Source organism: Arthrobacter sp. GW822-FHT05G07, assembly GCF_058799755.1.
This window is the reverse complement of the sequence record NZ_JBXALT010000002.1, coordinates 344,175-506,507: the sequence shown is the minus strand read 5'-3', so window position 1 is coordinate 506,507 and position 162,333 is coordinate 344,175. Positions and strand designations below refer to the sequence as shown.

Here is a 162,333-nt window from a genome sequence, read left to right as displayed (position 1 = left end):
ATCGGTACTGCTTGGATGTAGTCACGGTATTTCCTTTTCTTTATAACCAGGTCTCGTTGACGGACCAGGAACTAGTGGGTTCGATCAGCCGGTCACACTGATGGCGCCGGTGAGGATTTGGAAGCCGATGAATGCGAGGCAGGCTCCTACAACCCAAAGAATCGAGAACTTCTGGAACTCCCCGAGGTCCTTCTTCAAGAGCCCGAGAAGTACCCATAGGGGAGCAGATGCAGGTCCGATCATGTGGGAAATTTGGCCTACGACACCTGCGCGGGCAATTTCATTGGCGTGGATGCCATACTGCGACGCGGACTCGGACAGTACCGGGAGGATACCGAAGAAGAAGGCGTCGTTGGACATGAAGAATCCGAGCGGGATGGCAATGATGGCCGTAAAAAGCGGAAGCAGTGCGCCCATCGATGTCGGGACGATGCTTAGTAGCGCATCAGCCATGGCTTGGATCATGCCTGAATCAGACAGGATCCCAGTGAAGACACCAGCGGCAAGGACGAGCATGACGACGGGTACGGCGCTCACTGCGTGTCGCTTGATGGATTCACCTTGGTCATGCAGCTTCGGGTGGTTGACGAGCAGGGCGATAACGAAGGCGCCAATGAAGAGGACCACCAAGGGTGCGACTCCGGCAATCAGGAGAACCAGCAGCAGGATGGTGAGGCCGGCGTTTACCCAGGTTCGCCAGGTGGGGCGCTCACCGATGTGGTGAGTGCCGTTCTTGATCTCCGCGGCCAATTCAGCGACGGCTGCTTCATCGACGTGCTTCCTCTGGGAGCGGCCAAGGATGTAGGCCACCGCGAGGATAAACGCACAGGTAAGGGCCAGGGAGGGGATCAGGCTGACGAAGTACTCAGTTGCATCCAACTGCAGCACGCTGATGGCCCGGGTTGCGGCGCCTCCCCAAGGAGTAGACCCGGAGATAAGTCCGAGTGACATTGCGGCGACTGTTGCAATAATGAGCGGGTTGATCTTGAGCTTCTTGTAAATGGGCAGGAAGGCCGAGCAGATGATCATGTAGCTCGTGGTGCCATCACCATCCAGGGCCACAGCCATGGACAGCACAGCAGTTCCGACGCAAATCCGAACCGGGTCTCCCTTGGAAAGTCGAAGAATGAGCTTCGAGATGGGATCGAAGAGCTTGGCGTCCATCATGACGCCAAAGTAGAGAACTGCGAAGAGGAGCAAAACGGCGGTCGGAGCGACCGTCTTCAGGCCCGACATGACCATGTCACCCAGGTCCGGGCCGAAACCTGCGATCACAGCGAACAGGACTGGAGCGCAAATGATGGCCACAAACGCGGTGGCCCATCTGCGCATGACTGCGATCATAAATGATCCGAGCGTAGCGAATCCGACGACGGCGAGCATCGTTACTCCTTGATGTTGAGGGACTGACTCCCTGACGGCAACTCTGACGTGCTGGGTCCCTAGCCGGTAACCCGGTCCCTCAACCTCTTGGGTCGGGCACGCTTTCGACGGTAAACCTAAAGTGGTCGACCAGTCAAGTAAGTGGTCAAGTGGTCGACCACTATTTGAATTTTCGGTATCATCAACCTCGTGAACAGAAAATCCATCACCTCGCTCGATGCCCCTGACCGCAATCTGGGGATGGAGCTGGTGCGAGCCACCGAGGCCGCGGCGATCAGGGCCGCCCCTTTCATCGGCAAGGGTGACAAGAACGCCGCCGACGGTGCGGCCGTGGACGCAATGCGGCATTTCCTCGGTTCCGTTGCCTTTGATGGCGTGGTGGTGATCGGCGAGGGTGAGAAGGACGCGGCGCCCATGCTGTACAACGGTGAGCGCGTCGGAAACGGCACCGGGCCTTCCTGGGACATTGCTGTCGATCCTATCGACGGCACCAGCCTCACGGCCGCCGGCCGCCAAAACGCACTCTCTGTCATTGCCGTCTCGGAGCGCGGATCCATGTTTGACCCCAGTGCTGTCTATTATATGGACAAGATCGTCACCGGCCCGGAAGGCCGCGGGGTCATCGACCTTAGGCGACCGGTCGGTGAAAACATCCTTGCCCTCGCCAAAGCCAAGAGTATGGCAGTTGACGACCTGCAGATTGCGGTCCTCGATCGCCCACGACACTCTCAGTTGATTGCTGATATCCGGGCGACCGGCGCCTCAACCAGGCTGCTGCTGGACGGTGATGTAGCAGGGGGGATCAATGCCGCTCGACCTGATTCACGCATAGATATGTGTGTTGGGGTCGGCGGAACTCCCGAGGGCATTATTACTGCCTGTGCGGTGAAGGCGCTGGGTGGGCTCATCCAGGCGCGTTTGGCGCCCATTGACGCCCATGAGCAAGCGAAGGCCCTCGAAGCCGGCCATGACCTGGATCGTGTGTTTGACCAGGACGATCTGGTTAGGGGAGAGAATTGCTATTTTGTGGCCACTGGTGTCACCGACGGCGCCCTCGTGGACGGAGTCCGGCGTATGCCTGGATTCGTTCGAACCACCAGCATCGTCCTGCGCTCCCACTCAGGCACCATTCGCAGGGTCGTTGCCGATCACCTCGAATCCAAATGGTACGACTCCGAATAGCAGCCAAACCCCTCACGCCGTTTCATATATTACGAAGGAGATTCAGTCATGACCGGAGCCATCATTGTAGGGGTAGACGGCAGCGTCACAGCTAAGAGTGCCGCTCATGCCGCCAGGGACCTGGCCTTATCGCTTGGTGCTGCGCTCCATGTTGTCACGGCCTACGACGACGGCGCCATAGTGTTTGGTACCGGAAGTGACCATCGAGTGGCCAGTCATGAAGCGAAGGCGGAGGAGACGGCGCAGAAGGCTGTTGCTGAACTGAGCTCGGTCGATCTTAAAGTCACCTACGCGGCTGTCCGCGGAACCGCGACTCATGTCTTGCTCGACGAAGCAAGGAGGGTCGAAGCCAGAATGATCGTTGTTGGCAACAAAGGTATGCAGGGGCTCGGCCGTGTCCTTGGCAGCGTAGCTACCAGCGTGGCTCACAATGCTCCTTGCGACGTCTACATTGCCAAGACTGCAGGCTGACGCTCGCCTGGTTTGCAGTACGGCGCTGCCGCTGCGCTCCACTCTTAGGACCCAATTAGCTTTCCGGCGCCGGCACGCGGAATCGCAACACGCAACCCGACAGCCGGGGCCGGCGCCGGGAACACCGCTGACGTGAATCAGCGACGCAGGTGGTTCGTAGAAGACCCGGATGCGAAAGAGTTGGACACTGATCGCAGATCATGTTGAGACTGGTGGGCCTGAATCCGGGATTCACCAGCCTGCCCGGCCTGTCCGGAGAGCATCGCCCCTCTTGGTGGATAGTGCTGCAGGATCGCTGAAGCGCCCGGCAGCTTCGGCTACGCTCGAAGCCGCCCGCAGATGTCATCCACCAGCAGGGGAGGGGCGAGGCTGAAGTCAGCTAACACATGCTTTTCGTTGGAAGCCAAGGGTTCCAGGGTGCTGAGCTGGGAGTCGAGGAGGCTGCTCGGCATGAATTCGTGGTCGCGGGCGTTCATGCGGCTCAGGAGGGTTTCGCGGTCACCGTTGAGGTGGACGAAAACGACGTCCGGGGCATGCTGCCGCAGCAGGTCCCGGTAGCTGCGTTTCAGTGCCGAACAGGCGATGATCAGCGGCTCGCCCGCATCTTGCGACTGGCGTAGCCGGCGGCCGATTTCCTCAAGCCAAGGTCTCCGGTCATGGTCATCCAGCGGAATCCCCGCGCCCATTTTCGCCTTGTTGGCGGCAGGGTGAAGATCATCCCCATCCTGGAAAGGCAGACCCAAGCGCTCGCTCAGCAATGAGCCCAAGGTTGATTTGCCACAGCCGGAGACTCCCATGACAACAAGCGGAGGCAGGGGTTCACGTCCCATGTCGCGGATCCTTTCGGTCGTCTGCTTGGGAAAATGGCGCTGTCTAACCAAGCATGAGATCACATTCACAATTGAGAAGAGCTTCTCAGGTCGGGACCAGGCCGTCAAGGCTGTGCGAATAACCCTCGACGCCCCGCTCAACATGAGAATCCCGCTCAATATGAGAAAGAAGTTTCCTCATCGTCGATGCGGCCCTCCTCCGAAGGCGAAACCGCAGGGGAGTATGCCGTGCCCACGGAACAAAACATGGAAATCCACACTGCCTGACTCGTTCCTGGCGCACGCCTGTCGGGAATTGTCGACGGAAAAAAATGGAAGCATGCGACATTGTCCGGCCTGGGTCCCGCTCAGCTACTCGGCCAATTTTCGTCGTCGTGACGAAGGCCGATCCCGCTCCGTGGTCCGCCGCGACCCTCAGTGATCAACGCGTGGATCGGGAGCACCCAGTGGGGGTTCATGAGGCCGGATGCTGCTCGCCGGCGCCCTTCCTTGCCTGTCGCGGAAGGAGGTGCCGGCATTCGGGTCGAGCAAGGATGGCTGCCATCTCCTGAAAGAAGCGTGGGGTGTGGTTAGACACCTACCATCGGATTTATGAGATGCACTACTCAAATGAGAAACTTTTCTTGCTTTTAAGTGAGCTGGACCATAGGCTTGGGACAACAGCCAGAACAACGCCGGAGGCAAGTAATGTTGCGCATCGTTGGACAACCCGCAGAAGCCCGATCACGCCGGAGCCGATTTGTTGCCGGCACCGGAAGCCATTGCCCGATCAGTGGCATCTGGGCGCCCGCCGGGGAGACGGAAAAGGGCCTGCGGCTACTGGAAGGCAGCATCATGCCGGTGCACGATAACTCCGCCGTTGACTGGCAACTGGTTCAGGGCCTCACGCGCCGTGACCTACGTAGCTGAAGCCCGGCCGCGTCGCCGCGCATCGCCTGCAAAGCCCCGTTTGGGCCGCGTGGAATTGCGCCTCTCCGAGGCCCGGGTAATGCGGGCCTGCATAGATAGCCATGTTCGTACACTGCTGAGCCAGCGGAATGAGGCAATTGCGGCTGCACTGGCGGACAAAGTGTCATTGTCTGCGATTTCCACTGTGGTGGGAATCAGGGCGGCGGATGTGAAGCGGCTCGGAAGCGCCTACCAGGACCTGCATTTTTCGGGAATACGGCATGATTGGCACCTCACGCGGTTGTCCGCGATCGTCCGCCAGTTGGATGTTGCGTTGGAAGTCAAAGAGCAAAGTGCGCAGAAACTCCGGTGCGATGTACTGGAGGGCCTGGAGTCAGGCCGATTGGACATCTTCCGTGTCGCAGCTCTGACGGCACTGCCGGCGGAGCGGATCCGTGAAATCATGCGGCCTGCAGCTGCTCACTGAGCCTGGTTGACTAGCCCTGCTCGCGGTCCTCGCTCCAGCCCGCCAGCGCGCCCTTGAGGGCAGAGATGAGCCGGGCGGTGACTTGGTCTTTGGAAAGCCCGACCGTAGTGATGAGGTCCAGGATTTCGCGTGGATCAAAGAGGATGTTCCACAGGAACATTGCTTCGTCGCCGATGGGCGGCAGTCCCAGTTCCTCGACGGCCTCGCGCAGGGGTCGCTCCAAAGCATCCGCCTGAACCGTCAGGTAGTAGGCGCCCGTGCGGAGCCGGGCAAGGTATCCCTCGCCGGAGCGCGTATAGAGCATGGCTCCGCCATGACGGGTGACCAGGTCAACCCATTTGCGGCTGACTGCCGTCAAAAGCTCGACGCCGGACATTTCCTGCTGCTTCAGGCTGTAGTCACGAAGCTTCTCGCCGACGCCGAACCGGTACTCTGCCAGGATGTCCTCGACTGAAGCGAAGTGCCGGTAAGCGGTGGCAGTGGAGATTTCCGCGTGCTTGGCGACATCGGTCATGCTGATGGTTCCGCGACGGGACGCGAAAAGCTGTCCCGCTGCCTTGACCAGTTGCCTGCGGTTGCGCTGTGTGTCACTACGCATTGATGGGTGCCCTTTCGTCAACTCATAGCTTAGGTCCTGGAAGTCGACCAGCCCGTGAGGGCGGCGGTGAAAGTCCTGACCAGTCGTGCCGACACTTGCTCCTCGGTGAGGGCCAGGCTCCCCATGAGATCGTAGATTTCGCGGGGGTCAAAGAAGCCGTTCCATAGGAAGAGTGCTTCATCGCCGGGGTGTTCGATCCCCAAAGCCCGGGATGCTTCTTCCAACGGACGTTCGAGGGCTTCGGCCTGGACGGCAAGGTAGTAGGCGCCGGACCTGACCCGGGCGAGGTAGCCTTCCGCTGAGCGCGTATGGACCATGGATGCCCCATGCTGGACTACTAAGCGGACCCACTTGTGGCAGACAACTTTCAACAGCTCCAAGCCCTCGGCCTCTGCAGCCCGGCTGAATTCCAAGAGCTCCCGGCCCGCTTCGAAGCGGTAAGCCGCAAGCACGTCGTCAACAGAGGCGAAGTGCCGGTAGGCGGTAGCTGTCGAAATGCCGGCTTCAGCAGCGATTTCGGACATGGTAGCCGAACGGCCGGCTCCGAAGAGCCGGCCGGCCGCGTCCACCAAAAGCATCCGGTTTCGCTGCATGTCGATGCGCAACCCGGCCGGTGGGTCGAGAACTGTCATGCGTGCCTACTTGAGCGCAGCGAGACCGGCGGCGATGCGTTCGACGCCGAGCGAAATCGCCTCCGCGCTGGCAGCGTAGGACAGACGAAGGTGATGTTCACCGTTCCGACCAAACTCGCTGCCCGGGCGCACGGCAACACCGAACTCACGAAGGTGCGCCACCATGTGCGCTGCCGGCATGTCGACGTCGTACTTCGGGAAGAGGTAGAACGCCCCTTCAGGTGAGCTGACCGTGAGTCCCGGAATCCTGCTGAGGCCCTCAAACATCAGTTCGCGGCGCACCGCGTAAGAAGCATGCATGCGCTCGATGTCGGGGCCGCAGGTCCTGAGGGCCGTCAGGGCAGCGAGCTGGACCGCGGTGTTCATTGAACCGTTGAAGGTGTTGTGAACGCGGGCGGCAGATGCGATGACATCCGAGGGGCCCCAGAGGTAGCCGACTCGCCAGCCCGTCATGGCATAGCTCTTGGAGAATGTCTGGCAGTAGATGGTCCTACCCGCCAGGCCCGGTATTTCCAAAGCGGAAGTAAAGGGTTCAGGCGTGTAAACGAGATCGCTGTAGGCTTCGTCGGACAGAACCAGGGTGTCCGTGCCCGCCACCATGTCCGCCAACGCTTCCAGCTCCTGGCGGGAGTGGACGATGCCGGTTGGGTTGGAGGGGTTGCAGAAGACGAACATCTTTGCGCCTTCAAGGGCAGTTGCCAGGGCTTCAAGGTTCCAGTGGAGGTCCTCAGCGAGGGGGACAGGCACGATGGTTCCGCCTGCCATGCTGACCAGGTCCGCGTACAGGGAATAGGTGGGGTCCGGGATGACCACTTTGTCTCCCGGGTTCACGATGCCGAGGATCGCGGCGGAGAGGCCTGCGGTTCCGCCTTGGGTGATCAGGACGTCGCTGGGGCTGGCCACTTCGCCGAGGAGCTGGCCGATACGGGCGGCCAGCTCCTCGCGAAGCACCAGCTCGCCGAGCAATGGCGAGTAATGGGTGTGCCCTTCTTCCAGGGCGCGGGCCGCTGCGGCGCGGACCTGTTCGGGGGTGTCGAAGTCGGGTTCGCCCATGGCCAGCGACACGAGGTCACCTTTGGACTGGGGCTGCTGGACGCGCAATGACGTGCGCTGGACCCGCAGCACGGCCTCGGAAGGCTGGAACGCTGCGATGGCGGTGGTTGGTTCAAGGGTCATGACAGTCCTGCTTCGAGTCGTCGGGAGGGTGGCGGCTTTGCCGGTGGTGTAGAGGTGCCGGGGTTTCACGGACGGGGGAGGTCTTCTGCGGGCGCGCCTGTCCAGCGGCTGATTTCGATGTCCCCGGAGGTGTCGCGTTGCACAGTAGGTGCAATGACGAGCTCCTGGACCACAGTGCGCTGTGGCAGCGTGGCTACGAGGTGGATGGCACGGGCCACGTCCTCCGGCTGGACCATGGCGTCGCGCTCTTCAGCCTTGGGTGGACGGGCCCGGTTGTCGAGAATCGGAGTGGCTGTCTCGCCCGGAAGAATGGTGATGGCGCGCAGCCCTTCATTGCGGAAGGTGTTGTGCAGGTACGTCATGAAGTTGCGGACCGCTGCCTTGGCAGCGCCATAGGCCGCACCCCCCAGCAGGTTGGGATTGACCGCTGCCAAAGACGAAACTGTAATGATGGTGCCGGTGTTCCGGGCGAGCATGTCCGGGAGTACTGCCTGAGTGAGGAGGTAGACGGCGTTGAGGTTGACGTCCAGGACCTCGTTCCATTCTTCCTGGCTGATCCAGCGGACGTTGAGGACCTTGCTGGCACTGCCGGCGTTGTTGACCAGGATGTCCACCGGACCAACGTTTTCGCTGACCCAGGCCACCAGGGTGTCTACGTCGTCCTTGGATGCGATGTCCGCAGCGCGGGGGTGGACGGTGCCGCCGTCGGCCTTGATTCCCGCTGCGACCTCTTCCAGGACGGATAGCCTGCGTCCCACCAGCACCACGTGCGCTCCTTCGGCTGCGAGCAGTTCCGCGGTGGAGCGGCCCATGCCCGTTCCTGCGCCTGTGATTACGGCGACCTTGCCTTCAAGAAGTCCCATTATTTACGTTCCTCGGGTCTGGTTGGTTGTGAGATTCGAATCACATATGCGAAAAGTTTCTCATTTAGTTTACGTGAGCGTCAAGTACCTCGGGGGCGTGACGTGCTTCAGGCCGCTTCCTGCGCCGCGACCGGCCGTGAGTGATGTGGCAGATCGATGGCGCTGAAAAGGCTCTGCACGCGCGATTCCAAGAGGCTCAGCCGGCGCTGGGACTCGTGCTGGCTTTCGACAGCTTCTTCTTGGCTCACCCAGCGGAATCTCATGCACTGGCCGGGCCGGGCTTGTCCCAACATGGGAAGCGAGGCCTTGGTGGCGAAGGCGACAATGGGGTAGCCGGCGGTGAGGGTTCGGTAACGGCCCAAGATGATGAGTTCGTCTCCGTGCGGAATTTCGAAAGCGCCGATGGGCACACCGTGGGACACGATCTCACCGAGCCCTTCCGGATGCACCACCGGTCCATCAAGACGCAGCCCTACGTGGTTGGATTTCGCCGTCACCGTGTACTCCCGTGCGGCGAGTAACTCCCTGATTCCGTGTGCAGCATCAGTTTCGGGGCCTTCAACAATGTCGATGGTCCACACCGGGTGATCGAACGAAGGAACAGGTACGGGGAGGCGGAACAACGGCTGCGTCAGGTAAGGGTGCTCGAAGCCTGCGTAGGCCGTGATGAGGTTCAGGTGCTGCCCGGCAGAGATCTGCTGGGGAAAGCCCATCCGTGCTTCCGGTGCGGTGCTGCCCATGAAATGGTCGGCGACCACGGTGCCGCTGAAGGCGAGGTAGTTGCGCATGCCGCCGTGGGCGTTGGCGATGACCACCTGGCCTTTCGCGGGGATGCACACCGGTTCCCACATCTGTACTTTGCTGCCGTTGACAGTGACATCCGCGGGCGCCCCCGTGACCGAGATCAGCAAGGGCTTTGAGGCGGTGAAGGAGAACCGGCCACCCATGATTTCGATGCCGGTGGCATTCCGCGGATTGCCCACCAGGATGTTGGCCACGGACGCGGAGTGCTGGTCCGCCGCCCCGCCGCAGGGGACACCCAAGGCCTCGGACTGCTCCCTGCCCAAATCCTGGAAGGTGGCCAGCCAAGCGGCCTCACGGATTTTGATGGTGACGCTTCGTTCGGACGCCGGCATCAGTGTTCCCCCTTGTCGGTGTCGGAATCGGCACGTAGGAACCGTCCTTCGAGCCGTTCCCATTCACTTTCCGGGACCACCTTAAACCGGACGGTGTCGCCGGGCTTGAAGGAGGTGGGCGGGTTCTCCCGGATGTCACAGATGGTCAGGGGAGTGCGCCCGATGACCTTCCACCCGGTCGGTCCGGGGAACGGCTGGATGATGGCGTTGGTGCCGGCCACCATCACGGATCCGGGGTCCACATTGGTGCGGGGTTCCCTGCATCGGCTGACCTGTCCGGGAAACTGCACCCTGCCCATCATGGGCGCCATGGCTGAGGCCAGAAGGTTAATGTTCAATTCCGAGGCCTCGAGGTGTCCCAGGACGGCCTCCTTGCTGATGCCTAGCTCTTCCGCCACGTCCGTGAGATCCGGGGCAAACGATTCGTTGATCACCATGGGAATGGTGAAGTGCTTCCCGTGGTGGGCTGGCCCGTCGCCTTCGAAACCCCTGCTTGCCGCGGCCAACCGGATGGTTTGTGCCAGCTGGCCGTGGCTGACGGTGAGACAGTCGAATTCCACCAGGATGGAATCAACGCCGGCCACGACGTCCAGCAGACCGTGAGGACGCACATTCAGCAGGATTTCGCGCAGCCCGCGGCTTCCGGACTGACGTTCCTCAGCTGTCCCGGAAGCCAGACTGACCATCAGTGCCGAGTCGCCGAAGGGAACTGCTTTGATGTCTGGGATGGCCGATGCCGGGCTCAGCTGTCCGGGAGCTGGGTGCGTACTCATGTGTCCTTGGCTTGTAGGGAATGGATAGTTGGCCTGCTGCTAGACCGTCGCCAGCCGCGCTTTCTCTGCCAGCACTTCCTGCAGCCCGGTGGCCTTGACGCCGGCCTGGTCCAGAGCGGCGCGGAGGGCGGTGCCGTTCTCCAGCACCTGTGGGTGGTCACCGTGCAGGAGCACGACGTCGGCGTCGTGGCCCAGCGGGACCACCTTGCCGGTGACGGCGCGAACCGTGCCCTCGGTGACAACCTGGACCACGCGGCGTCCGATCTCCTCGGGATCGTGGAGGAGTGCACCTTCGGTGTTGCGGGAAACGGGCATACCGTCTTCGCCGTAGCCGCGGTCGGCCAGGAAGACGTAGCCCACCTCGAGTCCGCGCTTGCGGGATTCATCGGCCAGGAGACCGTTCTGGCAGATCACGATGTACGACGGATCGTAGGCCTTGATGGCGTCGGTGATGGCTCGGGCGTGCTTCGCGTCGGTTTGGGCGATGCTGCCCATGCGGCCGTGCGGTGCGACGTGGCTGATCTTGCCACCATGGACGCGGGCGAAAGCGTCCAGCGCACCGATTTGGTAGAGGACGTCGGTTCGAATTTCCTCTTCGCTGGCTTCGATAAGACGGCGTCCGAATCCCACCAGGTCCGGGTAGCCGGGGTGGGCGCCCAGCTCGATGCCGCGTTCGACGCAGGCTTTGACGGTGGTGTCCATGACGCGCGGATCTCCGGCGTGGAAGCCGCAGGCGATATTGGAGGCGGTGACCAGGCCCAGCAGGGCGTCGTCGTCGCCGATGGTGTAGTTTCCGTAGCTTTCGCCGAGGTCTGCGACGACAGCGACTGAGTTGATGCCCAAGGTGACTCCCAATGGTTTTGTTGTGGTGCTTTATGGTCCAACGACGGCGGCTGGCCGGCAATGGCGGCAGGCCGCCGTCGTGCGTGTGTTGTTAGTGGGTGGCGAGAGGCTGTCCCTTGGTCTCCTTGAGGAAGAAGATGGAGACCAGAGTGATGATGGCCGTTCCGATCGCGGCGTAGGCCGGGACCATGCTGTTGCCGGTGCTCTTGATGAGCTCGGTCATCACCAGCGGGGCGCTGCCGCCGAAGATGATGGTGCTGATGCTGAAGCCAATGCTGTAGGCGCTGTAGCGGACGGTCGTGGGGAACATTTCGGTCAGGACCGTGTGGACCACGGCGGCGTGCCCGGAGAATGCGATGGCCATGACAACAGTTGCTACACAGGCCAGGGTCATGTTTCCTGTGGTGATCATGGCGAACATCGGGTAGGAAACCAAGGCCATGAGCACTGCCGAAAGCATTAGGACGGGCTTGCGGCCGATGCGGTCTGACAAACGGGCCATGAGGGGGATGGCGATGATGATGGCAACAAGGCTGACGGCCGTGACCATGAGGGCCTGCAGCATGCTGAAGTTGTTGCCGCTGCCCAGCTGGGTCTTCAGATACGTGGGCATGTAGGCGAAGAGCAGGTAGTAGCCTGGTCCGTTCACTGCGGGCAGGAAGATGGTCAGGGCGATGGCCTTGAGGTGGCGCTTGGAGGTGAACACGGCTCGCAACGGGTTACGTTCCACAACGTTGCGTTCACGCAGTGCGGCAAAGTGCGGGGTGTCTTCCATCTTGGAACGGATGTAGAAACCTACGTAGCCCAGGGGGAGCGCGAACAGGAACGGAATGCGCCAGGCCCAGGCTTCCATGGTGGCGTCACCCAAAGTGGTGATGAGCATGGCGGAGAAGCCGCTGCCGAAGAGGAGGGCGCAGAAGGAGCCCACCGCGATGAAGCTCATGGAGAAGTTGCGGTGCTTGTCGTGGGCGTACTCGCCAACGAAAGCCATGGCGCCTGCCACTTCACCGCCCGCCGAGAAACCCTGGAGGATGCGGAACAGGATCAGCAGTGCCGGGGCTGCCCAGCCGATCACGGAGGACGACGGGATGAGGCCGATGCAGGCCGTGGCGCCCGAGATGAGGAGAAGGAGCACTGCAAGCAGGTTCTTTCGTCCAAGCTTGTCTCCGAGGTAACCGGCGATGACGCTGCCAAAGGGGCGGGCCAGGAAGCTCACCAGGAAGCCGACGTTGGTCAGCAGCAGCGAACCGAGGTCCTTGGAACCCATGATGTTGATGGCCAGGTACGTGGTGAGCAGACCGTAGATTCCGTAGTCATACCATTCCACGAAGGAGCCCATGGTGCCGGCCAAGGTTGCCTTGCGCACCACCTTGCCGTCAGCGGTGACGACCTTGATTTGAGCGGTGTTCAGTGTCACTGATTCCGTCGATGTGTTAGTCATTGCGGGTTCTCTCAGTCTAAGCGGGGTCCCGTTGGGGGAGTAGGGGAGGACTAGCTGTATTCGCGGGTGATCTCGGCAGTCATCTCGGCCTCATGGATTGCGACGGCCTTGACCAGCTCGAGGATTTCGGCCGCACGGGCCTGGGGGATGATGACGACGCCGTCATCATCTGCGGCGACGATGTCACCGGCGGAGCAAACGATGCCGCCGATTGCCACCGGTTCGCCGATCACGCCGGGGCCGTTTTTGAACGGTCCGGCAGGGGTGGTTCCACGTGCGAAGACAGGGAACTTGATCTCGGTGATGGTTGCGCGGTCACGGATATAGCCATCGATAACTGCTCCGGTTGCGCCTGCGGCCTCGAAACGCTGGGAGAGTTGTTCGCCTACCAAGGCCCGGTGCTCGTGTCCGAAGCCGTTGATCACCAGGATGTCACCAGGCTCGATGTAGTTGAGGGACTCGATGACGGCGGCATTGTCGCCTGCCGCGCCGAGAACGGTCAACGCGGAACCCACACATTTGGCGCCGGCCCAGACCGGGTTGATGTTTCCGTCCACCATGCCCAGGCGTTCCATGGCGTCGCCAATATTGGCCACCGGGAACTCCTCAAACGCGCGGACCAGCTCCCGCGGCGGTCGGGTCCACTGAGCCTTGCGGACTGTGAGCTCGAGGGTCGTTGCCATGTCTTCCACCTTTGGTTGTTCTGGGTTCCGGATGAGTAGGACGCCTTGAGACGTCAATCACATATGAGAAAAGTTTCGCGTTTTTTCCTCACCACGTCAAGGCCCTTCTGTTTCCAGCGTGTAAAACATCGGCGTGGCGGGGGTCACTTGTGGGGGAACTCACAAAAAAGCGTTGACTTAGTCGATTCAATTAGAGAAACTCTTCTCATTCGCGAAAGTTATCGCAGATCAAATCCTTCCGTTTCTCCGCCAGATGCGCTCGCATCCGCAATGGCCAGAGACTCGAAGGCGACCAGGAGGCTCATCCCTATGCAAGGACGTTCCACTTTCATGGCAGCGGCGGCAACCGTCGCCGCCGCCGCGTTCCTTTTGACCGGTTGCACTACGGGCGGTCAGGCTTCCTCCGGCGGCACCGGCGGGACAATGTCCACCGACACCATCAGGACTGCACTCAACGCCGACCCCACCACCTTCAATGCCGCCAAAGCCAACGCGAAGGACGACTACGAGGTAGCGCGCTTCCTGTTCGACACGGTGGTCCGCCGGGATGCCGACGGCAAGTTCATCGGCGGCCTGGCCACGGAATGGAAATCCACTGCCTCTGAAGCCACGCTGACCATCCGCAAGGATGCGACCTGTGCGGACGGCACAGCTATTACGCCCAGCATCGTGGCCAAGTCACTGAGCTACTTCGCCGATCCAGCCACCAAGAACAACTTCGGCAAGCTCGTCTTCGGCCCAGGCCAGCCCACCATTACCGGTGATGACGCCGCAGGCACCGTGGATATCAAGCTTGCACAACCGTGGTCCGAACTCATTGGCGGTTTGACGTTGGCTCAGACCGGTATTATCTGCCCGGCAGGCCTTGCTGATCTGGAGGGCCTGGCCAAAGGCAGCGTCAAAGGAGCCTTCTCCGGCCCGTACACACTGACGAAGTCCAGCCACGGCGTCAGCTACGACATGACCCTGCGTGAGGACTACAAGGCCTGGCCCCAATGGTCCAAACCGTTGGAGGGAACTCCAGCCAAGACCGTTCGGTTCTTCCCCGGCGTCAACAAGACAACGGTGGCCAACCAGCTCCTCACAGGCGAGATGGACGTCTCCGACATCGCACCCGCGGACGTCCAGCGCTTTGAAAGCAACAAAGACTATGCCGTCACCACAGTCCCGTTTGCCGGCATCTTCCTGCTCTTCAACCAGCGCGAAGGCAGCCCCTTCACGGATCCCGCACTGCGTAAGGCCGTGGCTCAGCTGATGAACCAGCAAGCCTTCAACTCTGCCGCCTACGCCGGAAAAGGCATTACCTACAACTCGATTGTCGCCCCTACCGTTCCGTGCGTTCTTCCGGACAATTCAAGCCTGACGCCCGAAGACGCCGCAGCTGCCAAGGCCGTGCTGGCAGGCAAGACATTCAAGATGGTGGGAACCACCAGCATCGGCCCCAACGGTGCAGGCAGCACCTACGTCCAGGAAGCCCTCCGTGCTGCAGGGGCCACGGTGGAACTACAGCTCGTGGACAACGGAGCGTGGGCCACCATGACCCAGACCAAGCCCGAAACCTGGGACCTGACCGTCCAGGGTGACGCCAACTTCGTAGGGACAGTGGCAGCTTCCCTGACCCGTATCGCTGGAGTTCCCACCGAGAAGGGTGGCCGCAACATTGGCGGCGGCGAGAATACCGACATCCTCGCGGACATTGCCACCGCCCAAGCTGCTACCGACGAAGGGGCCCGCTGCGACGCGTACACCAAAGCGCAAAAGAGCATCCTGAGCGACAACGACATCGTTCCGTTTGTCGGCGAGCCTCAGATCGTTGCGCAACGCTCCGGATTCTCCATCCAGGCGCCGTCGGGAATCGTCGACTACGCCACCATGCGCATCACCAAATAAGCAGAGGTTTTACGATGACTGAACCAACCATGCTCTCCAAGGAAGTACAGATCCTTGAGAGCACGACCCCGGGGGCCACTAAGCGCCCCCGGGGCGGTGCCCTGAGCCTTTCCCCTTGGGCCGACTACGCCCTTCGCCGCGCCGGCGGTGTCCTCCTCTCCGTCGCTGTGCTGGTTGTCGTGACCTTCTTCATGGTTCCGCTCATCCCCGGCGACCCTGCCGTTGCAGTGGCGGGCGCGGATGCCACGTCGGAACAAATCGAAGCCATTCGCAGCAGTCTCGGTCTCAACGAACCTCTTTTCGTCCAGTTCATCAACTATGTGGGCGGGCTTTTCACCGGAGACTTGGGGGAATCCTTTGCCTACAGCACCTCGGTCTCGCAGATCATTGCCACCAAGCTGCCCTTCACCGCAGAACTCGCCGTGCTCGGTATCATCCTGGTGCTCCTGGTCTCTGTTCCTACCGGCATGCTCGTGGGCATCCTGACCCGTGGCGGCCGCAAGAAGTGGCTCGACGTGTCCTTCGGCATGCTGACCGGATTTTTCCAGGCTGTTCCGCAGTACGTAGTCTCCACAATGCTGGTGGTCGTCTTCGCAATCATCCTGAAGGTCCTGCCAGCAGCCGGCGCTGCTTCACTGAGCGCACTCATACTGCCCGTGATTGGCCTGTCGATTGCCCCCATCTGCTCCATCGCCCGCGTGGTCCGCCGCGAGACGTCCACCGTCCTTGAGCAGGACTACCTGAGGACTGCCCGAGGGTGGCGGTTGCCGTCGCTGCGCTTGTATGCACGGCACGCCTTGCCCAATCTGCTGACCACAGCCCTGACGCTGGCCGGGCTCATCCTGGCTGGCATGCTCGGCGGCGCAATCATCGTGGAAAACGTCTTCAATTGGCCAGGTCTGGGCCGCGAGATCGTCACAGCCATCGTCAATAAGGACTACCCAGTGATCCAGGGCATCATCCTGGTTCTGGGTTTCCTGGCAATCGTCCTCAATCTGCTGGTCGACGTCATTCTTGGCCTCATCGACCCCCGTACGCTCGGAGGAAAGTCCAATGGCTGAGACCGCCCGTCCCCGTCGAAGGTTCCGCTGGACCACAGGACTCATTGTGGGCATCGTGATGATGTCCATCATGGTCCTCACGGCCATCCTCGCGCCGATGTTCCTCTCAGAAGCTGCGGAAAAACTGACCCCGCAGGCCTCGCAAGGACCAAGCGCCGAGCACTGGCTCGGAACCGACGACTTCGGCCGCGACGTCCTTGCCCGTTCTCTCGTCGCCACCCGCTTAACGCTCCTCATGACGGCCGCGACCACGGCAATCGCCGTCGTCGCAGGCATCGCGATCGGCACCGCCGTATGGCTGGCACCCCGCCGCATCCGCGCCGCCGTACTCCGCGTCATCGAAGCCGCCGTCGCCTACCCGAGCCTCATCTTCTCGCTGCTGATCGCCGCCATCCTCGGCCAAGGCACGTGGTCTGCAGTATTGGCCATCTCCATCGCCAGCATCCCTGCGTTCGCCCGACTCACCGCGAACATGGCGGCTTCGATCTCCCAGCGCAACTATGTCTCCACCGCGCGGTTGCTTGGCGTCTCCGGACCCCACATCATCACCAGGCACCTGCTGCCGAACATGGCGGAACCGCTCCTGGTGCTGACCGCCACCGTTTTCGCCACTACGTTGATCGACCTCTCCAGCCTGTCCTTCATTGGCCTGGGCGTGCAGAATCCTGAGTATGACTTTGGCCGCCTGATGAACGAGGGGCTCGTCAACATTTACTCCCAGCCTCTTCAGGCTGTGATGCCTTCCATCATGATTACCATTACCGGTCTGGGTGCCATGCTGATCGGTGACGGCCTTGCTGCCGCCACCGATCCCCGCGGTGGGCGGAAGTTCGGCAGCCTTCGTAAGGCTTCCGAGGTGCCCGCCTCGATGCGTGCCGATGCCCAAGCGCTGGTTGAGGTGGACAACCTGACCGTCACCACGCCGTCGGGCCTTCCGTTGGTCAAAGGTGTGTCTCTCAGCATCCATGCTGGTGAGGTGGTGGGCCTGGTGGGGGAGTCCGGTTCCGGAAAATCCCTCACCGCCATGTCCATCGCCGGGCTGCTGCCGGAGGAACTGGGCGTCAGTGCCAAGACCATGCGCCTCGGCGAGCTGAACCTCTTGAAGAAGAACAACCCACGCGAGCTCGCCACCTCGATAGGCCTCGTTTATCAAGACCCGGGAACAAGCTTCAATCCGGCCCTCCGCATTGGATCGCAGCTCACTGAAGTAAGCCGCGTGCACCTCGGTCAGTCCCGAAGTACTGCGTTCGGCCGGATGGTCAAGGCCTTGGCAGACATTCGTATCACCCAACCCGAAAAGCGGATGAAGCAACACCCCCACGAACTCTCCGGCGGGATGCTGCAACGAGCCATGATCGCTTCGACCTTGGTCACGGATCCCCGCCTGATCATCGCCGATGAGCCCACTACCGCCCTGGACGTGACGGTCCAGGCCGATGTTCTCAGGCAGTTCCGCACCATTAACCGCGAAATGGGCACGGCAATGCTGTTCATCTCCCACGACATTGGAGTGGTGCAGGCGCTATGCGACAAGGTCATCGTGATGAACGGCGGCAAGATCCTGGAGCGGCTCACGGGCGAAGAACTCGCCGCCGGCAAGGTGAAGCACCCGTACACCAAAGCGCTACTTGCCGCGACGCCTTCCATTGCCGAACGCAAGGCCGAGCTCGTAACGGTATCGGCAAAGGACTTCGCCTTGGACGAAGTTTTCGACGACCCAGCCGACGGCGGGCACATCACCAACAGCCCGGGCAGCAAGGAGACCGCTCAATGAGCGCTGTAGTAACTCAGAATCAGCCGGTGTTGGAACTGAACGACGTCAAGGTGACGTTCGGTTCCGGACGTTCGGCTGCCACGGTCCTCAAAGGCGTGAGCGCCAGTATCCATTCAGGCAAGACGCTGGGAATCGTGGGGGAATCGGGCTCGGGAAAGTCTACGATGGCCAAAGCGATAGTGGGCCTGGTGAAGCCCAGCGACGGACAGATCTCGTTCTCCGGCCGCGACGTGACGAAAATGTCCGGGGCCGAGCGCCGCCGCATGCGGCGGGCTGTGCAGATGGTTCCCCAGGATCCGTATTCCTCGCTCAACCCGCGGCGGACCATTGGGCAAACCCTCGCAGAGGCAATCGATCCCCTGCGGGCCAATCCCAAAGAACACAGCGAGAAGATCTCCTACTGGCTCTCAACCATCCGCCTGGATCCCGAAGTGGCCGAACGCTATCCGCACGAGTTTTCCGGTGGACAGCGGCAGCGCATTGCCATCGCCCGCGCACTGGCTGTGCAGCCAAAATTGATCATCGCGGACGAGATCACCTCCGCCTTGGATCTATCGGTTCAGGCTGAGATCTTGAACCTCATTGGCAGGCTCCGGAAGGAGCTGGACCTCACCATGGCTTTCATCTCGCACGACCTGGACGTTGTGCACCACGTCAGCGATGAAATCCTGGTCCTGTTCCACGGCGAGGTGGTGGAACACGGTGACGTGGATGCGGTGTACGGGAACCCGCAGCACCCGTATACCCGGCGCCTCATTGACTCTGTTCCGGGCGGACCTGGTTTCTATATCGGGGAACGGCGAGCGGCCGTGCTTTGATGCAGGATTTGAAGGGCGACCTATTTCACGAGCCTCTAGTTGATGTGGCCGCTGCTTCAAGCGGATTTCAAACGCACGTTAGAACGAAATTGGCAGGTCGGAGCCGAGATCTTGAAGCCCGTGAGCGTGCTCTCCGAGAAGTAGCCAAGGAGCTCAATGAGATGGACCGGACGGACGGCTCGATGCTAACCGATACCGGGGGCCGGTAGGAAGCGCTTTGACCGCCCAGTGCATTCTTCGAGCGCTCCTTCAGGCACAGCGTTGCCTTCATGCGAAAGATGGCTAGACGACTAAATTGGGCTCCGTTTTTGATGGGGCATCGTTGACATCGATGCCATGGCCGTCGGTTCGGCTCTTCCTGGGGAAGAGGAAGGACAGTGCGAAGAAGCCCAGGAGCAGTCCGGCTTGGATGAGCAGTGTGCTGCGGAAGGCATCTGCTGGTGAACCATCTGTGATGGCGGAGAAGAATGTGGAGCCGAATACGGCCACTCCGATCGAGCTCGCGATCGATTGCACAGCAGTAAGGACTCCGGAGGCCGATCCGATTTCTTCGTCCCGGACGGCGGCCAGGATGATGCTGAACAGTGCGGCGATGACCAGGCCTGATCCGATACCGGTGATGGATATGCCGGGTACGATCTGCCAGATACCGAAGGTGGATCCATCGTCGAGCTCGACCCAGAGGAGTGCAGCTCCGATGAGCTGCACTCCTGCGCCGATCTGCAGCACAGCGCGGCCGAGTCGTTCGGCGAGGAAGGCGCCGCTGAGTGCCCCGCCGATCGCGGTTCCGAGTGCGACGGGCAGGTTCCCCAGTCCCGCCTCGCCGGCGCTGAAGTCTTGGCCGATCTGTAAGAACAGTGTCAGGACCAGTTGGGTGCCGATGAGGGCGCTGAAGTACAGAGCGATGCCGGCAAGACCCAGCGTGTAGGCCCTGCGGGAGAAGATCCCGGCGATGACCAATGGTGTACGCCCGCGCCGGGAAGTGGCCCGTTGTTGCCACGCGAAAAACCAGAAACCGATGAGGCCTGCGGCGATGCTCAACCACGTCCAAAGCGGCCAGTCCTGCTCTTGCCCGAAGTTGAGCGGCAGGACGAGCAAGGCTGAGGCGGCAACGATGATGGATGCGCCAGCGACGTCCACACCAACTGACTTGTCACCGGCCCGGCGGGGCAGGATCCGCCAAGCGACCATGAGGGCTGCCAGACCAATCGGCACATTGACCAGGAACACGGCGCGCCAACCGAGCCCGAACAGGTTGGCTTCGATGAGGCCGCCACCGACCAGGGGCCCAAGAATGCCACCCAATCCAAGGACGGGGCCGAAGATACCGAATACCTGTGCCAGTTCCTTGCCGGAGAAGTTCTCCCGCAGCAGGCCAAGACCCTGCGGCAGGAGCATCGCGCCGGCCACACCCTGCACCAACCGGGCAGCAATGAGCAGTTCAATATTTGGAGCCAGGGCGCAGAGCATTGAGACGAGGGTGAAGGCCAAGAGGCTGACCAGGAACATGGGCCGGCGGCCGAACCGGTCCCCAAGCCGACCGCCCAGGATCAGCCCGGCCCCGAGGGTTAGTGCGTAGCCGCCGATGACCCACTGAAGTCCTAGTGCGGACGCCCCCAGGGACTTTTCCAGGTCCGGACCGGCGACGTTGACGATGGTGGAGTCGAGGAGATCCATGATCTCGGCGGTGAGCATGACCGCGAGGATCAGCCACCGCCAGCGGTAAGGGGGTGGTGTAGTCACGTCCGGCAAAGTCGCTTCCAATCTTGATTATCAATAATATTAGCAACTTCGAGTATTACTATGGAGGGTATGGAAGTCAAAAGCACGGCACAGCCTCCCACGCACTCTTTGGAGAGGGCTGACCGGCGAGACCGGGAGGCGGCGCGTCGGGATGGCCGGGAACTTCCGGAAAATGACATCCGTGCGCGTGTGCAGCAACTGGCGGTGAGGCAGCAGCGCTTCGAACGGTATCTGGCCGCCGAGCTCGGGGTCGACGCTCCCGGGCTTGAAGCTATGGATCACCTCATCGCGACAGGCCCTGCGACACCCACCGAACTCGCCCGACGACTCGGGATTTCGACGGCGGCCACGACCTTGGTTCTGAACCGCCTGGAAGACGCTGGGCATGTCAGGCGCGACAGGCACCCCTCCGACGGGCGCAAGTTGGTTGTTACGGCAGCCCAAAGTTCGGCCGACCAGGCTTTCGAGCGGGTCCTTCCGATGATCGAAGGGGTCGAGGAGCTCGTCGCCGGACTATCCGCGCCGGAACGGGCCGCAGTGCAATCGTTCCTTGACCGTCTGGTGGCAATCTACGACGACGCAACAGGCTGACCCTTGCGGCGCACTGTCCGGAAAGGCGGGCCAAAAGAGCGCCCTTCCAGTGCAGGATGCGGCGGTTCGTGGGTGCGGCGTGCGGTTTGGGATGTCCCGGCTCGCTGCGTTCTGTGGTGTCGGCTGCCGGCGACGGTCGGAGTTACGGCAAAGCCGCGCTCCCAGCCACGTAGCTTCAGGTCCGGCCAACGATGAACTTGGAAAGGAGGAAACAATGAAGGTTTCTTACGTTGGTCCGGTTGGCTCCGGCGAGTCCTACCCGGCCCAGTTCGATTCGACAGCGGCGGCTTTTAGCCGATTAAAGTGGCTCCGCCATCTCAACGGTGCAGGCAAAAAAATTGTGGACAACGTCCACACTTCACGCCCCGGACTGGCCCGTACATCCGTCGGACTGCCCCGGATTCCGCATGTTTCCGCCACTTCCCAGTGTTCCCAACCTTGGAATCCCGTTCGAGTCCCACCTCGGGCACGGCAAACCCCCTCGTCAGAGGGGGTTTTGCTTTAACGTGTGTTCATTTTGGTTGGTCAGGTCCCTCTGACACTGGCCGCGGGGTGTGCCTGGCGCCGCGGGTCGCCTGTTCGGTTATAGGGGAGCGGGTTCAGGGTGTCTTGGCCGGCGGGCCCTCCGCTTGCTCTGGACTGGGGCTATGCGGTCCTTTCCTGGTTCGTCGCGTAGGTCGTGGTTGGCCTACACCTCTTCATGGGAAGGGGGACTGAGCGCAACATGACTTCGAGGCACTACGCAGATGCCGTCCGGCTTCGTCGTTTTCCTGCAGCGAGGAGGCTGTAAAGGTTGCTTTGTCAGGCCAAAGGGGGTGTGGACATTGTCCACACTTAGGTCTTCTTTAATGCGACTGCTTGCAGCCATCGCGTCTTCTTCCCTTCGTTCTACATACTCATCGCATGTGCTTAGCCCTAGCGAGATGAGGTCGGCGCGGGAGTGCACTAGGTATGCAGGGCTACTCTGACGTGAGCGTTTCATCGCTGAGCGGATCGAGTGCTTCGAGGGAGGTCTCGGCCTCGTCGACGCGTAACTACACATAAATGGGGGCGTGTCCCGGCGCGTGCTATGGTCGCCAGGGCGTTGGGAGTTCACACGTTCGTCGGCCGCGCATGATTCAGCCTGGAGAAGGTCCGTGAGTACTCGCAGTCCTTCATTCCTGTGGGCTTTGAGGCCTATAACGGTCGTTGCGCAGCCCTGCCGGGTTAAGTGCATACAACGGCAGCGAAGCGTCACAACTGCCCGGCTCTCCTACCCGTGGTTACTACCTGACTCCCACTTGTACTCGATCCATGCTGTGAACCCCTCGTGGCGTTCAAACATCCGGCGCGGCTCCGCTCCATGGTTTTCGAGCCAGAGGATTCTGCCGTCTTGCGTGACACCGTCAACCCTGCCAAGACGGACGGCTTTATCTTCCAGCCGGACTTCGATCACCTCGCCCAGCAGCGGCACCCAATCGTACTGGAGGTGCATCTGCTTCCCGGGCGACAGAGAATGGCCTGTCAGTTCGGAAAGCATGACAACGCGGTGGAGTGGGCGGCGGCAAGAGCCTCGCGGACAGGGAAGGCGCGGTGGGCATCGGAGAGAATTTCAACGCCCCACGGACCGTGGAAACCGATGTCCTGCAGAGTAGTAATGAAGCCAGTGACGTCCTGATCTCCTTGGCCACATAGCCGACGGTGGTCCCTTGTGTCTTCGAATAGTGTGCCGCGAATTTCGGCGTCGGCATCGTTCAACTCGACCCCAAAAATCTGGTCCACCGTGAGCTTCTGCTTGAGTTCTTCGTGCGTTGTCCCCTGCCGGAACACGTGCCAGTAGTCCACCACCAGCCCACACCCCGGCATGTCCACGGAGCGCATGAGATCTGCCGCGTGGGGGATCGAATCCACCATGGAAAATGCCATGGGTTCCAACGCAATGCGGGTCCCGCGCTTGAAGGCCTCCTTGGTGATTTGCTGCAATGGCGCCACGAGACGGCTGTAGTCGTCGATGCCTTCGCCGATGGCGGTTCCCACCTTGATGAAGCTGGCACCCAGGGCTTCGGCGGCGTCGAGCAGGAGGTCGAATTGCGGCCTCCATTCGTGGGAGCGGGAGTCGTCCCACCAGTTGCTGAGTAGTTCCACTTCAATGTGGTTGAGGCCGGCTTGATGAGAGAGTCTTCGAAGTTCCGGGAAGCCTACGGTGTCCCTGACGGAAACCAGATCATCGTGGGCAAGACCGAAGCCAGTCCACCCTGTTGTGGCTATGGCATTTACGCGTTCCTCGATGGGAACGGGGCTGGTCTCGGGCGTGTTCAGTGGGGCAGCGTTGCCCGCACTCGTCCAGCAGGACGCAATCAATTGCGGTGTCTTCGAGAAAGTCATAACTCAATTGGAACGCTCCATTGACAATTGGTCAAGCCTTGATTTAGCGTTGGAGCGTTCCACAAAGCGAGGTGGATCACATCCGTTCACATCGAGATTGTTCCGTTCTCCCACCATGCCTTCGCAAGGCACAGCAGCGCGGGTGACGGTCGAAATACGCGACATCAAAGGAGATTTCACGTGGCGAAGTTCAACTTACGGAAGGGCGCACTGGCGCTGGCTGTTGTACCGCTCCTAGCATTGGGGGCATGCTCGGCAGGCGGGGGCAAGACCGAGGCAGCGGGCGCAGACAGTGGATCTGCCGGCCAGGCAGCAGACACGGCCCGCATCAAGGTAGCTATGATCACCCACGCTGCGGCAGGAGACACCTTCTGGGATATCGTCCGCAAGGGCGCCGAAACAGCGGCGAAGAAAGACAACGTCGAGCTGCTCTACAGCGGTGACGCAGAAGGCGGCCGTCAGGCGCAACTCGTGCAGCAGGCCATCGACCAGAAAGTGGACGGCATTGTTGTCACACTGGCTAAGCCGGATGCATTGAAGGACGTCGTCAAGAAAGCCGTAGACGCAGGTATCCCGGTGGTCAGCATGAATGCCGGCGAAGATCAGTCCAAGGCTCTGGGAGCCTTCACCCACTTCGGCCAGAGCGACAAGCTTGCTGGCGTGACAGTTGGAAAGCGCCTGGCCGAGGAAGGTGTCAAACACCCGATCTGCGTCATCCAGGAGCAGGGCCATGTGGGCCTCGAGAACCGCTGCGCCGGCATCAAGGAAAACGTTCCGGGCACTGAAATCCTCAATGTCAACGGCGCGGACATGACGTCAGTTTCGTCTACGGTGTCCGCGAAACTCCAATCAACACCGGACGCCGACGCCATCGTCGGGCTCGGAGCTCCCTTTACGCTCACCATCGTAAAGTCAGTCAAGGAGACCGGGAGCAAGATCAAGGTCGCCTCATTCGACCTCAACGCCGAACTGGCCAAAGCCATCGAAGACGAAAGCGTCTCGTTCACCGTTGACCAGCAGCCGTACCTCCAGGGCTACGGTAGCGTCGACGCCATCTGGCTGAGCAAAGTTGGCGGCTTCAAGGTGGGCGGCGGCCAGCAGGTCTACACCGGACCCGCCGTGGTGGACAAGAGCAACGCAGGGGACGTCACCGCGTTCGCCCAGGCCGGCATCCGCTAACCCGTAAGAAAACCCGTCGGGATGCCGGGCTTTCCACCGGCCCGGCATCCCACGCAAAGGAGCTTAGTAATCATGGCCAATGCCGTCCTCACCGCCGCTTCAGACGAGCGCGTCAGTACCCGGAACACCCTGCAGAAACTGTTGGTTCGCCCGGAAATCGGCGCCCTTGTTGGCGCCGTTGTCCTCTTCATCTTCTTTTCCGCGATCGCCCCTGTGTTCCTGCAGCCCAGTTCACTGGCGACCGTCCTCTATGGAAGTTCCACCATCGGCATCATGGCTGTGGGCGTCGCCCTGCTGATGATTGGTGGTGAATTCGACCTCTCGACGGGTGTAGCCGTCATCACCTCTGCACTGTCCGCCTCCATGTTCAGCTGGTACTTCAGCGCCAACATCTGGGTGGGAGTCCTGTTCGCACTGATCGTCTCCCTCGGGATTGGGTTCATCAATGGCTGGATTTTGGTCAAGACCAAGCTGCCCAGCTTCATCGTCACCCTGGCAACGTTCCTGATGCTCGCGGGCCTGAACCTCGGCCTCACCCGTCTCATCGGCGGTGCTGTTGCTACCCCTTCCATCTCGGACATCGACGGCTTCGACGCCGCACGGGCAATCTTCGCTTCGAGCGTCAAGATCGGCGGAGTCGACGTCAACGTCACAGTGTTTATCTGGATTGCCTTGGTGATCGTGGCTTCCTGGGTCCTGCTCCGCACCCGGGTGGGCAACTGGATCTTCGCCGTCGGCGGCGACGCCAACGCTGCCCGCGCCGTGGGTGTACCAGTAACCAAGACCAAGATCGGCCTGTTCATGGCCGTTGGTTTCTGTGGCTGGATCCTGGGAATGCACAACCTCTTTGCTTTCAACACCGTGCAGTCCGGCGAAGGTGTAGGCAACGAGTTCCTCTACATCATCGCCGCAGTTATCGGCGGCTGCCTTCTCACCGGTGGCTATGGTTCAGCCGTCGGCGGGGCAATCGGTGCCTTCATCTTCGGTATGGCCAACAAGGGCATTGTTTACGCGCAGTGGAACCCGGACTGGTTCAAGTTCTTCTTGGGCCTGATGCTCCTGCTCGCCACCATCGTGAATCTCATCGTCAAGCGCCGAGCCGAAAGCAAGTAGACATCATGAACTCACAGCAAATTGACCAGCAGACTCTGCTGCAGGACGAAAAGGACCCGTTGACGCACACCCCGGTGCACCTGCTCTCCCTGGAGAACGTGGGTAAACACTACGGCAACGTCATAGCTCTCCGCGATGTCACCATGGCCGTGGACAACGGCCGCGTCACCTGCGTCCTTGGTGATAACGGTGCCGGCAAGTCCACCCTGATCAAGATCATCGCAGGACTTCACCAGCACGACGAAGGCTCATTCAAGATCATGGGCGAGGACCGCAAGCTCGGTTCGCCTCGTGAAGCGCTCGACGCCGGTATTGCAGCTGTGTACCAGGACCTCGCCGTCGTTTCACTCATGCCGATTTGGCGGAACTTCTTCCTTGGCTCCGAATTGACCACCGGGACCGGCCCTTTCCGGCGCCTGGATGTCCAGAAGATGAAGGACATCACGCTCAAGGAACTGGCCGAGATGGGCATTGACCTCCGCGACGTCGAACAGCCCATCGGCCAGCTCTCCGGTGGTGAACGCCAATGCGTCGCCATTGCCCGCGCCGTGTACTTCGGCGCGAAGGTGCTGATCCTGGACGAGCCCACAGCGGCGTTGGGTGTCAAGCAGTCCGGCGTCGTGCTCCGTTACATCCTGCAGGCCCGTGACCGTGGACTCGGCGTCATCTTCATCACCCACAACCCGCACCATGCCTTCCCCGTGGGCGATCGGTTCCTGCTCCTCAAGCGCGGCAAGTCGATCGGCTACTACGAGAAGAAGGACATCACCTTGGAGGAGCTCACCGCCCAGATGGCCGGCGGCGCCGAGCTCGCAGAGCTGGCCCACGAGCTGGAGCAGCTCGGCGGTCACACTGAAGCCCTCAACGAAGTCAAAGCCGAGGTAGCCGGAGTGGCCGACGCTGCACCCGAAAGCAACACCAAGCGCCACTGAGCGCAGAAGTAACAGCGAATGTTTACAACCCTGGATGGAGCACCATGGAAATGCTAATAGCCGGAAACTGGCGCAATGCGGCCGACGGCAGGACAGAAGAAGTCCGCTCGCCGTTCGATGGCAGGACGATCGACACCGTCCCCGTCGCCACAGTAAAGGACGCCCAGGATGCCCTCGACCGGGCAGAGATCGGCGCCCACCTGCAAAGGACCACGCCTGCGCACGAACGGGTTGATATGTTGCTCCGCGCCGCGGCCTTGGCTGATGAACGGGCGGAGGACATCGCCCAGACTATTAGCGCTGAAACGGGAAAGCCCATAACGGAAGCCAGGGGAGAGGCATCTCGCTCCGGCAACATCATCCGCTTGGCTGCCTATGAGGGAAGCCAGCTCTACGGCTCCACCCTCCCGCTGGACGCCAATGCCGGAACCGGACTGGACAAGGTTGGCTTCACCCTGCGGCAACCGGCGGGGATCGTGGTAGCGATCACGCCCTTCAACTACCCCGCCTTGCTGGTGTTGCACAAAATTGCACCGGCGCTGGCAGCCGGTAACGCCGTCGTTCTTAAGCCTGCCCGGGCGACGCCTCTGACGGCGCTGAAGCTGGCGAAGTGCTTCGTCGACGCCGGCCTGCCCCCAGAGGCGCTGTCCGTCATCACCGGACCCGGCAGCACCTTGGGCGATGTCCTTGTGACGGATCCTCGAGTACGCAAAGTGTCGTTCACGGGCTCCACCGCCACGGGGACCCGGATCAGCAATATCGCCGGAGTGAAGAAACTCTCGCTCGAACTCGGTGCTTCGTGCCCCGTGATCATCCTGCCGGATGCCGACCTGGAACTGGCGTCCACCGCCGTCGCGGCCGGCGGCTTCATCAACTCCGGTCAAGTCTGCATCTCTGTGCAGCGGGTCATTGTGGACCGCCGCGTCGAAGCTGACTTCCTGGATGCACTGGTTCCCAAGGTGGAAGCAATCTCCGTAGGCAACCCCAAGGAAGACGACACCCGGATCGGTTCGTTGATCTCCGAGCAAGAAGCCTCACGCGTTCACGCATCGATCAACGAGGCACGCCACTCCGGCGCCCGGGTCCTCACCGGAGGTGACCGTGACGGGGCCGTAGTGACTCCCGCCGTCGTGGCCGGAGTCGACCCGCGGTCCAAGCTGAGCAGAAACGAATTGTTCGGCCCAGCCGTGGCCGTTTCCTCGGCGCAGGACATGGAATCCGCCATCGCCCTGGCCAACGACAACGAGTACGGACTGGGCGCCGGATTCTTCACCAAGGATGTTTCCAACACGGTCCAAGCCATGCGCCAGATCGACGCGGGCAACATCCACATCAACTGGACACCGCTGTGGCGCGCGGACCTCATGCCCTACGGCGGCCTGAAGGGCAGCGGCATCGGCAAGGAAGGCGTCCGCTCGGCGGTCGAGGAGATGACCGAAGAAAAGACGATCGTCCTGCACGGACGCTCCTGGTAAACCACTCACAACGGAAATAAGGCAATGACCACACCATCTCAAACCATCAGGCTCACCACCGCCCAGGCGGTCATCAAGTACCTCTCCGTGCAGTATTCACTGGCCGACGGTGTCCGCCGCCGCCTGGTGCCGGCCGCGCTCGGCATCTTCGGTCACGGCAACGTGGCCGGACTGGGCCAGGCCCTTGACCAACTCGCCGATGACATGCCGTTCATCCAAGGCCGCCATGAGCAGTACCTGGCCCATATTTCCACTGCGTACGCCAAAGCAAGCCGCCGCCAGGCCGTCCTCGCCGTCACGGCCTCCATTGGCCCGGGCGCGCTGAATCTGGTCACCGCCGCCGGCCTGGCCACCGTCAACAGGATTCCACTGCTGCTCCTGCCCGGGGACACCTACGCCACCCGTCACCAGGGCCCCGTACTCCAGCAGCTGGAACACCCCACCGAAGCCGATGCCACGGTCAACGATTCCTTCCGGCCAGTCTCGCGCTTCTTCGATCGGATCAACCGTCCGGAACAGCTCCTGACTGCACTCCCGCAGGCCATGCGCGTGCTGACCAGCCCCACCGACACCGGCGCCGTGGTCATCTCCCTTCCCCAGGACATTCAGTCCCACGCCTATGACTTCCCGGCGGAGTTCTTCGAACCCCGCGATTGGAAGATCCGCCGGCCCCTGCCGGACCTGGAAGAGATCGACGACGTCGCCCGCCTCATCCGCGACGCTAAACGCCCTGTGATCATCGCCGGCGGCGGCATCCACTACTCCGACGCCCACGCTGCCCTCGAAGCCCTGGCCGGCCAAATTGGCGTTCCCGTGGTGGAGACGTTCGGCGGCAAGGGGGCTGTGACCAAGGACGAATGGTGGCAAGTCGGCGGCGTGGGGCTGGAAGGCAACTTCGCTTCCAACACCTTGGTCAAGCAGGCCGACCTGGTACTGAGCGTCGGCACCCGGCTGACGGACTTCGCCACCGGCTCCCAGTCGATCTTCCAGAACCCCAGCGTCCGCTTCGCGTCGTTGAACATCGTGGATGCAGATACCCGGAAGCAGGGCGCCGTCGGCATCCTGTCGGATGCCCGCCTCGGTCTGGAAGCGCTTGCCGAGGCCTTGGAAGGCCACGCCACCAGCGAAACCTGGCAGGAGACGGTCCACGCCGAAAAGGCCAAGTGGGAGCCCATCCGTTCCACGTGGCTCGACGCCGACACCGCCTACCGTCCGGAGGACTACCCGGACGCTCCGATCACCGGAGCGGTGCTGACCCAGCCGCAGCTCATCGGCCTCATGCAGGAACACGCCCGGTCCGGCGATACCATCATCGCTGCAGCGGGTGGCCCTCCCGGCGACCTCCAGAAGGTCTGGGATGCCACCGGCAACCGCAACTGCCACCTGGAATTCGGCTTTTCCTGCATGGGCTACGAGATTGCAGCAGGCATGGGCGTGCGCCTGGCCGAAGGCAACAATGAGAACCGCGTGGTCACCTTCATCGGCGACGGCACGTTCCTCATGGCTCCCACCGAGATCCTCACTGCGGCGCAGGAAGGCCTCAACGTCACGATCGTTGTGTCGGAGAACCACGGCTACCAAGTCATCCACCGCCTCCAAATGAACCGTATGGGACGGGAGTTCGGCAACGAATTCCGCTACCGGACCACCGGCGGAAGTGTCGCCGTGGAGGACGCTCCCAAGGCCCGGCTGGACGGCGACTATCTCACGGTAGACCTGCGGCAGATCGCCGAGGGCCTCGGCGCCTTGGCCATCCGCGCCACAACCGCCGCGGAGGTCCGGGAAGCACTGTCCTCGACACGCGACACTTCAGGACCGGTGGTGATCGTGGTGCCTACGGTTCCCCATGTGGACCTGCCTGGCGGCGACGTGTGGTGGGACGTGGCACCGGCCGAAGTCTCCGACCAGGAATGGGTCCAATCCTTGCGGTCGGAGTACGAGGACGCACGTGGCAGCCAGCGGTGGTTCGGATGAGCGCGGAAGCTTTCGACGGCGGCCCTCTCGACGGCGGCAAGCTCCGGCGTCGCTTGGCGGCGGGCGAAGTAACCGTAGGGACGTTCGTTGGAATGTCCTCGGCAATTGCTACCGAAGTTTGCGCGGCTTCCGGCGCCGATTGGGTGCTGATTGACCTCGAGCACGGCTCCGGCGGCGAAGAGTCCGTCCGTGACGGTGTCCTGGCTGCCGGAAGCTACGGCGTGCCCACCATTGTGCGGGTGGAGAGCGGCGAGCGGGTCAGAATCGGACGCGTCCTGGACCAGGGCGCAGCCGGGGTCATGGTGCCGCGGCTGAACGGCGTCGACGAAGCACATGCGGTGGTGCGGCACTTGCTGTACCCGCCGTACGGCGATCGAGGCGTGGCAACCTACAACCGCTCCTGCCGTTGGGGGATGGACCGAGCTCCCTTGAGCACGGCCCAGCAGAGCACTGTGGGCATCATCCAGATCGAAACCCTCGACGCCCTGGACAGCGTGGAAGAGATCGCGTCGCAAGATGGCGTAGACGTCCTGTTCGTGGGCCCCTTGGACTTGTCCTACGCCTTGGGGGTTCCACTGCAATTGGACAGCAATCCCTTCCAAGAGGCGTTGCAACGGGTGGTCGCCGCAGCTGAAGCACACGGCAAAGCGGCCGGCATCCTCGCCGTGGACGGGCACGGGGCAGCGAAATTCGTCCGGCAAGGCTTCCGGTTCGTAGCCATCGGCTCTGACTCCACCATCATGGCGGCGGCGTTCCGTGACGCCTTCGACACCGCCCGTAACTAACCAGGAATTTTCAACAAGAAAGGCATGAACGTGAGCCCAGAATCGCGCACCATCGGTGTCGGCCTCATAAGCGTGGGATGGATGGGAAAGCTCCACTCGCGCGCCTACCAGACCGTCCCCTACGCCTACCCGGAACTTGGTCTGACCACCAAGCTCGTCATCGCAGCGGACACGGCTCCAAGCCGCGTGGATTACGCCCGCGACGTCCTCGGCTTCGCCGAAGGCACCACAGACTACAACGACGTTCTGAACCATCCGGATGTGGACGTCGTCTCCATCTGCGCCCCCAACTTCCTCCACGCCGAAATCGGGATCGCAGCTGCCAAGGCCGGAAAGCACTTCTGGATCGAAAAGCCCGTTGGACGCGGCTACGACGAAACCGCAGCCGTGCAGGAAGCCGCTCTCGAGGCCGGCGTCGTGACGTCCATCGGGTACAACTACCGCCATGCTCCGGCGGTTGAGCACGCACGGAAGCTCGTAGCTGAAGGCAAGCTCGGCCGGATCACCAACGTCCGCGCCGTGTTCTTCTCGGGCTACGCCTCCGAACCCAACGGCGCATTGTCCTGGCGCTTCGACCGCAAACTCGCCGGAACGGGTGTCCTGGCTGACCTGTTCAGCCACGCAACGGACTTGTGCCAATATGTAGTTGGGCCCATCGCCGAGGTAACCGCGCTGACCAGTACGGTATACACCCAGCGCCCCAAGGTGGAAATGGGGTCCGGGACGCACTTCGCAGTGATCGAGAACGGTGAAATGGGAGAGGTCGAGAATGAGGACTACGCCGCAGCGCTGGTCCGATTCGGCCCGTCCGCAGTCGGCGCAGGAGCCGTCGGCACCATCGAATCCTCACGTGTCGCCGTCGGACCCGAGTGCGGCTACCAAATCGAAGTCTACGGAACCGAAGGTTCACTCAAGTGGGACTTCGAACGTATGAACGAACTCAAAGTCTGCCTGGGTCGCAACAACGACGAACAGGGCTACACCACAGTCAACGCGAGCCCCCGCCATGGGGACTACTCCTACTTCCAGCCCGGCCCCGGAAACAGCATGGGCTTTGACGACCTTAAAGTCATCGAAGCCAAGAAGTTCCTGATAGCCGTCGCCGGGGGAGCACAGGAAAACTCCAACATCCACGATGCTGCGTCGGCTGCAGCCATTGTCAGTGCCGCCGAAACGTCGTCGGTGTCCGGCCAGTGGCAGAAGATCGAGGAAATTCACGGCACCACGGCAGCACGGGCATAACCATGGCTACTTCATCCGCCCGGCGGCCAACGATCATGGACGTGGCAGAACGTGCCGGTGTGTCAAAGTCCTTGGTCTCACTCGTCCTGCGCGACTCACCTCGCGTCAGTGACGAGCGCCGCCAGCGGGTGCTGAAAGTTGTCGAGGAGATGGGCTACGAACTGAACCTCGCAGCCCGTTCCCTGGCAACCCGGGAGAGCGGCACCATCGGCGTGCTGGTCAGTGACATGCATAATCCGTGGGCCTTCGACGTTGCCGACGCGGCCCGGACCGTGCTTGAAGAGGCCGGTCATACTGTCCTCTTCAGCGCGGTCACCGCGGCGGACAGGGGAGTGGACCAGTCCATTCTCCAAGCATTCCGCGACCTGCGCGTAGCCGGATTGCTGGTGGTGGGAACGGTGCCGGACAAGGCACCGTTCAACCGAGCGGTATCCGGCGGAGCGGTGGTGTTTGCCGGCGGCGGACCGGACTACATTGACACCGCCGATGTGGTCCGCAGTGATGACACCCAAGGCATGGCGATGGTCGTTGAGCACCTGATCGCACAAGGACACGAGAACATTGTGCACTTGGGCGGACTGGGCGGCTCGGTGGGTCGCGCCCGCGTGGACGGGTACTCCGCAGCCATGGAAGAGCACGGACTTTCACGCCACATCACCGTGGTGGACACCGACTTCTTCCAGGAATCCGGCTACGTTGCCGCGCAACGGGCACTGGGCTCCACCCGTTCAAAGCACGAGCGTCCCACGGCCCTTGCCTGCATCAACGACCTCGCCGCTTTTGGTGCCATGACAGCCGCCGATGAGCGTGGAGTTGAAGTGGCCATCACCGGCTACGACAACATTGCCTTGGGCGCCATGCCCCGCCTCGGCCTGACCACGGTAGACCCGGATAGCTCAAGTATTGGCATAACCGGAGCCAAAACCCTCCTGGAACGAATCCACGGCGAGGGAAACGGGTTTGTGCACCACCCTGTGACGCCACACCTCGTGGTTCGAACCTCCAGCCTGCTCGGCCTCTAACTACACCTCTTCTCGCTGCTGGGCCCTATCCAGCAGCGCTCACACACCCACATCTTCAAGGATGACGATGGCTTCTTTAACCACACCCCAAATCTTTGTCGCTCTTGGCAGCGTCGAACCCGATCTGGTTGAACCGCTGCTCTCCCAGCATCAGCGGCTCATCCAAGACCCCACAGCGGAGGAGCTTGCCACCGCGGACGCCGCAATCGTCCGGGCCGCCTACCGTGTGGACCGGGAAATGCTGGACCGCATGCCGTCCCTCAAAGTCATCGCGCGAACAGGCGTAGGAACGGACCTCGTGGATGTTGCAGAGGCGAACCGGCGCGGCATCCCGGTAGTCATCACCCCCGGGAGTAATACGGCCTCGGTGGCTGAAGGCGTTTTCGCCCACCTCTTGGCACTTGTCAAGAAGCTATTCCCGCTGACCGCAGTGGTCCGGGAGGGACGCTGGGAGCAACGTGTCGCCGTCGTGGTTGGCGACCTGGAGGGATTTACGCTGGGAATCATCGGATACGGCCGCATCGGCCGCCGGGTTGCGCGCATCGCCGAAGCCTTCGACCTAAAAGTCCTGGCTTACGATCCATACGCGGAGATTCCGGCCGCGATCCGCTGTGACAGCGTGGAGGAACTCCTCGCGGGCAGCGACTTCACCACCCTCCATGTGCCGCTGACACCGGAAAACCAGAACCTGATCAACGCCGCACGGCTCAAGGCCATGAAACCCGGAGCAGTACTCATCAACTGCAGCCGGGGCGGACTGATCGACCTCGACGCGGCCCATCAGGCACTGGAGTCGGGGCACCTGTCCGGGCTCGGTCTGGACGTTTACGATCCCGAACCACCGGCTCATCACCCGCTCTTCGATCACGACAACGTGGTGCTGACCCCGCACCTGATGGGCTTCACCCGCCAAGGTATGGCGCACACTGTCAGGGACGCGGCCCAAGGTGCGGTGGATGTCCTCGCCGGCCGCGAGCCTGCAGCGGTGGCGGCACCATGACCGTGCGCGTAGGAGTCATCGGTACTGGCGTCATGGGATCGGAACATGCACGAGTCCTGCAGGACAGCATCTCCGGAGCCACCGTGACAGCAGTGGCCGATACCGTCCAAGACCGTGCCAAGGCAGCAGCTGCGCAAACGGGCGCAAAGAGCTTTGACTCTGCCGAGGAGCTCATCGCTTCGCCATTCGTCGACGCCGTCCTCATCGCCTCGCATGACACGGTGCACGCCGAACAGGTCAAGGCCTGCCTGTCAGCAGGCAAACCCGTCCTCTGCGAGAAGCCCCTTGCCCCAACAGCAGCACAATGCCAGGAGCTGGTGGAACTGGAGACCGCTACCCGCCGGGGAAATCCACTTATCTCTGTGGGCTTCATGCGGCGTTTCCACCCCGCCTACCGTGAATTGAAGGCCCGTTTGCGCGACGGCGCTGTGGGCCAGCCACTCATGATGTTGAGTTCCCACCGCAATGTCCGTTCCTACCCGGGAGGTGACTCGGCCGCCACGATTACCAACTCCGGTATCCATGAAATTGACATCACCGCCTGGCTGTTGGATTCGCCCATCCAGGCTGTTAGCTGGCATGCACCCAAGAGCACGGGCGAAGACCTGAGCCGGCAGGATCCACAGGTATTCCACCTGCGGTCCGCGGACGGCGTGCTCACCATCGTGGACGTGTTCGTCAATGCCCGCTATGGCTACGACGTCCGCTGCGAAATCTTGGGCGAACAGGGCAGCTTGGAGCTCGCCCGGCCCCAACAAACCACGGTGAACCAGCACCACCAACGTTCCGGCAGCTATCCGGAGGACTGGCGACCCGTGTTCACTGACGCATATCGCCTGCAATCCCAAGCCTGGGTGGATTCGCTCGCCTCAGGAACGCGCTCGCCGTTGGCGTCGGCAGGGGAGGCGCTGAACGCAATCCTCGTGGCCGAGGCGCTGATCAACTCCATGAACGACGGCGGGACAACCGTCGACGTACAAGCAAGTACCCCAGCCCGGACTTCTCCGGGCAACCCTCTGGAAAGGACCCCTATCCATGTCCGCTGATCGTCCCCTCAAGGTAGCGCTGTTCGGTTCCGGCCGCATCGGCCAAGTCCACGCCAGCAACATCCGGGCCAATCCCGGGCTTGAACTGGTTGCCATCGCGGACCCGTTCATCGACGGTGCACAGGCTCTTGCCGCAGGAACCAACGCCGTGGCCGTCGCGACTGCTGACGATGTGTTCGCCATCGATGGCCTGGATGCTGTAATCATTGGCTCGCCGACCAGCACCCACGTGGACCTTATTTCACGGGCTGCGTCCCACAGGGTGGCGGCTCTCTGTGAGAAGCCGATCGACCTGGACCTCGACCGTGTCTTGGCCTGCCGTGACAGCCTCCGCGGCAGCGATACGCCGCTCATGCTCGGCTTCAACCGCCGCTTCGACCCCAATTTCTCCGCTGTCCAGTCCCGCGTGGCCGCCGGGGAAATCGGCAAACTGGAGCAACTGACCATCATCAGCCGCGATCCCGCACCCGCGCCGGCCGCTTACATCGCCAGCTCCGGCGGCATCTTCCGGGATCAAAGCATCCACGACCTCGATATGGCCAGGTTCTTCGTTCCCGAGATCATCGAAGTTTCCGCGACCGGTTCCAACCTCTTCTGCGACTACATCGAGGAAGCCGGCGACTTCGACTCCGTGGTCATCACCCTGCGCGGCAGTAACGGGGAACAGATCACTATCATCAACTCCCGGCACAGCGCCTTCGGCCACGACCAGCGCCTGGAAGCCTTCGGCAGCGAAGGCATGCTCACCGCAGGCAACCTGACTCCCACCAGCGTGCGGAAGTTCACCGCTGCAGGCGCTGAAGAAACCGACCCGTACCTGAACTTCTTCCTGGAGCGTTATGCCGAGGCCTACCGCAACGAACTGGACAGCTTTGCCAGTGCCGTCCGCTCCGGGACAGCTTGCAGCCCGGGCTTCGACGACGGCCTCCAAGCGCTCCTTCTGGCGAACGCCGCCGAAGAATCGGCCCGGTCCGGTCGTGTGGTCAAGATCGGGCAGGCATAGCAGTGGCACTCCTCAAGGACAAAGTGATCCTGATCAGCGGAGGCACCCAGGGACTGGGAGCCGGCGTGGCACGGCGCGCAGCCGAGGAAGGAGCCAATGGAATTGCCATCACCGGACGGAACGCCGACTCAGGCGAGCAGCTTGCTGCCGAGATCACAGCCATCGGGGTGGAGACACGGTTCATCAAGACAGACCTGGCTGACGTCGAACAAGCCCGGAATTCGGTCCTGGAAACGGTAGCGGCGTTCGGGCAGCTCGACTGCGCGGTCAACGCAGCGGGCCTCACTACTCGCGGCACCATGCTGGACACCACGCCCGAGCTGTTTGATGCCCACATGGCGGTGAACTTGAAGTCCCCGTTCTTCATCATGGCCGAAACCATCAAGCATCTTCGGAGCAGGGGTGTTCCAGGAAGCATCCTGAACGTCATTTCCATCGCGGAACTCGGTGGACAGCCGTATCTGGCACCCTATGTAGCGGCGAAGGCGGGCCTGGCAGGCGTTACCAGGAATGCCGCCCACGCACACCGCTGGGACAAAATCCGCATCAACGGCCTGGACATTGGCTGGACCGCCACGGAGGGCGAAGCCGAAACGCAGAAGAAGTTCCACGGCGCAGGGGATGACTGGCTTGAGAAGGCCAACGCGTCCGTCCCCATGGGAAAGCTCGGCCAAGTGGACGAGATCGCCGAATTCATTGTTTTTCTCCTCTCCGACAGGAGCGGTGTAGTCACAGGCTCAGTCATCGACTGGGACCAAAACGTACTTGGAGGATCAGATTGAGCACCATCACCAGCCGCCTCGCCGCAGCACCCATTTCCTGGGGAGTCTGTGAAGTCCCCGGATGGGGCCACCAACTGGACGCGGACAAGGTCCTGTCCGAAATGACCGCACTGGGTATCAGCGCCACCGAGTTCGGGCCAGCCGGATTCCTGCCTGAACATGCAGCCCGCCGTGCTGAGGTCCTGAAACAGCACAAGCTGCAGGCCATCGGTGGATTCTTCCCTGTCATCCTTCACGACCCGTCCAAGAATCCTTTGGAAGTGGTGGCAGCTGAACTGGATGCCTACGAGGCCGCGGGAGCCAGTGTTATGGTCCTCGCCGCGGAGACCGGTGTTGCCGGTTACGACCAACGCCACGAGCTCGGCGCCGAGGGTTGGGAATTGTTCGGCCGGAACCTTGACGCGGTGGTCAAGGCCGCTGCGGACAAGGGCATCCAAGCCGTGGTCCACCCGCATGTGGGCACCATGATCGAGACCACCTCAGACGTGGACCGGGTCCTCAACGACACGTCAGCCAACCTGTGCCTGGATACGGGCCACCTGCTCATCGGAGGCACCGACCCTGCCCTGTTGGTCCGCGACTATGCTGCCCGTATCGGCCATACCCACCTCAAGGATGTGCGGACCTCGGTGGCCAAGCGCGTTCAGGCCGGCGAAATCTCTTACACCGACGCTGTCAAAGCTGGCATGTACGTACCTCTTGGGCAAGGAGACGTCGGCATTGCCGGGATTGTCCGCGACCTGCTGGATGCCGGCTACGAGGGCTGGTTCACCATGGAACAGGACACCATTCTCGAAATGGAGCCCACGGACGAGGGCCCGGTCAGAGATGTCCGCCAGTCCGTCGAGTTCTTGCGCCGGCTTGATGCGGAGATCGGAGATTGAGCGCGGTCCGCTGGGGCGTGTTGACGACGGCGCGGATCGCACAGGGACGCTTTCTTCCGTCTATGAGCAGGGCCCGGAATGCGGTGGCGTCAGCGATCAGCAGCCCGAATGGCAAGGCTGCGGAAGTCGCCGAACGATTCGATATTCCCACTGCCTACGGTTCCCATGAGGAGCTCTTGGCCGACCCGCATATCGAAGCCGTGTATCTTCCCTTCCCGAACTCGCTGCACGCCGACTGGATTGTGGCAGCCGCCGAAGCCGGGAAGGACATCCTCTGCGAAAAGCCCCTGGTCGCGAGCACCCACGACTACCGAAGGGTGATCGAGGCGTGTGAACGCAACGGCGTGAACCTGATGGAAGCGTTCATGTACCGCTTCCACCCGCAACACCAGAAAGTACGGGAGTTCATCGATTCCGGCAGGATCGGTGAGCTGGTTTCCATGCACGCGCGGTTCCACTTCGCCATGGACCGATCGAATGGTGAGGTCCGCCTCAAGCCAGGCATGGACGGAGGTGCCCTTAACGACGTCGGCTGTTACGCCGTCGACATCATGAACATGGTGATGGGACGCGCGCCGGAGTCCGTTTACGGAAAAGGCACCAGCCGAACCGACGCGGTGGAAACCACCATGGCGGCGATCCTGGACTACGGCGACGTGATGGGGACGCTGGATTGCGGCTTCGAAGGGCCCCGCACGCATACCTTCCAAGTCATCGGAACTGAAGGCCAGATCAGCCTTGATAAGGCCTTCGATCCCGACCCTGGTGAAATAGCCCGCGTCACCATTTCCTTTCGGGACGGACGGACTGAATCGTTCGACATTGGCGAAGACCAGTTCAAGACCGAGATCGAACGGTTCAGTGCTTGGGTGCGCAACTCCGGCCCCGAAATCATCCATAGGGAACTGACCGAACAGAACCTGGCCGTTCGCCTGGCCCTCCAGGAATCACTAGCCACCGGCCTGCCCCGCGCAGTCAACGACGTCCACGCCGGGCAGCACCAACTACTTCAGGAGCAGTAATGACCATCATCAACCACTTCATCAGCGGCACCGAGGCAGCCGGCAGCGGCAACACGACCAAGCCTGTCTACAACCCCGCCACCGGCGCCGTGACGGCCCAGCTGCGGTTGGCCAATGCCGCCGATCTGGAGGCCACCGTTGCTGCCGCCAAGAAGGCAGCCGAGTCTTGGGGCGACATTTCCCTGGCCAAGCGCACTGCCGTGCTTTTCAAATTCCGAGAGCTTGTTGCCGCCCACGTCGAAGAGCTCGCCCAGCTGATTACATCCGAGCACGGCAAGGTCCTCAACGATGCCAAGGGTGAGATCGGCCGCGGCCTGGAAGTCATCGAGTTCGCCTGTGGCATCCCGCAGCTGCTTAAGGGCGAATACTCCGACCAAGTGTCTACGGGCATCGACGTTTTCTCTTTCCGGGAGCCGGTGGGTGTCGTCGCCGGCATCACCCCGTTCAACTTCCCGGTCATGGTGCCTCTCTGGATGGCACCCATGGCGATCGCCACCGGCAACGCGTTCATCCTGAAGCCCTCGCATCGCGTCCCCTCGGCGGCCATGCTGCTGGCCAAACTGTGGAAGGAAGCAGGCCTTCCTGAAGGCGTGTTCCAAGTCCTGCACGGTGACCGCGAAGTGGTCTCCGGACTGCTCACCCACCCGGACGTGGACGCGATCTCCTTCGTTGGTTCCACACCGGTGGCCAAGCACATCACCGAGGTGGCCACTGCGCACGGCAAGCGGGTCCAGGCTTTGGGCGGCGCGAAGAACCACGCGATCGTGATGCCCGACGCCGACCTCGACAACGCTGCCGACCATTTGGCCGCTGCCGCCTTCGGATCCGCCGGACAGCGCTGCATGGCCATTTCAGTGGCGGTCGCAGTCGGCGACGCCGCTGACCTGCTGGTAAAGAAGGTCGAAGAACGCGCCCTCGACGTCAAGGTCAAGAACGGAACCGATGCTGATGCAGACATGGGCCCGGTGATCAGCCTGGAATCACGCGATTTCATCGTCAAGACCGTCACTGAAGCCGAACGGTCCGGTGCGGCCATGGTGGTTGACGGACGCGACCTCGTGGTTCCCGGCCATGAGGAAGGCTTCTGGGTAGGCCCCACGGTCATCGACCACGTGAAGACCGAAATGAGTGCCTACAAGGAGGAGATCTTCGGACCTGTGCTCGTGGTGGTCCGAGTGAACGACCTCGAGGAAGGCATCCGACTGATCAACTCCAATCCCTACGGCAACGGCACCGCGATCTTCACATCTTCGGGAGCAGCTGCGCGAAAATTCCAACGCTCCGTGGACGTGGGCATGATTGGTATCAACGTGCCCTTGCCTGTGCCCGTGGCCTACTACTCGTTCGGTGGCTGGAAGGCTTCATTGTTCGGCGATAAGCACATTTACGGGCCCGAGGGTGTCTCGTTCTACACCCGCGGGAAGGTCATCACCTCCCGCTGGCCGGAAACCAACCACGCCTCGGGAGCCTCGTACAACTTCCCGTCTAACTAGGAGCTCTGCATACATCGAAATGGCGGTCCCTCGGCTCCCTGCGGGATCGCCATTTCGCGCCCGCCATGTCGTTCTGGGAAGGAGTCGACTACGGTCCACCTGGCGACATTTGAAATTGTCCAAGCGCACGGCAGCGCTGTTATTCAGTTCAGAAAAGGATTCTCCACGGCCGGCCCTTCCCAACGGTCGGGCGTAGTCCTGCTTCGGCTAGGACATATTCGCTGTTGTCGGCTCAGAATCTGGGCACCTTAAAGGTCGAAGGCCATGATGGATGGTTTGCCGTCGGCTTTGCCTGCCTCCATGAGGATGTTCATGCGAAGTGCCTGTTCCTGCGAGGTGGCTGGGTCGAGTGGAGGGATTCCGGGCAGCAGGGTCCATACTTCGCGAAGGAGGACCATGGACATCAGGATCACTCGCATTTCCGCGCCAGATTCGTCTCGGTTAGGGTCGATCCTGTTGGGATAGATGCTGTCCATGATTCGCGGGAGCAATGCGCCAGGGGATCCGTGTGTCTGTTCGGACCATGCGGAGTAGAGGAGCTTGTAGTTCACATGGTGAAGTCGATTTGTCGATTCCCGTGCTAGCTCTGCGATGTTCTTGCCGCACCAATTCTGCTGCCATTGGGGCGAACCGTCCCGTCGAGGTTTGGCACGAAATTCGGCGTAAGTTTCCCCGTCGAGGGCTTGCTTGATGTCGAGGACCCGTTTCAACTGAATTTGTTCGCCTCGTTCATGCTCGTACTCGAGGTTGGCGAGGGTTGCCAGGGCTTCCTGCAGGCTCCCGAATCGGATGAACTTGATAGCGGCGAGTTCTCTGTCGGGATAGGTGTTGAGATGTTCCATGTTGAGGACGATTTCGTAGAGCTGACGAACGGGAGATGTGGCTGCTTCCCAGTGGCCAGCTGACACGAGGACCCGGGCTGCATGGATGACGCTGATGCAGCGTTCGAAGACGCCGCGATCGAATCGTGCTAGATGGGTGTTCGGGTTGGTCGAAAGCGCTACTTTTCTCGCATCACGGATTAGGTCTTCCAGCAGTTCCTGAGCTTCGGGACAATCTCCGCCGACAATGTTCCCTCTCATGTGGGTTGGCCATTATTGATATAGCTCGAGCGTGACATCTCCGGTGCGCGCGGGGTCGCATCCGCGGGCTGGTAAATGTAAGTTGGGTGTCTCCCAATCGTTTGTACCGTTTTGGTACCAAAATGGCATGGCAATGAATCTCCGTGTCCCGGAAGACCTCGATCGTCGGCTGGAGAAGCTCGCGGCCGAGGAACATACGTCCAAGTCGGCGTTGCTCTTGCAGGGTGCCGAGCTTGTCTTGCAGCGCCGCGCGCGCCGGCGTGAGATTAGTGCGGGCCTTGATTTCGTTATGGGCCATGACGCCGAGCTGCTGACCCGCCTTGAGGACGCGTGACCGCGTACCTTGGCATTGAGGACGCACTGCAGGTAATCGACCGGTACGGGTTACACATCCGCGATGTGGGCCTGCTCGCCTCGGCATTGGCCAGGCCAGCGATAACAGTCATGGGCGCTGAGGCCTATCCGGAATTGGCGATGAAGGCGGCCGCGTTGCTGGAGTCGGTGGCCCGCTTCCATCCGCTCTTTGACGGTAAAAGGCGTATCGCCTGGACGCTCATGGTTCTGTTGTTGTGGATCAACGGTTACCGTCATGACTTCACGACTGATGAGGGCTTCGACCTGGTGGTCGGTGTGGCCGAAGGAATTGTTGAATTGCGGGACTCCGCCGCGCTGCTTTCCCAGCATCTGGTCTCGCGCTAGCCCCGACTGCAGTCCGGCCAGGGCCATTGAAGCAACGGGATGGGGGTGTGGACGATGTCCACACTTCTTGCTTCGTATTGTCCCGTATAGCCACCGAACTGCCCCGAATTCCGCTTGTTTCCGCCTCATCCCAGTGTTCCCAGCCCCGGAATCCCGTTTCGAGTCCCACCTCGGGCACGGCATGCCCCCCTCAGAGGGGGTTTTTGCTTTAACATGTTGACAATTGTTGACAGAACCCTCTGATGTGGTGCCGGCTTGTGCCTGGCCGCCGGTTGGTCTGTTCAGTTGTGGGGGAGCGGGTTCAGGGTCGTGGCTGGTGGGCCGTCCGCTGGCTTTGAGATGGGCTTATGCGTTCCTCCCGCAATTCGTCGGGTGGGTCGTGGTTGGCCTACACCTGTTCATTGGTAGGGGTGCTGAGCACAACATGACTTTCGGGCTCGTTCGTCCGAAAGCTTGATGTCGGCTCGTAGTGAGTGAGGACACTTAGTTGGTTGAGGCTTTGTCAGGCTAAACGAGGTGTGGACATTATCCACACCTGCATCCGTCTCACAGCCATTGCCTGCCCTTATTGGACCTGCATCTACTCATCGCCTGAAATGGCCCGAGCGACATGACGCCCGTTCGCAAGCGCCATCTTTAGCACCGCGGCGACGTAAGAGCTCAGTCGACAGTGTTGACCGGGTGCTTTGAGGGAGGAATCGTCTGCCTCTTCTGTCCTTCATACTGCCAGCGTCGGCGACGCCGAGAGCGCCTGCGCCTGGATGTGAACGTCGAGGCGTTCCGTGGCGACTTGTCCTTGCCGCGTGATAGGAGTCCTGCGGGTTTCGGTTAGATGCCTAGTGCGCGTAGCCGGCCGCGGTCTCGGTCAGTGTTTTTCCCTTCGTTTCCGGGGCCAGCCACTGGGATAGGCCTGCCCCGGCCAGGGCGACTGCGGCAGCGATCAGCATCGTGGGGCCTGGCCCCAGGGATTCCATGGACATGGGCATGAGGAAGATGCCGATGCCTGCTCCCACCCGGCTAACGGCGGCGGCGAACCCGGTTCCGATGCCGCGGATTTCGGTGGGGAGGACTTCTCCGGGGTAGACGTTGGTGAGGGTGTTGTAGCCGGCGTTGAAGAAGGAGAACACCAGGAAGAGGATGAGCACGGCGATAGCCGGGGCGCCAGCCCACAGCCCGATGATGGCGAGGACTACAGTACAGAGCCATTGGGGAGGGACGGTCAGCGTGCGGCGCCCTGCTTTTTCGATGAGCAGGAAGGTGACGATGACTCCGGCCAGGGCGATCGCGGAGAGCCCGACTCCGCCGGCGAGACCGCCGGCCAGGCCGTACTGTTCCAGGACGCTGTCCGCGAAGGTGGCAATGGCGAAGTAGGGTGTCACGGCGCAGAACCAGAAACCGGAAATGAAGAGGGTTGAGCGCCAGTACTGCTTGGAGAACAGCATTCCGAAGCTGCCTTTGCGGACGTCTTCGTGACGTACGTCGTCCAGGGCATCGTCCGGCAGATACTTGGTGGCAAGGGCCTGGGCCTCGTCTTTGCGGCCGACGCTCCACAGCCATCGTGGTGACTCGGGCATCCCGAGGCGGCCAAGGAATATGGCAACAGCTATGAACGTGCTGGTGCCAAGAATGAAATGCCAACTTAGGTCGGTGTACTCGTTCAGTAAGTGGCCGATCAGGAACGCGATCATGAAACCGCCGTACCAGGCGATGCCCATGGCGGCCATGAGTTTGCCGCGTAGATGGGTTGGAGAAAACTCCGCCATCATCGGCCATCCAACCGCGTACTCTGTGCCAATAGCGATGCCCATCAGCAAGCGCACCACGATGAGTAGCATGGCTGAGTCGACGAAGAACTGCATTCCTGAGGCGATCGCGAACAGTCCGATGTCGAACATGAAGATGGGCTTTCGTCCCCATTTGTCGGAGGCATAGCCGCCGAGCGGCGATCCAATCAGGATGCCGATAAGGGCGGCTGCGGCTATGAGACCCTGCCAGAACGCATCGAGCTGGAGGTCATCGGCCATTCTCCCCGACACGGGTCCGATGATGCCCAGGACGTAACCGTCCAAGACCATGCCGCCAATCAGAACGGTGACCATCCTGATCAAAAACCGTCGCTTGTTTGCCTCTGAGGCATCGATGAGATCAGAGGTTGACTGTTCCGCGTCTGACATTGTTCACTCCTTACGACTGCATACACAATCGTCCGCCTCATATGGGGCAATAAGAAGAAGTGCTTCGCCTCGCCAGAACTTTTCGACTCCACGTTGAGGCGCGCCGTCCAAGCTGTTACCAATGCATCCTAAATGTGTAAAAATTCAAGGTAATAGCGTAGGATTTCAGCCCTGCGCCGGCATCATTCACAGGAGGGTTTGCCATGGAGAGCACGGCACTCTCTACCCGCGCCTTGGATCTCCTGCTCCTCCTCCGGGGAAGTGAGCCCGAAGGACTCGGCCGGGCGGATCAGGTGTCCTACCAGATTGAAACCGCCATCCTCATGGGCATCCTCACGGAAGGGGACCGGCTCCCCACGGAATCGGTCTTGGCCGCAGAGTTGGGCATTTCCCCTATCACCCTTCGTCAGTCCCTCGCTGCGTTGCGCACTAAGGGCCTGATTGAAACCAGCAGGGGCCGGAGCGGCGGGAGCGTCATCCGGGGCCAGATCGATCTGACGGACAACCAGCTCCAGCGGAAACTCAGGGACGCCAGCACCGAATCACTGCGTGACCTGGGCGACCTTGGGGCCGCTGTTTCTTCGATGTCTGCCAGACTGGCGGCCAGCCGTGCCGACGCCCAGAACGTCGCTCATCTTGAGGATTTGGTTCAAAGACATCGTGATACGAAGGACGAGCGCACCAGGCGGCGGGTGGATAGCCGTTTTCACGTTGCGGTTAGTGTTGCCGCCCAATCGAGCCGCTTGACCTCGGCTTCTCTGCAGCTGGAGGCGGAGTTGATGACACTCTGGTGGAGCCATCCTGCACAGGCTGACAGCCAGGAGGTCCTGGAGGCGCAACACCTGGCCATTCTGGAGGCGATCCGGGCACGTGATGCCGATGCGGCAGCGGTCGCCGCGGAGCTGCATTCCCGGACCGAGACCGAGTACCTGATAGCGCAGCACCTCCGATTGACGATGGAGTTCGACGAAAGTGCATAACGTGGCAGCAGTGGATGAAGCTCTCGAACGGACAGCGGAAGCAATCTCTTCGAGTGTGGGCGCCGTTTTCAATGATCTGGAAAAAATTGCCGCGACGGTTTCAGGCGTCGCGGATCGGGTGGCAGATGTGCCACGGCGGAGTGCCTATGCTTTCCTCAAGCAGGACCTGGCGGCTTTCATTAACCGGCACTCGGCGCTGATTGTTGGGGCCGGCATTGCGTACGCACCCGGAAGCCTTCCCGAGGCGCCTCTGTGGCTTGAGTGGTGGAGAGCTGCACAGGCTGGGGGAGAGCCGCGCTGGGTCACGCACGACCTCAACCCGGAGTCGTTGAACTACTACGACTACACCACCCGCGAATGGTTTGCGGTGACCACCGCTAACGGCAGTCCCCTTGCTGTGGGGCCTTACGTCGATATCGGGGGCATCAATGTCAACATCATCACTCTGTGTGTTCCGGCCGCAACGCCTCAAGGAACGCATGTCCTCGGGTGCGACCTAACCCTTGCCAAGCTTGAAGGCGTTTTCCTCCGGGCACTCCAACTCCAGGATCCCACCGTGGTCCTCCTCGGTCCGACAGGTCGCGTCATCGCGTCGAACAACGCCCGCATAGCCTCCGGAACACTCTTCGTAGAGGAAGACATGCAACGCGTGGATCGCTCAGTCGACGTTTCCCCGGGGAACCCAGCCAGGCTCCCTTGGAAGCTCATCACTCTCAGGACGTAGAAACCTACTCGTCCCGCCCGCTTGGCAGATTCTGCCGAGCGGGCATTTTTTTACCCAAAAGACCTATTGCATTAATCATACAATGATGTATCTTTTAGTTGTGACCAGGCACACAAGCACCTGGGATGTACCGCATACCTACCTCACCAGACATGGCGCCAACCGATCTCCAGCTGCCGAGGAAGACAGCATGCGGGACCGTGGACAGCGATCCCTCGAAGAAGAAAGTTCATTCCTATGAAAGACGTAGTAATTGTCGGCGGCGGCCTCGCAGGACTCTCAGCAGCGTGGCGCTTGCGGTACTGGGACACTCTGGTGCTCGAGTCTGAACACCGCGTCGGTGGTCGCATCCGCTCGGAACGCCGCGGTAACTACTGGCTGAACTGGGGCGGACACGTCTTCGCAGGCGCCGGGTCCTCCACGGACTCCCTGCTGGGCGAAGTGGGCGTCACAGCTGTCCAGATTCCGGGATCCCTGCAGGCCTTGTCCATGAACGGCAAGTTCATCCGCGAAGGACACATCGCCACATACCCGTTCCGCATCCCGATGTCCCTGTCTTCGCGCATAGACACGCTGAAGGCAGGCATCAAGGTAGTCAGCGGAGTGGCCAAGTACACCGGAGTGGTCCGCAAACGTGCCGGCGAATCCGGCGCCATGCGCCAGCAGCGCATCTACGACTTTGAAAACAACAAGTCGTTCCAGGATTTCATCGGTGACCTCTCAGAGGACGCCGCCGCTCTGTTCAAGACCACAGTGACTCGCTCAGCCGGGGACATGGACGAAATCTCGGCCGGTGCCGGCATCGGCTATTTCAGCCTTGTGCTCGGGATCGGGCAGGGCCTCAGCCAGGGAATCGTCGGTGGGCCGTCCACTCTGACGGAGTCCATTGCCGCTGCGCTGGGTGAGCGGGTCCAACTTGGCGCCACCGTCAACGAAGTGGTGCACAAGAAGGACTCAGTTTTGGTCCGCTACACCCAAGGCGGCAAGGAGCTGGAAGTGGAAGCCCGCACGGTGGTGCTAGCCACCACAGCGGATGTGTCGCACAAAGTTGGCGTGGATCTTCCTGAAGACCTCCGGGGCGCGCTCAGCCAGATCAAGTACGGCCCGCACGTCAGCACCGCGTTCCTGACCAACGAAACCTCGGCCCGTCCATGGGATGACATTTATGCGATCGCAGCCCCCAAACGTTCCTTTGCCATCGCCTTGAATCAGGCGAGCATCGTGCGAGGCACCGAATCAGTCCGCAAGCCCGGCGGCAGCATCATGACTTTCTCGCCGGCAAGTCTGGGCAAGGCCCTGCTGGACAAGAGCGACGAGGAAGTCATCCAAACCCACCTTGCCGACCTCGATCAGGTGCTCGGCCATGGCTTTGCGGACAGCGTGGTCGAAGCCCAGACTGACCGTTGGAAAGTCGCTTCCCCGTACTGCTTCCCTGGCCGGGCCAAACTCCAGTCCACCTTGATGCGCGGAACAAACCGCGTCTTCCTGGCGGGTGACTACTTGGGCACGCTCTACACAGAAAGCTCCATCACCACTGGTTTCTCGGCCGCCCAGGAAGCTGCCAGTGTCCTGGCCACGCACCGCCAGGCATCCCCGAACTCCGGCCTGTCGGCCGTCGCCTGATCCCCACAACTCTTAGCGCTACAGCTACCCCTACCGAAAGAGGAACACCCAATGTCCAAGGAGCTCCGCGGCGTACTGACCGCTCTCTCCACCCCGTTCAACCAGGACGAGACCATTGACGTCGCCACCTTGCGCCAGATCGTGGACCGCTCGATCGACGCCGGCGTCGATGGCGTCGTTGCCGCAGGCTCCACCGGCGAGGTGGGCGCGTTGTCCTCCGAGGAGCGACTGCTGCTGATCAAGACCGTGGTTGAGCACACCAACGGTCGCGTCCCGGTCATCGCGAACACCGGCGCCACCTCCACGGCTGAGGCGATCCGCCTGTCCAAGGCCGCCGAGCAACTCGGCGCCGACGTGCTGATGCTCATCACCCCGTACTACGAACCGCTCTCCTTGGAAGAGACTGTTACGTACATCAAGGACGTGGCACGCTCGGTCAGCATCCCGGTGATGCTCTACAACATCCCGCCTGTCACCGGCGTCAATCTGGATCCGGCCACTGTTCGAGCTCTGGCCGAGGAGGTAGAGAACATCCTCTACATCAAGGACTCCAGCGCCAACTGGGAGCAGGCACTGCAGCTCATTCACCACCACAGCGACGTCATCGGCACCTTCATCGGCTGGGACGCCTACCTCTACAGCGCCCTCGCGGAAGGTGCAGCTGGCGTCATGGCCGGCACAGCAAACGTGGTCCCCGACAAAATCGTGGCTGTCACCAAACGGATCGCCGAGGGTGACCTTGCCGGTGCCCGTGAGCTGTGGAACGCCGTCTACCCGGTGATCGACGCGCTGCTGACCGTACCGTTCATCCCGGCCGTCAAAGCCGGTCTCACGCTGACCGGCCTTCCGGCCGGATCGCCGCGGCGGCCGACGGCAGGGCTCGACGCCGATGACCTCGCCAAGGTCGAGCAGGCGCTGGCCAAGCTGTCCTCGCTCAAACAGAACATCGGATAAGGCATGGCTGACTTCGACTTTACGGAGTTCCTCTCAAGCGTCTCCGACGCGGTCTGGGCGCCCATGGCCTACGTTGTCCTTGGCCTGGGTATCGCCTATTCGGTAGCCACCAAGGGCATCCAGTTCCGGAGGATTCCGGACATGCTGCGTCAACTCAAGGAGACCCAGGACGGCGACGGGGGCTTGTCCTCATTCCAGGCACTGGTTCTCGCACTGGCCAGCCGCGTCGGCGTTGGCAGCATCGCCGGTGTCGCAACCGCGGTAAGCGCCGGAGGGCCCGGAGCATTGGTATGGATGGCCATCACCGGGCTGGTCGGCTGCACCGTGGGTTACGCGGAAGCTACCCTGTCCCAGGCCTTCAAGCGCCAGGTCCTGGACGAAGACCGCAAGAAGGCCAATGAGGACATCGGTGGCATGCCGTACTACATCAAGTACGGGCTGAAGCTTCCCAAGGTCGGCGCCATCGTCGCGGTCCTGGGCGTGATCGGCTATGGGTTCGTCTTCCCGGGCCTCCAAGTCAACACCATCGCGGCCAGCGCGGAGAAAGCGTTCAGCCTGCCCAGGTGGGCCCCGGCCATCCTTGTCACCGTGTTGATCGGTTTGGTGATCATCGGCGGTACTACCCGCGTCGTCAAGGTCACCCAGGGACTGGTTCCCGTCCTGGCCATCGGCTACCTCCTGCTGGCCTTGGCCGTTATCGCCATCAACGTGGACAAGGTCCCCGAGGCCGTTGTCCTGATCTTCCAGTCCGCCGTAGGCATCCACCCTGTCATGGGTGGCATCGCTGGAGCGGCAGTAGCCTGGGGTGTCCGGCGGGCGGTCTTCGCCTCCTCCAACGGCCTGGGTGAAGCAACGTTCGCCGCAGCTGCAGCGCGCACCTCCCACCCCGGCAAGCAGGGCCTGGTCCAGACGTTCAGCATCTACATTGACGTGCTGCTCATCTGCATGGCGACCGGACTCATGATGGTGGTCTCGGGCAAGTACAACGTCTCCGACGGCGCCGGCGGATTCCTCGTCAACAACATCCCGGGTGTTCCCGTGGGTGCCAACTGGGTCCAGGAAGCCATCGACACGATGCTGCCGGGCTGGGGCGCGGGCTTCGTCGCCGTCGCGGTTTTGCTCTTCGGTTTCACCTGCCTCCTGGCCTACTTCTACGTGGCCAACTCCAACCTGCTGTACCTGCTGGATGGTCGGACCGGGCACGGTTGGAAGAACGTCCTGAAGATCGGAACCCTGGCGATCGTGTTCATCGGATCCATCGTCAACGCCAAACTCATGTGGGCGGCCGGAGACATCGGGCTCGGCCTTATCGCCTGGGTCAACCTGATCTGCCTGGTATTCCTGTTCCCGCTGGTCCGCAAGATCTACCTGGACTACGAACGGCAACGGAAGCTCGGCCTCGATCCCACTTTCGATCCGAAGGCCCTGGGCATCGACGGCGCCGACTTCTGGGAGCACCAGAACGAAAAGTCCGCAGCCGCTGCTGCCAAGTAGCCACCAAACAAAGGAATTGAGAACGCCATGACCACTACAGAAACGTCCGTTTTCAGCGTCCGTCGTGAAGGAACCCTCCCGGCACCGTCCCTTCCACCGTTCGGGCAGTTCATCGGAGGCGAGTTCGTCGCCTCCACCTCTGACGCAACGGTCGACGTCGTCAATCCGGCTACCGAAGAAGTCATCACCCAGGTGCCGGCCGGCACCCTGGAAGATGTCGACGCCGCTGTGGCAGCTGCCGTCGCGGCGAAGGCGGAGTGGGCGGCTAAGACGCCCAAAGACCGTTCCGCCGCCCTGCTGCGGATCGCGGACATCGTCGAGTCCAACCGCGAGCTGCTGGAGAACCTGGAAGCGGCCAACACCGGCAAGCCTTCCGCCGTCGCCGAAGACGACATCTCCAGTGCCATCGACACGTTCCGCTTCTCCGCCGGTGCCGCCAGGGCCTACACCGCTCTGGGCGCAGGCGACTACGCGGACAACCACACCTCCGTGGTCTTCCGCGAGCCGGTAGGTGTGGTCGGTGTCATCACGCCGTGGAACTACCCGCTGCTGATGGCCGTCTGGAAGATCGCGCCCATCCTGGCCGCCGGCAACACCCTTGTCCTGAAGCCCTCCGAGCAGACGCCGCTGACTACCTTGAAGCTCGCTGAGCTCATCGCCGGCGAGGTGCCTGCCGGCGTCGTCAATATCGTCACCGGTCCGGGTCGCGTGGTGGGCAACCGCCTCTCCGAACACCCCGATGTGGACCTGGTAGCCATTACGGGAAGCGTCGGCAGCGGGCAGAAGGTTGCCGCGAACGCCGCCTCCACCGTCAAGCGCGTGCACCTGGAACTCGGCGGCAAGGCCCCCGTGGTGGTTTTCGACGACGCCGACCTCGCTGCCGCTGCCAAGGGCGTCCGCGAGGCGGGCTTCTGGAACGGCGGCCAGGAATGCGGATCGGCGTGCCGTGTCCTCGTCCACGAATCCGTGGCAGAAAAGTTCACTGAGCTCCTGGTCCGGGAAATCAGCGAGATTTCCATCGGGGCACCCGGCGCGGGAGACGACGTCGAAATCGGTTCCATGATCTCTAAAGCCCACTACGAGAGGGTCCTGGAAGCACTGGCCGATGTCCGGAAGGAAGGCCACACCTTCGCCGTCGGCGGCAACGCCTTGGAAGGACCGGGATACTTCATCGAACCGACCGTGGTGACCGATGTCCCCGCTGGCGCCCCGATCACGTACACCGAGATCTTCGGGCCGGTGGTGTCCGTGGAGACTTTCAGCACCGATCAGGAAGCCATCACGCGCGCCAACGAGACCGTTTACGGTTTGGCGGCATCGGTTTGGACCAACAATGCCTCGCGTTCACTTTCGGTGCCGCGGCGCCTCGACTTCGGCACCGTGTGGGTGAACTCCCACCTGGTCATCGCCAATGAAGTGCCGTGGGGCGGTTTCAAGGGCTCCGGCTACGGTCGGGATCTGTCCATCTACGCCCTGGAGGACTTCTCCAGGACCAAGCACGTCATGTACAACCGGGGCTAAATCAGCTCGCCCCAAAGAGCGGCCGTGTACCCATCACAGGGTGCGCGGCCGCTTCCGTAACCCATCAAAAAGGAAGCCAACCATGGATCAACGGCACATCAGGGACTGGACTCTGCTCACAGGAACCAGCGTCGAAGTACGGCAACAGGGACTTTCGGTGTGCCGGGGATACGTCGACGCAGTGACGGAGGACGGATCCATTCTCTGGCTCCAAACCCTGACCCAGGGGCGGAAGCTGTTCGAAAAGGCGGAGTTTTACGAAGCCTGGGCTCTCGAAGAACGCACCGGCTTCCACTACGAAGTAACCAGCTCGGATTCGAAATAGTCGGCTTCCCACAAGAGGTAACAATGGAATTGCTGTTCGAAGCAGCCGGCTGGGTGGGAGCGGCAGCGATACTTGGCGCATTCCTGTCAGTGTCCATGGTCTGGCTCAAGGCCGGTAGGGCCTTTCAGACCGCAAACCTCCTAGGGGCTTGCGCGTTCATCATCAACGGCGCCTTTCACGAGGCCTGGCCTTCGGTGGTTTCCAACATTGTGTGGTTTCTCATCTCCGCTGTCGCACTTATCCGCCTGCGCCCTGTGCGTCACATGCCGGGTGTCCCTGAACCCACGGGACCTCTGCCGATCATCGATGCTTCCTCTGAATCCGGTGCCGCGGGCAAGAGATATTCTTGAGGCCCCACGGCGGCCATTCAGTGCCTGCTGATTGATTCCGAGCGCTGAGGTTCCAGCCGGTTAGCTGGATCTAAAAGGCCACTCCTTCGACCCGTCGTCTTGACCGTGGTCGAATTTTCTATGCCTCGGGACTGGCGGGGAGCCTACGGCGACGATCATCTTCCCGCTTGTGCCCGGTGGATTCGGCTGAATGCTGCCACGTGCTGCAGGCGACGACCACAACAAAGGGTTCGGGGGATTGGGGCCGCTGGTCACTCCCCGGGCCGACGAGAAGGGCGACGCCGGGTAGATACCCGACGCCGCCCTGGTCCAGTGCGATGGAGTTACAGTTCGCTGGGTTCGCCCGGCTCGCCAACGGAGGGGTCGATCCCGTACTTCTCGAGGATCTTCTTGATGGTGCCGTTTTCGCGGAGCGTTTTGATGTCCTCGTCCAGTGCCTTACCGAGGGCGTCGTTGTCCAGCGCTGAAGGCATCATGACCTGGCCAACAGCGGCGAACTGCGGGACGTTTGCGTTGGGCTTCACATCCACCACTGTGGCTCCCTCGATAGGGGCGTCCTTGAAACGGTATTTTGCTGATGCCGAAGATGCCACCAAAGCATCAATACGGCCCGCCTTAAGGTCTGAGTAGATGGACTCGTCGTCCTGGTAGATCTTGAACTTGTCTCCGAGCCACTTCGACATGCTGTCGTTCCAGAGGTTGCCTGCGACGGAGCCGATCATTTTGCCTTCAAGGTCGTCGCTCGTGAGGCCCGTCTTGGAGACGATGGCCTGAGGATCGCTCCACAGCGGCGTGCTCATGTAGACGATCTTGGTCCGTTCCTTGGTGCGCAGCCAGTTTCCCGAGCCGATGTCGACGCGCTTGGATTGCACCGACGGAATGACTGCTCCGGCGCCGCCGGAGGTGCTGACGGTGACCTTGAGGCATTCGAGTTTTGCGATCTCGGCGATCAGGTCTCCCTCCATGCCGGTGACGTTCTCCCCGCTGAGGATAGTGGCCGGTGCGTAGTCATAGCTGGCGACCGTGAGCTCACCTTCGGTGATGGTCTTGAGGTCTGCGTGGGCTGGTGTGCAGTCGGAGCTACTGGCTGCTTCGCTGCCGCCGCAGGCGGCGAGGGACATGGCGAGCATGCCGGCGACGGTGCCGGCGGAAAGCACGCGCACGAGGGGACGGGGAATTCGTGACATTGGTTTCTCTTTCTTTGCTGGGGTTGTCGGGGAGGGTCCCCAATGGTGTGAACGGAACAAATCAGTTGCGTAGCAGATGGCGTCCCAGACGCAGTTCCAGTAGCCGGACCAGGCCTAGGAAGACCAGGGTCAGGGATCCGTAGATCACCGCGGTGAGTGTGTAGACACTGAGGTATTCGAAAGTAATGGAGCCAATTTCGAATGCTTTTGACATCAGTTCGGGAACGGCAATGACGAAGGCCAATGCGCTGCCTTGGAAGACCAGGACGGCGAGTCCGGCCAAAGGTGGTGTGGAGATTCTGAGCGCCTGGGGGAGGATGACGATGCGGAACCCTGTCCAGCCGGTGAGTCCGGAGGTGATGGCTGCTTCCTTTTGTCCCAGCGGGACGGCGGCAAGTCCGGCCCGGAAGTATTCCGAGGCGTAAGCGCCGGTGTTCCAGCTGAGGGCGATGATGGCCGTCGTCAGGGATGTCAGGGTGATGCCGGCATCAGGGAGGCTGAAGTACAACAGGTACAGGAGCACCAGTGCAGGCAGCCCGCGTCCGATTTCCACGAAGCCAAAGGAGATCCACTGGAAGGGGAGGAATTTTGCTTCGGCCATCACGGCCAGTAGGAGGCCGAAGGGGAAGCCAATGAGCAGTGCGAGTCCGGTCAGTTGGAGACTGATGACCAGGCCTGGTGCGAGGTTCGGCATCCAGCCGAGCCATTGCGTGAGCAAGTCCATCAGGCCACTCCGATCTTTCTGCGCAGTTTGAGGTCGACTCGGCGTGCCACGAGGGCGACAACCAGGCTGATGATGATGTAGAGCGCTCCGGCGACGACGAACGAGAGCAGGCCTTCATGCGTTTGTTTCGCGCTTTGTTGTGCGTAGTAGGTGATCTCGCGGACACCGATGGTTGAAGCCAGGGCCGAGTCCTTGAGGAGGCCAATGCCGTAGGTCGCGATGGCTGGCAGGGCTACCCGGAATGCTTGGGGGGTGATGATGTGTCCCACGGTGGTGATGCTGCCCAGTCCGAGGGCGTGGGCGGCTTCGCGCTGGCCATCGGGGATGCTGAGCAGCCCCGAGCGGTAGATCTCGGCCATGAAGGCCGAAGCGATGATGGAGAAGCATACGATGGCTGCCTGAAGGGTGGAGAGCCGCAGGGCATACTGGGGCAAGCCGAAGTAGATCAGGAAGAGCCAAGTGATCGGCGGGATGACCCGGACGATGTTGATGTACAGAGTTGCTGCACCGCGGATGATGCCGATGGGGGAACGTGCGGCGCCTACGAGGACCAGGCCGATGATCCCGCCGATCAGCAAAGAAGCGCCGGTGACGTAAAGGGTGAGTCCGACGCCCCGGGCGATCGAAGTCAGAAGTTCCATGATCATGGCCGGGTCACCTGTCCAGTACGGCCTTGAGGAACTGCCGGGTTCGCTCATTCTGCGGTTCCGACATCACCTGCTGGCTGGGGCCGATCTCAAGGACGCCGCCGTTGCCCATCACCATGATGCGGTCCGACACATCACTGGCGAAGTGCATCTCGTGGGTGACCACCAGCATCGTCATGCCTTCGTCGGCGAGGTCGCGCATGACCGCGAGTACTTCAAGGCCGATCTCGGGGTCCAGAGCGGAGGTTGGTTCGTCGAAGAGCATAACTTTCGGCGATAGCGCGAGTGCACGTGCGATGGCAATGCGTTGCTGTTGCCCTCCAGAAAGCCGGGCAGGGTAGGCCTTGGCCTTTTCGGGGAGCCCGACCCGCCTGAGGAGTTGATTGGCAACTTCTTCGGCTTGTTCCCTGCTTGAGCCCAGCACCTTCCGTTGCGGAAGAGTGATGTTCTCCATCACGGTGAGGTGGGGGAACAGGTTGAAGCTCTGGAAGACCATTCCGGTGACTCGACGCAGGTGATCCAGGCTGGTCTTGTCCGGCAGTTTTTCGCCAGCAACAACACGGGCCCCGCCGATCGCGATCGTCCCCGAACTGGGCTTTTCGAGGTAGTTCAAGCACCGCAGGAAGGTGCTCTTTCCAGCCCCGGAAGGTCCGATGACGGACACTACCTCGCCCTCGGCCATGGAGAGGTTGACGTCCTTCAGCACCTCGATGACGCCGTATTTCTTGCCAAGCCCGGAGACCTCAACCTCGCCGGAGAGGGCGGTTGGGGGAGCTTTGGTACCAAAACTTAAGCCCATTTTCGATTCCTTCAAATAGCTGACGCATGGGTGGCTTCCCAGCCGCGCTCACTTTGGGGGGGTGGTGTGATGAGAGCCGCACTAGGCTGTGGCCTCAATCACATCTAAAGAATACATCATTGAATGATTAATGCAATAGGGTCTTTTGAAGCGTTCTGTCAGTACGTTGCGGTCGGAACAGACCGCAGGATCTCTTGGGTGACTCGTTTAGCCTCTGAGTACGCTCCATGGGTGCCGGCAGTCTCGGAAGAGTAGTCACCGGCAAAGTGCAGGGTGCCGTCGACGGGCGCTTGAAGCTGGGGAAGTGCTGCGGCGCGAGTCGGTGTCAGCAAAGAAAAGCAGTGGCGCCAGGACTGGATGCTGGCCCCAAGGATCCGTCCCCGAAGTTGGGGTGCCACCTTAAGAAACTCCTCCAGCCACTGTTCCAGCACGCCCGAGGCCGAATCATCGGCTTCCTCGATGTATCCGGCTGAATTGCCATAGCAGACAAACTGGGCGGTACCGTCCTTGCGTCCAGGCCTCGGATTAATCACTACATCGAACAGACGGCCGGCGGTGACGATGAAGGACCAGTCGTCGATACCGGACAGTTCCGGCGTGCTGATGTCCACAACCGCTCCGAGCTCGGTCGAACCGGGAGTCTGCACGGCCTCCAGTGCTTTGCTCTTCCATTCCGGCAACTGCACCATGGCGGCGATCCGGGGAGCGGGGACGGCCATGATGATGTGCCTCGAGGTTGCGTTCCATGTTTCAGCCGCAGCCCCGGTTCCTTGGTTGACTGGGGCACTTAGGTGCGGCTCGGCACAGGCTTTTATGTTCCACAGGCCTTCAGCATCCTGGCGAATGGTCTCTACGCGGTGGTGCAAGCGGACTTCGGTGGACTGCAGTGAGCTGGCCAGCGCAGCAGGGATTGCTTCCATACCCCTCAGGGAGACTACGCGGTTCTTCTTTTCTTTGACCAGGTAACTGGCGAAGTACCTTAAGGCATAGGTTGCGCTGAGCTGGGAAGGGTGAGCTACAGAGCCACCGCGAATGGCCGCGATAAGTATTTCCTGGACGTCTTGAGGCAGGTCGCAGATTCGCGACTGGGCAGATTCTTCACCAAATCCCGGCGTGGACGGGCGAAGCTGGCCATCTACCGTATTTGCGTAGTATTCCGAAGTTGCCCGGTCGATGAAGGCCCGGAGCTCGTTGCGTGACTCTTCTGTGAGAGGAAGCCGTTCAACCAAGTCATCATTGTTGGTGGAGACTACGGTTTCCCCGTTGACGTGGATCCCGAAAGTTGTTGGTTCGAACGGCTCCAACGCCACGCCCAGTTCGACTGCCAACTCGTGTGAGGCGGTGCCGGCGTACACGAACATCGCCCCCATGTTCACCGGCTCCCCGTGGATGTCCACTGTTTTCGCACGCCCGCCAAGTCGTCCGGTTTCTTCCAGTAAGACCACCTTCTGGCCTGCGCGCTCAAGGTTGTATGCCGTGGCCAGACCGGCCGGACCTCCGCCAATGATGGCGACATCGTACATTTTGCTCTCCTTGGAATTTAGGGTGGCGGTCCGTGTGTTTCGGAGTGCCGGATCATTGGTCTCCATGATTGGCAGCGGCCGGAAAGATGGGAATACCTCCGAGGAGAAACCTTGATGAAATGAGTCTGTGAGTCAGGACGCCGCTTCCCTAAACTGGCCTCATGGGGAGTTGAGATGATCGCTTGGAGCTCAAGCGCGCCGTTCTGACGGCACCGATCTGGATGCAGGCAACCAAGAGTTCCAGCCGCCAGGTTGCGGACGCCGTCGGCCTGAGCCAGTCGTTCGTGGCGCGGACGTGGAAGGAGCTTGCTGCGCCCGCCCAGGAAGTCGGGTCGCTAAGAGAAATACTTGCGGATCGGCAAATGGTCTTGGTCGGATTCGCTGTTGGACCAGAGGGGTCATGCCTCGTGCTAATTCCCTCCCGCGCGTCGCGTCTGCGCTACCCGGCCAGCCTGACGACCAACAGCAAAAGGCGGCTCCGGACGGTGCTGGCGGCTGACCTGCTTCGAAGCGTTGTGCGGGAACCGAACCGCGCAGACGACTGCCTCGACCTGTGGTCATCGCTGGAGTCCAGCGGGCGCAGCATCATTCAAGAAGCCACAGTTGTGGTCAGTGCCGGCTTTGCGGTTCCTGCCGGCCTGCGCACGGCGGTTCACTTTGCCGATTCCTGGGCATGGCAGAAACTCGCAGGCGCATTGGACCTCCTGCCGGAAGTGCCAAACGGTGAGACGTTGACCGACCTGGAATGGCGCATACGCCGCTGGTACCACAGCGGGCGAAGCCCCTTTTCGTGGACGGTTGACCGCAATGTGCCCACCATGATGGGTTCAATCGCCCATGAGGCACAGGGGGCTGAAAACATATTGGCTGAAGATATACTTTCAGCAATCCGCCAAGGGCTGGTGGACGGATTTTTTTCCGGAGAAAGCGAAATTTCTCTCTCTACTCTAAATCGCTTGCTTGGTGCCCCTGTGAGGGACATTCGAGCTGCCGTCCGCGCTCTCACGGAAGATGGTTTAGTCACCGCCGCCCGATCCGATTCCGTGGTTGTGCGAATTCCCTCCCTCGATGATGTGTCGGAGACCTATATGGCCCGGCGTGCCTTGGGAGCAATCGTGGTCCGAGCAGCGAGCCGATGGAGCCCCGGCGCCCGATCCCGAGTGAAGCACCACCTTGATGAGCTGGGGGATTGTGCCGGCCGCAATGATGTGACGCGTGCTCACTACGTCGATATGGACTTCCAAATCGCACTGTTCGAAGCATCAGGTTTGAACCGAATACCGGCAATCCTGGAGACGCTCACCAAGCAGGCATTCATGCATTTTGCGGTCATGGGAGCCCGTTATGCATTTTCGCCCCAGATTATTCTTGACCAAAACACGGAGATTTTTGAAGCAATAGACGCCGGAGATCTCAAGGCTGCAACTTTGAGTTGGCAGACAAAAATGGATGCTGGGCTCAGTTACCTTGCCCAACACATCTCTGCGATGAACGCAATCAATGAAGGACGAGGTTCGAACCGGGGCTGAACCAACTGCCCGCATAGGCAGTTAGGCGACGGTCACAGTGCCTGGGCTCGGATGATGTTCATGCGGTTTTCGACGGCGGTGGCGTGGTCTGCTTCGTGGGTTGGTGCGGGGGAGGACTATTTGCTTGGTGGGTTCCATAGTGATGATGGGCATGCTGGTTTCTTCTCCGGGATTGCAGGCGTAGGGGAAAGGTGTGGAGGGCAAACGTCCAATGATCGTCTAGAATACTCAGCTGATACCGAGTTACCAGCGGCCCCCGCCACCACCACCCGGGCCCTGAGCCTGGGTGTAATCGCCCGCTGTCACGGTTCCCTGCTGCTCGGCACCGTTGTTGGAGCCGGTAGTCATCCCGGAATCAGCGTCAGCACTGCCACCGGTGTACACGGTGTACGTGGCCCCGTCGGTGATGGCCGAGGACGAGTACACCAAGGATGCGATGGTCTTGGTGGTCACGAACGTCGCAACCACTGCTCCGGCGGAATCAACAATATGTACCGGGGTTCCGGCTGAGACTGACGAGTCGAACGTCACCTGAACACCCGACTGCGTGGACGAAGTACCCGGAGTAACCGCCATTCCGGCGCTGCCTGCCGCAGCTACGGTGCCGCCGGTCACGGTCAATTCACCGTTCACGTCCAGCGCTCCGTTGCCGTCGTTGGAGGGACCGTTCACCACCACGGTGCCGCCGGAGACGGTGGCGTTTCCGTTGGAGTCCAAGCCGTCACCCTCTGAATTAATGGTGAGGTTTCCGCCGGATACGTCCACTGTGTAGTCGCCAACGGTCTCGCCGCCGCCCATCGGACCGCCGCCTGCCGCGCCCGCATTGGTACTGGTCGAAGAGCCACCCGAGGCGTTCACGCCGTCGTCGTTCGCTGTGACGGTGACGTCGCCGCCGGCGACAACAATGTGCTGGGCCTCCAAGCCTTCCTCCGACTCTGCCACTGTGACTGTTCCACCGGAAACGGTGAGGATATTGAAGGCTTTCACGCCGTCGTCGCCGGCGTTGACCGTCAGCGAGCCGCCGCTGACCAAGAGCCAGCCGCGGCCTTCGTCGGTTTCGTTGTCGGCCTTCACGCCGTCCCCGCCAGCGGTCACCTGGTAGGCGCCGTCCAACAGGACCGTGTAGTCCTTCCCGCGTATGCCGTCGTCCACGGCGTCGACGGTGACGTTGCCGGCCGCCATCACCAGTCCGTCCTTGGACACGATGCCGTCGTTGGATTTGCCGTTGACGGTGAGGGATCCGGTGCCGGCGATGGTTAGGTCTGCCATGGAGTAGAGGGCCGCGTTGGGGGCGTCCTCGCTTTGGTCGGCGTAGGTGGTGGCGTCTGTCAACGTGTTGGTGCTGCCGTCCGCCAAGTACACGATTGCTTCGTCCGCGCTCTGCACTACGAACGGTGAACCGGTGGAGTTGCCCAGTTCCACGCCGTCCAGGATGATGCGCACCGTGTCTTCTTCTCCCGCTGCCACCACGATCTGCCCGTCACTGAGGGAGCCGCTGAGGCGGTAGGTTCCGGCGGCGCTGATGGTGACGGTGTTGCCGTCTACCGCCACGCCGGTGGAGGACGACGACGTCACTTTGCTGCCGCCGTCGGACAGGCTGATTGCCACTTCAGCCACAGTGTCCCAGGTGAGGTCGTCGCTGTCGTAGTGGGTGTCTTCCTCAATGGTGGCGGCGGTGACTGCCTGCTGGGTAGTGGTGGTCGACGTACCAGTACTGCCGGTGGTGCCGGTGGACGTGGAACTCGTGGCGGCGGTAGAGCAGCCGGCCAGGGAGATGGCCAGGGCGACGGCGGCAACGGAAAGGGAAGTGCGGAAAGAGCGCATGGTGGATTCCTAGGTCTGTGGAGGGAAAGTCAGTGGAAGGGCGGTCAGTGGAGGGGCCGCAGGGGCATCCTGCGCCGAAGGGTTTGGTTCCAGCGATTGGCCGGGAGCTCGGGATGGAGGGCGGCCATGCCGGTGGCGAACTTGGAGATGCGGCAGGGGCGGACACCGTGGGCCCACAAGTGCCTGTCCAGAGGGCCGGGAGCGGAGCCGGATTTTGTCTCCACCACCACCGCGTTGTCCAAAACCCAGGGCTTGCCATCGGGGGCTTGCCACGTGACATCGGAGTCGATGGTGGCGCGGCTGCCGGATCCGGGGAGGTACAGGGTGGTTCGGTCGTAGCGGGTGGACAGGACCGGCTCCAGCGGGCCGAACGCGACATCGCCGATGGTTGCCGCGAGTGTCTCGTTGACGTACGCCAGCCCCTCCTTGGTCAACCGGTCGCGGTCGCACAGCTCATAGGGGATGCGCTCCTTGACGGTGGCCTCGCGGGCGCCTTCGGTCTTGACTTCCAGGAAGCTCACGGCACTGTCCACATAGGTTCGTGTGCGGATCTTGAACCTGCGGCGCCGGCCATGTGCGGCGAGCATGTAGCTGTCCAAGCCGGGCGTATCGAAGTAGACGGAGTCGTAATCGAAGGTCCGCTTCCCGTCCATTTCCAGGACCCGGGCTTCGGTGCTGAAGGTGCTGAGGACCTTGCGTGCCGTTGCCGATGGAACCAGATACTTCCGATCAACCCGGGTCAGCAGCGCGGCTTCCGTGGTGAGTTCTTCAAGCCCGACGGCGGGCAGCCCGCTCAGCTGCGGGATGATCGCTTGGGCGTCGATGCGGCTCATGCGACACCGGCCGTGGTTGGCACGGGCGGCTGGGTTTGCTGCGACGCAGGCTGCGGGGCCTGGGCCGGCAGTTCCTCCGGAGCCGGGGTCAGCGCGCCGGCCGGCTGGTTGAAGCCGAGCTGTGAGTGCCGCGGCTGGGACGGGTTTTGGTGGAGGGGGCGGACCGCGTACCGGACGTCCACAATGGTCTTGTCGTTGACCAAGTCCAGTTCCTGGATGGTGGCCGAATGAACAGTGCCGTTGAGGACTTCCTCCAGCCGGGCGTAGAGCTCGGGCTCGCTGTTGATGGCACGGTCCAGCACTACGACTTGGTGGCGGTAGGCCGGGAGGACCCGGGGGTTGTCGCCGACGAACATCACCAGCAGAACCAAGGCCATCAGGGAAAGGGTCAGCCAGAGCGGTTCGACGCCGATGCCTGCGATCAGTCCCAACGCCAACGCCGAGAAGTAGTAGGCCACTTCGTGCTGGGCGAGTTCCGTGGACCGGAGTCGGATGATGGAGAGAACACCAAACAAGCCCAGTCCCAAGCCAACACCGGCGGCCGAACCGGACAATGCTGTGGCGACTGCCAGGACGCCGACGTTCATGCCCAGGTAAGACACCACCAGGTCGCGGCGCCGGTGCCGGCGGAGGTAGAGGGCGAGCGTCAAAATGGTGATGGCGGCCAGGTCTGCCGCTATGAGGATGATGGTGTTCATCAGTTACTCCGGAATCTCTTGGGGGACTGATCTCCACTTTTCCCGGCGAGGCTGTGTTGAAACTGTGCCGGGACCAAGGCTGGGATATGTGTTTCGACGGCGGTGGCTTCCGTTGGCGTGGCCCGTGCCTTCCGGACGAACAAGAGCCGTTGCTGCACCACGTAACTGATGCCCAGCAGGGTCAGTTCGGTGACGAACTTTGCCAGGAGGTCCGGGATAGCCAGTGAAGTGAGGGTCCACATCGCGGCGTAATTGGCGGACAACAGGACGAGCATCAGGGCCGCATATCCTGTAGCCGCGGCACGCAACGAAGTGTCCCGCCCGTGGTCAAAGACCAACTGACGATTCATCATGAAGTTCACGGACGCGCTCACCAGCCGGGCCCCCACCACCGCCAGCAGAAGGGAGTCCGTCACGGCACTCAGGAGCAGGAACATCACCAGGTCCACCGCGAACGCGGACAGGGACGAGCCAAGGAACTTCAGCAGCGGTGCGTAGATCCTGATCGAGTCGGCCACGGGGCGAAAGTGAGAGCCCGAGTTGTGGTCCAGATAGACGGTGGCTATTTCCACACTTTCGATGCCGTAGCCGGCCTGTTTCGCCTCCAGCAGCAGGTTGAGTTCGTACTCGTACCGCTGCCCACGGACGGTCAGCAGCCAAGGGATCATATCCGCCCGGTAACCGCGGAGGCCCGTTTGCGTGTCCGTGATCCGTTGACCGGTCGCGAGCCTGAACAGACCCCGGGTTACTGTGTTGCCGAACCTGCTCCTGGCGGGGACGTTTCCGGTGAAGTTCCGGCAGCCCAGGACCATTGCAGCCGTGACGTGACGGACGCGGTCGGCAACGGCAAGAATGTCGGCCACTCCGTGTTGTCCGTCGCTGTCAGCGCAGACCACGTCATGGCCCGGGAAGCGCTCGGTGATGAAGGCGAAACCGATCTTCAGTGCGTGGCCCTTGCCGCCGTTCACGGCGCAACTGAGCACCTGGCACCCAAGCCCCGCGGCGTCGTCGAACGTTTCTTTATAGTCAGGCCCGGAACCGTCGTCCACCACCACGATGGTCAGCCACGGATCGGCTTCCTGAAGATTGCGGACAAGGGCCGTGAGCTGCTGGTCCGGTTCGTACGCCGGTATGAGGATGATCATGACTGGGCGATGTAAAGGATGTCCGAGGTGCCGCGCTCTTTGTTGTCGCCGAGCGGGTTGTTCACCAAAGAACCGTTGAAGTACATGGTGGAGGAACCGCCGCCGTCGATGTTGTACGCGGTGGTGGCTCCCAAGTCCTTCATGATCTGGGCCAGACCGGTCATGGTGACACCGGCGCTGTAGCCGGGACTGCGGCCGTCCACCACCACGAACACCAGGTGGTTCTCATCGATCACGCCCACGGCCGTGCGGGGCTGCTCGCCCTGGATGGAGTGGTTGCCGAAGTTAGTATCAACCTCCACGTCCTCGATGCCCGAGGCGATCTGACCGTTGTCCAGCAGCGAAGGCCCGAAGGAGAGTGTGTTCCACACGCCGTCCGCGATGAGCTGGTCGGCGGTGGTGGTGGTCTCGTCGTACACCTTGACGGTGCCGTCCTTGTAGAAGGCGAGCCCTTGCCGCGCACCCTCATCCCGATACACCACACCGTTGCGGATCACGATGCCGGTGTCGCGGAAGCCGTAGTAGTCGCCGTTGATGGCGAAGATCGCGTTGTGGTCCTCGGCGATCGCGGACGTGGTCTCGGTGATGTTCTCGCCATACGTGTCCTCGGCAAACGCCGACTTCAGCGTGGTGGCATCATCAAGCACGACGTCGGCAACGTAGTAGGTGACGGTATCGTCACCGCTGCCGGTGGTCACGGTTGAGATGGTGACACCCGTGTCGCCCGAGGTGTACGAGGTATCGGTGACCACGGCACTCGCCGACGTGTCAGTGGAAGTCTCGTCCGTCGTCGTGGTTGTGGTGGTTCCGGCCTGGCTCGCCTCGTATTCGGAGACGTTGGTGATCTCAGCGTGCGGGACCACGAACCGGTCAAGTGCCCAGGCTGCGGCACCACCGGCAGAAAGAGTGACCGCCAGAACGGCGGAGATCACGGCGCGCCGTGTCCGGCCGCCCTTACGGTGTTCAGTCTGTGGAGGAGGCATTCCTCATTTCTACGGAGCAAGGCTACGCCGGAGGTTTGCCCAACATATGCGGGCGCTGTGAAGGTTCACCAGTGTCGGCCCGTCTCCGGACGGATTCGTAAACTGGAACCTGTGGGCTGCCACTCCGCAGAGTAACGGGCAGGGATGTTGGGATCGCCCGGCCTCTGCCCGGCGGAGCTGTTGATGAGTTCGCGCAAGATGTCTGTGTGCCAAGTATGCCTCGCGGCACACACGTAGGTGTGGACCAAGATCTAGCGGAACGTGAGATTCTTCGTTTCGTCCGACCCGCACCACTCCTTCTACGTCCCTGAGTGAAGACATGTGTCCGCTCCTTAGCCGTTTTGCTCGGCCTCAGAAACTGGCTTAGGGCATGTCGAGCCTGGTTTTGTATGCGGTGTTTCTGTTGGTGTTCCACCCGGCGATGATGCCGGCTCCGAGCATTTGGTCGGTAAGTCGTGCGAAGCGGTAGCCGGGGTCGGTGTCGAGGGCGAGTTGCATGAATTGGTGCGCTTTGGAACCTCGACCTTCCCACCAGTAGATGTAGCCGATGGTGGTGAGGATAGGTGCTGCGTGTTGTGGGCTGGTTCGTGTGTAGGCGTGCAGGAGGAGCTGTTGTGCCCATTCGATCCGTGACCATTGTGGTGCTGTCTCGGTTTGGGCGAAGAGGATGTGTTGGGGTGGTTCGTTGATGCCGGGGATGTCGGCCATGAGCCGGTCGCGGATGTGGGGGAACTGGAAGTTCGCGATGAGGGTGGCGCAGTCTTCATCGGAAGGGAAGTCGTTGCTTTCGAGCATGGCCGTCCATAGCTGGCTTGCTTGCCGTGTGGCTCGATGAGGTGACTGGGCGCGGATCGTGTTCATGCAGTTTTCGACGGCGCGGGCGTGGTCAGCTTCTTGGGTTGGCGACGGGAGGGTGATTTGGTTGGTGGGTTCAATGGTGCTGCCGCGGTAGATGAATTCGGCGTTGACTCGGCTGTATTCGGTCGTACTTATGGGCATGCTGATGTCCTGGCCGGGTTCGCTGTCGTAGGGGGAGTAGCTGTCGTCGCTGACGAAGATGCCGTCGCGGATGGTGATGCCGCTTTCGGCGAGAACTCCGGTGAGCGCTGCAATGGTCGCTGCGTGCGGCTTCGGTTGCCCTGGTTGGCAGTGCTGCGAGGTGTAGAGGGCGAACACGATGCTAGTCGCGTTGGTGTCGCTTGCGAGGTAGCTGCTGACCGTGCGGGCATAGGGGAGTTCTGTGCCTGGGTACCGGGGGAGGTCGATCCGGAGGGTAGCGCCGACCTTGCCGTTGTCCAGGGTGATGCAGACCAGGCTCTCTTGGGGCCAGAACCCTAGGGTGTGCCCGATGAAGCTGAGCAGGTCTGCTGGGTCTTTGATGGTGAGCGCATTCATTGTCCTGTTCCTTTGCCCTTGAGTTGTGCGTGTGGATATTGGTCTTGTGTGTCGTTCTGATAGGGGAGCTGTGCGCTGGGTCGGGGCTGGAGTGCAACTTGGGATACCGGGGAAGGGGCGGAACGTTCGGGAGGATGGACGCGACGCAGAAGTGCGGAGCAAAGTTTCCGGCCAGCGATGATCGGTTATCAGATTGACAAGCTGCGTTGTTGCTTCTGGTAATTCATGAACAGTGCTCAATGCAGCACCATGACTCCCGAAGCGTTCATCTTCTGCCGCTTCTATATCGGTGGTGGCGTCACCAACGCCTCGGCCATGTAGTGGAGGAAGCCGATCAGACTAGGTGTACGCAGCCGCGCTATCCCGGTACTGCGGTGCTAGTCGGTGATGTGTCTGGTCCGGGCGGTGCGAAATGATCTGGCCGCTTGTTCGAGTTTCTGGTGGGGGTAAGGCAAGATCATCTTGGGGGAGCCATGCATGTTGATCTGAACTGCTGCGTTATGAACCCAGTTGTTTTATGTTTCGACGACGATAGGTCCCCTTTGTGAGCGTTCCCGCTGGTTGGTACACCGACCCTCAAGACTCTGCCCTTGTCCGCTACTGGGACGGCATGCGTTGGACTGATCACGTGCAACCGGTTCAGCCCGCACAGCCGGCACCTGTGTCGAGCGCTCCCCAGAGCCCTGTCCAGGTTCAGCAGCATTCTCAGCAACCGCAGGAAGTCAATCAGGGACGTGTTGGAGGTGCGCGCAAGGTCGGATTTTTCGGCGCGAAGAAGACAGCCGAGACCGCCCTTGCCGATGTGGAGCGGCTGCAAAGGATCCTGGATGAGCGTGGCCTGCTCGAGTTCGACCAGATAGAAGCCAGTCGGGACGAGCTCCGCCGCACGGCTGAGAACGAACGTCGCGAATGGGCATCTGAAAATCAGCAGCTTCAGGCTCGACTGCACGCCCTGCGTTCTGAACTTGCTGAGACAGAAGGCCAGCTGGTGACAGCTCGCGCGTCGGCGGCGCTGCAAGAGGTAGGAGTCTTTGACTTTGACCACCCAGCAGAACACTCTGCTCACTTGGGGGCCAGGCTGGATTCCGTCCGTGTCCAATACAAGGACATGGCCCGGGCAAAGCGGGCCATTCACGCGACGTCGAACTTCACGTTCAACAACTCGGCGAAGCAGGGCATGAAGTTCGTGAACCAGATGTCGACCATCATGCTGCGCGCTTATAACGCCGAAGCCGAGAACTGTGTGAAAACGGTCAAAGCTGGAAACCTCACGACAGCGACAGCGCGCTTGACCAAGGCGAAGGAACAGATCGAACGCCAAGGCACCATGATCAACCTGCGAGTCGATGAGACGTACCACCATTTGCGCATCCAGGAAATGGTGCTCGCCGCAGAACACCTCCAAGCTCTTGCTGCGGAGAAGGAACTGGAGCGCGCCCGACGCGAAGATCTGCGTGAGCAGAAGAAAGCTGAAGCGGAACTGGCCGCCGCCCGGCAAAAACTCGCCAAGGAACGGGCCATGCATCAAGCAACCCTGGACGCTCTCATAGCCAACGGGGACCTCGAAGGTGCTGAACGAATGCGCGCCAAAATCGTTGAAGACGAACTCGCCCTCGCCGACGTTGAACGGCGTGCTGCGAACATCCGCGCCGGCTATGTATACGTCATCTCCAACATCGGCGCTTTCGGGGAAAACATGGTCAAGATCGGGATGACCCGCCGGTTGGAGCCCATGGACAGAGTCAACGAACTCGGAGATGCGTCCGTACCGTTCCGGTTCGATGTACACGCGCTCTTTTACTCGGACGATGCCCTCGCCACTGAGGCAATGCTGCACCGGACGTTCGCTGAGCAGCGCGTCAACAAGGTCAACCTCCGCCGCGAATTCTTCCGGGTTACCCCGCACCAGGTCCTGGAAGTACTGAAAGAACACCACGTCGAACTCGTTGAATTCACCGAACAACCCACCGCCGAAGAATTCCGCCTCAGCACACCGGAAGCAGAGGCTTTGCCCGTCTAGCGCGCAATAACCAGGTCCCAGCCCAAGCGGCGTCGAGGCGAGGGAGTCGGCCGCTCGTGCGGGGCATGTCATATGCGCCGTTATCGGCGTAGCAAGGTGTGGTCACGGGCAGCCCTAGCGGGCGTGAACCGTCAATAGAGATGGGGCCGTCCACGGTAAACGAATGAGAATATTACCTCGAACCGTCCAGGGGTCCTTCCCTCCAGAGGCAGGGCGTCTTATGGGGGTCCGCCCGCTCCTCTGAGCCGTGCTTCTGCTGTGAACCTGTCATGGGCATAATAAGGCGCTCTACATGTAGGAGGTTGGCGCTGGCCTCCAGTTGGACTTCACCGGAAGCTTCGATGTTTTTTCCCACCTTCCTGGTGCTCGGAGGCCTCGCACTCGAGCTTCGTCGATGTGTCATGGATCACTTCCATGTGGTCGCAAGGTAAACACCACCCCACAATGTGAATTCATAGCCATCAACAGGTCTTAGACTTACCAAATGACCATGCGACTGCCGTCTCGTTACGAAGACCTGGATCCTGCATTTCGAGGGCGACTAGAACCAAATCCTGTCCTGATTGATTTGGTTCAGAAGGGCCTCAAGAGCATGCAGATGTCCGGAGGGATTAAATTTCTCCCGATCTACGGACCAAGCGGTTCTGGCAAGAGTTCGGCTGCGCGTGAATTGCAAACCCACCTTCCGGAAATCAAAGTCATAGAACTCACGCGTGCGGCTATTTCGTCCGAGTCTGCCTTGGTATCCGAAATCAAGGCGGCTAAGGGCCGACGAAACCAACCCAGCCTGATCGTCGCGGTTATTGACCAGTACGAGGAGAACGTTGCAGCACGCTCCGACGTACCGACGCAGTTTGTCGAACGACTTAGCCTCCTGGACCGAGGCGAGCTCCGTCGGGAACCGGTTCTTTTTGTATGGCTCACTACTAGCCAGCAATTTCAGTCTGAGCTTGTCGATGCGACTAGTAGGAACACAAGAATTCTCCTCAGCCGTGACTTTCAGCTTGATGGGCCCCAGAGGGACGACTGGCCCCGCATCGTTGAAGAAACATTTGAGTTTCACAATGCAGAGCAGCCATTGGCAGACTTTGAGGTCCTACGTGGAGACATCGAACAAGTTGCAGACAATGCAGCGACGATTGGTCAGTGCATCGAAGGTGTGGCTGACCTGCTAATGAATTCTGTCTCCGGGCTCCAAGACTTGTCCAAGTACCAAGTTGTCATGCTGTGGCCGGTCACTGACGGAAACCGAATCACGCTCATCAACAGTTTCAGCAACCCGAGGGAGGGTTACAAGCTTGATTGGAACGCGTTTTACCGCGAACTCAATGACCAAGATAGGCGGACGCTGCCCCTCTCAGAACTGAACCGGGCGCGTCTCTACTTTGACGTTCGACTGATCCCGATCGCGGCTGCGGACCTTCATCGGCTTTGCCAGAATCTAGACAACGACGCCACCAAACTGCATGCCTCATACCTAGCGCGGTTCGGAAAATCGCACTTTGCGTCAGTTGTAGGCGAAACATGGGACCCTTCTGCGTACGGACGCATGCGTGAACGCCAAACGTCCAACAGAGCTAACGAGGCCCGTGATTGGTATCTGACAGTCACGACCAGTCCCACCGCTCTGGGCAAGAGAATTGCCAAAGTCTTCCAAGAGCTCGGTTATAAGGCGAAGCACGAAGTCGACGTTGTTTCAAAACACAGCACCGTCCGAGCGGATGTGTTTGTCGAACGTCCGAACAGCCAACAAGACACCGTTATTGTTGAGCTGAAGGCCTTTAGTCCAACGAATACAATGCCTTCAACCATCAAAGATGCCATCAAGACGACACTTAAGCGCCATGCCCAATTCGGCGGCTTCTTGGGTCGTCAGTAGCTGTATGTACTAGCGAGGTTCCTCGCACTCCCCATGATAAGTCTGGTAATCCGGTGGGGGATGTACGCGGTGGCTGTCGAGGCACCTTTGAGTCGGGGTTTGCTCTGCTGTGATAGCAGTGCTCGATAAAGCCAGCGCAACCGAGCATACAGGTGCGATACTCGAGGACAAGGCGAAGACCAATATGCTTGCAACTACATATACCCCCATTCCCCTAACCGGATAATGAGCTTTCGTAGGGGTGGGGGAGTGGCTTGTAAAAGCAACGAAGGGGATCCGAATCGCCGTGAAAGCTTCTTAGTGGTGGCAGATTTGGAACTGGATCCGTCCTAAGAGGTGTGATGTCACTGGAACCGCGCTCGTGTCGAGAGCGGTTCCAGGTGGCCAGCATATAGAGAGACCAAGGCGAGTTCATATCGCCTCGGGGCCGATTTCAGGGTCCCGCCCCGAAGTGTTGGGTACTATTTGAGCGTTCAGATTCCGCTCAGTACATTGCGGTGGTTAGGTAGTAAACGCGGGTCGACCGTATGATCCAAACCCATCCTGGGCAGCCGACCGCAACGGTCACGCCTATCTGCGATAAGGCTGGCGAAACAGCCCGAAGAACTGTCTGAGTGCATGTTGAAGAGTACTGAGGCTGGCCGTGCAAGTAAGAGACAGAGAAGTGCCCTACAAAATCTACTTAGTCAAAGGTGAGGTTGTCTTTCCCGCTGGCGGATCCTCATGGAAGTTTGCCCATTGGCACGATGCAACTGACAGAATTGAGGATTTCAAGAAGGGTGCTGTGGGGCGCGCTCTTAGAGAGCAAGTGCGCGTACATGTTGAGCTGGCCCTGATCCACCGCCCGGACAATGACTACAACCCAAACGCAATCTCCGTTACAGCCCCCACTGTTACGGCGGAGACCGTGACCAAAGGTTCTTTGGCTACCTATATGAAAGAGAGTTGAGACGAATTGGAGAGACTCTTCTCGCTGACCTTGCCCTCGCACTGGGTGGCGATGAAATGCGTTGCACCGGAATAGCGAGCCAGTATGGTCTTGAGTTAGCTCTACCCGAACCCGTGGAGTTGATAATGGCGGTTGACAGGTTTCGTGGTCTTGACCTGAAGGCTAAATGAGCAACGACGGCTGCGCCGGACGAGGAGAGGTTGCGTAAGCCGGTACCCGTGATTCCGTGAAGCTGTGGCTTAGGGCAGGGCGCTCCTGTCGGGGATGCGGCGGTTTCTCATAGAAGTCTTCAACGCAGATTCTCCGAACCGATCCGAGGAAGTAATTTCGCGCGGGGCTTCGACCGCGCTTCCGGCCGTAGGCGCTGCTTGCACGCTGTCACCACGCGGTTCTGCACAAGCACTTGCTGGGTTTCGTTGGTCTAACAAATCCAAGGACCAAGCGCCGGTAACTGAGTATCGTCAAGCTGTGATGCCACCTTGGAACCATCGCTAGGACTAGCGGGTACGGTCCCACTATGCGACTTCCGGATTGCATGATGTCCAACGGCTGATGTCATCTTGTCTGTGGGCACTCCGTATAGCCGTATCCAGTAGTCCACGAAGAGCTAGGAGCTCCTTAGTCAGGACCGGTCAAGCGGCCCAATTTTCGTCTGCACTAGCCCAGCCTAGAGCTTCACTGCTGCCCACACCGCCAACGGTAGTCGTCGTTACGATCTTCGGCGTCTCGAGCGAGAACGCTTGGTGGCACCTGTTGGGATGCCATAGTCCCAGCGAGCTTCCAGTCACTGTGCTGCGTAGTCGCAATACGAGGACATAGAACGTTATAGCAATTCGGTGAAGGAACGAACCTCTCTACGAAGGGGGAACGGTGACTGGGGGGGGCGGGGCGAGACGCCACTCAGATAGGCCAATCGTCCGTCGTCCAGGTCACCGAGCTTATTGCGTTACGGTCAGCGTCCCCTGACCAATGCACGTTGGTCACTGACCGCCCCGTTACCCTTAACTCGCCCACGTTGTTGTCGCGCACTATCACTCCGTCAAGTCCCTCAAAGCCCGATGACAGCCGACTCAGCGGTCCACGAACCAAAGCAAAGCGCTGCTGTTCTATCCAGTTTGGCGCGCCAAAAGCGTCCGTCGCGTCTTGCTTTGCCTTCAGAATTGCAGCATCGGCTTCTGGGTCCAAACCTGTAATCGTTGGGTCATCCGCCACTGCCCAGATGGGGCCCTCGTGAGTAGGGGTCCAAACGCTTACCTCTCTCTGAGGCTCAGGCGGTCCCGCAAGTACCCATCTGAGGCCACGACCGCTGTTTCCGCCAACATAGTTTTTGGTCGCCGATGAGGTGAATTGGGCAATTCGGACATCAGTCCCGCCCCTTAGCCGAAGTCTTATCGCCGCAGAAAAGCCGTAGTGCACGTCCCCAGAGAGAATTATGAGCCGTCTAATTCCCGCTTGTGTGGCCATCCGGATAATGTCGACCTGACTTTGCGGATTGGCCAGCCAGGACTCAAAATCCGCGTTAGCTTCATCAGTCCAAAAAGCGAGGGCGGACTGCACGCGTTCTACTCTCGGAATGCCCCAGACGGGGCCGGGAGTGAGGAGCACAGCAGTGCCGTCATTCGCTACCTCACGAAGCATCGATCCAGTCAAGGACCGTGCTGATTCATCGAGCAGGCGCGGTGCTCGAGTGTTCCGCCTTTTCGAGAACCCGTTTACAACGTCCTCAACTGGTTCCGTCGGCGCACGTCGCGTGCGACTGTCAACAACAACGACGGGAGGGACGGTGGGGGCCTTATAAGTCCATACTTGAGACTTCAAGGTAGTAACAGCGGCATTTGCCTGTTTTCCGGTTCGTGCGTAATCCGCTACACGGAGGTAGTCCCGCTCCGAAAACACAGACGGTTCATTGCCCCAACCCTGAAACGCCCAGTATGCGGCCATAGCGTTCAGGATGATTCGTGGGCCGCGCGGAGAGGCTAGTGGTGCCCGAGGAAACACCGTGTCCTTCCACGTGGGAGACAGTCCTGTTTTGACTCGACGCTCCCAATCTGAATTCAAGTTCCAGTCGTCTGTGATTTCGTGGTCGTCAAATACCATGTAGGTTGAGACGTTAGCGAGAATTTTCCGCATGGCAGTCGAACCGGCGCGAGCGTTCTGTAAGCGGTCTAACTGAACCTTATAACCTTCCTTGACCCATCCCTCTGGTCTTGGACGAGCCATGGCTTGGTACGACCTCGATGCACTTGGATATCTCTTCGGCCACAGGTCTGGATTCCAGTGAAGTAGGTAGAGGGCAGCCCACTCGCCGAACGTTAGTAGATGGTTTGAGCCGGCGGTGCCTGCCGTTAGCATGGCCTCTGCAACGATGCGGGTCCTTCCCCGGAGAGGTATGCGCTCTGGATGAGGGACGTCGGGGATGCTCTCAGACCGGCCAACCAACACCGTGCCCAAAGCATTGAGATGGGCGATCAAAAGGTCTGCCACGTCGTCTGCATAGATCTGGTCTCCGCCTAAAAATAGGCCCTGTATTCTATTTAGGGGATCTATGGCGTGTTCCGTAAGCAAGCGTTCGAAGGCGGGCGCGGCGTCTATCCCTTCGCCGTGCAACTTGCGGCAGCTTGCGTACATTACGTGCAGCGGTTGCCTTGGCCCCTGCAGCAGGAATGTGGGGAAGGGGATGCCGTCAAGAGCTATGTCCTTCATGCTCATTAGGGCCGCCAAGTTCCTGTTAGACCCACTTCTTTCCACAATGTCGTATGCGAGTAGTGTCTCTTGGGGCAGACGCGCGACTCTCCCAGAAAACGGAGGAAGGCCTCTGTCGCCCGTGCCCCCTAACATGTAAATCCATAGTTTTGCGCCAAGCCTGTAAGACGAGGCGAGTCCGGTCTGTAGGAGTTTGCCGAGGATTGGCTTGGAGGACCCCGGCAACACTTCGTATATGCGCAGTTCGGGATCGGCCAAGGGCACGGAGGTGGCCAGCCAGACATATGTCACGGCTGGCTCCGCACGCCGTATGATGGGCCCCGCTAGTACCACGGGCAGTGTGGGGATCTGTGGCGGTCGCATATCGAGGCCGGAGTTAAGGGCCGGCGTGGATTTCAAGTCGTTCGTAAACGAACCCGTCAGTAGGAACTGTGACATCAAACTCGTGGATTATGGGGTACACACCAGAGGGTTTAGCCGCGTCTGCCTGAGGATCCACTCCGGAACCAACGCTTACATATTCGGGCCCATCGACACCCAGCACTTCCTCTGCCTGAATTCTTGCGTCCATATATTCGAGCACCGACTTCAGCGGATTGCGAGTGGGATCGTACCCCCGCTCGCCCTCGACATGTTTGGCGAGCCATGCCAGGGCCGTCCGCTCCCTTCCCCGACGAATTGGAATGCAAGCACGTAGCCACGGGCTATTTAGGAACTCGTTGCGGCGCGTATCGCCGTCAGCCTGAATGACCCAACCCAAACTTGATCCCATAGGTGCTGGTTCGGATTCGGCAGTAATTGTATATTCAGGACGTCCCATGGCGTTCAGGGTTGATGCATAGCGAGGCCTCCACCACGAGGGATGGTTGAAAGTAAACATGGACTCGATATCAAAAAAACGGTGGAAGTATTCGATTTCCAATGGTGTGGGAAGAGACGGATCATCACCTGTCGAGAATACTTCTGAGATCATGCGATTTAGCACCTCGAATCTCTCCTCGCGGCGGAGGTCGGCCGCTGGCCGATGTCGGATTCGTCGGTGCTCAGTTATCAGCGCCTTCTCCTGCTCAAACTTCTGCTGGAGCAAATCCTCGGTGGCCTGAGCCCGTAGGGTCTCCACCTGGGATTCCCAGGCTGCTAGGACGTCAGTCGTTGGCGTCCAGGAATATGAATAAGTCAGGCTGACGCTTGAAGCATCACCCCGTCTTATTGGCAATTTCGAGGTGACGGTTCCGGTTGTGTCCGTTTCGTCTAACGGCCAGGGATGGATATCGTTGCGAGGTGCTGGCGCGTCATCATCTTTTCCGCCCCCTTCTAGATCGGTAACCGAGTCGAGTGACACAGCGGTCACGATCCTGCCTGGGCCCGGAGCAATAACTAGCGTGACGAAATGCGTTTCCCACTCGTCATCCCAAGCGACCTCCGAACTTGATGATCCTGTGTCCGTTCCACCCGAAGGCTTCGGCGGAGCTCCCGGAGGAACGTCCGATTGCGGTATATCCGACGGTGTTCGAAAATGCACTAACTTGCTTTGCGCTAGCGCTTTTCCGGGGTCGCAAACATAAACCTGCCAGACGAGGGTGGGACCCATATCCTGCACCTTGACACGCACCTTCCGCAAAACCCTGCGGAGCCCATAGCTGACCGGATCTGGTGAATCGTTATGTATCACTCTTCGCGTGAGATTGGTCGACGTGATTTCTTGGGTGTCCCGTGTTCGGAATGAAAAGGACTTCGTTATTCGTTCAGATGCTCGTGTCGTGAGTTCAGTCAGCCGACGTGACGTTTCTTCCCTGCCGCGCGTGCTAGACACAGCCATGTCAGCCCTTGCCTGACCGGAGGCGTGCCATACTCCCGCCACCCCACCCCCACCGCTAACAGTCATCGCGGCAGAAGAGTCGCGCTGGATCATTGACGAAACCTTGTCAGATACCTCATCTACCTCTTTTTCCTCGGTGGCGGTCTCACTTACGGTTACTGACCCTTGTTCCATTTGCTCTTCGTGCGTCTGCTTTTTTATGGTTTCATACAGCACTTCTAAAGTTTCCAATGGTGCGATTGTGAAAGCCTGCTCAAGCGGCCCGACGCCTTCTTCCACATGAAAGAAGAGTTGCCGGTAAAAGTTGGCGACGCCGACTGGTGCGAGGGCCTCTTCAATCGTTGGCGGCATGAATGAATACGTTCCGTGCCCGAGGGCAGCCTCCAAATCCAGAGTCAGACCAGTGCCCTCTGCACCATCGAGTAGAGCTTTGTCCACTTCTGCAATCATCTTTGCAAGCAGAGCGCCCCGCTCAGCCCGGAGGTCAAAGGACTTGGGTAGCTTCCCGACGTTCCTGTTACCCGCGATTGGAGCGGTATGGACTCGGTTTTGAGAAGACGCACGGGTCTCCATGGAGGCTCTGAGATGGGCGATGGTCTCCCCAATTGATGTGCCAGTACTCCAGGATCCCACCAGCGACTTAACCGCCCCTCTTACTTGACGGATAACGCCGCTCGGATAGAACTGGCTACCAACAGTTACGGCTCCCGGGAATCCGGGGACCTGAACCGAGTTCACACTCTTCGCACGAATCAAGTTGCCGTCGACGTCGACCGGCGCGGCTTGACTGGGGAATGAAGGCAGTTTTTGTGTTGCCGGCCAGCCCGTCCGGTGCCGAGCGCCGCTGAGTTCAATGGCAGTGGGGAGCCCAGACCTATTCATCAGAGTAGCCCTAGGGGATCGTAGTGCTTGATCTGTTGCGATCGTCCCGATGCCCCAAAGCGAAATCCAACGAAGGATGAGGGGTTCATAAGTTGCAACAGTCAGTGTTGCGTAGGCATCTGAAAAGCGGCTCAGTTTCGTGGTCACAGGAGGTCTCCGTCCAAGAATGCGAGTAGGCTCATCATCCTCCCGCGGGCCCCTGGGGTAAATAGGGCAGTTAGAAAGAGGGGGAACCAACTTTTGACACAACGAACATCAGATAGCGATCGCTTTCCGCGGACAGGTTCGAGTTGAGTGGCTGCAGTGCGGCTGTGACTCACGAACGCAAGAATGCCGGAGTTTTCAGCAGATGCGTTGACTAGCGTGTCAGCCGGGAGCAGAGTTGCGTAAGCACTCGTCGATTGGCTCCAAGGAGTTAATATGGGCCTTGTATTCATACATGGCGTTGCAAATCGTCTCGGACCCGACTTCTCGGCGGCCAATCGGACTCGCAATGCCTACCTGAGGGAGTACGTGTATCCGGCGCTCGGGATGTCCGAAGAGGTAGAACCCGTTGATCCCTACTGGGGCGACTTAGGAGCTACATTCCGCTGGAACCATGCTTCAGTTCCTCGGGGAGAATATGAAGCCTTTGGCGCAGTCGATTCAGTCGACTTGGCGCTAGCTCAAGTTCTGATGGGGGAACCGCTTGTAGGCGTGAATCCAGTTACAGAAATCAGTAGGAAAAGCCCAGAAGGTGCAGTGGACCTGTTGTGTCATGTGGCCGCGCAACGTCTCGTGCGCGAAGAGGACATTCGTGCGTTAGCCTCATTCTCATCGAAAGCGAGTAAACACCTAACCAATCAAGGGTCCAGCACGCTGTCGAGTGCTAGCCACGATAAGGAATGGCTCTCCGCGCTGGTTCGCGACCTTCAGGACGCCGAGCAACCCGAAGATTTAGGCACGGAATACTTCGGTGGCAGCGGCTTATGGCGTAGCTTGTCTGAATCCGTGGTACGTCTGCAAAGTTCCGCCGCGCGATTGACTGGGCGGATTGGCGCGGATGTTTTCAGGTACAGCATGCATCTGCAGGCCGCAACCTTCATAGGCGACGTGTTCGAGTACATTGCGAATCGTGGGGACCAGGGGCAACCCGGTCCAATCGTACAAAGGGTCATTTATGCCCTTGAGTCAATCCCTGATGGTCAGAAGATACATGTGTTGGCTCACAGTCTTGGGGGTGTGATCGCTTATGACGTACTTTCCTATTATCGACCAGATATTCGGGTAGAAAGCCTTGTCACCTGCGGATCACAAGTGGGCTTCTTTCAGGAACTCGGACTGTTGAACCGACATAAAGGTGTGAACCCCGAGGCCCATAGTCAAGTCGAGTCACTGCCCAACGTCGTTCGCTGGATAAACATTCTGGACCGGAACGACCTACTGGCGTTTTCGGCCCGAGGGATATTTCAAGGTGTACACGACTATGAGTACTCAACGGGGCGCGGTCTATTTGCGGCACATGGAAGCTACTTTTCCATGCCTAGCTTCTACAAAAGGCTTGCTACTAGGATTGGTGAGGCGACGTGACTCTTACAGTATATTCGAAGACTCCCGGGCCGCAGATTCACTGCTTGGTGATTGGTATAGGTGGTTATCATCATTTGGTCGGTGGGCGAGGTCGAATGTTGCCCGATGTTTTAGACTATGGAAATCTGGGGCAACTTTCTTCTCCCCCAAGGTCTGCCTTAGCGGTCGCCGATAAACTCGGGGAACTCAGAGGCAACTTTACAGTCCCACTCGGTTCGGTCGAGTTGCTGATATCTGTTTCGCCCCAGGATCCCGACCCAAGTGGAAAAGGATACATATACGAGGATGCGACGTCCGCTGCCATACGAATGGCCTTTGATTCGTGGTGGGATCGGTGCGACTCTCACCAGGACAACGTTGCACTCTTGTATGTAGGAGGTCACGGTATTGAGGGGCGAAAGCATGTCCTCTTGGCTTCCGACTTTGGCTTGTCGGCGACTCAACCGTGGCTAGATTCCTTCGACATGGAGACCACCTGTAAAGCGATGGCTGCCAACAGGGCTGGTACGCAGATAATACTTGTTGACACGTGTAGGGAAGTAACGTCTGCGAACGTTGAATCACCTGACGCAGTTCCATTACCCCTTCGAAACCCGCGCCTCAATCAGGTGACTCACATGAAATTTGGTCTTACGGTATTCTCCACTCAACCGACCGCCAGAGCATATGGCCCACGCTTTGCACCGTCGTACTTTGCTACAGCCCTGCTTCTGGGCCTGGAAGGCGGCGCTGCGCAGAAGAAAGACGGAAAATGGTGGATAACTACAGGAAAAATTGCTGAGCGGATATCAACGCTAATGAAACTTACTGAAGCGGACACCAAGCTTCAACGTCCGGTGGCAACTGCAAGCGATTCGTTCCGGTTGTTAGAGATGACCGAAGTTCCGAAGGCCCAGTTGCAACTGTCGTGTGTGCCGAATGAAGCGGCTCTTGAGGCTTATCTTGAGTACCATAAGGAAGGCACTCCGCCCCTAACACGTTCGCACCCTTCACTAGATCCTTGGACCATCCAGGTTGAACCCGGATTCTGTCGGACTTCAGCAATCTTTAATGGGAGTCGGTTCAAAAGTATTCATCAAGAGGCGTTTGTGGAACCACCCCTGACCACCGAACGGATACGGGTCTTGTGAGCGCCGTCTTGAACCTCAGATTCTATGCACGAGGTTACGTGGCGGAAGTACCCATAATTGTCAAGATTATGGATGAGTTGTTAGATCCCGTCATCGAACCCACTGTCGTTGAACCCGCGGCTGGGATGCGCTGGGAGTTACCGCCTGGAAGGTATCTGATTTCTGCGGGTCTTCCGTCAGGTGAGGTCATGCGAACAACGACCTTGCTAGACGACGGACGCCAGTCGGATGCGTATTTCGACCTGCATGAATTAGCGGGTGAGGAAACCACCGAACGCCCCACTGTCCTCAGTAGAGGCATGCTGTATAGCAGTGCAGCTTTTGCCGAAGCGAGTACAGCCGTGGAGTCCACGGCATGGACAAGGCTGTGGGAGTCGCGGAAAGGGGCTTGGGAAGTAACAGGCTTCGATGGGCAAGATATGCACTCGCGGCGTTTGGTCCTTTACAGATTAGCTCCCACTTCGGAACCGCGCTTATTGCAATTGGGCGGTCCCTTGCAACCATGGACCTTCACGGTTATACCTGGCGGCTATGAGACCCAGATATCCTTCGGCTTTAGCGATGCCAATGAATTGGTTTTGAGTCTAACTACGGAAATCGATCGGGCCGAGGCATTGCTGAGTTTCATGGCGACGAATGCGGTCGAAAGCGGGACGGCATTACTCGAGGACACCCTTCGTAAGGTCGACCAGTATGATCCTCTCGTATCCATTGTCATGGGGCTTTATCTACTCCGCCTAAACCGATCGAACGAGTTTCAACATCTGGCGATCAAGGATCGCTTTGTGGGAAACCTTACGATCGATGCCTCGATTCTTCAATCATGGCAGGAAATTTATAAAGGGCGCGAATCAGAAAACGATGGAAGAAATCATTTTGAAGCTGCACTTCAGAAACTCGTGTTTGCAGGGAGCATGGGAGTACCTGTCTATACCGACAGTCTCATTCTTCTTATCGATGGTTTAGCTCTCTTCGCCAATGAAGAAAGCGCAACGGCATCGCACGCCGGGCTAATAGGACGTCTGACAGCCCGCCTTGAGAATTACCTTGCGGCCGCAGATCGGAATTCTTCAATTCTTAGTTTCCGGGGTGAGACACCCGTAAATCCTTCGCTTGTGGAGAGGTATGGAGTTCCTCCAGGGCGCTCCGTCCAAAACCGCTGGTTTCCCAATGTCCTTGTTCTACAGGGATCGCCTTCCAGGCTAGCCGCAAAAGAACGGGAGCGAACACTCGATGAGGGGAAGCCCGGGCGGGTTCCCAATCGGAAGTTCCCCGAAGACTTCCGCCTGGCGGAATCAGGGGATCTCGAAAGTGCCTACACAGAGGCTCTTAGCCTCCGCGGACGGAACTACGATAAGGCAGAGGAGTTGCTTAGAGGTGTGGCTGCAAGAGGAAGTCTTCCTGCTCTTTTGGAATTGGCCTCCTGGATCAAGGACCGCAATCCTAGTGAAGCAGAGGGCATCCTACGGGCAGGCGTTCGAGCGGGCAGTCCTGAAGCGATGAGTGACCTTGCGATGCTTCTCATTGACAATGAACCTATTGAGGCAGAGTTCCTTTTTCGGCGAGCCGCGAATTCAGGTGATTTGATTGGAATGAATAATCTTGCCGTGCTTTTGATCCGGAGGGATCCTGCAGAAGCACTACGGCTCCTAGAAAAGGCAGCCGCGGGCGGGCTTTCCATGGCGATTGAGAATCTCGAAAAGGTGACACGGCTAAAGTTGCAACGGGACCATACCGCCGACGATGCGTGATCCGGGCAGCAAGCGTGTCCGCTTCCTGGTGTCTCCGCGGCGGCTGCCAGACAAATGGCGACCCACCGACCTCACTTAAAGTGCACCGTGCCTTTGGCGGGTTCTCAAGTAGCCCGAACTAGAGGAGCCCACCGCGAGGGCGAGCGTGTGTTCCAAACACCCAACCGGAGTTTGCTTGCATACAACTGGCGGAATCAAATGTTGAGTTCATATCCCAACCCGTCGATTCACCGAAGTTCTTAACCGACCAGGTGAACTGAATCATCAAGAACCTTGAGTCAGGCCACGTCCAGGTGCAGGTCGTCACAAGCGAGGTGCCCGATCGGCACGCCAGCACTGGCACGAGAGTCGTCTATTAGGCGTTCGTTATCCACCCGTAGTTGTAATAGCTTCTGCTGGAACTTGCTCTTCAAGTCGGTCATCGAAATACAGTTTCCACGAAAGTCCTTCCGTATCCCTGAAGCTGACAAAGGACTTAGAGGGGTCAACCGGGCCGCCGCGTAGTATTGTCCTCTCTGGCTTCTCGGGGATTAGGAGTTTGAGAAGGCGGCGAGCTACCTCTTCGCCTGCGGAATCAATACCTACTACCTGCACATCGGTAACGGGAAGTTCTCCGAAATTCTTTAGGTCGCAGTAGTACGAGAACATTCCCGGCTCATCTTCGCGGTCTGAGACAGCTGCCCGCACCGCTCGTGCCTTCTCTCGCCGCTTGTCTGCCGCCTGTTGCCGCCTATCCTCCGCTTCACGGTTCCTTGCCTCAACCTGGTGCCGATAGCTGAAAGCCGCTACCAACAGCGCCCCAGCTGTTCCTATGGCCCCGATGCCGCCGGCAACTGCACCCCAAAATGTTGAGATAGCGCTGAGCCATTCGGCAGCATTTGGAGGCTCTTCAGCCGTAGGTCCCTGGAGCAACCCTGAACCCCATAGGACTACCGCAATAACTCCTAGGAGGATGGCCAGTACGGGCGCTATTAGCCTCCAATGCTTACGCAGAATCTCTTCCCTCTATTTTGGATCGTGACTGAATAGGATAAGGTACGAGCGCCGGAAGAGGTTGGGCTTCTTCGGGGTGATGTCCCTCAGCTGGCCGGTAAAGTCCCTTGCCCGGCGAATCCCACAGGTGACGTAGAACATTGCGCGACAACCCATGAAGGACGTATCCCTGAGCTGGATGCTCGACGAAACCCCGCGTGGCATTGCGGCAGTAAAAGTCTGCTCAACATCCAGACCGTGGTCCTCCGCGATAAGCATGACCTCATAGATGGGCAAGAGGCTGTCATTTTGCACCGTGGATTCTAGGACTTCGCCGTCCCGTTTTGTCTTTTGAATCGTGACCGTGACAGCCGCCGCTTGTGCGCGGTGCTGGTCGTTTACCTGCCGCCGGAGAGTTAACGCTCCGAGCCAAAGAGCTCCTACGGTGCCAATCGCCGCAGCGACGTCGGCTCCGGAACTAGTCCAGTCAGTTACGCCAGACATAAGATTTGTTGTTGCTCAATGTTCGTACTGTTAGCCCGCGCCGGCCGTACTGCAGCATCATCATTCATCAGGTTCCGGGAATCTTGCTGCCGTGTCCGTCATTGCTCAGGAAGACCGTCCAGCTCGTGCCGCTGCCCTTGATGGACGAGCACTTGAACTGCATCGGGATCGTGTTTCCGTTGGGGGCATCGGTATAAGCGCCGACGGTGTCGAAGCTGCCGTCTGATTCCTTGTAAGTGGACTTGGTCTTGCCGGCCTGGACGGTGGCGGTTGGGTGTACCTTCAACAGCCGCTGTTCGCAGACATAGTCGGCATCCTTGGCGTCCTTGGCTCGCTGGGCGGCCAGGGCTTGCTCGCCCTCCTCCGCAATCGCCGCCATCTTGGAAGCTTCCGCCACGGCTGAGGCTTCTGCCGCTGCATCCTCGTTCGCTCGGATGGCCTGCGAGGAAACGGCAACAGCGATGATGGCAAGCAGGACGACGATGGCCCCGCCGATGATGATGAGGAGCATGTTGCGTTTGGCCGGAGGCTCCATTTCAGGGGTGGATTCGGTAGACATTGCTGCTTCTTTCGGGTGCGGGCTCAGAACGGTCAGGAGCTTAGCCAGCTTCCCCCGGCGGTGCACCTTGGCGAAGACTATCGGGAAACGGAGCTACGCCAAAACGACCCGCCCCAAAATTCCCCACGTGAATCATCCAAGTTCGACTCGTCCCGCGTTTCCCACCAACTCAATTCCGGTCTTATCCACGGGTTTTAAGGCAACTTTGTTGCGATGGGCGTGCGCACTCGTATGGATTGCTCCCGCATCTGCAGAAATCACCCGGACCTTGAATCCGCATGAAGCCGCAGTCTCTCTGGCTATAACCACTTCGAACTCCCGTTCACGCAACCTCGCCTTGGTACTTCTTATTCATCTTCTTCCTGTGGCAGCCTATTCAAGGTCTTATTCGTGGCTGCTACCGCTTAGTTCCTTACGGGCATTCCGCACCAAGATCAAGTCCGAAGGCATCGATAAAGCCTTCAGCTCTGGGAAGTCGGTTCCTATGTGCAGGAAATAGCGAATGGACCGCCTTGACAACAACCATCCGATAGTTGTCATCAATGGTGACGCGTCGGGAATTGGGCTCGCCACGTCACTGGCATTCCCGGAAGATGGCGCAGATGTGGGCGTCATTAGCCGTACGCAGCACAGTCTGGACCAGGCCATGCAGGGACCCCTCGCTAAGTAGGCGAACCGTCAATGCCACGGCATTGTGGCGGATGTTGCGAGCGAAGGTTCGGTGGCAAGGGCTCTCAACGAGTTTGCTGTACAACTCGATGTGATAAATACCATTGTTGCGAGTGGTGGAGTTGAAGGTGAAATGGGCCGCGCTATCCTGGATGTGACTTACAGCGGTTTTCTTCGGGTGCTGGAGGTGAACGTGCTCAGCGTGTTCCATGTCGTGAAGGCATGCGTTGCCCTTCCTTGTAAAGGAACGGCACGCCTCCATCACTATGATCGGGTCAGACTCAGGGTTTGTAGCGGCGCCAGGAATGTTGGCATACAACACTTCAAAGGGGGCGCTGGTACAGCTCACCAGGGCGCTGTCATACGAACTCTATGAAACTCACGGAATTTGCGTTAATCCATAGTGGACACTCCCAGGGCGCGACGCGGCATGGGAGTGGAGAACTTCGATGACGCGGAATTCCCATCAATTCACCTTCCGACGTAGCCGGTACCGCCCTGTTCTTATCCGGCGAACAGTCTCGCTCCACTAATGGCACCAACATCCTGTCCGATTTCGGCTACTCGGCCAGATCTTCGTTCCGGCGTATTTGATCTTGAATCGCCCGTGCGTGCCTAGAGCGTTCGCATTACACGGATGGTGTCCACCGTGCGGTTGCGGAGTTTGGCGACTTGCCACGTATTCAGGTAACCGGGAAGGTGCTGCCTTGTCATGTTGCTTGGCTGTCGGAATGCCATGTGTGTTTGAAACGAGGAAATGTGATGAACTTGCTCAGTGCTGGTCGGCACGTCCGGCAACCAACATGCACTCGTCGCGCGCCGCGTTGTGCATGGTGTTTCTGCGGTCGTTGACGTCGTCCCGTGGCCAACCATATGGGCAAAGAAGGTGTGCACAATGTGCACACCTTTCATCTCGGATTGGCCCCTACGCCCACCGGACTGCCCCGGATTCCGCATGTTTCCGAAGGTTCCCAGTGTTTCCAAGGCCCGGAATCCCGTTCGAGTCCCACCTCGGGCACAGCATACCCCCTCGTCAGAGGGGGTTTTTGCTTTAACGTGTGTACATTCTGGTTTGTCAGGTCCCTCTGACACTGGCCGCGGGTGCGCCTGGCGCCGCGGGTGCGCCTGGCGCCGCGGGTCGCCTGTTTGATTGTGGGGGAGCGGGCTCAGGGTCGTAGCTGGTTGGCCCTCCGCTTGCTGTGAGCTGGGGTTATATGTTCCTCTCTTGGTTCTTCCGGTAGGTCGTGGTTGGCCTGCACCTCTTCATGGGTAGGAGGGCTGAGCACAACATGACGAGTCAGAACTCTGTTCGGGATCCGCTTTAGTTTGACCCGTGGGCGCACCAATATCAGGACGCCGTTGTGGGCTTTGGCGGCCGCGCGGAAAAGGACAAGAAAAGTAGCCGGTCTCCGTTGGAGACCGGCCACTGCTGTGGTGGTGGGTTGGTTTCGCGCTGACCCGGAGCCGGCGGGGCTAAGCTCGGGAGCTTCCGAACGCGGTCTCTGTGCAACTGGGGAGGCTTGACGCGTCCGGATTCGCGACCCGAAAAGTCCGTTGTAGACAACAAAAGGCGCCCGCGAATGCGGACGCCTTGTGGCAGGCTTCGATCAGCCGCTCCACGGCTGGTCGCGCTGCAATACGAACGTGGCTACACGTCCAATGGACTGGACTGTCAGGAGAAAAGTCGGGTGCGAATCCTCGGGTCCTCCATTCTCAGGCGTACCGTCGCCAGAAGCCCGTCCTTCGTGTCGGATAGGGAGGAGCTGCCAGGTTGCCTCGTCCACGGTGACCCTGTCAGTAAGCCTCAATATGGGCACGAACATGGCTGCCGTCGTCGCTCAGCCAACCCTTGCCGGCCGCATAGACCAGCATGTTGGCAAAGCGGTAGTTCCACCCCATACCGATCCGGCCTGCACACTCGCTGCGGATCCAATCGACAGACACTAGAACGTCACCGTCGTCGAGTTGGCCCGCGGAGGTCGTCTTTAGCAGAGTGGGGAGGTGATCCCTCGCCGCCTCGGACAACAGCACCTTGAAGCTGGTGCAATCGTCGGGCTCGTCCAGGGCTACGGATCCGGGGCTGACACGAACGTGCATGGCGGACTCCTTTCAATCGGCAGTGAGTTTGTGCTTATTTCCACTATGCCGAGAGGCGGGAAGTGTCAGGAAGACGAGCTTTTGCATAGCCGGTATTGCTGACAGTTATGCCGTGTCGATCGGGTCCTGCAAACTGGCCATCAGGTAGGAAGTCACCATGCCGGCCAACTTTTCCGAAATCTCCGGCCACTCCAGCTTGCCGCTTCCTTCCATGGTGCTCCCAAGGCCGAGCCTTCGGGCGACAACGCTGTAAGCGACATTGAAGCACCAGTCAATCTCATCCTGGCCGAGGTAACCGCCAGGCCACTGGCGCAGCACGGCTGCGAAGTTTCCCGCAAGTATTGAGTGTGATGCCGCACCTCGTTGCGAGATGGTTTCATCGTTGGTCGCCCTGAGCATGAAGGGGCGAAGAATATCGGCGTACCGCCTGAGCACTTCGATGGTCTTGTCCATGGCCTCACGGACGATCGCCTGCAATCCATCCTCCGGATGGGACGGGAGCGACTCGAACAAGTGACTGGAAACGGCATCGATATCGTCCATCTTCCGGCCGTGGGCGACGCTGACGAGGTCGTCCTTGCCTTCGAACCGCGCGTAGATGGATCCGATGGAGACACCTGAGCGGGCGCTGACGTCCGCCAGCGTGAATTCATCGTTGCCCCGCTCTTCAAGCAGGGCCAGGGCCGCCTCGATCGTCTTCTCAAACGACTGGCGGCTCCTGGCTTGCTTGGGTTCGCGGGACTTTGTCTCCGGAAGGGTCACAACGCGATCCTACAGAGGATTCCCACGTCGGAGGCATTCCGTGCCACGCGAATCTCCCATTCTCCTGACGGGATCGACCATTCCGCATTCGATGAATTCCACCGCCTGAACCCGAGGGGGTCCAAGGCGATCTTTGCCTCGGCTGCTTCGCCTGGGGCTATATCGATGGCCTTGAAGCCAACCAACCTGAAGTCCGCTTCGCCGGGCGCCTTGGCATAGGCCTGCAGGACATCCCGACCTTGCGTGTCGCCTGTATTGCTGACGGTCGCCCGAACAATGATCCCGTCGACGCCGTCGGCAGGGTCTTGCCTAGTCGGGCTAGTGGAAGTTACGGCGTCCACCAGCTCAAAGGTGGTGTAGCCAAGCCCGTACCCGAAGGAGTAACGGGATTTCCGCCCTGATCCTTCGAAGTGCCGGTATCCCATGGGTTCGCCTGCGGCATAGTCCAACGTGAGCTCAGCGTCCAGCCCGGTGCCCCATCCAGGGATGTCTTCATCACGCCAGGGGAAGGACACCGGGAGGCGTCCTGAAGGAGCCTCCTTGCCAGCCAAGACAGCAGCCAACGCCGGGCCGAACTCCTGCCCTGGGAACCACGCCATCAGGACGGCCTTGACGTTGTCGGCCCACGGCAGCAAAACTGCCCGCGACGCGTTGACCACCACAATAGTTTCCGTCGCCACCTCAGCCACGGCCGCAACCAGCCGGTCGCTGGCCGTGTCCAGTGCCGCGGTCGTGCGGTCAGCACTTTCCCGTGATGACCCTTGCTGGTCACCGATGACGACTACTACAGCGTCGGCACGGGCCGCGAGGTCCACCGCTGCAGCCAGGGGGTCGGTCTCTTCTTCCGGTGTTGCCACTGCAGTGATGGCCTGCACGCGCCCTGGCTGGAAGGCCATTTCGACGACGAGCTCAACTTTGCCCTGAGGCAATTCGAGGGCAATCTCTTGGGTTTCCGCGCGCGCCACCACACCCATGACGTCGTCGGGCGCGGGCGGAGGAACCTCCAGCACCTCCGTCCCATCAACCCGAAGGGAACTGACGCCCGTCCCACCCGCACCCAGGGTCCATCGGGTGGCGTTTGGAAAGGTGAAGTTTGCTGTGATGCGGGCACGGCCGGGAATGCCGGCTCCCAGTCCTGGAACCGGACCGAACCAGACGAACGCTGATGCTTGGCGCACCTCGCTGTAGAGGACGTCTTCAGCCTCACCGGCCGGAAGGACTTCCAGTAGAACGCCCGGAGTTCCGTCTGGTGCTGTGCTGCCAAGATCGGTCAGGGACAGAGCCGACGATGGTGCGGCACCGGGCTCATAGAGAACCTCAAGGCCGGGTCCAACGGCTGCGCGGATAGCTTCCAGCGGAGAGACCACGTCGCCTTCCGGGCGGACCGTCGCAAACGTTCCTCCCTGGAAGCACGGTTTGCTCGCGTTGGGCCCCACGACGGCCAGCGTCCTGATACCCGAGAGATCCAACGGCAGGACATCGTCCTTGTTCTTGAGCAGAACAAATGACCGGGAAGCAGCCTTGTTCAGGATCGCCCGTTGCTCATGTTGGCTCCGAAGGCGGGACGGTGCCGGTGAGGTGCCGCCAGAGCGGCGCCCCGTCCTGTCCGCGAGCCGCGTCAGACGTTCGACGGCGTCACTCAGGCGCGGTTGCGCAACGTCGCCGGCGGCGACGGCTTCACCGAAACGAGCGCCAAAATGAGTGGCCGGTCCGGGCATTTCCAGATCCAACCCTGCGTTTGCAGCAGCGACGGTGTCGTCCACGCCGTACCAGTCGGACACTACAACGCCGTCGTACTTCCATTCATCCTTCAAGACGCCAATCAGCTCGGCGTTCTGGGAGCAGTGGGTGCCATTGACGCGGTTGTAGGCCATCATGAGCATCCAAGGATTGGCCGATCGGACGGCAGTTTCGAATGGCCGCAAGTACGTTTCGCGCAACGTTGCCTGCTCCACACGGGAGTTCATCCGGCGTCGTTCGGTCTCTGTGTCATTAGCGACGACGTGCTTGGTGCAGGAACCAACACCTTGCGACTGCACACCGTCAACCCAGGCCGCACCAAGAATGCCGGTGAGCAAAGGATCCTCCGAAAACATCTCAAATCCACGACCCGTGAGTGGCGAGCGAGGCATATTAAGGTTGGGTCCGAGGATGGCCGACACACCACGTTCCACGCCCTGCTGACCGATGACCTGGCCTACATCCGACACCAGTTCCGGGTCCCAGGTGGCGCCCAGGGCGGTTCCGGAGGGCATGATGAGTGAGGTGTCGCGTTCGTCCATGGCCTTGCTGACGATCCCCAGGGGGCCGTCCAGCAGGACCATTTCCTCAACTCCCATGACTGCACTTGCGGATGTGCTCCAACCGTTCAGGCCGCCGGTGAGTTCTGCGCCAGTGAGGTCCGGGGCGGCGTCACTTGCTTTTGCTTCCCTAGTGGTAGCACCCGCCGTCACAGCGCAGCAACCTTCTCGGCATCAGCAGACTCCGCGGCCGGCAGAAGCGGCAAAACGCGCTCGGAGAACAGACGCATCGTTTGGGTAGTGAAGCGTCGGCGTTCTTCGGTGAGCGGTCCGCCCATGATTGCCATGAGGACATTGCCAATGCCGAGATCTGCGTACTTCTGAAGCTCTGCCGCAACGGTCTCCGGGCTGCCGTAGAGGCACCAGGTTCCCTTGTAGCCCTCCGTTCGCGCATCCGGTGTGGGGCGCAAGTCTACGCCGCTGATTTCTTCGGCTGCTTTGTTGGCGGCGTATTCGCGCTCTACAGTCTCCTGGTACTGCTCGAGGATGATGTCCATTTCAGCGGCAGCCTGCTCATCCGTTTCCGCAATGTGCACGTGCTGGTAAGAATGGGTGGTCCACTCCAGCGCGGCTTTGACGGCCTCATCCGAGTGGCCGGCTGCCTCAAGGGCACTGCGGTAGCTGCTGAAGTTCTTCTTGACTTCCTCATAAGCGTTTCCGCTGTCGATCACTGGTGGTGTGAAGGCGAGGATGAAGGCCGGCTGGGCGTTCTTGGCGGCGCGCTCGACGCTGGAGGGGCGCGCAGCGACAGACATGACGCGCGGTTCAGGCTTGGTGTACGGCGTGGGGACGATGCGTGAGACGACTGCGCCGCGGTAATGGCCGTTATCGAAGACAACGGGGTCGTCACCCGGCTTCTTGGCCCACAGTCGCTCGGCGATCTCAAGGTTTTCGTTGGCCAGGCGTGAGCTGTCCTGGTAGTTCACGCCGAAGCCGATCATCTCTTCGGGCGTCGTTCCACTGCCCACGCCCACCAAGAGTTTGCCGTCAGTCAACTGATCCAGCAGTGCCAGGCGTTCGGCGAAACGGACCGGGTGGTGGAGCGCAAGGGTCTGTACGGAGAATCCGAAGTGCATTCGTTCGAGCTTGCCAGCGAGGTAGGCCGCGAACACGAAGGGGTCGCTGGCGGGGGGAGCGTAGCCGGTGAAGTGGTGGTCGGGGAGGAAGACCGCGTCGAATCCCTTCTGTTCGGCATCGACGGCATGCTCCACCATGGCCTGCATGACGGGACGGTCTTCCTCGGGGCCGCGGGAACGGGAGGTGAGGAACAAAGAGAAATGCATGGAAACTCCTGAAATGTTTTGTTGTGTCAGGCGAGAACGTGCTGAGCCGTCTGCGGCTCCACGTGGTGCTCTGCCTCGGGATTTTCTGTAGATCTGGGGACAGTAGGGTCAGTTGGTGAGGAGTCGAGCTGGGCTGCGGCGCGCGCCACCAATCGTCGGAACCACTGATGCCCGGGGTCTGCGGTTTTTGAAGGATGCCACCAGGCGCACTCCACCAAACTGGGAAGGCTGATGGGAAGCTGCATGATCCTGACTCCGGCCACGGACGCCAGCATTCGTGCAAGCCTCTCCTGGACGAGGGCCAGACGTGCCGTTCCCGCCACCGCGAAAGGCAACATCAGGAAGCTGTCCACAATGATGTCCGTCTTCTCGCCCAGCTGGAGGTCGTACACCCTGCGATCGGCCAGTGTCGAATCCACTTCGGCGCCGAAAAGCCTGGCCCAGCGTGCGTCCCTCATTTCCTCGACTGTCAGTGTTCTTGCTTGTGACGTGGCTCCAGTCACGCATACCCAGTTATCGGTAAACAGTTCCGTATGGGGGAAGCCGGAAAAATGACCCTTGGGGATGAGCATGAGATCAGCGGTCTGGAGCGTCTCCTTGATGCGTTCCACTGCCTGAGGTGTGACGGCATCAAAGTGAACCTGCACACCCGGCGCCTCCTCTTGGAGCATGGTCATCAGTTTTCCGGAGAGGGCGGTGAGGCAGTAGTCCGAAGTGACGATCCGGAAACTGCGGGTCGACAACGCAGGGTCAAAGACCGCCTGGGCATCAAACGTCCGTTCCACCATGCGCAGGATCTGGGCGACGTCTTCCTTGAGGACCTGCGCCAAGGGCGTGAGTTCGTAAGACGATCCAACGCGCGTCAACAGCTGGTCATCGAACTGCCTGCGAAGGCGCTGCAAGGACGAGCTCATGGCCGGCTGGCTGATTCCGATCCTTGCACCAGCTCGCGTGACATTGCGTTCTACGAGCAGGGCGTCCAAAGCAACCAAAAGGTTGAGGTCCGCAGTCAGTAGGTTGACCATATGATTCTCCAAATTCGAATTGGAATACTGATACTAATTATGAGAGCCGCCACAGCCCGGGTCAATAGCCAGTGCGGACCTAAGCTGCGGGGCTCGGGGGAATACCTCCGATCGCCGCGGAGATTGCCTTGGCTGAGGTAAGAAGCCTGTCGCGGCACTCCTCCAGACGTGCCAAGGGGTCGTTTCCGGAGAATCCGTTGAGTGTAAGCGTCACAGCAACCTGTCCTTCTGAATCGAAGACCGGGGCGTGCAGGGATGTTACTCCTGCAGGATCGTCCAAGGATGCGGGGCCGGATGATGCAGCCCGCTCGATGAGGAGAGGCAGAACGCCGCTGAGATCCGGCGCTGCCGTATCGCTCGGGATGTGGACGATTCGCTCAAACTCGACTGCCGCGCCCACGTCTACGGAAATTGCGTAACCTGCGGATCGGGCCTGCTGCAGTTCTGCATGGGCAAGTGTGGCGTCGACGTCGCCTACGACTTCGCGGGCGTTGTCGATCCACCGCTTCTCGGCAGCTGCGCCGGCCCATGCAACATGAAGCGGTGCCAGCGGGGCGGCAAGGCCGAAGGAAACACCGACACGGGACGGCGAACCGCCGGGCGAGCTGTCCACGCCGGCCGCGGTAAGTACTACGACGGAGTCGTCGACGACGCCACTCACCAGGACTTCGAGCTTCAACGTTTTCGCGAGGCTCTCAATCTCCGGTCGTGCTGCGTCGGCTGCTTTAACGTGGCGTGTCAGCGCGGTTGCCGGGGAAACGATGGACGGAATGGAGAAGGATCCATAGCCTCCGCGGAGGAAGAGCAGAGGCAGTTCCTTGGATGAACCCACTCCCAGGGCTTTGACGCGGCCGATGACGATGTCGTGATCGCCCGAGCGGATGACGTCTTCAATGTCGCAGTCAACCCAGGCGGCCGCCCCCTCAAGCCTCGGGCTGCCAGACGGGGTGTCTCCCCACCGGTTGGCGCTGAAGCGGTCCTCGGCTTTGCGCGAAAAAGCCCGGCAGACATCCTGCTGCCCGGCGGTCAGAATGTTGGCGCAGAACGAACCGGCCTCGCGGATCTTGGGCCAGCTCGTCGAGCGGACGTCGGGCATGAACGCCACCAGCGGTGGATCCAGTGAGACGGAACTGAAAGTCCCCACCACCATTCCGGCACGGTCACCGTCACCGGGTGCGGCCGTAATCAGGGTGACGCCTGTGGGGTATTGGCCGAGGACGTAGCGGAACCAGGCAGCGTTTTCGGGGCTGGTTTCGTGCGTTTCGGCGGTAGAAGCGCGGATGCTCTGGGTCATCGTTTTTGCTCTCCTCTTCGTTGAGATTTCCTCCAGTAAACGCGGGGGAGACGCGGGTGTGGAAATAGTTCCAAAATATGTGCGCTATCGCGAATTCCGATGCTCCATGCCTGGGCGCCGAAGCGGAGGCCGATGATAGGTTCGTTGGGATACCGGGGCTTCATGGCCCGTCGGTCGGGGTGAACGTTCCTCCGGACGCGCATCTGGCCGGTATCGAGTCAATGTGTTGACTCTCCCAGAACGAGGTTGCGGTGCGCCGTCCAAACTTGTCCCCACTCACCAACTCGGATCCTGCTCAGGGTGAGCCTCGCATCGATGGATATTCGGCGGCTGGTCCGTCCGTGGAACCGCCCGACCACGGTCATCAGGGGCCGAAAGTCCGGGTTGGCCCCATCTATACGGCACTGCTGATCATCGTCCTGCTGGGCGCCCTGGACCATACGATTGTTGCCACTGCACTGCCGACTGTGGTGGGTGAACTGGATGGCGCGCGCCATATGGCCTGGATCATCACGGCGTACACGCTGGCGATGACAATAGGCATGCCCGTCTACGGGCGCCTGGGGGACCGCTTCGGCCGTCCCGTGCTTCTCATGGTTGCCCTCACGATTTTCCTCGGGTCATCCGTGTTGTGCGGCTTCGCGCAGGACATGATTCAACTCTCACTATTCCGCGGCATGCAGGGGCTTGGCGGCGCGGGGCTGGCTGTGCTGCCGCCGGCAATTATCGCGGACCTTGTTCCGCCCCGTCAGCGGGCAAAGTATCTTGGGCCGCTCGGATCCGTTTTTGGTGTAGCTACAGTCATCAGCCCCTTGGTGGGTGGCGCCATTACTGACACCGTCGGCTGGAGATGGGTGTTCTGGATCAACATCCCAGTTGGCTTGCTGGCCTTGGCCATGGCGTTTTCGCTCCGCCGTCTCAAATCTAACCGCGGCGCAGGGGGCTTGGATTTGGCCGGCACCCTGCTCATGGTGATCTTCACGTGTTCCTTGGTGGCGGTGATCTCGCTATCCACCGAATCGGGGACTCCGGCTGGGGTTCTTTTGGGGCTCGGTGGGCTGACTGCTGTCGCGGGGGTGCTGTTCGTGGTCGTCGAGATTCGATGTGAGCACGCCTTGATCCCCATGGGGATGTTCCGGAGCTGGCCTGTGGTTAATGCGGCCGGTTTGGGCTTGGTTATCGGAGCCGGCTTGTTCAGTGTGGTGGCGTACCTGCCCAGCTATGTGCAGATGGTTTACTCGACGTCAGCGTCCGTTGCAGGGATGATTCTGCTGCCTATGGTCCTGGGAATGATGGTGTCCACCAACCTCACGGGTTGGATTGTAAGCCGCACCGGGAGGTACAAGATTTTCCCCCTGGCCGGTTCGGGCCTTGCTGCGGCGGTGGCCATCTGCCTCAGGTTCCTTCAGCCCGGTACGCCGCTTCCGGTCGTCGGCATACTGCTCGCATTCATGGGATTGGCGGTGGGGAGCTTCATGCAAATCACCGTGGTTGCAGCGCAAAATGCGATGCCTCATTCGGTGGTGGGAAGTGTGACAGCTTCTCTTGGTTACCTTCGCGAACTAGGCGTCACGGTAGGTACCGCTGTCTTTGGTGGGCTTTTCGCGACGATGCTCGCGCAGGGTTCGGCCAACAACAAGCTTGGTCTGCCGCCGTCGATGATCACCGATCCACAGGCCGTCCAACAGCTCGCGCCGGCGCTCCAATCCGGAGTTGCCACCATCTATACAGATGCGTTCCTTCCGATCTTCGGCCTATTGGCGTGCATCTTCGCCGTGGGAGTGCTGCTGTCCATCTTCATGCCGGAGCAACGCTTGGCGGACCGGAAGGACACTGCATAGAAGGGGCTCTTGACGAGCTAGTCGCCCGCGGCTAGCTTAACCATAATCATAATTACGATTATGGTTGTCGATTCATACAGCTCAAGGAGAAGCCGGCATGGCCCACAGCAGCATCAAGGAAACAAACCGACGAACAGTGGAGCGATTCTTCGTTACCTCAGGACTTGAGAGGGCTGCCCTCTTCGCCATGGATGGGCGCAAGGAGCTTCCCTGGACCTCGATGGGGCATCCCATCGACATGGAAGGAATCAGGGAGATCAGCTACAACTTCACGCGCAACCGCCAAATCTTCACGGACTGGACGTGGAGCGGCGTGGAAGTTTTCGACACGCAGTACGACGACCGGTTCTGGGCGGAATGCGACGGTAAGGGTGTCATCCGCATAGATGGTCATGAGCCTGTCAACGCGGCGAACCACTACATCATGGCTTTTCGCTTGGAGGATGGAAAGATCAAGGAGTTCCGCGAATTCTGTGATCCCACACAGCCGTCACGCAATGATGCCGGCGATCCCGTTCCCACGCCGCCGCTGGGAGACTGGAAGCCCCCGGCTGAGTGGAAGACGCCGGCGGAACTCTTGAACTAGGTCATACGAAACAGGGAGTCTCATGGACGTCGTCGGAGCGGGCAGGAAAATTCCGCAGCAAGAACGCAGCAGGCAGTCCGAAGCCAAGCTGCTGGATGCTGCAGAGGAGGCCTTGTCCGCCCGCGGCGCGAGTGACTTCAGCTTGGCGGAGGTGGCATCCCGCGCGGGAGTTACAACAGGCACCATCTACTCCAGGTTCAAAGGCAAGAGCGAACTCGTCCATGCGGTCCATGAAAGAGTAATGGATCGCATGGATGCCCATGCCGCCGAGCTCTTCGGTGCGTCCGAGGATGAACCTGCCACTCCACCCGAGAGGTTCGTAGGCGACGTCGTGTCCCGGCTCGCCGCCGTACTGGAAGCAGAGGCGGCCGTCCTTAGGGCCTTGATGTTCCATGCAGTCGGGGACAAGTCCATCTCGGAACGGGGTGCGGCGTCCCATTCCAGGTTGGGCGCATGCTTCGACGACGCCCTGCAGCGGCTCAGCGCTGCGCTTCCTGAAGCGTCCGAGCGCAAGCGATATTGGGCCTTCACCTTTTCCTATGACGTCCTTGCACGTCATCTGGGGCTGGGGCATTCATCGCCGCGCACCGAGCTGGATGACTGGGATGAAATGCTCAGTAATCTTTCCGGCATGGTTGCGGCATACCTATTAGCGGATCACCTTCTTGCGTCCAAGGTCAGAAGCCTGACCGGCCCGTAAAGACCCGCAGGCAACGGTTCGGCACGCTTCTCAAAGATGCTGGCGCCTGGGCGCTTAAGATCGTCCTCAGCGGCGTCCCCAGCCAGTCGGTTCCACCATGTATTGGTCACCGCGATTTCAAGTACATTAGTCCCGGCCTGCACACCGCCAGTGACATCCATGCTAAAAGGATGGGTCCACAGAGTGCCCACAAGTTTGCCGTTGATGCGTACTTGGGCGAGGTCGCTAACATCGCCCAGGTCCAGGAGCAACCGTTGAGGTGACCCCGGCGCCGGCATGACCTTGAAAAATTCGTGACGGTACGTCGCGGTCCCGGAGAAGAACGTGACGTCCGCCGCGTGATGATCGGCGTCGGGACCGCTCCACGGAGCCACAGTCTGCAATCTGAGTTCCGATGGAGACTGGCCCTCTCCTTCGAAGGTCACGCTCCAAGGACCCGTAAGCACCTGTTCTTCGGTGACGCTGTTCTGCGCATGCTTGCCAGCTTTCACGGTTCCTCGATTCCGGCGGAGAAGAATGAAGGCCGAACCGAACGGTTCGAGATGTAGCTCGACGACGGTCCGTCCAGCCTCGGTGCGGACGCTGACGGCGGACCGGGAAACCTCAACCGGGTTCCATACTTCCGCTGAGGCGCTCTCACCTCTGAACGAAGCACTCACCTTTTCCGGCCAATCACGTTGATTACTAATGAAGTAGAGCTCTGTCCCTTGCAGATGACGATGGATGACCGGCAATGTCGCATCATCAGAGGCCCTCAAGACCCAGTCGGGTTCAACCCCTGCCATAGCCAGGGCAGTGCAGACTCCGTCTGCCGAAGCCACTTCGGTGAGGTCCAGCCAGCCGGATCGTCTAACGCACATATTCACGACGGCAGCCCATTCGAGGGGATCGTCGCCTAGGCTGGGAGAGCTTTCGGGACGCCAGCCGGCAACGGTGGCTCCGGCGTCGAGCAGTTCTGCGATGCGCCGGACGGCCGCCAGGGTCATCCGGCGACTGGAGCCGCCAAGGTACAACAAGCGGTACTTGGTGCCGCCCGAAGTGAGGAGACCGCCGTCGGGCGTGACAGTGAGGTGATTGATGATGCCGTCAAGGTTGATGAAATCGAAGCCATACCCTTCTGGAACCTCGGCAGCACTGTCGCCGAAGACGCCGGTGACTGGCGCTTCCTCGCCGTAGAAGTACGCAACGTCGGCAGCGTAGGTGCCCTGCTGGAGCAGATGGCTGCAACGGCCGATGTAGTCGAGCCATGGCTTCGCCGCATGCGCCCAGGTTTCGTTTCTGGTGAATGACTGTCCTAGATAGGGAGACAGGGTGATCCCAGGTTTGGGAGCGGCCTCGGGCTGATGAGGCGACGTATGGACATTCAGAAGGTTGACGCCCAAGGCAAATTCCATATCCACGATCGGCTTGAGCTTCTGGGGCGTAAACGTAAACGGCTTCCCGAAGGCACTCATCGACTCCGCACCGGCTGCTGCTTTGCCGTATATGTGAGCAACGGACGCGGCACCCCGGACATCAGCAACATAGGTGGCCTGGGGCCCATCCTCTGCCTCGTAACACCACATGGCTCCCATAGGAATATCAGCGTGGGAACGCATCTCAAGGTCATCGCCGAGCTGTGGCCGGTGGTCCTCCAGCGCTTCCGCGTAGTAGCTTAGGCCACGCTGGCGGGCTATGCCGCTTATGGTCCGGTAGTGATTCTCTGCAAGAAGTTCAGAGATGGTCTTCCTGAGGTCCCAGAGGAAGGAATCACTCTGCTGCGCGCTGCCCACAATGATGCCGCTGATGGTGGGGAGCCATGGCAGAAGATCATATCCGCGACGCTTCTTGAACTCGGCTCGCATGGAGGCGGTCCAGTTTTGTGGGCCTGATTCGATGCTGTCACTGAGAAGTGCTGAAATGCCTTCCAATTCGCTGCCAAGAGCTTCTTCGAAAAATCCCAGGTAGTGCTCTAAGTATTCGGTCACCAAGCCGGCATCGAGCTTGTCCACTTCAAGGCCAGTGGCGTCAACCGGTGCCGGCGCGTTGAGGTGCCCTGTCAGGGAGTAGCCGAACCGCAGAACAGTCCAGTCTCCGCTGGTGGGCGTCCAGTCCAAGGTTCCATCCGTGCGCAGATACTCGGTGACGTCGCGGATGTCCTCCGGCCGGACAGCATCGGACGGTTGGCATGGCCCGCCGTCGAGCGCGTAATAGTCGGGGACAGGCGCATATCCGGCTTTCTCCTCCCCACTGCTGACACGGGCACCGGAGAAAAGCTGAAAGGCGGAAACCTTAAAGAGCCGAGTGCTTGACGAAGCCGAAGAGGGCAAGGGTTTGATACCCGGCCCAATGGGAAAGAGGTGACCTACTCCAGGCTCGAGCACGAGTCGGAAGCAGCGCGCGGTCACAGGAGCAAAACTTGCAGATCGGACCGGAGACGCCGAAGCCTGTAGCACGGCCACCAGGCTGAAGGTAACGCCGTCCGTGCTGGCTTCCAGCCGGGCCTTAGGGGCGGGGGGCGCTCCAAATCCGTGGGACACGGGCAGGCCGACCCGCACAGACGAGACAGAGGTTGGCTCATCGAACTCCGCCATGATCCACGCGGAATCGCCGTCAGAAACGAGTTCTAGGGCGGGCCAGAAACGGCCGTCCGCCAACGTATCAGCAACCCGGTCTCCGGTGGCTGTTCCGCTTATGGTCTGGCGGGCGGCCTGCAGTGGAAAATGGCCATTTCTCCGGGGAAATGCCACCACCGCGACGTCTTCGAAGTAGTCCGGGACACCGATGGGGTCGTTCCGAACCGCCCCGAACGGCACGTCCTGAAAAGGGCCCGATGACGACGGGGGAGCAGCCAATTTGGACGGAACAGTCTGTCCAGCGGTTACCTGTGTGGCACTCCACACGAGCTTCTTCATGCCAGCGGCCGGGCTGACCCAGGGGCCGCCCGTGGCGCTCCAGCCGGCCGACGTTGCCACAGCAAATTCAAGTCCGAGCCTTGTAGCGGTTGATGCCGCGCAGGCGATGGCCGACTGCCATGCCGGGGACCGGAAGGCCACGTGATCCCGGGTGTACTGGGGGATACCCATCGATCCGGTGAATGCCTGCACCCCGCCAGCTCCTGATGCTGCCAACCATTCCAGGTCCTTGACGATCCCGGTTTCATCCACGTTTCCGTCCATCCAGTGCCACCAAACCCGGGGACGCCCGGATAGTGGTGGATCCACGAAACCCGGGAACAGTCCATCTGCTGCAGAGGCGTGGGCGGGCGTGACATCGTCGGGCACGGAAACATCCTTAAGTGTGGGAGACGGCTCGCGCCGCCACTTCTGAATTCACCCTAAAACCTGCGCATGTGCCCATGGGGGAAAACTGCCATGCGGAGAGAAGATGGTGAGCATAGACGATAACTATTTCCATGGCCGCAGTTCCCTGACCTACCTTGAATGACAGGAGCCAGCTTGTGATCCAGGAAACACAAACTGACGCAAGGCTCGAATCCACTGATCGCTACGGCGAACAGGACAACGACGTCATGAAAGGCCACACCATGAAGAAAGCAACAAGCCCGGCTGGCCGGAGGTTCCTCTCCGCCGCGGCGCTCGCAACTGTCACCGCTTTGGCTTTGAGCGCCTGCGGTGGCGGCGACGCCAGCAGCAGCGAACCCATTGCAGAAGAAACAGGTCCAGTGGAGATCACGCTTGCCACTCCTGCCTTCACAGGTGGCGGCGCAGGCAACCCCTACTTGGCACTGATCGACGCCTTCAAAGCCAAGAACCCTAACATCACCGTCAAATTGGTGGAATCGCCCAATGACCAGCATGGGCAGACGATGCGTACGCAGCTGCAAGCCGGCAACGCACCCGACATCTTCTATGTCACGGCAGGCAGGGGCAACAATCAGTCGTTCGCATCGCTGGCCGAGGCCGGCTACCTGCAGGACCTCACCGATCAAAAGTGGGCAGCAGATGCGATTCCTGCATCGGCAAAGAACTTGTACTACGACGACGACAAGATCTTCGCTGTTCCTGCCGACCTTGCACCCATCACGCAGTTGCAGAACACCGCCGTTCTGAAGGAACTTGGCCTCGAGCAAGCAACCACGTTGGACGAAGTCATTGCCCAGTGCAAGACGGCACGGGCGGCCGGTAAGTCACTCTTCGCTGTCGCAGGCACTTCCGGTGCCAACACGGGCCTTCAGGCAATGCAGCTTGCGGCTTCCTTTGTGTACGCCAAGGATCCCCAGTGGGATGCCAAGCGCGAGAAGAAGGAAACCACATTCGCTGACTCTGACTGGAAGAAGGTGCTGGAACAGATCGTGAAGTTCAAGGACGCCGGCTGCTACCAGGATGGCGCCGCAGGTGCCGGGTTCGATCAGCTGTTCCCGTCCGTCGCCCAAGGCAAGGTGGCAGCTGTATTCGCTCCGGCCGGTGCAGTAGCTGCCCTTCGTGCCCAGGTCAAGGATGGATCCTTCGACGTATCAGTCATTCCCGGTGAGAAGGCCGAGGACACCAGGCTGATCGCGAGCCCGGGCAACGCCTTGGCCGTAAACGCCGCAGGCAAGCACAAGGGCTCCACCCTTAAGTTCCTTGAGTTCCTCGCCCAGCCGGCCAACCAGGATGCCCTGGCGAAAGCCAACGGAAACGTTTCGATCACCGCCGCAGTCTCGGGGACGGTGCCCGCGCAGTTCCCACTGTTGGAGCCCTACTTCTCCGAGCCTGAGAAGAAGATCGTCACCCAGCCTAACTACCTGTGGCCGAACAGTGGTGTTTACGACTCACTTGGCACTGGCATCCAAGGACTTCTGACGGGTCAGGCTACTCCTGACCAGGTTCTGAAGACCATGGACGAGCAGTACGACCGCGGCGCCTAGTCCACGGCGACCAACCCGATTGGAAGAACATCCCATGACCGCACAACTTGAGCAGAAAGCGGAGGGCGCCCGGGTCACCGGGCGCCAGCCCCGCTCCAGCAAGCAGAACGGCCGCAAAGACCACCGCGGCACGGAGCGTCGGTTCGCCACGTGGTGGTGGTTCACCCCCGCACTCCTGGCCCTGGTGCTCATCCACTACGCCCCCAGCGCCATTGGGGCATTCTTCGCCTTTACCAACTGGAAAGGCTTGGGCAAGTGGCAGTTTGTCGGCTGGGACAACTTCGCGGCAATTGCCGAGGGTGGCCCGACCACCACAGCACTGATAAACACCTTCATCATTGGCATTTCATTCGTGGTTCTGACAAACGTCCTCGGTTTGCTGCTGGCTCTCGGCCTTAACCGGACCGTGAAATCACGCAATGTGATTCGAACGCTGATCTTCGCTCCGGTGGTGCTCAGTTCGTTGGCGACCTCCTACATTTGGAAGTTCATCTTCGAACAAGACGGCCCGCTCAACGAATTCCTGGCCTCGATCGGACTGGAGTCCTTTCAGCGGACGTGGCTGGGCGACCCGTCCACCGTCCTTCCCGCGATCATCATTGTCATGGTTTGGCAGAACGTCGGCTTAGTCATGGTCATGTACCTGGCCGGGCTGGCCACCGTATCTCCGAAGCTCGAAGAGGCAGCGTCCCTTGACGGAGCCAGCCTCTGGCAAAGGTTCAACTATGTAGTCCTGCCGGCCATCATGCCATCCGTGGTGATCGCCATGACACTCATGCTGATCAACGGCCTGCGTGTCTTCGACCAGATTCAAGCCTTGACGGGAGGCGGGCCCTACGGCGCGTCCGAAACGCTCGCAGTCACCATCTACAAGGAAACCTTTGTGATGGGCCGCTTCGGCTTCGGTGCCGCACTTGCATTGGTCATGTCCGTGATCATCATTATCCTCACGGTGGCACAGCGCCTCCTCCTCCGCACGAATTCCAAAGGTTAGCCAGCCATGTTCCGTTATACGAAGAAGACCTTCCTCCGCGAGGCACTGCTGATCCTGGTTGCCCTCATCTTCCTGCTGCCGTTCTACTTCCTGATCAACCTTGCCCTCAAGAATGGCAACGACGCACTCACGACGTCGGCGATGCAGCTGGTTACCAATCCCACTCTGGACGCATTCGGGCAAGCCATCCAAGGAGGGCGCCAAGCAACCTTGATGGATGGAATGCTCAACAGCATCATCATCACCGCCGGGAGCGTGCTGGTGCTGGTAGCTGTTGGATCGATCTCCGCTTACACGCTCAGCCGCCGGACAGGCAAGCTGAGCAAAGTGGCCATGGGGCTCATCCTGGTCACCATGGTGCTGCCGGCCCAAGCCGCGATCATTCCCATCTACGTGGGCATGCGCAATGTTGGCTTGGTGGGAACCCATGCGGGCACCATCATCATGTACGCCGGTGCGCTGCTCCCCATTTCGATCTTCCTCTATATGGGGTTCACCAATGGAATAGCCCGGGATTACGAGGAAGCCGCCCAGATCGATGGTGCATCCCGGTTCACAGTGTTCCGCAAGATCATTTTTCCTCTGCTGTCGCCGGCCACCGGCACCGTGGCGATCTTCACCGGACTCATCGTGTGGAACGACTTCTTCACGGGCCTGATCTTCCTCAACGGCTCTGACGCAGTAACGCTGCCTGTGGTGATCTACAACTTCGTCGGTGAGAGCGTTTCCGAATGGAACGTGATCTTCGCAGCCATCATTATCTCGATGATCCCCATCATGGCCTTCTTCCTGTTTGCGCAGAAGCAGTTCATCCAGGGCTTCACAGGAGGGGTGAAATCTTGACGCCGCTAAGGCTCATCAAGGATACCGAGGGCAAACGTCGGGCGGATCTGGGGGACGGAACCTACGTGAACCCGATTTTTGCGGGAGACCATCCGGACCCGGCCATCCTCCGTGATGGCGACGACTACTACCTTACGTTTTCCTCGTTCGAGTCCACACCCGGACTCATCATCTGGCACTCCCGGGACCTTCTCAATTGGCAGCCGCTCGGGTCCGCCCTCCCAACACCCATCGGCAATGTCTTCGCTGTCGACATGTGCAAAGTGGACGGGAGGTACTTCATTTATGTGCCTATCATCCCAACCGCAGTGTCGCCTGACCCCGCAGCGCCATCCCAGATCTACGTGATCCACGCGGACTCCATGTCCGGGCCATGGAGCGAACCCATCAACCTGGGAATCACCGGGCACATCGATCCCGGACACGTGGTGGGCGAGGACGGTAACCGCTACCTCTTCTTAAGTGGGGTGAGCCGCGTCCGCCTCAGCGCTGACGGCCTCTCGACCGACGGGCCCGTGGAGCATGTTTATGACGGATGGCATTACCCCGACGAGTGGATCACTGAGGCGTACGCACTCGAAGGTCCGAAACTCGTGCGTCGCGGTAAATGGTTCTACCTCACTACAGCCGTGGGAGGCACCTCTGGTCCGCCCACAGGGCACATGGTCACTGTTGCCCGCTCACAATCGGTCCACGGGCCATGGGAAGACTGCCCGGATAATCCGATCATCCGGACATGGGATTCACAGGAACCTTGGTGGAGCAAGGGGCATGCAACGTTGTTCGAAGGCCCGGGTGGGCAATGGTGGAGCGTTTACCACGGCTACGAGAATGGATTCACCACCCTGGGCCGGCAGACTTTGCTGGAGCCCATCGAGTGGGATGAGGACGGCTGGCCCCGTGGATCCGGTGGTGATCTCTCCACCCCGCTATCAGCTCCATTGCCGGAAATTTCGCGGGCCGGTGAAACAAGCCATGGCCTGCCCATGTCGGACGACTTCACTCACGAACGTTTTGGCATCCAATGGTCCTTCCACGCGCCAGCCAAAGACGAGTATCTCCGTGCCTCATTGGGTGACGGGCTTACGTTGGAGGCACGCGGCACCAACCCGTCGGACACTTCCCCGTTGACCTGCATTGTGGGGGACAGGCGTTATGAGATCAGCGTCGAGGCCGAATTCATTGGTGGCGCGCAAGGAGGCCTCCTGCTCTATTACAGTGACCGGCTTTATTGCGGTATGGGCCACGATGGCACGCGACTGCAGAGCTACCGGGCCGGCCGGAACATTCCTTACTGGCGTGAACCGGCACCTGCTGCGGGAACGATCCACTTCCGCATTGTTAACGACGGCCATATCGTCACCCAGTACTACAGTACCGACGGTGTCGACTGGACTCGACACGGGCTGCGCTTCGAGGTTTCCGGCTACAACACCAATACGGCCGATGAGCTTCTGAGCCTTCGCCCCGCTCTGTTCGCCACCGGCTCCGGCCAAGTGCGCTTCAGGAATTTCCGGTTCAGGACACTCCAAAGCTAGTCTCGCGGACCACGCGACAACCACCTCACTCGTAATGAAAGAAGGATATGACTACCATCCCGAGGCTGGAACGCCATGCCGGACATGCCCGATTGATCGTCGACAATGAACCGTTCCTCTGCATTGGCGGAGAGTTGCACAACTCGAGTTCGTCAGATCCCGGCTACATGGCATCACGCTGGGGAGGGATTGCGGATTCGAAGGTCAACACAGTCATTGCGACAGTGGCCTGGGACCAAGTGGAGCCAATTGAAGGCGTCTTTGATTTCTCCGCTGTTGATGGGCTCATAACAGGCGCCCAATCCGCTGGTCTTAAGCTTGTGCTGATCTGGTTTGGGGCCTTCAAGAATGCCTCTTCCACCTACGCACCGTCATGGGTGCGGCATGACACTTCGCGCTTTCCTCGCGCGGATCGGGGATCCAAACCCATGGAAACACCGTTCTCCTATAAGGGATCGATGCCCCGTCCAACCCTTACCGTTTTTTCGAACGATCTTTTTGAAGCCGACAGAACTGCGTATTGCCGTCTCATGGCACACCTTGTCGAAACGGATACGCAGCACACCGTGATCATGGTTCAGGTAGAGAACGAAGTGGGGCTGCTCGGGGCCGGACGAGACCGTTCGGAAGCAGCCCAGGCAGCCTGGGAATCGCCCGTACCCGAAGCACTCAGGAAGGCTCTGGCCAACAGCGAGTGCTCCTTCGATTCCGCATTGGCGGATTCGCTCCGTCCCATCACCTCCTCTGACGCCAGTTGGGCCGATCACTTTGGCGACGGCAACCCAGCCGCTGAGGAAACCTTCATGGCGTGGGCGTTTGCAACATACGTCGGTGGGCTTGCCGCCGCTGGCAAGGAGCTGCTGGATCTTCCGGCCTACGCCAATGCCTGGATCGGTCCTCAGCCCGGCCAAGACCTACCGGGCAATTATCCAAGTGGCGGGCCGACGGCCAGGATGCTGCCGGTGTGGCAGGCGGCTGCCCCCGCCCTCGATTTCCTGGCCCCGGATATTTACGTACCCCATTCCGCCGATATCATGGCCCAGTACGCAACTCCGGTGAATCCTCTCTTCATCCCGGAAGCCCGATTTCGGGCAGGGGACGCCTTCCTCGCCGTGGGGCGATTCGGAGGTTTCGGCTACCACGTCTTCGGCCTGGAGGATGGCCGCGAGGGCAACCAATACAGTAAGGCCTGCCAGGCGATTCTTTCGCTGACCCAGGAGATCGTCGACGCACAGCGGGATGGGCGGATTTTCGGATTCGCTTTGGAACAAAATGAAGACGACGTGGTCACCACGTTCGGTGAGATCACCGTTAGCATCCGCAACGCAGCCAAGCTCTACACAGCAATGCTCTTGGACGCAGGGGTAGTTCTGCCTCCGCCTCCCGAGCTACCGGGGGAGACCGAGGGGGCCGCCCACGGTCACACTCCAGGCGACAACCGTCCGTTCGGACTCGTCATCGAGACGGGTCCACTGGAGTTCCTCGTCGTCGGCCAGGGTGCTTTATTCGATTTCCACAAGAGCGACTCAACGCTTGAAGTGGATTCAGTGCGGGAGCTTCGGCTGACACCCGATGGCTGGCAAGAGGGCCGACTCCTGAACGGCGATGAACGGTTGCAGGTTCTTCAGGGCGACAGGATCAGCGCATCCCGCATCAAACTGCTGGAAGTTTTCCAGCACTGACGCTTCACAAAGGCAGGGCGGTGCCACCCTAGGGTGGTACCGCCCTTCTTCTTGTCTGCGTTCAACTCAAGCGGTTAGAGATCGCGCGAGCACCCAGAACTGCCAACCCCACAGAGGTCAGGGTTGGATTGCACGCCGTGGACGTTGGGATGACTCCGTTGCCGGCAACGTATAAACCGTCGGTACCCCAAACTTGGCTGTCCGGGCCGCAAACGGAGCGACCGTCGTCGTACTGGCCCATACGCACGGACCCTTGGTAGTGGAGCGAGGACCCTGCCGGTAGCAGGAAGGGCGGCCTGTCATCCAGAAACGTTCCCAAGGCTTTGCCGGCGCGTGTGACAGCCTGCTTCGCGTGGTCAATGACCCGCAAGTCCTTCCACGTGAGGCTGTACTGGATTCTCATGCCGGGCATCCCATAGTGGTCCAGGGCATCTTCGTCGAATTCCACGCGATTCTCTTCAACGGTCTCGGTGGCACAGAACCAGCCCAGACCAATGATGGATCCTGGGACTACCGGGTCGTCGTCGGCCAAGGGAATGGGAGATGCATCGAGCTGCATGACCTGGCCGTGGAACGGCTCGTGGTCCGTGTAGGGAACCCAGGAAACGCCGCTGTGGCGCGCTGCGCCCACCACTGGATCGCCGTCTTCGTCCGCCACCGTGTCGGTGGGCAACCGGACGGCGCTGACCACTTGCGGCTGGTCGTTCAGGTAGCGGCCGAGAGCGCGGAGCCGGATGCCGGAGGCAAACAGCACCTGCGGCGTGCGGAGGGCGTCCGCTGCGACAACAACAACCGGCGCTGATGTGGTGTATTCAATCCCCGTGGTGAGGTTTTTGAGTGCTACTCCGGTAACGCGGCCGTCGTCGATCAGAACCCGTCGGCAAAGGGTCCGGTCGCGGAGTTCGAAGCGGTCGCCGCGGGTCGCCGGTCCGGCCAGCGGGCCAAGGACGACGTCGGTCCCTGACCATGTGATGGTTCCATCAGGAAGCTTTTGCACGGCCAGCGGCATCGACTGGATGGCCGTGGATCCGGTGCGGTGAAACTCCCCGGCCAGTCGCTGGCGGACTTCGGCGGAAAACGGTGCACCCTCGAACGCCAACGCAGTGACAGACAGGAGCCGCTCTGCCTCGGAAAGGGCTGCGTCCAACGTGCCATCGTCCAGGAACGCGATCCGTTCAGATTCCCCAGGCCTCGGGCAGGCGCAGGTCCAGTGCGCGCCCATGCCTCCGACGTTGCTGGACATGGCCGCTGCCGGCATGCCAGCGAGGGGAGCGAACTCGTCGGGACGCAGCAGGAAGGTTCCCGGCCGGCCTGGACCTGGTGTGGGTGTTTCCGGATTCAGGGATGTCATCGGACCCTGAGAGGCCACCTGGGCCGCCGCTCTTGCGGCCGGGTCAGGCAAGTTCTTCACATGCAAGCCCGGTTGCTCGGACAGTAAAGGGCCAGCTTCAACCATCAATACCCGGAGCTGTGGGGCTTCTTCATGCAGGACGCGGGCATAAGCGGCGCCCGCAGGGCCACTGCCGACGATAACGACATCGAAGGCTTGGTGTGCTTTGTCGGATGCGATTTCCATGGGAATCCTTCGCGGATTACTCAGTGCTCGGGTGATGGGACCGGAGGCACAGTGCCCGGGAGCATCAACGCACGAAGCGTACTAAGCGATGCAGGCACCTGAATTGACGGTACCGGTTGCGACGGCGCGCAGGACGATTGTGGGCATTCGATCTATTGATGAGCAGCATCGGTGTTCGTGATCTTTCCAGCACTGCCCTTTGCGTGGACACGACAGTAGCGTGGGAATACGCCCGTCGTAGGTCGGTGCGAGATGTCGCGCAGAAGCGCGCCAAACACGAGGAGCTGGGTGTTGAATACCGCCCATCAAATTAAGCGTGGAGTCAGTTTTTACAGTTACCAGGAAGAATGCTTTCTCAAGAAAATGACCCTTGAGGACTGTGTCAGTGAGGCCGGGTCCATTGGAGCATTCGGCGTCGAAATCATCCCGGAACAGTCGATGACCGGTTACCCACACCCGGGGGAAGCGTTCTACCGGGACTGGGATGAGTGGATGGAAAAGTACGGCACCACCACGGTAGCCACGGACCTGTTCCTCGACACGAAGCGATACCCCGGACGGGTGATGACACTCGCTGAAATGACCGAGTCCGTTCGCGAAGACCTGGACATTGCGAAACGGCTCGGCGCGCAGTTCGTCCGCGCCATCATCAACACACCACCGGAGGTCATGGAGGCTTGTGCCTCGTATGCCGAAAAGCTGGGGCTGAAGCTGCTCTTGGAGGTCCATGCACCGTTCCACTACGAGCATCCGTGGATTCTCCGGCACTTGGAAGTGATGCATCGCCTGCAGTCTCCAGCTCTGGGGTTCATGCCGGACATGGGTACCTTCGTGGAACGGTTCCCACGGGTAATGTCCGAGCGCGCGCTGCGCGACGGTGCCCGGCCGAAGTTCGTTGAGCTCGCAGTGGAGACCTACAACAACCGCGGGGACGTGCATGGCCTCATGGACACCTTCAATTACATGGGCGCGAACCCTGTAGAGCAAGGAATTGCCCGCCTCTCAACCTTCCTCACATGGAATGAACCACGCGTGATGCTGGATCACATGCCGCTGATCCATCACATCCAAGCGAAGTTCTACGAGATGACAGACGACGGGGCGGAATACAGCATCCCGTACCACAAGATCATTCCCGTGCTCATTGAAGGCGGCTATGACGGATATCTGTCCAGCGAGTATGAAGGCAACCGGCATATCCAGGACATCGTGGAGGTAGACAGCGTGGAACAGGTCCGCCGGCAGCACCGCATGTTCCAGCGCCTGCTGGGTGAAGAAACAACGCTCGACGCCGGAGTAACGCAAAGCAACGGCGTTTTCGCCGAGGGAGTCAGCAATGTTCGATAAATACATCATCGTTGAGGACACCCTGAGGACTACAGGGGATGACGACGATGTCACGGGCTTCCAGCTTGGCGTGCGCCTTCCGTACTACCGCGGTCTAGGGCTCTCCATGGTGGAGGACATCGAGGTGACTGTCGACGGCGAAACTTCCTCGAGCGCTTCAGTGTCCCTGACGGTCCACGGGAATACGTACAGGCTGACAGACCTGCCCGGCGTCTTTGATGATCGCTGGGAAATGGGGGAGGTGGCCACAGTGTCCGTGGATAAGGCAGGTGGCCTTACTGAGGGACCGCATTCGGTTGCCGTTCGGCAAAGGCTTCGAATTTCCTACATGCCCGTGCCAGGTGGAGGAACGGACCACAAGACCCTCACCCTTCGACACTGAAAGGCCCACAAATGACAGCAACCCCGGTTCAGGAGGACGTCATCCACCGTCTCATGGCATCGATGACGTGGGAACAAAAGCTGGCTCAGCTCCAGATAGCCTTTCGGCCCCGGTTGGAAGACGCTGCGGAGTTGGTCCGGAGCGGCATCGGTGCGGTCTTTTGGCCTCGCAGCGCGGAAGCTACCAACGAACTCCAGAGGATTGCCCGGGAAGAGACTCCGCACGGGATTCCACTGTTAGTGGGCTTGGACGTGATTCACGGACAGAGGACCACGTTCCCTGTCCCCATTGCTCAGGCAGCAAGCTTCGATCCGACGACAGCTGAAACCGAGGCCCGCATCACAGCGCAGGAAGCTGCATCCGGGGGAGTCAATTGGACTTTCTCTCCGATGATCGATGTGTCCCGCGATCCTCGCTGGGGCCGTGTTGTGGAGGGCTTCGGAGAGGACACGTACGTCAACAGCGTGTTCGGTGCGGCGAAGGTTCGCGGCTATCAAGGTAGCTCTCTGCGGGACCGCGACTCCATCCTTGCGTGTGCAAAGCACTTCGTGGCCTACGGTCAGGCCGAAGGTGGCGTGACTACAACACCGTGGATGTGTCCACACAGCGGCTCCGGAATGTTTATCTTGAGCCATTCAGATCAGCAGTGGATGCCGGTGTGGCCACAGTGATGGCAGCCTTCAATACGGTTTCCGGTCGACCGGCACATGCCAACCAGCAGCTCCTGACCGAAATCCTCAAGAATGAACTGGGGTTCGCCGGCGCGGTGGTGGGCGACGCCGACGGCGTGGTGAACCTCCTCGACCACGGAATCGCAGGAGACCTCCAGGATGCCCTCAGACAGTCCTTTGCTGCCGGGCTTGACATCGAAATGGGTGGGAATCTTGTTGCTGACGACGGCAATGCGCGCCTTGGCCACGATGACCTGCCCCTGGAAAGAGTGAATGACGCCGTCCGCAGGGTACTCGGCCTCAAGGTTGCCCTCGGTCTATTCGATGATCCCTTCCGGGAGCCCGAATCCGAGGTGACATCCCCCACGAATACCAGCCGGAGTGCAGCGCTCAAGGCTGCCGAAAAGGGGCTGGTTCTGCTCAAGAATGAATCCGTCCTGCCGTTCGGCCCGGGGCCGAAGCGCATCCTGCTTCTCGGTCCGTACGCCAACAGCACGGACCATCTGGGAGCCTGGGTCCAGTCCTTCGCGGAGCCGGCCGGTTCCTTGGCCGACGCCATCCGGCGGGAGTGCCCGGAATGGGTGCTGACGGTGAGGGAAGGCACCGGCTTCTTCGGAGGCGAGGCCGATCTGATCGCCCATGCAGTGGGTGACGCTCATGACTACGACGTTGTTGTGGTCGCCGTCGGTGAACCGTCAGCCCTCACCGGAGAAGCCAGTTCACGGAGTGACCTTCGACTCCCAGGGGTGCAGGAAGAACTTATCCAGGCCGTTGCGGCGACAGGTAAACCGTTCGCTGTGGTCATGTTCAACGGACGCCCGCTGGTCACAAGTGCGTGGATTGATGAGGCGCCTTCAGTGATGGAGGCCTGGCACCTTGGGCTGGAAGGGCCCAAGGCAGTGGCTCGGGCATTGAGCGGCGTGGTGAATCCCGGCGGGAGGTTACCAATGACCTTTCCGCGTTCCTCCAGCCAAGTACCCATCTATTACGACCACGAGAACACCGGGCGTCCGGCAAGGGTGTCAGGAACACTCGACGCCGGTGCCGTTGATGTTGCTCTGATGGGCCCCGGCAACACAGACGACCACTACACATCCAAGTACAAGGACTTGGACCTTGGCCCTCAGTTTCCCTTTGGTCATGGCCTGAGCTATACCTCATTCGAGTACGGGGAACCGAGGCTTTCCGCTCCGGAGATCTTATTGTCGGACCTTGAAAGCGGGCAACCCGTTGGCGTTGAGATCGAAGTTTCGAACACAGGCTCACGCTCAGGAGACGAGGTCACCATGGTCTTCATTCGAGACCTCGTCGCCTCCCTTGCACAGCCCGTCCGGCGGCTCAAAGGCTTCACTCGAACCAGCTTGCAGCCCGGAGAGACGCGGACGCTGTCTTTCGAACTCGACTGGAATGACTTCGGCTTCTGGGACAACGACGCTCGCTACGTCGTAGAGGAAGGCGCCTTCGAAATTCATGTGGGCGGTGGCCTCGACGCAGCGGCGGTACGGAGCCTTCACCTACGTCGATAGACGGATACCCCTACAACCCAAAAATCGGCGAGCAATGGCTAAGGATTTGGAATAGATCCTTAGCCATTGCTCGCCGATGAATTCAAGCGTTGGAGCCACTTTAACGGATAGCGGACGATCCTTCAGTGACAGACCTGTTCCGTGGCCGGGAACGTGCAGCCACCCGCGTCACAGCGTCGCGGCGTCCGCCCACCGTGTTCTCAATCGTGCCGATCCCCTCTACGGTCATTCGCACGACGTCGCCGGTCTTTAGCGGCGGGGGAGTCTTGGAACCATACCGTCCCCAGAGTTCGGCGAGGCAGCCGCTGCCGCATGTTCCGGATCCGAGGACGTCGCCGGGCCGCACCACGGAGTCCTGGGATGCGTAGGCGACGAGTTCGGCGAACGGCCAGCCCATGTTGGACAGCAGGTCTTGGCCGATCGGCTCGCCGTTGACTTCCACGGCCATGGAGATCGGCAGGAAGCCTTCGTCGTCGTGAAGGTGTGCGAACTCGTCGGCGGTGACGATCCACGGACCCAGGGTGTTGGCAAAGTCCTTCCCCTTGCAAGGACCCAGGCTGACCTTCATCTCGCGGCGCTGCAGGTCCCGTGCCGACCAGTCGTTGAAAATGGTGTAGCCAAAGATGTGGCGGTGCGCCTCGGCCGCGGACAGGTTCCTGCCGTCGCTGCCGAGTACGTGGCCGACGACGGCAGCTACTTCGGTTTCGAAGTCCAGGTCCTCGCAGCCTGCGGGGATGCCTATCACCTCGCCGGTGCCGGTCACCGTATGGGGATTGGTGAAGTAGAACGTGGGTGCTTCGTACCATTCGGCCACCACGCCGGCTATGCCGTCGATGCTTTTGCGGACACCTTCAACGTGTTCCTCAAAGGCGACGAAGTCCCGGATGGTTGATGGTGCCAACGGTGCCAGCAACTGCACGTCCTGCAGGGTCACCGGGCGGGCGCTGCGGAGAGTTTCCGCGGCGATGACGAGTGTCTCCTCCAGCCCTGCGGCTAGAAGAGTGTTGACTGTGCGTCCGGCGGGCAACGCGAAGCAGTTGCCGTCGTCGACGAATCCTTCCCGGGTGTCGCCGTCGTGATTCCAGCGGGCGATCTTGACCATGTCAGGCTCCTTGGGTCGTAGCGCGGGTGGTGAGCGTTGCCGCGGCGGTGATACCCAACCGGGCAGCATTGCCGGCGAGAATCGCGGCGGTATCGGCCTCGGGAAGCCCGGCGGCGTGCACGTCGTCAACGGGCCTCTCTGATCCCATGTCGAAGGGGTAGTCGGAGCCGAGCAGCACCTGTCCGGGACCCGATGCCTCAATGAGCGAACGCAGCTCGCGGGGGTTATGGACCAGGGAGTCAAAGAAGATCTTCCGCAGATATGAAGACGGCGGTTCGGCGCACCTTTGTGCCTCGGGGCGCACTTTCCAGGCGTGGTCGGATCGTCCGATGGTGGTGGGAAGGTAGCCGCCGCCGTGGGCGGCCAGGATCTTGAGCTCTGGGTGCCGGTCCAGCACGCCGCTGAAGATGAGATGGGACAGGGCCACCGCGTTTTCAGCGGGCTGTGAGACGGTGTTGGCCAAGTAGAAACGGTCCAGTCGTTCGTCCAGGGAGCAGCCGAAGGGGTGCAGGAACACGATGGTACCCAGTTCCTCGGCCCGGCTCCAGAACGGTTCCAGCCGCGGATCAGAGAGCTCTACCGTGGTCCGCTCCGGGTCGCCGGGCGTCCCTGCGAACGAACCGATTTCCACGCCGAGCAAGCCACATTCCATGACGGCATGGTCCAGTGCTTCGACCATGAGGTGCGGATGCTGCAGAGGCGCCAGCCCGAGCCCGTTCAGCCGCTCGGGAGCGTTGTTGACGTAGTCCCGGACGGCCTCGTTGGCCTGCTTGGCAAGTGTCAGGGAAAGCTCTTCGGCGGCAAAGTAGTAAAAGTGGGACGGCGACGGTGAGACAAGTTGTACATCCACGCCTTGTGAATCCATGTCCTCCAGACGGCGGTTCAGGTCCGTCAGTTGTGGCCAGCGCTCCTTGATCATGAGGCCGGAGTTAGCCATGGACTCAGGGCCATTGCGCCGGACTTCCAGAGCCTGCAGGGCCGCAAATCCTTCCGGATCATTCTCTGCGACGGCCTGCTGCAGGGCCGGAATGAGGACATGGGCGTGGACATCTACGGTGGGGTGCTGGCTTGCGGCTGCGGCGTTCATGCGGGTTCCTTTAGCATGGTGGAGAGTGAGTTCATGAGGCCGGGCACGTCGGCGTCCCGGACGCCGTCCAACATCCACTGGCCCAACTGGACGGACGCTTCAACCACTGCGGTCGCCCTGTCGAGTCGGCGGTCTGCGAACTCTTTCCACAGAGTCTCGGTGAGATGGTCGGCAGAGATGAGGAGTTCTGCGAGTACCGCGGCGTCTTCCAGCGCCATGGCGGCGCCCTGGGCCACCGTCGGCGGGCAGCTGTGGGCGGCGTCGCCGATGATGACGGTGCGGCCGCGGTTCCAGGGACCGTCCACCAGATGCGAGGTAAACCAGGTGTAGTTGATGCGCGCTCCGTGGTCCAAGTTGGCGCGGATCTCGTTCCAGGGGCCGCCATAGGCTGCGGCCAGTTCTGCCATGACGTGGGGCCCGTCGTCTTGGTGGCGTTCCTGGGCCTTCTCCACGAGGTAGGCGTAGATGGTGTCCGGGCCGGTGGGGCAGTAGCCGGCAATGAAGCAGGGGCCGCCATAGGTCAGGTCGGTCCGGACAACGTCCGCGGGGCGTTCCACGAAGGCCCGCCAGATGCCCATGCCGGTGGGCTTGGGCTCGACGTCGATGCCGATCGCCTTGCGGACAGCCGAATGAAGCCCGTCCGCGCCGATCAGAAGGTCGTAGCGCGTAGTGGCACCGTCGGCAATGCTGACGGTGACGCCGCCGCCGTCGTCGTTAATGTCGGTAACTGTCTTGCCGTAGCTGATCCGGGCGCCCGCCTGCCCGGCGCGTTCGCGGAGGATGGCGGTCAGGTCCGGGCGGTACATTCCAAGGGTGGCGGGAAGGTCGTCGCCGCCGGTGCGGATGTCCTCCAGGACCGCGATCACGGTGCCGGCGGGGTCGGGGGCGCGCAGGCCGAGGGTGCTGAACCCGTACCCTCTAGCCTCAACTTCTTCCCAGACGCCGAGTTCGCGCAACATGCGCAGGGCGTTGCCTTGGAGGGTGATGCCGGAACCCAGGGTTTGCGGCTCGACGGCCTTCTCCAGGATTTCCACCTCGACGCCGGCGTCGGCCAAGAGAATGCCGGCAGTGAGCCCCGCGGCTCCGGCTCCGACGATTCCGAGCCTCTGTACTGCTGCCATCTGATGGCTCCTTTGTGTGACGGCGTTACTTCCAACGGTGCTGCTGTTGTGACGGGTTGGGCCTTCGTTGGCCCAACCCGTTGATTGACCGACTACCGGACGGCGATGGGGTTGACCGGCGAGCCGACAGCCCCGGTGATGGGAAGCGGTGCTGCGGTCAGCATGAAGTCATAGCGGCCATCCTCAGCGCAGGCCTCGGCCAGAGCTTCCGGATCCCACATTTCCCCCAGAAACAACCCCAGGTTGGGGATGGCGATCTGGTGCAGTGGCTGGAAAGCGCCCTCAAACTCGTTGGGCCGGACTTCGAAGCCCCACGTGTCGGTTGCAATCCCGGCGATCTCCGAGGCGTGCAGCCATGCAGCGGTGCTGAAGGACAACCCCGGCGCGGATCCACCGGCGTAGTCGCCCCAGCCGTCGCGGCGGACCCGGGCATACTGTCCTGTGCGGATCACCACGATGTCACCACGACGAACAGCCGCGCTGGCACCCTGGCGATCAATGGTCCGCTGCAAGTGTTCCGGGTTGATCGCGAAGCCGTCAGGCAGTTCACCGTCGGTCCGTCCCAGTTCCGGCCCGAGCGCGCGCCCAACGTCCAGGAGTACGCCGCGGGTCACGATCTTGGCCGCGGCGGTTTCGATCCCTGTGACCAGGTCACCCTCCGAGGTCACTACATCCCCGGCGGCCCTGCCGTTCCAGGCTTTGCCGCGATCGAAGATGTGTCCCAGTCCGTCCCACTGGGTGGAGCACTGCAACGGCATGGCAATCACGTCGTCCGCGCCGCCGAAACCGTGCGGGAACCCTTGGTTGCCGCGCTCAGCGTCCACCCCGGTGTCGGTCATGGTGTGCACGGGGTTGGTCCGGCGTCGCCACCCCTTCTGCGGGCCGTTGGTGTCGAAAGGCTGGGACAAGGAGAACGCCTCGCCGGTGGTGACCAGCGCCGCTGCCTCGACGCGTTTGCCGGCGTCGATGAAGTTCAGTGTCCCGAGGACGTCGTCTTCGCCCCATCGGCCCCAGTTGTTGTATCTTGCTGCGGCGGCGGCGATGCTGGCCAGCGGATCCGAACGCTGGATCAGGGAAGCGTCTGAGGCTTCTGCGGTCACTTTTCGTCCTTGCAGTGGATGAGTTGTGTGCCCAGTCCGGTGATGGTGCCTTCCATGACGTCGCCGTCTTGCAGGAGTCGTCCCCAGTGCTGGCCGTTGCCCGCGGGGCTTCCGGTCAGGACCAGATCTCCGGGCCGCAACGGCATGATCTGGGATGCTTCGCTGACCAGTTTGGCGACCCCGAAGATCATGTCCTGGGTCGATTCGTCCTGCATGGCCTTGCCGTTGAGCTTGAGAGTGACCTGGACATCCTGCGGGTTACCGAAGAACTTGGCTGGCACCAGCAGGGGACCGGTGGGCAGGAAGCCGGGGGCGTTCTTGGCCCGGTACCAGTCCGAACCGATGGCCGGCATGTCCTTGCGGAAGACATACTCACGGGTGGTGATGTCGTTGACCATGGTGTAGCCGAAGACGTACTCGAGAGCCTCCTCGGGACTGACGCGGAAGGCTTCCTTGCCGATGACAGCGGCGAGCTCCAACTCCCAGTCGTGGCTCTTGCTGTAGGACGGCAGGGTGAGGTCCTCGGTGGCCGAAGCGATCGCCGTCGGGAGCCCAATGAAGAAGTACGGCGTTCCCTGGCCTGCCCGCTCATCCATCATCGCTGCGGTCTTGGCGCGTACTTCCTCTGCGTCCTGTCCGGCGTCGCGGTGCGCCACCGCAAGGTCAACGACGTGCTTGCGGTAGTTTGCACCGGTCTGCAGGACCTGCGCCGGTTCAACCGGGGCAAGAACCTCGACGCCGGACAGCGCCAGCCCGGTTCCCTCACCAACGGAGGCGGCCAGTGAGTCCAGCTCGGCCTCGGTGGTGTCCCAGTGCTGGATCAGGGAATTGATGTCGCTGTCCAACGGGAGGACCCGATCGCCCACCAGAAGGCCAGCTTTTGTTTTGGTGTCGCCAGCCTCCTGAAAGCGGACCAGTGCATAGTGTGGCTGCGTCATTAGCCGCGGCCCTGCTGTGCGTAGGGGTTCAGGAGGGCTTCCTTCATTTCGGCGGAAGCACCTTCCTCGGTGGCGGTGAAACCTTCGGCCGGCGGGAAGGACTCGGTCATGGAGTGTGGCATGGCGCCGTTCTTGTAGAAGTTGTTGGAGCCCTCCGAGGGCTTCCAGGTGTTGGCGTCCCAGTCCGGGACGTAGTTGCGGTAGCCGCCGGAGTTCAGTTCCACGCGCAGCCCGGACGGGTCGCGGAAGTAGAGGAAGTTCTGCTCGCCCACACCGTGGATGGAGGGGCCGTATTCCATGGGGGTACCGTTTTCCATCATGACGTCGGCGGTGCGGAGCAGGTCTTCGGTGGCGTCCACCCAGAAAGCAATGTGGTTGACACGGCCGGCCCGGCTGGAGGTGTCCAAGACGACGCCGAGGTCATGGGACTTCTCGTTAGTGGTCAACACCGAGAAGACGGTGATGGGTGCCTCATCCAGGTCCACGAACGCCATGACACGGAAGCCCAGGGCCTCGTTGTACCACTTGGCGAATCCCCGGACGTCGGAAGAAGCGACCGTGACGTGGTCCAGGAAGCGCGGTGCAGCGGCGTGGCTGCTGCGGCGCTCGGGACGGTCCGGGTAGGTGGATTCGAAGCCGGGCTCGGCAACGAACTTCTCCACGTCATAGAAAAGCCGCATGTGGTGTCCATAGGGACCCGTGAACTCATAGGCCTTGCCGAAGCCGTGACCGCCGGCAGTCCACGTGCCCTGCACGCCAGTTGCTTCAACGCGGGCTGCTGCTGCCTCGAGGGCTTCGTGGGTGTTGGTGCGCCACGCCATCCGGCCGAGCGATGCTTCAGGGCCTTCGGTGATCACCAGGCTGTAGCGGTAGTAATCGCCCCAGCAGCGCAGGTACACATTTCCACCCACGCGGTCGATGATGCGCATGCCGAACTTTTCCTCGTAGAACCTCGCCGAGGCTTCGACGTCCGGAGTTGTGATCTCGAGGTGGGCAAGATGGGAGAGCGGAGTTTCCACGATGAATTCCTTCTAAGTGCTGGTTGCTCGGACAATTATCTGCAGGTCCTGTAACAACAATGGTGCAGGTCACCTATTTGGGGAAGAATCGTTTTTTGATAGACGATATTCGTTGGATGAATACCTTTTGCCTGTGAATGGCAACCCCGAATGCGCTGGCGCCATGACGCGGTCGCAACCTCCGGTTCACTGCACTATCCACCTCGTCATCACTTTCCCGAATTCGCGGAATACACAAGTGCAATCTCGCTGCGTCGTGCCTTCGACTGATAATTGGGATGTTCTGTTCACCCGTCGCCAAAGGAGTTGGCATTGCAGGAAGACCGAATCCGCTGGGGCGTCGTGGGGACCGGCGGCATCAGCCATCAAGTCACCGCGGACTTTTCGATGGTCGAGGAGGCTCGCGTAACCGCGGTGAGTTCGCGGCACCAGGCGTCCGCTGATGCTTTTGCCGAGGAACATGACATAGCCGGAAGATTCTCCCGCTTCTCCGACATGCTCGGGTCGGACGTCGACGCAGTGTATATAGGCACACCGCACGTGACGCACTTCCCGCTCGCATCAGAGGCACTCCGCGCCGGAAAGCACGTGCTGTGCGAGAAACCACTGGGTCTCAACTCCCGTGAGGTCGAGGCTCTTTCTGCCATGGCCTCAGCCTCGGGGGTGTTCCTCATGGAGGCCATGTGGATGAAGTTCACTCCACTTCACAGGAAGCTCGCAGACATGATCCGCATCGGCGCTCTCGGCGAAGTACGCTGCTTGCAGGCCAGCTTCGGAGCGGCCTTCCCGAGAGACGATTCGAGCAGGTGGCAACCTGGTGGAAGCGCCCTCCTTGACCAAGGAATCTATCCTGTGACGCTCGCGCACATGTTGTTCGGCACCCCCACCTCGGTTCGCGCCATTGGAACAACACGGCCCGACGGTGTCGATCTTCGCGGCCACGCCATGCTCGGGTACGACGACGATCGCATCGCGCAACTGGCGTTCTCGATGCTTGACTGGCTTGGCTCAGCCGCAATGATCGGGGGCTCCGAAGCGTGGATCACCATTGATAACGGCTTCTGGTATGCGAATGAATTCACGATCCATCGTCCCCTAGAACGGGGGCAGCGCGACGACGAGGTGGTCACGACGAGCCGCCAAGGATTCGGCTATGTTCCGATGCTTCGAGAGGTTTGTCAGGCGATTCAAGCAGGCAAGCTGGAGCACCCTCTCCACACCCACGCACAAACCTCTGCTATCTACGCAACCATGGACGAGATTCGCCGTCAGGTTGCCGATGGTCGTGTTGAGGATCAGTAACTGGTCCAGCTGATGGGAGAGGATCGACGCATGGCCCCGGCCACTATGACGCGTCGTAAATCTCGAAGAGGTGCTGCTCCGAACGATCCAGGTACGCCTTCAGTAGGGACGCTGCCTCGTCGAAGCGTCCATCAGTCAGGGCCTTCGCGATCTCTTCGTTGTCCTCCACATACCGCGAGTAGAACTCCACGTTTACGGGCTCTTTGAAGAAGAACAGCCGCATCTCCGCGAGCACTTGATTCATGAGGGTATTGAGCCTCTGGCTTTCGGCCATCTCAACGATGGCGCCGTGGAACCTGAGGTTGGCATCTGCCAGTCGCTCCTTGTCCTTGGCTTTGACCGCCTTCCGTCCATCGGCCACGGCTTCCTGGATGGCCGCGATCCGGACGGCGGAGCCGCCGTTCCGGACGGCGCTCACCTCAATTGCGCGGCGGACCGTGTAGAAGTCGCGAAGGTCATCCGCGCCGGGGGCGGCCACAAAAACTCCGCGGTTGGGAAGGCGGACCACCAAGCGTTCAGCGCCAAGTTCGGCGAAGGCCTCCCGAAGTGTATTGCGGGATACTCCCAGTACCCAGCTCAAATGGCTGCAAACACGGATGAAACAAGCAGCCCGCAAGCCCTCATCGCAGCAAAATAAAGTCCTTGATCGCCGTGGACCCTCGTGCAGGTCATCAATCTCAGCGGCCATGAAGCCATACATCCCCGGGACTAAACCGGGCACGGTCGGTTCCTTGCCTGCACCAAACAGGACTCTGACGATCGGCAGGAGACCTTATGTCGAAGCAATCGATCCACGCCCGGCTAACAGAATCGGGCGGGCGTCCAGGTCCAGCCCTGTACGCAGCGATACTGTCACTGGTTGTTCTCTCAGCCAGCGGCGCCGTCGGGCTGGCTTTGCGTAGCCCGTGGCTGTTCCCCAGCCTGGGTCCAACGGTAATGTTGTTCTTCGAATCCCCGCAGGAGGATTCCTCCCGGCCATCCAACGCACTCATAGGGCAGGAGTCGGGCTTCTGGCCGGCACCGCGTGCCTCTACGGCTTCGGGTTGCAGGACGACCCATCGGTTCCCGCCGCTGGCCTGACCCCACCACACCTCCTGGCCGGGGCCCTCTCGGTGGCCTTGACCACCCTGGTATTGACGTGGGTCCGCAAGCCCCATCCACCGGCTGGCGCAACAACCCTTATCGTCAGCCTCGGCATACTGACGAACCCCGCACAGCTGCTCTCAATGGCCGCAGCAATCATCTTCATCACCATCCTCGGCTGGGGCCTGAACACACTCCTGGGAACGAAACCGGCGCCCATCCCAGGGCAGGAATAACCCGGACACCTTCGATGCCGCACCTACAAGGCTGCGTTCCAGTCCCCTTGGCACTCTTTTGTGTGCCACCCTCAAGGTTTCGCTCTTTAGGGCAAGCTCACGACAATGAGAATTCAACTCGGCCGGTAGGTGGGTGTCCTTGCTCCACGTGCGCCTGCCGATAACGGAGACTCCGTCAATCTAAGCCCGCCTGCTCAGGGGAGTGCGGCCCATCCTCTCCCCGGTTAGCGCAAGACACACCTAGAATTTCGACGGGAAGCACTCCCAAGAGGAACCACGCTTCCGGGAGGTGTCCATACGGTTCTTCCTGAGCGTTCGCGCAAATCGAGATGCATGACAAGGTGGATCTCCACGGCTATCGGTCCTGCTCTTCGCGGCACCGATGCGTCTAACGGGCGTCACACGGTCCACGGTCAGTACACTTGCAGTCTTCCTGGGGAGACGGGCTTGGCGAAAGAAGACGGCCTGTCAGCAGTTGCCAACTGTCGCTTGGGTGTTCAGGAGGGGTAGCGGCTTGGAAGAAGCTTACCGCCTCTTCTTTATGGGCTCTTAGAAATTGAAGCCACATGTCGCGTTCTTCCGCGCGGTTGATGAGATTGTAGTGGTCTTGCATGGAGATGAAACGAGCCCACCCGTTTTCCCGTTGCAGATGGAGACATTTGGCGAACTGTCAAGCGGACGTCGGTGCCTTCTGAATAGATTCTCACGTGGTTTAACCGCCGATAGAGGAACTTGGGACGGATTTGTCCTCCCAGCTCGGCCGCATGGGCAGAGCCGAGCGGTTCGAACTTTGAGCCGCTTCGGTAAGCCTGCCTTAGGTGCTATCAGGGGATGCAATGAACCGCATCAGCGTGTCCATGAGGTGGAGTGTTTCCCGTTCGGGGTCCAGGAGGAATTGGATGCGGAGTCCGTCAATCATGGCCATGACCATGGTGACTTTGTCGTCGGCGCTTAGCTCTTGGCTGTCTTCGGTGGTGGACAGTTTTTTGCTGGTGAAGTGCTCGCGCATCTTCAATCGCCGGGAGATGAAGAAGTCGTGCGCCGGGTGGTTGGGGTTGGTGGCGGCGATGGTGATGGCGAGCCAGTTCCGGAGGTGCTCGGGGTGGGCGAACTCTTCCTGGAGGATGCTGCTCAACACTTTTTCGCGGGGAACTTTTGATTCCATGATGCGGGTGGCGAGGTCGGCGTCGTCGAGGTCCCTTTGGGCCAGTGCGGCCAGCAGGAGTTCGTCCTTGGTGGCGAAGTGGCGGAGGAGTGCGGCGTGGGTGACGCTGGCACGTGCGGCGATATCCCTAAGGCTGGCCCGTTCGTAGCCATGTTCGGCGAAGCTGGCCGAAGCGGCGCAGACTATTTCCGCCCGCCTGGCCGGAGTGGTGGCGTACGGGCCGCGACGGCGGGACGCTTGTTTTGTCCCGGTAGCCTGCTCGGTAGTTGTTGTCACCGTACCAACCTTCTTTCCTCAGCTACGCCAATTTCTCCGGGGGGTCTTGTCAATTGTAACCACCATGACTACTATTCACGAATAGTAACCATAGTGGTTACTATTTACTTGGTTCGACGATGTCGTCGCAGGGCCATGCTGCGGATGCCGGCAGCGGGCGACCACTTTCTTGAAGGAGTCATTGGTGACTACGAACAATCACGAGGCCCCAAGCCTCGCCGGGGGCGTCGCCGCCGCGCAGCCGGTCCCTGGCAACCAACCCCCAACAGCGGATCCGAGCACCCAACTGATGGAGGAGCCCCAGGCCCCCGTCAGCAGGAGTTACATCTTCTGGCTGATGCTCGCCAGTTTCGGAGCGTCCATTGCCATGATGGTGCCGCTCTCTTACGGCATCGCTGTCAGGATCACCGAACTCGCGCCTGGCCAGGAGCAAGTGCTGGGCTTCATCACGGGCATAGCCCAGCTGGTCTACCTGATCATCAGCCCGATCGTGGGGATCTGGAGCGACCGGACGAGGTCCCGCTTCGGCCGCCGCAGCCCGTTTATCTTCCTGGGTACGGCCATAGGCCTGGCCGGCCTGGTAGTCATGGGTCTGGCACCCAACCTGCTCATAGTAGGAGCCGGATGGATCCTGGGCATGTCCGGTTGGTCGATCTCCGGCGCCGCCATCCAGAACCTGATGGCGGACAAACTGCCCGAAGCGCAGCGCGGACGGGTTTCAGCCCTGACCGGTCTCATGACCCAGATCGCGCCCGTTCTGGGCATTGGTGTTGCCTACGCTGTCTCCTCCAACACGCTCTTGGTCTTCGTGGTCCCGGGCGTCATCGGTGCAGTACTTTTGGCGCTGTTCCCGCTCATCAAGCCGGAGGGGAGCTCCAAGGACGTCGTCATTGATTCGCAGGTGACATTCCGCTCGGTAGTGTCCAGCTACGGCTTCAGCGTCCGGAAGTACCCCGACTTCGCCTGGAACTGGTTGGGCCGCTTCGTCTTCTTCATGGGCCTGTACTTCAACACCACTTTTGGCACCTTCTTCTACGCGCAGCGCCTTGGACTTCCCGTCCGCGAGGTCGCCGGAGTTGTAGCGACGATTGGCATGTTGGGTGTGGTCGCGGCAGCAGCGGGAGCCTTACTGGGTGGGTTCCTCTCGGACAAGCTCAGGCGGCGTCGGCTCTTCGTCATCATCGCTGCCTTGCTTTTCGTGGCAGGGGCCTTGGCTGAGGCGTTCGCCTGGTCTCTTCCTCAACTGATCATCGGCGCGGTCCTCATGCAGACTGCCATCGCCGTATTCGCAACCGTTGATCAGGCCATCATCTTCGCCATCCTGCCCAACCGGACGGAAACAGCGCGCTACATGGCGGTAGTGGCCTTTGCGCAGAAGATCCCCAGCGCCGTGGCACCCCTGATCGCCTCCGTGATCATCACCATTGGCATCACCGGAACCGACAAGAACTACACCTTCCTCTATCTGGCAGGCGCTGTCCTGGCGCTCCTCGGCGGACTGGTTATCGCCCTCAAGGTCAAGTCCGTCCGCTAGATGCCGTCGATGGATACAGCACTTAAGAAGGAAGAAGGAAGCACTATGGAAGCCATGCCTTTCGGGCTCACGGTAGACAGCGGCGGAGATCAGTTTCCCGTCACGGGTCCGGCCCCGCGATTGTCATGGAAAATCACCGCCGGGATATCGGCAGCTGCCTACGAGGTGGAGGCAACGGTCGACGGCGTGGCGCAGCCCCTTGCGAGGACCACCGGTCACCTTTTTGTTCCCTGGCCCTGGGCAGAGTTATGCAGCAGGCAGCAGGTGACCTGGCGCGTTCGCAGTGCGGAACCAGCAGCCACCTGGTCGGCGTGGTCCTCTTTTGAGGCGGGCCTTTTCGACGCCGATTGGTCGGCCTCGTGGATTTCGCCTGCGGAAGGGGAGGATCAGCAATACGGCCAGCGGCCCGCCCACATTCTTGCGACTGACTTTGCCCTGGGGGACCTGAGCGGCACCGTTGAGGTGACTTCGGCTCGCTTGTACGCCACAGCGTTGGGCGTTTACACCGCCGCGATCAACGGTCAACGGGCCGGTACAGCGGAACTGTCCCCCGGGTCGACGTCGTACGACCGCACACTCTATGCCCAAGCGGCAGACGTGACGTCCTTGCTCCGCTCGGGCCGGAACCGGCTGGAAATCGAACTGTCAGACGGTTGGTACAGGGGACAGGTGGGGGCGTTCCGGCACCCTGCCCAATGGGGAACCCAGCTGGGAACCAGGGCTGAACTGCACCTCGAATTCGCGGATGGCTCCCACCGCGTGATCGGAACTGACGGCACGTGGACCAGCGCACCGTCCTCCACGACCCGCGCGGACCTGATGGAGGGGCAATCGGTGGACTTCTCGCTTCCGTCCGCGGTTCAGTCGGCGGTTTTGGTGGACCGGGTAGTTACACCGGGAATCGAATGGTCACCCGCGCCGCCGGTCAGGGTGATCGCTTCCCGCCCGGCTGAGAGCCTGAATGAACTGCGGCCTGGTGTTTGGATCGCCGACTTTGGTCAGAATGCTTCTGGCTGGATTCGGCTTGAAGATCTTGGTGTCGGTGGCACGCGCACGGTCGTTGAATACGGCGAGCACCTTGGCCCGGACGGAGACCTGTCAACCTCGCATCTGGATTCTCATCGGCCGGGGGAGCCCGTACGGATTTTCTCGCAACGGGACGAAGTCACAGCGGGGGAGGGCGGTGCCGTCTTTGAACCACGGCACACGGTCCACGGCTTCCAGTACGCCCGCATCACCCGAGAGGCGTCAACCGGGGATCCGGCCCCGTTGGATGCTGCCGACATCAGCATGCAGGTAGTCCACACCGACCTGCCGCGAACCGGTGAATTCTCCTGCAGCGACGAGGACCTCAACGCCCTCCACCGGATCGGGGAGTGGAGCTTCCTCGGTAACGCGGTGGACGTCCCCACGGACTGCCCCACCCGAGAGCGCCTGGCATGGACCGGCGACTACCAAGTCTTTATTTCCACAGCCACCAGGCTGCGGGACGTGCTGGGGTTCAGCCGCAAATGGTTGAGATCCGTCCGCGACGACCAACTCGAGGACGGGCGCATCGCCAACTTCTCTCCCGATGGCCGGCAAATAAAAAATCACCTGGATGACCAGTTTGCCATGATGACCGGTTCGGCCGGTTGGGGAGACGCCATCGTCGCGGTTCCATGGGAGCTTTACGAGGCCTACGGGGATGAAGCGGTTCTGGCCGAAAACTGGGATGCCATGGTCCGGTGGGTCCAATGGGCCTTGGAGATGGCCCGTACAACCCGCCATTACGAACGCGTGAAAGCATCAGCAACCCCCAAGCCTTACGAGAAGTACCTGTGGGACGGCACGTTCCACTGGGGCGAATGGACCGAACCCAAAAAGCGCGACGCCGACGGACGCCTGATCGACCCTGTCCAAGACAATCCCATGGCCTGGTTCATGGAAGACAAGGGAGAGGTTGGGACAGCGTACCTGTACCGCTCGTCGTCGACCCTTGGACGAATCGCCAAGGTTTTGGGACGAACGGAGGACGCGGCGAAGTACACCAACATCGCAGAATCCGTCCGTGAAGCCTGGCGTCTGGCCTACCTCCGGGACGACGGAACCACGGCCGCTGACACCCAGGCGAGCTATGTCAGGGCATTGTCCTTCGGACTGCTTCCCGTAGAGTTGCGTGGCCGTGCGGCAGAGCGCTTGGTTGAGCTGATCCGCGAGGCTGGAACCCACCTGGGTACGGGCTTCCTGTCCACCGGCGATCTGCTTCCCGTGCTTGTCGAAGCGGGACGATCGGACGTGGCCCATGAGCTCCTTTTCCAGCGCACGGCACCGTCCTGGCTATCCATGGTGGACAAGGGCGCAACCACCATTTGGGAGTCGTGGGAGGGGATCGACGAGCACGGTCATGCGCACGATTCCCTCAATCACTACAGCAAAGCCACTGTCCTCAGGTTCCTGCATGAACACACCCTGGGACTGAAGCAGGCAGCGGGATCCGTTGCATGGCGCTCCATTGTGATCGCTCCGACTTTGGCCCCGGGCATCACATGGGCGAAGGGAACGAACGAATCGCCGCACGGAACCATCCGTGTCCACTGGCAGCTCGACGGCGACACCTTGCGGATCGATGCCGACATCCCGGCCGGGACAGAAGCCCGCGTTGTTTTTCCGGACGGCTCCGAGCACGTTGCAGGACCAGGTCGCTTCCGCGCCAGCGCACCCGCGTCCGTGCACGAACCCGAAGCTGTTTCCGCGGTCTGACTCCGGCACTTTAGACCACACCGAACGTACTGACTTACTGAAAGTAGAGAACACCCATGACCACTTTCCCCGACAACTTTCTCTGGGGCGCGGCAACCGCCGGGCACCAAATCGAAGGCAACAACGTCAACAGTGACTGGTGGGCACGCGAATTGACCATGCCAGGCATGGAACTCTCCGGAGACGCCTGCGACAGCTACCACCGCTACCGCGAAGACATCGACTTCCTGGCCGAAGCGGGCCTTACCTCCTACCGTTTCAGCCTTGAGTGGTCACGCATTGAACCCGCCCCGGGAGCCTTCTCCAAGGCCGAACTGGCCCATTACCGCCGAATGATCGATAACTGCTTCGCCCGGAACGTCACCCCGGTGGTCACCCTGCAGCACTTCACCACTCCGCAGTGGTTCGCGAACGACGGTGGCTGGCTGGCTGAAGACGCTTCGGAAAAGTTCCAGCGATACGTCACAGAAGCCACTACCATCCTGGACGGCGTGGACTGGGTAGTGACCATGAACGAACCCAATATGCAGGCGGCCATCATGACGGCCATGCGCCGCATGCAGATGAGCGAGGGTGCCGAGTGGCAAAGCCCCACCGTCGAGGGCACCGAAGAGACCAAACAAACGCACAGCGACTTCCTGACCTACGCCGACCCGGAGATCGGGCGGGCCTTCACAGCCATCCACCGCGCTGCCCGCGACATTGTCCGCGCCCGCACCACGGCCAAGGTCGGCTGGACCATCGCCGCAGGCGCACTCACTGCCGCTCCAGGCGGGGACGAGAAGCTCCTGGAAATCCGCTACGGCAAGGAAGACGTTTACTGGGAAGGCAGCCGCGGGGATGACTTTGTTGGCGTGCAGGCCTATTCAAGCCAGGAAGTGGCCGTGAACGGCCTGGTGCCGCACCCGGCCCACCCGGACAACACCCTGGTGGGCACCGCCTACCGGCCCGATGCCCTCGCCATGGCAGTGCGCCACGCGTGGTCGTTGACCGGCGGCGTGCCGGTGATGGTCACCGAAAACGGCATCGCCACGGCCGACGACGACCAGCGCATCCGCTACACCACAGAGGCCCTCCAGGGGTTGCACCAGGCGATGGCCGAGGGGATTGATGTGCGAGGCTATCTCCATTGGTCCCTGCTGGACAACTTCGAATGGGGTCACTGGGAACCCACCTTCGGGCTGATCGCCGTCGACAGGGAAACGTTCACCCGCACACCCAAACCGAGTCTCGCCTGGCTGGGGAGCGTTGCCCAAGCCAATCAACTCGATGCGGCGGTGTCTGTATGAGCACCGCCTTCGCCGACGCTTCCCTCACCCCTGTCCGTGACTTGCTTTCCCTGACCGGCCGCACGGCTGTCATCACCGGGGCCGCCCAAGGACTAGGCAAAGCCATCGCGTTACGGTTGGCTGAAGCCGGGGCGGACGTTCTTCTCGCAGACATCGACGGCGAACGCGCCCGGGAAGCTGCCGCAGAAATCGCTGCACGCTTCCCAGTCCGATCGCTTGGGATCGACATGGACGTGACAGCCTCGGAATCTGTGCGCAAGGCCGCCTCGTTTGCGGCAGCTGAGCTGGGAGGCATCGACATATGGGTCAATAGCGCCGGCATCTTTCCCAGCACCCCGGTCCTGGAAACACAGGATGAGGAATGGGAGAAGGTGTTTGCCGTCAACACCCGCGGCGTCTTTAACGGTTCCCGCGAAGCCGCACGCAACATGAACGGCAGCGGAGTGATCATCAACATCATCTCCACCGCCGGATTCGAGGGAACAGCCCCCGGCCTAGCGTCCTATGTGGGTTCCAAGCATGCTGTCCGAGGCATGACAAAGCAGATGGCGCTGGAATTCGCACCCTTGGGAATCAGGGTGCTGGGAGTAGCCCCCACCTTCGTACCCACCGAGGGCACCATGGCGGCAGCCACCAGCATTCGAACCGAGGACGCCGGCCCGACGCCGGACTCCGGCACCCCCGCGGTCATGGCCGGCAGCCTCATGGGACGGCTGGGAACACCGGACGACATTGCACGCGTCGTGCTGTTCTGCGCCAGTGACCTGTCCACCATCATGACCGGCAGCACGCTCCTGGCCGACGCCGGAGAAACCATCTGAAGCTATCGAGGCATCACCGGTTTGGAGGGAACGAACGCCCGGACGACTGCGCGCCCGGGCCTTCCACCTGTTGGCCCTCCGTTTGCTCTTTACCGAGGTTCGTACTTCCATTCCGGCTGCATGGCGGCCAGGGTTAGCCGCTCACTACTCCATACGCCCGGGTAGTCCTGAGAACATGACTTTGAGCGACTCCTTCCGGAGTCTTTCTCAAGTTGTTGCTGTGGCCGCGAAGGAAGACCTGCGCCTGCCGGAACTTAGACCGACCAATGGATACGTGGAGACCAACCCTCGCTCATTCCGAAGCATTGGCCATGATTTACCACTCCCGGCGATTCTGCTTGGCGGGGCACGAGATGCCGATAGATACCGACGACCTGCTGAACAGCTATCCGGCCATCCCGCCTGACCTTCCTGCTAGAAATCCGCCGCAAGAATCGTACGGGACAGGACGACAGCCCGGTCGGTGAGTTCAGCAAGCTCGGCATCGTCGCATTCCGGTGATGCCCACCGGGTGGCTCCTTCAAGGAGCGTCACGACGACTTTGACCCGTTCTTCAGCCTGTGGAAAGCCCATGTCAACGGCGGCGGCGACGTACATGTTTTGGTGGAGGTCCACCCAGTCGTCTACCTGTGAACGCAGCTCGCTGGGGAGAATGTTGGCCATCCTGTCGGTCGCAACCAGGAGGTCCCAGAGGTTGCTTTCGGGGAGTCTTACCTGGCGGGTGAAGTGGAGCCGGACCATGCAATCCCAAAATTCGGAGGCCGATTGCGCGTGGTCCACGGCTTCCAACAGTGCTTGGCCGAAGCGGTGGAAATGCCAGCGCAGCGATTCGGCGACGATCTCGTCCCGTCCGCCCGGGAAATGCGAGTAGAGGCTGGGCGGCTTGATGTTGACGGCATTGGCGATGGTGCGCATCGATACGGAGTTGAATCCGTTGGCAATGGCCAACTCCAGAAAGGCTTCAAGGATGTGCCGCCTTGATGCTCCTTGGCCAGCCCAATCCCATTCCTCCAGACGGTGCGCGAACGTGTCGCGGGCGGACTTGTAGGACGTGCTGCTCATGATGTGACCCTAACAGTCGGGTGGACGCTGCCTCATTTATCGTGACGCGAAGGGCGTTCGAAGTTCAGTCCAACTCTACAGAAACTCTTGGCTAACGACCATTAGTTAGGTACTCTGAAAGTGGCGCAAAGCAGCACCCGCTGGCTCCGCCGTCTGAACGCCTTAGCGGAAGGAACGAGTCATGGATAAAGAGGATTCGAGCCGGGGGGCCAAAGGGAGCACCATCATTTTGGGCAGTGGCCTCTCTGGCATGGTGGCCGCATACATCAGCGCCAGGGCGCTGGAAGACGACGCCGCCCACGACCCAAACTGGCGCGCGCAACAGGCTTTCCGTCTTAAGGGCCGAGGCTGGGGAAGCAAGTGGCTGGCTTCGCGCCGTGGCGGCACCGCCGTCGTCTCCTGACAACCTCCACTCCACGAAGGAACGTGTTTGATATGGCCGCTGCTGAAGTCCTTTCTCCTTGGTTGCCCCATGAGTCGCTGCGCCAAACAGACCGGCTGCGCGAACTCTTCCTGATGCAGCCTCACGCTGACCTCACCGGAATCCGGCCGATTGTGGCACGCTCCTGGTACAGAAGCCGTGCGGCTGGCGTCGACGCTGTGGTGGACCGGGGATTCTTTGATGAAGGCCGGGTCGACGAGTTCACCATCAGTGCTGCGGGCCCGCACTTGCAGAAATTGGATGAAGTCGCAGCTGACATGGGAGGCTACGTCAACATCACAGCCCCGAACGGAGTCCTCGTCAAGGCAGACTTCCTGCGCGACGACGGCTTTCCAGCAGGGTATTCACTCTTGGAAGAGAGTTGCGGCAGCAACGGAGAAGGTCTCGCTCTGGAAGAAGGGCGGGGCGTCTGGCTCGCACCGGAGGAACACTTCCGCGAAGACATGAGGGGCAACTGGTGTTTCGCTTCCTTGGTCCGTGATCCCTTCCACAACCGGGTCCGGGCTGTTATCGGTCTTACGTTGCCGGCCAACAGGGTCTCCGCGCTGGAACCGTCATCGACCCTGCTGATGCTTGAGGGGGTTGCATCCCGAATCGAACGCGACATCGAGGTCCGCACGTCATCCAGGGAACGGGCGCTGCTCAGCGAATACTTGACGGTCTCGCGCCGCAGGGGCAATCGCGCCGTGATTGCCTTGGATGGCAAGAACTCCCTTCTCAATGCCTCCGCAACCGCTAGCTTGGAGGACAGCGACTTCTCCATCATTTCGGGCTACGCAAAAGCGGTGATGTCCTCCGGTCGGGAAATGAACTATGAGGTATCGCTTCAGGGACCCGGGCGTTCCACGCTTGAAGTTTCACCGGTGACGCTCTCTGCATCCAATGTCGGTGCCATCGTGGTTGTCCGTCCTCATGTTCCTGTGAAGGTGCGCATTTCCGAGTCCGTCAGCGACCCTAATAGACCGGAACCATCATTGCCGGACACTACGAACCGGCTCATGAAGCATTTGGACGGGACAAGCATGGGTTTCAAACGTGCTCTGAATCTGGCCCGCAAAGCTGTAGAGCAAGAACGCTCAGTGGTAGTGATCGGTGAACTGGGCAGCGGTAAGCGCAGGTTGGCCGGCGCCATTGCGTCGATGCGTGGTGAGCAGATGGTGGTAGATGCGAGGACTGGGGCGCTGAGGAATCCGCAAATTCGGGACGTGATTCACCGCGTGTCCACGGAGCTTCCGCCAACTTTGGTTGTTGAACACGCCGACGAACTCTCCCAAAATGAAGCCGCCGAGCTGGTCAGTAACCTGAGAGGCAACACCACCACCAAACTGGCGTTCACTATCACTCACCCCACGGATGCCACCCTCCTGCTCTCGGACGCATTCGACGTCCTGGAAATCTCGGTGGAGCCCTTGCGTAATCGCAGGGAAGACATCCCACCGCTTGCTTCTGCCATCGCCGCAGAGATGGGCGACCGGAAACTGTCCCGCCGTCTCCTCACCACCCTGACTCACGCGGATTGGCCCAGGAACATCGATCAACTGCGGGCCGTCGTGTCGAATGCCGTGGAGCGTGCCGCCGGGGCCGAAGTGACTGTGGACGATCTTCCTCAGGGCTACCACAGGGTCCTTACCAAGGGGCGGCTGTCCAGGCTGGAGGACGCCGAGCTCAGTGAGCTCCGCACGGCCCTCCAGGAAGCCGATGGCAACCGCAGCCTGGCAGCAGTGGCCTTGCAGATTGGCCGTTCCACCCTCTACCGCCGGATGGACTACTTCCGCAGCCGCGGATTCGACCTCTAATTCGGGAACTTAAGGCAGCCGGCTACCGCTTAGGGCCGGCTGCTTTTTGCTGCCTGCCAAACAGCCTGGCGAAGCTGGGACAGTGTCCCACCCAGGTGTCTCGATCTGGTACGGATCAGCCATACGGACGCGCGTTCTACTTGAAACTACCCGGACACCGGCACCCCTCCACGGGGCGCTGGCAGATCAAGAGGGTACAAAAACGAACAGGACGACGACTATGACCCGCGATGCCCACGGAACCATTCTTGTGGCCCCACATCACTTTCCGAACCTGGACCGCGAGCACGCGCTCGCCAAGGAGTTCGGTTACACACTCAATCCGGCTGCCGACGCCGATTCCTTTCGCAAAGGACTTCCCGACGCCGACATCGTGATGATCACTCCGTACGCGAAACTCACGGCGGTGGACTTCCCTCTGATGTCCAACTGCAAGGCTGTCATCAGGTATGGAATCGGCTACGACAACATTGATGTTGCCGCAGCTACCGAGGCCGGCATTCCGGTATCCATTGTCCCTGGGACTGCGTCGGAAGAAGTTGCCTCGCATGCTTTTGCCATGGGCCTGGCCTTGGCCCGCAGGTTGCCTGCTGGTAATGCGTCCATCCGGGACCTCGGCTGGGCCGGGACCATCGGCTACGACACCCCGGTTCTTTCCGAACTAGAGGTCGGCGTTTTGGGAATGGGCCGCATCGGCCAGCACGTTGCCCGCATGTATCAAGCTGTTGGGGCAAAGGTCCGGGCCTACGACCCATTCGTCACGGAGAGCTTTGTGGACCTGACCACTCTGGAAGACATCCTGGAGAATTCCGACGTCGTCTCACTGCACCTGCCGCTGACTGCGGATACGGCCAACCTCATTTCCAAGGATGTTCTGGCCCGGATGCGCAAAGGTGCGGTGGTTGTCAACGTGTCTCGTGGCGGCCTCATCGAGGAATCAGCCCTTGCCCAGGCGCTCACCTCCGGGTACATTGCCGGCGCCGGCATCGACACCTTCGCCGAAGAGCCACTCGGTGCTGAACACCCGCTTCGTTCAGCGCCCAACACCATCCTGACGCCCCACATTGCGTGGCGTTCCAACCGCTCCACGGGTGCTCTGCAGGAGGGCGCCGTGGAGAGGGTCCGCCTGGCTTTGACGGGGCAGCCGCTGATCGACCTCGTGAACTGAAAGACTGGAGAGAACCAAGTGGGAACAGAGCAAAAGAACGCCATCACGCAGAACCACCCCGCGGAGGATCCACATCTGCGCAGGGGACCCCGCGGCTTCCCGTTGCTGCCCGGCGGCTATGGCCGATCGACGTACTACACAGGTGCCCCGAGCCCTTACGCCATCCGGGGCGAGGGGTACCGTGTCTGGGATGACCGCGGCCACGAACTGATCGATGCAAACAACAATTTCACGTCCCTGATACACGGCAACGCCCACCCTGAGATCACGGAGGCCGCCACCAAGGCACTCACAGCCGGTGCCAGCTGGGGAATCCCCAACCTCTACGAGTGGGACCTGGCCGATCTGCTGTTGTCCCGTCTACCCGACCTCGATCAGGTGCGGTTTGCCAACTCCGGCACGGAAGCGGTGATGTCCGCGATTCGCATTGCGCGGGCCAGCACCGGGCGGGAACGCGTCATAGTCACCAAGGGCGGCTACCACGGCACATCCGAGGTCGCTCTGGTTCCAGGCGGCCCCTCCTACCAAAGGGGAGTCACTCAGGGTGTCATTAATGACGTCACTGCGGTGCCGCTCAACGATGTCGAGACCCTGCGTCAGGAGGTGGAGGCAGCACCGGAATCCTATGCTGCGATAATCCTTGACCTGCTGCCGAACCGTGCTGGCCTGCTCCGGATTTCCGAGGACTTCGTTCACACGGCCCGTGAGTTGGCCACGCGGTACGGGATCGTTCTGATCATTGACGAGGTCATCAGCCTTCGGCTTGGTTTCAACGGCTTCAGTGGAGAGTACGGCGTTTCTCCGGACTTGCTCACCACAGGAAAGTTGATTGGCGGAGGGTTCCCCGTGGGAGCAGTGGCTGGTCGTGCTGAGCTGATGGCCGAAGTGGATCCGACCCGCCCCGGCAGCTTGCCACACGGCGGCACGTTTTCGGGGAACCCGGTCAGCATGGCAGCCGGAGCAGTTGCTTTACGCCTTTTCACTCAAGAAGAAGTCAAGAGACTGAATCACCTCGGCGACACAACACGGGACGCCGTGAACGCGCGGATCGCAGACGCCGGCTGGGAAATACGTGGGCGGGGTTCGCTGCTGCGGGCTGTTCCCTCAGGCGCGGAGAAAGTGGGCGAGCGCACCCAGCATGAACTGTGGTGGGCGTCCTATGAGCGGGGTTTGCTCGGCTCGCCAGCCAACCTGCTGTCCTTGTCCACGCCCATGGACGAAAAGGTCGCGGAGGACATCGCAGATCGACTGACCGATGCCGTGCTCGCCGTGGCAGATGGCACGGCCACGAAAGGGGAGAAGTAACCATGAAGATCGTCTCCTACAAAAACGAATCCGGCGTTCGCGGCGGTGTCCTGATCGACGACGCTGTCTATGATCTCGAACTGCTGCTCCAAGGATCCACGGACGCAGTTCACGGCGCCACCAGCTCCGTCCGAGGTTTCCTGGACCTTTACGGCGACCGGATCCCGGCGATCTCGGCGGGGATCGCTGCTGTAGCAGCTGAGGACCCCGTGGCCCGCGTCGGCGCGTTGTCTGAGGTTACCTTGACCACCCCTGTGGCGGACCCGTCAAAGGTGCTCTGCATCGGCCTCAATTACAAGGACCACGTGGCCGAAACCGGAAGGGCGTTCCCTGAATACCCGGATGTGTTCGCAAAATTTGCGTCAACGATGATCGGCCCACAGGACGAAATCGGCGGAACCCGGGTCAGTGAAAACCTCGACTTTGAAGGGGAAGTCGCTGTGGTGATTGGCCGCCGGGCCAGTGATGTGTCCGAGGACGAAGCCTTGGACTACGTTGCCGCACTGGCGCCCCTGAACGACATCACCGCACGAGATCTCCAGTACCGAGGCACCCAATGGCTGGCCGGTAAAGCCGTAGACGGTTCCACCCCCTGGGGTCCTGCGCTGGTAACGCTGGACGAAGTGGGGGACCCGCAGGCACTGGACATCACCACACGGGTTAACGGCATCGAAGTCCAGCATTCCAACACGCAGTACCAGATCTTCTCCATCGCCCGCGTTGTCTCTTACCTGTCGAGCTTCCTCACCCTCGAACCCGGAGACGTCATTGCCACAGGTACACCGCAAGGCATCGGCGCCAAGCGCAACCCTCCCGTCTGGCTCGAACCGGGCGACACGGTCGAAATCGAGATCGAAAAGGTCGGGCTGCTCCGCAACCGCGTGGCCAAGCCCCAGCGATAAACACTTCAACTCCTAGAAAGACAGAAATCCCATGAGCGAAGTACAAACACAACCGGGTGAAGCGAGGTACCGCATCGCCGTCGATACCGGTGGCACGTTCACAGATGTGGTGGTCGGATCAAATACAGGGGACATGGCCGTTGGCAAGGCCCTGACCACTTACGACCGCGTCTTTACCGGCTTCGAAGCCTCAGTCCGCCGCGCAGCCGAGTCCGTTGGCTGGAGCGGTGACGATGTTCTGCGTAACGCAGACGTTATTGTCTACGGCACCACCCACGCCACCAACGCTGTTCTCACCGGTAAAGTGGCCAAAACGGCACTGCTGACCACGGACGGTTTTGCCGACACCCTCCTACTCCGTGAAGGTGGCCGCAGGGATGCCTTCGATTCAAAGGCCTCCTACCCGCCGCCCTACATTCCCCGCCAGCTGACCTTCGAAATCACCGAGCGCATCTCTGCCGAGGGCGACGTCCTGGTGTCACTGGACGAAGAGCAGGTCCGCGAAGTCCTCGGATCCTTCAAGGAACAGGGCATCGAAGCCGTAGCAGTCTCCTTCCTGTGGTCCATCATCAACGATGCCCACGAGAAGCGCGTCGCGGAACTCATCCAAGAGATTCTGCCGGGTGTTCCGTTCACCCTCTCCAACCAAGCCAACCCGACTATCCGCGAATACCGCCGTTCCTCGGCAGCCTCGATCGACGCCTCCCTGAAGCCACTGATGGCTGACCACCTGGGCAAACTGCGTTCCGATCTCCAGGAGTACGGTTTCGAAGGTGACCTGCTGGTGGTCACGTCCGAGGGTGCGGTGCTCGATGTCGTGGACGTCCTGGACCGTCCCGTCCTCCTGCTGAACTCCGGACCTTCCATGGCACCGCTGGTTGGCGCTGCTGCCGCCCCGGACCGGGACACCGTCGTTGTCTGCGACATGGGCGGCACCACTTTCGACGTGTCCTTGGTTGAACAGGGCGTCGTCCGGCACACCCGGGAGGCGTGGCTCGGGGAGCCCTTCGTCGGTCACCTCACCGGTCTGTCCTCCGTAGCCGTGTCAAGCATTGGCGCCGGTGGAGGCAGTATCGCGTGGATCGACGGCGGTGGCCTGCTTCGCGTTGGCCCCCAAAGCGCCCGCAGCACTCCAGGACCGGCCGCGTACGGGCGGGGCGGCGAAGAACCGACCGTCACTGACGCCTGCGTCGCGCTGGGTTATCTCGATGCAGATGGCTTTGAAGGAGGCTTCACGCTGGACCGCGAGGCCGCCGTCCGCGCCATCGATACCCGGATCGCCGGCCCACTGAACATGGACACCCTGCAGGCAGCTCAGGCCATCCTGGACGTCTCAGCCAACCACATGGCCACGGCCATTCGTCAGGCTTCCCTGGAACAGGGTGTCGATCCGCGCGGTGCGCTCATCGTGGCAGGCGGCGGCGCGGGTGCCATGGTAGCGGCCGCCATCGGCGTACTCCTCGAAGCCGACACTGTCCTCATCCCAGCGACCGCCGGTGTGCTTGCCGCGTACGGAGCACACCGCGCTCCGATCGCGACGGAGTTCCTCTCGCCGCTGCACAACGACACCCGCAGCTTTGATGCCGGATCAGCCTCACGGGCAGTGGAGGACCTCACAGGCAAAGCACATGACTTCGTGAAGCGGTTCGATGGCGTGGGAGACGAGCCCAACGTCACCTACTTCGTTGATGCCCGCTACCCGGGCCAAGCCTGGGACCTTCGTGTCTACCTGGACGCTGCGCCAGATACCGCAAGCGACGCCGCAGGCATCATTGAACGCGCCTTCCACGAAGAGCACGACCGTCGCAACGGCACACACGATCCTGATAGCCGGGTGGAGATCATCACCTGGGGTGTCCGCGTGGAAATCCCGCGGCCGGAGCACACCAAGGAAGAAGCGGGGATCAGCCGGGAGACCGAAGTCCACCGCACCGACTCCATTGTCTTCGGCGGAGAGAGCTTCAGCACCCAGCGCTACCGAGGCGTCACCCTTGCCCCTCGGGACAAGATCGAAGGCCCGGCCGTCATCGACCAACCCACAACCACCATCGTGGTCCCACCAGAGTGGAACGCCACGCTTGACGAACGATCCAACATCTACCTCACCCGTAAGGAGGCGTAGGGAATGACACGCGAATTTGACCCCGTAAAGCTCTCGGTACTGGCCAACGCATTTGACGGCATTGTCCGCGAAATGACCAGCGGCCTGCTGCGTTCGGCCCGATCCTCCGTGATCAACACTGCCCGCGACTTCTCCTGCGCAGTACTTACAGCGGACAACCAGCTCCTCGCTGCTGCAGAGGGTGTACCGGTACACGTCTTTGGTGCCGGCCCCTTGGGCGAAGACATGGTGGAACTGCACAAAGACATCCGCGAAGGCGACGCGTTTCTCCATAACGACCCCTACATGGGAAACTCGCACGCCGCAGACCATGTGATCCTGGTTCCGATTTTCGTCCACGGACGGCATCTGTTCACCGCCGTCACCAAAGCCCACCAGGCAGATTGCGGCAACTCGCTCCCCACCACATTCTTTGCCACCGCCCGGGACGTCTATGAAGAAGGTGCGCTGATCTTCCCTTGCGTCCGGGTGCAGCGCGACTACACGGACATTGACGACATCATCCGTATGTGCCGGTCCCGCATCCGCGTCCCCGATCAATGGTACGGCGACTACCTCGCGTCGGTCGGGGCTTCGCGCATCGCCGAGCGCCGCATCCACGAGCTTGCCGAAAAGTTCGGGGTGGAAGACCTTGAAGACTTCGTGGACGCCTGGTTCGACTACTCCGAGCGACTCACCGCGAGCGCGATCGAAACATTGCCCGAATACGTCCTCCACGGATCCTCTGACCACGATCCCTTCCCGGGTACCGGCCCGGAAGGCGTGCACCTGCAGGCAACCCTTGAGGTAAAGCCCAAGCAGGGCAAGATCATCATTGACCTGCGGGATAACCCGGACAACCTCCCCAATGGCCTGAACCTGACCAAGGCCACAGCCACTGGCGCGGCACTGGCAGGAATCCTCTCCGGCATCCCGGAGAACCTGCCGAGCAACGCCGGAACCTTCCGCCGGGTGGAGGTGCTGCTTCGCGACGGCTGCGCCGTAGGAGTGCCGAAACATCCCTACTCCTGCTCGTCGGGTACTACCAACCTGGCCGACCGGGTGGTCAACATTGTGCAGGCCGCTTTCTCGCAGATCGACGACGGCTACGGCACCGCTGAGGGCGCCGCCGGGCAGGCACCGGCAAAGTCGGTGATCTCGGGTATCGACGAGCGCAACGGCAACGCCTACGTCAACCAGATCCTGGTGGGCGGGGTTGGTGGCCCGGCTACTCCCTACGTTGACGGCTGGCCCACATACCAGCGTCCTGTTTGCGGAGCCCTTCTCTACCACGACAGCGTGGAAGTCGATGAGCAGCGCTATCCAATTCTTGTCCACGAACGCACCTTGGTGGCCGACACCGGCGGAGCGGGACGCCAGCGCGGCGGACTCGCAACCCGGGTCACCATGGAACCCCGTGGGGAGAGCGTCACCCTCACCTACGGCATCGAAGGCAAGATCAACCCGCCCAAGGGTGTCCGTGGCGGCCACGACGGGGCAGAACCGTCCGCCTGGGTAGAGGACCTCAAGACCGGCGAACGGCGCGAGATCCCGGTAGTAGGCCGCTACGACCTGCAGTCGGGCGAGAAGGTCGTATCCATCACCCCCGGCGGTGGCGGCTACGGCGATCCGCTGGAGCGTGACGTCCTGGCAGTCCTCGACGACTACCGGGAATCCCGCGTCACTGCCGAGGCCGCAGCTGCCGATTACGGCGTCGTTATCACCGACGGCGCAGTTGACGAGGCAGCCACGGCGAAGGCCCGCCAGGAACGCCTGGCCGGCTAGCCGACAGCTATCGCAACCCATCCCGAGGCGAGGTATATTCCTCGCCTCGGGATGTTCCAACAAACATTTACGGAGATTCACATGGAACCCATTCGAGTCGGCATCATCGGCGTCGGAAATGTCCTTAACCAATACCTGGACAAGATCGGCGTCCACCCCGACGTCAACATCGTTGCGCTCGCGGATGTGAACCCCGAGGCAGTGCGGAAGCGTGCTGCCGAGTACGACGTTCCCAAGGCCCTCACTCCGGACGAGTTGCTCGCAGATGAAGACGTGGAGTTGGTCCTCAACCTCACGCCGCCCAAGCTCCATGCACCGGTCACCCTACAGGCGATCGCGGCCGGCAAACATGTCCTTTCGGAGAAGCCCTTCGCAACCTCCCTTGAGGAAGCCAAGCAGATCCTGGACGCAGCAAGGGCAGCCGGCGTCAAAGTCGGCTCCGCGCCCACCACGTTCCTGGGTTCCGGCATGCAGACCAGCCGCAAGCTCATCGACGACGGCTGGATCGGCGAGCCGGTGGCGGCCTTCGCATCGTTCGCGTGCCGGGGCTATGAGCACTGGCACCCGAACGTGGACCCCTTCTACAGCCCCGGGGCTGGCCCGATGCTGGACATCGGCCCGTACCTGATCACCAATCTGGTGAACTTCTTCGGCCCGGTGAAGCGGGTATCCGCGACAACGCCGCGTTCCTCCGAGACCCGTCCCCGCCCGGGCAAAGAGGGCGAAGTCATCCAGATCCAGACCCCCACGCACGTCACGGGCACCCTCGATTTCGAGTCTGGCGCTACAGCTACGGTGATCGTCAGCTGGGACATCTGGAACCACAACCTGCCGCACCTGGAAATCTACGGCACGGGCGGTTCGCTGGCCGCTCCGAACCCGGACCACTTCTCCGGCGCTCCCGTGCTGCGCCGCGGCGAGCCTGGCGACCTTGCGCTGGACATGACACCTCCCGGTGGCGGAGATTGGCGCGAAACGCCCATCACCCACCGGGACGACGCCTACCGTGGCATCGGCCTGGCCGAATTCGGTTACGCCATCCGCAACGGCGTGGAACCCCGGACCGGCGGCGACTTCGCCTATCACGTACTGGAGGTTCTGCTTGCTTTCGAAGCATCCTCGGAGCAAGGCCGACACATCCGGATTGAAAGCACCTGCGAACGGCCGCGCCCGCTGCCCTCCGTCGGGCCCCAGGAACCTTACCGTTTCGACTAAAAGGACAACAGCCAGAACAGCAGCCGACGGCGGGACTCAAGTTCCGCCGTCGGCTGCTGTTTGTCTTCCATGGCCGGGCCGCGTATCAAACTGGGACACACCGGCGCCTTCGCGCGGTGAAAACCTGAAGTTCGGGCGAATCGGTGTGGAAAATGCCGACGCACCTTCGAATTTAGGAGATCGCATGACTAGCACAGCCGCTGCTGACATCGGCACCGTGGTCAACACCGCAGGCGACAAAAAGGCCGTCCGCCGCCGCACAGTCGCACAAGCAATCGTTGAATACCTTCAGGTCCAGTACAGCGAATTAGACGGTGAACGCAGGCGCCTCGTTCCCGGAATGTACGGCATCTTTGGCCACGGCAACTCCGTTGGCTTGGCGCAGGGAATCGACGAATATGGTGTGGACTTCCCGCACTATCAGGGCAAAAACGAGCAGTCCATGGTCCATGCGGCCATTGGCTTTGCAAAGGCTTCCAACCGCGCCGCAACACTTGCGTGCACGGCCTCAGCCGGCCCGGGATCGACCAACATGGTATCCGGAGCGGCCACGGCAACCACCAACCGACTCCCGGTGCTTCTTTTCCCTGCGGACATCATCAACAACCGTTTCGGTGATCCGGTGCTCCAGCAGATCGAGCACCCGGTGGAACGTGATGTGTCGGCCAACGATTGTTTCCGCCCGGTCAGCCGCTACTTTGATCGGATCACCCACCCGGCACAGTTGCTCTCCACACTCCCTGAAGCCATGCGGGTACTCACCGATCCCGTCGAAACCGGGGCCGTGGTTGTTTGCCTGCCCCAGGACATTCAGGGCGCGGAGTTCGACTTCCCGGAATCCTTCTTCACGCCGCGGGTATGGCACATTCGCCGTCGTCCGGCCGTGGAAGATGAGTACAGGGATGCAGCAGAAATTATCGGCAACGCCAAGCGTCCGCTGCTGATCTCCGGTGGCGGTGTCCGCTACTCCAAGGCACAGGAGGAACTGGCACGTTTCAGCGCGGAGTTCGGCATCCCGGTGTCAGAGACCTACGCGGGCAAGGGCAGCGGACCCATCACCGACCTCAACCTCGGTGCTCTGGGTGTGACCGGAACCGTTGGCGCCAACGAGATCGCGGACGGCGCAGATGTGGTCATCACTGTCGGCTCGCGTCTCCAAGACTTCATCACGGCCTCGCATTCGCTGTTCCAGAACCCGGATGTTAAGTTCGTCAACCTCAATGTGGGCTCCTTCGATGCCCACAAGATGGGCTCATTCCCGGTCATCGGCGATGCAAGGCTGTCGCTGGCTGCTCTGCGGGAGCGTCTGGCGGCCGTTGGGTACTCGACGTCGGACGAGTTCCGCAGCGACATCGCAGATGCCCGCAAGGCCACGATGGAGGTGCGCAAGCACGACCTTCAGGATTTCGCCGGCGAACTGATGAGCCAGGCCCAGGTGATCGACGTACTCAATAAGCGCACCACAAGTGACGACGCCCTGATTTTGGGCTCCGGCGGCGTGGTTGAAGGCATCCATAAGGCGTGGGATCCCTCCAACGGCACCGAAATTCACTTTGAATACGCCAACTCCTGCATGGGCCATGAGATCCCGGCGGGCCTCGGCTACCGTTTGGCTCGTCCCGATGCGCCGGGCGAGGTATATGTCCTGATCGGTGACGGTACCTACTTCATGCAGCCCACCGAACTGGTCACGGCAGTCCAGGAACGCAAGAAGATCATCACTATCGTTATCGACAACCGTGGCCACCAGTGCATCTGGCCCCTCCAAGTTGCCAAGGGTGGTCCTGGCCGCGAATTCGGCACACAGTACCGGGAACGCAGCAAAGAGTCAGGTCGACTGGACGGGGCGATCCTCGACTTCGACATCGCAGCCAACGCAGCCAGCATGGGCTGTGCTGCCTGGTCCACGACGACCATCGAGGAGTTCTCGGCCGCCCTCACCGAGGCGCAGGAAGCCGAAGGCCCCGCCGTGATCGTGGCCCGAGTTGAGCCCTGGCGCTACCTTTCCGGCAATGGCGCCTTCTGGGACGTTGGAGCTCCGATGACTTCGGAGCGACCCGCAACGCTCGAGGGCATCGCCAAGCATCTCAAGGGCCGTGAGCGCCAGCGCTTCTACGCTGCCACCACCGCACCTGAAACGCGCTGAGCGCACCGGGCGGGACCGCTACGCAGCGGTCCCGCCCGTCGTCTTACGGGCTTGCCCGTTCTTTCCAATTTTCGCAACAAAGGAGCATTCATCATGAGCGCATTTGCCGTTACTGATCCGGCTACCGGAACCATCCACGCCGAATACCCCGCAGCCACTGATGCCGAGGTGGAAGCCGGGCTCAGCGCAGCACAGAGGACCTACCAGGAGTGGTCCCGTACCACCACGGTGGCCGAACGGGCGGCCTTGGCCAAGCGTCTTGCGGACCTGTTTGTCGAGCGTAAGGACAAGCTGGCCGCCATCATCAATCGGGAAATGGGCAAGCCGCTGCAGCAGGCAGTGGGCGAAGCTGAGTTCTCCGGTTCCATTGCGGCCGCTTTCGCGGAGCACGCCGAGGAATGGCTGGCCGATGAGCAACTCGAAGTAGCAGACGGGCTCCGGAGCTTCTTCCGGTACCAGGGCCTCGGCGTGATCCTGGGCATCATGCCGTGGAACTACCCCTACTACCAGGTGGCACGGTTTGCCATTCCGAATATCATTTTGGGCAACACAGTGATCGTCCGCCACGCCAGCCAGTGCCCGGAATCGGCGTTGGCGTTGGAGGAACTCTTCCGCGACGCAGGCTTCCCGGAGGGCGCCTACGTCAACCTGTTCGCCACGCACCAGCAGATCTCCACCATCATTGCCGACGATCGTACACAGGGCGTCTCACTCACGGGCTCAGAGCAGGTGGGTGCGATCGTTGCCGAGCAGGCCGGACGCGCCTTGAAGAAGTGCGTGCTGGAGCTCGGTGGGGCCGACGTCTTCCTGGTGCTCGATACGGATGACGTGGACCTTGCAGTGAAGAAGGCCGTCATGGGCCGCATGGGCAATACAGGCCAATCCTGCAACGGTTCCAAGAGGATCGTCGTGATGGACAAGTACTTCGATGAGTTCTCGGAGAAGTTCAAGGCGGCCATCGCCGGCCAGTCCTACGAGAACGGTGATTTCGGGCCGATGTCTTCGGCTTCCGCCACCAAATTCCTGGCCTCGCAGGTGCAGGGTGCCTTGGACCAGGGGGCCGAGATCCTGGTGGGCAACAATGAGCCCGAGGGCAACGTCTTCACGCCGACGGTTATCACCAACATCACCCCGTCCATGGACGTTTACAGCGAGGAGCTTTTTGGCCCTGTTGCGCAGCTCTACAAGGTCGGCAGTGACGCTGAGGCGATCAAGCTGGCCAACTCTTCGCCGTACGGCCTGGGTTCCGTGGTGATTTGCGACGACGTTGAGCGCGCCGAGCGCGTCGGCAACCAGCTCGACGTCGGCATGGTCTTCGTCGGTGCCTATGACCTCAGCGGTGCGGATGTACCGTTCGGCGGCGTCAAGAAGTCCGGGTATGGACGGGAACTCGGCAAGGTAGGAATGCTGGAGTTCGCGAACAAGAAGCTGTTCCGCTTCGCCAAGTAGTCAGCAAACCTAAGAAGGAGGCCGGATCGTCGTGATCCGGCCTCCTCTTTTGTGAGTGGGGTGATGGTGGCGGTTCAGGCCTGGTAGGTGGTGTGTCCGGAGACTTCCGGGATCTCAACCCAGTTCCCGGAACCGGCGCTGCGCAGCGATGCATCCACCAGTTCCGAGGCAGACCAGCCGTCAGCAGCAGACGGACCCAGCTGTTGACCTTCGGCCACTGAGCGCAGGAACAGGGCAGCCTCTATGGTCTTGAGATCGTTAAAACCTATGCCCGGACCCGGACCCGGCTGGAAGCGTCCGAACTCGCCGTAGGACGGCGGCGTCATGATGGTTCGGTAGCCGCTGCGGTCCGTGGCAACTTCCAGCTGGTTCATCCGTTCGAAGTTCCAGCGGAGTGAGCCCTCGGTGCCGTAGACCTCGATGATGTATTCCGCGTGGGGTCCAATAGCTACCCGGGTGGACTCGAACATGCCGATCGCGCCGCCTTCGAACCGGGCGAGCATTGCCGTGTAGTCCTCGTTTTCCACCTCCTGGGTGACTTCGGACGCCTGGCCCATGTCAAAGGAATTCGAGGAGTTTCCCGCCGGAAGAGGCCGGTCCTTGATGAACGTCTCCGTCACAGCATTCAGAGAGGTGATGCGTCCTACCAAGAACTGGGCGAGGTCGAACCCGTGGCTCAAGACGTCACCCAGGACTCCCGAACCTGCCCGGGCCTGCTCGTAACGCCAAGTAAACACCTGGCTTGGATCCGAGGCGTAGCCGGTGAGCAAACGGATCTGCACGTTGGTGATGCGGCCCAGAGTGCCGGAGCGAATCAGCCTGCGGGCCTCCGCCACAGCCGGGGCGTGCCGATAGTTAAAGCCCACCGAGGTGATCAGCCCCGCAGCCTCGGCCCCCTGCGCGATCTCGCGGGACTCCTGGGCGCTCCGTCCCATAGGCTTCTCGATCCAGAAGTGCTTGCCGGCCTCGATGGTGGCAAGGGCTATTTCATGGTGGAGGAAGTTCGGGGAGCATATGGAGACCACATCCACATCCGGGTTCTCCAGTACCTTGCGGTAGTCAGTGGCGGTCTCCTTATACCCGAGGGCATCCTCGGCATGATGGCGGCCGGCGTCGTCGGGATCCGCGGCGATCACAAGCTCCGGGTGCCGTGGCAGTTCCGGGAAGAACTGCTTGGTGGCCAGGTAAGCGCGGGAGTGCAACCTGCCCATCCATCCGACCGAAATCAGGCCAACCCCAATGCGGTTCTGCTGTTCCAAGAGGACTCCTTAGTCTTTACCGCTCTCAGGCGGTGCTGTGCCGCAGAATGACGGCGGCATCTACTGATCAGCCTAGGAATGTTGCGGGTGTGTGCTGTGTCTCAATGTGAGACACATGGCGCCGGGATAGCGCTGTTTTAGTTGAAGGAACCAGCCCGACACCACCTAGCAAGAGGAGCCCGTCGACGATGATGGACCGCAACCAACCACTACGAACCGGCCCCCTGCGCGTGCTCGTTACTGGAGCTTCGTCAGGTGTCGGGGAAGCCACGGCCAAGTTGTTCGCAAGCCGTGGCGCCCGTGTGGCGTTGTTGGGCCGCCGGCCTGAAGAACTGCAGCGGGTGGCCGCGGACATCGGCACCGATGCCCACACTCTGGTTGCCGACGTCTCCGATGCCGGGGCCGTCAGGAACGCTGTGAGGAGTGCGATCCACGTCATGGGTGGTTTGGACGTGGCGGTCAACGCCGCAGGTGTAGCAGGACATGTTGCCTTGGAAAACCTCACCGATGACCACTGGCATGAGGTGCTGCAGACCAACTTGTCCGGCACCTTTTATGTGGCACGCGAGGCTGCACTCCATATGCGGCGGGCCGGCCGGGGTGCGATCGTCAATGTCGCTTCCGATCTGGCCTCTGTTGGCGCTGCAGGACTCGTCCACTACTGCGCAGCCAAAGCCGGTGTCGTGGGACTCACCAAAGCGCTGGCCCTGGAACTTGCGCCCTCCGTCAGGGTCAACGCCGTCTGCCCAGGTCCGATAGATACGCCCATGGTGCGCGCCGGATTGTCGGCGGCACCGGATCCTTTGGCGGCCCTCACGTCGAAAGAAGGCACCGTGCCGCTGAACCGCCTCGCTGATCCAGAGGAGGTGGCAGCCGCTATTTATTTCCTGGCGGTCGAGGGGACCTTTGCCACCGGAACCAGCATGGCGTTCGACGGCGGCACAACAGCTGCGTAGGAACGCCACCAATTACCTGTCAACTGAACAAGCCCAAGGAGCTTTGAAGGAAATGGAAGAGTCAAACTACAAGGACCTCCGCAGCGCACGATGGTTCGCGCCGCATGATCTCACCGGATTTGTTCACCGCACGGCGATCCAAGCTGAGGGATTCTCACGCTTTGCGCTCAAGGACAAGCCGGTCATTGGCATCGCCAATTCCTGGTCGGAACTGGTCAACTGCAACATCCACTTCAAGCTCCTGGCTGATGCGGTCAAGCGCGGTGTCTTGATGGCCGGCGGCCTGCCGCTGGAGTTCCCCACAATTTCCTTGGGCGAAAGCCTGATGAAGCCCTCGGCCATGCAGTTCCGCAACCTGATGGCCATGGACGTCGAAGAGTCCATCCGGGCATACCCTTTGGACGCGATCGTACTCCTGGGTGGCTGTGACAAGACTGTCCCGGCACAGCTTATGGGAGCAGCAAGTGCCGATGTTCCCACGATCATGCTGACCGGCGGACCCCAGGAGCCCGCACACTTCCGCGGGAAACAGCTCGGTGTCGGTACAGACACGTGGAAGTACGCAGATGAACTGCGCGCAGGAAAGATTACCGAGGCGGACTTCGACGAGCTTGAGTCGGCCGCGAAGCCCTCTGCCGGGCACTGCAGTGAGATGGGTACGGCCTCAACCATGACCTCGCTGGTTGAAGCACTTGGCATGTGTTTGCCGGGTACCGCGTCGATCCCCGCGGTAGACGCGCGCCGTGCCCAGGCAGCGGAAGCAACGGGACGCCGCGCGGTGGAGATGGCGCTGTCACAGGGGCCGAAGCCCAGCGAAATCTTGACAAAGGAGGCCTTCGATAACGCCATCACACTCCTGATGGCTGTGGGAGGGTCCACCAACGCAGTGGTCCACCTGCTGGCTCTAGCACGGCGTGTCGGCTACGAGCTGCCCTTGGACCGATTCCATGAGATTTCCCAACGGACGCCCCGAATTGTTAACGTACGTCCATCCGGCGAGTACCTGGTCCAGCAACTCTTCCAGGTTGGCGGAATCTCCACCGTTCTCAAGGAGCTGACGCCACTGCTAAATAAGGACGCAATAACCGTCACAGGCGAGTCCCTTGAGAAGGGCTACCTTAGTGCTCCCGAACCTGACGGCGTGGTGGTCAGTACGCTGGAGGCGCCTTTCGATGCCTCCGGAGCCATCGCCGTCGTGCGTGGCTCCCTGGCGCCCAACGGCGCTGTCATCAAGAGGAGCGCCGCTTCCAAGGACCTGCTGCAGCACAAGGGTTCCGCAGTGGTGTTCGAAGACATCTACGATCTGGGACGCAGGATTGATGACCCCGATCTGGACATCACCGAGGACTCAGTCTTGGTCCTGCGCAACAGCGGGCCGGTTGGGGCTCCCGGTATGCCCGAGTGGGGCATGCTGCCGATCCCGGAGAGACTTCTGCGCCGCGGTATCCGGGACATCGTCCGGATCTCAGATGCCCGGATGAGTGGCACGGCCTTCGGCACTACAGTCCTGCATGTTTCCCCAGAGGCTGCCGTGGGCGGCCCGCTGGCGATTGTCCGCGATGGTGATCCAATTGTGCTCGACGTCGAGAACCAGCGCCTCGACTTGGACATCCCGGCAGAAGAAATCGATAACCGCTTGGCCGAACTCAAACTTCCGGAACCGAAATATCGTCGCGGCTATGGTCGGCTCTTCATCGACCACGTGAACCAGGCCCACGAAGGGTGCGACTTCGACTTCCTCAAGGGCCTGCCTGACGAGGAACCACAGCGACTGCCGTACGGCCTGATGAGCGGTTGGCAGGGCGGCTGGTAGCCGGCAACGGGTCCAATCTGAAGATGGGTTCCCCACAGGGACACCCCGGGAAGGAAAATGTGTCACAACCAAAAGTAATAGCCATTGTTCAGGAAGGTCGCCCGCTCCCTCCACTGGAACGGCTGAAGGCCGACGCCGATATCGTTGTGGTCCGCACCGCGGATGAGTACCGTAAAGCGCAACCGGGTGCGGAAATCCTGTTTTTGAACGACTTCAGGACCAAACTCCTGCGCGAAGTAGGGCCGGGGGAGTTGCGGTGGATCCATACCTCGAGCATCGGCGTCGATAGTCTCATGACGGACGACATCATCAATAGTGACATCGTTGTGAGCAACTCCCGGGGCGTCTGTGAGCGTCCCATTGCCGAGTGGGTTCTGGGCGTCTTGTTGATGTTCACCAAGGACCTCCGGCGCACCATTGAATTGCAACAGGCCAGAACATGGCAGCATCGTGAGACCGAGCCCCTGCTGGGTCGGAAAGTGCTTGTGGTGGGTCCGGGGCCTGTAGGCCGCGAGACGGTCCTTCTGCTCAGGGCAGCTGGCATGGACGTGACGGTCGTGGGCCGGTCAGGCAGGAACGATCCCCAGCTGGGCACCATATCCGGCTTTGATGGCCTTGCGGAGCTGTTGAGCCAAGCCGATGACGTCGTGCTGACACTGCCGCTCACAGAGGAGACCCGGGGATTGTTCAACTCTGCAATGTTCCGCACCATGAAGCCCGGGGCGAGACTGGTCAACGTGGGCCGTGGAGCGGTGGTCGTGGAGCAGGACCTCCTGGACTCCCTTGATGCCGGACACCTCGGTGCAGCCGCGCTGGACGTCTTCGAGTATGAGCCGTTGGATGCCGGCAATCCGTTGTGGGGTCGACGCGACATCCTGGTCTCACCGCATGCATCCGGAGATCTCATCGGTTGGCGGGGAAGGGTAGTGGACTGCTTCGCCCGGAACCTGAGCCTCTGGAAAGCCCACGAGCCGCTGAACGACGTAGTGGACCTGAAGAAACTCGGCACGGTCAGGCCGGCGGCCGGGGTCTGAAACACCCCTGCTGGGGCCAATCCCATGGGGTATTCGGCGCTTTAAAACCGCGTGGAATACCCCATGTGATCCCGTGTCCCAAGCTGGTACAGTGCTCCCACCATCCCCGTCGATAGTGTGATTCAGCATTCAAACTTTCGTGACGAGGATTACATGTCTAGCACAACAAGAGGTACGACGAAAACGCCGACCCAGACCCAGGACCATAAGCTCAGCGGCAATATGGGCGTAGGTGAGCTCGTGATGAACGTGCTCGCTTTCTCCTCCCCGCTGACGACAGTCGCGGGCACCCTGCCCGTGATGCTCCTCTTCAGTGGGCACACTGCTCCGGGCATCTACCTTCTGGTAACACTGATGCTCCTGATTTTCTCCGTGGGTTTTGTGAAGATGAGCCGCAGCGTGGAGGCGCCGGGAGGTTTCTACTCCTTCGTCACGGCAGGCCTGGGCAAACCCGCCGGCCTTGGAGGAGCGTTGCTTGCCCTCTTCGGATATGTGTTTATTGGGTTCTTCGCTCCGTCCCTCTTCGCCCTGACACTTCAGAGCTTTGTGGTCAATACGCTTAATGGTCCTGACATCCCGTGGTACTGGTACGGTCTGGGCATCATTGCCGTCACCACACTGCTCGCCTACAACCGCATTGATCTCTCCGCCAAGGTCTTGACGGTGGTCATGCTGCTGGAATCGGCAGTAGTTATCGTCTTTGACATCGCAGCCTTTGCGGCGGGTTCAGGCGAAGTTGTCCAGGGAATCGGCTTCTCCATGCCGTGGATAACAGATGCCGGCCTGGGTTTGGCACTGCTGTTCGCCGTCGGAAACTTCTTCGGGTTTGAAGCGACGGTCATTTACAGGGATGAAGTCAAGAACCCGGACCGCACCATTCCCAGGGCCACCTACATTGCGGTAGTAGGAATCGGTCTGTTCTATGCTGTCGCCGCCTGGGCTTACACGACCTTCATTGGAGCAGACAAAGTTCAGGACGAGGCCGCCGCTAATACAGTTAACCTCTTCAACGACGGCGCCACTGCTCTGGTCGGCAAGATCTTTGCGGATGTGGCGGTGGTATTGCTGATCACCTCGATCCTGGCTTCGATGCTCTCCATCCAAAATATTGCCGCGAGGTACAGCTTCTCGCTGGCAGCCGATGGGGCGCTACCGTCCGTGCTGAGCCGGGTCCATCCCCGGCACAAGTCACCTTACGTGTCAGCCCTGGCAGTGGGCCTGGTGTGGGCCCTGGCCACGGTGGTCTTCACCTTGGTGGGCGTTGCCCCGGAGCTGCTGTATCCCATCGCAAGCGGCAGCGGAACCTTTGCTGTTCTCCTGTTGATGTTCATCACGAGCTTTGCTGTCCTTGTGTACTTTGTACGGCGGCGCCGCATCGCCCCTGAGTCGGTGTGGAAAACGATTGTCGCACCGATCATCAGCGTCATCTTCCTTGGCGTGATCACCTACCTTGCGATCACTAACTACCCCGAGCTCATCGGGGGATCGGCCGTGATGACGGCGATCTTCATGACTTTCACTTTCGCCTTGTTCTTCGGCGGGATCGGGTACGCGTACTACCTGCGGTCACAACGCCCTGATGTGTACCGGCGACTGGGCCGGCAAAGAGTCGACTAAAAAACCAATCTCACCTGATCTTCAACTGTCTGGAGTTTTGCAATGACGCAACAAATCAGAGTTGGCCTCTTCGGCACGGGAAGAATAGGCCAAGTCCATGCCATGAGTGTGGCCACCTTGGATGAAGCCACCTTGTCCTGGGTCTGTGACCCTTTCGTCGAGGGTGCCAAGCAAACAGCCGCGGAGTTCGGGGGGCGCGTCAGCGATGACCCTCACGAGGTCTTCGCGTCAGGGGAGGTTGACGCTGTCATCGTAGCCTCGCCCACGAAGACCCACCTCGACCTTCTGGAGATGGCGGTAGACGCCAACATCCCGGTGCTCTGCGAGAAGCCGATAGATCTGGACATAGGCCGTGTGGATGCCCTGCGTGCAAAAGCAGCGTCGGCGGGCGTGCCTATTGCCTTGGGCTTCAATAAGCGCTTTGACAGGCACTTTGTGGAGCTCAGGAGACGGGTGGGCGCCAATGAAATTGGGGCATTGGAGCAGCTGGTCATTACCAGTAGGGATCCATCGGAACCACCGGCTGCCTATTTGCCTCAATCGGGAGGAATCTTCCGGGACATGACCATCCATGACCTGGATATGGCGCGCTACTTCATCCCTGACATCGTTGAGGTGTCCGCGAGGGGTGCGAACGTTTTCAGCGATGGCATCCGTGAGGCAAACGACTTCGACTCCACCGTAGTCACCCTCCGGGGTTCCAAGGACGAACTCGTAACAGTCCTGAACTCGCGTCACTCGGCGTACGGTTACGACCAGCGAATTGAGGCTTTCGGAGCAACAGGGCTCCTGCACGTGGGCAACAAAAGCGACAGCCTCGTGCGGCACTGGGGAAGCCGGTCCGTCGAATCCGCGGGCCCCTACCAAGACTTCTTCTTGGAGCGATATGCGGAGGCCTACCGGCTGGAAGTTGCCGAATTCCTCCGCGCCGTCCGTGGCCTGCCATCGAGAAGCCCGGGATTTGAGGACGGCCGGGCTGCTCTCATCCTTGCTGATGCCGCGGAGGAGTCGGCCCGGACCGGTGCTGCCGTGGCTGTGAGCCTCAACTAACGGCACACTTAGAGGCCGCCTGCCTGGGCCGTTGATGTTTCGCAACAACATTTACGGCCCAGAGCAGGCTTCTTTCTTTGCTGGTTGAAACGATTCATAATCGGTGTTCCAAAGTGGTACACATGCTGAATTCGGGGATCCGTCAGAGTTCAGGTAAGTGAAACAGTGTGGTGAAGGTCACGCAGCTTCGGGATGTATTTGCAACTACCCGGAGCCAGCAGGGTCAAACAATGTTGATTGATCAGCCGCCACCAAAGGTGTTTCACCGGTTCATTTACATGGCCCTATCGAACGAGGATGAGATGACCGACGTACCACCGGCGACCCCTCCACTGGTCGCCCTCAACGACATACACAAAACATTCGGGGCGGTGTCCGCATTACGCGGCGTCAGCATCGATGTCCAACCCGGCGAAACCTTTGCTCTGCTTGGCGATAATGCCGCCGGCAAGTCCACGCTGATGAAAGTACTCACTGGCGTGTATCAACCCGATCAGGGTTCCATTGAGCTTGACGGAAAGACCACGGAGTTCCCCACGCCATCCGCCTCCCGCGACCAAGGGGTGGAGATGGTTTACCAGGACTTTGCCCTGGCAGACAACCTGGATGTTCGCTCCAATATCTTCCTGGGGCGGGAGCCGCAAAAGAATGTCCTTGGCCCCTTGTTGCGGATTATCGACCGCAAAAAGATGGAGCTTGAAACCAAACGGGTGCTTGAACGCCTGGACATACCCATCAATCCTCGGCTCAAGGTCAAGCGGTTATCCGGTGGTCAACGTCAAGCCGTCGCCATAGGCAGAGCGCTGGCATTTGACGCCCGACTCATCATCATGGACGAGCCGACAGCGAACTTGTCGGTGGCCAAGGTGGACAAGCTCATTGAGGTGACTCAACGCCTCAAGGATCTGGGCATTGCCGTCATCATCATCACACACCGATTGGACGAGGCCTTCGCCGTGGCTGACCGCTTTGCGGTCATGCGCCAGGGCCAAGTGGTGGGGCGGTTCCGCGTCGGGGATGTTTCAGAAGCCCAGGTGGCCCACTTGATCTCCCACGGCACCTTGGATGACTACGTCGACGACGGTGCCGGCATCCCCAAAAAGCGCCGCAAAATCGGGAGCACCTCATCGATGGAAGTCGTCGATGTGATGGCAACTCCAGCCACTACGAACGGGAGTCCCTCATGAGTCTCACAATGGAACGCGTCAAAACAAAGCTGGGTCCTGCGGACCTTAAAGAAGGTATGACAGCTACCAAGGTCAAGCGCTTCATCGGTGATTACGGGATCATCATACTTTTTGTGGTCATCCTCGTCTTTCTTGCCGCCGTAGCTCCGAACTTCCTGACCCTCAACAACATCGTCAATGTGGTTAGACAGTCGTCCATCATCGGACTGATCGCCCTCGGGATGACCTTCATCATGATTACCGCCGGCATCGACCTTTCTGTTGGTTCGATTGTGGGTTTGGCGGGTATGACCTTCGCATTGCTGGCCCCGGCAAGCGGTGGAGCCTTTTGGTTGCCGTTGGTTGCGGGTCTCGCGGTAGGCCTTCTGGTTGGATTCCTGAGTGCAGCGTTGGTGGTCTGGGGAGCCATCCTGCCGTTCTTGGCAACACTGGCAACCATGGCCATTGCCCGCACGGCAGTCCTGGTCATGACGGACGGCCAGGTTGTTTCCGGGCTCAGTGGACCTGCTGAATGGCTCGGCTCGGGCTTCATAGGCCCGGTTCCCGTCCCGGTCATCATCTTCTTGATCGCGGCCATAATCTGCGAGTTTGTGCTCAGCCGGACAAAATTTGGTTCGCACGTTTATGCCGTGGGCGGCAATGAAGAGTCTGCCAAGAAGGTTGGCATCTCCACCGGCCGTGTGCTGTTCACCGTGTACCTCATTGGTGGTGTGACAGCCGCGCTGGGTGGTTTAGTCCTCACTGCGCGTTTGGATGGCGCGGCCCCGGTGGCCGGCACTGGCTATGAACTCCAGGTGATTGCCGCCGTCGTCATTGGAGGAACGAGTCTCTTCGGTGGCGTCGGCACCATCCGCGGAACGGTCATCGGCGTTCTCCTGCTGGGTGTGGTGATGAATGGCATGAACCTGATGGGGGTCTCGTCGTACTTCCAGCAAGGCGTCCAGGGCATCATCCTGGTGCTCGCCGTGCTGTTGAACCGTTGGAAGTCGGACTGACCGCAACACCCGCACCAAGCAACAGAAAAATCTCCCTCAGCACAGACAGAAAAACCACCGAAAGGAACACACCATGGGAATGCGACGGAGTATCGCTGCGGCGGTCGCAATGATGGCAGCAGGTGCGCTCACGCTGACCGGCTGTGCCGGCAGCAGTAACGCAACCAGCAGTGGCGGGACAGGCAAGACCTACAACATTGGCGTTGTGGTCCTTGACCTCCAAGACCCGGATCTGGCCCACATGACGGACGCCATGAAAAAGACGGCTGATGAAAAGGGTGTCAAGCTCAACATCACCGACTCCAAGAAGGACGTAGGCAGTGAACTGAACCAGGTTGAGGACCTCCTAACCCGCCAGGTTGACGCCGTGATTATGCAACCGTTGGATGGGGACGCCAGCCAGAACGCCGCAAAGCGCGTTATCGCCGCCAACATCCCGCTGTTTATCCTGTCCACCGAGTTCGCCGAAGGCTCAGACGTTGGGTACAAGAGCTACATCGGCGTCGATGACACAGTGGCCGGTGAAATGCAGGCCGATTATTTGAACAAGGCGCTGCCGGAAGGTGGCAACATCGTGTTCGCCGCCGGTGTCTACGGAGCCTCTTGGACGGATCGCCGAAAGAACGGCTTCGACAGCAAGATCAACAAGAACTTCAAGATCGTGGCGGAATTCCAAGCCAAGGGAAGCCGTGACGATGCCAAGCGCAACATGGAGGACACCCTTCAGCGCTTTGGCGCCGGCCAGATTGATGCGGTCGTGGCAAACAATGACGAGATGGCCATCGGTGCAGCCTCTGCCATTGCTGACGCTGGACGGACGGCGGAGTTCAAGGCAGTAGTCGGCGTCGATGGTACCGAACCAGCCATGCAGGACATCAAAGCCGGGACAATGTCGGCTACAGTCCGGCAGGACTCCGCTGGACAGGGTGTTAAAGCAGTTGAAGTGGTTACTGACTTCCTCAACGGCCGGAATGTCGAGAATCGCTACACCCTGCCCTTCACCCTCATTACCAAGGACAACCTCTCTGAGTTCTTGAAGTAGGACAATCCATCAATCAAACGGGCACGGCGGTTTTCTCCGCCGTGCCCGTTCCGTTTTGGCACACCTCCGCACATGCCGCGGCTGCCTACACTTCAGGCGGACCACTACGAATGGAGAATGCGACCATGCCCCATGGTGACGATCGCGACGCGAACATCAGTCAGCTACTCGCCAGACTGGAGCATCACGGGATTGAGGTGGACGACTCCCAGCGAAGACGATCCGAGTACTCCTACGACGCATCCAACTACCGCGTGCGCCCGGCCGCTGTCGCCTTTCCTGGGAACATCGAGGACGTACGCACCGTCTTGCGCGTCTGTTCGGCGCTGGAGGTCCCGACGACCACACGCGGCGGCGGGACCTCGATGGCAGGCAACGCTATAGGCGACGGTTTAGTGATCGATCTTTCCCGCCATATGACCTCGGTAGGAACCCTTGAGGCCGGGCAGAGGACTGTATGGGCCGATGCGGGGGTGGTCCTGGGAGAGCTGCGTACGCAGATTGAAACCATCACCTCTGGGGTGCTGACGTTCGCCCCGGACCCTTCGTCCTTATCGCGGGCCACAATCGGTGGTTCCATTGGTAACGACGCCTGCGGAAACCACTCTGTAGCTTACGGTCGCATGACCCATCACGTGCAGGAATTGGAGTTGGTGACCGCAGACGGCGCGTACCTTCGGGCCGGCCGTGATTTCCTGCACGCAGTCGACCACAACGACATCCATTCCATTGCCCGGGCCCGTGAGTTGTTCGAAGGCCTGAAGTCGCTGGCTGCCGCGAACTTGTCGCCCCTCCGCGTGGAGCTGCAGACCATCCCGCGGCAGGTCTCCGGTTACCACGTGGGACACCTGTTGCCGGAACACGGTTTCAATGTTGCCAGTGCGCTCGCGGGCAGCGAAGGGACCTGTGCTGTTATTGTGCGTGCCAAGGTGAAACTGGTGCCGAAGCCCCGCGCCACCGCGCTGCTATGTCTGGGCTACCTCGACACCATTGATTCTGCCCGCGATGTCATGACCATATTGTCCGCCAAACCGAGCGCGATCGAGGGTTTGGACGTTTCTATCGTGGACATCATGCGTCACCGTCGGGGACCGGCAAGCGTGGAATCACTGCCGGACGGCAATGCCTTCCTTATGGTCGAGTTTTCAGATGACACCCTTCATCAGGCCGCCGCTTCCTGTGAAGACCTCGTGGAGAAGCTTCGGGCCGAGGGCCGTGTTGTCGACTACTCGGTGGTCACAGAACCCCTGGCGCGAGCCGCGATGTGGCGGGTCCGCGAAGACGGGGCAGGGCTCTCCTCGCGACGGATTGACGGAATTCAAACATGGCCCGGTTGGGAAGATTCTGCCGTTGCTCCCGAACGACTCGCTGACTATTTGGCGGACCTGCTTCCCTTGGTGAAAAAGTACGGCTACACAGCATTCATGTACGGCCACTTCGGTGCGGGGTGTGTCCACATGCGTTTGGATTATGATCTGCGCAGTGAGGCCGGGCGTCGCAATTTTACTGATTTCACCCGTGAAGCTGCCCAGCTGGTGGTGGCCCATGGAGGCTCGCTGTCAGGGGAACACGGTGACGGGCGGGCGAGAAGCGAACTGTTGTCGGTGATGTATTCCAAGGAGATGATTGGCATCTTCAAAGCGTTCAAAGAGCTGTGGGACCCGGCGGGGATTCTCAACCCTGGGGTCATCGTGGACCCCGTTCCGTTCACTGCCTCGCTGGCCTTGGAAGGCGTGGCCAAAGCCGGCCCCACGCACAGTGAACTGACGACGTCGCCGACTGCCGCCGTCGTGCCGTCCTCTGACCGTGAGCTGCTTCCGGTGGTGAGTCCGTTCGTGGGGAACACCCATGCCTGCATAGGCGTGGGTAGGTGCCGCTCCACCACCGGGGGTTTCATGTGTCCCAGCTACCGCGCCACCAAGGATGAGAAGGACTCCACTCGTGGCCGCGCACGGGTGTTGCAGGAGCTGACCAGGGTTCAAGGGAGCAGTAAGGACGGCTGGAAGAGCGCGGAAGTCCGGGAAGCGCTGGATCTTTGCCTGTCCTGCAAGGCATGCTCCGCAGACTGTCCCACGGGAGTGGACATCGCTGAGGCCAAGTCGGAGCTCGTGGATGAGTATTACCGCGGGCGTATCCGACCCTTCACGCACTATTCGATTGGTTGGCTGCCTCGGTGGCTCCCGTGGTTGACCCGCGTAGCGGCTCTGGCGAATAGGGGGACCTCCTTCCGGCCCTTCAGGACGGTGGGGGAGTGGTTGGGCATTAGTGCTCGACGGCGGTTGCCGGCTTTCGCGGCGAACGGCCGGATCCGAAAGCGGGTACGGGAAGCCCGGTTCGAGGACAACGCAGACGTCCTGCTGTTTATCGACAGCTTCACCCGCGCTTTCAGGCCGGAGGTTATTCCGGCAGCGGCCCGGGTTCTTCGCGACTCCGGTAGCACTGTGGGGTGTACGCCGGACGCCTGTTGCGGCTTGACCTGGATCTCCACAGGGCAACGTGATGGGGCCCGCCGGCGGCTGGCCCGGTTGGTCAGCCGGCTCGACGATGGCACGGACAGGGATATCGTCGTACTCGAACCCAGTTGTGCGGCCGCTATCCGCGATGAAGGTCCAAAAATGGTAGGCGGGCCGGCCGCTGCCCGAGTGGCGGCTAGGGTACGGTCGTTTTCTGTAGCAGTGGATGAGGCCATCAAACGCGGCTGGAAGCCCACGGCTCCTGCACCGGAAACAGCAGTACTGCAGACTCACTGCCACGAGCACGCCGTGTTCGGCTCGGGCGCCCAGAAACGCGTCCTTGAGGCCTGGGGAGTTCCACGAGTGGTGGAATCCTCGTCCTGCTGTGGCGTGGCTGGAAACTTCGGATTTGAGGCCGAGCATTTCGATATGTCCATGAACGTTGCTGAGCACTCTGTCATACCCGCCCTCGCGAAGGGCGAGGCTGATGCCCTTGTTCTCACCGACGGATTTAGTTGTGCCATGCAGGTCTCACAGGTTGATGCCGGGCGTTCAAGTGCACACCTGGCCGTGGCGCTGGATCCCAAACCCAGCGAGTCACAGTAGATGGAGTACGTCGGCATATTTCTGATCCTTATCGCTGCCGGACTGCGGGTGATCGGCGATCATATGGCGAACTCGGCCCAACAACCACGAACCACGGCAAGCATGCGTGGCATCCCCAGCGTTCCACCACGAGCCGCGGCCTTTCTGCTGGCTGTGGCCGGGATCTTCATCTTTGTCACGAGCATCAGTTCGCGGTGAGTGTCCCCATCCAGGGCAGTGTCTCAAACTGACACGGTCGCCTTAGTGCTCAAAGGCTGATTCTGGAAGAGACCAATAAACACGACTAGTTTGAGGGTTGATCCCGATGATGAACAGGAAGCTCGCACAAGGACGGCACGTGGAGTGGCTCCGATCTTCGGCCCACTGCGGCCAAGCCGATTTGGGTGAACGCAGCGACTATCAGCCAAAGCGATCCGCCAGGCTTATTCATCGTCTCCTGCAGGACGTCACGGAAGGCCGAGAGATCGGCGACGCCACGCCCTGGCCTTCTCCCGGGTCCTAGCCCTTTTTTAAGCCGCGGTCCGTAGCGATTGTTCCTGGCACTGTGCTCAAGCGCTACGGACCGCTTTTCCCCCCCCATTGCAGGAGACAGATTTGTCCATTCCGGGCCCCGCCGTCCTCGCAAGTGAGCCTGGCAAGGTGTTGGTTGAACTCCCACAGCCTGACTTCCGGGGTCCCCGCGCAACCGCATTCATCGAAGCTTTGCAATCTTTCGAGCCGTTAGGCATTACACGGTGCCGACGCCTACGGGATGGCGTCATCGTGAATTACGACGTCGGCGCCTTGGAGGTGCACGAGTTACGGGCACTTCTGTTGGCCGCATCCTCCAAGGTCAAGTACATGGAGGGGGACTTTTCTCCGTCAACGCATATCTTGCCAGTGACGTTCGGCGGTTCGTTCGGACCGGACTTATCCATGGCCTCTGTGCTGCTCGACTCTGCCGAGCGAACCCTCATTCGACGGATGTGCCGTTCCCGGCATACTGTCAGGTCATTTGCTGGGCCAGGTGCCTCCGTCTTCTGCGAAGTGCCGTGGTCGAAAGACTGGCTCCGAGCCCAGCCGGACTTGTCTGTAAGAGAAGTGCCGAGAGGGTCCCTCACACTTTCAGCGCAGGGAGTGACCGTTACGAGCCGCCGAGGCTACACAAATGAGCTTGTGGTGGGCAGGGTCCGAGACGCCTTTCTTGACGTTCCGGCGGAGATACGGATGGGGGATTCAGTGTGGCTGAGATTAGGCAAAAGGTGCCTACCTAACGATAGTTAGCTACATCGGATCCAGCCGGACAACGTTGTGAGGATGATATGGACCCTACGCCCCGCGAGCAAGCAAATGCTGCAGTCAGGAAGTTCCTGTCCGGTCATGACTGGTCAACCCAGACGCCCACCCGACAGCGAATACTCCTGGCTTTCCTGCACTTGGCGGCCGTCAAAGGCGTCAACGCCGTGACCATGAGGACCATGGGTCGCGAACTCGACATGAAAGCGCCCAGCTTGTACTCGAGCTTCCCTCGCGGCAAGGACGAAATCGTTGCCGAGTCGCTCCGCTGGTTCACCCATGGATTCGCCAGAGATCTCCTTGAGGCTGTCGAATCGACAAACACGCCGGAGGATTACTGGGCCGCGCTGGTCCGTGTCCATCTTGCACAACAGCTCCAGCGACCGGAAGCCGATCTTTGGGACCTGCTGATAGCCACTGACAGGGCGGCCCGCTTCTTGAGCGACGACGCCCGTGCTGAGGCCAACCAATGGCTGCGCCTGCACGAGGATATGTTTTCGGCTGCTGCCCGGGAGATGGGGTATCGCTTCAGGGCGCAAACCGTCCGAGTGATTCTCGCGCTCCTCGACGGCGCCGGCCGATGGGTCGACTGGAGCGACAGTGACCAGGATTTCGCGGCTCTGTTGGATCGCGCCGTAGCTCTAACTCTTTCGATTCTTGAGATCGATACTCAAAGGCGCTCCACGGATAGGGCATTGTCCCAAGCTGGCACAACGTCGCTCCGCTGAGCGCCGATACTGTGATTCGAAACTCAGATATTAGTGACAGGGATTACATGAATAACGTAACGCTGGAATCATCAAGGACGACGGTTCGAACCCAAGAGACCAGGCTCAACGGCAACATGGGCGTGGGCGAACTCGTGATGAACGTACTGGCGTTCTCCTCGCCTCTGGCCACCGTTGCCGGAACACTGCCTGTGTTGTTGATGTTCAGTGGACAAACAGCCCCTGCCATCTACATTCTTGTCACTTTCATGTTGCTGATCTTCTCGGTCGGCTTCGTCAAAATGAGCCAGAGTGTACGAGGCCCCGGAGGCTTCTATTCCTTTGTCACCGCAGGTCTGGGCAAACCCGCCGGCCTCGGAGGAGCCTTTCTCGCCCTTTTCGGTTACATCTTCATCGGGTTTTTTGCGCCCTCGTTCTTCGGTGTAACGCTGCAGGGTTTTGTGGTCGAAACGCTGAACGGACCGGACATACCTTGGTACTGGTATGCGCTGGGTATTACTGCTGCCACCACAATTCTCGCCTACAACAAGATCGACTTGTCCGCGAAGTTGCTGACGCTAGTGATGCTTCTCGAAGTGGCAGTTGTTGTCGTCTTCGACGTCGCGTCGTTTTCGGCCAATGGACTGGAGGTCGTCTCGTCCGTGGGGTTTGCCCTTCCTTCATTTTCAGACGCAACCTTGGGTTTAGCGCTCCTGTTCGCCGTAGGTAACTTCTTCGGATTCGAAGCCACCGTCATCTATCGCGACGAGGTCAAGAATCCTGACAAGACCATTTCAAGGGCCACATATATTGCCGTTGTGGGAATCGGGCTGTTCTACGCTGTGGCGTCCTGGGCCTTCATTGCATTCCTTGGACCTGAAAATGTCCAGGCCGCGGCCGAAACCAATACGGTGAACCTCTTTAGCGATGCAGTCGCTGCTCTGGCGGGCAAGATCTTCGCGGACGTTGCCATGATCTTGCTCATCACCTCAGTTTTGGCTTGCATGCTCTCGATCCAAAACATTGCTGCCAGATACAGCTTCTCGCTCGCCGCTGACCATGCGCTTCCAGCAATCCTTGGGCGGGTGCATCCCCGCCACAAATCCCCGTACGTTTCCGCTCTGGCCATCGGCCTCATATGGGCAGTTGCCACCGTCGTCTTCACTTTTCTGGGCGTTGCACCCGACGCCTTGTATCCCATCGCCAGTGGGAGTGGAACTTTCGCCGTCCTCCTGCTCATGTTCATCACCAGTTTCGCAGTGCTCGTGTACTTCGTTCGCCGACGCAGTTTCGCGCCAGAATCGGTCTGGAAGACCATCATTGCGCCGCTCGTCAGCGTGGCGTTCCTGGGCATTATCACCTATCTGGCTGTTGCCAACTACCCGGAACTCATAGGTGGCTCGGCAGTCATGACTGTCATTTTCATGAGCTTCACCTTCGCACTCTTCATCGGCGGAATCGCTTACGCGCTCATCCTCAGGTCCAAACGGCCCGAGATCTATGCGCGGCTTGGGCGGCAGCAGATCGACTGAACCATTTTGCGGGAGTATCGGCGAGTCACGCGATACTCCGGCGTTCCCGAAGCTTCGCCTTCTGCGAAACATCTACCCCGCCGAACTAACTTCGTGGCCGGTGGCCACCCCAGAGCACCCTGGAGGACTCATGAATAGCTATTACCCACTCGCACTTCTCCTGGCGCGGCAGGAAGCTGCACAAAGCGCTCTTGAAACCGCGCACAGCGCCCTGCCCGGCGCACCTGTCGTAGTCGAACGCCAGAGGCCGCATTCACTCCGGTGGGCCGCGTTGCGCGGGCATGTAGCTACGTTTCTCCACCGCCTGGCCTGGGCGATTGAGCCGGGTGAGCGCGGAACGCCGAACTCGGGATCATGACATATCTACCCCTCTCGCGGAATCAGAGCGCTTGAGCGGAGCGCCCACCGAGTCGTTCTTTCGACTGCTCAGTGTCGTGCATGGGGCGGTTCCACTTGTACAGCCTGTCGGGACGGATTTTGTTCCCAGTTCTCGCGGCTGGTGTGGTGTGGACAATGTCCACACTTTCCACCCCGGACTGGCCCGTACAACCCCCGGACTGGCCCGGATTCCTTATGTTTCCGCCACTTCCCAGTGTTCCCAAGGCCCTGAATCCCGTTCGAGTCCCACCTCGGGCACGGCATACCCCCTCGTCAGAGGGGCCTTTTGCTTTAACATGCTGACAGGAGCCTTTGATGTGGTGCCGGCCGTTGCCTGGCCACCGGTTGGCCTGTTTAGTTATGGGCAGGGTCGCGGCTGGTGGCCCCTCCACCTGCTCTGAGCTGGGGTTATGTGTTCCTCTCTTTGGTTCGGTAGGTCCTCGTTGGCCTACACCGCTTAATGGGTAGGAGGACTGAGCGCAACATGACTTCGGGAGCCTGCGTCAAAGATCCTGGCGTGGCGTCTTTTTTTGGAGCGATGAGGCCTTGGCTGGTGGACGCTTTGTCAGGCCAAAGGGGGCGTGGACGTTGTCCACACTTAAATCTTCTTTATAGTGAGGTGAGTCCGCGCTGTTCAGATGACGGGCCAAACAGCCCGGGTCTCCCACTTGGCGGGTCCGGCTCTTTTTCCGGGTCGCTCAAATGGAACTCCCACATGGTGTTTGAGGGCGTCATCCCTTCTGCGCTCATTCGCTCAAGGACGAGCGCGTACGTCCGTTCCAAAGTGTCGTAAGGTCCCTTGTGCACAGCTTCGAGGGCGTCCGACGCCGGAAGCAGGCCACTGGTAACCTCTCCAGAAGCGGAAAAATCAGGCGTCACGGGAAAGCCCGCCTCTAATTCGACGGTGTCGGTTGGCATCCCGTGGTACATGGCGAACGGCGGGCCGGTAGGGCTGGCATTCTGCGCCTGCGTAGCGGCCATGACTGCCCCGAAGGCACGGCCGAAGAAATCCGTGAGATTCGCCATGGGGACACGCTCGCGGACCACTGCAGTGGGCTGGTCGGCGGTACGAATCACTGTGGGTTGCTGGTCAAGGATGCTCATGTTTCAAGACTTCCCTGAACGGGTTGCTGACAGTAGGGGCGACTCTAAACGGGGGAAGAGGCTGTAAATGCGCCGGCGGCCCCCGGAGGCAATTCACCTATGCCGCCTCAAAGGCCTCCCTGATCCATTGACTCACTTCGGCATCAACCATGCTGGGATCGTTGAGTTCCAGGTGATGCATCCACACGGAAGGAGCGGGGTGAACGATTTCTTTGTACCTGGGGGAGTCGAGTTCGAAAGGCAAAGCCAATGACAACACGGCCGGCACCCTCGAATGAACGTACTGTCCCGGCCGCCACAAGTAGGCGAAGCCACGGTGCCGGCGTAGGGCGATCTGGCTCTTCGAGACGTGGATGTGTATATCGCCGAGGCCACTGGCGATGGCAAGGACCGCCTCGCAGATGGCAAGACCTTGAGGAGATCCGGCAAAGAAGGCAACCGCGTCCGGGGGTAAATCTGTGGTCATAGCGCCCTTTGGAGGCTGCGCCGCAGGAGCCACGCCCCGCATAAAAGGAGAAACGCGGCCATCGCTGTCAGGACGCCCAAACAAGGCAGAATGTCAGTGAAGGCAGCATCCCGACGTTGGATGGCGGCCAAGGGTCATAGGCCCAGCGATGGGGAGTGAGCCACGAAAACGACTGCAGC

At 60.7% G+C, this 162,333-nt stretch carries 136 protein-coding genes and 2 pseudogenes (1 of these 138 cut by a window edge); 84 read left to right on the top strand and 54 right to left on the bottom strand.

Annotated elements, in window-relative coordinates:
* Positions 1–84: 84 nt before the first annotated feature.
* A complete protein-coding gene (locus tag AC1RJY_RS05095; protein WP_062065266.1) occupies positions 85–1,383 on the bottom strand; it encodes a CitMHS family transporter in 1,299 nt (432 codons plus the stop codon).
* Between the two features lie 240 nt (positions 1,384–1,623).
* On the opposite strand from AC1RJY_RS05095, the gene glpX reads away from it, so the two are divergent.
* Both glpX and AC1RJY_RS05085 read left to right on the top strand, forming a co-directional pair.
* Entirely contained in the window at positions 1,624–2,565 is a 942-nt protein-coding gene (gene glpX / locus AC1RJY_RS05090; RefSeq protein ID WP_498601693.1) for a class II fructose-bisphosphatase, read from the top strand.
* Positions 2,566–2,613: 48 nt separating this feature from the next.
* Positions 2,614–3,036 carry a universal stress protein gene (locus AC1RJY_RS05085; protein WP_498601678.1) on the top strand — a complete coding sequence of 141 codons (423 nt, stop codon included), beginning with the start codon at positions 2,614–2,616 and terminating at the stop codon, positions 3,034–3,036.
* 317 nt (positions 3,037–3,353) lie between these two features.
* On the opposite strand, the gene AC1RJY_RS05080 is transcribed toward AC1RJY_RS05085, so the two are convergent.
* Complete coding sequence (locus tag AC1RJY_RS05080) at positions 3,354–3,866, bottom strand: gluconokinase (RefSeq protein ID WP_253467908.1); 513 nt, start codon at positions 3,864–3,866, stop codon at positions 3,354–3,356.
* A gap of 892 nt (positions 3,867–4,758) precedes the next feature.
* On the opposite strand from AC1RJY_RS05080, the gene AC1RJY_RS05075 reads away from it, so the two are divergent.
* Positions 4,759–5,241, top strand: coding sequence for a hypothetical protein (locus tag AC1RJY_RS05075; RefSeq protein ID WP_498601676.1), 483 nt, complete (start codon positions 4,759–4,761; stop codon positions 5,239–5,241).
* A 10-nt stretch (positions 5,242–5,251) separates the two neighbouring features.
* On the opposite strand, the gene AC1RJY_RS05070 is transcribed toward AC1RJY_RS05075, so the two are convergent.
* From AC1RJY_RS05070 to AC1RJY_RS05030, 9 genes are all read right to left on the bottom strand, one after another.
* A complete protein-coding gene (locus AC1RJY_RS05070; protein ID WP_062065283.1) occupies positions 5,252–5,839 on the bottom strand; it encodes a TetR/AcrR family transcriptional regulator in 588 nt (195 codons plus the stop codon).
* A 29-nt stretch (positions 5,840–5,868) separates the two neighbouring features.
* Positions 5,869–6,471: a TetR/AcrR family transcriptional regulator gene (locus AC1RJY_RS05065; RefSeq protein WP_062065286.1), complete on the bottom strand. Its 603-nt coding sequence runs from the start codon at positions 6,469–6,471 to the stop codon at positions 5,869–5,871.
* A gap of 6 nt (positions 6,472–6,477) precedes the next feature.
* Entirely contained in the window at positions 6,478–7,647 is a 1,170-nt protein-coding gene (locus tag AC1RJY_RS05060) for a pyridoxal phosphate-dependent aminotransferase (protein ID WP_498601673.1), read from the bottom strand.
* Positions 7,648–7,712: 65 nt separating this feature from the next.
* On the bottom strand, positions 7,713–8,510 hold the full coding sequence (locus AC1RJY_RS05055; protein ID WP_253467912.1) for an SDR family oxidoreductase: 798 nt from the start codon (positions 8,508–8,510) through the stop codon (positions 7,713–7,715).
* 107 nt (positions 8,511–8,617) lie between these two features.
* Positions 8,618–9,646, bottom strand: a complete 1,029-nt coding sequence (locus AC1RJY_RS05050) for a 5-oxoprolinase subunit C family protein (protein WP_253467914.1) — start codon at positions 9,644–9,646, stop codon at positions 8,618–8,620.
* Positions 9,646–10,419 carry a 5-oxoprolinase subunit B family protein gene (locus AC1RJY_RS05045; RefSeq protein ID WP_498601671.1) on the bottom strand — a complete coding sequence of 258 codons (774 nt, stop codon included), beginning with the start codon at positions 10,417–10,419 and terminating at the stop codon, positions 9,646–9,648. Before AC1RJY_RS05045 ends, AC1RJY_RS05050 begins: the two co-directional genes overlap by 1 nt.
* Positions 10,420–10,458: 39 nt before the next feature.
* Entirely contained in the window at positions 10,459–11,262 is an 804-nt protein-coding gene (locus tag AC1RJY_RS05040) for a LamB/YcsF family protein (RefSeq protein WP_253467918.1), read from the bottom strand.
* Between the two features lie 91 nt (positions 11,263–11,353).
* A complete protein-coding gene (locus AC1RJY_RS05035; protein ID WP_400400023.1) occupies positions 11,354–12,703 on the bottom strand; it encodes an MFS transporter in 1,350 nt (449 codons plus the stop codon).
* 50 nt (positions 12,704–12,753) lie between these two features.
* Positions 12,754–13,386 (bottom strand): RraA family protein, encoded by a 633-nt coding sequence (locus AC1RJY_RS05030; protein ID WP_400400022.1) that lies wholly within the window; start codon positions 13,384–13,386, stop codon positions 12,754–12,756.
* 330 nt (positions 13,387–13,716) lie between these two features.
* Here AC1RJY_RS05030 and AC1RJY_RS05025 point away from each other — a divergent pair, with 330 nt between their 5' ends.
* The 4 genes from AC1RJY_RS05025 to AC1RJY_RS05010 are packed head-to-tail and all read left to right on the top strand — an operon-like array spanning position 13,717 to position 18,929.
* Positions 13,717–15,276 (top strand): ABC transporter substrate-binding protein, encoded by a 1,560-nt coding sequence (locus tag AC1RJY_RS05025; RefSeq protein ID WP_498601669.1) that lies wholly within the window; start codon positions 13,717–13,719, stop codon positions 15,274–15,276.
* A 14-nt stretch (positions 15,277–15,290) separates the two neighbouring features.
* Positions 15,291–16,337, top strand: a complete 1,047-nt coding sequence (locus tag AC1RJY_RS05020; RefSeq protein ID WP_498601667.1) for an ABC transporter permease — start codon at positions 15,291–15,293, stop codon at positions 16,335–16,337.
* Entirely contained in the window at positions 16,330–18,111 is a 1,782-nt protein-coding gene (locus AC1RJY_RS05015; RefSeq protein ID WP_498601666.1) for a dipeptide/oligopeptide/nickel ABC transporter permease/ATP-binding protein, read from the top strand. Before AC1RJY_RS05020 ends, AC1RJY_RS05015 begins: the two co-directional genes overlap by 8 nt.
* Entirely contained in the window at positions 18,108–18,929 is an 822-nt protein-coding gene (locus tag AC1RJY_RS05010) for an ATP-binding cassette domain-containing protein (RefSeq protein ID WP_498601665.1), read from the top strand. The genes AC1RJY_RS05015 and AC1RJY_RS05010 overlap by 4 nt, the downstream gene beginning before the upstream one ends.
* 282 nt (positions 18,930–19,211) lie before the next feature.
* Here the strand turns inward: AC1RJY_RS05010 and AC1RJY_RS05005 are convergent, their stop codons facing one another.
* Positions 19,212–20,672: an MFS transporter gene (locus AC1RJY_RS05005; RefSeq protein ID WP_498601664.1), complete on the bottom strand. Its 1,461-nt coding sequence runs from the start codon at positions 20,670–20,672 to the stop codon at positions 19,212–19,214.
* Between the two features lie 69 nt (positions 20,673–20,741).
* On the opposite strand from AC1RJY_RS05005, the gene AC1RJY_RS05000 reads away from it, so the two are divergent.
* Positions 20,742–21,263, top strand: a complete 522-nt coding sequence (locus AC1RJY_RS05000; protein ID WP_498601663.1) for a MarR family winged helix-turn-helix transcriptional regulator — start codon at positions 20,742–20,744, stop codon at positions 21,261–21,263.
* Positions 21,264–22,515: 1,252 nt separating this feature from the next.
* Here the strand turns inward: AC1RJY_RS05000 and AC1RJY_RS04995 are convergent.
* The gene (locus AC1RJY_RS04995) at positions 22,516–22,782 is read right to left on the bottom strand and encodes a hypothetical protein (RefSeq protein WP_498601662.1); all 267 of its coding nucleotides are present in this window, start codon (positions 22,780–22,782) and stop codon (positions 22,516–22,518) included.
* Positions 22,767–23,627, bottom strand: coding sequence for a sugar phosphate isomerase/epimerase family protein (locus tag AC1RJY_RS04990; RefSeq protein WP_498601660.1), 861 nt, complete (start codon positions 23,625–23,627; stop codon positions 22,767–22,769). The genes AC1RJY_RS04995 and AC1RJY_RS04990 overlap by 16 nt, the downstream gene beginning before the upstream one ends.
* A 180-nt stretch (positions 23,628–23,807) precedes the next feature.
* On the opposite strand from AC1RJY_RS04990, the gene AC1RJY_RS04985 reads away from it, so the two are divergent.
* From AC1RJY_RS04985 to AC1RJY_RS04915, 15 genes are all read left to right on the top strand, one after another.
* Positions 23,808–24,806, top strand: a complete 999-nt coding sequence (locus AC1RJY_RS04985) for a substrate-binding domain-containing protein (RefSeq protein ID WP_498601659.1) — start codon at positions 23,808–23,810, stop codon at positions 24,804–24,806.
* A gap of 72 nt (positions 24,807–24,878) precedes the next feature.
* Positions 24,879–25,919 carry an ABC transporter permease gene (locus tag AC1RJY_RS04980; RefSeq protein WP_498601657.1) on the top strand — a complete coding sequence of 347 codons (1,041 nt, stop codon included), beginning with the start codon at positions 24,879–24,881 and terminating at the stop codon, positions 25,917–25,919.
* A gap of 5 nt (positions 25,920–25,924) precedes the next feature.
* Positions 25,925–26,851: an ATP-binding cassette domain-containing protein gene (locus tag AC1RJY_RS04975; protein WP_498601656.1), complete on the top strand. Its 927-nt coding sequence runs from the start codon at positions 25,925–25,927 to the stop codon at positions 26,849–26,851.
* 44 nt (positions 26,852–26,895) lie between these two features.
* Positions 26,896–28,326 (top strand): aldehyde dehydrogenase family protein, encoded by a 1,431-nt coding sequence (locus tag AC1RJY_RS04970; protein ID WP_498601655.1) that lies wholly within the window; start codon positions 26,896–26,898, stop codon positions 28,324–28,326.
* Positions 28,327–28,350: 24 nt separating this feature from the next.
* Complete coding sequence (gene iolD / locus AC1RJY_RS04965) at positions 28,351–30,300, top strand: 3D-(3,5/4)-trihydroxycyclohexane-1,2-dione acylhydrolase (decyclizing) (RefSeq protein WP_498601653.1); 1,950 nt, start codon at positions 28,351–28,353, stop codon at positions 30,298–30,300.
* On the top strand, positions 30,297–31,085 hold the full coding sequence (locus tag AC1RJY_RS04960; RefSeq protein ID WP_498601652.1) for an HpcH/HpaI aldolase family protein: 789 nt from the start codon (positions 30,297–30,299) through the stop codon (positions 31,083–31,085). The genes iolD (AC1RJY_RS04965) and AC1RJY_RS04960 overlap by 4 nt, the downstream gene beginning before the upstream one ends.
* Before the next feature lie 30 nt (positions 31,086–31,115).
* A complete protein-coding gene (locus tag AC1RJY_RS04955; protein ID WP_498601651.1) occupies positions 31,116–32,327 on the top strand; it encodes a Gfo/Idh/MocA family protein in 1,212 nt (403 codons plus the stop codon).
* 2 nt (positions 32,328–32,329) lie between these two features.
* Entirely contained in the window at positions 32,330–33,349 is a 1,020-nt protein-coding gene (locus AC1RJY_RS04950; RefSeq protein ID WP_498601649.1) for a LacI family DNA-binding transcriptional regulator, read from the top strand.
* 67 nt (positions 33,350–33,416) lie between these two features.
* Positions 33,417–34,349, top strand: coding sequence for a hydroxyacid dehydrogenase (locus AC1RJY_RS04945; RefSeq protein WP_498601647.1), 933 nt, complete (start codon positions 33,417–33,419; stop codon positions 34,347–34,349).
* Complete coding sequence (locus AC1RJY_RS04940) at positions 34,346–35,395, top strand: Gfo/Idh/MocA family protein (RefSeq protein WP_498601645.1); 1,050 nt, start codon at positions 34,346–34,348, stop codon at positions 35,393–35,395. Before AC1RJY_RS04945 ends, AC1RJY_RS04940 begins: the two co-directional genes overlap by 4 nt.
* Positions 35,385–36,398: an inositol 2-dehydrogenase gene (gene iolG / locus AC1RJY_RS04935; protein ID WP_498601644.1), complete on the top strand. Its 1,014-nt coding sequence runs from the start codon at positions 35,385–35,387 to the stop codon at positions 36,396–36,398. The genes AC1RJY_RS04940 and iolG overlap by 11 nt, the downstream gene beginning before the upstream one ends.
* A gap of 2 nt (positions 36,399–36,400) precedes the next feature.
* Entirely contained in the window at positions 36,401–37,180 is a 780-nt protein-coding gene (locus AC1RJY_RS04930; protein ID WP_498601642.1) for an SDR family oxidoreductase, read from the top strand.
* Positions 37,177–38,064, top strand: a complete 888-nt coding sequence (locus tag AC1RJY_RS04925; protein WP_498601641.1) for a sugar phosphate isomerase/epimerase family protein — start codon at positions 37,177–37,179, stop codon at positions 38,062–38,064. Before AC1RJY_RS04930 ends, AC1RJY_RS04925 begins: the two co-directional genes overlap by 4 nt.
* A gap of 17 nt (positions 38,065–38,081) precedes the next feature.
* Positions 38,082–39,086, top strand: a complete 1,005-nt coding sequence (locus tag AC1RJY_RS04920) for a Gfo/Idh/MocA family protein (RefSeq protein ID WP_498601691.1) — start codon at positions 38,082–38,084, stop codon at positions 39,084–39,086.
* Positions 39,086–40,579: a CoA-acylating methylmalonate-semialdehyde dehydrogenase gene (locus AC1RJY_RS04915; protein WP_498601639.1), complete on the top strand. Its 1,494-nt coding sequence runs from the start codon at positions 39,086–39,088 to the stop codon at positions 40,577–40,579. The genes AC1RJY_RS04920 and AC1RJY_RS04915 overlap by 1 nt, the downstream gene beginning before the upstream one ends.
* 248 nt (positions 40,580–40,827) lie before the next feature.
* Here AC1RJY_RS04915 and AC1RJY_RS04910 read toward each other — a convergent pair whose 3' ends face one another.
* Positions 40,828–41,661 carry a DUF5677 domain-containing protein gene (locus AC1RJY_RS04910; RefSeq protein ID WP_498601638.1) on the bottom strand — a complete coding sequence of 278 codons (834 nt, stop codon included), beginning with the start codon at positions 41,659–41,661 and terminating at the stop codon, positions 40,828–40,830.
* Between the two features lie 127 nt (positions 41,662–41,788).
* Here AC1RJY_RS04910 and AC1RJY_RS04905 point away from each other — a divergent pair, with 127 nt between their 5' ends.
* Positions 41,789–41,995: a ribbon-helix-helix protein, CopG family gene (locus tag AC1RJY_RS04905; RefSeq protein WP_498601637.1), complete on the top strand. Its 207-nt coding sequence runs from the start codon at positions 41,789–41,791 to the stop codon at positions 41,993–41,995.
* A complete protein-coding gene (locus AC1RJY_RS04900; RefSeq protein WP_498601635.1) occupies positions 41,992–42,360 on the top strand; it encodes a type II toxin-antitoxin system death-on-curing family toxin in 369 nt (122 codons plus the stop codon). The genes AC1RJY_RS04905 and AC1RJY_RS04900 overlap by 4 nt, the downstream gene beginning before the upstream one ends.
* Positions 42,361–43,196: 836 nt before the next feature.
* Here the strand turns inward: AC1RJY_RS04900 and AC1RJY_RS04895 are convergent.
* Positions 43,197–44,534, bottom strand: a complete 1,338-nt coding sequence (locus tag AC1RJY_RS04895) for an MFS transporter (RefSeq protein WP_498601634.1) — start codon at positions 44,532–44,534, stop codon at positions 43,197–43,199.
* A 203-nt stretch (positions 44,535–44,737) separates the two neighbouring features.
* On the opposite strand from AC1RJY_RS04895, the gene AC1RJY_RS04890 reads away from it, so the two are divergent.
* The 8 genes from AC1RJY_RS04890 to AC1RJY_RS04855 all read left to right on the top strand — a co-directional run bounded on the left by AC1RJY_RS04890 (position 44,738) and on the right by AC1RJY_RS04855 (position 52,505).
* Entirely contained in the window at positions 44,738–45,514 is a 777-nt protein-coding gene (locus tag AC1RJY_RS04890) for a FadR/GntR family transcriptional regulator (protein WP_498601633.1), read from the top strand.
* 1 nt (position 45,515) lies between these two features.
* Positions 45,516–46,238 (top strand): cache domain-containing protein, encoded by a 723-nt coding sequence (locus AC1RJY_RS04885; protein WP_498601631.1) that lies wholly within the window; start codon positions 45,516–45,518, stop codon positions 46,236–46,238.
* 237 nt (positions 46,239–46,475) lie between these two features.
* Positions 46,476–47,861, top strand: a complete 1,386-nt coding sequence (locus AC1RJY_RS04880) for a protoporphyrinogen/coproporphyrinogen oxidase (RefSeq protein WP_498601630.1) — start codon at positions 46,476–46,478, stop codon at positions 47,859–47,861.
* 51 nt (positions 47,862–47,912) lie between these two features.
* Positions 47,913–48,815 (top strand): 4-hydroxy-tetrahydrodipicolinate synthase, encoded by a 903-nt coding sequence (gene dapA, locus AC1RJY_RS04875; RefSeq protein WP_498601628.1) that lies wholly within the window; start codon positions 47,913–47,915, stop codon positions 48,813–48,815.
* 3 nt (positions 48,816–48,818) lie between these two features.
* Entirely contained in the window at positions 48,819–50,309 is a 1,491-nt protein-coding gene (locus tag AC1RJY_RS04870; protein ID WP_498601627.1) for an alanine/glycine:cation symporter family protein, read from the top strand.
* A 27-nt stretch (positions 50,310–50,336) separates the two neighbouring features.
* A complete protein-coding gene (locus AC1RJY_RS04865) occupies positions 50,337–51,830 on the top strand; it encodes an aldehyde dehydrogenase family protein (RefSeq protein ID WP_498601626.1) in 1,494 nt (497 codons plus the stop codon).
* Between the two features lie 82 nt (positions 51,831–51,912).
* Entirely contained in the window at positions 51,913–52,155 is a 243-nt protein-coding gene (locus AC1RJY_RS04860) for a hypothetical protein (RefSeq protein ID WP_498601624.1), read from the top strand.
* Between the two features lie 23 nt (positions 52,156–52,178).
* The gene (locus tag AC1RJY_RS04855) at positions 52,179–52,505 is read left to right on the top strand and encodes a CBU_0592 family membrane protein (protein WP_498601623.1); all 327 of its coding nucleotides are present in this window, start codon (positions 52,179–52,181) and stop codon (positions 52,503–52,505) included.
* A gap of 323 nt (positions 52,506–52,828) precedes the next feature.
* On the opposite strand, the gene AC1RJY_RS04850 is transcribed toward AC1RJY_RS04855, so the two are convergent.
* From AC1RJY_RS04850 to AC1RJY_RS04830, 5 genes are all read right to left on the bottom strand, one after another.
* Entirely contained in the window at positions 52,829–53,692 is an 864-nt protein-coding gene (locus AC1RJY_RS04850; protein ID WP_498601622.1) for a substrate-binding periplasmic protein, read from the bottom strand.
* A 61-nt stretch (positions 53,693–53,753) separates the two neighbouring features.
* Complete coding sequence (locus tag AC1RJY_RS04845; protein WP_131134331.1) at positions 53,754–54,416, bottom strand: amino acid ABC transporter permease; 663 nt, start codon at positions 54,414–54,416, stop codon at positions 53,754–53,756.
* Positions 54,416–55,063: an amino acid ABC transporter permease gene (locus tag AC1RJY_RS04840; RefSeq protein WP_498601619.1), complete on the bottom strand. Its 648-nt coding sequence runs from the start codon at positions 55,061–55,063 to the stop codon at positions 54,416–54,418. Before AC1RJY_RS04840 ends, AC1RJY_RS04845 begins: the two co-directional genes overlap by 1 nt.
* Before the next feature lie 7 nt (positions 55,064–55,070).
* Positions 55,071–55,862 carry an amino acid ABC transporter ATP-binding protein gene (locus AC1RJY_RS04835; protein ID WP_498601617.1) on the bottom strand — a complete coding sequence of 264 codons (792 nt, stop codon included), beginning with the start codon at positions 55,860–55,862 and terminating at the stop codon, positions 55,071–55,073.
* Positions 55,863–56,020: 158 nt separating this feature from the next.
* Positions 56,021–57,385, bottom strand: coding sequence for a flavin monoamine oxidase family protein (locus tag AC1RJY_RS04830; protein WP_498601615.1), 1,365 nt, complete (start codon positions 57,383–57,385; stop codon positions 56,021–56,023).
* Positions 57,386–57,606: 221 nt separating this feature from the next.
* Here AC1RJY_RS04830 and AC1RJY_RS04825 point away from each other — a divergent pair, with 221 nt between their 5' ends.
* Positions 57,607–58,914 carry a GntR family transcriptional regulator gene (locus AC1RJY_RS04825; RefSeq protein ID WP_498601613.1) on the top strand — a complete coding sequence of 436 codons (1,308 nt, stop codon included), beginning with the start codon at positions 57,607–57,609 and terminating at the stop codon, positions 58,912–58,914.
* Positions 58,915–59,157: 243 nt separating this feature from the next.
* On the opposite strand, the gene AC1RJY_RS04820 is transcribed toward AC1RJY_RS04825, so the two are convergent.
* The 6 genes from AC1RJY_RS04820 to AC1RJY_RS04795 form a co-directional block, all read right to left on the bottom strand.
* On the bottom strand, positions 59,158–60,738 hold the full coding sequence (locus tag AC1RJY_RS04820) for a carbohydrate-binding domain-containing protein (protein ID WP_498601611.1): 1,581 nt from the start codon (positions 60,736–60,738) through the stop codon (positions 59,158–59,160).
* 44 nt (positions 60,739–60,782) lie between these two features.
* Positions 60,783–61,571: a polyphosphate polymerase domain-containing protein gene (locus tag AC1RJY_RS04815; protein WP_498601610.1), complete on the bottom strand. Its 789-nt coding sequence runs from the start codon at positions 61,569–61,571 to the stop codon at positions 60,783–60,785.
* On the bottom strand, positions 61,568–62,269 hold the full coding sequence (locus AC1RJY_RS04810) for a DUF4956 domain-containing protein (RefSeq protein WP_498601609.1): 702 nt from the start codon (positions 62,267–62,269) through the stop codon (positions 61,568–61,570). Before AC1RJY_RS04810 ends, AC1RJY_RS04815 begins: the two co-directional genes overlap by 4 nt.
* Complete coding sequence (locus AC1RJY_RS04805; RefSeq protein ID WP_498601607.1) at positions 62,269–63,414, bottom strand: GtrA family protein; 1,146 nt, start codon at positions 63,412–63,414, stop codon at positions 62,269–62,271. Before AC1RJY_RS04805 ends, AC1RJY_RS04810 begins: the two co-directional genes overlap by 1 nt.
* Complete coding sequence (locus tag AC1RJY_RS04800) at positions 63,411–64,397, bottom strand: phosphodiester glycosidase family protein (RefSeq protein WP_498601605.1); 987 nt, start codon at positions 64,395–64,397, stop codon at positions 63,411–63,413. Before AC1RJY_RS04800 ends, AC1RJY_RS04805 begins: the two co-directional genes overlap by 4 nt.
* A 363-nt stretch (positions 64,398–64,760) precedes the next feature.
* Positions 64,761–65,792 carry a DUF4192 domain-containing protein gene (locus AC1RJY_RS04795; RefSeq protein WP_498601603.1) on the bottom strand — a complete coding sequence of 344 codons (1,032 nt, stop codon included), beginning with the start codon at positions 65,790–65,792 and terminating at the stop codon, positions 64,761–64,763.
* Positions 65,793–66,336: 544 nt separating this feature from the next.
* Here AC1RJY_RS04795 and AC1RJY_RS04790 point away from each other — a divergent pair.
* The 3 genes from AC1RJY_RS04790 (at position 66,337) to AC1RJY_RS04780 (ending at position 70,640) form a co-directional block, all read left to right on the top strand.
* The gene (locus tag AC1RJY_RS04790; protein ID WP_498601601.1) at positions 66,337–67,812 is read left to right on the top strand and encodes an SNIPE associated domain-containing protein; all 1,476 of its coding nucleotides are present in this window, start codon (positions 66,337–66,339) and stop codon (positions 67,810–67,812) included.
* Positions 67,813–68,296: 484 nt separating this feature from the next.
* A complete protein-coding gene (locus AC1RJY_RS04785) occupies positions 68,297–69,691 on the top strand; it encodes an ATP-binding protein (protein WP_498601600.1) in 1,395 nt (464 codons plus the stop codon).
* Between the two features lie 664 nt (positions 69,692–70,355).
* Positions 70,356–70,640 carry a hypothetical protein gene (locus AC1RJY_RS04780; protein WP_498601598.1) on the top strand — a complete coding sequence of 95 codons (285 nt, stop codon included), beginning with the start codon at positions 70,356–70,358 and terminating at the stop codon, positions 70,638–70,640.
* Positions 70,641–71,540: 900 nt separating this feature from the next.
* Here the strand turns inward: AC1RJY_RS04780 and AC1RJY_RS04775 are convergent.
* Entirely contained in the window at positions 71,541–73,634 is a 2,094-nt protein-coding gene (locus tag AC1RJY_RS04775; RefSeq protein ID WP_498601597.1) for a metallophosphoesterase family protein, read from the bottom strand.
* Positions 73,635–73,719: 85 nt separating this feature from the next.
* Positions 73,720–75,612 (bottom strand): hypothetical protein, encoded by a 1,893-nt coding sequence (locus AC1RJY_RS04770; RefSeq protein WP_498601595.1) that lies wholly within the window; start codon positions 75,610–75,612, stop codon positions 73,720–73,722.
* An 852-nt stretch (positions 75,613–76,464) separates the two neighbouring features.
* Here AC1RJY_RS04770 and AC1RJY_RS04765 point away from each other — a divergent pair.
* The 3 genes from AC1RJY_RS04765 to AC1RJY_RS04755 all read left to right on the top strand — a co-directional run bounded on the left by AC1RJY_RS04765 (position 76,465) and on the right by AC1RJY_RS04755 (position 80,494).
* On the top strand, positions 76,465–77,613 hold the full coding sequence (locus AC1RJY_RS04765; protein WP_498601594.1) for a lipase family protein: 1,149 nt from the start codon (positions 76,465–76,467) through the stop codon (positions 77,611–77,613).
* A 95-nt stretch (positions 77,614–77,708) separates the two neighbouring features.
* Complete coding sequence (locus AC1RJY_RS04760) at positions 77,709–78,743, top strand: caspase family protein (protein WP_498601689.1); 1,035 nt, start codon at positions 77,709–77,711, stop codon at positions 78,741–78,743.
* Positions 78,744–78,781: 38 nt separating this feature from the next.
* Positions 78,782–80,494 (top strand): tetratricopeptide repeat protein, encoded by a 1,713-nt coding sequence (locus AC1RJY_RS04755; protein WP_498601592.1) that lies wholly within the window; start codon positions 78,782–78,784, stop codon positions 80,492–80,494.
* Between the two features lie 366 nt (positions 80,495–80,860).
* Here the strand turns inward: AC1RJY_RS04755 and AC1RJY_RS04750 are convergent, their stop codons facing one another.
* The 4 genes from AC1RJY_RS04750 to AC1RJY_RS04735 form a co-directional block, all read right to left on the bottom strand.
* Positions 80,861–81,406 carry a hypothetical protein gene (locus AC1RJY_RS04750; protein ID WP_498601591.1) on the bottom strand — a complete coding sequence of 182 codons (546 nt, stop codon included), beginning with the start codon at positions 81,404–81,406 and terminating at the stop codon, positions 80,861–80,863.
* A 93-nt stretch (positions 81,407–81,499) separates the two neighbouring features.
* Positions 81,500–81,970 carry a hypothetical protein gene (locus AC1RJY_RS04745; RefSeq protein WP_498601590.1) on the bottom strand — a complete coding sequence of 157 codons (471 nt, stop codon included), beginning with the start codon at positions 81,968–81,970 and terminating at the stop codon, positions 81,500–81,502.
* A gap of 67 nt (positions 81,971–82,037) precedes the next feature.
* Complete coding sequence (locus tag AC1RJY_RS04740) at positions 82,038–82,529, bottom strand: hypothetical protein (protein WP_498601589.1); 492 nt, start codon at positions 82,527–82,529, stop codon at positions 82,038–82,040.
* 132 nt (positions 82,530–82,661) lie between these two features.
* On the bottom strand, positions 82,662–82,838 hold the full coding sequence (locus tag AC1RJY_RS04735) for a hypothetical protein (RefSeq protein ID WP_498601688.1): 177 nt from the start codon (positions 82,836–82,838) through the stop codon (positions 82,662–82,664).
* A 193-nt stretch (positions 82,839–83,031) separates the two neighbouring features.
* On the opposite strand from AC1RJY_RS04735, the gene AC1RJY_RS04730 reads away from it, so the two are divergent.
* The 3 genes and pseudogenes from AC1RJY_RS04730 (at position 83,032) to AC1RJY_RS04720 (ending at position 83,602) form a co-directional block, all read left to right on the top strand.
* Positions 83,032–83,199 carry a hypothetical protein gene (locus AC1RJY_RS04730; protein WP_498601588.1) on the top strand — a complete coding sequence of 56 codons (168 nt, stop codon included), beginning with the start codon at positions 83,032–83,034 and terminating at the stop codon, positions 83,197–83,199.
* 18 nt (positions 83,200–83,217) lie between these two features.
* Positions 83,218–83,424, top strand: a pseudogene (locus tag AC1RJY_RS04725) (SDR family oxidoreductase); the annotation flags it as partial.
* 1 nt (position 83,425) lies between these two features.
* On the top strand, positions 83,426–83,602 hold the full coding sequence (locus tag AC1RJY_RS04720) for an SDR family oxidoreductase (protein WP_498601586.1): 177 nt from the start codon (positions 83,426–83,428) through the stop codon (positions 83,600–83,602).
* 1,390 nt (positions 83,603–84,992) lie between these two features.
* On the opposite strand, the gene AC1RJY_RS04715 is transcribed toward AC1RJY_RS04720, so the two are convergent.
* The 6 genes from AC1RJY_RS04715 to AC1RJY_RS04690 all read right to left on the bottom strand — a co-directional run bounded on the left by AC1RJY_RS04715 (position 84,993) and on the right by AC1RJY_RS04690 (position 91,959).
* Positions 84,993–85,295 carry a hypothetical protein gene (locus AC1RJY_RS04715; protein ID WP_498601584.1) on the bottom strand — a complete coding sequence of 101 codons (303 nt, stop codon included), beginning with the start codon at positions 85,293–85,295 and terminating at the stop codon, positions 84,993–84,995.
* A 105-nt stretch (positions 85,296–85,400) separates the two neighbouring features.
* Positions 85,401–86,057 carry a TetR/AcrR family transcriptional regulator gene (locus AC1RJY_RS04710; protein ID WP_498601583.1) on the bottom strand — a complete coding sequence of 219 codons (657 nt, stop codon included), beginning with the start codon at positions 86,055–86,057 and terminating at the stop codon, positions 85,401–85,403.
* Positions 86,054–88,510, bottom strand: a complete 2,457-nt coding sequence (locus AC1RJY_RS04705) for a beta-glucosidase family protein (protein WP_498601582.1) — start codon at positions 88,508–88,510, stop codon at positions 86,054–86,056. The genes AC1RJY_RS04710 and AC1RJY_RS04705 overlap by 4 nt, the downstream gene beginning before the upstream one ends.
* Positions 88,507–89,640: an LLM class flavin-dependent oxidoreductase gene (locus AC1RJY_RS04700; RefSeq protein ID WP_498601581.1), complete on the bottom strand. Its 1,134-nt coding sequence runs from the start codon at positions 89,638–89,640 to the stop codon at positions 88,507–88,509. Before AC1RJY_RS04700 ends, AC1RJY_RS04705 begins: the two co-directional genes overlap by 4 nt.
* 26 nt (positions 89,641–89,666) lie before the next feature.
* On the bottom strand, positions 89,667–90,665 hold the full coding sequence (locus tag AC1RJY_RS04695) for a LysR family transcriptional regulator (RefSeq protein ID WP_498601580.1): 999 nt from the start codon (positions 90,663–90,665) through the stop codon (positions 89,667–89,669).
* 79 nt (positions 90,666–90,744) lie between these two features.
* Complete coding sequence (locus AC1RJY_RS04690; RefSeq protein WP_498601579.1) at positions 90,745–91,959, bottom strand: flavin reductase; 1,215 nt, start codon at positions 91,957–91,959, stop codon at positions 90,745–90,747.
* A gap of 251 nt (positions 91,960–92,210) precedes the next feature.
* Here AC1RJY_RS04690 and AC1RJY_RS04685 point away from each other — a divergent pair, with 251 nt between their 5' ends.
* From AC1RJY_RS04685 to AC1RJY_RS04675, 3 genes are all read left to right on the top strand, one after another.
* Positions 92,211–93,800: an MDR family MFS transporter gene (locus tag AC1RJY_RS04685; protein ID WP_498601578.1), complete on the top strand. Its 1,590-nt coding sequence runs from the start codon at positions 92,211–92,213 to the stop codon at positions 93,798–93,800.
* 97 nt (positions 93,801–93,897) lie between these two features.
* On the top strand, positions 93,898–94,386 hold the full coding sequence (locus AC1RJY_RS04680; protein WP_498601577.1) for a PhzA/PhzB family protein: 489 nt from the start codon (positions 93,898–93,900) through the stop codon (positions 94,384–94,386).
* A 22-nt stretch (positions 94,387–94,408) separates the two neighbouring features.
* On the top strand, positions 94,409–95,086 hold the full coding sequence (locus AC1RJY_RS04675; RefSeq protein WP_498601576.1) for a TetR/AcrR family transcriptional regulator: 678 nt from the start codon (positions 94,409–94,411) through the stop codon (positions 95,084–95,086).
* Here the strand turns inward: AC1RJY_RS04675 and AC1RJY_RS04670 are convergent.
* A complete protein-coding gene (locus tag AC1RJY_RS04670) occupies positions 95,044–98,349 on the bottom strand; it encodes a glycosyl hydrolase (protein WP_498601575.1) in 3,306 nt (1,101 codons plus the stop codon). The genes AC1RJY_RS04675 and AC1RJY_RS04670 overlap by 43 nt on opposite strands.
* A 176-nt stretch (positions 98,350–98,525) precedes the next feature.
* Here AC1RJY_RS04670 and AC1RJY_RS04665 point away from each other — a divergent pair, with 176 nt between their 5' ends.
* The 5 genes from AC1RJY_RS04665 to AC1RJY_RS04645 are packed head-to-tail and all read left to right on the top strand — an operon-like array spanning position 98,526 to position 104,992.
* Complete coding sequence (locus tag AC1RJY_RS04665) at positions 98,526–99,935, top strand: ABC transporter substrate-binding protein (protein WP_498601574.1); 1,410 nt, start codon at positions 98,526–98,528, stop codon at positions 99,933–99,935.
* Between the two features lie 34 nt (positions 99,936–99,969).
* On the top strand, positions 99,970–100,929 hold the full coding sequence (locus AC1RJY_RS04660; protein ID WP_498601572.1) for a carbohydrate ABC transporter permease: 960 nt from the start codon (positions 99,970–99,972) through the stop codon (positions 100,927–100,929).
* 6 nt (positions 100,930–100,935) lie between these two features.
* Positions 100,936–101,772: a carbohydrate ABC transporter permease gene (locus AC1RJY_RS04655; protein WP_498601570.1), complete on the top strand. Its 837-nt coding sequence runs from the start codon at positions 100,936–100,938 to the stop codon at positions 101,770–101,772.
* Positions 101,769–103,310 (top strand): family 43 glycosylhydrolase, encoded by a 1,542-nt coding sequence (locus AC1RJY_RS04650; RefSeq protein WP_498601569.1) that lies wholly within the window; start codon positions 101,769–101,771, stop codon positions 103,308–103,310. Before AC1RJY_RS04655 ends, AC1RJY_RS04650 begins: the two co-directional genes overlap by 4 nt.
* 47 nt (positions 103,311–103,357) lie before the next feature.
* Positions 103,358–104,992 (top strand): DUF5597 domain-containing protein, encoded by a 1,635-nt coding sequence (locus AC1RJY_RS04645; RefSeq protein ID WP_498601568.1) that lies wholly within the window; start codon positions 103,358–103,360, stop codon positions 104,990–104,992.
* A 61-nt stretch (positions 104,993–105,053) separates the two neighbouring features.
* Here the strand turns inward: AC1RJY_RS04645 and AC1RJY_RS04640 are convergent, their stop codons facing one another.
* Entirely contained in the window at positions 105,054–106,568 is a 1,515-nt protein-coding gene (locus AC1RJY_RS04640) for a GMC oxidoreductase (protein ID WP_498601566.1), read from the bottom strand.
* A 363-nt stretch (positions 106,569–106,931) separates the two neighbouring features.
* Between AC1RJY_RS04640 and AC1RJY_RS04635 the strand changes: the two genes are divergently transcribed.
* The 4 genes and pseudogenes from AC1RJY_RS04635 to AC1RJY_RS04620 all read left to right on the top strand — a co-directional run bounded on the left by AC1RJY_RS04635 (position 106,932) and on the right by AC1RJY_RS04620 (position 110,494).
* On the top strand, positions 106,932–107,915 hold the full coding sequence (locus tag AC1RJY_RS04635) for a TIM barrel protein (protein WP_498601565.1): 984 nt from the start codon (positions 106,932–106,934) through the stop codon (positions 107,913–107,915).
* On the top strand, positions 107,905–108,297 hold the full coding sequence (locus tag AC1RJY_RS04630) for a C-glycoside deglycosidase beta subunit domain-containing protein (RefSeq protein ID WP_498601563.1): 393 nt from the start codon (positions 107,905–107,907) through the stop codon (positions 108,295–108,297). Before AC1RJY_RS04635 ends, AC1RJY_RS04630 begins: the two co-directional genes overlap by 11 nt.
* An 11-nt stretch (positions 108,298–108,308) precedes the next feature.
* Positions 108,309–110,062 (top strand): annotated as a pseudogene (locus tag AC1RJY_RS04625) (glycoside hydrolase family 3 N-terminal domain-containing protein); the annotation flags it as partial.
* Positions 110,063–110,254: 192 nt separating this feature from the next.
* On the top strand, positions 110,255–110,494 hold the full coding sequence (locus tag AC1RJY_RS04620) for a fibronectin type III-like domain-contianing protein (protein ID WP_498601686.1): 240 nt from the start codon (positions 110,255–110,257) through the stop codon (positions 110,492–110,494).
* Positions 110,495–110,594: 100 nt separating this feature from the next.
* On the opposite strand, the gene AC1RJY_RS04615 is transcribed toward AC1RJY_RS04620, so the two are convergent.
* From AC1RJY_RS04615 to AC1RJY_RS04590, 6 genes are all read right to left on the bottom strand, one after another.
* Positions 110,595–111,596 carry a fumarylacetoacetate hydrolase family protein gene (locus AC1RJY_RS04615; RefSeq protein ID WP_498601562.1) on the bottom strand — a complete coding sequence of 334 codons (1,002 nt, stop codon included), beginning with the start codon at positions 111,594–111,596 and terminating at the stop codon, positions 110,595–110,597.
* A gap of 1 nt (position 111,597) precedes the next feature.
* A complete protein-coding gene (locus tag AC1RJY_RS04610) occupies positions 111,598–112,683 on the bottom strand; it encodes an amidohydrolase family protein (protein WP_498601560.1) in 1,086 nt (361 codons plus the stop codon).
* Entirely contained in the window at positions 112,680–113,804 is a 1,125-nt protein-coding gene (locus tag AC1RJY_RS04605) for an FAD-dependent monooxygenase (protein ID WP_498601559.1), read from the bottom strand. The genes AC1RJY_RS04610 and AC1RJY_RS04605 overlap by 4 nt, the downstream gene beginning before the upstream one ends.
* A 92-nt stretch (positions 113,805–113,896) precedes the next feature.
* Complete coding sequence (locus AC1RJY_RS04600; RefSeq protein WP_498601558.1) at positions 113,897–114,904, bottom strand: cyclase family protein; 1,008 nt, start codon at positions 114,902–114,904, stop codon at positions 113,897–113,899.
* Complete coding sequence (locus AC1RJY_RS04595; RefSeq protein ID WP_498601556.1) at positions 114,901–115,842, bottom strand: fumarylacetoacetate hydrolase family protein; 942 nt, start codon at positions 115,840–115,842, stop codon at positions 114,901–114,903. Before AC1RJY_RS04595 ends, AC1RJY_RS04600 begins: the two co-directional genes overlap by 4 nt.
* A complete protein-coding gene (locus tag AC1RJY_RS04590) occupies positions 115,842–116,861 on the bottom strand; it encodes a VOC family protein (protein ID WP_498601554.1) in 1,020 nt (339 codons plus the stop codon). The genes AC1RJY_RS04595 and AC1RJY_RS04590 overlap by 1 nt, the downstream gene beginning before the upstream one ends.
* Before the next feature lie 312 nt (positions 116,862–117,173).
* On the opposite strand from AC1RJY_RS04590, the gene AC1RJY_RS04585 reads away from it, so the two are divergent.
* The gene (locus AC1RJY_RS04585) at positions 117,174–118,163 is read left to right on the top strand and encodes a Gfo/Idh/MocA family protein (RefSeq protein WP_498601552.1); all 990 of its coding nucleotides are present in this window, start codon (positions 117,174–117,176) and stop codon (positions 118,161–118,163) included.
* Between the two features lie 43 nt (positions 118,164–118,206).
* Here the strand turns inward: AC1RJY_RS04585 and AC1RJY_RS04580 are convergent, their stop codons facing one another.
* On the bottom strand, positions 118,207–118,884 hold the full coding sequence (locus AC1RJY_RS04580) for a GntR family transcriptional regulator (protein ID WP_498601551.1): 678 nt from the start codon (positions 118,882–118,884) through the stop codon (positions 118,207–118,209).
* 184 nt (positions 118,885–119,068) lie between these two features.
* Here AC1RJY_RS04580 and AC1RJY_RS04575 point away from each other — a divergent pair, with 184 nt between their 5' ends.
* Entirely contained in the window at positions 119,069–119,482 is a 414-nt protein-coding gene (locus AC1RJY_RS04575) for an HPP family protein (RefSeq protein WP_498601549.1), read from the top strand.
* Between the two features lie 814 nt (positions 119,483–120,296).
* Here AC1RJY_RS04575 and AC1RJY_RS04570 read toward each other — a convergent pair.
* Positions 120,297–120,923 carry a TetR/AcrR family transcriptional regulator gene (locus AC1RJY_RS04570; RefSeq protein WP_498601547.1) on the bottom strand — a complete coding sequence of 209 codons (627 nt, stop codon included), beginning with the start codon at positions 120,921–120,923 and terminating at the stop codon, positions 120,297–120,299.
* 184 nt (positions 120,924–121,107) lie between these two features.
* On the opposite strand from AC1RJY_RS04570, the gene AC1RJY_RS04565 reads away from it, so the two are divergent.
* From AC1RJY_RS04565 to AC1RJY_RS04550, 4 genes are read left to right on the top strand one after another with little or no spacing between them, the layout of a single operon-like run.
* Positions 121,108–122,457: an MFS transporter gene (locus tag AC1RJY_RS04565; RefSeq protein WP_498601546.1), complete on the top strand. Its 1,350-nt coding sequence runs from the start codon at positions 121,108–121,110 to the stop codon at positions 122,455–122,457.
* A 9-nt stretch (positions 122,458–122,466) separates the two neighbouring features.
* Positions 122,467–125,199, top strand: a complete 2,733-nt coding sequence (locus AC1RJY_RS04560) for a family 78 glycoside hydrolase catalytic domain (protein WP_498601545.1) — start codon at positions 122,467–122,469, stop codon at positions 125,197–125,199.
* A gap of 56 nt (positions 125,200–125,255) precedes the next feature.
* Positions 125,256–126,488, top strand: a complete 1,233-nt coding sequence (locus tag AC1RJY_RS04555; protein WP_498601544.1) for a glycoside hydrolase family 1 protein — start codon at positions 125,256–125,258, stop codon at positions 126,486–126,488.
* The gene (locus AC1RJY_RS04550) at positions 126,485–127,309 is read left to right on the top strand and encodes an SDR family NAD(P)-dependent oxidoreductase (RefSeq protein ID WP_498601542.1); all 825 of its coding nucleotides are present in this window, start codon (positions 126,485–126,487) and stop codon (positions 127,307–127,309) included. Before AC1RJY_RS04555 ends, AC1RJY_RS04550 begins: the two co-directional genes overlap by 4 nt.
* Before the next feature lie 414 nt (positions 127,310–127,723).
* Here the strand turns inward: AC1RJY_RS04550 and AC1RJY_RS04545 are convergent, their stop codons facing one another.
* On the bottom strand, positions 127,724–128,371 hold the full coding sequence (locus AC1RJY_RS04545) for a TetR/AcrR family transcriptional regulator (RefSeq protein WP_498601541.1): 648 nt from the start codon (positions 128,369–128,371) through the stop codon (positions 127,724–127,726).
* 181 nt (positions 128,372–128,552) lie between these two features.
* Here AC1RJY_RS04545 and AC1RJY_RS04540 point away from each other — a divergent pair, with 181 nt between their 5' ends.
* The 10 genes from AC1RJY_RS04540 (at position 128,553) to AC1RJY_RS04495 (ending at position 142,680) form a co-directional block, all read left to right on the top strand.
* Positions 128,553–128,774: a hypothetical protein gene (locus tag AC1RJY_RS04540; protein ID WP_498601539.1), complete on the top strand. Its 222-nt coding sequence runs from the start codon at positions 128,553–128,555 to the stop codon at positions 128,772–128,774.
* 32 nt (positions 128,775–128,806) lie between these two features.
* Positions 128,807–130,609 (top strand): sigma-54-dependent Fis family transcriptional regulator, encoded by a 1,803-nt coding sequence (locus tag AC1RJY_RS04535; protein WP_014921495.1) that lies wholly within the window; start codon positions 128,807–128,809, stop codon positions 130,607–130,609.
* A gap of 220 nt (positions 130,610–130,829) precedes the next feature.
* Positions 130,830–131,777 (top strand): C-terminal binding protein, encoded by a 948-nt coding sequence (locus AC1RJY_RS04530; RefSeq protein WP_014921496.1) that lies wholly within the window; start codon positions 130,830–130,832, stop codon positions 131,775–131,777.
* Positions 131,778–131,795: 18 nt separating this feature from the next.
* A complete protein-coding gene (locus AC1RJY_RS04525) occupies positions 131,796–133,082 on the top strand; it encodes an aspartate aminotransferase family protein (protein WP_014921497.1) in 1,287 nt (428 codons plus the stop codon).
* Positions 133,083–133,084: 2 nt separating this feature from the next.
* Positions 133,085–133,984: a fumarylacetoacetate hydrolase family protein gene (locus AC1RJY_RS04520; RefSeq protein WP_014921498.1), complete on the top strand. Its 900-nt coding sequence runs from the start codon at positions 133,085–133,087 to the stop codon at positions 133,982–133,984.
* A 31-nt stretch (positions 133,985–134,015) separates the two neighbouring features.
* Complete coding sequence (locus tag AC1RJY_RS04515) at positions 134,016–136,106, top strand: hydantoinase/oxoprolinase family protein (RefSeq protein WP_014921499.1); 2,091 nt, start codon at positions 134,016–134,018, stop codon at positions 136,104–136,106.
* 3 nt (positions 136,107–136,109) lie between these two features.
* Complete coding sequence (locus tag AC1RJY_RS04510; protein ID WP_014921500.1) at positions 136,110–137,870, top strand: hydantoinase B/oxoprolinase family protein; 1,761 nt, start codon at positions 136,110–136,112, stop codon at positions 137,868–137,870.
* 81 nt (positions 137,871–137,951) lie between these two features.
* A complete protein-coding gene (locus tag AC1RJY_RS04505; protein WP_286140309.1) occupies positions 137,952–139,085 on the top strand; it encodes a Gfo/Idh/MocA family protein in 1,134 nt (377 codons plus the stop codon).
* 184 nt (positions 139,086–139,269) lie between these two features.
* Complete coding sequence (iolD, locus tag AC1RJY_RS04500; RefSeq protein WP_498601536.1) at positions 139,270–141,231, top strand: 3D-(3,5/4)-trihydroxycyclohexane-1,2-dione acylhydrolase (decyclizing); 1,962 nt, start codon at positions 139,270–139,272, stop codon at positions 141,229–141,231.
* A gap of 93 nt (positions 141,232–141,324) precedes the next feature.
* Positions 141,325–142,680 carry an aldehyde dehydrogenase family protein gene (locus AC1RJY_RS04495; RefSeq protein ID WP_026005296.1) on the top strand — a complete coding sequence of 452 codons (1,356 nt, stop codon included), beginning with the start codon at positions 141,325–141,327 and terminating at the stop codon, positions 142,678–142,680.
* 74 nt (positions 142,681–142,754) lie between these two features.
* Here the strand turns inward: AC1RJY_RS04495 and AC1RJY_RS04490 are convergent, their stop codons facing one another.
* Positions 142,755–143,939, bottom strand: a complete 1,185-nt coding sequence (locus AC1RJY_RS04490; protein ID WP_498601535.1) for a Gfo/Idh/MocA family protein — start codon at positions 143,937–143,939, stop codon at positions 142,755–142,757.
* Between the two features lie 188 nt (positions 143,940–144,127).
* Between AC1RJY_RS04490 and AC1RJY_RS04485 the strand changes: the two genes are divergently transcribed.
* From AC1RJY_RS04485 to AC1RJY_RS04425, 13 genes are all read left to right on the top strand, one after another.
* The gene (locus AC1RJY_RS04485) at positions 144,128–144,895 is read left to right on the top strand and encodes an SDR family NAD(P)-dependent oxidoreductase (RefSeq protein ID WP_017197455.1); all 768 of its coding nucleotides are present in this window, start codon (positions 144,128–144,130) and stop codon (positions 144,893–144,895) included.
* A 52-nt stretch (positions 144,896–144,947) separates the two neighbouring features.
* On the top strand, positions 144,948–146,708 hold the full coding sequence (locus tag AC1RJY_RS04480; RefSeq protein WP_498601533.1) for an IlvD/Edd family dehydratase: 1,761 nt from the start codon (positions 144,948–144,950) through the stop codon (positions 146,706–146,708).
* 59 nt (positions 146,709–146,767) lie between these two features.
* A complete protein-coding gene (locus tag AC1RJY_RS04475) occupies positions 146,768–147,742 on the top strand; it encodes a D-2-hydroxyacid dehydrogenase (RefSeq protein ID WP_498601531.1) in 975 nt (324 codons plus the stop codon).
* Positions 147,743–147,895: 153 nt separating this feature from the next.
* Positions 147,896–149,359, top strand: a complete 1,464-nt coding sequence (locus AC1RJY_RS04470) for an APC family permease (protein ID WP_014921508.1) — start codon at positions 147,896–147,898, stop codon at positions 149,357–149,359.
* A gap of 42 nt (positions 149,360–149,401) precedes the next feature.
* The gene (locus tag AC1RJY_RS04465) at positions 149,402–150,409 is read left to right on the top strand and encodes a Gfo/Idh/MocA family oxidoreductase (protein WP_498601530.1); all 1,008 of its coding nucleotides are present in this window, start codon (positions 149,402–149,404) and stop codon (positions 150,407–150,409) included.
* Between the two features lie 302 nt (positions 150,410–150,711).
* Positions 150,712–151,596: an ATP-binding cassette domain-containing protein gene (locus AC1RJY_RS04460; RefSeq protein WP_498601528.1), complete on the top strand. Its 885-nt coding sequence runs from the start codon at positions 150,712–150,714 to the stop codon at positions 151,594–151,596.
* Positions 151,593–152,591 carry an ABC transporter permease gene (locus AC1RJY_RS04455; protein WP_231745402.1) on the top strand — a complete coding sequence of 333 codons (999 nt, stop codon included), beginning with the start codon at positions 151,593–151,595 and terminating at the stop codon, positions 152,589–152,591. Before AC1RJY_RS04460 ends, AC1RJY_RS04455 begins: the two co-directional genes overlap by 4 nt.
* A gap of 73 nt (positions 152,592–152,664) precedes the next feature.
* Positions 152,665–153,633, top strand: coding sequence for a sugar ABC transporter substrate-binding protein (locus AC1RJY_RS04450; protein WP_498601526.1), 969 nt, complete (start codon positions 152,665–152,667; stop codon positions 153,631–153,633).
* 110 nt (positions 153,634–153,743) lie between these two features.
* Complete coding sequence (locus AC1RJY_RS04445; RefSeq protein ID WP_498601525.1) at positions 153,744–156,692, top strand: FAD-binding and (Fe-S)-binding domain-containing protein; 2,949 nt, start codon at positions 153,744–153,746, stop codon at positions 156,690–156,692.
* Complete coding sequence (locus tag AC1RJY_RS04440) at positions 156,693–156,890, top strand: hypothetical protein (protein WP_498601524.1); 198 nt, start codon at positions 156,693–156,695, stop codon at positions 156,888–156,890.
* 441 nt (positions 156,891–157,331) lie between these two features.
* Entirely contained in the window at positions 157,332–157,955 is a 624-nt protein-coding gene (locus AC1RJY_RS04435) for a carboxyltransferase domain-containing protein (RefSeq protein WP_498601523.1), read from the top strand.
* A gap of 38 nt (positions 157,956–157,993) precedes the next feature.
* Positions 157,994–158,695, top strand: a complete 702-nt coding sequence (locus AC1RJY_RS04430; protein ID WP_498601522.1) for a TetR/AcrR family transcriptional regulator — start codon at positions 157,994–157,996, stop codon at positions 158,693–158,695.
* A 47-nt stretch (positions 158,696–158,742) separates the two neighbouring features.
* Positions 158,743–160,206, top strand: a complete 1,464-nt coding sequence (locus AC1RJY_RS04425) for an APC family permease (RefSeq protein WP_498601520.1) — start codon at positions 158,743–158,745, stop codon at positions 160,204–160,206.
* A 987-nt stretch (positions 160,207–161,193) separates the two neighbouring features.
* Here the strand turns inward: AC1RJY_RS04425 and AC1RJY_RS04420 are convergent.
* The 3 genes from AC1RJY_RS04420 to AC1RJY_RS04410 form a co-directional block, all read right to left on the bottom strand.
* On the bottom strand, positions 161,194–161,688 hold the full coding sequence (locus AC1RJY_RS04420; protein WP_498601518.1) for a GyrI-like domain-containing protein: 495 nt from the start codon (positions 161,686–161,688) through the stop codon (positions 161,194–161,196).
* 97 nt (positions 161,689–161,785) lie between these two features.
* Entirely contained in the window at positions 161,786–162,154 is a 369-nt protein-coding gene (locus AC1RJY_RS04415) for a DUF5655 domain-containing protein (protein ID WP_498601516.1), read from the bottom strand.
* 67 nt (positions 162,155–162,221) lie between these two features.
* Positions 162,222–162,333, bottom strand: the final stretch of a protein-coding gene (locus tag AC1RJY_RS04410) for an ABC transporter permease (RefSeq protein ID WP_498601514.1). 221 nt of this gene lie beyond the right edge of the window; the window shows 112 of its 333 coding nt (coding positions 222–333); its start codon lies beyond the right edge, outside the window; the stop codon is at positions 162,222–162,224.

What these genes read in the sequence shown, in the direction of transcription:
- AC1RJY_RS04950 (WP_498601649.1), top strand. Translation starts at nt 32,330, where the DNA reads ATGGCTACTTCATCCGCCCGGCGGCCAACGATCATGGACGTGGCAGAA.
- AC1RJY_RS04980 (WP_498601657.1), top strand. Translation starts at nt 24,879, where the DNA reads ATGGCCAATGCCGTCCTCACCGCCGCTTCAGACGAGCGCGTCAGTACC.
- AC1RJY_RS04945 (WP_498601647.1), top strand. Translation starts at nt 33,417, where the DNA reads ATGGCTTCTTTAACCACACCCCAAATCTTTGTCGCTCTTGGCAGCGTC.
- AC1RJY_RS04845 (WP_131134331.1), bottom strand. Translation starts at nt 54,416, where the DNA reads ATGGACTTGCTCACGCAATGGCTCGGCTGGATGCCGAACCTCGCACCA.
- AC1RJY_RS04715 (WP_498601584.1), bottom strand. Translation starts at nt 85,295, where the DNA reads ATGCACGTTCGTGTCAGCCCCGGATCCGTAGCCCTGGACGAGCCCGAC.
- AC1RJY_RS04535 (WP_014921495.1), top strand. Translation starts at nt 128,807, where the DNA reads ATGGCCGCTGCTGAAGTCCTTTCTCCTTGGTTGCCCCATGAGTCGCTG.
- AC1RJY_RS04620 (WP_498601686.1), top strand. Translation starts at nt 110,255, where the DNA reads ATGGTCTTCATTCGAGACCTCGTCGCCTCCCTTGCACAGCCCGTCCGG.
- AC1RJY_RS04850 (WP_498601622.1), bottom strand. Translation starts at nt 53,692, where the DNA reads ATGTCACGAATTCCCCGTCCCCTCGTGCGCGTGCTTTCCGCCGGCACC.
- AC1RJY_RS04840 (WP_498601619.1), bottom strand. Translation starts at nt 55,063, where the DNA reads ATGATCATGGAACTTCTGACTTCGATCGCCCGGGGCGTCGGACTCACC.
- AC1RJY_RS04835 (WP_498601617.1), bottom strand. Translation starts at nt 55,862, where the DNA reads ATGGGCTTAAGTTTTGGTACCAAAGCTCCCCCAACCGCCCTCTCCGGC.
- AC1RJY_RS05085 (WP_498601678.1), top strand. Translation starts at nt 2,614, where the DNA reads ATGACCGGAGCCATCATTGTAGGGGTAGACGGCAGCGTCACAGCTAAG.
- AC1RJY_RS04680 (WP_498601577.1), top strand. Translation starts at nt 93,898, where the DNA reads ATGGCCCACAGCAGCATCAAGGAAACAAACCGACGAACAGTGGAGCGA.
- AC1RJY_RS05065 (WP_062065286.1), bottom strand. Translation starts at nt 6,471, where the DNA reads ATGACAGTTCTCGACCCACCGGCCGGGTTGCGCATCGACATGCAGCGA.
- AC1RJY_RS05095 (WP_062065266.1), bottom strand. Translation starts at nt 1,383, where the DNA reads ATGCTCGCCGTCGTCGGATTCGCTACGCTCGGATCATTTATGATCGCA.
- AC1RJY_RS04905 (WP_498601637.1), top strand. Translation starts at nt 41,789, where the DNA reads ATGGCAATGAATCTCCGTGTCCCGGAAGACCTCGATCGTCGGCTGGAG.
- AC1RJY_RS05010 (WP_498601665.1), top strand. Translation starts at nt 18,108, where the DNA reads ATGAGCGCTGTAGTAACTCAGAATCAGCCGGTGTTGGAACTGAACGAC.
- AC1RJY_RS04765 (WP_498601594.1), top strand. Translation starts at nt 76,465, where the DNA reads ATGGGCCTTGTATTCATACATGGCGTTGCAAATCGTCTCGGACCCGAC.
- AC1RJY_RS04540 (WP_498601539.1), top strand. Translation starts at nt 128,553, where the DNA reads ATGGATAAAGAGGATTCGAGCCGGGGGGCCAAAGGGAGCACCATCATT.
- AC1RJY_RS04960 (WP_498601652.1), top strand. Translation starts at nt 30,297, where the DNA reads ATGAGCGCGGAAGCTTTCGACGGCGGCCCTCTCGACGGCGGCAAGCTC.
- AC1RJY_RS04645 (WP_498601568.1), top strand. Translation starts at nt 103,358, where the DNA reads ATGACTACCATCCCGAGGCTGGAACGCCATGCCGGACATGCCCGATTG.
- AC1RJY_RS04990 (WP_498601660.1), bottom strand. Translation starts at nt 23,627, where the DNA reads ATGACTTTCTCGAAGACACCGCAATTGATTGCGTCCTGCTGGACGAGT.
- AC1RJY_RS05080 (WP_253467908.1), bottom strand. Translation starts at nt 3,866, where the DNA reads ATGGGACGTGAACCCCTGCCTCCGCTTGTTGTCATGGGAGTCTCCGGC.
- AC1RJY_RS04495 (WP_026005296.1), top strand. Translation starts at nt 141,325, where the DNA reads ATGAGCGCATTTGCCGTTACTGATCCGGCTACCGGAACCATCCACGCC.
- AC1RJY_RS05020 (WP_498601667.1), top strand. Translation starts at nt 15,291, where the DNA reads ATGACTGAACCAACCATGCTCTCCAAGGAAGTACAGATCCTTGAGAGC.
- AC1RJY_RS04820 (WP_498601611.1), bottom strand. Translation starts at nt 60,738, where the DNA reads ATGCGCTCTTTCCGCACTTCCCTTTCCGTTGCCGCCGTCGCCCTGGCC.
- AC1RJY_RS04460 (WP_498601528.1), top strand. Translation starts at nt 150,712, where the DNA reads ATGACCGACGTACCACCGGCGACCCCTCCACTGGTCGCCCTCAACGAC.
- AC1RJY_RS04760 (WP_498601689.1), top strand. Translation starts at nt 77,709, where the DNA reads ATGTTGCCCGATGTTTTAGACTATGGAAATCTGGGGCAACTTTCTTCT.
- AC1RJY_RS04970 (WP_498601655.1), top strand. Translation starts at nt 26,896, where the DNA reads ATGGAAATGCTAATAGCCGGAAACTGGCGCAATGCGGCCGACGGCAGG.
- AC1RJY_RS04815 (WP_498601610.1), bottom strand. Translation starts at nt 61,571, where the DNA reads ATGAGCCGCATCGACGCCCAAGCGATCATCCCGCAGCTGAGCGGGCTG.
- AC1RJY_RS04605 (WP_498601559.1), bottom strand. Translation starts at nt 113,804, where the DNA reads ATGGCAGCAGTACAGAGGCTCGGAATCGTCGGAGCCGGAGCCGCGGGG.
- AC1RJY_RS05055 (WP_253467912.1), bottom strand. Translation starts at nt 8,510, where the DNA reads ATGGGACTTCTTGAAGGCAAGGTCGCCGTAATCACAGGCGCAGGAACG.
- AC1RJY_RS04515 (WP_014921499.1), top strand. Translation starts at nt 134,016, where the DNA reads ATGAGCGAAGTACAAACACAACCGGGTGAAGCGAGGTACCGCATCGCC.
- AC1RJY_RS05035 (WP_400400023.1), bottom strand. Translation starts at nt 12,703, where the DNA reads ATGACTAACACATCGACGGAATCAGTGACACTGAACACCGCTCAAATC.
- AC1RJY_RS05070 (WP_062065283.1), bottom strand. Translation starts at nt 5,839, where the DNA reads ATGCGTAGTGACACACAGCGCAACCGCAGGCAACTGGTCAAGGCAGCG.
- AC1RJY_RS04865 (WP_498601626.1), top strand. Translation starts at nt 50,337, where the DNA reads ATGACCACTACAGAAACGTCCGTTTTCAGCGTCCGTCGTGAAGGAACC.
- AC1RJY_RS05030 (WP_400400022.1), bottom strand. Translation starts at nt 13,386, where the DNA reads ATGGCAACGACCCTCGAGCTCACAGTCCGCAAGGCTCAGTGGACCCGA.
- AC1RJY_RS04800 (WP_498601605.1), bottom strand. Translation starts at nt 64,397, where the DNA reads ATGCCTCCTCCACAGACTGAACACCGTAAGGGCGGCCGGACACGGCGC.
- AC1RJY_RS04655 (WP_498601570.1), top strand. Translation starts at nt 100,936, where the DNA reads ATGTTCCGTTATACGAAGAAGACCTTCCTCCGCGAGGCACTGCTGATC.
- AC1RJY_RS04610 (WP_498601560.1), bottom strand. Translation starts at nt 112,683, where the DNA reads ATGAACGCCGCAGCCGCAAGCCAGCACCCCACCGTAGATGTCCACGCC.
- AC1RJY_RS04830 (WP_498601615.1), bottom strand. Translation starts at nt 57,385, where the DNA reads ATGTACGATGTCGCCATCATTGGCGGAGGTCCGGCCGGTCTGGCCACG.
- AC1RJY_RS04915 (WP_498601639.1), top strand. Translation starts at nt 39,086, where the DNA reads ATGACCATCATCAACCACTTCATCAGCGGCACCGAGGCAGCCGGCAGC.
- AC1RJY_RS04730 (WP_498601588.1), top strand. Translation starts at nt 83,032, where the DNA reads ATGGACCGCCTTGACAACAACCATCCGATAGTTGTCATCAATGGTGAC.
- AC1RJY_RS04810 (WP_498601609.1), bottom strand. Translation starts at nt 62,269, where the DNA reads ATGAACACCATCATCCTCATAGCGGCAGACCTGGCCGCCATCACCATT.
- AC1RJY_RS04420 (WP_498601518.1), bottom strand. Translation starts at nt 161,688, where the DNA reads ATGAGCATCCTTGACCAGCAACCCACAGTGATTCGTACCGCCGACCAG.
- AC1RJY_RS04700 (WP_498601581.1), bottom strand. Translation starts at nt 89,640, where the DNA reads ATGCATTTCTCTTTGTTCCTCACCTCCCGTTCCCGCGGCCCCGAGGAA.
- AC1RJY_RS04640 (WP_498601566.1), bottom strand. Translation starts at nt 106,568, where the DNA reads ATGGAAATCGCATCCGACAAAGCACACCAAGCCTTCGATGTCGTTATC.
- AC1RJY_RS04470 (WP_014921508.1), top strand. Translation starts at nt 147,896, where the DNA reads ATGTCTAGCACAACAAGAGGTACGACGAAAACGCCGACCCAGACCCAG.
- AC1RJY_RS04415 (WP_498601516.1), bottom strand. Translation starts at nt 162,154, where the DNA reads ATGACCACAGATTTACCCCCGGACGCGGTTGCCTTCTTTGCCGGATCT.
- AC1RJY_RS04550 (WP_498601542.1), top strand. Translation starts at nt 126,485, where the DNA reads ATGAGCACCGCCTTCGCCGACGCTTCCCTCACCCCTGTCCGTGACTTG.
- AC1RJY_RS04690 (WP_498601579.1), bottom strand. Translation starts at nt 91,959, where the DNA reads ATGACCCAGAGCATCCGCGCTTCTACCGCCGAAACGCACGAAACCAGC.
- AC1RJY_RS04910 (WP_498601638.1), bottom strand. Translation starts at nt 41,661, where the DNA reads ATGAGAGGGAACATTGTCGGCGGAGATTGTCCCGAAGCTCAGGAACTG.
- AC1RJY_RS04770 (WP_498601595.1), bottom strand. Translation starts at nt 75,612, where the DNA reads ATGATTGCAGAAGTGGACAAAGCTCTACTCGATGGTGCAGAGGGCACT.
- dapA (WP_498601628.1), top strand. Translation starts at nt 47,913, where the DNA reads ATGTCCAAGGAGCTCCGCGGCGTACTGACCGCTCTCTCCACCCCGTTC.
- AC1RJY_RS04675 (WP_498601576.1), top strand. Translation starts at nt 94,409, where the DNA reads ATGGACGTCGTCGGAGCGGGCAGGAAAATTCCGCAGCAAGAACGCAGC.
- AC1RJY_RS04555 (WP_498601544.1), top strand. Translation starts at nt 125,256, where the DNA reads ATGACCACTTTCCCCGACAACTTTCTCTGGGGCGCGGCAACCGCCGGG.
- AC1RJY_RS04740 (WP_498601589.1), bottom strand. Translation starts at nt 82,529, where the DNA reads ATGTCTACCGAATCCACCCCTGAAATGGAGCCTCCGGCCAAACGCAAC.
- iolD (WP_498601653.1), top strand. Translation starts at nt 28,351, where the DNA reads ATGACCACACCATCTCAAACCATCAGGCTCACCACCGCCCAGGCGGTC.
- AC1RJY_RS04615 (WP_498601562.1), bottom strand. Translation starts at nt 111,596, where the DNA reads ATGGTCAAGATCGCCCGCTGGAATCACGACGGCGACACCCGGGAAGGA.
- iolD (WP_498601536.1), top strand. Translation starts at nt 139,270, where the DNA reads ATGACTAGCACAGCCGCTGCTGACATCGGCACCGTGGTCAACACCGCA.
- AC1RJY_RS04660 (WP_498601572.1), top strand. Translation starts at nt 99,970, where the DNA reads ATGACCGCACAACTTGAGCAGAAAGCGGAGGGCGCCCGGGTCACCGGG.
- AC1RJY_RS05015 (WP_498601666.1), top strand. Translation starts at nt 16,330, where the DNA reads ATGGCTGAGACCGCCCGTCCCCGTCGAAGGTTCCGCTGGACCACAGGA.
- AC1RJY_RS04480 (WP_498601533.1), top strand. Translation starts at nt 144,948, where the DNA reads ATGGAAGAGTCAAACTACAAGGACCTCCGCAGCGCACGATGGTTCGCG.
- AC1RJY_RS04895 (WP_498601634.1), bottom strand. Translation starts at nt 44,534, where the DNA reads ATGTCAGACGCGGAACAGTCAACCTCTGATCTCATCGATGCCTCAGAG.
- AC1RJY_RS04465 (WP_498601530.1), top strand. Translation starts at nt 149,402, where the DNA reads ATGACGCAACAAATCAGAGTTGGCCTCTTCGGCACGGGAAGAATAGGC.
- AC1RJY_RS04595 (WP_498601556.1), bottom strand. Translation starts at nt 115,842, where the DNA reads ATGACGCAGCCACACTATGCACTGGTCCGCTTTCAGGAGGCTGGCGAC.
- AC1RJY_RS04855 (WP_498601623.1), top strand. Translation starts at nt 52,179, where the DNA reads ATGGAATTGCTGTTCGAAGCAGCCGGCTGGGTGGGAGCGGCAGCGATA.
- iolG (WP_498601644.1), top strand. Translation starts at nt 35,385, where the DNA reads ATGTCCGCTGATCGTCCCCTCAAGGTAGCGCTGTTCGGTTCCGGCCGC.
- AC1RJY_RS04485 (WP_017197455.1), top strand. Translation starts at nt 144,128, where the DNA reads ATGATGGACCGCAACCAACCACTACGAACCGGCCCCCTGCGCGTGCTC.
- AC1RJY_RS04560 (WP_498601545.1), top strand. Translation starts at nt 122,467, where the DNA reads ATGGATACAGCACTTAAGAAGGAAGAAGGAAGCACTATGGAAGCCATG.
- AC1RJY_RS04825 (WP_498601613.1), top strand. Translation starts at nt 57,607, where the DNA reads ATGCAGGCAACCAAGAGTTCCAGCCGCCAGGTTGCGGACGCCGTCGGC.
- AC1RJY_RS05025 (WP_498601669.1), top strand. Translation starts at nt 13,717, where the DNA reads ATGGCAGCGGCGGCAACCGTCGCCGCCGCCGCGTTCCTTTTGACCGGT.
- glpX (WP_498601693.1), top strand. Translation starts at nt 1,624, where the DNA reads ATGGAGCTGGTGCGAGCCACCGAGGCCGCGGCGATCAGGGCCGCCCCT.
- AC1RJY_RS04440 (WP_498601524.1), top strand. Translation starts at nt 156,693, where the DNA reads ATGGAGTACGTCGGCATATTTCTGATCCTTATCGCTGCCGGACTGCGG.
- AC1RJY_RS04880 (WP_498601630.1), top strand. Translation starts at nt 46,476, where the DNA reads ATGAAAGACGTAGTAATTGTCGGCGGCGGCCTCGCAGGACTCTCAGCA.
- AC1RJY_RS05050 (WP_253467914.1), bottom strand. Translation starts at nt 9,646, where the DNA reads ATGCCGGCGTCCGAACGAAGCGTCACCATCAAAATCCGTGAGGCCGCT.
- AC1RJY_RS04870 (WP_498601627.1), top strand. Translation starts at nt 48,819, where the DNA reads ATGGCTGACTTCGACTTTACGGAGTTCCTCTCAAGCGTCTCCGACGCG.
- AC1RJY_RS04520 (WP_014921498.1), top strand. Translation starts at nt 133,085, where the DNA reads ATGAAGATCGTCTCCTACAAAAACGAATCCGGCGTTCGCGGCGGTGTC.
- AC1RJY_RS04445 (WP_498601525.1), top strand. Translation starts at nt 153,744, where the DNA reads ATGGAGAATGCGACCATGCCCCATGGTGACGATCGCGACGCGAACATC.
- AC1RJY_RS04795 (WP_498601603.1), bottom strand. Translation starts at nt 65,792, where the DNA reads ATGAATGCGCTCACCATCAAAGACCCAGCAGACCTGCTCAGCTTCATC.
- AC1RJY_RS04975 (WP_498601656.1), top strand. Translation starts at nt 25,925, where the DNA reads ATGAACTCACAGCAAATTGACCAGCAGACTCTGCTGCAGGACGAAAAG.
- AC1RJY_RS04635 (WP_498601565.1), top strand. Translation starts at nt 106,932, where the DNA reads ATGACCCTTGAGGACTGTGTCAGTGAGGCCGGGTCCATTGGAGCATTC.
- AC1RJY_RS05060 (WP_498601673.1), bottom strand. Translation starts at nt 7,647, where the DNA reads ATGACCCTTGAACCAACCACCGCCATCGCAGCGTTCCAGCCTTCCGAG.
- AC1RJY_RS05000 (WP_498601663.1), top strand. Translation starts at nt 20,742, where the DNA reads ATGGAAGTCAAAAGCACGGCACAGCCTCCCACGCACTCTTTGGAGAGG.
- AC1RJY_RS04450 (WP_498601526.1), top strand. Translation starts at nt 152,665, where the DNA reads ATGGGAATGCGACGGAGTATCGCTGCGGCGGTCGCAATGATGGCAGCA.
- AC1RJY_RS04530 (WP_014921496.1), top strand. Translation starts at nt 130,830, where the DNA reads ATGACCCGCGATGCCCACGGAACCATTCTTGTGGCCCCACATCACTTT.
- AC1RJY_RS05045 (WP_498601671.1), bottom strand. Translation starts at nt 10,419, where the DNA reads ATGAGTACGCACCCAGCTCCCGGACAGCTGAGCCCGGCATCGGCCATC.
- AC1RJY_RS04630 (WP_498601563.1), top strand. Translation starts at nt 107,905, where the DNA reads ATGTTCGATAAATACATCATCGTTGAGGACACCCTGAGGACTACAGGG.
- AC1RJY_RS04890 (WP_498601633.1), top strand. Translation starts at nt 44,738, where the DNA reads ATGGAGAGCACGGCACTCTCTACCCGCGCCTTGGATCTCCTGCTCCTC.
- AC1RJY_RS04940 (WP_498601645.1), top strand. Translation starts at nt 34,346, where the DNA reads ATGACCGTGCGCGTAGGAGTCATCGGTACTGGCGTCATGGGATCGGAA.
- AC1RJY_RS04995 (WP_498601662.1), bottom strand. Translation starts at nt 22,782, where the DNA reads ATGCTTTCCGAACTGACAGGCCATTCTCTGTCGCCCGGGAAGCAGATG.
- AC1RJY_RS04545 (WP_498601541.1), bottom strand. Translation starts at nt 128,371, where the DNA reads ATGAGCAGCACGTCCTACAAGTCCGCCCGCGACACGTTCGCGCACCGT.
- AC1RJY_RS04695 (WP_498601580.1), bottom strand. Translation starts at nt 90,665, where the DNA reads ATGGTCAACCTACTGACTGCGGACCTCAACCTTTTGGTTGCTTTGGAC.
- AC1RJY_RS04430 (WP_498601522.1), top strand. Translation starts at nt 157,994, where the DNA reads ATGGACCCTACGCCCCGCGAGCAAGCAAATGCTGCAGTCAGGAAGTTC.
- AC1RJY_RS04510 (WP_014921500.1), top strand. Translation starts at nt 136,110, where the DNA reads ATGACACGCGAATTTGACCCCGTAAAGCTCTCGGTACTGGCCAACGCA.
- AC1RJY_RS04805 (WP_498601607.1), bottom strand. Translation starts at nt 63,414, where the DNA reads ATGATCATCCTCATACCGGCGTACGAACCGGACCAGCAGCTCACGGCC.
- AC1RJY_RS04860 (WP_498601624.1), top strand. Translation starts at nt 51,913, where the DNA reads ATGGATCAACGGCACATCAGGGACTGGACTCTGCTCACAGGAACCAGC.
- AC1RJY_RS04425 (WP_498601520.1), top strand. Translation starts at nt 158,743, where the DNA reads ATGAATAACGTAACGCTGGAATCATCAAGGACGACGGTTCGAACCCAA.
- AC1RJY_RS04745 (WP_498601590.1), bottom strand. Translation starts at nt 81,970, where the DNA reads ATGTCTGGCGTAACTGACTGGACTAGTTCCGGAGCCGACGTCGCTGCG.
- AC1RJY_RS04455 (WP_231745402.1), top strand. Translation starts at nt 151,593, where the DNA reads ATGAGTCTCACAATGGAACGCGTCAAAACAAAGCTGGGTCCTGCGGAC.
- AC1RJY_RS04785 (WP_498601600.1), top strand. Translation starts at nt 68,297, where the DNA reads ATGACCATGCGACTGCCGTCTCGTTACGAAGACCTGGATCCTGCATTT.
- AC1RJY_RS04505 (WP_286140309.1), top strand. Translation starts at nt 137,952, where the DNA reads ATGGAACCCATTCGAGTCGGCATCATCGGCGTCGGAAATGTCCTTAAC.